General features: G+C 71.7%; 136 protein-coding genes and 9 pseudogenes (2 of these 145 only partly in view). 62 read left to right on the top strand and 83 right to left on the bottom strand.

The features are described 5' to 3' along the window. The 7 genes from AC5677_RS37060 to AC5677_RS37030 form a co-directional block, all read left to right on the top strand. A protein-coding gene (locus tag AC5677_RS37060) for an amino acid ABC transporter permease (protein ID WP_497192272.1) crosses the window boundary here: on the top strand, window positions 1-780 show its 3' portion. The gene continues 288 nt to the left of window position 1, outside the view; the window shows 780 of its 1,068 coding nt (coding positions 289-1,068); its start codon lies beyond the left edge, outside the window; its stop codon occupies window positions 778-780. Continuing rightward, entirely contained in the window at window positions 777-1,592 is an 816-nt protein-coding gene (locus AC5677_RS37055) for an amino acid ABC transporter ATP-binding protein (RefSeq protein ID WP_497192271.1), read from the top strand. Before AC5677_RS37060 ends, AC5677_RS37055 begins: the two co-directional genes overlap by 4 nt. Before the next feature lie 161 nt (window positions 1,593-1,753). Then, complete coding sequence (locus AC5677_RS37050) at window positions 1,754-2,779, top strand: ABC transporter substrate-binding protein (RefSeq protein ID WP_497192270.1); 1,026 nt, start codon at window positions 1,754-1,756, stop codon at window positions 2,777-2,779. 116 nt (window positions 2,780-2,895) lie between these two features. Next, on the top strand, window positions 2,896-3,615 hold the full coding sequence (locus AC5677_RS37045) for a GNAT family N-acetyltransferase (RefSeq protein ID WP_497196898.1): 720 nt from the start codon (window positions 2,896-2,898) through the stop codon (window positions 3,613-3,615). Window positions 3,616-3,736: 121 nt separating this feature from the next. Continuing rightward, window positions 3,737-4,999, top strand: a complete 1,263-nt coding sequence (locus tag AC5677_RS37040; protein WP_497196897.1) for an LLM class flavin-dependent oxidoreductase — start codon at window positions 3,737-3,739, stop codon at window positions 4,997-4,999. Between the two features lie 20 nt (window positions 5,000-5,019). Then, the gene (locus AC5677_RS37035) at window positions 5,020-6,396 is read left to right on the top strand and encodes an NtaA/DmoA family FMN-dependent monooxygenase (RefSeq protein ID WP_497192269.1); all 1,377 of its coding nucleotides are present in this window, start codon (window positions 5,020-5,022) and stop codon (window positions 6,394-6,396) included. After that, complete coding sequence (locus AC5677_RS37030; protein ID WP_497192268.1) at window positions 6,393-7,517, top strand: MsnO8 family LLM class oxidoreductase; 1,125 nt, start codon at window positions 6,393-6,395, stop codon at window positions 7,515-7,517. Before AC5677_RS37035 ends, AC5677_RS37030 begins: the two co-directional genes overlap by 4 nt. A 144-nt stretch (window positions 7,518-7,661) precedes the next feature. Here AC5677_RS37030 and AC5677_RS37025 read toward each other — a convergent pair. Then, window positions 7,662-7,835: pseudogene (locus AC5677_RS37025) on the bottom strand (haloacid dehalogenase-like hydrolase); the annotation flags it as partial. A gap of 47 nt (window positions 7,836-7,882) precedes the next feature. Between AC5677_RS37025 and AC5677_RS37020 the strand changes: the two are divergent. Next, window positions 7,883-8,239, top strand: a pseudogene (locus AC5677_RS37020) (transposase); the annotation flags it as partial. Here AC5677_RS37020 and AC5677_RS37015 read toward each other — a convergent pair. The 3 genes from AC5677_RS37015 to AC5677_RS37005 all read right to left on the bottom strand — a co-directional run bounded on the left by AC5677_RS37015 (window position 8,228) and on the right by AC5677_RS37005 (window position 10,756). Then, entirely contained in the window at window positions 8,228-8,683 is a 456-nt protein-coding gene (locus AC5677_RS37015; protein WP_497192267.1) for a hypothetical protein, read from the bottom strand. The pseudogene AC5677_RS37020 and the gene AC5677_RS37015 sit on opposite strands and share 12 nt — an antisense overlap. 441 nt (window positions 8,684-9,124) lie before the next feature. Beyond that, window positions 9,125-9,970 carry a calcium-binding protein gene (locus AC5677_RS37010; RefSeq protein WP_497192266.1) on the bottom strand — a complete coding sequence of 282 codons (846 nt, stop codon included), beginning with the start codon at window positions 9,968-9,970 and terminating at the stop codon, window positions 9,125-9,127. Between the two features lie 405 nt (window positions 9,971-10,375). Next, window positions 10,376-10,756, bottom strand: a complete 381-nt coding sequence (locus AC5677_RS37005) for a winged helix-turn-helix transcriptional regulator (RefSeq protein WP_497192265.1) — start codon at window positions 10,754-10,756, stop codon at window positions 10,376-10,378. Between the two features lie 109 nt (window positions 10,757-10,865). Between AC5677_RS37005 and AC5677_RS37000 the strand changes: the two genes are divergently transcribed. After that, window positions 10,866-11,273 carry a RidA family protein gene (locus AC5677_RS37000; RefSeq protein ID WP_497192264.1) on the top strand — a complete coding sequence of 136 codons (408 nt, stop codon included), beginning with the start codon at window positions 10,866-10,868 and terminating at the stop codon, window positions 11,271-11,273. Between the two features lie 53 nt (window positions 11,274-11,326). Here the strand turns inward: AC5677_RS37000 and AC5677_RS36995 are convergent. Next, a pseudogene (locus AC5677_RS36995) lies at window positions 11,327-11,485 on the bottom strand (ATP-binding protein); the annotation flags it as partial. A gap of 263 nt (window positions 11,486-11,748) precedes the next feature. Here AC5677_RS36995 and AC5677_RS36990 point away from each other — a divergent pair. Together AC5677_RS36990 and AC5677_RS36985 are read left to right on the top strand one after the other, a co-directional pair. Beyond that, a pseudogene (locus AC5677_RS36990) lies at window positions 11,749-11,880 on the top strand (alpha-ketoglutarate transporter); the annotation flags it as partial. Beyond that, window positions 11,868-12,149 (top strand): annotated as a pseudogene (locus AC5677_RS36985) (TetR/AcrR family transcriptional regulator); the annotation flags it as partial. The pseudogenes AC5677_RS36990 and AC5677_RS36985, both read left to right, overlap by 13 nt. 210 nt (window positions 12,150-12,359) lie before the next feature. On the opposite strand, the gene AC5677_RS36980 reads toward AC5677_RS36985, so the two are convergent. Beyond that, entirely contained in the window at window positions 12,360-12,830 is a 471-nt protein-coding gene (locus AC5677_RS36980; protein WP_497192263.1) for a MarR family winged helix-turn-helix transcriptional regulator, read from the bottom strand. A 138-nt stretch (window positions 12,831-12,968) separates the two neighbouring features. On the opposite strand from AC5677_RS36980, the gene AC5677_RS36975 reads away from it, so the two are divergent. Further along, the gene (locus AC5677_RS36975) at window positions 12,969-13,343 is read left to right on the top strand and encodes a DoxX family protein (protein ID WP_497192262.1); all 375 of its coding nucleotides are present in this window, start codon (window positions 12,969-12,971) and stop codon (window positions 13,341-13,343) included. A gap of 44 nt (window positions 13,344-13,387) precedes the next feature. Continuing rightward, entirely contained in the window at window positions 13,388-13,996 is a 609-nt protein-coding gene (locus AC5677_RS36970) for an ester cyclase (protein ID WP_497192261.1), read from the top strand. Between the two features lie 386 nt (window positions 13,997-14,382). On the opposite strand, the gene AC5677_RS36965 is transcribed toward AC5677_RS36970, so the two are convergent. From AC5677_RS36965 to AC5677_RS36945, 5 genes are all read right to left on the bottom strand, one after another. Continuing rightward, a complete protein-coding gene (locus AC5677_RS36965) occupies window positions 14,383-14,853 on the bottom strand; it encodes a DIP1984 family protein (protein ID WP_497192260.1) in 471 nt (156 codons plus the stop codon). Next, complete coding sequence (locus AC5677_RS36960) at window positions 14,850-15,110, bottom strand: hypothetical protein (RefSeq protein WP_497192259.1); 261 nt, start codon at window positions 15,108-15,110, stop codon at window positions 14,850-14,852. Before AC5677_RS36960 ends, AC5677_RS36965 begins: the two co-directional genes overlap by 4 nt. Next, on the bottom strand, window positions 15,107-16,318 hold the full coding sequence (locus AC5677_RS36955; protein WP_497192258.1) for a hypothetical protein: 1,212 nt from the start codon (window positions 16,316-16,318) through the stop codon (window positions 15,107-15,109). The genes AC5677_RS36960 and AC5677_RS36955 overlap by 4 nt, the downstream gene beginning before the upstream one ends. Window positions 16,319-16,406: 88 nt before the next feature. Beyond that, on the bottom strand, window positions 16,407-16,814 hold the full coding sequence (locus tag AC5677_RS36950; protein WP_497192257.1) for a hypothetical protein: 408 nt from the start codon (window positions 16,812-16,814) through the stop codon (window positions 16,407-16,409). 128 nt (window positions 16,815-16,942) lie between these two features. Further along, window positions 16,943-17,410, bottom strand: coding sequence for a hypothetical protein (locus AC5677_RS36945; RefSeq protein ID WP_497192256.1), 468 nt, complete (start codon window positions 17,408-17,410; stop codon window positions 16,943-16,945). A gap of 119 nt (window positions 17,411-17,529) precedes the next feature. On the opposite strand from AC5677_RS36945, the gene AC5677_RS36940 reads away from it, so the two are divergent. After that, on the top strand, window positions 17,530-18,252 hold the full coding sequence (locus AC5677_RS36940) for a response regulator transcription factor (protein ID WP_497192255.1): 723 nt from the start codon (window positions 17,530-17,532) through the stop codon (window positions 18,250-18,252). A 3-nt stretch (window positions 18,253-18,255) separates the two neighbouring features. Further along, window positions 18,256-19,560, top strand: a complete 1,305-nt coding sequence (locus AC5677_RS36935; protein WP_497192254.1) for a sensor histidine kinase — start codon at window positions 18,256-18,258, stop codon at window positions 19,558-19,560. 16 nt (window positions 19,561-19,576) lie between these two features. Here the strand turns inward: AC5677_RS36935 and AC5677_RS36930 are convergent, their stop codons facing one another. After that, window positions 19,577-20,371 (bottom strand): polyphosphate polymerase domain-containing protein, encoded by a 795-nt coding sequence (locus tag AC5677_RS36930; RefSeq protein ID WP_497192253.1) that lies wholly within the window; start codon window positions 20,369-20,371, stop codon window positions 19,577-19,579. Further along, window positions 20,368-21,054: a DUF4956 domain-containing protein gene (locus tag AC5677_RS36925; RefSeq protein WP_497192252.1), complete on the bottom strand. Its 687-nt coding sequence runs from the start codon at window positions 21,052-21,054 to the stop codon at window positions 20,368-20,370. Before AC5677_RS36925 ends, AC5677_RS36930 begins: the two co-directional genes overlap by 4 nt. Window positions 21,055-21,449: 395 nt before the next feature. On the opposite strand from AC5677_RS36925, the gene AC5677_RS36920 reads away from it, so the two are divergent. Genes AC5677_RS36920 through AC5677_RS36910 form a run of 3 tightly spaced genes read left to right on the top strand, consistent with a single transcriptional unit; the run spans window position 21,450 to window position 23,661 of the window. Next, the gene (locus AC5677_RS36920) at window positions 21,450-22,034 is read left to right on the top strand and encodes an ATP-binding cassette domain-containing protein (RefSeq protein WP_497196896.1); all 585 of its coding nucleotides are present in this window, start codon (window positions 21,450-21,452) and stop codon (window positions 22,032-22,034) included. Next, window positions 22,031-22,903, top strand: a complete 873-nt coding sequence (locus AC5677_RS36915; protein WP_497192251.1) for a metal ABC transporter permease — start codon at window positions 22,031-22,033, stop codon at window positions 22,901-22,903. The genes AC5677_RS36920 and AC5677_RS36915 overlap by 4 nt, the downstream gene beginning before the upstream one ends. Continuing rightward, on the top strand, window positions 22,852-23,661 hold the full coding sequence (locus AC5677_RS36910) for a metal ABC transporter substrate-binding protein (protein ID WP_497192250.1): 810 nt from the start codon (window positions 22,852-22,854) through the stop codon (window positions 23,659-23,661). Before AC5677_RS36915 ends, AC5677_RS36910 begins: the two co-directional genes overlap by 52 nt. A 73-nt stretch (window positions 23,662-23,734) precedes the next feature. Here the strand turns inward: AC5677_RS36910 and AC5677_RS36905 are convergent, their stop codons facing one another. Beyond that, entirely contained in the window at window positions 23,735-25,447 is a 1,713-nt protein-coding gene (locus AC5677_RS36905) for a class I adenylate-forming enzyme family protein (RefSeq protein WP_497192249.1), read from the bottom strand. Beyond that, a complete protein-coding gene (locus AC5677_RS36900; RefSeq protein WP_497192248.1) occupies window positions 25,444-27,192 on the bottom strand; it encodes a CoA transferase in 1,749 nt (582 codons plus the stop codon). Before AC5677_RS36900 ends, AC5677_RS36905 begins: the two co-directional genes overlap by 4 nt. A gap of 212 nt (window positions 27,193-27,404) precedes the next feature. Here AC5677_RS36900 and AC5677_RS36895 point away from each other — a divergent pair, with 212 nt between their 5' ends. After that, window positions 27,405-28,613 (top strand): acyl-CoA dehydrogenase family protein, encoded by a 1,209-nt coding sequence (locus tag AC5677_RS36895; RefSeq protein ID WP_497196895.1) that lies wholly within the window; start codon window positions 27,405-27,407, stop codon window positions 28,611-28,613. Here the strand turns inward: AC5677_RS36895 and AC5677_RS36890 are convergent. Then, window positions 28,603-29,682, bottom strand: a complete 1,080-nt coding sequence (locus AC5677_RS36890) for a sugar ABC transporter permease (protein ID WP_497192247.1) — start codon at window positions 29,680-29,682, stop codon at window positions 28,603-28,605. The genes AC5677_RS36895 and AC5677_RS36890 overlap by 11 nt on opposite strands. Beyond that, window positions 29,679-30,929: an MFS transporter gene (locus tag AC5677_RS36885; protein ID WP_497192246.1), complete on the bottom strand. Its 1,251-nt coding sequence runs from the start codon at window positions 30,927-30,929 to the stop codon at window positions 29,679-29,681. Before AC5677_RS36885 ends, AC5677_RS36890 begins: the two co-directional genes overlap by 4 nt. Window positions 30,930-31,139: 210 nt before the next feature. On the opposite strand from AC5677_RS36885, the gene AC5677_RS36880 reads away from it, so the two are divergent. From AC5677_RS36880 to ggt, 13 genes are all read left to right on the top strand, one after another. Then, window positions 31,140-31,901: a hypothetical protein gene (locus AC5677_RS36880; RefSeq protein WP_497192245.1), complete on the top strand. Its 762-nt coding sequence runs from the start codon at window positions 31,140-31,142 to the stop codon at window positions 31,899-31,901. Window positions 31,902-32,102: 201 nt separating this feature from the next. After that, a complete protein-coding gene (locus AC5677_RS36875; protein WP_497192244.1) occupies window positions 32,103-33,596 on the top strand; it encodes a PepSY-associated TM helix domain-containing protein in 1,494 nt (497 codons plus the stop codon). 213 nt (window positions 33,597-33,809) lie between these two features. Next, window positions 33,810-34,520, top strand: coding sequence for a hypothetical protein (locus AC5677_RS36870; protein ID WP_497192243.1), 711 nt, complete (start codon window positions 33,810-33,812; stop codon window positions 34,518-34,520). 374 nt (window positions 34,521-34,894) lie between these two features. Beyond that, entirely contained in the window at window positions 34,895-35,515 is a 621-nt protein-coding gene (locus AC5677_RS36865; protein ID WP_497192242.1) for a sigma-70 family RNA polymerase sigma factor, read from the top strand. Window positions 35,516-35,534: 19 nt separating this feature from the next. Beyond that, window positions 35,535-35,903, top strand: coding sequence for a putative leader peptide (locus AC5677_RS36860; RefSeq protein ID WP_497196894.1), 369 nt, complete (start codon window positions 35,535-35,537; stop codon window positions 35,901-35,903). A 291-nt stretch (window positions 35,904-36,194) separates the two neighbouring features. Beyond that, on the top strand, window positions 36,195-37,268 hold the full coding sequence (locus AC5677_RS36855) for an ABC transporter substrate-binding protein (protein ID WP_497192241.1): 1,074 nt from the start codon (window positions 36,195-36,197) through the stop codon (window positions 37,266-37,268). A 3-nt stretch (window positions 37,269-37,271) separates the two neighbouring features. Continuing rightward, window positions 37,272-38,123: an ABC transporter ATP-binding protein gene (locus tag AC5677_RS36850; RefSeq protein WP_497192240.1), complete on the top strand. Its 852-nt coding sequence runs from the start codon at window positions 37,272-37,274 to the stop codon at window positions 38,121-38,123. Then, a complete protein-coding gene (locus AC5677_RS36845; protein WP_497192239.1) occupies window positions 38,120-39,136 on the top strand; it encodes an ABC transporter permease in 1,017 nt (338 codons plus the stop codon). Before AC5677_RS36850 ends, AC5677_RS36845 begins: the two co-directional genes overlap by 4 nt. Before the next feature lie 52 nt (window positions 39,137-39,188). Next, on the top strand, window positions 39,189-40,544 hold the full coding sequence (locus tag AC5677_RS36840; protein WP_497192238.1) for an LLM class flavin-dependent oxidoreductase: 1,356 nt from the start codon (window positions 39,189-39,191) through the stop codon (window positions 40,542-40,544). Next, the gene (locus AC5677_RS36835) at window positions 40,541-42,133 is read left to right on the top strand and encodes an FAD-binding protein (RefSeq protein ID WP_497192237.1); all 1,593 of its coding nucleotides are present in this window, start codon (window positions 40,541-40,543) and stop codon (window positions 42,131-42,133) included. Before AC5677_RS36840 ends, AC5677_RS36835 begins: the two co-directional genes overlap by 4 nt. Continuing rightward, complete coding sequence (locus tag AC5677_RS36830; RefSeq protein WP_497192236.1) at window positions 42,130-42,501, top strand: 4Fe-4S dicluster domain-containing protein; 372 nt, start codon at window positions 42,130-42,132, stop codon at window positions 42,499-42,501. The genes AC5677_RS36835 and AC5677_RS36830 overlap by 4 nt, the downstream gene beginning before the upstream one ends. Before the next feature lie 55 nt (window positions 42,502-42,556). Continuing rightward, window positions 42,557-43,456 carry a TauD/TfdA dioxygenase family protein gene (locus AC5677_RS36825; RefSeq protein ID WP_497192235.1) on the top strand — a complete coding sequence of 300 codons (900 nt, stop codon included), beginning with the start codon at window positions 42,557-42,559 and terminating at the stop codon, window positions 43,454-43,456. A gap of 278 nt (window positions 43,457-43,734) precedes the next feature. Beyond that, window positions 43,735-45,579 (top strand): gamma-glutamyltransferase, encoded by a 1,845-nt coding sequence (gene ggt / locus AC5677_RS36820; RefSeq protein ID WP_497192234.1) that lies wholly within the window; start codon window positions 43,735-43,737, stop codon window positions 45,577-45,579. Between the two features lie 159 nt (window positions 45,580-45,738). Here the strand turns inward: ggt and AC5677_RS36815 are convergent, their stop codons facing one another. Beyond that, on the bottom strand, window positions 45,739-45,894 hold the full coding sequence (locus AC5677_RS36815; RefSeq protein WP_497192233.1) for a hypothetical protein: 156 nt from the start codon (window positions 45,892-45,894) through the stop codon (window positions 45,739-45,741). Between the two features lie 303 nt (window positions 45,895-46,197). Then, window positions 46,198-46,582: pseudogene (locus tag AC5677_RS36810) on the bottom strand (GNAT family N-acetyltransferase); the annotation flags it as partial. 244 nt (window positions 46,583-46,826) lie between these two features. Here AC5677_RS36810 and AC5677_RS36805 point away from each other — a divergent pair. From AC5677_RS36805 to AC5677_RS36790, 4 genes are all read left to right on the top strand, one after another. Next, window positions 46,827-48,020, top strand: a complete 1,194-nt coding sequence (locus AC5677_RS36805) for a macrolide family glycosyltransferase (RefSeq protein WP_497192232.1) — start codon at window positions 46,827-46,829, stop codon at window positions 48,018-48,020. A gap of 417 nt (window positions 48,021-48,437) precedes the next feature. Then, complete coding sequence (locus AC5677_RS36800) at window positions 48,438-49,151, top strand: cyclodityrosine synthase (protein ID WP_497192231.1); 714 nt, start codon at window positions 48,438-48,440, stop codon at window positions 49,149-49,151. After that, window positions 49,148-50,335: a cytochrome P450 gene (locus AC5677_RS36795; RefSeq protein WP_497192230.1), complete on the top strand. Its 1,188-nt coding sequence runs from the start codon at window positions 49,148-49,150 to the stop codon at window positions 50,333-50,335. Before AC5677_RS36800 ends, AC5677_RS36795 begins: the two co-directional genes overlap by 4 nt. 546 nt (window positions 50,336-50,881) lie before the next feature. Then, the gene (locus AC5677_RS36790; protein ID WP_497192229.1) at window positions 50,882-51,553 is read left to right on the top strand and encodes a hypothetical protein; all 672 of its coding nucleotides are present in this window, start codon (window positions 50,882-50,884) and stop codon (window positions 51,551-51,553) included. Window positions 51,554-51,728: 175 nt separating this feature from the next. Here AC5677_RS36790 and AC5677_RS36785 read toward each other — a convergent pair whose 3' ends face one another. Then, on the bottom strand, window positions 51,729-52,070 hold the full coding sequence (locus tag AC5677_RS36785; RefSeq protein ID WP_497192228.1) for an SUKH-4 family immunity protein: 342 nt from the start codon (window positions 52,068-52,070) through the stop codon (window positions 51,729-51,731). Between the two features lie 345 nt (window positions 52,071-52,415). Here AC5677_RS36785 and AC5677_RS36780 point away from each other — a divergent pair, with 345 nt between their 5' ends. Then, window positions 52,416-53,144: a hypothetical protein gene (locus AC5677_RS36780; RefSeq protein WP_497192227.1), complete on the top strand. Its 729-nt coding sequence runs from the start codon at window positions 52,416-52,418 to the stop codon at window positions 53,142-53,144. 70 nt (window positions 53,145-53,214) lie between these two features. On the opposite strand, the gene AC5677_RS36775 is transcribed toward AC5677_RS36780, so the two are convergent. The 4 genes from AC5677_RS36775 to AC5677_RS36760 all read right to left on the bottom strand — a co-directional run bounded on the left by AC5677_RS36775 (window position 53,215) and on the right by AC5677_RS36760 (window position 62,766). Then, a complete protein-coding gene (locus AC5677_RS36775) occupies window positions 53,215-59,991 on the bottom strand; it encodes a toxin glutamine deamidase domain-containing protein (RefSeq protein WP_497196893.1) in 6,777 nt (2,258 codons plus the stop codon). Window positions 59,992-60,190: 199 nt separating this feature from the next. Next, window positions 60,191-60,571 (bottom strand): hypothetical protein, encoded by a 381-nt coding sequence (locus AC5677_RS36770; protein ID WP_497192226.1) that lies wholly within the window; start codon window positions 60,569-60,571, stop codon window positions 60,191-60,193. Between the two features lie 747 nt (window positions 60,572-61,318). Then, a complete protein-coding gene (locus tag AC5677_RS36765) occupies window positions 61,319-61,525 on the bottom strand; it encodes a ferredoxin (RefSeq protein ID WP_497192225.1) in 207 nt (68 codons plus the stop codon). Between the two features lie 20 nt (window positions 61,526-61,545). Beyond that, window positions 61,546-62,766 (bottom strand): cytochrome P450, encoded by a 1,221-nt coding sequence (locus tag AC5677_RS36760; RefSeq protein WP_497192224.1) that lies wholly within the window; start codon window positions 62,764-62,766, stop codon window positions 61,546-61,548. 112 nt (window positions 62,767-62,878) lie between these two features. On the opposite strand from AC5677_RS36760, the gene AC5677_RS36755 reads away from it, so the two are divergent. Further along, a complete protein-coding gene (locus AC5677_RS36755) occupies window positions 62,879-63,544 on the top strand; it encodes a TetR/AcrR family transcriptional regulator (RefSeq protein WP_497196892.1) in 666 nt (221 codons plus the stop codon). 95 nt (window positions 63,545-63,639) lie between these two features. On the opposite strand, the gene AC5677_RS36750 is transcribed toward AC5677_RS36755, so the two are convergent. The 4 genes from AC5677_RS36750 to AC5677_RS36735 all read right to left on the bottom strand — a co-directional run bounded on the left by AC5677_RS36750 (window position 63,640) and on the right by AC5677_RS36735 (window position 68,597). Then, window positions 63,640-64,200 (bottom strand): nitrobindin family protein, encoded by a 561-nt coding sequence (locus tag AC5677_RS36750; RefSeq protein ID WP_497192223.1) that lies wholly within the window; start codon window positions 64,198-64,200, stop codon window positions 63,640-63,642. A 190-nt stretch (window positions 64,201-64,390) separates the two neighbouring features. Next, the gene (locus AC5677_RS36745; RefSeq protein WP_497192222.1) at window positions 64,391-66,196 is read right to left on the bottom strand and encodes a WD40 repeat domain-containing serine/threonine protein kinase; all 1,806 of its coding nucleotides are present in this window, start codon (window positions 66,194-66,196) and stop codon (window positions 64,391-64,393) included. Window positions 66,197-66,320: 124 nt separating this feature from the next. Beyond that, the gene (locus tag AC5677_RS36740) at window positions 66,321-67,736 is read right to left on the bottom strand and encodes a DEAD/DEAH box helicase (protein ID WP_497192221.1); all 1,416 of its coding nucleotides are present in this window, start codon (window positions 67,734-67,736) and stop codon (window positions 66,321-66,323) included. Between the two features lie 303 nt (window positions 67,737-68,039). Next, window positions 68,040-68,597 (bottom strand): LuxR C-terminal-related transcriptional regulator, encoded by a 558-nt coding sequence (locus AC5677_RS36735; protein WP_497192220.1) that lies wholly within the window; start codon window positions 68,595-68,597, stop codon window positions 68,040-68,042. 446 nt (window positions 68,598-69,043) lie between these two features. Between AC5677_RS36735 and AC5677_RS36730 the strand changes: the two genes are divergently transcribed. Together AC5677_RS36730 and AC5677_RS36725 are read left to right on the top strand one after the other, a co-directional pair. Further along, on the top strand, window positions 69,044-72,625 hold the full coding sequence (locus AC5677_RS36730; protein ID WP_497192219.1) for an ATP-binding protein: 3,582 nt from the start codon (window positions 69,044-69,046) through the stop codon (window positions 72,623-72,625). A gap of 125 nt (window positions 72,626-72,750) precedes the next feature. Beyond that, complete coding sequence (locus AC5677_RS36725; RefSeq protein WP_497192218.1) at window positions 72,751-74,127, top strand: glycosyltransferase; 1,377 nt, start codon at window positions 72,751-72,753, stop codon at window positions 74,125-74,127. An 87-nt stretch (window positions 74,128-74,214) separates the two neighbouring features. On the opposite strand, the gene AC5677_RS36720 is transcribed toward AC5677_RS36725, so the two are convergent. The 6 genes and pseudogenes from AC5677_RS36720 to AC5677_RS36695 form a co-directional block, all read right to left on the bottom strand. Beyond that, on the bottom strand, window positions 74,215-80,271 hold the full coding sequence (locus tag AC5677_RS36720) for an SDR family NAD(P)-dependent oxidoreductase (RefSeq protein WP_497192217.1): 6,057 nt from the start codon (window positions 80,269-80,271) through the stop codon (window positions 74,215-74,217). A gap of 36 nt (window positions 80,272-80,307) precedes the next feature. Further along, a pseudogene (locus AC5677_RS36715) lies at window positions 80,308-80,772 on the bottom strand (acyl carrier protein); the annotation flags it as partial. 237 nt (window positions 80,773-81,009) lie between these two features. Beyond that, window positions 81,010-85,695 (bottom strand): annotated as a pseudogene (locus tag AC5677_RS36710) (type I polyketide synthase); the annotation flags it as partial. Window positions 85,696-85,751: 56 nt separating this feature from the next. Further along, complete coding sequence (locus tag AC5677_RS36705; RefSeq protein ID WP_497192216.1) at window positions 85,752-114,242, bottom strand: type I polyketide synthase; 28,491 nt, start codon at window positions 114,240-114,242, stop codon at window positions 85,752-85,754. A 301-nt stretch (window positions 114,243-114,543) separates the two neighbouring features. Beyond that, entirely contained in the window at window positions 114,544-115,311 is a 768-nt protein-coding gene (locus AC5677_RS36700) for a thioesterase II family protein (protein WP_497192215.1), read from the bottom strand. Window positions 115,312-115,528: 217 nt separating this feature from the next. Beyond that, window positions 115,529-116,560, bottom strand: coding sequence for a GDP-mannose 4,6-dehydratase (locus AC5677_RS36695; protein ID WP_497192214.1), 1,032 nt, complete (start codon window positions 116,558-116,560; stop codon window positions 115,529-115,531). A 417-nt stretch (window positions 116,561-116,977) separates the two neighbouring features. On the opposite strand from AC5677_RS36695, the gene AC5677_RS36690 reads away from it, so the two are divergent. From AC5677_RS36690 to AC5677_RS36655, 8 genes are all read left to right on the top strand, one after another. Further along, a complete protein-coding gene (locus tag AC5677_RS36690; protein WP_497192213.1) occupies window positions 116,978-118,786 on the top strand; it encodes an ABC transporter ATP-binding protein in 1,809 nt (602 codons plus the stop codon). Further along, window positions 118,764-120,587 (top strand): ABC transporter ATP-binding protein, encoded by a 1,824-nt coding sequence (locus tag AC5677_RS36685; RefSeq protein WP_497192212.1) that lies wholly within the window; start codon window positions 118,764-118,766, stop codon window positions 120,585-120,587. The genes AC5677_RS36690 and AC5677_RS36685 overlap by 23 nt, the downstream gene beginning before the upstream one ends. Window positions 120,588-120,722: 135 nt before the next feature. Continuing rightward, on the top strand, window positions 120,723-122,381 hold the full coding sequence (locus AC5677_RS36680; RefSeq protein ID WP_497192211.1) for a GMC oxidoreductase: 1,659 nt from the start codon (window positions 120,723-120,725) through the stop codon (window positions 122,379-122,381). 88 nt (window positions 122,382-122,469) lie between these two features. Continuing rightward, window positions 122,470-123,528: a DegT/DnrJ/EryC1/StrS family aminotransferase gene (locus AC5677_RS36675; RefSeq protein ID WP_497192210.1), complete on the top strand. Its 1,059-nt coding sequence runs from the start codon at window positions 122,470-122,472 to the stop codon at window positions 123,526-123,528. 30 nt (window positions 123,529-123,558) lie between these two features. Next, a complete protein-coding gene (locus AC5677_RS36670) occupies window positions 123,559-124,743 on the top strand; it encodes a cytochrome P450 (RefSeq protein ID WP_497192209.1) in 1,185 nt (394 codons plus the stop codon). 54 nt (window positions 124,744-124,797) lie between these two features. After that, entirely contained in the window at window positions 124,798-124,989 is a 192-nt protein-coding gene (locus AC5677_RS36665; protein WP_497192208.1) for a ferredoxin, read from the top strand. 80 nt (window positions 124,990-125,069) lie between these two features. Beyond that, window positions 125,070-130,346, top strand: coding sequence for a type I polyketide synthase (locus AC5677_RS36660; RefSeq protein ID WP_497192207.1), 5,277 nt, complete (start codon window positions 125,070-125,072; stop codon window positions 130,344-130,346). 86 nt (window positions 130,347-130,432) lie between these two features. Next, window positions 130,433-131,134, top strand: a complete 702-nt coding sequence (locus AC5677_RS36655; RefSeq protein WP_497192206.1) for a tyrosine-protein phosphatase — start codon at window positions 130,433-130,435, stop codon at window positions 131,132-131,134. A 76-nt stretch (window positions 131,135-131,210) separates the two neighbouring features. Here the strand turns inward: AC5677_RS36655 and AC5677_RS36650 are convergent, their stop codons facing one another. Beyond that, entirely contained in the window at window positions 131,211-151,748 is a 20,538-nt protein-coding gene (locus AC5677_RS36650) for a type I polyketide synthase (protein WP_497192205.1), read from the bottom strand. A 202-nt stretch (window positions 151,749-151,950) separates the two neighbouring features. Here AC5677_RS36650 and AC5677_RS36645 point away from each other — a divergent pair, with 202 nt between their 5' ends. The 5 genes from AC5677_RS36645 (at window position 151,951) to AC5677_RS36625 (ending at window position 160,686) form a co-directional block, all read left to right on the top strand. Then, window positions 151,951-153,144 (top strand): cytochrome P450, encoded by a 1,194-nt coding sequence (locus AC5677_RS36645; protein WP_497192204.1) that lies wholly within the window; start codon window positions 151,951-151,953, stop codon window positions 153,142-153,144. Between the two features lie 576 nt (window positions 153,145-153,720). Then, a complete protein-coding gene (locus tag AC5677_RS36640) occupies window positions 153,721-154,542 on the top strand; it encodes an HpcH/HpaI aldolase/citrate lyase family protein (protein ID WP_497192203.1) in 822 nt (273 codons plus the stop codon). Window positions 154,543-155,040: 498 nt separating this feature from the next. After that, window positions 155,041-156,477, top strand: coding sequence for an aminopeptidase P family protein (locus AC5677_RS36635; RefSeq protein ID WP_497192202.1), 1,437 nt, complete (start codon window positions 155,041-155,043; stop codon window positions 156,475-156,477). Between the two features lie 85 nt (window positions 156,478-156,562). Next, a complete protein-coding gene (locus tag AC5677_RS36630; RefSeq protein WP_497192201.1) occupies window positions 156,563-158,005 on the top strand; it encodes an aminopeptidase P family protein in 1,443 nt (480 codons plus the stop codon). Then, entirely contained in the window at window positions 158,002-160,686 is a 2,685-nt protein-coding gene (locus tag AC5677_RS36625) for a helix-turn-helix transcriptional regulator (protein ID WP_497192200.1), read from the top strand. Before AC5677_RS36630 ends, AC5677_RS36625 begins: the two co-directional genes overlap by 4 nt. 88 nt (window positions 160,687-160,774) lie before the next feature. Here AC5677_RS36625 and AC5677_RS36620 read toward each other — a convergent pair whose 3' ends face one another. The 12 genes from AC5677_RS36620 to AC5677_RS36565 form a co-directional block, all read right to left on the bottom strand. Next, a complete protein-coding gene (locus tag AC5677_RS36620; protein ID WP_497192199.1) occupies window positions 160,775-162,154 on the bottom strand; it encodes a hypothetical protein in 1,380 nt (459 codons plus the stop codon). A 15-nt stretch (window positions 162,155-162,169) separates the two neighbouring features. Then, window positions 162,170-163,387, bottom strand: a complete 1,218-nt coding sequence (locus AC5677_RS36615) for an MDR family MFS transporter (RefSeq protein WP_497192198.1) — start codon at window positions 163,385-163,387, stop codon at window positions 162,170-162,172. A gap of 63 nt (window positions 163,388-163,450) precedes the next feature. After that, on the bottom strand, window positions 163,451-164,881 hold the full coding sequence (locus AC5677_RS36610; RefSeq protein WP_497192197.1) for an amidase: 1,431 nt from the start codon (window positions 164,879-164,881) through the stop codon (window positions 163,451-163,453). After that, a complete protein-coding gene (locus tag AC5677_RS36605; RefSeq protein ID WP_497192196.1) occupies window positions 164,874-165,080 on the bottom strand; it encodes a hypothetical protein in 207 nt (68 codons plus the stop codon). The genes AC5677_RS36610 and AC5677_RS36605 overlap by 8 nt, the downstream gene beginning before the upstream one ends. 22 nt (window positions 165,081-165,102) lie before the next feature. Next, on the bottom strand, window positions 165,103-165,996 hold the full coding sequence (locus tag AC5677_RS36600) for an ornithine cyclodeaminase family protein (RefSeq protein ID WP_497192195.1): 894 nt from the start codon (window positions 165,994-165,996) through the stop codon (window positions 165,103-165,105). Further along, on the bottom strand, window positions 165,993-167,219 hold the full coding sequence (locus AC5677_RS36595) for an aminotransferase class I/II-fold pyridoxal phosphate-dependent enzyme (RefSeq protein ID WP_497192194.1): 1,227 nt from the start codon (window positions 167,217-167,219) through the stop codon (window positions 165,993-165,995). Before AC5677_RS36595 ends, AC5677_RS36600 begins: the two co-directional genes overlap by 4 nt. Continuing rightward, the gene (locus tag AC5677_RS36590) at window positions 167,216-168,100 is read right to left on the bottom strand and encodes an alpha/beta hydrolase (RefSeq protein WP_497196891.1); all 885 of its coding nucleotides are present in this window, start codon (window positions 168,098-168,100) and stop codon (window positions 167,216-167,218) included. The genes AC5677_RS36595 and AC5677_RS36590 overlap by 4 nt, the downstream gene beginning before the upstream one ends. Before the next feature lie 29 nt (window positions 168,101-168,129). Then, window positions 168,130-169,020 (bottom strand): hypothetical protein, encoded by an 891-nt coding sequence (locus tag AC5677_RS36585; RefSeq protein ID WP_497192193.1) that lies wholly within the window; start codon window positions 169,018-169,020, stop codon window positions 168,130-168,132. A gap of 13 nt (window positions 169,021-169,033) precedes the next feature. Continuing rightward, window positions 169,034-169,897: an HpcH/HpaI aldolase/citrate lyase family protein gene (locus AC5677_RS36580; RefSeq protein ID WP_497192192.1), complete on the bottom strand. Its 864-nt coding sequence runs from the start codon at window positions 169,895-169,897 to the stop codon at window positions 169,034-169,036. Then, window positions 169,894-170,841: an isopenicillin N synthase family dioxygenase gene (locus AC5677_RS36575; RefSeq protein WP_497192191.1), complete on the bottom strand. Its 948-nt coding sequence runs from the start codon at window positions 170,839-170,841 to the stop codon at window positions 169,894-169,896. Before AC5677_RS36575 ends, AC5677_RS36580 begins: the two co-directional genes overlap by 4 nt. Continuing rightward, window positions 170,838-171,341 (bottom strand): MaoC family dehydratase, encoded by a 504-nt coding sequence (locus tag AC5677_RS36570; protein WP_497192190.1) that lies wholly within the window; start codon window positions 171,339-171,341, stop codon window positions 170,838-170,840. The genes AC5677_RS36575 and AC5677_RS36570 overlap by 4 nt, the downstream gene beginning before the upstream one ends. Further along, window positions 171,338-172,933, bottom strand: coding sequence for a 2-isopropylmalate synthase (locus AC5677_RS36565; RefSeq protein ID WP_497196890.1), 1,596 nt, complete (start codon window positions 172,931-172,933; stop codon window positions 171,338-171,340). The genes AC5677_RS36570 and AC5677_RS36565 overlap by 4 nt, the downstream gene beginning before the upstream one ends. 288 nt (window positions 172,934-173,221) lie before the next feature. On the opposite strand from AC5677_RS36565, the gene AC5677_RS36560 reads away from it, so the two are divergent. The 3 genes from AC5677_RS36560 to AC5677_RS36550 all read left to right on the top strand — a co-directional run bounded on the left by AC5677_RS36560 (window position 173,222) and on the right by AC5677_RS36550 (window position 179,869). Next, entirely contained in the window at window positions 173,222-174,613 is a 1,392-nt protein-coding gene (locus AC5677_RS36560; RefSeq protein WP_497192189.1) for an MFS transporter, read from the top strand. Window positions 174,614-174,685: 72 nt separating this feature from the next. Beyond that, window positions 174,686-178,204 (top strand): carboxylic acid reductase, encoded by a 3,519-nt coding sequence (gene car, locus AC5677_RS36555; protein WP_497192188.1) that lies wholly within the window; start codon window positions 174,686-174,688, stop codon window positions 178,202-178,204. Between the two features lie 219 nt (window positions 178,205-178,423). Next, window positions 178,424-179,869 (top strand): oxygenase MpaB family protein, encoded by a 1,446-nt coding sequence (locus AC5677_RS36550; RefSeq protein WP_497192187.1) that lies wholly within the window; start codon window positions 178,424-178,426, stop codon window positions 179,867-179,869. Between the two features lie 274 nt (window positions 179,870-180,143). On the opposite strand, the gene AC5677_RS36545 is transcribed toward AC5677_RS36550, so the two are convergent. The 6 genes from AC5677_RS36545 to AC5677_RS36520 form a co-directional block, all read right to left on the bottom strand. Further along, window positions 180,144-181,046 (bottom strand): GNAT family N-acetyltransferase, encoded by a 903-nt coding sequence (locus AC5677_RS36545; RefSeq protein WP_497192186.1) that lies wholly within the window; start codon window positions 181,044-181,046, stop codon window positions 180,144-180,146. A 169-nt stretch (window positions 181,047-181,215) separates the two neighbouring features. Continuing rightward, on the bottom strand, window positions 181,216-181,425 hold the full coding sequence (locus AC5677_RS36540) for a hypothetical protein (protein ID WP_497192185.1): 210 nt from the start codon (window positions 181,423-181,425) through the stop codon (window positions 181,216-181,218). 107 nt (window positions 181,426-181,532) lie between these two features. Then, window positions 181,533-182,258 carry a dienelactone hydrolase family protein gene (locus tag AC5677_RS36535; protein ID WP_497192184.1) on the bottom strand — a complete coding sequence of 242 codons (726 nt, stop codon included), beginning with the start codon at window positions 182,256-182,258 and terminating at the stop codon, window positions 181,533-181,535. 298 nt (window positions 182,259-182,556) lie between these two features. Beyond that, window positions 182,557-184,080 carry an APC family permease gene (locus AC5677_RS36530; RefSeq protein ID WP_497192183.1) on the bottom strand — a complete coding sequence of 508 codons (1,524 nt, stop codon included), beginning with the start codon at window positions 184,078-184,080 and terminating at the stop codon, window positions 182,557-182,559. Between the two features lie 128 nt (window positions 184,081-184,208). After that, window positions 184,209-185,576 carry an aminotransferase family protein gene (locus tag AC5677_RS36525; RefSeq protein ID WP_497192182.1) on the bottom strand — a complete coding sequence of 456 codons (1,368 nt, stop codon included), beginning with the start codon at window positions 185,574-185,576 and terminating at the stop codon, window positions 184,209-184,211. 69 nt (window positions 185,577-185,645) lie between these two features. Continuing rightward, window positions 185,646-187,118, bottom strand: a complete 1,473-nt coding sequence (locus AC5677_RS36520; RefSeq protein ID WP_497192181.1) for an aldehyde dehydrogenase family protein — start codon at window positions 187,116-187,118, stop codon at window positions 185,646-185,648. A 242-nt stretch (window positions 187,119-187,360) separates the two neighbouring features. Between AC5677_RS36520 and AC5677_RS36515 the strand changes: the two genes are divergently transcribed. Next, the gene (locus AC5677_RS36515) at window positions 187,361-187,978 is read left to right on the top strand and encodes a TetR/AcrR family transcriptional regulator (protein ID WP_497192180.1); all 618 of its coding nucleotides are present in this window, start codon (window positions 187,361-187,363) and stop codon (window positions 187,976-187,978) included. A 73-nt stretch (window positions 187,979-188,051) separates the two neighbouring features. Here AC5677_RS36515 and AC5677_RS36510 read toward each other — a convergent pair whose 3' ends face one another. From AC5677_RS36510 to AC5677_RS36445, 14 genes and pseudogenes are all read right to left on the bottom strand, one after another. Next, complete coding sequence (locus AC5677_RS36510; RefSeq protein ID WP_497192179.1) at window positions 188,052-188,969, bottom strand: LysR family transcriptional regulator; 918 nt, start codon at window positions 188,967-188,969, stop codon at window positions 188,052-188,054. A 40-nt stretch (window positions 188,970-189,009) separates the two neighbouring features. Then, window positions 189,010-190,380: an MFS transporter gene (locus AC5677_RS36505; protein ID WP_497192178.1), complete on the bottom strand. Its 1,371-nt coding sequence runs from the start codon at window positions 190,378-190,380 to the stop codon at window positions 189,010-189,012. Window positions 190,381-190,503: 123 nt separating this feature from the next. Continuing rightward, complete coding sequence (locus AC5677_RS36500) at window positions 190,504-191,649, bottom strand: M20 family metallopeptidase (RefSeq protein ID WP_497192177.1); 1,146 nt, start codon at window positions 191,647-191,649, stop codon at window positions 190,504-190,506. After that, complete coding sequence (locus tag AC5677_RS36495) at window positions 191,649-192,323, bottom strand: DUF1028 domain-containing protein (protein WP_497192176.1); 675 nt, start codon at window positions 192,321-192,323, stop codon at window positions 191,649-191,651. The genes AC5677_RS36500 and AC5677_RS36495 overlap by 1 nt, the downstream gene beginning before the upstream one ends. Beyond that, window positions 192,320-192,790 (bottom strand): RidA family protein, encoded by a 471-nt coding sequence (locus AC5677_RS36490; protein WP_497192175.1) that lies wholly within the window; start codon window positions 192,788-192,790, stop codon window positions 192,320-192,322. The genes AC5677_RS36495 and AC5677_RS36490 overlap by 4 nt, the downstream gene beginning before the upstream one ends. 10 nt (window positions 192,791-192,800) lie before the next feature. Beyond that, window positions 192,801-194,087 carry a flavin-containing monooxygenase gene (locus AC5677_RS36485; protein ID WP_497192174.1) on the bottom strand — a complete coding sequence of 429 codons (1,287 nt, stop codon included), beginning with the start codon at window positions 194,085-194,087 and terminating at the stop codon, window positions 192,801-192,803. A gap of 363 nt (window positions 194,088-194,450) precedes the next feature. Further along, window positions 194,451-196,064: a N,N-dimethylformamidase beta subunit family domain-containing protein gene (locus AC5677_RS36480; RefSeq protein ID WP_497192173.1), complete on the bottom strand. Its 1,614-nt coding sequence runs from the start codon at window positions 196,062-196,064 to the stop codon at window positions 194,451-194,453. A 210-nt stretch (window positions 196,065-196,274) separates the two neighbouring features. Next, entirely contained in the window at window positions 196,275-197,246 is a 972-nt protein-coding gene (locus AC5677_RS36475; protein ID WP_497196889.1) for a cytosine permease, read from the bottom strand. 314 nt (window positions 197,247-197,560) lie between these two features. Then, window positions 197,561-197,707: pseudogene (locus AC5677_RS36470) on the bottom strand (Lrp/AsnC family transcriptional regulator); the annotation flags it as partial. A 215-nt stretch (window positions 197,708-197,922) separates the two neighbouring features. Next, window positions 197,923-200,013, bottom strand: a complete 2,091-nt coding sequence (locus tag AC5677_RS36465) for a serine/threonine-protein kinase (protein WP_497192172.1) — start codon at window positions 200,011-200,013, stop codon at window positions 197,923-197,925. 37 nt (window positions 200,014-200,050) lie between these two features. Next, window positions 200,051-202,243, bottom strand: coding sequence for a protein kinase domain-containing protein (locus AC5677_RS36460; protein WP_497192171.1), 2,193 nt, complete (start codon window positions 202,241-202,243; stop codon window positions 200,051-200,053). Window positions 202,244-202,247: 4 nt separating this feature from the next. After that, on the bottom strand, window positions 202,248-203,075 hold the full coding sequence (locus tag AC5677_RS36455; protein ID WP_497192170.1) for a protein kinase family protein: 828 nt from the start codon (window positions 203,073-203,075) through the stop codon (window positions 202,248-202,250). A gap of 363 nt (window positions 203,076-203,438) precedes the next feature. Continuing rightward, complete coding sequence (locus AC5677_RS36450; RefSeq protein ID WP_497192169.1) at window positions 203,439-203,900, bottom strand: cupin domain-containing protein; 462 nt, start codon at window positions 203,898-203,900, stop codon at window positions 203,439-203,441. 192 nt (window positions 203,901-204,092) lie between these two features. Beyond that, a complete protein-coding gene (locus AC5677_RS36445) occupies window positions 204,093-204,416 on the bottom strand; it encodes a hypothetical protein (RefSeq protein ID WP_497192168.1) in 324 nt (107 codons plus the stop codon). 142 nt (window positions 204,417-204,558) lie between these two features. On the opposite strand from AC5677_RS36445, the gene AC5677_RS36440 reads away from it, so the two are divergent. After that, on the top strand, window positions 204,559-205,527 hold the full coding sequence (locus AC5677_RS36440; protein ID WP_497192167.1) for an alpha/beta fold hydrolase: 969 nt from the start codon (window positions 204,559-204,561) through the stop codon (window positions 205,525-205,527). A gap of 62 nt (window positions 205,528-205,589) precedes the next feature. Here AC5677_RS36440 and AC5677_RS36435 read toward each other — a convergent pair whose 3' ends face one another. From AC5677_RS36435 to AC5677_RS36415, 5 genes are all read right to left on the bottom strand, one after another. Next, complete coding sequence (locus tag AC5677_RS36435; RefSeq protein WP_497192166.1) at window positions 205,590-207,251, bottom strand: M48 family metalloprotease; 1,662 nt, start codon at window positions 207,249-207,251, stop codon at window positions 205,590-205,592. Beyond that, window positions 207,248-207,778, bottom strand: a complete 531-nt coding sequence (locus AC5677_RS36430; protein WP_497192165.1) for a hypothetical protein — start codon at window positions 207,776-207,778, stop codon at window positions 207,248-207,250. Before AC5677_RS36430 ends, AC5677_RS36435 begins: the two co-directional genes overlap by 4 nt. Before the next feature lie 377 nt (window positions 207,779-208,155). Next, window positions 208,156-208,902: a hypothetical protein gene (locus AC5677_RS36425; RefSeq protein ID WP_497192164.1), complete on the bottom strand. Its 747-nt coding sequence runs from the start codon at window positions 208,900-208,902 to the stop codon at window positions 208,156-208,158. 151 nt (window positions 208,903-209,053) lie between these two features. Then, window positions 209,054-209,944, bottom strand: coding sequence for an aldo/keto reductase (locus tag AC5677_RS36420; RefSeq protein WP_497192163.1), 891 nt, complete (start codon window positions 209,942-209,944; stop codon window positions 209,054-209,056). 15 nt (window positions 209,945-209,959) lie between these two features. Continuing rightward, window positions 209,960-210,901 (bottom strand): NAD-dependent epimerase/dehydratase family protein, encoded by a 942-nt coding sequence (locus AC5677_RS36415; RefSeq protein WP_497192162.1) that lies wholly within the window; start codon window positions 210,899-210,901, stop codon window positions 209,960-209,962. Window positions 210,902-210,971: 70 nt separating this feature from the next. On the opposite strand from AC5677_RS36415, the gene AC5677_RS36410 reads away from it, so the two are divergent. Then, complete coding sequence (locus AC5677_RS36410; RefSeq protein WP_497192161.1) at window positions 210,972-211,895, top strand: LysR family transcriptional regulator; 924 nt, start codon at window positions 210,972-210,974, stop codon at window positions 211,893-211,895. A gap of 142 nt (window positions 211,896-212,037) precedes the next feature. On the opposite strand, the gene AC5677_RS36405 is transcribed toward AC5677_RS36410, so the two are convergent. The 4 genes from AC5677_RS36405 to AC5677_RS36390 all read right to left on the bottom strand — a co-directional run bounded on the left by AC5677_RS36405 (window position 212,038) and on the right by AC5677_RS36390 (window position 219,785). Continuing rightward, window positions 212,038-213,591, bottom strand: a complete 1,554-nt coding sequence (locus AC5677_RS36405) for an FAD-dependent monooxygenase (RefSeq protein WP_497192160.1) — start codon at window positions 213,589-213,591, stop codon at window positions 212,038-212,040. A gap of 8 nt (window positions 213,592-213,599) precedes the next feature. Then, entirely contained in the window at window positions 213,600-214,313 is a 714-nt protein-coding gene (locus AC5677_RS36400; RefSeq protein ID WP_497192159.1) for a VC0807 family protein, read from the bottom strand. Next, the gene (locus AC5677_RS36395; protein ID WP_497192158.1) at window positions 214,310-214,954 is read right to left on the bottom strand and encodes a TetR/AcrR family transcriptional regulator; all 645 of its coding nucleotides are present in this window, start codon (window positions 214,952-214,954) and stop codon (window positions 214,310-214,312) included. The genes AC5677_RS36400 and AC5677_RS36395 overlap by 4 nt, the downstream gene beginning before the upstream one ends. A 400-nt stretch (window positions 214,955-215,354) precedes the next feature. Beyond that, window positions 215,355-219,785 (bottom strand): hypothetical protein, encoded by a 4,431-nt coding sequence (locus AC5677_RS36390; protein WP_497192157.1) that lies wholly within the window; start codon window positions 219,783-219,785, stop codon window positions 215,355-215,357. Between the two features lie 225 nt (window positions 219,786-220,010). Here AC5677_RS36390 and AC5677_RS36385 point away from each other — a divergent pair, with 225 nt between their 5' ends. After that, complete coding sequence (locus AC5677_RS36385; protein WP_497192156.1) at window positions 220,011-220,517, top strand: hypothetical protein; 507 nt, start codon at window positions 220,011-220,013, stop codon at window positions 220,515-220,517. 268 nt (window positions 220,518-220,785) lie between these two features. Then, window positions 220,786-221,226 carry a helix-turn-helix domain-containing protein gene (locus tag AC5677_RS36380; RefSeq protein ID WP_497192155.1) on the top strand — a complete coding sequence of 147 codons (441 nt, stop codon included), beginning with the start codon at window positions 220,786-220,788 and terminating at the stop codon, window positions 221,224-221,226. Window positions 221,227-221,322: 96 nt separating this feature from the next. Here AC5677_RS36380 and AC5677_RS36375 read toward each other — a convergent pair whose 3' ends face one another. From AC5677_RS36375 to AC5677_RS36350, 6 genes are all read right to left on the bottom strand, one after another. Continuing rightward, complete coding sequence (locus tag AC5677_RS36375) at window positions 221,323-221,925, bottom strand: ClpP family protease (RefSeq protein WP_497192154.1); 603 nt, start codon at window positions 221,923-221,925, stop codon at window positions 221,323-221,325. A gap of 1 nt (window position 221,926) precedes the next feature. Continuing rightward, entirely contained in the window at window positions 221,927-222,565 is a 639-nt protein-coding gene (locus AC5677_RS36370; RefSeq protein WP_497192153.1) for an ATP-dependent Clp protease proteolytic subunit, read from the bottom strand. A 217-nt stretch (window positions 222,566-222,782) separates the two neighbouring features. Beyond that, window positions 222,783-224,711 carry an eCIS core domain-containing protein gene (locus AC5677_RS36365; RefSeq protein ID WP_497192152.1) on the bottom strand — a complete coding sequence of 643 codons (1,929 nt, stop codon included), beginning with the start codon at window positions 224,709-224,711 and terminating at the stop codon, window positions 222,783-222,785. 260 nt (window positions 224,712-224,971) lie between these two features. Beyond that, a complete protein-coding gene (locus AC5677_RS36360; protein WP_497192151.1) occupies window positions 224,972-226,069 on the bottom strand; it encodes a barstar family protein in 1,098 nt (365 codons plus the stop codon). Window positions 226,070-226,191: 122 nt separating this feature from the next. Further along, entirely contained in the window at window positions 226,192-228,237 is a 2,046-nt protein-coding gene (gene ligA, locus AC5677_RS36355; RefSeq protein ID WP_497192150.1) for an NAD-dependent DNA ligase LigA, read from the bottom strand. 179 nt (window positions 228,238-228,416) lie between these two features. Then, window positions 228,417-228,968: a hypothetical protein gene (locus AC5677_RS36350; protein ID WP_497192149.1), complete on the bottom strand. Its 552-nt coding sequence runs from the start codon at window positions 228,966-228,968 to the stop codon at window positions 228,417-228,419. A 427-nt stretch (window positions 228,969-229,395) separates the two neighbouring features. On the opposite strand from AC5677_RS36350, the gene AC5677_RS36345 reads away from it, so the two are divergent. After that, a complete protein-coding gene (locus AC5677_RS36345; protein WP_497192148.1) occupies window positions 229,396-230,238 on the top strand; it encodes a hypothetical protein in 843 nt (280 codons plus the stop codon). 208 nt (window positions 230,239-230,446) lie between these two features. Here AC5677_RS36345 and AC5677_RS36340 read toward each other — a convergent pair whose 3' ends face one another. Further along, on the bottom strand, window positions 230,447-230,686 hold the end of the coding sequence (locus tag AC5677_RS36340) for a response regulator (protein WP_497196888.1). Its footprint extends 432 nt past the window's final position; 240 of the gene's 672 nt are visible here — the last part of the coding sequence; its start codon lies off the right edge, out of view; the stop codon is at window positions 230,447-230,449.

Here is a 230,686-nt window from a genome sequence, read left to right as displayed (position 1 = left end):
TACTGGTTCCTGCGCCCGGCGATCCTCGATGGCCTGCTCATCACCCTCAAGGTGACGGCGTACAGTGCCGTGCTCGGTCTGCTCGGCGGCATCCTGGTCGCCCTGGGCAGGCTCTCCCCGAGCCCGGTGCTGCGGGCGGTTGCCTGGACCTACACATGGCTGTTCCGCTCGGTTCCGCTGATCGTGGTGCTGCTGTTCCTCTACAACTTCAGTGCGCTGTACAAGACGCTGAGCCTCGGGGTTCCGTTCGGGCCCGCCTTCTTCACCTTCGACGAGTCCCGGCTCGCCACCGACATCGTCGTGGCGGTCGCCGGACTCACCCTGAACGAGGCGGCCTACGCGTCCGAGGTGGTGCGGAGCGGCATCCTCGCGGTCGACCAGGGGCAGCACGAGGCTGCGTTGGCGCTCGGCCTGCCGAAGAGCTACCAGTTCACGAGGATCGTCTTTCCGCAGGCCCTGCGCTCCATCACTCCGAACTACGTGAATCTGCTGATCAATCTGATCAAGAGCACCTCGCTCGTCTTCTACGTGTCGCTGCTCGATCTGTTCGGCTCGGCGCAGAGCATGGGCAGCACCTACCCGGGTGACATCGTCCCGCTGCTGCTCGTCGCCACCGTCTGGTACCTGATCCTCACGAGCGCGGTCTCCATCGTCCAGTTCTACGTCGAGCGGTACTTCGCCAGGGGCGCGACGCGCACGCTTCCCCCGACGCCGTTGCAGAAGTTGCGGGCAGGTCTGCGTGATCTGCGCGCCCGAGCCCGGAGGGAGGCCGCGATATGACCACCGAGACCACTGAGACCACTGAGACCGGGACCGGGACCGTCGAGATTCGACCGGCCGCGGTCGAGGTCCACGACGTGCACAAGTGGTACGGCGCCCACCGGGTACTGGACGGCGTCGAGTTGACCGTACGACCCGGCGAGGTCACCGTGATCCTCGGGCCCTCCGGGTCCGGCAAGTCCACCCTGCTGCGGGTGATCAACCACCTGGAGAAACCGGAGGTCGGTTACGTCAGCGTGAACGGTGAGCCGATCGGCGTACGCCGGCACGGCGAGCGGCTCAAGGAGCTGAGCGAACGGGTCATCCTGGGGCAGCGCAGCCGGATCGGCTTCGTCTTCCAGAACTTCAACCTCTTCCCGCACCTGACCGCGCTGGACAACGTGGCTGCCGCTCCCGTGGCCACCGGGAAGCTGACCAAGCCCAGGGCCCAGGAGCTGGCCCGCGAACTGCTCGGCCGGGTGGGCCTGGCCGACAAGGTCGGCGCCTATCCGCGGCAGCTGTCCGGCGGGCAGCAGCAGCGGGTGGCCATCGCCCGCGCCCTCGCCCTGCGGCCGGGGGTCATCCTCTTCGACGAACCCACCTCCGCGCTCGATCCCGAACTCGTCGGCGATGTATTGGCCGTCATCAAGGACCTGGCCACCAGCGGCACCACCCTCATCATCGTCACCCACGAGATCGGCTTCGCCCGTGAGGTGGCCGACCGGGTCGTCTTCATGGATGAGGGCCGGATCGTCGAACAGGGGCTGCCCACCGCGGTGTTGGACCACCCGAAACACGAGCGGACCAGGGACTTCCTGAGCAAGGTGCTCTGATCTCGCCGTCCGACCCGCTGCCCGCGGCCCGTCCGGGCTCGCCCTCCCACACACCACCGAAGACCCTCCACACCACCCCCCGCACCGCCCAAGCCCCCCACACCGCCGAAGAACAAGCGACGCGCCCTCACCACCACTCACCGAACCAAGGACAGCCAGCTATGCGCACCCTCAACCTCAGCAGCAGACTCCTCCGCAGCCTCTCCGCGGGCACCGCCGTCGTTACCCTCGCCACTGGCCTCGCCGCCTGCGGGGGCAACAGCGACGCGGCCGGCAAGTCCGACAGCAAGGAGTCCGGGACGGTGACCGTGGGGGCCCATTCCAACGGGGCCGCCAAGGAGACCGTGCTCAAGGTGTCCGAGGTCAAGTCCATCAGCGCCGAACTGCCGAAGCCCATCGCCAAGAAGGGCAAGCTGGTCATCGGCGTCGGCGCCCTGCCCGCCGGTTCCGTACCGCTGAACTTCATTGGCGACGACCAGAAGACGCTCACCGGATCCGAGCCGGACTTCGGCCGACTGGTGGCCGCCGTCCTCGGCCTCGAGCCCGAGGTGAAGAACCTCACCTGGGAGAACCTGTTCGTCGGCGTCGACAGCGGCAAGGTCGACGCGGCCTTCTCCAACGTCACCGACACCGAGGAGCGCAAGAAGAAGTACGAGTTCGCCACCTACCGACAGGACAACCTGGGGTTCGAGGTGCTCAAGAAGAGCACCTGGACCTTCGACGGCGACTACCGGAGCCTGGCCGGCAAGACGGTCTCGGTGGGCCGGGGCACCAACCAGGAGAAGGTCCTGCTGGAGTGGAAGGCGAAGCTGAAGAAGGAGGGCAAGGACCTCACCGTCAAGTACTACCCGGACAACAACAGCGTCTATCTGGCGCTGAACAGCGGGAAGATCGACGCCTACTTCGGCCCCAACCCCGCCATCGCCTACCACACCACCCACACGGCGAATACCCCCAACGCGACCCGTAGCGCCGGCAAGTTCTCCGGCGCGGGCGTCAAGCTCCAGGGGCTGATCGCCGCGACCTCGAAGAAGGACAGCGGGCTGGCCGAGCCGGTCTCCGAGGCGATCAACTACCTGATCAAGCACGGTCAGTACGCCAAGTGGCTGGCGGCCTGGAACCTCTCCAACGAGGCCGTCAGCACCTCCAAGGTCAACCCGCCCGGCCTGCCGCTCGACAACTCCTGATCAACGCTCATAGGGCTGCTGCCGCCCGGGACTCCGGCGCCCCGCCGGAGTCCCGGGCGCCCCGACCCGCCATGTGTGAAGGAAATCCACGGATGCCACGGAACGTTCCCACCACCATGTCCACCAGTATTTCCCCTCCTCCCGCGCAGAGCCCGGCCGAACCGCACCTCCTGGACAACGCCGTCTGGGCCGCGCTGACCGGCCCGCACGCCCGGTTCGCCGAGCGCGTCGGCCGCGCCGCCCGGTATCCCTTGGACGTCTGTCCCTTCACCGCCCTCGCCGACCCGGCCGACCCCGGGGCGTGGGACGACCTGGTCGAGCTGGTCGGCCCGGACACCGTCACCCCCGTCACGGGAGTGCAGGCCGTCCCCGACGGATGGGAGATCGTGGAGCGAGGGCAGGGCGTCCAACTGGTCGACACCGGGCTACGCGCCGAACCCGCCCCCGAAGCGGTGCGGCTCGGGCTCGACGACATCCCCGAGATCCTGGACCTGGTCGCCCTGACCAAGCCGGGCCCCTTCCTGCCCCGCACCGTCGAACTCGGCGCCTACCTCGGCATCCGCCATCACGGACGGCTCATCGCCATGGCCGGGGAACGCGCGCATCCGCCGGGCTGGACGGAGATCAGCGCCGTCTGCACCCACCCGGCACACCGTGGTCAGGGCCTCGCCACGCGACTGGTACGGGCGGTGGCGGCCGGGATCAGGGAACGCGGGGAGACGCCCTTCCTCCACGCACTGGCCAGCAACACCACCGCCATCCGCCTCTACGAGTCCATCGGCTTCACCCTGCGCCGCCGTACGAACTTCGTGCTGGTGCGCACCCCGGGCCGGTGACGTTGCGCCGGCCCATCGACGACCACAACGACCACAACGACCACGACAACCACGACAACCACGACAACCACGACGAGATGAGCCAACTCCCGTTACCACGCCCCCTCAGGAAGGCGCCCCCATCGTGTCCTCATCACCTTCTTCGCTGCCCTCTCCGCTGCCCTCTTCGCCCCGTTCATCCGCTCCGCTGCACCTGGCCGTCGCGCTCGACGGCGCGGGCTGGCACCCTGCCGCATGGCGCGAGGCGGTGGCCCGGCCCCGGGACCTGTTCACTGCCGGCTACTGGGCCGACCTCGTCGCCGAGGCCGAACGCGGCCTGCTCGACTTCGTGACGATCGAGGACTCGCTCGGATTCCAGTCCTCGCACCTCCTGGAGCCGGACGGGCGCACCGACCAGGTCCGCGGACGGCTGGACGCCGTCCTCATCGCCGCCCGCGTCGCCCCGCTGACCAGGCACATCGGACTCGTGCCGACCGTGGTGGCCACCCATACCGAGCCGTTCCACATCTCCAAGGCGATCGCCACGCTCGACTATGTGAGCGCCGGCCGCGCGGGCCTCCGCGTGCAGGTGACGCGGCGTCCGAACGAGGCCGTGCACTTCGGACGCCGTGCGTTCCCCCGCTTCGACCTCGGGGACCTGCACAGCCCGCCTGTACGGGAACTGACGGCCGGCCTCCTCGACGAGGCCGCCGACTACGTCGAAGTGGTGCGCCGGCTGTGGGACAGCTGGGAGGACGACGCGGAGATCCGGGATGTCGCCACCGGCCGCTTCATCGACCGGGACAAGCTGCACTACATCGACTTCGAGGGCAAGCACTTCAGCGTCAAGGGCCCCTCCATCACGCCCCGGCCGCCGCAGGGCCAGCCCCTGGTGACCGCGCTCGCACACGAGGACGCGACCGGCGCCCCGTTCCGGCTGGTCGCCCGCGCCACCGATGTCGGGTACGTCACGCCGCACGACATCGGGCAGGCACGCGCCGTCGTCGCCGCGGTGCGGGCCGAGCAGGACGCGGCGGGGCGTGCGGAGCAGCCGCTGCACCTGTTCGGAGACCTGGTGGTGTTCCTGGACGACACTCCGGCCGCGGCGGAGGACCGCCGGGACCGCCTCGACGCCCTCGCGGGATACGCGTACACCAGCGACGCCCGTATCTTCACCGGAACACCCGCCCAACTCGCCGATTTGCTACTGGAGTTGGGGGCGGCCGGACTGTCCGGCTTCCGGCTGCGCCCCGCCGTCCTGGGACACGACCTTCCCGCGATCACCCGGGGGCTGGTCCCCGAACTCCAGCGCCGAGGCGCTTTCCGGAGCTCCTACGAGGCCGAAACCCTCCGCGGGCTGCTCGGCCTCGCCCGCCCCGCCAACCGCTACGCCGCCACTGCCTGAGCCGGAAGGACCGCACCGACATGAGCAAGCCACTGAAGCAGATCCATCTGGCCGCGCACTTCCCGGGCGTCAACAACACCACCGTGTGGAGTGCCCCCGAGGCCGGCAGCCACATCGAGTTCAGCTCCTTCGCGCACTTCGCGCGGACCGCCGAACGAGCCAAGTTCGACTTCCTGTTCCTCGCCGAGGGGCTGAGGTTGCGTGAGCAGGGCGGAAAGCTCTACGACCTCGACGTCGTGGGACGCCCCGATACCTTCACCGTCCTCACCGCGCTCGCAGCCGTCACCGAACGCCTCGGCCTGACCGGCACCATCAACTCCACCTTCAACGAGCCCTACGAGGTCGCCCGCCAGTTCGCCAGCCTCGATCACCTGTCGGGCGGGCGCGCCGCCTGGAACGTGGTCACTTCCTGGGACGCCTTCACCGGCGAGAACTTCCGCCGCGGTGGCTTCCTGCCACAGGAGGAGCGCTACACCCGGGCCAAGGAGTTCCTGACCGCGGCACACGTTCTGTTCGACTCCTGGCGCGGCGACGAGGTCATCGCCGACCAGGAGACCGGCGCCTTCCTGCGCGACGCCGAGGCCGGAGCCTTCGTCCACCAGGGCGACCAGTTCGACATCAGCGGACAGTTCAACGTCCCGCGCGGCCCCCAGGGACGCCCCGTGATCTTTCAGGCCGGAGAGTCCGACGAGGGGCGCGAGTTCGCGGCCTCCAGCGCGGACGCGATCTTCAGCCGGTACAGCAAGCTCGAGGAGGGGCAGGCGTTCTACCAGGACGTCAAGAGCCGCCTCGCCCGCTACGGCCGCAGGCACGACCAGCTGCTGATCCTGCCCGCCGCGACGTTCGTCCTCGGCGACACGGACGCCGAGGCGCGGGAACTCGCCCATGAGGTACGGAGCCAGCAGGTCAGCGGTGCGACCGCGCTCAAGTACCTGGAGCACATCTGGAACCGGGACCTTTCCGCGTACGACCCGGACGGCCCACTGCCCGACGTCGACCCGGTCCCCGGCGAGAACACCATCGCTCTCGGCCGGGCCAGCGTACGGCAGTTCCGTGACCCACTGGCCGTCGCCAAGGAGTGGCGCGAGCGCGCGGAGGCGAAGAACCTCTCCATCCGCGAGCTGGTCATCGAGACCACCACCCGTCAGTCGTTCATCGGCTCCCCCGCCACCGTCGCCGAGACCATCAACGAGTTCGTCCAGGCGGACGCCGCCGACGGCTTCATCCTCGTCCCGCACATCACCCCCGGCGGCCTCGACGTCTTCGCGGACGCCGTGGTTCCGCTGCTCCAGGAGCGCGGAGTGTTCCGGACGGAGTACGAGGGCACCACCCTGCGCGACCACCTCGGCCTGGACCACCCCGACGCCAAGGCGCAGGCCCGGCGGGCGGCCTCATGAGCGTCCCCCTCGGCGTCCTCGACCTGGTCCCGATATCGTCCGGCTCCACGGCCACCGAGGCGCTCCGCAACTCCATCGACTTGGCCCGGCAGGCCGAGCGCTTCGGCTACACCCGCTACTGGTTCGCCGAACACCACCTCAATCCGGGTGTGGCGGGCACCTCACCCGCCGTCGTCCTCGCTCTGACGGCCTCCGCGACGTCGACGATCCGGCTCGGCTCCGGCGCCGTACAGCTCGGTCACCGCACCGCGCTGTCCACGGTCGAGGAGTTCGGCCTGATCGACGCGCTGCACCCTGGGCGTCTCGATCTGGGCCTCGGACGCTCCGGCGGGCGCCCGGCCGGACCGCCCGCCACCCTGCTGACGGCCGCGATCCCCATCGTCGACGGCCGTGCCCCCAACGGGCTGCGGATCCCGCCGCGCTTCTCCTTCGCGCACCTGCTCGGCTCGCCGAGGATCGCACTCCAGCGCACCCTGCTCCAGCAGCCGGGCGCCGAGTCGCAGGACTACGGCGAGCAGATCGGCGACATCCTCGCGCTGCTGGCCGGCACCTACCGGTCCGCGGACGGCATCGAGGCACATGTCGTCCCGGGGGAGGGCGCCGACGTACAGGTGTGGATCCTGGGCAGCAGCGGCGGGCAGAGCGCCCAGGTCGCCGGCCACAACGGTCTGCGGTTCGCGGCGAACTATCACGTCAGCCCGGCCACCGTGCTGGAGGCAGCGGAAAGCTACCGGGCCGCGTTCCGGCCCTCTGACGTGCTCGACAAGCCGTACGTGAGCGTCTCGGCCGATGTCGTCGTCGCCGAGGACGACGAAACCGCCCGCGAACTCGCCACCGGCTACGGCCTGTGGGTCCGCAGCATCCGCACCGCCGAGGGCGCGATCGAGTTCCCCACGCCCGAACAGGCCCGGTCCCATGTGTGGACCGACCCGGACCGGGCACTGGTCGCCGACCGCGTGGAAACCCAGTTCGTCGGCTCCCCTGCCCGCGTGGCCGACCAACTGGAACAGCTCCAGGAGGCCACTGGAGCCGACGAACTGCTGATCACCACCATCACGCACGGCCATGCCGACCGGGTACGTTCCTACGAGCTGCTGGCCGAGGAGTGGCGGCGCAGATGAGCGGGCGGTCGGTGCTGGTACGCGGCGTTGACCGGAGCAGGTCCGGCCCGGCAGCGAACGGCTGCTCGTCGCCCTTCGCTGCCGGGAGGTTCACATCGGGCGCGCCACGGCCGGGGGCAGTTGGCGCCATTGGGGGGCTTGGGCTTACGGGGCCGGTTCGGGGTCGGTGCCTACGCGGACGGGGGTGCCCACAAGGTTGAGGAGGGGGAGGTCGGAGATGTGGTCGCCGTAGGCGGTGGAGCGGGTGAGGGAGAGGGTGTGTTCAGCGGCGAGGGCGTTGGCGGCGGTTGCCTTGGCGTCGCCGATCATGGGGGTTTCGAGGGCGCTGCCGAGTGAACGACCGCCGCATCGACGAGGCGACGGGCGAGTGGCAGGACGACCACGCCGCCTTGCAACAGCGCGACCCGTCGGAACGCAACTTCGTCTACGTGTGGGCCGACGGGGTGCCCCCAAGGTCCGCCTCGGGCAGGCACACCCGTGCGTGCCGGCCCTGCTCGGCGTCCGTCTGGATGGCGCCGAAGAGCTCATCACGTCGGCGAGGCCTGTGCGAGTCCACCGGGCCGACCTGCTGCGCGGCTGTCGACGGCGCGGTATGCAGCGAGCCCGAGCATGTCACCGGCGACAGCGCGATGGGCCTGTGGAAGGCCCTGGCCGAGGTGTTCCCAGCCGCGCGCCACCAAAGGTGCTGGGGTCGGATTCCGCCAGGCCCGTTACGAACTCACCGAAGCGCCGTAGATGGAGAGGGCTGCAATCCCGACCACGCAAGCAACTATCACCCAGTAGCCGAAGCCCCTCCCACGCGCACGTCGACCCTTTCGCGCGGCGGAGTTGGCCGCTTGATGAGGTGCCGCCGGTCTGGATGCGGCCGGCGTGGGACCGGAGGCCGCCTCGGCGAGCAGGCGGCGGCAGGTCGCCGCCAGCTGGGCGGTTTCCGTGGAGAGCGACACCACAGCTTCTGATCGCGCGGGCGCGGTGGTGCCACCGTCGAGGATGCGCCCTGCACGGACGAGGATCTCGTCCCTGCCTCCAGCCGGCGCGAGACTGATCCAGCGCTGCACATGCTCACCCCGGATGACCACTCCCCCGGACCGCTCGCGGTAGACGGTGTGTTCCCGCCAGAGCGTCTGCGCCAAAGTCTGTGCAGTTTCCCGCAGTTGGACGCTCACGATCTCCCCCTACGCCACTTACCGACTCGAACAAACATCGCACTGTAGCGGCAGGCCACGGCCCCGTGCCATTCCGTCGGAATCCGTCCGAGCTGCGGGACGACCGCGAGGGGCGGTCATGCCTACTCGGTCCGGCTGGACCCCCGACGTGAGATCGTCTCGCGGCGTACTGCGAGACGATCCAGGGGCCGTGGCGATCACCGACATCGCGGCCGTCACCGTGCGGTACAACGCGGCGGTGCGGGAAGGCGTGGCCGGGCGGCGGGGGGCGTAAGAGGCCGGCGCGGGCCCGCGGCGGGTGGCCCAGCACCTCGCTGCCCCGTCACCGCCCCGCCGACGCGACGCGCGGGCCTCCACCAGGAGCTCCTCGAACTCGCCTCCATCACGTCTGTGCGATCCGCCTCCGCACCTCCTTCTCAAATGATCCAGCCAGGAACGAACTCAGTCCTGGTGCAGCTCGTTGCGGCCAGGGCCCCCGGAGAGCTTGTCGGTGCCCGGGCCGCCCCACAGGACGTCGTCACCGCTGTTGCCCCACAGGGTGTCGCTACCCGCCTCGCCGTACAGCTTGTCGTTGCCCTTGCCGCCGTAGAGGACGTCTGCGCCGCCACTCCCGTGCAGGACATCGTTGCCATCGTCGCCGTGCAGGTTGTTCTCCTCCCCGGTACCGGTCAGGGAGTCGTTCCCGGCTCCGCCGAAGCAGTCCTGCCCGCAGTGGGTGAGGGTGTCGTTGCCCGGGCCGCCGAAGGAGCCGAAGCCGAACGGGCCGCCGCCTCCGTCGAGGCGGTCATCCCCGTCGTCGCCGTGGAGCATGGCGGACGCGGACCCCTTGAGCACATCGTTGCCCTTGCCGCCGTAGACCCCGGCCCATGCCTCGCTGTCCGGTTCGAGGGTCGCGGTGTCGTCCTTGTCGCCGAGGTCGATGTCGTAGCTGTCCGAGTCATCCGAGTTCTGCGGGATCTCGACCGCGCAGCGCACGACGGTGCGGTCGCTCAGCGTGGGGTACGTGCACTCGTCCGCGCTCGCCGCACTCGCGTCGATGGCGACGTCGTACCGGTCGCGGAAGGTAAGGACGTAGTACGACTCGAACTCACCGCGGTGCTCGATCTTTTCGTCGACCGTCAGCCTGTTCTGCTGGCCTGGAGCGGCCTTGTACCAGAGCTCGCCGTCCTCGTGGACGACGGTGGACGTGGCCCTCGGGGCTGCTTGGGCGGCCGGCGCCACGAGGGCGGTTGCGCCGAGGGCGAGGGCAACGGTGGCAGTAGCAGCGATGGCGGTGTAGGTGCGCATGCGGAAGTGGCCCTTCGGGATGTCAGTGCGCCGTGGTGCTTGCGGTCACTGGGTTAGACCGGATGCCCGAGAACGGAGTTGTGCCATCGATCATGAACAGCGGCGGACCAGGCAGTGGCCGGGACGTGGACAGCTCCGCGGGAACCACAATCGCCCCATGACACCACCCCGTGCACCTGGCTGATCGTGCAGTGGCTCCCCGACCGGGACTACCACGAGCTGAAGACCGTTCTCGGCCACGACCACTTCGAAGGCCGGTCCTTCGCGGGGTGGCACGGTCACGTCACCTGGTCACCGCCTGCCTGGTCACCGCCGCCTGGTCACCGCCCGCCCAGCTGTTCCTGGCCGAGCAGCGGACCCGCCCATGGGCGCCTGCGGCTGCATGGCAGGCGAGTCATCAGCCCGTCAGGTGTCGAAGCGGTCGCGGGATGCCTCGATGTGACCGAGGTGCTGGTGGGTCCAGTCGCACAGTCCGTCGATCGTCACCCGCAGGGCCTGGCCCGGTCCGGTGAGGGTGTACTCGACCCGCGGCGGCACGACGGGGTGCACCGTCCGCTCGATCAGACCGTTGCGCTCCAGCATGCGCAGGTTCTGGGTGAGCATCTTGTGGCTGACGCCCTCGATCTCGTTCCGCAACTCGCTGAAGCGCAGGGTGCGTTCACCGAGGGACTCGATGATCAGGAGCGCCCACTTGTTGGCAAGGTCGGAGAAGATCTCCCGCGCCAGAGAGTCCGCGCGCCTGAGGTCCGCATCCTCGGGTGTGCCGCTGAGCTGCTTGGTCACCATCAGGTTCCCCAGTCACCGAAAAGTGCGTTCTTCCACGTCAGCGGACACTCTCCTACGGTTTCCGAGTAACCACAAGAGAGCGGCTCCCATCCCAATGGAGGCAGACAGCATGGCCATCACCCTGATGAACCCCAGCGGATTGCCGGAAATCGAGGCCTACCGGCAGGTGTCGATCGCCACCGGCTCGAAGCTGGTCCACATCGCCGGGCAGGTCGCCTGGGATGCCGATGGGGTCAACGTCGGCATAGGCGACCTTGCCGCTCAGGTCGAGCAGTGCTACCTCAACATCGGCACCGCCCTGGCCGAGGTAGGCGGCTCCTTCGACGACGTGGCGAAACTGACTGTCTACGTCGTCGACTGGACCCCCGACAAGATGCCCCTGCTCTTTGAGGGCATCACCCGGGCGGCCGCCAAGCTGGGCGTCACCCCGGTACCGCCGGCCACGCTGCTGGGCGTCGCGGCACTGGACGTACCCGACCACCTGGTTGAGGTCGAAGCCACCGCAGTCATCGACTGAGTAGCGGTCGGGACAGGGGGATGCGGATCGCTGTCCCGTACTTCGACACGGAGCCGGTCCGGGTCCTCCCGCAGCCGTAGATCCACGTCGCTGTGCGCATGGATGAGGGCGTTGGTGACGGCCTCGGAGGCCAGCAACTCCAGATCGTCCAGCAAGGGCATCCGGCCCCGTTGGCCCAGCAACTCCCGTAGGAAATGGCGTACATGCGCCACACCGCGCAGATCACACCGTCACCCGGCTGCGGAGGCAGACAGGGCCGTCGCCGACGCCCGCTGCCCATGGCGACCCCGTTCGCTTTCTTAGCGGGATGTTAGATCTGGCGGTCCGGCCTTGTTCCGGCATGGCGGCGCGCGCATGCCCTGGGCACGTCATCACCCCTCTCACCAGGGGTCTTCTCGTCAGGAGCCGGCATGTCACCGTCTGCCATGCGCGCACAACTCCACCTGGCGGCGAGCGAGCGAAGCGCCGTCTCGCCCTGGTCGGCGGATCACTCGGCAATCTCGTCGAGTGGTACGACTGGTTCATCCACGCCACCTTCGCGATCTGCTTCGCCGACTCGTTCTTCCCCGGTGAGAACCCGACCGCCCAGCTGATGCCCTGGAGCGGCGCCCCACCGAGCCCCGAGGCCGGACCGTGTTCCTCCAGGTCAGGGGAGTCGCGCGCCGGAAGATCGCCGAGATGCTGCGGACCCTGTTCCCCGAGCTGGACGAGGCCGAGATCCACACGCTCACGACGTGCGCCATCGCGGGCGCCGACGGCCTGTTCGTGCAGCGGGAGATCACGGGGGACGCCATCAACTTGATGGCGATGTTCGAACTGCACGCTCAGTTGGTGCATGAGGCGGAACGCCGCATGGCGGCCGGAGGGGGACGGTGACCGGGGCCGGAAGGTGACCGGGGCCGCCGGGGACGTTCTCGATCCGGCCGACGTGCGCCACGGCAAGCGCGGCACCGCCGGTGCGAGCGGCGGCGAGACGCCGGTGAGGACGAGGTGTCGGGCCGGCGCAGGTGTACGGCCCCGGTTCCCGCGGTGAGGGTCCTCGGGTCGGGGTGCGCCCTGACCCGATGGTGAGCCCGTCGGCCCGGCTCAGGGGCCGGCGGGCTCGATGGCGTTGTTGATGCGGCGGCCGATCTCGCGGAGCTGCCTCTGCTGGGCCTTGGTGAGGGGATCGAACACCAGGCGGCGCACCTCCGCGACATGGCCGGGGGCGGCGTCCACGACCTTGCCCCAGCCCGTGTCCGTGAGGGCCGCGAGGGTGAAGCGGCCGCTGTCGGGGTCAGCGGTGCGGTAGATCCAGCCCTCCTTCTCCAGGCGTTTGACCGCATGGGAAAGCCGGGAGAGTGAGCAGTCGGCGAAGTCAGCCAGGGCACTCATCCGCAGTTTGCGCTCCGGGCTCATGGAGAGCCCTGCCAGGACCCGGTACTCGAAGTGACTGATCCCTGCGTCGCGCTGAAGCTGGACGTCCAAAGCAGCCGGAAGCCGCACTGCGGTGCTGACCAGGGCCAGCCATGTCGCCTGCTCGTCGTCGTCCAGCCAGCGGGGCTCGTCTGCGCTCATGCCCCACTTTAACTTGAATCCTCAACCCGGACAGCCACCCCAATGGCTTGAACGTTCAAGTGCCATTACTTGACGATTCAAGTTTGACCGACCTAGCATCGAGTTGAAAGTTCAACCAATTGGACGGAAGCGACCCTCATGAACATCACCTTGTGGATCATCACGAGCATTCTGGCCCTGGCTTTCCTCGCGGCCGGCCTGATGAAGATCAGCCAGCCGAAGGAGAAGCTCGCCGCCTCGGGTATGGCCTGGGCCGAGGACTTCTCCCCGGGGTCGGTCAGGGCGATCGGCGCCGTCGAGGCGCTCGGTGCCTTGGGGCTGATCCTCCCGGCCGCGCTCGGCATCGCTCCGGCCCTGGCGGCATGGGCCGCCCTCGGACTTGCGGCGACCATGCTGGGCGCCGCCGCGGTGCACCTGCGCCGGAAGGAGGCGAAGGCGATCCCGGTCAATCTGGCGCTTCTCGTCCTGGCCGCCGTTGTGGCCTGGGGCCGCTTCGGCCCCTACGCCTTCTGAGCCTCCCCCTCGCCCCAGCGTGATCTTGTAGACAAGGAATCGACATGATCGACCGCCGCAACATCCTCAGAGCCGGGGGCGCCGCCGCCCTGGGCGCCCTCGCCATCACCGCGGTAGCCTGCGGAACCGACCTGGCAGCCGCGGCCACGGGCGACCGGGAACTGCTCGGCGACCCCGCCTCCACCCCGCAGGCCGAATCGCTTTGGCCGAGCCACCTGACCGATACGGAGCGCAAGCACCTTGAGGTCTTCGATGAGCTGGACTTCGTCGTCTACTCCGGTCAGAAATGGGACCGGCTCGGCGAGAGCCACGCACAGAACATCCGCGTCCACTGGCCCGACGGTCACTACACGGACGGCCTCGACCGGCACATCGCCGATATGAAGAGCCAGTTCGTCTGGGCGCCGGACACGCGCATCACCGAGCACCCGATCCGCATCGCCAAGGACAACCTGACTTCGGTGACCGGCGTCATGCAGGGCTCCTTCACACGCCCCATGCCGGACGGCAAGGGCGGCTTCATCCAGCCGACGGGTAAGAAGTTCGCCATCAACATGGCCACGGTCGGCATCTGGAACAAGCACGGGGTGATGGAGGAGGAGTTCCTCTTCTGGGACAACCTGACCTTCTACCAGCAGATCGGCCTGGCCTGACCCGGTCGACGACCTCCCAGGCCACGTAGCGTTCGAGACATCGGACGATCTCGCGCCGGGTCTTGCCCGTTCGCGGTCTCGATGGCGCGGGGCCGAAGTTGCCGGAATTGCCGAAGACGCACGTCAACGGCCGTCTCCGGATGCCTGGCCCACTGCGATGTGAAAACCCCGAACCCGCCCTCGCCGTTTTGGATCTGCACGTGGTGATGTGCTGTGCGTTGTGCACCGTCACCTGTACGCAATGCTGAGCTGCACTGTTTATGGGGAGTCGAACCCCAGCGTTGCTCTTCACGCGCCAGGAGTGGGCCGGAAAACCGCCGGTCCTCGGTGTGTGCACGCCTCCGAAACGGCTACCTGCTCCACATCTCAGGCTCTGCCGGTACTGCTCAATCCAGCAGATCGACCTCCCAGTTCGTGCGCTGGATGCGCACATCGATCTCCCGGATCTCCCGCGCCAGCACATCCGCCTGCTCCCGGAGCTCGGCGACCGGAAGTGCGGGGAGCATCATCAGTTCGGATCGAAGCTGCCGACCGTACCCCCGCTCACCGGTACCTGCTGCCGCATCCGCGGCGGCAGTGACCACCGAGTGGCGCAGCCGCAGGGTGTCCCGGCGCGCGAGCGCATCGGTGAGGGTGCCGTCGTGGCCCATGTCCGTCACCGCATTGGTCCGGTTGATCCGCCGGATCAGCGCCTCGAGGCTGCCCAGGACCTCGTCGGCCTCGGCCAGCAGCTGGGCGGCGTTCTCGGCGGGCGTCTCGCCCTCCTGATACCGCGCGCTGCTGACGATGCGCGCACGGAGTTGCTCCACCCGGCGCGACGCTTCGGCTCGTTCCGCGAGCGCCTCGGCAAGCTTCACTGTTTCGATGTCCCGTCCGTTGTAGACCTCGCACGAGTATACGAGTGGGAACTCGCCGGGTACGGCGGCCGGCGCTCGGTGGTGAGGCCGTGCGCCACCAGCTCGGCGGCGCAGGAGGGCTCCTGCTCCATCAGCGACATCTTCTCGGGGTCGCGCACGACGTAGCGACCGGTGATGAGGTCGTCGCCGATACGCGCCGCCATGACGGCGTCGACTCGTCGTCGAGCCCCGACCGCTGTTTCGGGGCTCTCACTCACTGCGGCTCCTCGCCCGGCCGCCATTCCAAGTAGGCCACGGCACGGACCGCTGGGCGGCGTCGCGGGCGGTCCTTGGGCGGCATCGGGGCGTGTGCGGTCTGCGGGAACGCGCTGCGGACCTCGGCGAAGAGGTCATACCAGCCGGTCCCGTGGGCCGCGGCGGCGGCGAAGAGCGCGTCGAGTGCGGCCTGGAGCGGGTCGGGGGCCGCCGCGTCGGTGAGGGCGGGAAGGGCCATCGCCTGCTGGGAGGCGTTGGGGGTGCCGTCCGGCAGCGTGACGCTGGTGTCCGGGACCTGCGGGTCGGAGAAGAGGAGATCCCATATCCGCTCCTCGTCGTCCAGCGGCGGGGAGAAAGGCACGCCGCCGTCGAGCTCCGCAAGGCCGCGGGCGATCCACTCCACGCCGCTCAGCCCGGCCACATCGCAGGAGCGGTGTGCGGCCCAACGGGCAATCGCACGCTGGACATCCGGACCGGCCTCGTCGATCGTGTGCACGAGGGCTACGTCGAGTTCCACCATCCCGGCCACATTGCCCCCGACGTTCCGCAGCCGCTCGCTGGGCAGGCGTCCGCCCCAGTGCTGTTTCTCGAGGCGTTCCTGCAGCTCCCGCGCCTCCTGCGCCTCCTGCTCCTCCTTCTCGCGGGCGAGGCGCCTGGCCTCGGCCAGCTCCTCGGGGGTGGGCGGCGGAGGCAGCTCGCTCACCCACCGGTGCCAGTACGCGGCGGAATCGCTGGTCTGCTTCACGATGCGGTCGCACTCCGGCGGGGCGGGCCAGAACTGGAGCAGATACTCGTCCAGCACGGGCTCGCCCTCGCTCCGTACCTCGTCGGCCTCGTCCATGCCGCGGCAGAGGTAGCGGACCCGATACGTGTCCGAGGGCAGGCCGAGGTCCCGCCCGCCGCCGTGCCAATCGATCAGCGTCGTGTCGTCGGAGGCCGTACGGAACGACGTCTCCACGATGTCCTCCCATCCGTCGAAGTCCGAAGACGGCTCCGTCTCGTGCAGTTCGACGGTGAGAGGGACCGAGCCGGTGTGCATACCGGTCACCAGGTGCAGGTGCCCGGGGACGGCCGCTCCGCAGAGTCCCGCCCGCTGGCCCAGGAAGCACTCGTGGAGGCCGGTCTCAGGTCCCTCGTCGGGGTCGGTGCGGCTGTCGATGTACATCTGGCCGTAGGCCACGCTGAATTCGCCGTCGAAGAGTGTCCGCATGGTTCCAGCCTGCCGTGAGGGTCTGACAATGCCTGCCGACGCCGGTGCGGGGAACGCTCCGCGGCCCCGGGCAAGGCCTCGCCGACGCCTATGCGTACGGCACGACCACGACCTGTACTTCGTCCTCGTAGATCACACGCCCCGGATCAGCGGAGCGCATCATCCGGCAGTCGACGCCGTGGGCGGCCAGAATCTCCAGGTAGCCCGGAACCCGCGCGAGGAGATGGGTGGCCGACGACTTGAACCACGCCGCGGCGCCAGGGTTGACCGCGTGGTCGTAAACGGCGGGGTCGATGGTTGACGGGTCGGCGTATGCAGCGTCGTACCAACCGTTGTTGACGCGACGGAAGGATTCCTGTTCGGCGGAGAGCCGCCCGTCCCGGGCCAGCGTGTTGATCAGCCCGAACACGCCGGTGTGATGACCTCGCCGGTTCCGGTGTGGCGACTGGAACCGCACGTACTCGACGGTCCCACTGTCATTGTCGATCAGCCCCATCAGGGAATCTTCTCACCGCGGTCCGGGTAGCCGGTCGGCGCGTCCCGGTCGAGGAGCCGCCGGCAGGCCTGTCGACCTTGGTGCCAGCGCTTGTGCGAGAGCGCTTTCCCGGCCGGCGAGCGCAGGTGCTAGTCGTCGCGGGCCGGTGCCGGGTCGGCCGACGGGCGCCCGTCGGCGCAGCGGATTTCGTACGGGCGGTCCTCGCCGGCGTCGTCGTCCAGCGGCTCGAAGGTGAGGAAGGCGGTGGCTGCCGGGCCGCGGGCCGCATCGTCGTCCACGTGGAATCCGGTGTCGGGGCTCCAGGCGGTGAGGTAGACCCGGCCGTCGGGGCGGCAGACGGCGGTGAGGCTGCCGCCGCCGACCCGCACGGTGCGGGCGGGGGCCGACCCGGGTGGGGTGGTCGGCGGTGCGGGACGGGCGCGGGTGGCGTCGGCGGCGCGGGCCGCCGCGAGCGCTTTGCGTACCGCGTCGTCGTCGAGAGTGACGGCGCGGGCGTTACGGTCCGCGGCGCCGGCCAGGGGCCAGGCGCCCAGCCCGGCCGCCGCGGCCAGTACGACCCCCCAGGCCGCCGCCGTCATCCCGCCCCGCCACGCCATGGCCGTCACCTCCCGCCGTCCGCAGTCTGCCGCACACTTCCCTAACGCCCGGTTAAGGCCCGCACAAGGCCCGTTGTCCGCCCTCCCGTTGACGCAGCGGCGCTGGTTACGGTAGCTGCATGCCCCATCTACTTGTCGTCGAGGACGATCCGCAACTGCGTGGCGCCCTGGTGCGGGCGCTGCGCGACCGCGGCCACGCCGTTGCCACCGCCGCGACCGGGATGTCCGGTCTGGACGCCGCCGTCACCGACCGCCCCGACCTGGTCGTGCTCGACCTCGGGCTGCCCGATGTGGACGGCGCGCAAGTGCTGCGGATGCTGCGCGCGGTCAGCGAGGTCCCGGTGATCGTGGCCACCGCGCGGGACGACGAGCCGGACATGGTCGCGGCCCTCGGCGACGGCGCCGACGACTACATCGTCAAGCCGTTCGGGGCGGCGCAGCTGGATGCGCGGATCAAGGCGGTGTTGCGGCGGCTGGGCGTGGAGGAGCCGGAACCCGCGTTCCACATCGGGGAGTTGCGGCTCGATGTGGCGGGGCGTGAGGTGACGCTGGCGGGCAGGGCGCTGGATCTGACGCCGCGGGAGTTCGATCTGCTGGCGTATCTGACCCGGCGGGCGGGGCAGGTCGTCTCGCGGCGGGAGCTGCTGGCTGAGGTGTGGCAGCAGCCGCTGGGCGGCGCCGACAAGACGGTGGACGTCCATCTTTCGTGGCTGCGGCGGAAGCTGGGCGAGACGGCGCAGCGGCCGCGGTACCTCCACACGGTGCGGACGGTGGGCGTGAAGCTCGCCGCGCCGGCGGCCGTGGGGGATGCACTCCCTGGCGATGCCGGCCGGGAGTCGTAAGACGTGCGCCGCAGCATCCTCCTCCTCACCGCCGCCACCACCGCGCTGGTGCTGGCCGCCCTGCTCGTCCCGCTGTCCCTGCTGGCCCGCAGCCATGCCGCCGACCGGGCCACCGCCGACGCCACCGCACGCGCCCACTCGCTGGCCACCGGCCTCGGCCAGACCCTCGCCGAGGCCTCCGGGCGCCGTGCCGCGGCCACCTTCGTCGCCTCCGCCAACGGCCCCGATCTGCCCCGGACCTCGGTGATCCTCGCCGACTCCACGGTTCTCGGCCCGGCGGCACCGGTCACCGACGCGGTGCGGCTGGCGCGCTACGGGCGGGCCTTCTCCTACGAGCCGGCGGAGGGCGGCCGGGCCGTTCTCGTGCCCGTACAGGGTGTGGCGGGGGGTACGGCCGTCGTCCAGGTCCGGCTCACCGACCGGCAGCTGTATGCCGGGACGCTGGCCTCCTCGCTCGCCTTCGCCGGGATCGGCGCCGGGCTGATGCTGCTCGGCCTGTTGTTCGCCGACCGCCTCGGCTCGCGCCTCGTCGGCTCCACGCGTCGGCTGGCCGAGGTCGCTGACCGGCTGGCCGGGGGCGATCTGACCGCCCGCGCCGAGCCGTCCGGCCCGCCCGAACTCCGGCTGGTGGCCCGCCAGCTCAACCATCTCGCCGAGCGCATCCACGGCTTCCTGACCTCCGAACGGGAGAACGCCGCCGACCTCGCCCACCGCCTTCGCACGCCGGTCGCCGCGCTGCGCCTGGACGCGGAGGGGCTGCGCGACCCGGCGGAGGCGGAGCGGATCGCGGCGGATGTGGCGGCGCTGGAGCGCAGCGTGGACGAGGTGATCCGGACGGCCCGCAAGCCGCTGCGGGACGACGAGGGCGGGCCGGCGTGCGCCGATCTGGCGGCCGTGACCCGCGAGCGGTCGGACTTCTGGCGCCCGTTGGCGGAGGACCAGGGCCGTACCCTCGTTCTCGCCGCTCCCCCGGCCGGCGCCCCGGTGCTCGTCCGGTGCGAGGAGGCAGACCTGGCCGCCGCGGTCGATGCGCTGATCGGCAATGTCTTCGACCACACACCGGAGGGGGCCGGGATGCGGCTGGCGGTCGAGCCGGACGGCCGTCTGCTCGTCGAGGACGACGGGCCCGGCTTCCCCGACGCGCGGGTGGCCGAGCGCGGCAACAGCGGCGGCGGCTCCACCGGACTCGGTCTGGACATCGTCCGCCGCGCCGCCCAGGAGTCGGGCGGCACGGTGGTGTTCGGGGCGGGGGCGGGCGGCGGGGCCCTGGTCACGGCGACGTTCGGGGCCGCGGACGGTTTCACGTGAAACTCTCCCCCGCCCTTCAGACCGCCACCGGGAATGCCGTACGCACCGCGCGCCGCCAGTGGTTGGCCGTGAGCTCGGGGCGAAGTGCCGCCAACCCGCCGCAGTATTTGGTGAATTCGGCGGCGCGCACGCCGTAGCGGTGCAGCAGCCGGTCCGCCTCGGTCAGCTGGCCGGTGGTCTTGGTCTCGACCAGCACCAGTTCGCCGTCGGCCCGTACCGTGCGGCCGGTCTCCAGGTCCCGGCAGAGCAGGGCCGCATCGCAGGTGATGCGCTGACCGTTGGCGACGAGGGTGGCGCGGGTGTAGTCGGTCTCGATGAAATGGCCCAGTTCGGTGGGGGCGGCGATGCCGTACGAGCGGTCCAGCACGGAGGCGAGGAAGCCGCGCGGGGCCTCGCCGAGGGCCGTGTCGCCGGGCAGCAGCGGCTGCCGGTGCTTGACCGTCTCGCCCCGGTGCCCCTTGAGCTTGATCTCGAACTGCCGCTCGCCGGTGTCCTCGTAGAGCCGCTCGCGGATCTTGTAGCGCAGCCGCCGGCCCTGCCGGTGGTCGTGGAAGGACCGCAGGTCGGGGGTGTCGTAGTAGACCGAGTGGTAGCGGAACCAGCGGCGGCCGTTGATGCACAGCGCGGCGAACGGCCCACCGGGCCGCCGCCGGTCGGTGAGCTCGGCCGCGAAGGCGGCGAAGACATCGACGGGGACGAGGTAGCTGTGGTCGTAGCGGGCGAGGAGTTCGGCCCGTGCCTGGACGTCGGCGAGCGGGACCGGGCGCGCGGCCATGGCGGCGCGGGCGATGGCTCGTACGGCGGGAATCACACGGTCTCCTTGGTGGCGCGGTGGGGACGGGGGATCGGGCGGGGCCGGGTGGTCCGTTGCGCGACGGCGTCCGCCGAGGACGCGGTACGTGTTCCGCGCTCCGCGCCGCCGGAAGGCTCCGGGACTCGGAATCTGACGTCCAGCACCATCAGGTCCCGCACGAAGTCGATCTGTTGCACCTTCCACGTCAGCGGCTCACCGAGGCGTCGGGCCAGGTCGGCGCGGAGGGCGTCCCGCCCGGTGTGCACCACGTCCAGGGTGATCACGGCGCGGCGGGTGCCGGACAGCAGCCGAGGATGGTCGGCGATATGGAGGACGAGCAGGAGCAGGGCGGCGAACCCGCCGGCGACGGCGAGCGGCAGATGCGGCAATGCGCACAGCAGGCCCAGCACCAGGGTCGTGAAGTAGTACGCGACCTCCTCGTGCTGAACGGAGTCCGAGCGCAGCCGGATGATCGACAGCACCCCGAAGAGGCCGAAGCCGAGTGCGGTGCCGCCGCCCGCACCGACCCGCGCCAGGGCCGCGACCACCGAGAACAGCGCGACATTGAGCGCGAGATAGGCCGGCACCAGGTCGCGCCGGCGGTGCCGCGGGTAGTACACGGCGAAGGTCAGCACGCTCACCGCCGCCAGATCGACCGCCAGCCGCGCCGCCAGTTGGCCGTAACTCGCCACGCTCTCCATGCGTTCCCACTCCTCCGCTCGGGCCGTCACCGGTCGTCGGGAACGCTAGGGACGACCGGGTTAAGCCCGCCCCCGCCACGGGTTAAGGAGCCACGCACCCGCCGTGTCGTCCCGGGCCGCCGCCCGCTGGCTTCGTTCCTCTTCAGCAGCAGCGTTCGACGACGGCCCCGGCGGCTTACCGGCGCACTTTCCCGGCCGGCACCCCTGAGAGGCTGTCGGGCAGCCGATCATCACGTGGTTTGTTTCCCGCCGACGGGAACTCAGCGCATGGCCGGGCCGACTAGTGGGCCGTGGAACGGAGCGAGGTTCGGTCGGTGCCCCCGGTGGAGCGGCAGGCGGGCGGGGCAGGTGGGCTCGATGTGTGGCTGCGGGAGGTGGTGTGCCGGCATGGGCGTCTGGAGGCCGTGAGTGGGGTCGATCTGGAGGTGCGGGCCGGTGAGCGGGTCGCGCTGACCGGTACGAACGGGTCGGGGAAGACAACGCTGTTGCGGGCGGTGCTCGGGCTGCACCGGCAGGTCCAGGGGGAAATTCTGGTCGGCGGTCGGGGTAGTCGTAGCGCTGCCGAGTGGGCTTGGCGGCGGCGGGCGTGCGGGTGGATTCCGCAGCGACCGGCGGCCGGTCGCTTCCCGTTGCTCGCGAAGGAGTTGCTGGCGAGCAGCGGTGCTCCGGAGGCGGCGGCCGAGGCAGCGCAGCGGCTGCGGGTGGGGGATCTCGGGGACCGGCCGGTGGGTGGGCTGTCGGGTGGTCAGTTGCAGCGGATGCATCTGGCGCGGGCGGTGGGGTGTGTGGCGGCCGGGGCGGGTGTGCTGCTCGCGGACGAGCCGACCGCGGCGTTGGACTTCGCGGGTCAGGAGGAGGCCGCCGAGGTGCTCACCACGCTGCCGGTGACGCTGATCGTCGTGACGCATGACCGGGCGATGGCCGCGCGGTGTGACCGGACGCTGGAGATGGCCGCCGGGCGTTTGCGGGAGGTGGCGTGAGCGCGTGGGGGCAGGTCGGGGACCTGTTGCAGCTGGTGCCGGTGCAGCGGGCGGGGGTCGGGCTGCTGCTTGCCGCCTTCGGGCTGCCGGTCGTCGGTGTGGTGATCGTCGGTCTGGACATCATGCCGGTGCGGTTCGCGATGATGCATGTGGCGCTGCTGGGTATCGCGGTGGGGCAGCTGGTGGGCCTGGATCCGGTGGTGTGTGCGCTGGTGGCGTGTGCGCTGGCGGGGGCGGGGGTGGCTCCGTTGGCACGTACCGCGGAGGGTCTGTCGGGGGCCATGGGGCTGCTGATGAGCCTGGCCATCGCGGCGGCGTTGCTGCTGCTGGCGTTGTCCGGGGTGAATGCCAATGGGGCGTTCGCGCTGCTGTGGGGGTCGATTCTGGCGGTGCGGCCGGCCGATCTCGTGGTGCTGGGTGTGCTGGCGGTGACCGTGCCGGGGCTGTTCGTCTGGCGGCGTCGTGAGCTGGCGCTGCTGCTGCACGACCGGGAGCTGGCGTGGTGCTCCGGCGTGGCGGTGCAGCGGCTGACGGTGGTGCTGCTGGTTCTGGTGGCGGTCGCGGTGGCCGGTGCCATTCGTCTGACGGGCGCGCTGCTGGTGGACGCGCTCACCTTGCTTCCGGCCCTGGCCGCCCGTCGCCTGGGCCGGTCGTTGGTGTCGATCACGCTCTGGGCGATCGGCATCGGCGTCGTCGTGAACGTCGCCGGCTTTCTGAGCTCCCTGGCCTGGGACCTGCCACCCGGGCCGGTACTCGTCCTTGCCGCGGGGGCGGTCGCCCTTGCCGCGCATCTCATCCCCGAACGGAGAACCTCCTCATGGCGCACGTCCGCTCCCTCTTCCGTCCCGTCGCCGCCGTCACTGCACTGAGCGCGGGCCTGGTCCTGCTGACCGGCTGCGGTGACGACGGCTCCGGCAAGGCGGGTGGCGAAAAGGCCGGCAAGCAAGGGCCCGTTGTGGTCGCCACCTCAAGCTGGGAGGCGGCGCTGGCGAAGGCCGCCGGGGCCAAGAACGTCACGTCCATCGTCCCCGCGTCGATCAAGCATGCCCCCGACTACGACCTGAAGCCCTCTGACCTGGCGGCGGTCGGCGACGCCGACTATGTCCTGTACGCCTCGTTCGAGCCGTTCGCGGGACGGATCAAGGAAGCGGCCGGCTCCAAGGCGAAGCTGGTCGAGGTCAATCTCGACAACACGCCCGCCAAGACCAAGGCCGCGGTGACGAAGCTCGGCAAGAAGTTCGGGACGGAGCGGGCCGCGGCCAAGTGGAACGGCAAGTTCGCGAAGGAGTGGGACTCGCTGGTCCAGCAGGTGAAGGCCACCTGGCCCGGAGGAAAGGCTCCGACGGTGGCGTCGCAGATGTTCACCACCTGGGCGGCCGAGCTGGCGGGGGCGAAGGTGGTCGGTACGTACGGCCCGGAGGCGGTCACGCCCGCCCAGTTGTCCGCACTGTCGGCGAAGAAGCCGAAGTTCGTGCTGGACAACGAGAACATGTCGACCGGGACCGTACTGCCCGGCTCGGGCGCCGAGCAGCTGAACATCGTCAACTACCCGGGCACGGACCTCGATCTGCTGACCGTCTATCGCAAAGCGGCCGGCCAGATGGAGAAGGCGTTCTCCGCATCCTGACCGGTCTGCTTGCCAGAGAGGTGGGACCAGAGAGGTGGGAGGGGCCGCGGTGTGCGGCCCCTCCCCCGTTGCATCAGCCCGCCTGTGCGTGGTCGGCGGGCAGTTCGGCGGCGGCCCGCTCCCGTAGTGCGGCGCGGTCGGGCTTGCCTGCCGGGGTGAGCGGCAGTTCGTCGGTCACCAGCAGCAGACGCTCCGGGTGCTTCCGGCGGTCCAGTCCACGGGCGTCCAAGTGGGAACGCAGGCTCTCCAGTCCGGGCTTCCGGCCGGGCCGTGGCACCACGCACGCGGCGAGGCGCTCGCCCATCAGCGGATCGGGGACCCCGACACACATCACCTCCCGTATGTCCGGGTGGGCGGAGAGCTCGCGTTCGACCTCGGCGGGGCTGATGTTCGCGCCGCCGCGGATGACGATGTCCTTCAGGCGGCCGACGACGCGCAACGCGCCCTCGGCGTCCAGCATGCCGAGGTCGCCGGTCCGTACCCAGCCGTCGGCTGTGCGGTAGCGCATGTTCAGCTCGGGTGCGCCGACGTAGCAGAGCGGGGACATCGGTCCGCGCGCGATGATCTCTCCCGCGTCGTCGGAGGATCCTCCTGGCAGCGGGGCGATCCGGATCTCGCAGACGCCGGCATTCGGCCTGCCCACCTTGATCCCCGGGCCCTCGTCCGGGCCGTTGCCGGGGAGGTCATCGGCGGCGTTCCGCTCGGTCAGGCCGCCGTGGCAGTTGACGCCGTCGGCCGAGCCGTAGAAATTGACCACCGCGCAGCCGAAGGCCCGGCGGGCCTCGTCGCGGGTGGCCGCGTCGAGCGCGGAGCCGCCGAGTACGAGGGCCGTCAGGCCGGTCGGCACGGCGCGTCCGTCCGGCAGCCGGTCGAGCATCATGCGCACCATGGTGGGCACTCCCAGGACGTGGGTGGGCCGGTGGGTGCGGATCGCTTCCAGCGCGGCGTCGGGCGTGAAGCGGTCGAGGAGGACGAGGGATCCGCCGTGCCGGGCGAGGGTGACGGCGGTTCCGCTGCTGCCGAAGGCCGAGGCGAGCGGTACAAGGAAGAGGCAGCGGGGCGCCGTGCCGTCGGGGAGCAGGGCGGCGAGGGCATTGCCACGGCCGCCGGCGAGCGCATTGTGGGAGTACGCCACCATCTTGGGCTCGGCCTCCGAACCGGAGGAGACCAGGATCCGGGCCGCGGTGTCGGGGGCGGGGCGCGCGGGTGTGAAAGCGGTCGCGTCGGTGCGGAGGAGTTCGGCCAGCGACAGGCAGCCGTCGGGAACCGGTCCGGGGGCGGCCGCGATCACCGCGCGCAGGGCGGGCAGTTCGCCCGGCAGTGTGGACAGTTCGGCCAGTTCCTGTGCGTGCTCGACGCCGCGGTGTTCGGACGCGGCGATGACCGCACGGGCTCCGGAGCGGCCAAGCAGCGACACGGCTTCCCGTCTGCCGCGTCCGACCGGGAAGGGCAGGGCGATGGCGCCGAGCGCGGCCACGGCCAGGTCGGCCACCACCGCCTCTCTGTTATTGGGGAGTTGGACGCCTACGACGTCACCGGGACAGACGCCCGCTTCGGCGAGCCCGGTGGCCAGACAGCGTGCCTGGTGGTCCAGTTCGGCGTAACTGACCTCGCCGCGTGCGTCGATCACGGCCACGGCGTGCGGGTCGGCGATGCGCCGGGCGCGGAACAGCGCGTACAGGTCGAGGTCGGGGCAGTGGCCTTCGGCGGCCCAGGCGCGCCGCAGTGTCGGGGGGACCAGATCGTGGAACCGGGCGGACAGCTGGGCCGGGGACCGGACGGTCATGCGAACCTCCAGGGCGAGGGGACGACGAGGGAACCGTGCGCATCGCGGGTGAAGGCGCCGCGCAGACGCGGGTCTTCCGGCAGCGCGGTGAGGTCGGTGGTGACGGCGGTGGCGGACCGGCCTTGGGCGCGCAGGGCGGCGACTGCCTGGTCCGATGTCATATCGCGCAGCCGTGCCGAGTCGGCGTCCGCCGCGTGGGAGGAGTCGTCGGCCGGTGCCACCCATCCGTCGGCTGTCGGCAGCGGGCGGCGGAATCCGGCCGGGCGGCGCGGGTCGCGGCCCGCCGCGGCCCGTCGCAGCGCGGGGGCGGTGAGTGTCTCTGCGGCGCCGAGCAGCGAGGACTCCAGGTGTACGCCGCGACCGGTGCGCTCGCGCAGCAGCAGGCCGGCCAGGACGGCCTCGGTGCCGACCAGTCCACCGAGTACGTCGATCAAGGTCATGAGGGACGGGGCGGGCGGCTCGTCGGCGGGCCGGGCCGCTTCGCCGACGCCGGTGCGGGCCTGGACCATGAAGTCGGTGCCCATGGGGGCGTCGGGCAGTCGGTTCGCCCAGCCGCTGGTGTAGGCGTACACCAGGCCGGGGTTGACGGAGGCGAGACGGCCGGCGTCCAGCCCGTACCGTTCCGCGTTGCCTGGGGCCCAGTTGTGCAGGAAGACGTCCGCATCGGCCGTCAGCTCGCGCAACTCGGCTTGCCCGGCGGGTGACTTGATGTCGATCTCCACGGCGCGCTTGCCGCGGTTGAGGGCGAGCCAGCGGGCGGAAACACCCGATGTGCACGGGGGCATCCCGCGCAGGGGATCGCCGCCCGGCGGTTCGATCCGTACGACGTCGGCGCCGAGCAGGCCGAGCAGATGGGCGGCGAGCGGGGCCTGGATGCGGCGGCCCGCTTCCAGCACGGTCAGGCCGGTGAGGGGGCGGGCGCCGTCAGGGAGGGGGCCGGCGGTGGACGTGGGCGCCGTCCCGGTGTGTGGCGTCAGGGTCCAGGGCGCGGCGGAGGCCGCTTCGGCCGCCCGCTGGGCCAGGGTGTGCAGGGCGCACACCTCGGCCCCCGATGCGGCGGCGGCCTCCCGTATGCGCGTCCAGGTGGCGGCGTTCGCCGTCCGGTGCAGGTTCTGGGGCAGGGGTGCGCAGGCGGTGGCGTAACGGAACTGGAAGGCGGGCCAGCCGATGCGGATCGCCTCTTCGGGCGCGCCGAGTTCGCGCCAGAACCGGGCCCAGGGGGCGGGATCCAGCGCCTCCAACTCGAAACGGGTGCCGCAGGCGGCGGTGAACGGCGGACCACCGGGAGCCGAGGGGACGGCCTCCGCTTCCGGTGCGTTCGCCGCGGCGATGTACTGGGAGATCGTCAGCAGCGCGGCCCGGTCGGCTCCCGTGGCGACATCCGCGGTGCCGCCGCCGCGCGCCCGGCCCAGGAGCGCGGCGAGCAGACCCTGCACGCTGAGGACGGAGGCACAGGTGGCGGCGTAGTCGACGGCGAGGCCACGCGGTGCGCCGTCGCGCCTGCCGTGTACGTGCATCGTCCCGCTGACTGCCTGGACGGTTGCTTCGTCGGCGGCGTCCGCTTCCGGCAGGACATCCGCCCAGGCGGTGTGCACGGTGGCCTCGCCCGGTCCCAGGCCGGTCGCGGTGAAGCGGGCGGGGCCCGTCTGCACGGGCGGCGATGCCTGCGCCTTGGCTCCGAGCGCCCGCAGATGGTCGAGCGCCGGGACGGTGAGCGCTGCGGGGCCGAAGACCCGTAGCTCCACATCCTGCAAGGTCCGGCACGTATCGATACCGGTGGGTCGACCCACGGTTTTCACGGCGTTCCTCTCCGGCGGCGGCGATGCGCCCCGTGTCTCGCACGGCGGTAGACGTACGGGAACCAGACGACGACCGGGGCCGACCAACTCCACAGCCAGCAAGTCGGACTGTCCGTTCACCGAGTTCCCGGTGGATGCGGAGGAAAGCGGTGAACTTCATGGAGCGCGCGCACGGCACCCCGGGCGCTGCCCCTGCCCTCGGCCGCACCGGGTCCGGACTGCCGGACGGTGCGCTCGCCGAGCTGCGCGGGCGCGTGGCGGCGTTCGTACGGGAGCGGGTGATGCCCGCCGAGAGCGTGCTCGACGCGGGTGGGCCGGCCGCACGCGCCGAGCTACGCGGGCTCCAGGCGGAGGCGAAGGACGCCGGGCTGTGGGCGCTGCCGCTGCCCGAAGAGTTCGGGGGACAGGGCCTGTCGTTGTCCCGCTATGCGCACCTCGCCGAGGCGGAGGGGGCCAGCGACCACGGCCCCGCCGCTCTCGGCTCGGCGCCCCTGCTGGACGTGTTGATGCTCGGCCGCCATGCCACCGCGACCGTCCGGGAGCGCCACCTGAAGCGGATCGCGTCCGGCGAACAGCGCACCTGCTACGCGATGACCGAGCCGGAAACACCCGGCACCGACCCGGCACTGACCGCCACCCGCGCCCGTCCCGGCCACGACGGGACGTGGACCCTGCACGGCCGTAAGTGGTTCATCACGGGTGCGGGCGAGGCCGATCTGGTGACCGTGATGGCCCGGACCGGCGAGGGCGATGGCCTGTCGCTGTTCCTGGTGCCCACGTCGGCGCCCGGATTCCGGGTAGTGCGCGAACTGCCCGTCCTGGGAGCGGGCGGCCAGTGGGAGATCGCACTCGACGGTGTCACCGTGCCCGCGGACCACCTGGTCGGCGAGCGTGGCAAGGCGTTGCGCATCGCCGGCGAACGGCTGCGGTTCGGCCGCGTACTGCGATGTCTGCGCTGGCTGGGTCAGGCCGAGCGGGCCTTCGACCTGATGTGTGGACGGGCCCGGTCGCGAAGCCTGTCGTCCGGCCCGCTGGCCGACCACCAGCTCGTACAACAGCTCGTCTTCGATGCGTTGCTGGCGATCCGCACGACCAGGCCGCTGGTGTACGAGGCGGTGGCTCGCCTGGACGCGGATGAGGACGCCCGGCTGGAGACCGGGCTCGCCAAGGTCGCCGCGGCCCGGATGCTCCAGCAGGTCGCCGATGCGGCGATCCAGGTGCACGGCGCGGCCGGGCTCGGTCCGGATACCGCGCTGCCGGGGCTGTTCCGCATGGGGCGCATGGCCCGGCTGCTGGACGGCCCGGACGAATTGCACATCGCCGCGGTGGCGCGCCGGGTCCTGCGCACTTACGACGTCACATCGTGAAGGGCTCCGCCAGTCCGACGAGTACCGCCAGCCCCCACGCCAGGAAGAAGTCCCCCCAGATCAGCTCATGGCGGGTGGCAAGGGCGCGCCCGGCGTCGTAGCAGCCGTCCAGCAACGCACCCGACGGGGACTGGTGTGCCTCGACGAGCCGACGCAGAATCAGGCGTCCGCGCTCCGCCAGCCGGTCGCCTTCCTGCCCGTCCCCCGCGGTCCGGGCAAGCGCGGACAGCTTCAGCGCGGCCACCGCCTCGATCGCGGCGGCGGAGGTGTCCACCAGGCCGCTCCGATGCCCCTCCTGAGCAGGCGGGACGAGCGGCGCATGCGGGCCGAGGCGCAGCGCGGCAAGCCGCCCCGCCGCCTCCCGCAGACCGTCGTCCCCCAGCCAGTGGATCCCGTCGGCGACCCCCAGCAGCAGCCACGCCACGGTACGGCTCCAGCCGGGCGCGGGCTCGGCGCAGGCCGTCCATCCGCCGTGCCGTCGGGCCTGCCACGCGGGACGCGGAGGCTCCTGGGCCAGGCACAGGACGAGATGCCGGCCGAGATGACCGTACGCGGCGGCCCGACCGCCGCCCGGCGCCTGCGCCAGCAGCGGGACGAGCCCCGGGACCCCGTCCGCTCGCGCCAGCAACCGCGGCCCGCCGAAGGCATCGCCCCACGGCACCAGCCCCAGCCGCGTGTCGTACGCGGCAAGGCAGGCCCGCGCCGCTTCCTCCCTCAGCGCGCCCGCCGCCTCGTCGCCACCGGGCCCGGCGGCCAGGGCGGTGCCGTACCAGAGCACCAGGCCGCGGGTGGCGGTGTCCTGCTCGACCCAGCACCGCAGCCGCCGTACGCAGTCGGCCGCCGCCTTCCGGTGCTCCGGGACGCCCGAGGACAGCGCACGCAACCACAACAGGCCGGCCCAGAAGCCGCCGGTCCACGAACCCCGGGACGTGGTCGTCCAGGCCCCGCCGTCCGCGTCCGCGTACAGCGGGAAGCGCTCACCGACCTCGTCCGCCGTCACCGACACCCGCTTCAGTACGGACGCGAGCGCCCGGCCGGCCCATCCCGCCGCTCCCGGAGCCGTCCTCATCCCGCATCCTCTCGGCGACGCGTCATCAGCGGAACGACGATCAGTGCGGCCGCCGCGAACTCGGCCGCCACCAGCAGCCAGCCCGGCCCGTAGCCGCAGGCCGAGACCAGGACGCCGAACACCGGCGGACCCACCGCGAAGCCGGCGAAGAAGCCCGCCGACACCAGCGCCGAATCCTGACCCGCACGCCCCGGCGCCGCGCGTTGCATCACCAGGACCATGGACACCGCGTTCGCCGCCACCGCGAACGACCCGACAGCGATCGCCGCCACCCACACCAGCGGATGCGCCAGGACCGCGGCGGCGAGGAGCAGTGCCGCGCCCACCGCCCCGGCTGCCAGCAACGCGGGCAGCGACGTGGCACGTCCCGGCCGCCCCGCCGCACGCGACCAGCCCATGCGTCCGCCGATCCCGGCGACCCCCAGGACGGCCACCAACGCCGCGGCCGTGGTGGGCGAGAGGCCCAGCCGCTGCGTGCCGAACAGCGCCAGGTAGGTGTTGACCGAGGCGATACCGCAGCCGAGCAGCAAGGAGAAGACCGCCAGCCGCCTCGTCACGCCGGGTGCGGAGGGCGCGCGGCGTCGGCTCGTGGCCGTCGCGGGCGCGTCGGGTGGGAGCGCGAGGGCGGCCCACACCGCGGCCAACGCCGCCGTACCCGCGGCCGCCCACACCGCACCACGCCAGCCCACACCCGCCGCCAGCAGCGACAACGGCAGCCCCGCCACGAAGGCGCCGAACTGCACCCCGGACTGTTTGAGCCCGGTCACCCCACCTCGCCGCTCGCTCGGAAAGGCCGCCAGGATCACCTTGTTGGTCGCCGGGTTGGCCAGGGCCTGCGGCAGACCGCCGAGCGTCACCGCAGCCAGCAGCACCGCCGCCCCGGGAGCCGCCCCGATCAAGGCCAACGAGACGCCGGCGAGCAGCAACAGCGCCACCAGGCAGCGCCGCGGCCCCACCCGGTCCACCAACCGCCCCGCCACCGGCGACAGCAGCGCCGCCGCGCCGAAGCCCGCCGTCGTGGTCAGGCCCAGCACCGTACGGGAGATCCCCAGCCCACCGACCAGGCGCGGCCCGAGCGCACCGATCAGGAAGAGCTGCATCATCGAGAAGGCCATCGCGGACGTCAGCAGTACGGTCACCACGGGGCTCGCACCGGGCGACCGGGCCATGGCCCTGTCGGCCCCGTCGGCCCCACCGGTCTCCGCTCCCGACGGCGATTCCGCCTCCGTACCACGCTTCGCTCGCACCCGCGGCCCTCCCGAAGACCTCGACCCCTGGATCGGCGTCCGGCTGATTGGTGTCCGGCACAGTCAGTCGTACGGGCCGGGCCTCTGGTTCCCGGGTGGGCTTCCCGGCCGAGCCTCTGGCGGCAGGGATCCCCTGCACACACCGCGAGGTCGACATTCAGCCACCCCCTGTCCGAATCCGATGGGGTGCCTTGGCATGATGTCGGCGCCATGCCTGCCACCGCCGCGCTGCGATATGTCCGGGCCGCGGTGTTCGCCGCGGTCTGCGTTGTGCTGTCCGCGGCGGGCCATGCTGTGATGTCCGGTTCCGCGCTGCCGACGTGGACGTTGGCGGCGGCTGGGGCGGCGGTGTTCGTGTGCGCCGGTCTGGCCGCCGGACGTGAGCGGTCCCTGCCGGTCATCACCGGCGGAATTCTCGCCTGTCAGGGCGGGCTGCACCTCTTCTTCTCCTGGGCACAGGGGTTGTGCGTGGCACCCGCCGAGTCCACCGGCAAGGCCGCGGCCTGGGCGGATCTGCTGTTGTGCGGTCACTTCGGCTCGGCGGATCCGACGCCGGCGCTCCGCTCGGCGATGCACCGGATGGTGCGGCGCGCGGGCATGGACTGGAACAGTCCACCGTCCCACCAGCACGGTGCGCACATGGGGCTCGGCGGGCACACCGCGCACGCCATGCCGGCCATGCAGCACGCGGGGCTCGGCATGCCGGCCGCGCACCTTCTGGCGGGCCTGGTGTGTGCCTGGTGGCTGCACCGCGGTGAGCGTGCGGTATTTGCGCTGTTGGCAGCGCTGGCTGCCGGTGCCGACCGGTCGCTGTACCGGCTGATCCGCCTCTTTGTCGCGGGTGTCGCGATGCCCGTGCGGGCCGGCCGCCCCCGGCGTTTCCGGCGGCTCGTGGCGTCCGGGCAACCGCACCTGGCAGTGGTCCGGCATGCGGTCGTCCGCCGTGGACCACCGCTGTCCTTCTCGTACTGATCACCGCGTGTCGCGCAGGTTCCGCAGCCCGGAGCCTGAGCTCCGCCGTGCCCTGCGCGGCCCACGCGGCATCCGGAGGGCGCTTCGCGTGCCCGCCCGCCGGGCGGGCGCCCTACCCCCACGGCCCTCCGGATCCCTCCTGCCATCACGTGCGGTCGACGCTGCTGCGCGGCCGCACGGTACGACGAAAGACACCCCGTAATGACGCACGCCCCGAGCCTGTCCGAAGACAGACCGGACACACCGCCCGAGACCCGGCCGGAGGGCGGCACCGACCGCGCACGGCCCTCCCGCAACCAGCTGTACAAGGCCCTGTGGCGCTGGCACTTCTACGCCGGTCTGCTGGTCACTCCGCTGCTGGTGCTGCTCGCCGTCACCGGCGGCATCTACCTGTTCAAGCCCGCGTACGAGAACTGGGTCTACCAGGACCTGCGCACCGTCCACGCCGCACAGCGCGCCGAGCCGGTCCCGCTGGCCGAACAGGTCGACGCCGTACGCAAGGCGAAGCCCGAGGCGACCATCCAGTCCGTGACGCCGCCGAGCGACCGCGAGCACAGCACGATGGTCACCCTCGCCGCGGACGGCGGCGGCCCCTGGGCACCGACCGTGTCGGTCTACGTCAACCCGTACGACGGCAAGGTGCTGGGGTCGGTCGACAACGGCAAGACCTTCATGCAGAACGTCCGCGAACTGCACGGCAACCTGCTCAGCGGAGACATCGGCGACCGCCTCATGGAGCTGACCGCATCCTGGGCCGCGATCCTGACCTGCACCGGCCTGTACCTGTGGTGGCGGGCCCGCCCCCGCCGTGGCCGGAGCGGACGGCGCGGACTGCGGCGCTGGCATGCCACCGTCGGCGCCGCCGTCTCCGCCTTCCTGCTCCTGCTCATCGCCACCGGCCTGCCGTGGACCGGGATCTGGGGCCAGCAGCTGCAGAAGGTCATCACCGCCACGAAACAGGGCACGCCCAGCGCGGAGGACTACAAGGTCTCCTCAAAGCTCGCCACCACCGCCGACCACCTCACCTCCAACCCCGACACGTCCGTGCCCTGGGCGGCGGAGAAGGTCCAGGTCCCGACCTCGAAGACCGGGGGCGGGCAGGAAGGGCACGAGGGCCACGCCGGCCACATGGGTAGCCATGGCGGAGACGGTGCCGCGCCCGGCAGTCTTTCCATCGAGCGGGCCGTCGCCATCGCCCACCACGAGCGCGTGCCCGGCACCTTCACCGTGACCCTGCCGCAGGGCCCGAAGGGCGTCTACACGATCTCCGGCAAGTCGGAGGCGGACCCCGCACAGCAGCGCACCCTCTTCCTCGACCAGTACTCCGGCAAGGTGCTCGCCTCCTACGGCTGGCCCCAGTACGGCCTGCTGTCCAAGCTCGTCGAGGAAGGCATCGCCCTCCACCAGGGCGAACGCTTCGGATGGCCCAACCTCCTGGTCGCCCTCGGCACCTGCCTCGCCGTCATCGGCATGGCCGTCAGCGGCGTGGTCATGTGGTGGCGCCGCCGTCCGACCGGCAAGGGCCTGGGCGCACCCCGCCGCGCGCAGGACGCCCGGGTCACCCGTGGCGTCGCGCTGATCATGTTGATCCTCGGGGTGGCCATGCCCCTCGCCGGGATCTCCATGCTGCTCATCCTGACGCTGGACTGGCTGCTGATCCGCCGGATCGCCCCGCTGCGCCGCTTCTTCGGCTGAGCAACGAACCGGGAGGGGAGCACGCTGCGCCCGCGTGGCGCGTGCTCCCCTTCCTGGGCGGAGGCGAACGGAGGCGTCGTGCCCATCCTCCATCTCAGGCGGCCTACCGCTCAGTTGACCGCGCGCACGGTGCATTAGCCGATCTTGACAACAACCGGCCCGACGCACCACGCCCTCTCCCGAGCGGGCGAACCTGCTGGCACGATGTCAAACATGTCTGCCGGGTCGGTTTCACGCGCCGTGCGCGCCGCGATCTTCGCGGCCGTGTGCGTGACGACCGCGGCCCTGGGGCATGCGTTGATGTCCGCGCAGCCCTTGCCCTGGTGGGCGCTGGTTGCCGCATTCGGCGTCACGGGCTGGGCGGCATGGCGGCTGGCAGGGCGGGAGCGTGGCGCGTTAGCCGTGACCGGCTCCACCGTCTTGGCCCAGCTGGGTCTGCACCGCCTGTTCGACCTGGCACAGTCATGGGGAGCCGGCCTCACCCCAGGGACCGCCCGGGTACCTCCGCCGACGTCTATGGGTGACGCGCAGGGGATGACCGGCTTGGCGGGCACAGGGGACCTGCCCGCGATCACCGCCGCACACATGGGCGGTATGGGTGCAATGCACCACGACATGAGCCGGATGCAGACGATGCACTCCGGCCACGGCACCCTCGGCATGCTCCTTGCCCACACGCTGGCCGCGCTCCTGTGCGGCTTGTGGATGTGGCGCGGCGAGGCGGCTGCGTTCCGGCTCGCCCGCAGTGCGACAGCGACGTTGTTCACACCCCTGCTGCTGATCCTGACGACGCTGGGCCGGCCCGGCCCGAAGCCGCCCGCTCGCCCGGTGGCCGGTGCCGGTCATGTCCCGCGCCTGCGCGGGGTGCTCCTGCACCACGTCGTCTCCCCCAGAGGCCCACCGAGGCTCTCCGTCCACTGCTGACCGCCCGTCCTGGGACCTTCCCGGCACCGTCCGGATCCTGCAACGCCGTCATGGACGCCAATGCCGTCGATGACGCGCTGTTGTCGATGCCGTCCGGGATCCCCCACTCCCCCTTGCTGCACGGCGCATGGAATCGGTGGCGGGCGGAGTACCGGCGTGTCCGCGCGGCTGCCTCCCTCCTACCTCGTCGAGCGGCACCGCCCCACACGCCGGCCCTTGGCCCTGCGGCCCTCCGGCCTGCCCACAGACGTACGGCCGTCGACCATGTCGCTTGACGTCGTCACCGGCCTTCGCACGGGTACCGGGAGTGCCGCTCACCGATGAGGCCGTGCCATGCCTTGGTACGGCCCGCACCCTCCAAAGGACATGTGGCGATGATCCCTGCCCTTGTTGGTCCGGCCTGTAGCGCCCGGACCGTCGTGGACGACGAGCAGCTCACCACCCTGGCGCTGGCCGCACGGGACGGCGACCCCGACGCCGTCGAGCGCTTCATATGCAGCTCCCACCGCCATGTATGGCGATTCGTGGCGCACTTGAGCGGCGACACGAACAGCGCCGACGACCTCGCCCAGGAGACCTTTCTGCGCGCCCTCACCAGCCTGCCGCGATTCGCCGGGCGCTCCTGCGCACGCACCTGGCTGCTGTCCATCGCCCGCCGTGTGGTGATCGACCGCTACCGGTCCGCCGCCGCCCGCCCGCGCATCGCCGACGTCGAGGACTGGCAGGCGGTCGCGGAACACCGCCAGCCCAGCGGACTGCCGGGCTTCGACGACGGCCTGGCGCTGCGCGAACTGCTCGACGCGCTGGACGGCGAGCGGCGCCAGGCATTCGTTCTCACCCAGTTGGTCGGGATGCCGTACGCGGATGCCGCGGCGGTCGTGGGCTGCCCCATCGGCACGGTGCGCTCCCGGGTGGCCCGCGCCCGCGCCGACCTCACCAACTGGCTCAGGTCCGCCGAGACCTGCGCGCGGGTCAGCCAGGCGGTTGCGGCGTGACCGACCCTGGTTCCGGGTGATGCACGGTATCGCCGGTGCGCCGCCCCTCCGCACGGAGCGCGTCCGTGCGGAGGGCGGCGCACCGGCGATGTGCGGATCCACTGCGTCTGCCCGGGACCGTACGTACGTGCATCGGACGGGTCCGCGCCGAGCGACGGGACCGAGCTGCCGGCGGCGGCCGGGTACCACCCGCGCACCGCGAATTGTGAACGCGACGCTGCGCGCGCATGGCGGGAGAATCAGAATGTGCGCGCACGGCTCTCGCCTCATTGACGTGGCTGGTTTTCGCTGCCAGCCTCCGAGTGTGAGTCCCTCGGAGAACTTCACTGCACGCCTGCACGTCGATCTGCGACGCCAGGCCAGTGCCATCTGTGCCGCTGGCTGCTAGAGCCCGGACCAGCGTCACCTCCTGAACGACCCGCGATTCCGGTCCGGTCACCCGGCCCGGGATTCCCCCGTCGGCCGGTGATTCCCGCCGCATACCACCTGAAATCCGCCGGGATCGGTATGCGCGCCGGCTTGTTTCCTCTCACCGCACCCGTTGCCTTTCCGTTCTCGCACCTCGGGCTGTCCTGACGCCCCAGGCCGATTCGTCACGTCACGGAGCCGGCGGTCATCGCCACCGCCCCCACACGCGTACCTCCGCCGCTCCGCCCACCGACTCGAACAGGACCCTTCCATGAGTTCCATAAGCACGCTGACCAGCCCATCGAGCCGACGACAGTTCCTCACGCTGCTGGGTGTCTCGGCGGTCGCCGTCAGCTGCGGCACCGGGGGCGGTGGCGCGGCCAAGGATCAGACCAAGACGCTGCGGTACCAGGGGTGGGCGGGGTCCGTCATCCTGCCCGAACTGGCCCAGGACCTGGGCTTCCTGGAGGACGTGAAGCTGAAGTGGGTCGGCAACACGATCAGCGGGCCGCAGGACATCCAGTCGGCGGCCACGGGGCAGGTCGACTTCGGCGGCGCGTTCAACGGAGCCGTCGTCAAACTCGCCGCGCGAAAGGCTCCCATCACGTCGGTCATCAGCTACTACGGCGTTGACAAGGCGGCCTACAACGGCTTCTACGTCCTCGAGGACAGCCCGATCCACTCGGCCCGTGACCTGATCGGCAAGAAGGTCGGGATGAACACCCTCGGCGCGCACTCCGAGGCGATGCTCGACATCTACCTGCAACGCCACGGCCTGTCGCAGGCGGACATCAAGAAGGTCGAGCCGTTGGTGGTGCCCCCGGTCAACACCGAGCAGTCGCTGCGACAGAAGCAGATCCAGGTGGGCGTCCTCGGCGACATCCTGCGCGACAAGGCCCGGCAGACCGGCGGCATCCGGCCGCTGTTCACCGACCATCAGCTGCTCGGCGACTTCTCCGCCGGCACGTATGTGGTGAACGACCGCTTCCTCAAGGAGAACCCCGACACCGCGCGCACCTTCGTCACGGGCGTCGCGCGCGCCATCGAGTGGGCCCGCGCCAGACCGCGCGACGAGGTCATCGCCCGCCAGATCGAGATCGTCAAGAAGCGTGGCCGCAACGAGGACACCGGTCCGCTGAAGTACTGGAAGTCCTTCGGCGTCGCCGAGACCGCCGGGCGCATCACCGACAAGGAACTCCAGCTGTGGATCGACTGGCTCAGCAAGCGCGGTGACATCGAAAAGGGCCAGGTCAAGGCGTCGGATCTCTACACCAACGAGTTCAACGCGTACCGCCCGAAGGCCAAGTCCTCCGCGGCCAAGGCGACCTCCAAGAGCGGGAGCTGACCCATGCCGGATTCCACCACTCCCAAGATCGAGTTCGAGCAGGTGCGCAAGACCTTTCCCGCCAAGAGGGGGTGGGCCCAGGGCCGCGGCCCGGCGCACGGGGACGGCGAGTTCACCGCCCTCGACGGTGTCGACCTGCGGATCGGCGCCGGGGAGTTCGTCGTCGTGGTCGGCCCCAGCGGATGCGGCAAGTCCACGCTGCTGGACCTGCTGGGCGGGCTCGCCCGGCCGACCGGCGGACGGATCCTGCTGGACGGGGAACCCGTGACCGGGCCCGGCCTGGACCGCGGCATCGTCTTCCAGCAGTACGCCCTGCTGCCCTGGCGCACCGCCCTGGGCAACGTCGAATTCGGCCTGGAGGCGACCGGCGTGCCACGGCGTGAGCGCACCGGGCGGGCCCGCGAGTACCTGGACCTGGTCGGGCTCTCCGGATTCGAGAACCGTCATCCGCACGAGCTGTCGGGCGGCATGCGCCAGCGCGTGGCCATCGCCCGCTCCCTCGCCTACGACCCCGACGTCCTGCTGATGGACGAGCCGTTCGCCGCGCTGGACGCCCAGACCAGGGAGTCGCTCCAGGACGAGCTGCTGCGCATCTGGCAGCGCACCGGGAAGACCGTCGTCTTCATCACCCACGGCATCGAGGAGGCCGTCTACCTGGGTCAGCGGGTGGCCGTCATGACCTCCAGGCCCGGTCGTATCAAGCAGGTCGTGCCGATCGGCTTCGACTCCCGCACGGAGACGGACGACCTGCGGTCCAGTCCCGAGTTCGCGCGGTACCGACACGAGATCTGGACGCTTCTGCACGACGAGGTGACCAGGACCCAACTGCTGGAGAAGGAGGAGGTCTCCGTATGAGCCTCGCAAGCGGTTCGAGCACTCGGCACCAGGCCCCTGAGGAACTCAGGACTCCTGAAGAACTCAGGACTCCGGAGGAACTCACGACTCCGGAGGAACTCACGACTCCGGAGGAACTCAAGCTCCTGGAGGAACGCTCCGCGCCGACCACCGGCACACCGTCGGCGTCCGCCGAGGAGCCCGCGGCCGTTGCGCCGATCAAGCCGGACAGGCCGCGGTCCCCGGGCGCTTCCGTGCTGTCCCGCGTCCTGCGCGCGGTGTTGACCGGCGTCACCAAGTCGGTGGCGATCGTCGCCCTGCTGCTCGCGTGGGAGCTGGCGCCCCGCTTCGGCCTGGTGGACCGGACCTTCCTGCCGCCGTTCAGCGAGGTCGCCGATGCCTGGTGGGGACTCGTGGCCAACGGCCAGCTCGCCGACAACGCACAGGCGAGCCTGGTGCGTTCGTTCAGCGGATTCGGCATAGCCGTCGCAGTGTCCGTACCGCTGGGCCTGCTCATCGGCTGGTACCGGCCCGTCGCCGATCTCCTCAATCCGTTGCTGCAGGTCTTCCTCAACACCGCCGCGCTGGCCCTGCTGCCGGTGTTCGTACTGCTCCTCGGCATCGGCGAGACGTCGAAGATCTCGATCGTGGTGTACGCCTGCGCCTGGCCGATCCTGTTCAACACCATCAGCGCGGTACGCACCGTCGACCCCACCCTGCTGAGGCTGGCGAAATCCATGGACCTGTCCGCCCCGCGGCTGTTCCAGAAGGTGATCCTGCCGGCCTCGGTGCCGACGATCTTCACCGGAATCCGGCTGGCCGGGGCGGTGTCCATCGTCGTCCTGGTCGCCGCCGAGATGATCGGCGCCAAGGCCGGTCTCGGCTATCTGATCAACGCGTCCCAGTACAACTTCGCCATTCCGCAGATGTACGCGGGCATCGTCACGATCTCCGTCATCGGCGTGGCCTTCAACCAGCTGCTGGTGGCCGTGGAGAAACGGCTCAGCTCATGGCGCGTCCCCGCGACGAGCTGACGCCCGCATTCGCCCCCAACGCCCCCGCGCAAGGAACCCGGAGGAGTTTTCCGTGCCCGCAGCCAGACCCCGCCGCCTTCACCTCAACGCCTTCCTGATGAACGCCGGCCACCACGACGCCGCCTGGCGGCATCCGCGTACCCAGCCCGAACGCCTCACGGACCTGCGCTACTTCCAGCACCTCGCGCAGACCGCCGAGCGCGGCAAGCTCGACTCGATCTTCTTCGCCGACGGCCTGGCCCTGTGGGGCAAGGTCAAACACAACGCGCTCGGCGGTTTCGAACCGCTCACGCTGCTGTCCGCCCTGGCGACGGTGACCGAGCGCATCGGCCTGATCGCCACCGTCTCCACCACCTTCAACGAGCCCTTCCACACCGCCCGGAAGTTCGCCTCCCTCGACCACCTCAGCGGCGGGCGGGCCGGCTGGAACATCGTCACCTCCGGCACGGTCGACGAGGCCCGCAACTTCGGGCAGGAGGAACACCTCGAACACGGCCTGCGCTACGACCGGGCGCGGGAATTCGTCGAGGTCGCCACCGAGCTGTGGGACAGCTGGGAGGACGACGCGGTCCTGCTCGACCGGGTGCGCGGGATCTACGCGGACACCGGCAAGGTGCGGCCCATCGAGCACCGGGGTGAGCACTTCGCCGTGCAGGGCCCGCTGAACGTGCCGCGCAGCCCCCAGGGTTACCCGCTCCTGGTGCAGGCCGGTTCGTCCGAGGACGGCAAGGAGTTCGCCGCGCAGTACGCCGAGGCCGTGTTCACCGCACAGCAGACCCTCGCCGACGGGCAGGGCTTCTACAAGGACGTGAAGAACCGCCTCGCCCGCTACGGCCGTTCCGAGGACGACCTGAAGATCCTGCCCGGGATCTGCCCGGTGATCGGCTCGACGGAGGCGGAGGCCCGTGCCCTCGAACAGGAGCTGACCGACCTCCAGGTGCCGGAGTACGGCCTCGCCCAGTTGTCGGGGATGCTCGGCACCGACCTGACCGGGCTGCCGCTGGACGGTCCGCTGCCCGCGCTGCCCGAGGAGCGGGACATCAACGGCAACAAGAGCCGTTTCACCCTGGTCGCCGAACTGGCCCGGCGGGACGGCCTGACCCTGCGCGAGCTCATCGCGCGCCTCGGCGGCGGACGCGGCCACCGGGTCTTCGCCGGGACGCCGGAGCAGATCGCCGACCAGCTCGAAGAGTGGTTCACGCAGGGCGCCGCCGACGGCTTCAACGTCATGCCGCCGCATCTGCCGGGCGGCCTGGAGGACTTCGTCGATCACGTCGTGCCGGTCCTTCAGGACCGGGGCCTGTTCCGTACCGAGTACACCGGGCGGACCCTGCGCGAGCACTACGGGCTCCCCCGCCCCGCGGGCCGGCTCACCCCGCACGCCGCCACCGTGGGACAGCCGTCATGACCCGCCTCGACCTCACCACGGACGTCCTGGTGGTGGGCGGCGGCCCCGCCGCCACCTGGGCTGCGCTCAAGTCGGCCCAGGCCGGAGCGGAGGTCGTCCTCGCCGACAAGGGCTACTGCGGCACCAGCGGCGCGACCGCGTCGGGCGGCACCGGCGTCTGGTACGTCCCGCCGGACCCCGTCGCGCGGGAGGCGGCCATGGCGAGCCGGGAGAAGCTCGGCGGACACCTCGACGACCGCCGCTGGAAGGAACGCGTCCTGGACCAGACGTACGCGGGCATGAACGAGCTGGCCGCGGCGGGCCGGTACCCCTTCCCCACCGGGCCGGACGGAACGCAGCTCAGAAACGGCCTGCAAGGGCCCGAGTACATGCGCCGGATGCGGATCCGCGTCCAGCGGGCCGGGGTACGCGTCCTCGACCACAGCCCGGTCACCGAGCTGTTGACGGACCCGTCCGGGGCGGTCGCCGGGGCCCGCGGCTACCGGCGGCAGGCCGGCGGGGCGTACCGGGTGCGCGCGGGGGCGGTGGTCCTGGCGACCGGCGGCTGTGCGTTCCTGAGCGGAGCGCTCGGCTGCAACGTCAACACCGGAGACGGCGCCCTGTTCGCCGCCGAGGCGGGTGCCGAGCTGTCCGGCATGGAGTTCTCCAACGCCTACGGCATCGCACCCGAGGGCACCTCGGTCACCAAGACCGCGTTCTACACCTTCGCGACCTTCTACCACCCGGACGGGACCGTCCTCGAAGGCGCGGCGAGCCAGGGCGGCCGGTCGGTGATCGCCCGCGCTCTGCTGCACGAGAAGGTGTACTGCCGTCTCGACCGTGCCGACGCCTCGGCCCGGCGGGCGATGCGACTGGCCCAGCCGAACTTCTTCCTCACCTTCGACCGGCTCGGCATCGACCCGTTCACCGAACGGTTCGCGATCACACTGCTCGCCGAGGGCACGGTGCGCGGCACCGGCGGCATCCGCATCACCGGAGACGACTGCGCCACCACCGTCGCCGGGCTGTACGCGGCCGGGGACGCCGCCACCCGCGAGCTGATCTGCGGCGGCTTCACCGGGGGCGGCAGCCACAACGCCGCCTGGGCCATCTCCTCGGGCACCTGGGCGGGCCGGGGGGCGGCCCGGTACGCCCTGTCCGTCGGTCACCGGGGCGCCACCCGCCGGCTGGCACCGAGCGGCGGGGCGGGCCTTCGGCCGACCGGGGCAGCGGGCCCGGCAGGCGCCCACCGCGAGGTGATCGCGGCGGTTCAGGGCGAGGTCCTGCCGTACGAGAAGAACTACCTGCGCCACGGCACGACCCTCACCACCTCGCTGGCAGCGCTCGACGCCACCTGGGACGAGGCCCGCTCCGCACTGCGCGGCACGGGAGCGGATGTCGTACGAGCCCGCGAGGCCGCGGCGATGACCGCACACGCCCGCTGGATGTACGCCTCCGCGCTCGCCCGCACCGAGAGCCGCGGCATGGCACGGCGCCTCGACTTCCCCGGGCAGGACCCCGCACAGCGCCACCGCATCGTCACCGGCGGGCTCGACGCGGTGTGGACCCGGCCCGAGCCGGTGGCCGCACCGTTGGAGGCGGCCTCGTGATCGAACTCGTCTCGGCAGAGCGCTGCATCGCCTGCGACAAGTGCATCAAGATCTGCCCGACCAATGTCTTCGACCGGGGCGAGGACGGCATCCCGGTCCTTGCCCGCCACACGGACTGCCAGACCTGCTTCCAGTGCGAGGCGAACTGCCCCGCCGACGCCCTTTACGTCGCCCCGCAGACCTATCCCCTGCCGGCCGACGAACCCACCGTCCGCGACGAGCACGGTCTCGACCGGGCCGGCCTGCTCGGCAGCTACCGCCGTCGCATCGGCTGGGGACAAGGCCGCACCCCTGGCGCCCGGCTGGCCGTGGGACCGCCCCTCAACACGTCCGGCTCCAACGGAGACTCCCTGCCCATCACCTCCTGAGACCCCCGGAACTCCCGCTCCGGAAACTGCCGAAACCCCCGAAAGGAAACCGCACATGAGCACCAGCACAGGCTTCGACATCCGCCGGATCGGCGGACGCATCGGCGCCGAGATCGTCGGCGCCGACCTCTCCGCCGACCTCGACCCGGCGATCGTCGCCGAGATCAACGCGGCGCTGCTGGAACACAAGGCACTGGTCTTCCGCGGCCAGCAGCTGGACGACGCCGGGCAGCTGCGCTTCGCCTCCCTCTTCGGCGAGCTCACCACCGCCCACCCCACCGTCCCGTCCGTGGACGGGCAGCCCCACATCCTGCCCGTCGACGGGGACGAGGGCATCCGCGCCAATCACTGGCACACCGATGTCACCTTCGTCCGCACTCCCCCGAAGGCGTCGACCCTGCGCAGCATCGTCGTCCCGCCCTACGGCGGCAACACCCTGATCGCCAACTCGGCCGGGGCCTACCAGGACCTGCCCGAGCCGCTGCGCGAGCTGGCGGACAAGCTGTGGGCCGTCCACACCAACGACTACGACTACGCCGCCCCGAAGAACGACAAGGCGGCCGAGCACCGCAAGCAGTTCGTCTCGCGCAAGTACCGCACCGCCCACCCGGTGGTGCGCGTGCACCCCGAGACGGGGGAACGCGGCCTGTTCATCGGCGGCTTCGCGCAGACCATCGAGGGCCTCGGCCCCTCCGAGTCCCGGGACCTGCTGCGCATCTTCCAGTCGTACGTGACGCGGCCGGAGAACGTCCTCCGGGTGGCCTGGACACCCGGTGACCTCGTCCTGTTCGACAACCGCATCACCCAGCACTACGCCCCCGACGACTACGGCGACCTGCCCCGCCTGCTGCACCGGGTGACCGTCGCCGGGGACGCTCCGGTGGGCATCGACGGCACCGCCAGCCGCGCCATCGAAGGCGATGACGCCGGCCACTACACGCCCGCCGTGGCCTGACGCCCACGGTCCGTCGGCCGCCGAGGCCCCTTTCAGCGCCTCCTGGGGACACCCCCAGGAGGCGCTGTGCTACGTCGGCAGCCTGCCCGGGCAGCTGCTGCTGCTCGCCCTTCGCCGCCTGACGTCACGTCGGTTCCCCTCCCCCGGCCTCGGTGGGTTACTGCGGGGAAACCTCAGATCTCCCGCAAACCTTGCAGCTCAGCGTTGATCCGTTACTCGAACGGTGCCAGGGTTTCGGCAATTCTCCGCACGCATCACAGCGAAATTCTGGAGGCCGTATGGTTGTCCGCCGTGCCGCTGTCGCCGCCGCGTCCGCGGCAGCGCTCAGTCTTTCCCTGCTGGCCACGTCCTGCAGTACCCATGGGACCGCATCCGTCGCCGAATCCGCGCCGTCGGCGCCCGCGAAGAAGGCGGTAGCCACCGGCAGCGGCGGTGCGGTGTCCAGCGTCAACCCGTATGCCTCCCGAGCGGGGCTGGAGGTACTGCGCAAGGGGGGCAACGCCGTGGACGCGGCGGTGGCGACCGCTGCCGCGCTCGGTGTGGTCGAGCCCTACTCGGCGGGGGTGGGCGGCGGCGGCTTCATGGTCTACTACGACGCCAAGGCCAAGAAGGTGCGCACCATCGACGGCCGGGAGACCGCACCTGCCACCATGCGCGCGGACTCGTTCCTCGACCGTTCGACCGGTAGGCCCCTGCCCACCGAGGACGCGATCAACTCGGGGCTGTCGGTCGGCGTCCCGGGCACGCCGGCAACCTGGGACAGGGCGCTCAAGGACTGGGGCACGCTCTCCTTGGCGAAGGCCCTGCGCCCGGCTACCCGGATCGCCGACGACGGCTTCGTCGTCAACAAGGAGTTCCGGGCCCAGACGGCCATGAACGAAAAGCGCTTCCGCGACATCAAGTCCACCACGGACCTGTTCCTGCCCAAGGGCAAGCTCCCGGTGGTCGGCTCACGCTTCCGCAACCCGGATCTCGCCCGGACCTACCGGCAGCTCGCCGGTGAAGGCGTGGACGCGCTCTACCACGGCGGTATCGGCCGCGATGTGGTGCGGACGGTCCAGAAGCCGCCGGTGGCCTCCGGCGCCCACCACCGGGCCCGGCCCGGCCTGATGAAGCCGGACGACCTCGCCCGCTACACGGTCGAACGCCGGGAACCGACCCGGACCACCTACCACGGGCTGGACGTCTACTCCATGGGCCCGTCCTCGGCGGGCGGCACCACGGTCGGTGAGGCGTTGAACATCCTGGAGAACTTCCACGTCTCCAAGGCCGACAAGGTGCAGGCCCTCCATCACTATCTGGAGGCCAGCCGGATCGCCTTCGCCGACCGCAACCGCTGGGTGGGCGACCCGGCGTTCTCGGACGTGCCCACCAAGCCCCTGCTCTCCAAGGAGTTCGCCAAGAGCCGGGCCTGCCTGATCCGTTCCGACAAGGCGCTGACCAGCCCGCTTGCCCCCGCGGACCCCCGCCACCCGGACTCGGCCTGCGAGCGGAAGACCGGGAACAAGCAACCGCACGAGGGACCTTCCACCACCCATCTGGTCACCGCGGACCGCTGGGGCAACGTCGTCTCCTACACCCTGACGATCGAACAGACCGGTGGCTCGGCCATCACCGTGCCCGGCCGTGGCTTCCTGCTCAACAACGAGCTGACCGACTTCGACTTCGCCCCCCTCACCAAGGGGACGCCGGACCCGAACCTGCCGGGCCCGGGCAAGCGTCCGCGCAGCAGCATGTCGCCGACGATCGTCCTGCGGGACGGCAAGCCGATGATCGCCGTTGGTTCCCCGGGCGGCGCCACGATCATCACCACCGTGCTGCAGACCCTGGTCAACCGTCTGGACCTCGGCATGCCGCTGCCCGCGGCCGTCGCCGCGCCGCGTCTCTCACAACGGAACGCGGCGCAGACGGAAGCCGAACCGGCCTTCCTCGACACTCCCGAACGCAAGAAGCTGGAGGCGATGGGGCACCGGTTCGTCCTGGCCCCGAAGACCTTCACTCCGTCCCCGGAGATCGGGGCGGTGGCCGCGCTGGAGTTCCTGCCACGCGGCAAGATCACGGCGGTGGCAGAACCCAAGCGCCGCGGCGGCGGATCGGCCATGGTGCTCCACGCATCCCACTGACGTCCCGTCGTCCCCTGTCGCTGCGTCATGACGCAGCGACAGGGGACGACGCATACAGACGCCGGTACGGGGCGCCGGCATCTTTGCCTGCGGTCGCTTGACCACCGAGGGGCTGAGCCACTCGCCACGCGCCGGCATCTGCTCACCGGAGGCAGCACGTCAGGAGAGAGGCTCGCCCGCCAACGTAATGCGGTCCATCTCGCGGCGATGCGGCCAGTAGTCGGAAACGGCGTAGCGCTGGGTGGAAAGACTGCCGGAGATAGCGGCATCTCCCTCTTCCCAGTGGAACCGGCACTGGAATTCACCGGCAGCCATGCCTGCCGGTGAATTCCGTCGAGCAGGCTCCGACTCTCCGTTTCGGGAAGCCCATTGACACGTACCGCCGACACCCGGTTGGAGAACAGCGCCTTCTCGCCGGTGAGCGGGCGGCGGCGGGGCTCGCTCTCCACTTCGGCGAGCCGGACGGCTGTGCCGATCGCATGACGGCCTTCACCGAGGCGTGGCACGCGCCTGCCCGTCCCCCAAAGACGCGGTGAGTCCCAGGCCACGGCACACAGCAGGGGCGATCACGCCGTGTACCCGCTCTCGGGCCCGGTATCGGAGCCGACGAGCACCGGGTCAGGTGTCGCCCTGGACGCGGGCGTGGAGGTGCATGTCGTGCCAGCCGTCCAGTTGCAGATGCGCGCCGCGTCGGGTGCCCTCCAGTGCGAAGCCGGTTTTGGTGGCCACTCGGCAGGTGGCTGCATTGTCGACTGAGTGCGCGAGTTCAAGACGGTGGAAGCCGGTCTCGTCCAGCGCCCAGGTGGCCAAGGTGGCGAGGGCCCGCGTGGCGAGACCGATGCCGCGGGCATTCGGCAGGACCCAGTACGCACACTCGGCAAGGCCGCGGAGAAGGTCCATCCGGGCGCAGGGCTATCCGGCCGAGTACCGCACCGCCGTCGGGCCGGGTGATGGCCCACTGAGCGGCCCGCTCTTGCTGCCAGGACCGGTGGGAGGCCGTGATCGTTAGTCCCGACCCGGGCGTCCGGCGGCCGGGCGGCGCACCCGGATCTCGTGGGTGGCGCCGTGGCGAAGGCGGACGGAGGTGGCGGCCATATCCGACCGCGATGCACGGTCACTGCCGAGTACGCACCTTCCCAGTGTCCCGGGCACCGCACGCCGCGTTGATCTGTTGCGCACTGTCGCGTTGCCCAGTTGCGCCCCTCGGCGTTTGCCTACCGTAGGCCTCTATTCAAGGAAGTCCCGATATGCCTCTTCCCGCCCACATCGCCATGATCGGCACGCCTGTGGTCAGCCATGTGCTGCCCAGCCTGGAGATCATCCGTGAGCTGGTGGCCCGCGGCCATCGCGTGACGTACGCCAACGCCGACCACGTCGCCGAGCTGGTTGCGCACACCGGTGCCGAGCTGGTCCGTGTGACCTCCACTCTGCCGGTGGCCGACAGCGACTGGCCGCAGGATCCCATCGCCGCCGCCTCCCTCTTCCTCGACGAGGCGATGGCCGTACTGCCACAGCTGCACGCCGCGTACGACGAGACCCCCGCCGACCTCTACCTCTACGACATCGGCGCGTACGCGGGCCGCGCGCTGGCCGAGGCGCAGGGCCGCGGTCTCGTCCAGCTGTCACCGAAGTACGTGGCCTGGGACGGCGCCCAGGAGGAGATCGGTGCGGCCTTTGCCGGGCTGCCCGGAGGTCTCGCCCACCGAGAGCGGTTCGCCGCCTGGCTGGCCCGGTGCGGTGCGGTGACCACGAACGTGGAAGAGTTCGCAGGTCGGCCGCGGCGGGTGCTGGCCTTGATCCCGCGCGCCATGCAGCCGTACGCGGACCGGGTCGACACGCAGGCGGTGACGTTCGTCGGCCCGTGCTTCGGCGCCGGTGAGGAGCCGGGCGGCTGGATGCGGCCGGCCGGTGCGGAGAAGGTGCTGCTGGTGTCGCTGGCCGGTTCGACGTACTCCAGGCAGCGGGAGATCTTCCGGCAGTGTGCTGCGGCCTTCGCGGATCTTCCGGGCTGGCATGTGGTGCTGCAGATCGACAGCGGCAGCGATCCGGTCCGGCTGGGGGAACGGGTTCCCCCCAACTTCGAAGTGCTGCCGTGGGTGCCGCCGTTGACGCTCCTCGAGCAGGTGGACGTATGGGTGACGCACACCGGTATGGGCAGCAGCGGTGAGGGCCTGTACGCCGGTGTGCCGATGGTCGCGGTACCGCACGGCGCCGAGCAGTGCCTCTACGCCGACCGGCTCGTCGAACTGGGTGTCGCCCGTCGGATCGACACCCCGGACGTCACGGCGGCGGCGTTGCGTACGGCCCTGATGGAACTCCTCGGTGATCCACAGGTCGCCGCGCGCTCGGCATGGCTGTGGGCCGAGGTGCGTACCGAGGGCGGCACCCGCCGGGCCGTGGACCTGATCGAGGAGCAGCTGGCGGCCGAACGAGTGGGCTGATCACGCCGGGCAGCAGGCACCGCGCGGGGCCGGTGAACCAGCCAGGCGCTCCGGTCGCAGCGAGGATGCCCCACCCCACTGCGCTCACGCCCTACGGCGGCGAGCGCCGAACGCGTACCGCCGGAGGTCGACTGCCGGGTTCGACGGTCGGGGGCGGAGTATCCGGCGCGGACAGGCGGGGAATGGCACGCCTTCCCCGACCCGGAGGTTCGGCCTGAGCGGCTTGGCGACGCGCTCGTTCGCGATCATCAGCCCGCGCTTGTGAACGCCATATGAACACAACTAGGCGATTTGCCGTGGGAGTTACCGCCCGGTTCGATACCATTCGGAACCGACAGTCAGGTAGGTTTCCGGTGTCGCCGCCACACCGGGAACACGGGGTTCCCAGGGACTAGCGGCACGTAGGGGCATCGTCTCTTGACGACAGCGACCGAGATTTTTCACGTCCGTCCGTACACCCCGCACTGCCAGGTCATCACCGACGAAGGCGATCACGCCGTCATCGGCATCTCTCCTGGGAACTCCTACTTCACCCATCAGCGAGTCCTCGGCCTCGCCGCCTGGGGATTGGAGAACTTCCGTCAGGTCGACCTCATCTATACGGATCTGCATGTCGCCGACATGTATGAGGCGCTCGGATATCCGGCGATCGACGCCCAGCGCAAGGCCGTGAAGAACCTGCGCGGTGTACGGGCCAAGGTGACCGCCGCCGTTGCCGCGCTCGACCCGGACGGCACCAGGCTCCGCGGCCGCCCCATGTCCGCGCTGCTGGACATCCCCGCCTATCAGGTCATCCGCGAGAGCCTCGACGACCGGCTGTCCACCGACCCGGCGTTCCGCGAGGTCTGTGATCAGCTCGTGGTTCAGTTCCTCACCAGCAAGGTGCTCGATGGGCAGCAGCCCACGGACCGTCAGCGTCAGGTCTGCCTCGACTACATCTGCGCCGAGGCGCCGCTGTTCATCGACACCCCCGCAATCTTGGGCGTCCCTTCATCGCTCAACTGCTACCACCAGGCATTGCCGATGGCCGATCTTCTGTACTCACGCGGGCACGGCCTGCGCGCCACGCGCAACCAGGGCCACGCCGTGATCTCTCCCGCCGGCACTCTCACCGGAGGACACGACCAGTGACGACCGCCCCGACCCTGATCGACTTCCCGTTCTCCCCGCGCGGCGACCGCCTGCCCCCGGAGATCGAGCAGCTGCGCGCCACCCCGGTCACACGGGTACGCACCATCGCCGGGGATCCGGCGTGGCTCGTCTCCTCCTACGAGTTGTGCAAGCAGGTGCTCGAAGACCCCCGCTTCAGCCTCAAGGACACCTCCGCCCCCGGCGTTCCCCGGCAGTACGCGCTGACCATCCCGCCCGAGGTGGTCAACAACATGGGCAACATCACCGGCGCCGGTCTGCGGAAGGCCGTCCTCAAGGCCATCAACCCCAAGGCCGGTGGTCTGACGGAGTGGATGACCGGCCACGCCGGCCACCTGGTCGACGGCATCCTCGGCTACGGCCCGCCGGTCGACCTGCGCGGACAGTTCGCCAGCCCTTACGCCGAGCACCTCCACTGCCACATCCTCGGCATCCCCCGCGACGACGCACCGCTGTTGGCGTCCAGTCTCGACATCGCGTTCATGAACTCGGCATGCCCCATCACCGGTGCGCGCCTGAACTGGGACCGTGACATCGCCCATATGACCGAGCGGCTCAACGACCCCGCCACTGACGGGCTCATGGCCGAACTCGCCGCCCTCCGTGATGACCCCGACTACGCGCACCTCACCGACGAGATGCTCGCCACCGTCGGCGTCACCATGTTCGGTGCCGGAGTCATCTCCACCATGGGCGCCTTGACCATGGCCGTGTTCACCCTCCTGCAGAACCCCGATGTGTGGGAACGGCTGTGCGCGGAGCCCGGCAAAATACCGGCCGCCGTGGATGAGCTGCTGCGGGTGAACCTGTCCATCGCCGACGGACTGCCCCGCCTGGCCATGGAAGACATGCGGCTCGGCGACACAGAGATCAAGAAAGGCGAACTCGTCCTCGTCCTGGTCGAGGCCGCCAACACCGACGAGAGCGTGTTCCCCGACCCGCACACCATCGACATCGACCGGCCCAACGCGGCCGCTCACCTCTCGTTCGGCTACGGCGGGCACTACTGCCCCGCCGTACCGCTCGGCAAGAAGCACATCGAGATAGCGATCGCGGCCCTCGCCACCCGCATGCCCGGCCTGCACTTGGCCGTCCCCGTCGACCAGCTCGTGTGGCGCACCCGCTTCATGAAGCGCATCCCTGAGCGCCTGCCGGTCGCCTGGTAGGAGCAGTGGTGTCGGCGTGAGCCGATGCCCAACACAACACGATGGTCCCGACCTGAGAGAGGTCGGGACCATCACTCTTGTGGGAAACGCGGGACGGCTCAGCGGCTGCGGATCGCATCTATCAGGCCGGGTCCCGGTCGTAGGTGCTGCCCTTCGCGGTAGAGCCTGCACTGGAGCGCAGAAGATCGGTGTCAGACATCCCACTCCCGGCAGACATCAGAGCGACGGGGGGAGGCAGGGGTCCCCTCACGTCACAACAGGTCGGACGAACCAGTCGCACCGTCCCTGCCCGTCCGATGCTCAGCCACCACTTCGCGCCTCGGACGGGGGCGCCTGCCCCCTCCCCGCGTCCTCCGCGGAGCGGACCACCCCACCTCAGCCATGACGGGGACGTCGGCCGCGCGCGGAGACCGGACAACCGGCCCGTCTGCCTTCCCACGCTCTGCCTCCCCGGCCCCTTCGTCACCGTCTGCCCTCTCCGTAACCCCTCCACCACCCCGTCTAGCCTTGCCGGAGAGCAGACCTGACGATCAGCCGGAGGACGCCATGACGATTCACCGACCGGGACTGCCGGGGGACCTGCCGCCGGCGGAGGTGCTGTGGGCGCGCTGGGCGCTGGTCGCCGTCGTGCAGGCGACCACCGCGGCGGAGGAACGCAAGGGGTACCGCACGGGCTGCTGGATCGACGACGGCGGGCTCCACCTCGACGACTGCGGCTGTACGTGGTGGACGCTGGCGAAGATCGGCGAGGGCCGGTTCGTGCTCTTCGGCGAGGACGAGTCGAGCGAGGTCAAATGGCACGAAACGCCGATCGACATGCTCGCGGGCGCCCCGGACTGGCTCCCGTTCGAGGAGCTGCACGATCGGCTCGACGGCAATGAACTGGGCTGTGTCTATTGGTACGCGAACGGGTCCTGGGCGCGCGCCCCGTACCCCGACGACCTGGACGACGACGGCCTCGACTGTGGCATGAGTCGCTTCGTCGACAGGGGCGAGGCGCTGGGACTGCTGGACGGCAACGACTACGGCGGGTCCGCCGACCACACCGCCGACAGGCTCCTGGACCAGGCCGAGCGGTACCGCCTGACACCGGCGCTGCTCGAGTCCGTGGTCGCCGCGTCCCGGGACGCGCACTGGGACCTCCCGGCGATGACCAGGGCCCTTCACCGAGCGGGGCTGGCGGGCAGCGGCGACACCGTCCCGGCGCCGACGCCATAGGACCGCGGCTGGGGCGCTGGTCGTGCCGCGTCGGCGGGTGTACGGGCCGGAGGGTGTACGGGCCGGGGCGGCGGGCGACCGCACCGACCGGCGCCCGACCGCACAGACCGGCGCCGAGCCCACCGTCGGCAACTCTCCCTGAACGCCGACGGCGGCCGGCTCGGCAGCGGTTTCGTCATTCTTCCGAGGCGTTCGCCTTTGCGCGCTGCTTACGGTAAAGCGCGATGGCCTGGTCCGGCGGATAGTTGGGGACGGTCGAGATCTTGCCGGTGTCCTTGGCCACCACGAAATTGCTGCCGCCGGGAGGCGCGGGGACCGGCCGGCCGTTCTGGTCGACGGGCTTCGCGAAAGTGGCGTACACCAGATATCCGAGGTCGAATTCCTGGGCGTGCAGCGGAGCCGGCGTGCCGTCGAAGGAGCGGGGCTGGCCGAATTGCCTGCGCACCGACTCCAGTGCCTCTTCGGCGTTCGTGGGCGCGGCCTGCGGATCCGTCGGAGAGTTGTTGTCCGAAGTCATGCGAACTCCTTCGTCCTGTGTCAATGCGTAGGCAGGCGGACGGAATGAGGGCCCGGCGAGCCCATGGCCCGCTCGGCTAGGGTCGGTCTTATGACTGAGGATATCGCCGCGTTGGTACGTCGACTGGCAGCCCCGGACCGGGACGATCGCGAGGCCGCGAGGGACCGGCTGGTGGCTCTCGGGGCGCCGGCCGTGGAGCACCTTCTGCCGCTGCTCCGGGACGCGGACGCGCCGGGCCGTTCGATGGCGGAGTCCTGTCTGACACGCATGGGACCTGCGGCGATCGCCCCCCTGAGAAGGGTGCGGAGCGACGGTCCCGGCGGTCTTCGAGCGGCCGCCCTGCGCATGCTCGCGAACCTCGGCGGCGGCGATGCCCTGAGCCCCGCGGACCTGACGGCCATCGAGCGGCTGGTGAGCATCAAACTCCCCGACGAGCGGCCCGGCGACCTTCCCGCCGAACTCTGGATCGCGGTTCCCCACGCGGAAGTGGCCGACATCATCGAGGCGTTGGAACTGCACGACGCGCGTCCCGTGACGACGGCCATGGGGGTGGCCGCCGCCGTCCACCAAGAGAATTCGGTGAACCTTCGCACCGACGACGGCACCGAAACCACATCCTATCGCGTGTTCATCACCCCCGAATTCGACGGGTGGCGGCTCGTATACGGCGACGATTACCTCAACGACAACTGGGCGCACGCCGTCACACAACTCAGCAAGCGCTGCCGGGAAGCTCACTTCTACGCCGTCGACGAATACAACGGCGCGCGGGTGTGGTGGGTCGCGGAGAACGGGCAGGACAAGCGCGGCTACCGCACGTACGGCGATCCCGAATGGGTCGGCGAGCCGATGGAGTTCGAACGCAGTCTGATGCAGGACGCGGACGACGACGAATGCGACCCTGAGGAAGCCGAGGAATACGCCGAAGGCGTCCGGGACCCGGAGGAAGTCGCATCCTCGATTTCCATCCAGCCGACCGTGGTCGAGGTCCTCGACAAGGTGGGTCACGGCTGGCTCGCCGTGACCAGCCCGGACGTCGGCCACGGCCGCTTCAGGGGCGCCCTCGAAATCTGAGGCCCGGACCGGATCCCCTGGCGTCCGGCGCCCGAAATGGGCGGCCCCGCCAGGAGATCCGGTCGACCGGTCACATCAGGCTCGGCTGGATCTTGCTCCAGGTCGAGTCCAGGTGATCGATATGCCGGTCCATTTCCCGGACCATGGCATGCTTCGCGTCCGTCGTCGCGTCTTCCTTCCGCTTCTTGAACTCGCGATCGACGTCCTTCCTGAGATCCTCACGCACGTCCGCGTCGCTTTTCGCCTTGGCGGCCGCGATCTCCTTGGCCTTCCAATCGGCCGACCTGTCCGTGCGGCTGTTGATCCGGTCCTCGAGGTTCTTGCGCACCTCGGCCGGGACCATCTTGTCGACCTTCTTCTTCTCCACCTTCTTCTCGGTGTCGAGCTTCTTCTTAGCCGCGACGTCTTCCGGGTCGGTGCGATACGTCGTGCTGTAGTACACCTTCGTGCCGTCGAGGTCCTTGCCCCGCAGCACCTTGGAGCATTTCGCGTGTCCCTGTCCGTTTCCGCAGGGCTCACGTTCCGTATAGACGGCCTTCGGCGTGTATTGCTTGTCGCCCTGGTTGACGCGCTTCAGCCAATCGGCGAGGTGCTTTTCCGAGTGCCGGCCCGAGACGTACTTCTCACCGACCGGCACGGACGAGTCGGTGACGTAGTGCGTTTCGCGCTCGGGCGGCGGACCCTCGACCTCGAGCACCGCGTAATTGCGGTCCGTGAGGTCCGGGCTGTTGTGTTGCAGGCTGGGCGGCATATTGCCGGTGACCTTGAGGTTGTCGAGGAACTTCTCGCTGCTCTTGCGGTGTCCCCGCACACCGAGTGATTCGTCCGAGTTCTTGGCGACGCTGTCCTTCGTCTTCTCCTTGGGGTCGCCTTCGCCCTTGTTGCGGTACGGCTTGTCGATGTGCTCCGGGTTCTTGCCCACACCGTGCTGCTCGTGGAATCCGACGCTGAGCCGGGCCAGCGACGACACCACCGCGAGTCGTTCACCGCGATCCAGGTCCTTGAATCCGGGCAGCCGATGTTCGAGATCGCTCTGGGTGAATGCGCGCGGCCCCTTACCCGCGTCCGGCGACGGAGATTTGGCATCACCGGTCGAGGCACGCAGAACATTCGCCAGACTCCCGTCGTTCGCCCAACGGTCCAGACTGTCGTGGACGCGGTCGAGCGGAATCCGGTGTACGTCGCGGTCCCGGCGGAGCTCGTTCTGCAGCTGGTCCGGCGGAATCCCGTACTCCTTGGAGCCTTCCTTCTCCGCGTCGAGGGTGTGCTTGCCCTCCTGCTCCTGCTTGGAGGTGTCGCTGTCGCCCCGGTCCTGCGGGTCGGAGTAAGGCTTTTTGTCGACGTCCATCGCGTCGTCGTCGTGCTTCGGCGGCGAGGCCGACGTGGACGCCGAGGACGAATCGTTCGAATCGTTCAGGTGCAGTGCGGCGAGGCCCTCGTGGTCCGGCTCGTTCTTCTTTTTCTTGTTCTGGACGGGGTTGGGGTCGGAGTTGTCCGGGGGCGGTGGCCCGCTCGCCTTCCGCTTCCCGGCGGGCGCCTCGGGAGTCGGCGGCTTGGGACGCGCGGCGGGAGGCGTCTGGTTCGGCCGTGCGTCATTCGGTCGGGCGCCGTTCGGTCGGGCGTCAGGGGACGTCTGGCCAGTCGGTGTCTGGCCCGGCCGCCCATCAGGCGTGCCGGGTACGGGGGCGTCGGGTCGACCCGACGCCGGCTGGTTCTGGCCGTCGCGGGTCGAGTCACCGTCGCGCGTGGGGGCGTCGCCGGGCCGCGGCGGTCCTTCGGCAGGGCGGCCGGTAGGAGCGTCCGAGTCGAGTGACGTGGACTGCTTGTGGTCGTTCGCGGGGCTTTGGGCGTGCGGAGCGCTCGCGGTGCTGGGGTTGGGGTTCGGGTTGGGCGGGGTGGTGTGATCGCCGTCCGGGGTGTGCGGCGTGCCGTCCGGTACGGAGGCCGTGGGCCGCGTGTCGGGCGATGTGGACGGCGTGGCGGGGGTGGCGTCCCGGTCCGGGCGACCGGATGCATCGCTGTCGGTCGGGCGGGTGGCGTCCGGCGAACCGTTCGAGTCGGTAGTGCTGTTGGCCGGACCGTCGCTGCGGCCGTTGCCGTGGCCGGAGCCCTCGCCGGGGTCCGCCTCGGGCTGCGGCTGCTTGGCGGGATCGTTCGCGTCCGGGGTCGCACCGTGATCGTCGTGCGCGGAGTCGGACTGCTGCGACGAGGGGGAGGCCGACGATGACGGGGGGTCGGACGGTGAGTTGTCGGAGGGTGAAGTGTCGGAGGGTGAAGGGTCCGGAGAGGAGTGTTCGGACGAGGAGTGGTCGGACGAGGAGGTGTTGTCCGGGTCCGACGCGTCGTGCGGCTGCTGGGCGTCCTGGTCGTGGTCGGGGGTGGACGCGGAGTCGGGCTGCTGGGTGGAGTCCGAGTGGGAAGAGGAGTCGACGTCGGAGTCGGAGTCGGAGTCGGAGTCAGTGTTGGCGTCGGCGTCCGAGTCGGGGTGGGAGTCGTTCGACTGTTGGGAGTCGTCGGACTGGTGGGAATCGTTCGACTGGTCGGAGCCGTCGGACTGCTGGGAGTCGTTCGACTGGTCGGAGCCGTCGGACTGCTGGGAGTCGGTGTCCGAATCCGGAGCGGGGTACAGCGGGTTCCGATCGGCGTCCAGCGGGATGTAGAAGACATCCGTGGCGCCGTCGGTGTTGATCGGCTGATGGCTGACCTCACCGCTCTGGGTGTCGACCCAGACGATCTTGCCGTCGTGGTTGACGGCGTTGAACGCGTGGCCACCGCCGCCCGCCCAGTTGACCTGGACGATCGCGGAGGAGCCCGGGCCGGCGTTCAGCAGATCCTGGGCGACCGCGGCATGGCCGTCGGGGCTGGTGCCGGCGTAGGAGTGCGGAGCTCCCGTCCAGTCGATGATGTTTTCGTTGGCGTTCGTCTCCGGGGACCAGCGGTCGAGGCTTCCGTCCGGATTGAGGTCAGGCGTACGAGGCGCCGAGACCTGCGGATTCCCGTACCAGGTCTCGAGGAACGAACGGCTGCAGTCGGCACAGTTGTTGGAACGGCCGGGCACGTCCGGGCCGCCGTCGTTCTGCAACTGGGACCAGTTCCCGAAGGGGTCGGGGAAGCGCTGCGGGGTGCCGTCGTCGTTCCGCGGGACCGCGGCCTCCAGAGCCTGCTGGTCCGCGGTGTCGGGGGGCATCAGCCCGCCGGGCGCCTCTTGGATGCTGTCCCGGATGTCATCGAGGCTGGGCCGGTCGTCCTGAGCGTCGGGCTGCGTCTCGGCGTCAGAGTCGGAGTCCGCGTCGGGGTCCGCGTCGGAGTCGGACTCGGACTCGGAGTCCGCGTTTGTGTCCTTGTCCGCGTCGGAGTCCGCGTCCGAGTCCGAGGGGTCTTTGTCGGCCGAGGGGGAATCGTCGGCCGACGAGTCGTCGTCCTTAGCGTCGTCGCTCTTGGCGTCGTCGCTCTTGGCGTCGTCGTCCTTGGGGTCGTTCTCGCTCTTGGCGTCGTCGGGGTGCTCGTCCTCGGACTTGTCGCTTTCGGGCTTGTCGCTGTCGGGCTTGTTGCCGTCGGGCGCGCTGTCTTCGGCCTTGTCCTCGTCGCCCTTTTTATCGTCGCCCTTGTTCTCGTCGGGCTGGGGCGTGCCGTCCTGCTGTTCGGGGTCGGGAGTGTGGGTGTCGGGTTCCGCGTCGGGGTTTTCCGACTCCGGCTCCTTGCCCTCCGGCTTTGGGTCCGAGGGCGTGTCCTTCGGCGCCTGGTCCGGGTCCTGGTGCTGGTCCTTGCCCTCGCTCTGGTCCTTGTCGTGATCCTTGTCCGGGGCAGGGTCCTGCGCGGAGTCCGGCTGGTCGTCGGGCTTCTGCTCAGCGTCCGGCTTCTGTTCGGAGTCCGGTGTGTGGCCGTCGTCCGGCGTGTGGCCATCGTTCGGAGCGGAGTCCGGCTTGTCCGATGTGGTGCTGGACTCGGGCGTCTCCGTGCCGTGGTCGGGCGAGGGCTGCGTGTTGTCGCTCGGCGGCACCTGCTGGTTCGGAGTGTTCTGCTCCGGAGCGTGCTGGTCGGGTGTGGTGTGCTGCGGCGCATCGTTGGACGGAGGCGTCGTCGGCTGCTGCTGGGACGTCTCGTCGCCGCGCGGCTGCTCCGCACGCGGCCTCTCGTGACGAGGAGGCTCGGCGCGCGGCGGTTCGGCACGCGGCGTTGTGGGCCGCGGACGCGAGGCCTGGTCAGGCGTACCCGGACGCTGGCGCGGGGGAGAGTTGCGCGGCCCGCCGTGGGGAGCGGTGCGCGGGTCCTGAGCGGTCGGGTTGCTGCGGGCCGGTCCACCGTGGCCGGTCGGTGTGGAGCGTGGCGGCGCGGCGGAGGGTGCGCCGGCCGGGGCGCTCGGGCCGGGCATGGCGCCGCCACCCATCACGACCCCGGGCTGCGGGGCGGAGGCTGAGGGAGCGGCGGACGGGCTGGGCGCGTCACCGCCGGCCTGCGACGTCTGGGACGCGCTGGGAGCGGGGGGCGCCAGGGTCGCGCCCTCCATCTCCATGGTGGGCGGGCCGTCGTCGTGCCGGTTGGGCGAGTGCTGCTGAGGCGAGCTGTACGAGGAGGGACCGGAGTGGCCCGCGGGAGCCGCATGGGGTACGGCGCCCGAGGGCATGCCGCCCCGGCCGACCCCCGCGGCACCGTTGCCGTTGTTGTTGCCGTTGTCCGCCGTCGAATGGTCCGAGCCGGACGCCGGGGCGGGTGCGCTGTTCGGTGCGGGCGATGGCGAGGGGTCGCTGGTGGTCGTCTGGGACGGGCCTCCCGACTCCTGCGGTGTCGCGTGCGAGGGGGAGGAATCGGCTGGCGGAGCGGGCGACGGGGCGTGCTGCGGCGACGGGTTCGCGTCGGTGCCCGAGTCGCTGGGGGTGGCGTGGTGTTCCGGGGCCGCCGCAGGCGGGCCGTCCGTGTGGGCGGGAGTGGGAGACGACCCGCTGTCCGGATGCGGGCCCGCGTCCGGTGACGGCGAGCTGTCCGTATGGGTCGACTCGGGCGTCGGAGTGTTGCCGGGAGCGTACGAATCCGGCGTGGCCGAACGGTCGGGCGTCGGCGCGGAGTCCGGCGTCGGGTTCGTGTGGGAGTCCGGCGTCGAGTCCGGCGTCGGGTTCGGCCCGGCGTCGGGTGTCGAGTGCGGTGCAGAGTCCGGCGTCGGGTTCGGCCCGGCGTCGGGTGTCGAGTGCGGTGCCGAGTCCGGCGTCGGGTTCGAGTGGGAGTCCGGCGTCGAGTCCGGCGTCGGGTTCGGCCCGGCGTCGGGTGTCGAGTGCGGTGCCGAGTCCGGCGTCGAGTTCGACCCGGAGTCCGGCGTCGGGTTCGAGTGGGAGTCCGGCGTCGAGTCCGGCGTCGGGTTCGGCGCGGAGTCCGGGGTGGTGTCCGGGCGTGGGGTGGCGGAGGAGTCGGCGTGCGGCGGCCCGTCCGGACCGGGACCGCTGTTCTGCGGGGAGCTGGAGTCCGGGCTGCTGCTCGTGTCCGGCCGCGCTCCCGAGTCCGGGGCCGGCCCGGACCCGGAGTCGTGGGAGGGACCCGAGTCCGGGGATGCCGCGGGCGAGGACGGCGAGTCACCGCCGCCCTGCGTTTCGCGGTAACCCGCATCGAACGGGGTCAGATGGTTCGGGGGCGGCGAATCGGAACGCGAGGGTCCGGACGAGCTGCCACCGTCCGACGACGAGCCGCCGCCATCGGCGGTCTGACCGCCACCGGTGCCCGAACTCGCATTGCCGGACGCGGAGTTCGTCGAAGGCGAGGTGCCATTGCCCGTATTGCCGCCACCTGAACTATCGCTGTGCGAAGGGCCACCGGACGAGCCGCCCGTCCCCGCGGACCCCTCGCCCGAACCCGTGCCTCCGGACGATGGGGAGCCGTCAGAGGAGGTGCCGCCCGAGGAGGTGCCGCCCGAGGACTCGCCGGAGGGCGAACCGTCCGATGACGACGACCCGCCCGACGGCGACCCGCCCGACGCCGAAGAGCCACCCGAGGACGAAGAGCCACCGGACGACGAGCCCGCCCCGGACCCCCCACTGCCGCTGCCGCCGCTGGTCTCGCTCCCCGAAGAGGATTCGTTGCCGGAGCCGCTCGCGGAATCGTGCCCCGAATCCCCGCCGGAGTTGTGTCCCGCCGCCGATTCCAGACCGTTCCGGGCATGGTGTCCGGCCTTGGCGCCCGCACCGTCGCGCAGCGCCTCGGTGAACGTCTGCCCCGAGTTCTTGAGCGCGTTGACGCCTTCCTCGGCGCCCTTCTTCACCGTACGGCCGGCATCGAAGCCGTCCTGCGCGTCGAAGCTCATGTTCACGGACTGGGCGATGACGTCCGAGATCATGGCCTGCAGCGCCGAGACGGCCGGTTCCTTCACCGTCTCGAGGATCGCGTCGAGGATCTGCTTCGCGGCTTCCTTGATGAGCTTGCGTACGACGGCCCGGGTGGCAACCGTCGCCGCGGCGGCTCCCACCTCCGACAACCCGAACGTGAAGGGTGCCGCCGCTTGAGCCGCGATGATTTCCGCTGCGAGGATCACCAGCTGGGCGATCACCGCGACTTTCATGCCGATGACGAGTCCGGCCGCGGCGTCCAGCGCGATGGCGATGGCTTCGGCAGCGGTACGCGCGTCCGAGAAGTAGCCCGAACCACCGGCGAACTTCTCCCATGTGGTGTTGAAACCATCGATGGAGTCACCGGTGTTCTGCGACACCACGTTGCCGGCCGCCGTGACGCCCTGCTGCTGGAGCTCCTCCACCCCGGCCGCGAAGTCCCGCCATTTCTGGGCGGACTCCATCAACTTGTCTTCGTCTGCCGTGGGCCAGTTGAACCCCAGCATCTCAAGGACCCACTCAAGTGCGTCCGGCAGCATCAACGACACGGCTGCGTTCCCCCGGCTGGCAGTGGTTCAGGTACGTACAGGGCAAAGTAAGCAAAGAAGCGAAGCGGCAAGTGGTGCGGAAGGGAGCCTGGCTGCCACTGCGAGTTGGGGCCAGACGGTACGTCTGCGCTCTAACAGTATGTCTGCGGCCCAACGGTGCGCGTGCAGCCCAGGGCTGCGCGTGCGGTCGTCAGACGTTGGGGCTCTTGAAGCGGGCGAGGACCTGGCTGTCTGCCTCAGCGTTCGCCGTGTGCTGCTTCATCATGGACTCGTTGAAGTTCTCGTCGGCCTCGTGGTTCTTGGCCATGTTGTTCAAACCGCCCCCGATGTCCTGGAGTTTTGCGGCGAGGTGGCCCATGGACTCGTACATGCCGTCCCGCAACCCCTCGTAGACGACGCCGAACTTCTCCCCCAGGTCGTCGTCCCCCCACGGAGGCGTGTCCTGGCCCTCCAAAGAGGTCAGGGCACTCTCCAGCTTGTCGACAAGGCCCTGGTAGTCCTTGCCGATCTTGTCGAAATCTCCGCCACCTTTGCGCAATGACCCGATGTCGGCCTTGAGCCCGTCTCCCACCGTTTTCCCCTCGGCCTGGACGTTGCCACGGTCAAGTCGCTACACGGCCACGTCATTACTGGAAATTTTAACCATCCAAGTTGACATGTCCTCAAGGCGCAGGTTGCTACAACTTCGTCACAGCGCGCGACCCTGCCGGCATCCGGCAACGTGAGTCGCCCCATGATCGCCGCCTGACCTGCCAACCTTCGCTCCTACGCTACGACGTTTTGCTGCTTGTGTGTAGCCGGCACCGACCCGGCGCACGCGCACCGCGGTCATCAAGTCTTGAACTCGGCGCCCGGGTGCGGTGGTGCCGTGGCGTCAATTCCCACGCACGCGCACGCTCCGGCTCGCGCTCGGCGGGCCGGGCTCGAAGCGAGCGCGGGCGCGCGCGACGGCTCTCCCGAATCGTCTCCAAGGCTCGGCGCCCGACAAAGAATGCACGACGCCGTCCCTGCGCTCCGGCTCCCCCGGCGGTGTCAATCCGGGCGGTTCGGCCTACGGCTGCGCCCTCCTCAATCCCGCGGAGGGCGACTCCGTCTCGCCCTTGGACCGCGTCCCGGCACTCCTGGGCACGGAGACCGACCGCAAGCCCGGGTACCTTCCGGTCTTCTCCGTCGCCGGGAGCGGGGCCGCGCCTTGCCCGGCGCGGCCTCGCCCCTCCGGACACCGCTCGATGAGGCGGTTGGCCTGCCCGGAGCAGGCGATTGACCTGCCCCGTACGCCCGAGCGCCGCCACCCGGAGAGCGCGCCGGGCGGAATGCGTCAGCCTGTCGCGGCCGGGTCGGAGATCCGGATGGCCCCGGAAGGGCAGAGGTGGCCGGCCTCGCGCGCGGCGGATTCGTTGTCGCCTTCGGGGGCGGACTGGAGCACCGTGACGAGGCCGTCGTCGTCCTGGTCGAACACGTCGGGAGCGTTCAGTGCGCACATCCCCGCACCCACGCAGACGGTTCGGTCGGCGGAAACCCGCATGGTCCCTCCTTTCGCAGTGGTCACCAGGTGACCGGGAGTTCGTTGACGCCCTGGATCGTCGTGCCGGGGCGTAGCGTCAGCTGGTCGACCGGGACGGCCAGGCGCAACGTCGGAATGCGATCGAACAGCGCGGTGAGGATCACCTCGAGCTCCAGGCGGGCCAGGTTCTGGCCGAGGCACTGGTGCACGCCGTAGCCGAAGGCGACGTGGTGGCGGGCGGAGCGGTGCACATCGAAGGTGTCGGGGTCTTTGAACACGGTGCCGTCGCGGTTGGCGATGGAGTTGGTGACGATCACGCCCTCGCCCGCGCGGATGAGCTGGCCGTCGATCTCGATGTCGGCCTTCGCGACGCGGCCACCCGCGACGTCGGCGATGGCGAGGTAGCGCAGAAGTTCCTCGACCGCGCCGGGAACCAGGCCGGGGTCGCTGCGTAGCGCGGCGTGCTGGTCGGGGTGCTCCAGCAGAGTGATCACGCTGAGTGAGGTCATCGAGGCCGTCGTCTCATGGCCGGCGACGAGGAGCAGCAGCGCGGTCGAGATCAGTTCGTCACGGTCGATCTCGCCGCCGGCCAGTTGCTCGGCGACCAGGTTGCCGAGCAGGCCCGTACCCGGCTCGGTCTGCAGCTTGGTGATCAATCCGTCCATGTAGTCCGCGAGGTCGTCGCGCGCGGTGGCCGCACCCGCCGCGTCCGTCGACTGCACCAACCGCCGGCTCGCGTCCTGGAAGAAGTCGTGGTCGGCGTAGGGCACACCGAGCAGTTGGCAGATCACCATGGACGGCACCGGCAGCGCGAACTGGCTGACCAGGTCGGCGGGCGGGCCGGCGGCAAGCATCTCGTCGAGGAAGCCGTGCACGATCCGCTCGATGTCCGTGCGCATGCCCTTGATGCGCTTCACGGTGAACTCGCCGATCGCCATGCGCCGCTTGGGGCCGTGTTCCGGCGGATCCAGGCTGATGAACGCCGGTCGGCTGTCCCGTAAGTTCGCGAAGCGCGGCGAGGTGGCGGGGAAGTCGACATGGGTGCGGTCGGAGGACAGCCGGGGGTCGGCCAGCAGCTTGCGCGCCGCCTCGTGCGTGGTCACCACCCAGGCCTGGCGGCCGTCGTAGAGGGTCACTTTTTGCAGGGTGCCCTTTTCATCCCGCAGCCGGGTGTACTCCTCCGGCAGCTGGTAGGGGCAGGTGCGGTCGTTCGGGAAAGCGGGGGCGTCCTGTGGGCGGGACGTCGCAGTGGTCTCTGTCATCGTTCCCCTCAGAGTTCTCTCGCGCTTAAAGAACGGCAAGTTCTCTAAATTGGAGGATAGGCTGACCCCATAGGGAACGCAACGGACTCTCGACGAACCCGAAGGAGTCACACTGTCACTGAACGTAGGCAAGGCCGCCGAATCGGCCGTTGACCACCGCAAAGGGCCCCGCCGCCGCGGCGAGGAACTCGAGAACGCCATCCTGACGGCGACCCTGGAGGAACTCACCGAGGGTGGCTACGCCGCGCTGACCATGGAACGGGTCGCCATCCGGGCCCGCACCAGCAAGGCCGCCCTCTACCGCCGCTGGTCCAGCCGCGCCGAACTGGTCATTGACGCCTGCAAGTTGCGCGGCGTCACCGACGTCGAGCTGCCCGACACCGGTGCGCTCCGTACGGATGTGATCGCCCTGCTGCGGCAGATCTCCGCGAAGATGGACAGCCCGCTCGGCGGCATCCTGCGGGGTCTGCTCACCGAGATGACACGCGATCCCGAATTCGCCCGCGTGATCCGGGAACGGGTTCACACCGTCGGCCCCCCGACGCTCCGCGTCATCCTGGAGCGGGCCATCGAGCGCGGCGAGGTCGAGCCCTGGATCCCGGACTCCCGGCGGGCCACGGTCGCGACCGACCTGATGCGTAATCATTTCCTGCTGTTCGGCGCACCCGTGGACGACGCGACCATCACGGACATCGTCGATGACGTGTACCTGCCGCTGGTCCTGAGCCCGGCCCCGAAACGGGCGGGCGAGGCCGATCCGGCCGACGGCACCAGGTAGGCCGCCGGGCGTTGCGGGCGGATATCAGGGCCGCCCGCTACGGCTCCCGTCCCTGGTGCCCTCGAACGCCCCCGCACGCAACCCGTCGGCGCGGCTCAGCTTGCGTCTCCGCTCGTACCACTGCGTCGAAGACGTGCGGAAAGGTGATGCTGGAGTGGCTGGCCGACCGCCGCGAGGTCGTGGACGAAGGTGAGCGTGTCCGCACCGGTCAGGGTGTAGCGGCGGCTGGTGGCATTGACCTCCTTGGCGGTGGGGGCGAGGGCCACCTCGTGGGTGGTGAGGTCGGCCGTGCCGTCGCCGGCCCGGCCGACCGAGATCTCCGCGATGCCGGTGGGCTGGGTGATCAATGCCTCCACGCGTCCGTCGGCCTGCAGCCGCCACCAGCCGCTCTCCCGGGCCGACGGCCGCAGCGGGGCGCCCTCCGCGTCGAGCAACCAGGCGCGCGCCTCGTAGTGGAGAAAAGGACGCCCGTCGTGAGTGAAGGTGACCTCCTGCGCATACGTGAACTCCTCGGAGAGCGTCGGATACTCGCCACGCCCCCGGCCGACCCACGTGCCCAGGAACCCGATCACCGGCGCGAGCAGCGCATGCGGCGCAGGTGCGTCCTCCGGTCCGAAGGCGTCGGGAAACGGGTGCTGCTGGGCGGGGTCGGACATGATGTGTGCTCCTCGGTCGATGCCGGTGCCGGTGCCTGTGCCGGGTGGCAGCCTAGGCCCTTTCGGTACGGCCCTCGGAACCGGCGATCACCCGGCGGCGATCACCCCGGCGAAGTGACGCCACGCCATGCGGCGATGGCGTCGCACAGCCCGCGGGCGGAGGCATCGGCGTCCTCACCACACGCCCCGCCTACCGCATCCGCACGTCCCAGAGCCGGATCACCCGGTCGTGGCCGCCGCTGGCCAGGGTGTGTCCGTCGGGGGCGAACGCCACGCAGGTCACCGGCCCCGCGTGTCCGGACAGGGTGCGTCGCCGGTCTCCGGTGGCCGTGTCCCACAGGCTGATCACACCGTCGTCACCGCCGCACGCCAAGGTGCGGCCGTCCGGGGCGAAGGCCAGGGCCGTGACTCCTTGCGGCTGTCCGTCCAGTACGCGCAGGTCCTCACCGGTGCGTGCGTCCTTGAGATGCACGGTGGTCGCGCCGTGTGCCGTGGCCAGGATTTCTCCGTCCGGGCTGAACGCGAGGTTCGTATAGGGAGTCCGGCCGGAAAGCTTCCAGCGGAGCTGTCCCGTGGGGACGTGCCAGAGCCGCGTCGTCTTGTTGTCTCCCCCGCCGACGACATTGCGGCCGTCCGGGCTGAACGCCACCGATGTCACCCACCCGCCGGACCAGTTCATGACATGGCCCGGGGCCCCGGTCCGCGCGTCCCAGAGGCGGATCGCCCCATCGCTCCCACCGGTGGCGATGGTGCCGTCATCGGGGCTGACGGCGAGACACGCCACGGATGCGCCCCGCCTCGGGTACTTCAGGGCAAGCCGCCGCTCGCCGCTGCGCACGTCCCAGAGGGCGGTGTACTTCCCGCAGCCCGTGGCGAGGTTGTTGCCGTCCCGGGTGAAGACGACGGCCGCCCGAAGCCCGCTCCCCATGGGCAAGGGGCTGCGTGGCTCGCCGCTGTCCAGGTCCCAGAGGCGCACGAACTTGTCCCAGCTCCCCGTGGCGAGGGTGCGGCCGTCGGGGCTGAACTGCAGGGAGTGCACCGTGCTGCGGTGGCCCGGCAGGGTGAGGTACGGCTCTCCGTACGGAGTCTCCGTCCGAGGACGGCGCGGCGCCACGAGCGTTGCCGACTGGGCCTTGGCGAGCGGTACGGTGCGCTGCCGGTCGGCCGGATCCCGGTCGGCCGGCAGCGCCAGTTCGTCCGCAACGGCAAGGGCGTCCGGACGTCCGGCGGGATCCTTGGCCAGCAGCCCGTGCACCAGCTCCGCGAGATGCTCCGGCACCTCCGGCCGCAGTTCACGCAGTGGCGTCGGAAGCTCTTCCAAGTGCTGGTGCATCAGGGCGAATACGGACGCCTCAGTGGTGAAAGGCGGGCGTCCTGCGAGCAGTTCGTACACCACGCAGCCGAAGGAGTACAGATCGGTGCGAGCGTCGATGTCCGCCGCGCGCCATTGCTCGGGCGACATGTACAGCGGTGTGCCCACCATACGTCCGGCGGTGGTCAGCGCGATCGAGGCGTCGGTCGTACGGGCGATACCGAAGTCACAGATCTTCACCTGGTCGCCGGGCTGCACGAACAGGTTCCCCGGCTTCAGGTCCCGGTGGATGACCCCGGAGCCGTGCGCGGCCGCCAGGGCGACGGCGGCCTGCCGGGCCACGTTCAGAGCCCGCCCCATCGGGAGGGGTCCGTCATGTTCGGCCAGCAGCCGCGCAAGGTCGAGACCGCGCAGCAACTCCATGACGATGAACCAGCACCCGTCATGCTCCCCGGCATCGTGCACCACGGTGATACCAGGGTGCTGCAGCCCTGCGAGGGTGGTCGCCTCCCGCTGGAAGCGCCGCACGACGCTTGAACCCACCAGGGGCGGCAGCACCTTGACGGCCACCTCGCGCCGCAGCAGAGAGCAGTCGCGGCCCAGCCACACCTCCCCCATACCGCCGCGGCCGAGCAGTTCCTTCAGCTCATAGCGCCCGGCCAGCATCACACCGGAAAGCTCCATCCCTACCCCCGTCCCTACCGGTCGCGCGGGGCGCCGCGGCATGCGCATGAGGCCCCGAACAACGTACGCCACAGGGACTCCGCACGAAGGAGCCATGGGGCTTCGTGCGGATCGAGGGAGGCAGTCAGTCGCCGCGGCGTACCCGGGCCGCCTTGCGGGCCTCGGCGAGCATTCGGGCCTCGCCGGCCTTGCGGGACTTGCTGCCGGTGTTGCGGGAGGCGTTCTTGCTGGTGCCCAGGCCACGGAAGGGGGTGTTGGTGTTCTTGGGCCGGGGCGCGGCGGGCCCGCCGTCGAGCGGGGTGCCGGAGGGGGCCTTGGCTCCGGTGATCCGGCTCAGCTCCGCCTCACCCGAGCGCACCTTGGTGATCGTCGGCTTGATGCCGGCCCCGGCTACCAGCCCGCTCATCTCGCGGCGCTGGCTCGACAGCACCAGTGTGACGACGCTGCCGGACTCACCGGCCCGGGCGGTGCGGCCCGCGCGGTGCAGATAGTCCTTGGGGTCGGTGGGCGGGTCGACGTTGACCACGAGATCGAGATCGTCGACGTGCAGACCGCGGGCCGCGACATTGGTGGCCACCAGGACGGTGATCTGGCCGTTCTTGAACTGCGCGAGGGTCCTTGTGCGCTGCGGTTGGGACTTGCCGCTGTGCAGGGCCGCGGCATGCACCCCGCTGGCCCGCAGATGCCGGGTGAGCTGGTCGACCGCGTGCTTGGTGTTCAGGAACAGCAGGACGCGGCCGTCGCGGGCGGCGATCTCCGTCGTGACGGCGTACCGGTCGGGGCCGTGGACGACCAGCACGTGGTGGTCCATCGTCGTGACCGCGCCCGGGGACGGGTCGACGGAGTGGACGACGGGGTCGTGGAGGTAGCGGCGGACCAGCTGATCCACGTCGTGGTCCAGGGTGGCCGAGAACAGCATCCGCTGGCCGTCGCGGTGCACCTGGTCGAGCACCTCGGTGACTTGCGGCAGGAAGCCCATGTCGCACATCTGGTCGGCCTCGTCGAGGACGGTGATCCGTACCCGTCCCAGCCGGCAGGCCTTGCGCTCGATGAGGTCGTGCAGGCGGCCGGGGGTGGCGACGACGACCTCGGCCCCGTCGCGCAGCGCAGCGGCCTGCCGGCCGATCGACATGCCGCCGACGACCGTGGCCATCCGCAGCCGCAGCGCGTCGGCATACGGCGCGAACGCGTCGGATACCTGCTGGGCCAGCTCCCGGGTAGGCGTCAGGATCAGGGCGAGGGGCTGCTTCGGCTCCGCACGACGTCCGGCGATCCGTACGAGCAGCGGCAGGCCGAAGGCAAGCGTCTTGCCCGATCCGGTACGCCCGCGCCCCAGGACATCGCGTCCGGCGAGGGCGTTGGGCAGCGTGGCCGCCTGGATGGGGAAGGGCTCGCGCACGCCGAGCTCGGCGAGCGTGCGCAGCACCTCGGCCGGCAGCTCCAGGTCGGCGAAGGAGGCGACCGGGGGCACCATCGGGTTGGGGGGCACTGGCTGGGTGAGGTCGGCGTGCGAGGTGGCAGGACGGTCCGGGTGGTTCATGAGGAGCCTTCCGCATGGGGGACGTACCGAGGAAGGCCCGGCAGGAATGAGCAGCCGACGAACAGTGGGAACCGGACGGACGGAGCCGCCAGCCGTCACAGTCGTCCAAAAGTTGGAGAATAACACAAAGCGACGGATTGACCTGGCGCTGTGGTGCTGATCGCTCGGGGAGCGCGTCAGGGCAGCTGGGTGGACGACTTCCTCTTCTGCCTGGGACCGGCCCGCGGCCCGGGGGCACGCTGCCGCCGTCACCGTCGCGAGCGGGCACCCGCTTGCGACGGACGGCGCGCGCCCCGTGGCCGCTCACTTCACGAAGTCGTCCACGACCTCCGGCGGCCAGGTGCCGACCTTGAGCACGCCCATGGAGTAGGCGCGGGAGACCAGCGCGGCGCGGTTGGGCACCTTCAGCTTCCGCAGCAGACAGGTCACGTGGTACTCGACGCCCTGCCGACTGAGGTAGAGCCTCGCTGCCAAGGGGACGGTGGAGACGCCGGCGGCGATGCCTTCGAGGATGCGCGCATCCATCGCGGAGAGGACCTTCTTGCGTTTGGTCACCACGCGTGTCCCCTCGGCGTCCCCGGCCGAGGGCATCATGACCAGGATCGCGGTCGTGTCGGGCAGGCCACCGCGCACCGCGACCGCGGTGAGGGGAACGGTGAAGGCGGACTCCTCGCCGGGCCCCACGGCGATGACGGGCGTGACGAATCGCTGATGCTTCCCTTCCAGCAAATTGGAGAACTGGCGCACCAGCGGCTGCTGCACGCTCGGATGCACCACGTCACGGAAATTGCGGCCGCATATGTCCTCGGACGATCCGTTGAACTGCCGGAAGAACTCATTGTTCGCCTGCTGGATGGTCAACGTTTTATCAAGGCTCGCCATGCACAGGCCCGGAGCTGCAGCTGCTGGACTCAGCAAGAGAGGGCTCCCTGTCAGAGAACTTGAGGGCGAAATCAATTCGGAGGCTGGCGAGCGGCGGTGAAGGCCGTCGGCAGGGGCGCCATCGACCCTGGGACCAGCGGAATCTCCAGATGTTGACCATCGTGCATCACCGCCCTTGCGGGGTTCTGGTCGAGCCACTGGCGGCTCCTTGCCATCGCCCACCGTCGTTTTCCGGACCCTTGTCGAAGTTCTTGCCGAACACCTGCCGCTTTCTTGCCAATCGACGCCCTCCAGCCTGGAAGGTGGTTTGTCTATGTAAAGATCCACAGGAGACGGTATGCGACCAGCCAGCTCGAAACCGTCCGTCAGTCAGCCACGCCTCGAGAACCATGGGGACCGTCATGCCCGCATCTCCGCCTGCAAACGTGTCACCCACGACGACCGGCCGGGCCGAGCTCTCCCTCAGCGTGCTGGGGCCCATGTCGGCACGGCACAACGGGCATGACTTACCGCTCGGTCCACCACGCCGGCGAGCACTGCTCGCCCTGCTGCTCATTCGCCTCGGCCGCGTGGTGCCCACCGAGCTGCTCATCGAGGAACTCTGGGGTGACGGAGCGCCCCGTCACGCCGTCGCCACGCTCCAAAGTCATGTCTCGCATCTGCGCCGGGCCCTGCATACGGTGCCGGGAACGGGCCAACATTCGGTGCTGCGTCATCGGTCGCCCGGATATGTCCTCGATCTCGATCCCGAACAGGTCGACGCCTGCCGCTTCGAGCGTCTGGTCACCGACGGGCGGCGGCTGCTGGAGCAGCACGATCCGCGCACCGCGCAGGCCCGGCTCACCGAGGCCTTGGGGCTGTGGCGCGGCTCGCCCTACGCGGAGTTCGACAGCCTTCCGCCGCTCGGCGACGAGTGCACCCGACTCGAACAGATCCGGCTCACCGCCCTGGAGTCCTGCGCGGAGGCGCGGCTGGCTCTCGGCGCCGCCGAAGAGGTCGCCGCCGATCTGGACGGGGAGGCACGCCGCCATCCCACGCGGGAGCGGCTGGTCGGCCACCTCATGACGGCGCTGTCGCAGCTCGGGCGGCAGGCCGAGGCGCTTGAGGTGTACGAGCGGACGCGAAGTCATCTGTTCGAGGAATTCGGTGTGGACACGGCAGCGGAACTACGCCGGGTCAGAAACGCGATACTGCGCCAGGAGCCGGGAGCGGGCATCCCCTCCAAGCAGCCGTCTCCCGCACCGCCTGGGTCCACCGGAGCGTCATATGTCCCGCTCGTGAGCAACGAGATCGGTGACGACGGTGTTCAGAACTCCGAGGGCTCCGAGGGCTTTGAGGGTTCCGAGGGCTCCGGAGTCGAGAGGACGACCGTTACGCCCCCGGAGCACGGCCGGGCGGTGGCGACCAACGGCGCCAACGGGACGGATGACTGCGGGGCGGCCGTCGAACGCGACGGGATCGCGGGGACCGACGCGCGCCCGGAGACGCGAACCGAAGTGCCGCCCGGTGCGCGGGCGGACGGCGCCGACACACAAGCCGGGACGGCCCAGTGGCGGCCGGTCCCCGGGCCGCGCCACGAGCCGGCGGCCGCCCCGGGGGCCGGCGGATCCGCGGAGTTCGAGTCGGGGTGGACGGCTGCCCCTTCGCCGTTCATCGGCCGCAGCCAGGACCTCGACCGCCTGACGACCGCCGCCGCGAGCGCGGTCGTGGGCCACGGCCATGTGGCCGGCGTCCTCGGCCCCCCAGGAGTCGGAAAGACCCGCCTGCTGCTCGAACTTGCGGCACGTCTGGAGAGCATGGACGCGCAGGAGAAGGACTCCAGGTTGGAGGTGATCTGGAGCCACTGCTTCCCCGGCGACGGCGTCCCCGCCTACTGGCTCTGGACCCAGATCCTGCGGCGGCTGTCCGCCACCCGGCCGGATGCGTTCCGCGAGGCGACGGAACCGTACGACGCCCTGCTCGCCCCGCTGATGCCCGAGCGGTCGGCGGCCCGGACGCAAGACCCGAAATCGGCCTCCGACTGGGCCCAGGCCCGCTTCCTCGCCCACGACGCGGTCTGCGAGGTCTTGCTCACGCTCGCCGGGCAACACCCGCTCGTGCTGCTCCTTGAAGATCTGCAATGGGCGGACGCCGCCTCCCTCGACCTGCTCAGGCTGCTGAGCACCCGCTCCCAGGGCCATCCGCTCGGCATCGTGCTCACGGCCCGGAAATTCGAGGCCGAGTCGGACGCGACCCTGCGCCGCATGGTCTCCGACGTACTCCGTGGCCCCAGGACCCAGACGCTGCGGCTCTGCGGGCTCTCCTTGCAGGCCGTCGCTGCCCTCGTCGAGGCACATGCGGGGTCCGGTGTGAACCCGAAGGTTGTCGAGGTGCTGCACCGGCGCAGCGAAGGCAACCCCTACTTCGTGATGCAGCTCCTCTCCCTCGTGGGTGATGCGCGTAGACTCCATCGCCCGGATGCGGTTGACGCGCTCCTGGCCCACATTCCCACCGGCGTGCGGGAGGCGCTGCACCAGCGGTTCGCCGCGCTGCCCGAGCCGGTCCTGCGAGTGCTTCGCCTGTGCGCCGTCATCGGCGCCGAGGTGGACACCGACCTGCTGCACCGGACCGCCACGCCCGACGAGCCGGTCATCGCGGGTCTTGAGTCGGCCATCCGTGCAGGCCTGCTCGGGGAGGACCCGCACCATCAGGGGCGGCTGCACTTCGCTCACGCCCTCGTCCAGGAGACGCTCGTCGACGAGCTCCCCCGTGAGGACCGCCACCGCCTGCACGCCCGGGTCGCCGAGGCACTGTGCGCACGCAGACGCGGGCACGTGGGGGACGAGGAGATCGAGCGGGTGGCGCATCACAGCTGGCACGCCAAGAGTGCACTGCGCGCCGTCGAGGTGCTGCCCCGGCTGCTGCTCGCCGCGGAACACGCCGAACAGTCCATGGCCTACGAGCAGGTGGAGACCTGGCTGCGCCGCGCGGTGCACCTGGTCGGCTTCCTGCCCCCGGACGATTCCGACACCGTGAGGCTGGAACAGAAGCTGCACATCCAGCTCGGCCAGGTGCTCGCCACCACTCGCGGCTACGGCCACCCCGAGGCCGAGACGGCATTGACGCGCGGTCGCGCCCTCAGCACGGTCACCCGTGCCCCCGAGGACCCGTCGGTGCTCTGGGCGCTGTGCGCGGCATCCCTGGTCGCCGGCCGCTACGACGCCTCGCGGGAGTTATCCGGCCTGCTGCGGGACCTTTCGCGGCAGACCCGGGAGCCCGTGGCGGCGCTCGGTGCGGCGTACGGCGAAGGCATCGTGCTGCATGTGCGCGGAATGCTGCCGCAGGCGCTCGCCGAATTGGAGCGCGGCGTCGGCATGGCCGATCGTTTCGCCAACGAGGGTCACGCGCTGGCGCGTACCTTCCAGCACGACCCACGCGTCTCCTGCCGCTCCTACGACACCTTCACCCACTGGCTCCTCGGACACCGGCAGACCGCCGACGCGCGCCGATGTGAGCTGTTGAACCTCACCGCGTACGAGAGCCGGCCGTCCGACCGCTCCTTCGCGCTGTACGTGGACGGGGTCGTGGCGGCTTGGGAGGGTGACACCCGCACCGCGCTCGCCTCGAGCAGCGAGGGCGTCCGCGTTGCGGGCGACCATGGACTTCTCTACTGGAAGGCGATGCTGGGGGTCGTCAAAGGGTGGAGCCTGGTGCACGCGGGAGATCACGACGACGGCCTCGCCCTCATGCATACCTCACTGGCCGAATTGGGCCGTTCCAGGACGTACTTACGCCACCCGCTCCATCTGGGCCTGTTGGGCCAGGCGCAGCATCACGGCGGGCGGATCGAGGAGGCTCGGACCACCTTCCGGATGCTGCTGGCCGCCGTCGGACAACGCCGTGAGCGCGTGTACCTCCATCCGGCACTGCCCACGACTCCGCTGCTCCACGAACTGCTGGGCCACGGTGCCGACGAGGCGCCCACGGGCCGGGGCCCTGGACGGGACGGGCCCGACTCCGGCCGATGACCGCGGTGGGACCCAAGTCTAAGGATTTCCCGACGTCCGGCGTGACATCAAAGGTGGGTGCGACCAATCACCCCGCACACAGGCGTGCTCGCCGAGCCCAGCCTGCCACCGGTGAAAGGGAATCCATGGAATCCGCCCGACGGCCGATCCTCTTCGTCAGCCTTCCGGAGAGCGGCCTGCTCAATCCGCTGCTCGTGCTGGCGGGTGAACTCTCCCGCCAGGGCGTGGAGGACCTCTGGTTCGCCACCGACGAGCCGCGACGCGACGATGTGAAACGGATCGCGGAGGGCTCCCCTGTGGAGTTCGCCTCTCTGGGCGAGGTCGACTCCGAAATGTCGGCCGTGACGTGGAGCGACGAGATCTACCGCGAGGTCACGCAGTCTTCGCGCTTCAAGGCTCATCGCGCGGTCGTGCGGCACACCTACCGGCCCGGCCTCCAGGCGGAGAAGTTCCGCCGTCTCCAGGCCGTCATCGACGAGGTCCGGCCGGCGCTGATGGTCATCGACTGCATCAGCAGCTTCGCGGTCGACGCGGCCATCGCGCGGAAGATCCCGTACGTCCTGAGCGTGCCGTTCCTGGCCAGCAATGTGCTGACGGCACATACGCACTTCGCGAAGAGCTACACCCCGCCGGGCTTCCCCGTCCCGCACACGGGCCTGTCGCGGCGGATGACGCCGGCGCAGCGCGTCGGCAACGAATTGTTCAAGCTGCGGACCTTCGCGATGTTCCTCAACCCCCGGCTGGGCAAGGTCCTCGCGGAGGACAACCGGCGGCGCAAGGAACTCGGACTGCCGAAGGCCAGTTTCATGGCCCGGATCGAGCACGCCGATCTGGTGCTGTGCAACTCCCTCGCCGAGCTGGACTACCCCTTCGACATCCCGGAGAAGATGCGGCTGGTGGGTGCGATGGTGCCGCCGCTGCCCGAGGCGCCGGACGACCAGGATCTCTCGCGGTGGCTGGACGCCCAGTCCTCCGTGGTCTACGTGGGGCTCGGGACGATCACCCGGCTGACGCGGGAGCAGGTCGGCTCCATGGTGGAGGTGGCCCGCCAGCTGGAGGGCCGGCACCAAGTGCTGTGGAAGCTGCCCTCGGAACAGCAGCACCTGCTGCCGCCCGCAGCGTCGCTGCCGGGCAACCTCCGTATCGAGAGCTGGCTTCCTTCGCAGATGGACGTGCTGGGCCATCCGAACGTCAAGGTGTTCTTCACCCACGGCGGCGGCAACGGCTTCAACGAGGGCATGTACTTCGGCAAGCCGCTCGTGGTGCGACCGCTCTGGGTGGACTGCTACGACCAGGCCGTCCGCGGCCAGGACTTCGGCATCAGCCTGACCCTCGACCGGCCGGGGACCATCGACGTCAACGACGTCATCGACAAGCTCACGAGGGTCCTTGGCACCCCGTCCTTCCGCGAGAAGGCGGAGCGGCGGGCCGCCCTGATGCGCTCGGCGGGCGGGCGGGAGACCGCCGCCGGCCTGGTTCTCGCGCTCCCGGCCCTGACGTAGGAACCCCCGGGCCTGGCATAAGAGCCGGCCGCAGGGCAACACCGCCGACCTCGTCGGCGGTGTTGCCCTGCCCGTCCCCGTCCCCGGTTACGCGTTGCTGAGGGAGTCGAGCCATTCCTTGACGATCCGCGCGGTCTCCAGTGCGTCGTCGCGGACCATGGAGAAGTGGTCCGCGTCCACGCTGCGGACGTCGACCCGGCTGCCGTGGTCCCCTCCGTAGATTCCGGTGTCGGTCCCGATGCCGAAGGTCTCCTTGGTGGCACGGACGATCAGTACGGGAACGGTCGTGTGCCGCACTTCGAGCTGGTTCAGCATCCCCATCCAGCGCGCCATCGCCGACAGCCTGGAGTTCGTCATCCGTACCGGCGAGACCTCGTCGACCATGAAGTGGCGTCGCATCAGGCCCGCGTAGTCGATGGTCTCGTTCTGCTCGTGCCGGAGACTGAGGGTGTCCAGCAGCACCACGGCCTCGGGCCTGATGCCCCAGGTGTTCTCCAGCAGGGCGGCCGCCAGGTAGGCGAAGGCGCCGGCGGACGAGTGCCCGACCAGGACGAAGGGGTTACCGTCGCTCGCGCGCAGCGCGCTCTCCGCGATGACGCGCACCGCGGTCTCGGGGGTGGCCGGCAGACGCTCCCCCGTATCAAAGCCGACCAGCGGCAGCGCGCTGACGTGCCGTTCGCCCCGGAAGGAGGCGGCGAGCCTGACGTATTCGTGTACGCCGCCGTTGGCGGTGGGTGTGCTGACACAGATCAGCCGCGGCGTGCCGGGGCCCTCGGCGAGGGTGGCCGGCAGCGGCAGATCCTCCAGTTCGGCGGTGTTCTCGAAGCTCGGACGGAGGGCGCCGAGGGCGGAGAGCATGCGCTGGGCCTCCGGAATCTTGCCGCTGTCCAGGGCGTCGAGGAACATCCGCTCGAGCGAGTCGGTCTCGGGTGCGACGGCCGGGAGGAAGCCCGCTTGCGACGCGGAGCCGTCCAGGGCCGACTGTGCGGCCAGGTCGGCGTGGAGCCGGGCCGCGAGGTCGGTGGGGTTCTTGCTGTCGAAGACCACGGTTGCCGACAGCCGTAGTCCGGTGAGGGTGGAGAGCCGGTTGCGCAGTTCGACGGAGGTCAGGGAGTCGAAGCCCAGCTCGTAGAACTCCCTGCGGGCATCGACGTTCCTGGATGAGGCGTGTCCGAGTACGGCGGCGGCCTCGGTCCGTACGACATCGATCATCAGCTGCGTGCGCTCCTCGGGGCGCGCAGCGCGCAGCCGGTCGGCGAGGGACACGGCCGTCTCGCCCGTCGTGTTCGCGGCGGTACGGCGGGCGCCCTTGACCAGGCCGCGCAGCATCGACGGGACGGGGCCCTGGGCCCGCACCGTCCCGGAGACGCGGCCGACCGCGACGAGGTGGATCGCGCTGCCAGCGACAGCGGCGTCGAAGAGGGCCAGGCCGCGCTCGGGGCTCAGCGGAGCGGTCCCGTACGAGGCCATCCGCTGCATGTCCGCATCGGAGAGGGCGGCGGTCATGCCGCCGCCCTGGGTCCAGGCGCCCCAGGCCAGGGACAGCGCGGGCAGCCCCAGGCCCGCCCGGTGCCCGGCCAGCGCGTCGAGGAACACGTTGCCCGCCGCGTAGTTGCCCTGCCCCAGAGAGCCGACCACGCCGGAGATGGACGAGTACAGCACGAAGGCGGCCAGGTCGAGGTTCTTGGTGGCCTCGTGCAGATGCCAGGCGGCATCCACCTTCGGGCGCAGTACGGCCGACAGCCGCTCCGGCGTCAGCGAGGTGACCAGCCCGTCATCGAGAACGCCGGCCGTGTGGATCACCGCGGTCAGCGGGTGTTCGGCCGGTACGGCAGCGACGAGAGCGTCCACCGCCGCCCGGTCGGCCACGTCACAGGCACGCACGGTGACCTCCGCGCCGTGGGCGGCCAGTTCGTCGCTCAGTGCGGAGACGCCGGGCGCCTCGGGTCCGCTCCGGCTGACCAGCAGCAGATGCCGCACACCACGCTCGGCCACCAGGTGCCGGGCCAGCTCGCGCCCCAGACCCCCGGTACCACCGGTGATCAGCACCGTCCCGTCCGCATCCCACACCCGCGGCGACGCACCCGCGCCCTCGCCCGACTCGGCCAGCCGCCCCACTCGCAGAGCGCCGTCGCGCACCGCGAACTGGGCGTCCCCGGAGTCCAGCAAACCCGGCAGGTCCGTGAGCATCGCGGCGAGGTCCCCGTCCTCCAGGTCCACCAGCGCGATCCGTCCGGGGTGCTCCGACTGCGCCGAGCGCACCAGACCCCACACCGCCGCACCGGCCACATCCCGCACCGACTCCCCCGCACCGGCGGAGACCGCGTTACGAGTGACGAACACCAGACGCGAAGCACCGGAACCCTCCCGGCCGACCCACTCCTGAAGCAGGCCCAGCGTCCGGGTCGTCAACTCATGAGCGACAGCCGGCACATCGTCGCCCACACCCGACACCGGAACCACCACGAAATCCTCGTCGCCGGTCAGATCCGCCAGAGAGGCAACCGACGCGCCCACACCCAGCTCATCCGCGCCCAGGGACACACACCGCACCTCGGCAGGCTGCACCTCAGGACCCGACACCCACTCCAACGACAGCAGTGCGTCGCGCGCCGCGCCGCGCCTGGTCGTCAACGGTGTTCCGGCATCGGCAAGTTGGGCGCGCAGGACGAGTTTCTCGACGGACAGGACGGGGGCGCCTTCGACGTCGACGGCCACGATGGACACCGTGTCCTCGCCGGTCTTGATCACCCGGGCCCGCAGGACCGAGGCGCCGCCCGCATGCAGCGACACACCTCGCCAGGCGAAGGGCAGGAGCGTGTCCCCCACAGCTCCGATCCCGGCCATCCGGCGCGACTGCAGCACCGCGTCCAGCAACGCCGGGTGGAGCCCGAAGGCCCCGGCCTCGTCGGCGACCTGGTCCGGCAGGGCCACCTCCACGTAGGCACCGTCCGCGCAGCTCCACACCGAGCGCAGGCCCTGGAAGGCCGGGCCGTAACCAGTCGTGTCGTAGAAGCCCGCCAGGTCGACGGCCACCGCGTCCTGCGGCGGCCAGACCGTGGAGCCGAAGTCCACGATCCGTTCACCGCTGGTCAGCGTGCCGCCCGCGTGCTGCAGCCACGGCTGGCCAGGGTCGTCGTCGGGACGCGAGTACACCGAGACGGGGCGGCTTCCCTTCTCGTCAGCTGCCCCGACCAGCACCTGGACCTGTGTGCCGCCCTCCTCCGCGAGCACCAGCGGCGTCATCAGGACGAACTCGTCGACCCGGTCGCAGCCGACCTGGTCGGCGGCGCGCATCGCCAGCTCCAGAAAGCCGGTGGCCGGGAAGAGGACGCTGCCACCCATGGTGTGGTCGGTCAGCCACGGGTATGCCTGGAGCGACAGCCTGCCTGTCAGTACCACCTCGCCGGAGTCCGCGAGGGTGAGCGTCGCCCCCAGCAGCGGGTGTTCCGCGGGCAGCAGGCCCGCACCGGCCACATCACCACTGAGCGCGGCCGGCCGAGGCCAGTAGCGCTCGTGCTGGAAGGGATAAGTGGGCAGGTCGACGCAGCGGGCACCGGTACCGGCGAAGATCCCGGACCAGTCCACCCCGATACCCGCAACGTGCAGGTGCGCGAGGGCAGTGAGCAGCGCCGTCTCCTCGGACCGGCCCTTGCGCAGGGCCGAAACAGCAGTCGCGGCACCGTCCAGAGTGTGCTGGGCCATCGCCGTCAGCACACCATCCGGACCCAACTCCAGGAAGACGGCAGCTCCTTCGGCCTCCAGAGCCCGCACACCGTCGGCGAACCGCACCGTCTCCCGCACATGCCGCACCCAGTAGCCCGGCGAGCACACCAGCTCCCCCGCGGCCAGCTCCCCTGTCACGTTCGAGACGAGCGGGATCTGCGGCGCCTCATACGACACCCCCTCGGCCACCCGCCGGAAGTCCTCCAACATCGGCTCCATCAAGGGCGAGTGGAAGGCATGGCTGACCGGAAGACGCTGCGTCTTGCGCCCCTGCGCCGTGAACTCCGCGGCAATGCCGAGGACTTCGGTCTCCTCCCCCGCGATCACCACCGACTCCGGGCCGTTGACCGCCGCGATCGACACCCCCTCGACCAGCCGCGCAACCACCTCACTCTCCGCCGCCTGGACGGCCACCATCGCGCCACCCACCGGCAGGGCCTGCATCAGCCGCGCACGAGCCGCCACCAGCACACACGCATCCGCCAGCGACAACACCCCCGCCACATGCGCCGCCGCGATCTCACCGATCGAATGCCCGGCCACAAAGTCCGGCCGCACACCCAACGACTCGGCCAGCCGGAACAGCGCCACCTCAACAGCGAACAGCGCAGGCTGCGTGAACCCGGTCTCGTCCAGACCCTCCACAGCCCCGAACATCACCTCCCGCAGCCCGGCATCGAAGTGCGCCAGCACCTCATCCAACGCCTCGGCAAACACCGGGAACCGGCCATACAACTCACAGCCCATACCCACCCGTTGAGCACCCTGACCCGAGAACAGCACCGCGAGCTTCCCGGCCGTGTGCTCGGCCTGCCCGCGCGCTACCTCCACGGTTTCGTCGCCCTCGGACAGCAGCACCGCACGGTGCTCCAGATGCGCCCGGGTGGTCGCCAGCGAGAGGCCCAGGTCGAGAGGCGACCGGTCGGTCAGCGCGGAGATCCGCTCGAGCTGTGCGGCCAGTGCCTCCTCGGACTTTGCGGAGACCAGCCAGGGCACGGCCGACGGCGAGATATGCGGCCCTTCCTCGTCCTCGGGCTCCTCCTCGGCCGGTGGCTGCTCAAGGATGATGTGGGCGTTGGTGCCGCTGATGGCGAAGGACGACACACCGGCCCGCCACGGCCGGTCAGCCTTGGGCCACTCCCGAGGCTCCGTCAGCAGCTCCAGCGCACCGGACGACCAGTCCACATGTGACGACGGCGCCTCCACATGCAGCGTCTTGGGCAGGACGCCGTGCCGCATCGCCAGGATCATCTTGATCAACCCCGCGGCACCGGCCGCCGCCTGCGTGTGGCCAAGGTTGGACTTCACCGACCCCAGCAGCAGCGGACGCTCGGGATCGCGGTCCTGACCGTACGTGGCCAGCAGCGCCTGGGCCTCGATCGGGTCGCCGAGCGGGGTGCCGGTGCCATGGGCCTCGACCACGTCCACGTCCGAGGCCGACAGACCCGCACCGGCCAGCGCCTGCCGGATCACCCGCTGCTGGGACGGCCCGCTGGGGGCCGTCAGGCCGTTGGAGGCGCCGTCCTGGTTGACGGCGGAGCCCCGCACGACGGCGAGGACGGGATGTCCGTTGCGGCGGGCATCGGACAGGCGCTCCACGACGAGGACGCCCACGCCCTCGGACCATGCGGTGCCGTCGGCCGTGTCGGAGAACGCCTTGCACCGGCCGTCCGGCGCCAGCCCGCCCTGCCTGCTGAATCCGACGAAGCTCATCGGCGTCGAAATCGCCGTCACCCCTCCGGCCAGCGCCAGCGAGCACTCCCCGGAACACAGCGCCTGGGCCGCCAGGTGCAGTGAGACCAGCGAGGAGGAGCAGGCGGTGTCGACGGTGACGGCCGGGCCCTCCAGGCCGAAGGTGTACGAGACCCGGCCGGACAGGATGCTGGCGATGAGGCCGGTGCTGCCGTGGCCTTCGATGTCCTCGCGGGAGTTCATCACGGTGTTGACGTAGTCGATACCGCTGGTGCCCACGAAGACACCGGTCTCGGTGCCCCGCAGGGAAACGGGGTCGATTCCGGCGCGCTCCAGGGCCTCCCAGGACGACTCCAGCAGGATGCGCTGCTGGGGGTCCATCGTCACGGCCTCGCGGGGCGAGATGCCGAAGAAGCCCGCGTCGAACGAGGCGGCGTCGATGAAGCCGCCTTCGGCGGTGGCGCTGCTGCCGCTGCCGTCGCCGGCGAGAGTGTCGAGGTCCCAGCCGCGATCCGTCGGGAATGGCGAAATACCGTCCCGGCCGTCCTTCAACAACTGCCAGAACTCTTCCGGTGATCGCACACCACCCGGCAGCCGGCAGGACATCCCGACGATGGCTATCGGTTCCTGCTTGGCGGACTCGACTTCCCGAAGCCGTTGGCGGGTCTGGTGCAAGTCGTTCGTGACCCACTTGAGGTAGTCAACGAGCTTTTTGTCGTTCGGCATGCCGTGGAACCTTCCGTGTGAATAAGGGGGCCGGTCTCAGCGATCGCCGAGACGGCCGAGCTCGTTGTCGATGAAGGCGAAGATCTCGTCGGTGCCGGCGGCCTCGATCCGCTCGGCAACCGCTGCGCCGTTCTCCTCCGCCTGGGCGCCCCGCCAGTTGTCCAGGATCTGCGCAAGGCGGGCGGCGACGGCGGCCCTGGTTCGGGCGTCGGGCTCGCCGACGGCGAGTACGGAGTCGAGTGCGGAGTCGAGCCGTTCGAGTTCCGCCAGGAGGGCCGGGCCGGTGGCGGCCTCGTCCACCAGCTCCGAAACGAAGTGGTCGGCGAGTGCGGTGGGGTTGGGGTGGTCGAAGACGAGGGTGGCGCTCAGCCGCAGTCCGGTGAGGTCGGAGAGCCGGTTGCGCAGTTCGACGGAGGTCAGGGAGTCGAAGCCGAGTTCGTTGAACTCCCGCCGGGCGTCGATGTTCTTGGCCGAGGCGTGTCCTAGTACGGCGGCGGCCTCGGTGCGGACCAGGTCCGTCATCAGGCGCGTGCGCTCCTCGGGGCGCGCTGCCCGCAGTCGGTCGGCGAGCGGGACGGGCGTCTCTCCTGTCGTGTTCGCGGCGGTACGGCGGGCGCCCTTGACCAGGCCGCGCAGCATCGACGGGACGGGGCCCTGGGCCCGCACCGTCCCGGAGACGCGGCCGACCGCGACGAGGTGGGTCGCGCCGGTCTCGACAGCGGCGTCGAACAGCGCCAGTCCCCGCTCCGGGCTGAGCGGTACGGTTCCGTACGAGGCCATCCGCTGCATATCCGTGTCGGAGAGCGAGGCGGTCATCCCGCCGCCCTGGGTCCAAGCACCCCAGGCCAGGGATTGCGCAGGCAGTCCCTGCCCCATCCGGTGCCGGGCAAGCGCGTCAAGGAACACATTGCCCGCGGCGTAGTTGCCCTGGCCCGGCGCACCGAGCACACCCGAGACCGACGAATACAGCACGAACGCGGCCAGGTCGAGGTTTTTGGTGGCCTCGTGCAGATGCCAGGCGGCATCCACCTTCGGACGCAGCACCGTCGACAGTCGCTCGGGGGTCAGCGAGACGACCACACCGTCATCGAGCACACCGGCCGTGTGGATCACAGCGGTCAGCGGATGCGCCGCAGACACCGAGCCCACGGCCGCCTCCACCGCCTCCCGGTCCGCCACATCACACGCACGGACCGCCACCTCGGCACCGTGGGCGGCCAGTTCCTCCCGCAGTTCACCCACACCGGGTGCCTCGGGCCCACTGCGGCTGACCAGCAGCAGATGCCGCACACCACGCTCGGCCACCAGGTGCCGGGCCAGCTCGCGCCCCAGACCCCCGGTACCACCGGTGATCAGCACCGTTCCGTCCGCATCCCACACCCGCGGCGACGCACCCGCGCCCTCGCCCGACTCGGCCAGCCGCCCCACTCGCAGAGCGCCGTCGCGCACCACGAACTGGGCGTCCCCGGTGACCAGCAGACCCGGCAGGTCCGCGAGCACCGCGGCGAGATCCCCGTTCTCCAGGTCCACCAGCGCGATCCGCCCCGGGTGCTCCGACTGCGCCGAGCGCACCAGACCCCACACCGCCGCACCGGCCAGGTCCGCCACGGACTCCCCCTCGCCGACGGAGACCGCGTTACGAGTGACGAACACCAGACGCGAAGCACCGGAACCCTCCCGGCCGATCCACTCCTGAAGCAGGCCCAGCGTCCGGGTCGTCAACTCATGAGCGACAGCCGGCACATCGTCGCCCACACCCGACACCGGAACCACCACGAAATCCTCGTCGCCGGTCAGATCCGCCAGAGAGGCAACCGACGCGCCCACACCCAGCTCATCGGCCCCCAGGGACACACAGCGCACCTCGGTCGGCTGCACCTCGGGCGCCGCCACCCAGTCCAACGACAACAGCTCATCGCGCTCCGCGCCGCGTCGTGCCGCCGACCGGCCGGTATCGGGGTTGCGGTAGGCCCGCATCACCATCGCCTCGGCGGAGAGTACGGGTGCGCCTTCGGCGTCGACGGCCGCGATGGACATCGAGTCGTCGCCGGTCTTCACGACCCGGACCCGCAGGACCGCGGCGCCGCCCGCATGCAGCGAGACGCCTCGCCAGGCGAAGGGCAGGAACTGGTCGTTCGCACCACCGACCCCGGCGATGCGGTGCGATTGCAGCACCGCGTCCAGCAGCGCCGGGTGGAGCCCGAAGGCCCCAGCATCCTCGGCCACGTATTCCGGCAGGGCCACCTCCACGTAGGCACCGTCCGCGCAGCTCCACACCGAACGCAGGCCCTGGAACGCGGGGCCGTAACCAGTCCCCTCGTAGAAGCCCTCCAGGTCGACGGCCACCGCGTCCTGCGGCGGCCACACGGTGGAGCCGAAGTCCACGATGCGCTCACCGCTGGTCAGCGTGCCGCCCGCGTGCTGCAGCCACGGCTGACCGGGGTCGCCGTCCGGGCGCGCATGCACGGAGATCGTGCGGGTGCCTGCCTCGTCGGCGGGCCCGACCAGCACCTGAACCTGCGTGGCGCCCTCCTCCTGGAGCACCAGCGGCGTCATCAGGACGAGGTCCTCGACGCGGTCGCATCCGGCCTGGTCGGCGGCGTGCATCGCCAGTTCCAAAAAGCCGGTTCCCGGGAAGAAGACGTTGCTGCCAATAGCGTGGTCGGTCAGCCACGGATGCGTCTGCAGCGACAGCCTGCCTGTCAGTACCACCTCGCCGGAGTCCGCGAGGGTGAGCGTCGCCCCCAGCAGCGGGTGTTCCGCGGGCAGCAGGCCCGCACCGGCCACATCACCACTGAGCGCGGCCGGCCGAGGCCAGTAGCGCTCGTGCTGGAAGGGATAAGTGGGCAGGACGACGCAGCGGGCACCGGTACCGGCGAAGATCCCGGACCAGTCCACCCCGATGCCCGCGACATGCAGGTGGGCGAGGGCCGTCAGCAGCGCGGACTCCTCGGACCGGTCCTTGCGCAGGGCCGAAACAGCAGTCGCGGCACCGTCCAGAGTGTGCTGGGCCATCGCCGTCAGCACACCATCCGGACCCAACTCCAGGAAGACGGCGGCCCCTTCGGCCTCCAGAGCCCGCACACCGTCGACGAAACGCACCGTCTCCCGCACATGCCGCACCCAATACTCGGCCGAGCAGACGAGGCCGTCGGTAGCGAGTTCACCAGTGAGGTTCGACACGAGCGGGATCTGCGGCGCCCCGTACGACAGCCCCTCGGCCACCCGCCGGAAGTCCTCCAACATCGGCTCCATCAGCGACGAGTGGAAGGCGTGGCTGACCGGCAGGCGCTGGGTCTTACGCCCCTCGGCCGCAAACTCCCCAGCAACACGGACCACTTCGCCCTCGTCCCCGGCGATCACTACCGACTCCGGGCCGTTGACCGCCGCGATCGACACCCCCTCGACCAGCCGCGCAGCCACCTCACTCTCCGCCGCCTGGACGGCCACCATCGCGCCACCCGCCGGCAGGGCCTGCATCAGCCGCGCACGAGCCGCCACCAGCACACACGCATCCGCCAGCGACAACACCCCCGCCACATGCGCCGCCGCGATCTCACCGATCGAATGCCCAGCCACGAAATCCGGCCGCACACCCAACGACTCGGCCAGCCGGAACAGCGCCACCTCAACAGCGAACAGCGCAGGCTGCGTGAATCCGGTCTCGTCCAGACCCTCCACAGCCCCGAACATCACCTCCCGCAGCCCGGCATCGAAGTGCGCCAGCACCTCGTCCAACGCCTCGGCGAACACCGGGAACCGGCCATACAACTCACGGCCCATGCCCGCCCGTTGAGCACCCTGGCCCGAGAACAGCACCGCCAGCGGGCGGCCCGTCTCCGCGCGGCCTCGGGTCACCTCGGAGAGCTCGCCGTCGGAGCACTGCGCCAGCAGCACCGCGCGGTGCTCGAACACCGAACGGCCCGAGGCGAGCGAGAACCCCACGTCCACCGGTGACGCCGTACCCCTGCGCGAGGAGATCCGCTCGATCCCTGCCGCCAGCGCCTCCTCGGTCTTGGCCGACACCGGCCACGGCACCACGGTGGGCGTCAACCCCGGTTCGGTCACCGGCTCTTCGTCCGGTTCCGCCTGCTCCACGATCACATGGGCGTTGGTGCCGCTGATGCCGAAGGACGACACACCGGCCCGCCACGGCCGGTCGGCCTTGGGCCACTCCTGGGACTCCGTCAGCAGTTCCACCGCACCGGACGACCAGTCCACGTGCGAGGACGGCACATCGGCGTACAGCGTCTTCGGCAGGACGCCGTGCCGCATCGCCAGGATCATCTTGATCAGCCCTGCCGCGCCGGCCGCCGCCTGCGTGTGGCCGAGGTTGGACTTCACCGACCCCAGCAGCAGCGGACGCTCGGGATCGCGGTCCTGACCGTACGTAGCCAGCAGCGCCTGGGCCTCGATCGGGTCGCCCAGCGGGGTGCCGGTGCCATGGGCCTCGACCACGTCCACGTCCGAGGCCGACAGACCCGCACCGGCCAGCGCCTGCCGGATCACCCGCTGCTGGGACGGCCCGCTGGGAGCGGTGAAGCCGTTGGAGGCGCCGTCCTGATTGACGGCGGAGCCCCGTACAACGGCGAGGACGGGGTGTCCGTTGCGGCGGGCATCGGACAGGCGCTCCAGGACCAGGACGCCCACGCCCTCGGACCAGCCGGTGCCGTCGGCCGCGTCCGAGAACGCCTTGCACCGGCCGTCCGCCGCCAGCCCGCCCTGCCTGCTGAACTCCATCAGGGAACCGGGGGACGACATGACGTTCACCCCGCCGACCAGGGCCAGCGAGCATTCACCGGCCCGCAGGGCATGGCTCGCGGTGTGCAGGGCCACGAGCGAGGACGAGCACGCCGTGTCGACGGTCACCGCCGGGCCCTCCAGGCCCAGCGTGTAGGACAGCCTCCCGGAGGTGGCGCTGGCGGCGATTCCGGTGCCGATGTCGCCGGTGGCGTCGGCCAGGGAGCGTACGAGCAGGTAGGCGTAGTCCTGGCCGTTGGTGCCGATGAACACGCCGGTGCGGCTGCCGCGCAGGGTGGTCGGGTCGATGCCGGCGCGCTCGATGGCCTCCCAGGAGGTCTCCAGCAGCAGCCGCTGCTGCGGGTCCATGGTGACGGATTCGCGAGGTGAGATCCCGAAGAAGTGCGCGTCGAAGTCTCCTACGCCGTCGAGGAAGCCGCCTTCCTGGCTGACGGCGTTGCCGCGCCGGTCGACCCCGGCGTCCCGCAGGGCGTCCAGGTCCCAGCCGCGGTCCGTGGGGAACGCGCCGATCGCGTCCTCGCCCGCGGTCAGCAGGTCCCACAGGTCCTCGGGCGATTGCACACCGCCGGGGTAGCGGCAGGCCATCGCCACGATCGCGATCGGCTCCGTGGCCGCGGCGACGAGTTTGCGGTTCTGGCGGCGCAGGTTCTCGGCTTCCTTCAGCGAGGCGCGGAGGGCTGCGACGACGGTTTCACTGGGTGTGGTCATGGTCCGCTCTTTCAGCGCTCTTGGGGGGAATTGCCGTCGAATGCCGCCTGCACCAGGTCGGCGATGTCCATCGCGTCAATCGACTCGTCGTATGCGTCCGCTGCCGTATCGGCGGCGGCCTCGGCGCCGGACGCCGCGGTCTGCTGGGCTGCGAGCTTCAGCAGGGGTTCGAGGACGCCGATCTCGCGCAGCTGGGCCACGGACACGGAGGCGAGCAGGGCCCTGATGCCGGAGGAGTCCAGGTCGCCGCCGTCGGCTGCCCCCTCCCCCGGGCCCTCGTCGGGGATGAGCAGGCTCAGGAGGTGGTCTGCCAGGTCGGCGGGGTTGGGGTGGTCGAAGACGAGCGTGGCGGTCAGGCTCAGTCCGGTCGCGGCGCCGAGCTGGTTGCGCAGTTCGACGGCGCTGAGGGAGTCGAAGCCGAGGTCACGGAATGCCCGGTCGGCGCTCACGGCGTCGGCCGTGGGGTGTCCCAGTACGGCCGCGGCCCGGCTGCGCACCAGGTCCCGTACGGCTTCGGAGCGCTTGGCGGGCGGCAGTCCCGTCAGCTTCTCGCGCAGCACGTCGCCCGTGGTGTCCTCACCGGTGTCCCCCGCCGCCCGGTGCCCGGCGTCGACGGTCGGCGCGCCGAGCAGCGGGCTGGGCCGTACGGCGGTGAAGGAGCGGACGAACCGGTCGCGTTCGATGTCGGCGACGACCTCGGCGGGCCGCCCGTCCATGACGGCCCGGCGCAGCGCCACGACGGCGAGGTCCGGGTCCAGCGGGCGGATCCCGGTGCGCCGGGCGACGTCGGCCGCGCGCTGGTCGGCGGCCATTCCGCCGCCGTCCCACACGCCCCAGGCGAGGGATGTCGCGGCCAGGCCCTGGGCCCGGCGCTGTTCGGCGAGAGCGTCCAGGCAGGCGTTGGCGGCGGCGTAGTTGGCCTGGCCCGCGTTGCCGACCGCTCCGGAGGACGAGGAGAACAGCGCGAACACCGCCAGGTCCAGGTCCTTGGTGAGGTCGTGCAGGGCCAGGGCCGAGGCGGCCTTGGCGCGGAAGACATCCTCGAAGCGGTCCGGGGTGAGGCTGTCCAGGACACCGTCGTCGATGACACCGGCGGTGTGGACGATGCCGGTCAGGGGCGCCTCCTCGGGGAGGTCCGCCAGGACCTTCGCGAGCGCGTCGCGGTCGGCGGCGTCGCACGCGGTGAGGGTGACGTCCGAGCCGAGCGCGGTGAGTTCGGCGCGCAGTGCGTCGGCGCCGGGTGCGTCCGGGCCGCGGCGGCTCAGCAGCAGCAGGTGCGGTGCGCCCGCCCGTGCCAGTTCGCGTGCCACATGGCTGCCCAGCGCTCCGGTGCCGCCGGTGATCAGGACGGTGCCGGTGGGGTTCCACTCCCGGGTGGTCCGCCCGGCCGGTACGGGGACCAGCCGGCGGCCGAGGACCGCGGAGGGCCGGATCGCGATCTGGTCCTCGCCGCCGGGGGCGGCGAGCACGTCGGCGAGACGGGCGGCGGAGCGGTCGTCGAGAGTGCCGGGCAGGTCGATCAGGCCTCCCCAGCGCTGCGGGTACTCCAGGGCGGCCACCCGTCCCAGTCCCCATACGGCGGCCTGGGCGGGGTGGGACACCGGTTCGCCGGGCGCGGCGGCGACCGCGCCGCGGGTGAGGCACCACAGGGGTGCGGCGAGGTCCGCGTCGCCGAGCGCCTGGATCAAGGTGGTGGTAAGGGCCAGTGCCTGGGGTGCCTGCGCCGGGTGCGCGGCCTCCGTGGCGAGGGCGAGCAGCGAGATCACTCCGGTGAACTCGGTTCCGTCGGCGGCCTGTTGGCGCAGCAGGTCGGCCAGGGCCGCCCGGTCGGTGCCGGGCGCGGTGAGGCGCACGGTGTCCGGGCCCAGGGCGGCGACGACGTCGGCGACCCACGGGTCCTGTTCGTGCCCTGCCGGGATCACGGCGAGATGGGTGCCCGCCGGGGTGTGGGAGGGCGTGCGGGTCAGCGGCTCGAAGGTGATCTGCTGTCGCCAGCCGTCGACCGTGCCCGACTCCTCGTGCCTGCGGCGCCAGTCCGCGAGCGCGGGGAGCACCTTGGCCAGTGCGTCGCGCTCGACGTGGAGCGTGGTTTCGAGTTCGGCGAGGTCCGCCCCCCGTAGCGCCGACCAGAAGCCGTCGTCCGCGGCGGTCGCCGGGTCGGTGGCGGACTGGCCTGGCTGGGCAGTCGGCCAGAACCGCTGGTGCTGGAAGGGGTAGGTGGGCAGGTCGGTGCGGCGGGGCGCGGTCCGGTTCCCGGTGAGTACGGCGGGCCACTGCGGGCTCAGTCCGTCCACGTGCAGCCGGGCGAGCGCGGTGACCACGCTCTCCTGCTCACCGCGGTCCCTGCGCAGCGCGGGTACGGTGACCGCCTGCGAGGGCAGGGTGTCCAGGGTCTCCTGGGCCATGGCGCACAGCGCGCCGTCGGGGCCCAGCTCCAGGAACGCCGTCACACCGCGGTCGGCGAGGGTGCGGACGCCGTCGCCGAAGCGCACGGCCTCGCGGACGTGGCGCACCCAGTAGTCCGGGGAGCACATCTGCTGTGCGGTCGCCACCTCGCCGGTCACGTTGGACACGAGTGGGATCGTCGGGGTGTCGTAGCCGATGCTTTGGGCGACTCGGCGGAAGTCCTCGAGAACGGCGTCCATGTGCAGTGAGTGAAATGCATGGCTCACCCGCAAACGCCTAGTCTTGCGCCCGTCGGCGGTGAACTTCTCCGCCAGGTCGAGCACGGCGGCCTCGTCGCCGGAGAGGACCACCGAGCGCGGTCCGTTGACCGCGGCGATGGACACCCCGTCGGTCAGGTAGGCCCGGGTCTCCTCCTCGGTGGCCTGGACGGCGACCATGGCGCCACCCGAGGGCAGGGCGTTCATCAGGCGCGCCCGTGCGGCCACCAGCCGGGACGCGTCGTCCAGGGAGAAGACGCCGGCCACCTGCGCGGCCGCGATCTCGCCGACGGAGTGCCCGGCGACGAAGTCCGGGCGGATGCCCCAGGACGCGACCAGGCGGAACAGCGCGACCTCGATGGCGAACAGCGCGGGCTGGGTGTAGCCCGTCTCGTTCAGCCGCTCCGCGTCCGCGAACATGACCTCCCTCAGCGGGAGTTCCAGTTCCGCGTCCAGTCGTGCCGTCACCTCGTCCAGGGCCTCGGCGAACACCGGGAAGCGGGCGTGGAGTTCCCGGCCCATGCCCACGCGCTGGGATCCCTGGCCGGAGAACAGCACGGCGAGCTTGCCGCGGCGCTCCGCGACCTGGCCGCGCAGGACCTGGGGGGTGTCGAGTCCGTCGGCGAGCGCGGCGAGGCCCGCGAGCAGGTCCTCGCGGTCTTCGGCGAGGACGGCGGCCCGGTGGGTGAAGGCCGACCGGGTGATGGCCGTGGACAGCGCGAACTCGGCGACGGTGAGGTCGGGCCGGGCGGCCACGTAGGCGTGCAGCTGCCGGGCCTGGGCCCGTAGCGCGTCCGGCACGGCGCCGGACACGGGCACCGGCAGCGGTCCGCTCGCCTCCTGCGGGCGCTCGGGCTCCTCCGCCGCGGTGGGTGCGGGCTGCTCGATGATCACGTGGGAGTTGGTGCCGCTGGCGCCGAAGGCCGAGATTCCGGCGCGGCGCGGGCGGCCGGTACGCGGCCAGTCGGCCGCCTCCGCCAGCAGTTCGACGGCTCCGGCGCGCCAGTCGACGTGTGCCGAGGGCTCGTCGATGTGCAGGGACCTGGGCAGTACGCCGTGGCGCATCGCCAGGACCATCTTGATCACACCGGCGACGCCGGCGGCCGCCTGGGTGTGACCGAGGTTGGACTTCACCGAACCGAGCAGCAAGGGCAGTTGGGGGTCACGGCCCTGCCCGTACGTGGCCAGCAGCGCCTGCGCCTCGATGGGGTCACCCAGGGTGGTGCCGGTGCCGTGCGCCTCCACGGCGTCCACGTCGGCCGGTGCCAGCCCCGCGTTGGCCAGCGCCCGCTGGATGACGCGGCGCTGCGAGGGGCCGTTGGGCGCGGTGATGCCGTTGCTGGCGCCGTCCTGGTTGATGGCCGAGCCGCGCAGCACCGCGAGCACCTCGTGCCCGTTGCGGCGGGCGTCCGAGAGCCGTTCCAGGACGAGGACGCCCACGCCCTCGGACCAGCCGGTGCCGCCGGCGGCGGACGCGAACGGCCGGCAGCGGCCGTCGGGTGCGAGGGCTCCCATCTCCCCGAACTCGACGAAGTTCACCGGGCTGGACATCACCGTCACACCGCCGGTCAGGGCGAGGGAGCACTCGCCGTTGCGCAGGGCCTGGGCGGCCAGGTGGAGCGCCACCAGGGACGACGAGCACGCCGTGTCGACGCTGACGGTGGGGCCTTCGAAGCCGAGGTGGTAGGCCACCCGGCCGGAGAGCAGGCTCGCCGACTGCGCGGTCTGCGCATGCCCCAGCTGGCCCGCTTCGGGCCGGTAGTCGCCCGAGCCGCCGCCGATGAACACGCCGGTGTCGCCGCCGCGCAGCTGGGCGGGGTCGATGCCGGTGCGCTCCAGGGCCTCCCAGGTGGCTTCCAGAAGGATGCGCTGCTGCGGGTCCATCACCATCGCCTCGCGCGGTGCGATCCCGAAGAATCCGGGGTCGAAGTCGGCCACGTCGTAGAGGAATCCGCCCTGGCCGGTGACGGTCCGGCCGCGGCCGTCCCGGTCGCCGTGCAGCAACCGGTCCAGGTCCCAGCCGCGGTCGGTGGGGAAGCCTCCGATGGCGTCCGTCTCGTCCATGACCAGTTGCCACAGGTCCTCGGGCGAGCGGATCCCGCCCGGGTAGCGGCAGCTCATGCCGACGATGACGACCGGGTCCTCGGCGGTGTCCGTATTCCTCGCCCGCGCCACCGCGGGGAGCGCGTTCGTGTCCTCCTTGCCCTCGCCGAGGAGTTCGCCCCGCAGGTGGTCGGCGAGGGCGTCGGCCGTGGGGTGGTCGAAGACGAGGGTGGCGGGCAGGGCCAGACCGGTGGCGGTGGCGAGCTGGTTGCGCAGGTCGACCGCGGTCAGCGAGTCCAGGCCGAGGTCCTTGAACGCCTGGCCGGAGGATACGGCGCCGGCGTCCGCGAACCCGAGCACCGCCGCCACCCGGTCGCGGACCAGGTCCAGCAGGACCTCGGTGCGCTCCGCGTCCGGGCGGGCGGCGAGTTCGGCCCGCAGGCCGGTCGCGGTGTGCGCCGTTCCCGGCTCGGTGCCGCCCGGCTCCGCCAGTGCCTCGCGGGCCTCGGGGAGTTCCGCGAACAGGGCGCTGCGCCGGTTGCGGGTGAAGGCGGGCGCGAACCCGTCCCACCGTACGTCGGCGACCGTCACCGAGGGGCTGTCGGCGCCCAGGGAGCGGGCGAGCGCGGTCAGGGCCCGCGTGGGGTCCATCGGGGGCAGTCCGTTGGCCCGCAGGTGCGCGGCCAGACTGTCGGAGGTGGCGTCGGCCCAGCCGCCCCACGAGACCGCCGTGGCAGGCAGTCCGCGGGCGCGCAACCTACGTGCCAGGGCGTCGAGTTGGGCTCCGGCCGCGGCTTCGGTGCCCCGGCCTCCGGCACCCCAGGTCCCGGCGATCGAGGAGAAGAGGACGAACGCGTCCAGGGCGCGGTCGCCGGCCGCCGCCTCGGCCACCGCCGCCAGGCTCTCCACGTCCGCGCGCAGCGCGGCCAGAGCGGCCCGGGGGTCCGTGGCGGTGGCGGGGACGCCGGCGGCAACGGGGGCGTCGGCGTCGGACGGCCAGGCCGTGTGGACCACGGCGGTCAGCGGCTCCGGGAGCTCGGCGAGCGCGCTCAGCAGCGCCTCACCGTCGGCCGGTGCGCAGTCGAGCACCGTCAACGGCACGCCCAGGGTGCCGAGTTCGGCGATCGGCTGTGCCGTGTCCGATGCGGTGGGGTCGGCCAGCACCAGGTGCCGGGCGCCCTGTTCGGCGAGCCAGCGGACGCAGTGTCCGCCGGTGCCGGACGCCGGGCCGACGACCAGGACCGTGCCAGTCGGCTGCCACGGGGCCGCGGAGGTGTCGTCCGTGGCGCGCACCAGCCGTCGTCCGAAGACGCCGGAGTGCCGCAGCGCCACCTGGTCCTCGTCGCCGACGCCGGACAGTACGGCGCGCAGCCGTTCCGCCGTACGCCGGTCGAACGCCTGCGGTACGTCGACCAGGCCGCCCCAGCGGTCCGGGTGATCCAGGGCCGCGACCCTGCCGAGCGCCCACACCGCCGCCTGGGCGAGGCTGACTTCGGTCTCCGAGTGGCTCACCGACACCGCGTCGCGGGTCACGCACCACAGCGGGGCGTCGATTCCGGCGTCCGCCAGTGCCGCTACCGCCTCGTTCGGCCATGCCGGTCCGGCGGGGAGGGTGTCGGCGTACGGCGCCGCGAGCAGGGACACCGCTCCGGTCCACTCGGTTCCCTGTGCGGCGAGTTCGGCGAGCTGTTCGGTGAGTGCGCCGCGGTCGGCCGGGTCGGCTTCGACGGTGACGGCGGACTCGCCGAGGGCCGCGAGTACGGCGGCGGTCCACTCGTCGTCGGCGGCGCCCGTCGGGACGAGGGCCAGCCACAGTCCGGCGAGGGTGCCGGGCGCGGTGCCGGTCAGCGGCTTGAAGGTCACGTGGTAGCGCCAGCCGTCGACGGTCGAGCGCTCGACGCGCTTGCGGCGCCAGGCGGACAGGGCGGGTACCAGGGCCGACAGTGCCGCGTCGTCCAGTTCGAGGCTCTCCGAGAGCGACGAGAGGTCCGCGCGCTCCACCGCGTCCCAGAACTCGGCGTCCACGGGGTCCTGCGCACCGGTCGTCGCCTCTGCGGCGGGCGCGCCGTCCGGCCAGTACCACTGGTGCTGGAAGGGATAGGTGGGCAGGTCGACGCGGCGGGCGCCGGTGCCGGCGAAGATCCCGGACCAGTCCACCCCGACGCCTACGACGTGCAGGTGGGCGAGGGCGGTGAGCAGCGCGGTCTCCTCGGGCCGGTCCTTGCGCAGGGCCGGTACGGCGGTCGCGGTGCCGTCCAGGGTGTGCTGGGCCATCGCGGTCAGCACCCCGTCCGGGCCCAGCTCCAGGAAGACGGAGGCCCCTTCGGCGGCCAGGGCGCGGACGCCGTCGGCGAAGCGCACGGTCTCGCGCACATGCCGGACCCAGTAGTCGGCGGAGCAGACGAGACCGTCGGTGGCGAGTTCACCGGTGAGGTTCGACACCAGCGCGATCCGCGGAGCCTCGTACGACAGTCCCTCGGCGACCCGCCGGAAGTCCGCCAGCATCGGCTCCATCAGCGGCGAGTGGAAGGCGTGGCTGACCGGCAAGCGCCGTGTCCGACGCCCCTGGTCGGCGAACTCCCCCGCGATGGACAGGACTTCGGCCTCGTCCCCCGCGATCACCACCGACTCCGGGCCGTTGACCGCCGCGATCGACACCCCCTCGACCAGCCGCGCAGCCACCTCACTCTCCGCCGCCTGGACGGCCACCATCGCGCCACCCACCGGCAGCGCCTGCATCAGCCGCGCACGAGCCGCCACCAGCACACACGCATCCGCAAGCGACAACACCCCCGCCACATGCGCCGCCGCGATCTCACCGATCGAATGCCCCGCCACGAAGTCCGGCCGTACGCCCAGGGATTCGGCCAGGCGGAACAGCGCCACCTCGATGGCGAACAGCGCGGGCTGGGTGAACCCGGTCTCGTCCAAGCCCTCCGCATCGCCGAACATCACCTCCCGCAGCCCGGCGTCGAAGTGCGCCAGCACCTCGTCCAGCGCCTCGGCGAACACCGGGAACCGGGCGTACAGCTCCCTGCCCATCCCGACGCGTTGAGCGCCCTGGCCCGAGAACAGCACGGCCAGCTTTCCGTCGGTCTCCTGGGCGACGCCGCGTGCGAGTTCCCGTACGCCCTCTCCGTCGGCCGCGAGGACCGAGCGATGGGCGAACGCCGCCCTGCCCGTGGTGAGGGAGTGGCCCACGTCGACCGGTGCGAGGCCGGTCAGCGCCGAGACCCGCGCGATCCCTGCCTCCAGCGCGGCCTCGGACGTGCCCGACACCGGCCAGGGCACGAGGCCCGGCACCGTGGTGGGCTCCTGCGCCACGGGCTCCTCGGCGTCCGGGGCCTGCTCGATGATGAGGTGGGCGTTGGTGCCGCTGACGCCGAAGGCGGAGACGCCGGCCCGCCGGGCGTGCCCGGTCTCGGGCCACTCCTGCCGCTCGGTGATGAGCGAGACCGTGCCGGCCGTCCAGTCGACGTGCGAGGACGGCGAGTCGGTGTGCAGGGTCTTGGGCAGCACGCCGTGGCGCATCGCCAGCAGCACCTTGATGGTGCCGGCGACACCGGCGGCGGCCTGGGTGTGGCCCAGGTTCGACTTCACGGCGCCGAGCAGCAGCGGCCGGTCCTCCGGCCGGTCCTGTCCGTAGGCGGCGATGAGGGCGTTCGCCTCGATGGGGTCGCCGAGGGTGGTGCCGGTGCCGTGGGCCTCGACGACATCGACGTCGGCGGGGGTGAGGTCGGCGTCGGCGAGTGCCTGGCGGATGACGCGCTGCTGGGCCCGTCCGCTGGGCGCGGTCAGTCCGTTGGAGGCGCCGTCCTGGTTGACGGCGGTGCCGCGCACGATGCCCCAGACGTCGTGGCCGTTGCGGCGGGCGTCGGAGAGGCGTTCCAGGAGGAGGACGCCCACGCCCTCGGACCAGCTCGTGCCGTCGGCCGCGTCGGCGAACGGCTTGCACCGTCCGTCGGGGGCCAGCCCGCCCTGGACCGTGAACTCGGTGAAGGAGTCGGGGCCGGACATGACCGAGACGCCGCCGGCCAGGGCAAGGGTGCACTCGCCGCTGCGCAGGGCGCCCGCGGCCATGTGCAGGGCCACCAGCGCGGAGGAGCAGGCGGTGTCGACGGTGACGGCCGGGCCCTCCAGGCCGAAGGCGTAGGAGAGGCGGCCGGACATGACGCTGGCGGTGTTGCCGGTGGCGACATGGCCGCGTACGTCGGTGGTGCCGGTGCCCTGGCGCAGGAGCGTGGCGTAGTCCTGGCCGTTGGTGCCGACGAAGACTCCGGTACGGCTGCCGCGCAGGGTGGTCGCGTCGATTCCGGCGCGCTCGAACGCCTCCCAGGAGGTCTCCAGCAGCAGCCGCTGCTGGGGGTCCATGGCCAGGGCCTCGCGGGGCGAGATGCCGAAGAAGGGGGCGTCGAAGAGGCCGACGCCGTCCAGGAATCCGCCTTCGAGGGTGGCGGAGGCGCCGCGGGCGAGCGCGTCGAGGTCCCAGCCGCGGTCCGCGGGGAATCCGCTGATCGCGTCCGCACCGCTGCTCAGCAGCTGCCAGAGGTCCTCGGGGGACCGGACGCCGCCGGGGAAGCGGCAGTTCATGCCGACGATGGCGATGGGGTCGTCGTCCGCGGCGCGGCCGATGAAGGCCGGGGCGCCGGACTCGGGCAGGACGTCGAGGAGTTCGGCGAGCAGGAAGTCGGCGAGGGCGGTCGGGGTCGGGTAGTCGTAGACGAGGGTCGCGGGCAGTTTCAGGCCGGTGGTGGCCGTGAGGGTGTTGCGCAGTTCGACGGTGGTCAGCGAGTCGAAGCCGAGGTCGCTGAAGGCGCGGTCGGCGCCGATGGCCGAGGTGCCGCTGTGCCCGAGGACCGCGGCCACCTGGGTGCGTACCAGGTCCAGGACGAAGCGCGGGCGCGCGGCCGGGGTGAGCCCGGCGAGCCGCCGGCGCAGGGCCACCTCCCGCAGGGCGGCTTCCGGTGTCCCGGCGGGCGGCGTGCTCTGCTGCAGTTCGGGCAGGTCGCCGATGAAGCGGCCGGGACGCGTTGCGGTGAAGACCTCTGCGTAACGCTGCCAGTCGATGTCCGCGAGGGTCAGCGTCGTGGCGTCGTGCTCGATCGCCTGGCGCAGTGCGGTGAGGGCGAGCCGGGGCGCCATGGGGGTGAAGCCGCCGCGGCGGACCCGGTCCTGGATGCCGGTGCCGTCGGCCGCCATGCCGGTTTCGGCCCAGGGGCCCCAGGCCAGCGAGGTGGCGGGCAGGCCGTGGGCGCGGCGGTGTTCGGCGAAGGCGTCGAGGAAGGCGTTGCCGGCGGCGTAGTTGCCCTGGCCGGGTGCGCCGAGGGTGCCGGCGACGGAGGAGAAGAGCACGAAGGCGCTCAGGTCCTGCTCGCGGGTCGTCTCGTGCAGGTTGAGGGTGGCGGTGACCTTGGTACGCAGGACGGCGGTGAACTGCTCGGGGGTGAGCGAGTCCAGGGTGCCGTCGTCGACGGTGCCGGCGGTGTGGAACACCGCGGTGAGCGGGTGCGAGTCGGGGATCGCGGCCAGTACGGCGGCGAGCGCGTCCCGGTCGGCGGTGTCGCACGCCGCGATGGTCACCTCGGCGCCCAACTCAGCAATCTGAGCGGCCAGTTCACCGGCACCGGGGGCGTCGGTGCCGCGCCGGCTGACCAGCAGCAGGTGCTCGGCGCCCGCCTCGGCCAGCCATCGGGCGACATGGCCGCCGAGCGCACCCGTGCCGCCGGTGACGAGCACGGTTCCGGTGGGGCGGAACGTGCCTGCCTCGGGGGCCGGTGCGGCCCGGTGGTGTGCCAGGCGGCGGACGAAGGTCGCGGTGGTGCGTACGGCGAGCTGGTCCTCGTCGCCGCTGTCGGCGAGGACGGTGACCAGGCGGCGCAGGGTGGTGCCGTCGAGCTCGTCGGGGAGGTCGACGAGGCCGCCCCAGCGCTGCGGGTGTTCCAGTGCGGCGACCCGGCCCAGGCCCCAGACGGCGGCCTGCGCGGGGCGGGCCGGGTGTTCGGCGCGGTCCACGGCCACGGCGGTGCGGGTCACGCACCACAGGGGGGCCTCGATGCCGGCGTCGCCCAGGGCCTGGACGGCGGTGGCGGTCAGCAGGAGGCCCGCGGTCGTGGCGTCATCGGCGCCTTCCCCGGCCGTCGCCAGCAAGGACAGGACGCCCGCGAACCCGCCGTGCTCTGCGCTCAGTTCGCGCAGCCGCTCGGCCAGCTCCTGGCGCTGCACGGCGCTCACCTCGACCCGTACGGCGTCGGCGCCCAGGGCCCCGGCGGCCGCATCGGTCCAGGCCCGCTCGCCGTCGGCCGATACCAGCACCAGCCAGGTGCCGGCCGGGCGTCCGGCGGTGGCCGTGCCGGTGAGCGGCTTCCAGGTGGTCCGGTAGCGCCAGCCGTCGACGGTGGAGCGCTCCCGGCTCTTGCGCCGCCAGGAGGAGAGGGCGGGCACGACGGCGCTGAGGGTGCCGTCGTCCAGGTCCAGCGAGGAGCCCAGGGACCGGAGGTCCGCGCGCTCGACGGCCGACCAGAACTCCGCGTCCGCCGCGTCGGCGGGGTGTGCGGGTGCGGCGGCTTCGGCGGCCGCCTCGGGCCAGTAGCGCTCGCGCTGGAAGGGGTAGGTGGGCAGGTCGGTTCGCCGGGCGCCGCTGCCCGCGAACGCGGCGTCCCAGTCGACCCGCACCCCGTGGAGGTGGAGCCGGGCCAGTGCCGTGGTCAGTGCGGGGGCCTCGGGCCGGTCGCGGCGCAGTGCCGGAACGGCGGTGACGGATGTCTGCTCACCGGTGCTCTCGCGTACCGCGCCGCTGAGTACGGCGTCCGGGCCGAGCTCGAAGAAGGTCGTCACACCGTGCTCGGTGAGGTGCCGGACGGCGTCGGCGAAGCGGACGGTGCCGCGGACCTGCCGGGCCCAGTACTGCGCCGAGCACAGGTCGTCGGCCGGGATCGGCTCGCCGGTGAGGGTGGAGACCAGCGGCAGCTCCGGCGCATGGAAGGTGACGCCTTCGGCGGCGCGGGTGAAGTCGTCCAGCATCGCGTCCATGTGCGCCGAGTGGAAGGCGTGGCTGACGCGCAGCTGCTTGGTGCGGCGGCCGAGCTCTTGGAAGCGGTCCGCCACGGCGCGTACCGCGTCCTCGTCGCCCGAGACGACCAGGGATGCCGGGGTGTTGACGGCGGCGACGGACAGGCGTCCTTCGTACTCCGGAAGGAGGGGCAGCACCTCGTCCTCGGTGGCCTCGACGGAGGCCATGGCGCCGCCCGAGGGCAGGGCGGCCATCAACCGGCCGCGGGCCGCGACGAGGGTGCAGGCGTCCTCCAGGGAGAGGACTCCGGCGGCGTGCGCGGCGGCAAGCTCGCCGATGGAGTGTCCCGCGACGTGGTCGGGGCGCAGGCCCCAGGACTCGGCGAGCCGGAACAGCGCCACTTCGAGGGCGAAGAGGGCCGGCTGGGTGTAGCCGGTGTCGTCCAGCAGCGCGGCCTCGGGGGTGCCGGGGTCGGCGAAGAGGATCTCCCGCAGCGGGCGGTCGAGTTCGAGGTCGAAGCGGGCCAGTACGGCGTCCAGGGCCTCGGCGTAGACCGGGTGGCGGTCGTAGAGTTCGCGTCCCATTCCGGGGCGCTGGCTGCCCTGGCCGGTGAAGAGGAAGGCGAGTCGGCCGCGGTCCGGGCGGCCGGTGAGCAGTCCGCCGTCGGGGGCCGCGTCGCGCAGCGCGGTCAGGGCGCGGGTGAGGGTGTCGGGGTCGTCGGTGACGACGGCGGCACGGTGCTCCAGGGCGGCCCGGGAGGTGGCGAGGGAGAACGCGAGGTCGGTGAGCGGGAGTTGCGGGTGGTCGGCGAGGTGGGTCAGGAGCCGTCCGGCCTGGGCGCGCAGGCCCGCTTCGGTGCGTGCGGAGAGCGTCAGGGGGACGAGCGCGGGCTCGGCCGGGCGAGCCGGTGTGGCGTCCGTCTCGGCGTCGGGGCGCTCTTCGGGGGCCTGTTCGAGGATGGTGTGGACGTTGGTGCCGCTGAGTCCGAAGGAGGAGACGCCCGCGCGGCGCGGGTGTCCGGTGGCCGGCCAGGGCAGCGGCTCGGTGAGCAGCCGGATGGCGCCGGAGCTCCAGTCGACGTGCGAGGAGGGCCGGTCGATGTGCAGGGACCTGGGCACCTCGGCGTGGCGCATGGCCATGACCATCTTGATGACGCTGGCGACCCCGGACGCCATCTGGGTGTGGCCGATGTTGGATTTGACGGAGCCCAGGAGCAGCGGGTGCTTGGGGTCGCGGCCCTGGCCATAGGTGGCCAGCAGGGCCTGCGCCTCGATGGGGTCGCCGAGGGCGGTGCCGGTGCCGTGGCCGTCGATGACGTCGATGCCGTCAGGGTCCGTCTTGGCGTTGGCCAGGGCCTGGCGGATGACGCGCTGCTGGGACGGGCCGTTGGGCGCGGTCAGCCCGTTGGAGGCGCCGTCCTGGTTCACGGCGGAGCCCCGGATGACGGCCAGGACCTGGTGCCCGTTGCGGCGGGCGTCGGAGAGCCGCTCGACGAGGACCAGGCCGACGCCTTCGGCCAGGCTCATGCCGTCGGCCTGGTCGGAGTACGCCTTGCAGCGGCCGTCGGCCGCCATCGCGCGCTGCCGGCTGAAGCCGACGAACGCTCCGGGCGTGGACATGATGCTGACGCCGCCCGCGAGGGCCAGGGAGCTCTCGCCGTTGCGCAGGGACTGGCAGGCCAGGTGCAGGGCGACGAGGGAGGAGGAGCAGGCGGTGTCGAGGGAGACGGCCGGGCCCTCGAAGCCGTAGGTGTAGGAGAGCCGGCCGGACAGGACGCTGGAGATGGTGCCGGTGATCAGGTGTCCCTCGGCGCCTTCCGCGCTCCCGCCGAAGGCGCCGTAGTCCTGGTAACTGGCGCCGATGAACGTGCCGGTGCTGCTGCCGCGCAGGGTGGCGGGGTCGATTCCGGCGCGTTCCATCGCCTCCCAGGAGGTCTCCAGCAGCAGGCGCTGCTGGGGGTCCATGGCCAGGGCCTCGCGGGGCGAGATGCCGAAGAAGGAGGCGTCGAAGTCGGCGGCGTCGTGGAGGAAGCCGCCCCGGGTCGAGTAGGTGTGGCCGGTCCGGTCGGGGTCGGGGTCGTAGAGGCCCTCGGCGTCCCAGCCGCGGTCGGTGGGGAACTCGCCGGTGGCGTCGCCGCCCTCGGCGACCAGGCGCCACAGGTCCTCCGGTGAGCCGACGCCGCCGGGGTAGCGGCAGCTCATGCCGATGATGGCGATGGGCTCGTCGTGGGCTGCGGTGGTGGAGGTGTCCGGGGCCGCGGTGGCGGTGCCGGTGATCGCCTCGCGCAGGTAGGCGACGAGTGCGAGCGGGTTGGGGTAGTCGAAGACCATGGTGCTCGGCAGGGCGAGCCCGGTCACGGTGGCGATCCGGTTGCGCAGGTCGACGGCGGTCAGCGAGTCGAAGCCGACGTCGCGGAAGGCGCGTTGTTCGGAGAGGACGTCGGGTGAGGCGTGGCCGAGCGCGGTGGCCGCCTCGGTGCGGACGAGATCCAGCAGGAGGCGGTCCTGTTCGGCTGCGGCCAGGCCGAGGAGCCGGGTGGCGAACTCGCTGCCGGAGTCGACGACGTGGCTGGTGTGCTCCTCCAGCCGCTGGACTTCGGGCAGGTCCTCGAAGAGCCGGGTGGGCCGCGCGGCGGTGAAGACGGGGTGGTAGCGCTCCCAGTCCACGTCGGCGACGGCCAGATGCGTCTCGTCGTCGTCGAGGGCCTGGCGCAGGCCGGTGAGGGCCAGTTGGGGGTCCATGAAGACCAGCCCGCTGCGGCGGATCTGGCCGGGGTCGACGCGGCCGAGCTTGAGGTCGTCGGCCCAGATGCCCCAGGAGATCGCGGTGGCCCGGGCGCCGCGGGCGCGGCGGTGTTCGGCCAGGGCGTTGAGATAGGCGTTGCCGGCGACGTAGGCGGCGTGCGCGCCGCTGCCCCACATACCGGCGGTGGAGGAGTACAGGACGAAGGCGTCGAGGTCGTCGCCGAGGAGTTCGTCCAGGTGCCGGGCGCCGGTGACCTTGGCGTCCATGACCTTGGCGAAGTCGTCGAGGGTCGTCTCGTCCAGCGTCGCCAGCTCGATGGTGACGGCGGTGTGCACGACGGTGCGTACGGTGCGGCCCTCGGCCCGGAGCGCGGCGAGCATCTGCGCGACCGCCTCGCGGTCGGTCAGATCACAGGCCACGGCCTCGGCCTCGCAGCCCAACCCGGCCAGTTCCTCTACGAGTTCTCCGGCGCCGGGCGCCGCCGGGCCGCGGCGGCTGGTGAGCACGATGTGCTCGGCGCCCTGCTGGGCGAGCCAGCGGGCCAGGTGCGGGGCGAGTGTGCCGGTGCCGCCGGTGACGAGGGTGGTGCCCCTCGGCGTCCAGGGGCGGGCCGGGGCGGGGTCCGCGGGGGCGGCGCGTACGACGCGGCGGGCGAGGACGCCGGAGGAGCGAACGGCGAGCTGGTCCTCGCCGCTGCGGCCGGTCAGGACGGCGGCCAGGCGCTCCCCGGCCCGCCGGTCCACCTCCTCGGGCAGGTCGACCAGGCCGCCCCAGCGCTGCGGGTGTTCGAGGGCGGCGGTCCAGCCGAGGCCGAGGATCTGGGCCTGGTCGGGGCGGGTGAGCCGGTCGGCGCGGCCGGTGGAGACGGCGCCTTGGGTCAGGCACCACAGGGGTGCGTCGATTCCGGCGTCGCCGAGCGCCTGGACGAGCGCGACGGTCAGGGCCACGGCGCGGCTGAGCGCCGGGTGGGTGGGGCTCGCCGCTTCGGCGTGCGCCAACAGGGACACCACGCCCGTGAGGTCCCCGGCGCCGTCGAGCCCGGTCAGGCGCGCGGCCAGGGTGGCGCGGTCGGCGCAGGCGTCGTCCAGGACGAGGGTGCGCGTCTCGGCGCCGTGGGCGGCGAGGACACCGGTGAGGGTGTCGGTGTCGGCTCCTTCGGGGGCGACGACGAGCCAGGTGCCTGTCAGGGCCGCCGTGGGCAGGCTGGTCAGCGGCTTCCAGGTGGCGCGGTAGCGCCAGGAGTCCACGGTGGACATCTCGCGGCGGCGCTTGCGCCAGTGCGAGAGGGCCGGGAGGACCGGGGCCAGGGAGGTACGGTCCAGGCGCAGGCTGGAGGCGAGCGCGTCGACGTCCTCCTCCTCGACCGCCGTCCAGAACTGGGCGTCCGCGGGGTCTGCCTCGGCCCGGTCCTGGGGCCGCTCGGGGATCGCCCACAGGTGCTCGCGCTGGAAGGCGTACGTGGGCAGCGGCACCCGGCGGGCGCCGGTGCCGGCGAAGACGGCGGACCAGTCGGCTCCCGCGCCCCGGACGAAGGCTTCGGCCAGGGAGGTCAGGAAGCGGTCGGTGCCGCCGGTGTCGCGCCGGAGCGTGCCGAGCACCGCGGCGGCGGCCCCGGCTTCCTCGGCGGTCGCCTGGATGCCCATGGACAGGACGGGGTGCGAGCTGACCTCGATGAAGAAGTGGTGTCCCTGGGTGAGGAGTTCGCCGATGGCGGGCTGGAAGTGGACGGTCCGGCGCAGGTTGGTGAACCAGTACTCCGCGTCCATGACGGTGGTGTCCAGCCAGTCACCGGTGACGGTGGAGAAGAAGGGCACCTGGGCCGGGCGCGGGCGCACCGGCGCGAGGACCGTGCGCAGTTCGTCGCGTACCCGCTCGACCTGCGCGGAGTGCGAGGCGTAGTCCACGGCGATGCGCTTGGCGCGGATGTCCTCGCCGACCAGCTGGGCCTGGAGGGCGTCCAGCGGCGCGGTGGCGCCGGAGACGACGGTGGACCCCGGGCCGTTCACGGCGGCGATCGACAGGTCCTCATAGGCGGCGAGTCGCTGTTCGACGTCGGCGGCGGGCAGCGGGACCGACAGCATGCCGCCGGATCCGGCCAGCCCGCGGGCGATGGCCTGGCTGCGCAGCGCGACGACCCGGGCCGCGTCCTCCAGGGAGAGCGCCCCGGCGACAGCGGCCGCGGCGATCTCGCCCTGCGAGTGGCCGACCACGGCGTCGGGGGTGATGCCGTGGGAGGCCCACAGCGCGGCCAGGGAGACCATGACGGCGAAGGAGGCGGGCTGGACGACGTCGACGCGGTCCAGGGTCGGCGCGCCGTCGGCCTGGCGCAGCACGTCGAGCAGGGACCAGTCGACGAACTCCGAGAGGGCGGTGGCGCATTCGGTCAGCCGCTCGGCGAAGACCGGGGACTCCTCGAGGAGCCGCGCTCCCATGCCGGCCCACTGGGAGCCCTGGCCGGGGAAGACGAAGACGGTCTTGCCGTCGGTGTCGGCCGTGCCCTGGACGACGCCGGGTGCGGAGCCGCCGGTGGCGAGGGCGTCCAGGGCCGCGCGCCGGGACGCGTCGTCGGTGCCGACGACGACGGCGCGGTGGTCGAAGAGGGTGCGCGTGGCCACCAGGGTGTGGCCGACGTCGAGGGCACCGGGTGCCTCGCCGTCGAGGTGGTCGGCGAGGTGGGCCGCCTGGGCGCGCAGCGCGCCCGGGGTCCGGGCGGACAGCACCCAGGGAACGGCGCCGCCGGCCGGGGGCGCCGGGAGCGCGGGGGTCGTCTCGCGCGGGCGGGGGGCCTCTTCGAGGATGGTGTGGGCGTTGGTGCCGCTGATGCCGAAGGAGGAGACCGCGCAGCGGCGCGGGCGCTCGCCCTCGGGCCAGTCGGTGGGCTCGGTCAGCAGGGAGACGGTGCCGGGGGTCCAGTCGATGTGGCTGGAGGGGGTGTCGGCGTGCAGGGTGCGCGGCAGCCGGCCGTGGCGCAGGGCCAGGACCATCTTGATGACGCCGGCCACGCCGGCCGCCGACTGGGTGTGGCCGATGTTGGACTTCACCGAGCCCAGCCGCAGCGGACTCCCCTGGTCGCGGCCCGGTCCGTAGGTGGCGAGCAGGGCCTGGGCCTCGATGGGGTCGCCGAGGGCGGTGCCGGTGCCGTGGGCCTCGACGGCGTCGACGTCCGCCGGGGTGAGCCCCGAGTTGGCCAGGGCCTGGCGGATGACGCGCTGCTGGGAGGGGCCGTTGGGGGCGGACAGACCGTTGGAGGCGCCGTCCTGGTTGATGGCCGAGCCGCGGACGACGGCGAGGATCTCGTGCCCGTTGCGCCGGGCGTCCGAGAGGCGCTCCAGGACGAGGACGCCGACGCCCTCGGCCAGGGTCATGCCGTCGGCGCTGTCGGAGAACGCCTTGCAGCGGCCGTCGCCGGCCAGGGCCCGCTGCCGGCTGAAGGCGACGAACGGGTTGGGGTTGGTCATCACGGTCGCGCCGCCGGCCAGGGCCAGGGAGCTCTCGCCGTTGCGCAGCGACTGGCAGGCCAGGTGCAGGGCGACCAGGGACGAGGAGCAGGCGGTGTCGACGGTGACGGCCGGGCCTTCGAGGCCGAAGAGGTAGGCCAGGCGCCCGGAGAGCACGCTGGGGCTGGTGCCGGTCACCAGGTGGCCGGCGGAGCCGTCCTCGACGCCGAGTCCGTACTCCTGGTAGGTGGAGCCGATGAAGGTGCCGGTCGTGGTGCCGTGGACGGTGGTGGGGTCGATGCCGGCGTGCTCGAACGCCTCCCAGGTGGTCTCCAGCAGCAGCCGCTGCTGGGGGTCCATGGACAGCGCCTCGCGCGGCGAGATGCCGAAGAAGGAGGCGTCGAACTCGCCCGCGTCGTGCAGGAATCCGCCCTGGGTGGAGTACGTCGTGCCGGGGTTGTCCGGGTCGGGGTGGAAGAGGCCGGTGTGCCAGCCGCGGTTGACGGGGAAGTCGCTGATGGCGTCGACGCCTTCGCTGACCAGGTCCCACAGCTGCCGCGGGGAGCGGACGCCGCCGGGGAAGCGGCAGCTCATGCCGACGATGGCGATGGGCTCGTCGAAGCCCGCCGACGGGACGGCCACGGGAGCGGCCGGAGCCTGGGCGGTGCCCAGGAGTTCGTCGCGCAGGTGGCGGGCGAGGGCCACGGGGGTCGGGTAGTCGAAGACGAGGGTGGCGGGCAGGGCCAGGCCGGTGAGGGCGGCCAGCCGCTTGCGCAGTTCCACGGCGGTCAGCGAGTCGAAGCCGGCGTCGCGGAAGGCCCGCCGCTCCGCGACGGCGTCCGCGGAGTCGTGGCCGAGGGCGATGGCCGCCTCGGCGCGCACCAGGTCGCCCAGCAGCCGCTCCTGCTCGTCCTGGCCCAGGCCCCGCAGGCGCGCGGCGAATTCGGGCGCGGCGCTCTCGCCCTCGGCGCGTTCCAGGGCCTGGACCTCGGCCAGTTCGTCGAAGAGGGCGCTGGGGCGGGTGGAGGTGAAGACGGGGTGGTAGCGCTCCCAGTCGATGTCGGCGACCGTGACGGTGACGTCCTGGTGGACGACGGCGCGCCGCAGTTCGGTGAGGGCGGTCGCGGGCGCGAGGAAGCGCAGCCCGCGCCGGTGCAGTTCGTCGGTGACGGCCTCGTGGGTGGCCATGCCGGCCTCGGCCCAGGGGCCCCAGGCGACGGAGGTGGCGGGCAGGCCGCGGGCCGCGCGGTGTTCGGCGAGGGCGTCGAGGTAGGCGTTGGCGGCGCTGTAGGCACTCTGTCCGGCGCTGCCCCACACTCCGGCGATCGAGGAGACCAGGACGAAGAAGTCCAGGTCGTGGCCGTCCAGGAGGCTGTCGAGGTGGGCCGCGCCGAGCAGCTTGGCGGCCATCGCCGCTGCGGCGTCGGCCAGTGGGGTGTCGGTGAGGGCGGTCGCCTGGCCGACACCGGCGGCGTGCACGACGCCGGTCAGCGGGTGCTCGTCGGGTACGGAGTCCAGCAGCGCGGCGAGTGCGGCGCGGTCGGCGGTGTCGCAGGCCGCGATGGTGACGCGGGCGCCCAACTCCTCGATTTCGGCGGCCAGTTCAGCGGCGCCGGGGGCGTCGGGGCCGCGGCGGCTGGTGAGCAGGAGGTGCTCGGCGCCGCTGCGGGCGAGCCAGCGGGCGGCCTCGGCGCCGAGCGCTCCGGTGCCGCCGGTGACGAGCACGGTGCCGCGCGCGGTGAAGGCGTCGGCCGGGGGCAGTTCGGCCTGCGGGTGGCGCACCAGGCGGCGGCCGAGCGCTCCGGTGGCGCGGACGGCGATCTGGTCCTCGCCGCCCTCGGCGGCCAGCGCGCTGACGAGGTGCTGGGTGGCGGGGGCGTCGAGGGCGGCCGGCAGGTCGATCAGGCCGCTCCACAGCTGCGGGTGTTCCAGGGCGGCGACCCGGCCCAGTCCCCAGACCGCGGCCTGGAGGGGGTGGGTGAGCGGGTCGTCGGCGCCGGTGGTGACGGCGCCCCGGGTCAGGGTCCACAGGGGCGCGGCGAGGCCGGTGTCGGCGAGCGCCTGGATCAGCACGAGGCTCAGCGCGAGCCCGGTGGACGGCTGGGCGCCGGTCTCGGCCCCGGGGCCGTCGGCGAGCGGCAGCAGGGACAGCACACCGGTCAGGGGCCGGTCCTGGTCGCGTACGGCGGCGAGCCGGTCGGCGAGGTGGGCGCGGTCGCGGCAGGCGTCGTCCAGGGCGAGGGTCTCGAACTGGGCTCCGTGGCCGCGCAGCGCATCGAGGATCTCGTCGCTGTCGATGCCGTCGGCGGTGACGAGCAGCCAGGTGCCGTCCAGTACGGGCGCGGCGGTTGCCCGCACGGGGCGCCAGGCCACGCGGTAGCGGGTGGAGTCCAGCAGCGCCTTCTCCTGCCGGTGCTGGCGCCAGGAGGACAGCGCGGGCAGCAGGGCGTACAGGGAGGCGTGCTGTTCGTCGCGCAGCCCGAGGAGGGCGGCCAGTTCCGTGGCGTCGCCGCGTTCGACGGCGCCCCACAGCTCGGCGTCCGCGGGGTCGGCGGCACCCTGCGCGAGGCGGGCCGGGGGCTGTTCGGGCCAGTAGCGCTCGTGCTGGAAGGCGTAGGTGGGCAGGTCGACGGTGCGGGCTCCGGTGCCGGCGAGGTACCCGGGCCAGTCGACGGCCGTGCCGCGGACGTGCAGGCGGGCCAGCGCGGTGGCCGCGCAGCGCTCCTCGCCGCGCCCGTGGCGCAGCAGCGGGACGATATGCGCCGCCGCGTCGTCGCCGAGGGCTTCCTGGGCGGGGGCCGACAGCACGCTGTCGGGGCCGACTTCGAGGAAGGTGCCGGCGCCGCAGTCGTGCGCGGCGCGCAGGGTGTCGGCGAAGCGGACGGCGCCGCGGGCGTGCGCGACCCAGTAGTCGGCCGAGCGCAGTTCCTCGTCGGTGGCGGGCCGTCCGGTCAGGCCGGAGATGACGGTCACGTCCGGCGCGTGGTAGGTGAGCTCGGCGGCGACCTCGCGCAGCCCGTCGAGGGCGGGCTCCATGAGCGGCGAATGGAAGGCGTGGCTGACCGTCAGGCGCTTGGTCTTGCGGCCCTGGGCCGCGAAGTGGGCGGCGATCTCCTCGGCGGCGGCCAGTTCTCCGGCGACCACGACGCTGCGGGGGCCGTTGACGGCGGCGAGGGAGACCTCGTGCTCGCGCCCGGCGACCAGCGGCGCGGTCTCGTCCTCGGTGGCCTGGACGGAGATCATCGCGCCGCCGGCGGGCAGCGCCTGCATCAGCCGTCCTCGCGCGGCCACCAGGCGGGCCGCGTCGGGCAGCGAGAGGACGCCCGCGACATGCGCGGCGGTGATCTCGCCGATGGAGTGGCCCAGCAGCACGTCGGGGCGGATGCCCCAGGTGCCGAGCAGCCGGTGGAGCGCGACGCCGACGGCGAACAGCGCGGGCTGGGTCCACTCGGTGCGGTCCAGCAGCGCCGCCTCGGGGCTGCCCTCCGGGGCGAACAGGACGTCCTTGAGGGGGCGGTCCAGGTACGGGTCGAGGGCGGCGGTGACCTCGTCGAGGGCCTGGGCGAACGCGGGGAAGCGGGCGGCGAGTTCACGGCCGGCGCCGGGGCGCTGGCTGCCCTGCCCGGAGAACACCACGGCCAGTTTGCCCGCGCCGCCGACCTCGCCCTCGGTGAGCGCGGGGCCCGGCCGGTCGGCGGCCAGGTCGGCGAGGGCGCGCAGCAGTTCGTCGCGGTCGCCGGTGACGACGGCGCGCTGGTCGAAGGCCGAGCGGGTGGTGGCCAGGGAGAGCGCGACATCGGCCGCGTCCAGGGCAGGACGCTCCTCCAGGAAGGACCGCAGGCGGGCGGCCTGGTCGCGCAGCGCCGCCCGGCTCTTGCCCGACAGCGTCCAGGGCACGACGGCCGGGGTGAGCGCCGGCTCTTCGCGCTGCTCGGCGACGGCCGTCGGCTCCTCGACGATGAGGTGCGCGTTCGTCCCGCTGAACCCGAAGGAGGAGACGGCGGCGCGACGCGGGCGGCCGGCCTGCGGCCAGGGCGTCGCCTCAGTCAGCAGGCGCACCGCCCCTTCGCTCCACTCCACGTGCGCGGACGGCTCGTCGGCGTGCAGGGTGCGGGGCAGCACGCCGTGGCGCAGGGCCATGACCATCTTGATGACGCCGGCGACGCCGGCCGCGGCCTGGGCGTGGCCGATGTTGGACTTCACCGAGCCCAGCAGCAGCGGGCTGTCCGGGTCGCGGTCCTGGCCGTACGTGGCGAGCAGCGCCTGGGCCTCGATGGGGTCGCCGAGGGTGGTGCCGGTGCCGTGGCCCTCCACGGCGTCGATGTCGGTGGCGGTCAGGCCGGCGGCGGACAGCGCCTGCCGGATCACCCGCTGCTGGGCGGGGCCGTTGGGGGCGGTCAGGCCGTTGGAGGCGCCGTCCTGGTTGACGGCGGAGCCGCGGACGACGGCCAGGACCCGGTGCCCGTTGCGGCGGGCGTCGGAGAGGCGTTCCAGGACGAGGACGCCCACGCCCTCGGACCAGCCGACGCCGTCGGCACCGTCGCCGAACGCCTTGCAGCGCCCGTCCGGGGACAGGCCGCGCTGCCGCGAGAATTCGATGAGGGCGCCCGGCGTCGACATGACCGTGACGCCGCCGGCCAGCGCGAGCGAGCACTCCCCCGCGCGCAGTGCCTGCATCGCCCAGTGCATGGCGACCAGCGAGGACGAGCACGCGGTGTCGACGGTGACGGCGGGGCCTTCGAGGCCGAGGGTGTAGGAGATGCGGCCGGAGGCGACGCTCGGGGCGGTGCCGCTGCCCTGGTGGCCCTCGAACTGCCCGCCGGAGAGCACCGTGGCGTAGTCGTTGTACATCACGCCCGCGAACACGCCGGTCCGGCTGCCGCGCAGGGACACCGGGTCGATGCCCGCGCGCTCGACGGCCTCCCAGGACGCTTCGAGGAGGAGCCGCTGCTGGGAGTCGGTGGCCAGGGCCTCGCGGGGGCTCATGCCGAAGAAGGCCGGGTCGAAGTCGGCGGCGGTGTGCAGGAATCCGCCGGAACGGGAGTAGGAGGTGCCGGTGCGGTCCGGGTCCGGGTCGTAGAGCGCGTCCAGGTCCCAGCCCCGGTCGGTGGGCAGGCCCGAGATGGCGTCGGTGCCCTCGCTGACCAGCCGCCACAGGTCCTCGGGCGAGGCGACGCCGCCCGGGTAGCGGCAGCTCATGCCGACGATGACGATGGGGTCGTCGTCCGCGGCGGCACGGGGCGCATCGGCCGCGGCGGCGGCTTGGGAGCCCATGAGTCCGTCGAGGAGGTGCGTGGCGAGGGCGTCGACGGTCGGGTAGTCGAAGATGACCGTGGCGGCGGTGCGCAGGCCGGTGGCCGCGCTGAGCCGGTTGCGCAGTTCCACGGCGGTCAGCGAGTCGAAGCCCAGATCCCGCAGCGGGCGCCGCGGGTCGATGTCGGCGGTGCCGGCGTGGCCGAGCACGGCGGCCACTTGGCCGGCGACGAGGTCGAGCACGACCTCGCGGCGGTCGGCCTCCGCCAGCCGGGACAGCTTCTGTACGAGGGGGACGGCGGCCTCCGGGCCGGAGACCACCGCGCGGCGGGCCGGGGTACGGATCAGGCCGCGCCACAGCGGCGGAACGTCGCTCTGGAGGCGCAGGACGGACAGGTCGAGCCTGGTCGGCAGAAGGACGGCGGCATCCGTGGCGGTGGCGGCGTCGAAGAGGGCGATGCCCTGTTCCTCGGTGAGCGCCGGCGTGCCCATCCGGGCCAGGCGGTCGAGGTCCTCGTCCGTCAGTCCGCCGGTCATGCCGGCGGTGGGCTCCCACGGGCCCCAGGCCAGGGAGAGCCCCGGCAGGCCCTGCGCGCGGCGCAGTTGGGCGAGCGCGTCGAGGAAGGCGTTCGCGGCGGCGTAGTTGCCCTGGCCCGCCGCGCCCACGGTGCCGGAGAGGGAGGAGAAGACGACGAAGGCGGCCAGGTCCAGGTCCCGGGTGGCCTCGTGGAGGTGCCAGACGGCGTCGGCCTTGGGCCGCAGGACCGCACTGATCCGTTCGGGGGTGAGCGATTCGATCACGCCGTCGTCGAGGCTGCCGGCGCTGTGCACGACGGCGGTGACGGGGTGCTCGGCGGGCACGCCGGCCAGCAGCCGCTGCACGGCGGCGCGGTCGGCCAGGTCGCATGCCGCGATGGTCACGTGCGCGCCGTGCTCGGCCAGTTCGGCCACGAGTTCCCCGGCGCCGTCGGCGTCGGCGCCGCGGCGGCTGACGAGCAGCAGATGGCGTACGCCGCGCTCGGCGACCAGGTGCCGGGCCAGTATGCGGCCCAGGCCGCCGGTGGCCCCGGTGAGCACCACGGTGCCCTCGGGGTCCCACTCCGTAGCGGCCTGCGGCGCCTGGGCGCGGGCGAGGCGCGCGGTGAGCACGGCGGTGCCGCGGACGGCGGTCCCTGGCTCGTCCGAGGACAGGGCCAGGGCCCGCAGCACCGGCTCCGCGGCGGGCTCGGCGGTGCCGGGGTCGAGGTCCAACAGCCCGAAGCGGCCCGGGTGTTCGCTTTGCGCGGCGCGGACCAGGCCCCAGACGGCGGCGGCCACCGGGTCGGGTGCCTGCCGGGCGTCGGTGGCGATGGCGCCACGGGTGACGAAGACCAGCCGGGAGGCGGCGTGGCGCTCGTCCTCCAGCCAGGTCCGCAGGCGCTCCAGTACGTGGGCGGTGCGGGCGTGCACGGAGGTGACGACGTCGTCCTCGGCCGCCCCCTGGACGGGGGCGAGGACCAGGTCCGGGGCGTGGGTGACGGCTTCCGGGCCGGACAGCGCCGTGACCGTGAGGGCCGCCGGCGCAAGGGCCCGCTCCAGGCCGAAGAGGTCCGGGCCGAGGACGGCGGCCGAGGCAGGCGCCGCCTGGGCGGCCTGCCGCGATGCGCTCCAGCGCAGTTCGAACAGGGCGTCGCGGATCAGGGAGTTGGCCGCGTCGATCTGCGCGTCGGGCAGGGTGCGCAGGACGAGCGAGCCGATGGAGGCGACGGGGGCGCCGGTGGTGTCGGCGACGGCGATGGCCACCGCGTCGTCCTCGGCCGGGGTCAGTTTCACGCGGACCGTGCTCGCCCCGCTCGCGTGCAGGGTGACGTCCTGCCATGAGAAGGGCAGGCCGCCACGGGCGTCCTCGCCCAGGTCCACGAAGGCCGCGGCGTGCAGCGCGGCGTCCAGCAGGGCCGGGTGGATCCCGAACGCCGCAGACGACTCGGTGGACGCGGCGTCGGCGCCGTTGGTGTCGGGCAGCGTCACCTCGGCGTAGACGTCGTCGCCACTGCGCCAGGCGGCGCGCAGTCCCTGGAAGAGGGGGCCGTATCCGAAGCCGGTGTCGGCCATCCGGTCGTAGAAGCCGTCGAGGTCCAGCTCCTGCGCGTCGGCGGGCGGCCAGACGGTGGCGTCGAATCCGGCGTGGTGCTCACCGGCGACGAGGGTGCCCGCGGCGTGCTGGGTCCAGGGCAGCTCCTCCGGCCCGTCGGGGCGGGAGTGGACGCTCACGGCGCGGCGGCCCGACTCGTCGGGGCTGCCCACCCACACCTGCACCTGGACACCGCCCTCCTCGGGCAGCACCAGCGGGGCGGCGAGGGTGAGTTCCTCCACGCGGCCGCAGCCGGCCTCATCCCCGGCGCGCACGGCCAGCTCCAGGAAGGCGGTGCCCGGCAGCAGCACCGTGCCGCGCACGGCGTGGTCGGCGAGCCAGGGGTGGGTACGTCGTGACAGCCGTCCGGTCAGCAGGAGCCCGTCGGAGTTGGCGACCGACACGGCCGCCGTCAGCAGCGGGTGATGTGCCGCGCCCAGGCCGGCCGCGCGCACGTCACCACCCGTGGCGGGCAGGCTCTTGGGCCAGTAGCGGCGGCGCTGGAAGGCGTAGGTGGGCAGGTCGGCACGCCGGGCGCCGGTGCCCTCGAAGTAGGGCTCCCACCGGACGGCCACACCGCGGGTGTGCAGACCCGCCAGCGCGGCGGTGAGCGTCTCGGCCTCGGGGCGGCCGGGGCGCAGCACGGCGAGCGTCGCCAGGACGCCATCGGCGGCGGTGTCCGTGTCCGCCGCGGCCAGGCAGGACTGGGCCATGGCGGACAGGACGCCGTCGGGGCCCAGTTCCAGGAAGGTGGCGGCGCCGTGGCCGTCGAGCCAGCCGAGGGCGTCGGCGAACCGTACGGTGTGGCGGGCGTGGTCCACCCAGTAATCGGGGGAGGCCAGCTGCTCCACCGTGGCGAGGGTGCCGGTCAGGCCGGAGACGACCGGGATCACGGGCGCCTGCGGCGTGAGCCGGGAGACGGCCGTGCGGAACTCCTCCAGCATGGGCTCCATGAGCGGGGAGTGGAACGCATGCGAGACCCGCAGCCGCTTGGTCCTGCGGCCCAGCGCGCCGAAGTGCTCGGCGACGGCGGTGACGTCGTCGGCCTGGCCGGCGACCACGACGGCGGCGGGCCCGTTGACCGCGGCGATCGAGACGCGGTCCTGCCGGTCCTCCAGGAGGGGCAGGACCTCTTCCTCGGCGGCTTCGAGGGAGACCATGGCGCCGCCCTCGGGCAGCGCCTGCATGAGGCGGCCGCGGGCGAGCACCAGGGCCGCGGCGTCGGCCAGGGGGAAGACGCCGGCGATGTGCGCCGCGGCGATCTCGCCGATGGAGTGCCCGGCGAGGAAGTCCGGCTTGATGCCGAAGGACTCGGCGAGCCGGTACAGCGCGACCTCGATCGCGAACAGCGCGGGCTGGGCGTAGCGGGTCTCGTCGAGCAGGGCGGCCTCGGGCGTGCCCTCGGCGGCGAACAGCACGTCCTTCAGGGGCAGCGGAAGCCCCTGGTCGAGGTGGGTGAGAACCTCGTCCAGGGCGGTGGCGAAGGCCGGGAAGCGGGCGGCCAGTTCACGCCCCATGCCCGGCCGCTGGGAGCCCTGGCCCGCGAAGAGGAAGGCCAGCTTGGACCGTGTCCGCGCGGTGTCCTGCATCAGACCCGGGGCCGGTGTGCCGTCGGCGAGCGCGGTGAGGGCGGCGCGGGCCCGGTCCGGGCCGTCCGCGGTGAACGCGGCGCGGTGCTCCAGGCCCGAGCGGGCCGTGGCCAGGGAGTAGGCCACGTCCAGGGGTACGAGGCCGGGGCGGGACGTGAGGTGTTCGAGCAGTCGTGCCGCCTGGGCGCGCAGCGCCTCGCGGGTGCGGCCGGAGACGAGCCACGGGACGGCGCCCGCCGCCACGGGCTCGGCGGCGGCCGGCTCCATGTTCTTCTCAGGGACAGCCGCAGCCTCCTCAGGGGCGGCCGGGGCCTCTTCCAGGATCGTGTGCGCGTTGGTGCCGCTGAGCCCGAACGAGGAGACGCCGGCCCGGCGCGGCTGTTCGCCCTGCGGCCACGGGACGTGCTCGGTGAGCAGACGCACGGCCCCCTGTGTCCAGTCGACGTGCGAGGACGGCTGGTCCACATGGAGCGTGCGCGGGAGCAGGCCGTGCCGCATGGCCAGCACCATCTTGATGACGCCGGCCATGCCGGCCGCCGCCTGGGTGTGGCCGAGGTTCGATTTGACGGACCCCAGCAGGAGCGGGCGGTCGTCGTCGCGGCCCTGGCCGTAGGTCGCCAGCAGCGCCTGGGCCTCGACCGGGTCGCCCAGGGTGGTGCCGGTGCCGTGCGCCTCGACGACGTCGACCTCGTCGGCCGAGAGCCGCGCACTGACCAGCGCCTGCTCGATCACCCGTTGCTGCGAGGGGCCGTTGGGCGCGGTCAGCCCGTTGGAGGCGCCGTCCTGGTTGACGGCGGAGCCCCGGATGACGGCCAGGATCTCGTGCCCGTTCCGGCGGGCCTCCGAGAGGCGTTCCAGGACCAGGACGCCCACGCCCTCGGACCAGCCGGTGCCGTCGGCGGAGTCGGCGAAGGAGCGGCAGCGCCCGTCGGCGGAGAGCCCGCCCTGGCGGCTGAACTCCACGAAGGTGGTGGGGCTGGACATCACGGTGACGCCGGCGGCCAGCGCCAGGGAGCATTCGCCCTGGCGCAGGGAGTGGGCGGCCAGGTGCAGGGCAACGAGGGAGGACGAGCAGGCGGTGTCGACGGTGACCGCCGGGCCCACGGTTCCGAAGAAGTAGGCGAGCCGGCCCGAGATGACGCTGGTGGTGGTGCCCGTCAGGGCGAAGCCCTGGACGTCGTCGTCCGGGCCCACCCGGTATTCCTGGGGCATCGCCCCGACGAACATGCCTGCCTTGGTCCCCCGGACCGCCGCCGGGTCGATGCCGGCCCGCTCGAAGGCTTCCCAGGAGGACTCCAGCAGCAGTCGCTGCTGCGGGTCCATGGCGAGTGCCTCACGGGGCGATATGCCGAAGAAGGAGGCGTCGAACTCGGCCGCGTCGTGCAGGAATCCGCCGGAGAACTCTGCCGCGTCCTCGGCGAGCAGCTCCCAGCCGCGGTCGGCCGGGGACCCGGTGATGCCGTCCCCGTCGGCGGCGAGCAGGGACCAGAGCTCCTCGGGACTGTGCACGCCTCCGGGGAAGCGGCAGCTCATGCCCACGATCGCGATCGGCTCGCGGGCCGCCGCCTCCAGCTCGCCCACCCGCTGCCGGGAGCGCCGCAGATCGGCACTGGCCCGCTTCAGGTAGTCGCGGAGCTTCTGTTCCTGGTCCATGTTCGCCACGTTCAACCAACCCATCTCAAGACCGTCGGACAGCAGAGGATTTCGATGTGGGCATCCGGCACTGAGGACGGCCGTTCCACAGCGACTGAGTGATCTGCGTGCCCTGCACGAGGCAGCTCGACGTTCCGCACGCCACTCGCCCAGTCTCGACCGGGTTTGCCATGAAATTCCCTAGAGTCGGCCGGACCCTGGGCCGGCCGTGCGCCCACGAGAAAACGGCGCCCGCGGACGTCGGGCGCCGACGCCGCGGGCGCAGCGTTGTGGTGCGGCGGCGCACCGGCAGGGACTCACCTCACGCCGGGGACTCCGCCTCGGCCGTGAGGCGTTCACGCAGGAGTGCCAGTACGGCCGGAGCCTGGGAGCTGAGGAAGAAGTGACCGCCGGGATACACCTGGAGGTCGAACGCCCCCGTGGTGTGCGCGCGCCAGTCCGCGGCCTCCTCCAGCGTGGTCTTGGGGTCGCTGTCACCGGTCAGCGCGGTGATCGGCGCCTTGATCGCCGCGCCGGGAGCGCAGCGGTAGGTCTCCACCGCGGTGTAGTCGCTGCGGATCGCCGGGAGGATCATGCGCAGCAGCTCCTCGTCGCCCAGCAGCGCGGCGTCCGTACCGGAGAGCAGCTTCAGTTCGGCGACGATCCCGTCGTCGTCGCGCCGGTGCACGCTCTCCGCTCGGTAGCGCGAGGGCGCGCGCCGTCCGGAAGCGAAGAGGTGCGTCAGTTCGCCTCCGTCGGCCTCCAGCCGCCGGGCCACCTCGAAGGCGACCATCGCGCCCATGCTGTGCCCGAAGAACGCCGTCGGCCGCGACCGGAGCCGGTCCCGCAGGGCCGCGTACACCTGATCGGCCATGTCCGTGATGCCGCTGGGGCTGGTCTCGGTGCGCCGGTCCTGGCGGCCGGGGTACTGCACCGACAGCACCTCCGCCACGGATGCCAGCTGTGCCGATACGGGGAAGAAGAAGGAGGCCGAACCGCCCGCGTGCGGAAAGCAGACGAGCTGGCTTCGCTGGTGCGGCGCCGGGTGGTAGCACCGGGCCCAGAGCCCTTCCGCCGTGGTCGTCGTCATGGTGCTGACTCCTCCTCGCGATGGCGCCGGACCGGTCCGGCGGGATGCGGCCGCCGATCGCCGGCCCTGGTGTTCACACGTCCATTCCACAAAGAGGAGCACGGGAAATCACCTAGTATCCGCGCTGCGTGTGACGGCGGGCCCGCCGTGCCGAAGCCGTACGGGATACGCCCGGGGCGCACACGGCGCGCCGGGGTATCCCGTGGGTCCGGCCCGGCTACCAGCTGGCGGCCAGCAGCAGGTCCCCGTACTCCTGCTCGCGGGACGCCTGGCGCAGGTCGGCGTCGACCATCATCCGCATCAGTTCGGGGAAGTTGACGGCGGGCTCCCAGCCCAGCTGCGTGCGGGCGCGCTCGGCGTCCGCGCACAGGATCTCCACCTCGGCCGGGCGCACCAGCGAGGGGTCGATGTTGACGTAGTCCTCCCAGTTCAGGCCCACATGCTCGAAGGCGATGCGGACGGCGTCGCGGACCGAGTGCATCTCGCCGGTCCCGATCACGTAGTCGCCCGGCTCGTCCTGTTGCAGCATCAGGTGCATGGCACGGACGTAGTCTCCGGCGAAGCCCCAGTCACGTACGGCATCGAGGTTTCCCAGGGACAGCTTGTCCTGGTAGCCGAGCTTGATGCGGGCCACCGCGAGCGAGATCTTCCGGGTCACGAACTCCGCACCACGGCGAGGGGATTCATGGTTGAAGAGCATGCCGGAGACCGCGTACATACCGAAGGACTCCCGGTAGTTGCGGGTGATGAAGTGCCCGTAGGTCTTCGCCACGCCGTAGGGGCTGCGCGGGCGGAAGATGGTGGTCTCGCGCTGCGGGGTCTCGGCGACCTTGCCGAACATCTCCGACGAGGACGCCTGGTAGAAGCGTATCTGCCCGCCGCCGTCACTCCGGGAGCCGTTCAGGCCGCTGACCATGCGGATCGCCTCCAGCATGCGCAGGACGCCCATGCCGTTGATCTCGGTGACGAGTTCGGGCTGCTGCCAGGACATCGGTACGAAGGAGATCGCACCGAGGTTGTAGATCTCGTCGGGCTGCACCTTGTCGACGGCGGAACACAGGCTGGACTGGTCCATCAAGTCGCCGTCGACGAAGTTCAGTTCGGACACCAGCCGACTGACCCGCGACTTCCTGGGATTCGCCTGACCTCGTATCAGACCCCACACCTGGTACCCCTGTGCGAGCAGGTGCTCGGCCAGATAGGAGCCGTCCTGCCCGGTGATTCCGGTGATCAGCGCACGCTTGGACATCTCATTCCTCTCCTCCGCATAGAACAGACCGCCCAAACGCAGAGCCGAGTCGGCTGCTTGGCCTTTTGACTGCTTGGTCTCTTGGCTGCTTGGCTGCTTGGCTCCGAATGGCATCGGCCGGCATCGAAAACGCCGCGGTCCGGACGCTGGGGCATCGCACGCTTCCAAGCAGCCGGTCACGATGTCAAGAAATTCCGGGCACACTAGGGAATTCCCGAGTTCCCGCCACCGGGTGTTTGTGGCCCGTTGTCGTGGGCGCGGCCGGATCCTGCGCGGCCCAGCAGCGCCGGCCGCCGGGACACTAGGGATTTTCCGGTGTGCGGTGCGCTGCACTGTCCAGGTGTGCCCCCTCCAGGCCCGGCCGACGCCCTCATCCGAACCGCCGGCCGGGCCTGCCGTCTCCTGGAGCGTCGCCCGGTGCTGCTCAGCCTTCTGCGAATCCATCTGCGGCCCCATCGGCGTTCCGTCGCCCTGCTGGGGCTGTTGCAACTGGCGCAGATCCTGGCCACTCTGGCGCTGCCGACGCTGGGCGCCGCGGTCATCGACAACGGCGTGGTCGGGGCCGACAGCGGCTACATCATCCGGACCGGCCTGGTCATGCTGGCCGCGGCGCTCGTGCAGGTCGCGGCGTCCGTGGGCGCGGTGGCGCTGGGCGCCCGTACGGCCATGGCGATGGGCCGCGACCTGCGCTCGGCCGTCTTCCGCCGGGTCCTGGACTTCTCGGCCCGCGAGGTCGGGCAGTTCGGCACCCCGTCGCTGATGACCCGGACCGTCAACGACGTACAGCAGGTACAGACGCTGGTGCTGCCGGCATTCGGCGTCGCCGTATCGGCACCCCTGATGTGCCTGGGCAGCATCGTGCTCGCCCTCCAGCAGGACATTCAGCTCTCCCTGCTCCTGGTGACGCTGACGGTGGCCGTCGGAATGTCCTTCGGAATCGTTCTCGGCCGCACCGATCCGTTCTACGCCCGTATGCAGAGAAACCTGGACCGCATCAATGGGCTGCTGCGCGAACGCATTACCGGAGTCCGCGTCGTACGGGCCTTTGTACGCGATGCCCATGAAGGCGCGAGATTTGACCGCACCAATTCGGAATTACGCGAAATCTCGCTGCGCGTCGGCCGGCTGCTGGCGACCGTCATCCCCCTCGTACTGCTGGTCCTGAATGCCTTCATGGTGGCGGTGCTGTGGTTCGGCGCGCACCGGGTCGACTCCGGCGCGATACGGTTCGGCGCGCTCAGTGCGTTTCTGAGCTATCTGACGCTGATCCTGATGTCGGTGGTGATGCTGACCTTCGTGTGCCTGGCGATGCCGCGGGCGAGGGTCTCCGCCGAGCGTATCCAGCAGGTGCTGGCGGCCGAGCCGAGCGTGGCGCCGCCGAGCGAACCCGTGCGCGCGGTGCCCGCGGCCGGCCGGCTGTCCTTGCACGGAGCCGGGTTCCGCTATCCGGGAGCGAAGGAGCCGGTGCTGCGCGGCATCGATCTGAGCGTCGGGCCCGGCGAGACCGTGGCGGTCCTCGGCAGCACGGGCAGCGGCAAGACCACCCTGCTCAACCTCGTGCTGCGGCACTTCGACGCCACCGACGGCTCCGTCCGCGTAGGCGGCGTCGATGTCCGCACGCTGGACGCGGAGGTGCTGCGCCGCACCGTCGGCTTCGTACCGCAGCGGCCGTACCTCTTCTCCGGCACCGTCGCGAGCAATCTGCGCTTCGGCGACCCGGGCGCCACCGACGAGGAACTCTGGCGCGTGCTGGAGATCGCCCAGGCACGCGATTTCGTGGAGCTCCTGCCCGGGGGGCTCAACGCACCGATCACCCAGGGCGGCACCAATGTGTCCGGCGGGCAGCGGCAGCGCCTGGCGATCGCCCGCACCCTGCTGCGCAGGCCGGACATCTACCTCTTCGACGACTGTTTCTCCGCGCTGGACCACGCCACGGACGCCGCGCTGCGGGCCGCCCTGGAGCCGGAGATCTCCCGGGCGACGGTGGTCACCGTCGCCCAGCGCGTCAGCACCGTCCGCCGCGCGGGGCGCATCCTCGTCCTGGACGCGGGGCGGGTGGCCGCCACCGGAACGCACGAGGAGCTGCTGCGCACCAGTACGACGTACCGGGAGATCGCCCGGTCCCAGCTCACCGCGATCACCGGTGACCACGGCGGCTCCGGCGCGGACGCCGAAGCCGCCACGACCCTTCAGGAGGCTGTCCATGGTCGCGACGGACGGCTCTAGCCACGCGTGGCGCGGCCCCGCCCGCCGCACGCTGGGACTGCTGCGCCCGCACCGTGCCCCGGTGACCGTGGCGGTCGCCCTCGGCATCGGCGGTGTCGTGCTCAACGCGTCGGGCCCGCTGCTCCTCGGCAGGGCCACGGACCTCATCTTCGACGGCATCCGGCGCACCCATGGAGCGCGGGGAGTCGACTTCGACGGCATCGCCCGTGTGCTGCTGATGGCGCTCGCGTTCTTCGCCGTGGCCTCCTTCCTCACCCTCCTCCAGGGGCGGCTGGTCACGGCCGTCGTCCAGCGGGTGGTCTTCGCGCTGCGCCGGTCCGTGGCGGACAAGCTCGCCCGCCTGCCGCTGCGGTACTTCGATCGCCACCCTGCGGGCGAGATGCTCAGCCGGGTGACCAATGACGTCGACAACCTCCAGCAGACCCTCCAGCAGACCCTCAGCCAGCTGATCACGGCGGCGTTCTCCGTGCTGACCATGGTGGTGCTGATGTTCGCCATCTCGCCGCCGCTGGCACTGATCATGCTGACCTGCGTTCCGGTGTCGGCCGTGGTCGCGGCCCGGATCGGCAAGCACGCACAGCCGCGGTTCGCCGAGCAGTGGTCCGCCACCGGAGCGCTGAACGCCCATGTCGAGGAGGTCTACACCGGGCACGCGCTGGTCAAGGGCTTCGGGCGGCGTGAGCAGGCCGAGCGTGTCTTCGACGAGCACAACGAAGCCCTGTACCGCGCCGGCGCGCGGGCCCAGTTCGTCTCCGGCGCCATCGAGCCGTCGATGATGTTCGTCTCCCACCTCGGCTATGTCGTCGTGGCGGTCGTCGGCGCGCTGCGCGTGGTCTCCGGGGCCCTGTCCATCGGCGACGTCCAGGCGTTCATCCTTTACTCCCGGCAGTTCAGTCAGCCGATCGTCGAGGTCGCCGGCATCGCCGCCCGCCTCCAGTCCGCCCTCGCCTCCGCGCAGCGGATCCACGAGCTGCTGGACGCCGACGAACAAGGCCCCGACCCCGAGCGACCCGCGCGCCTCCAACAGGCCCGAGGACACGTCCGGTTCGACAATGTCGGTTTCCGCTACTCCCCCGACATCCCCCTCATCGAGGACCTCTGCCTCACCGTCGAACCCGGCCGGACCGTCGCGGTCGTCGGCCCGACCGGCGCGGGCAAGACCACCCTGGGCAACCTCCTCATGCGGTTCTACGAAACCGACGCGGGGCGCATTTTCCTGGACGGCACCGATATCACCACCCTGACGCGCGAGGACCTGCGCTCCCACATCGGCCTGGTGCTCCAGGACGCCTGGCTGTTCTCCGGCACCATCGCCGAGAACATCGCCTACGGGCGCCCCGACGCGACGCGCGAGGAGATCGTGGCCGCCGCCCGCGCCACGTGCGCCGACCGCTTCATCCGCACCCTGCCGGACGGCTACGACACCGTCCTGGACGAGGAGTCGGCCAACGTCAGCGCGGGCGAGAAGCAGCTCATCACCATTGCCCGCGCCTTCCTGGCCCGGCCCTCGATCCTGCTCCTGGACGAGGCGACCAGCTCCGTCGACACCCGCACGGAAGTCCTCATCCAACGCGCCATGCACTCGCTGCGCGCGGGCCGCACCAGCTTCGTCATCGCCCACCGGCTCTCCACCATCCGTGACGCGGACCTCATCCTCGTCATGGAAGGCGGCCGCATCGTCGAGCGCGGCACCCACGATCAGCTCCTGGCCGCCGAGGGGGCCTACGCCCGGCTGCATTCGGCCGTGGGGCAGCCGGTCAACGGCTCCCGAACCTCTGGCATTTCCCCCAGTCTTTCGTGACCAGGATGGTGGCGCGCGGCGGCTCGGGCCGATGGGCATCGGTCCGCGATCCCCACCGGGACGGCCCCGCGGAACAGCCCCGCGGAAGAGCCCTGCGGGGACGCATCCTGTCGGCGAAGGTCGGGTACCACCAGCATGTTTGAGAACCAGCAGAACCAGCATCTGTCACGGCGCCGTCTGCTCGGACTGGCCGCCCTCAGCGGCGCCGCCGTCGCCGGAATGACCACGATTTCCGCCGCCCCGCGTGCCGCGGCCGCCGACAGGCGGAGTCCCAAGGCCCGCAGCGGCTCGTTCGTACCGGCCGTGGTGATCGGTACGGGTTACGGCGCCGCGGTCTCCGCGCTGCGGCTCGGCGAGGCCGGAATTCCCACGCTCATGCTCGAAATGGGCCAGCTGTGGAACAAGCCCGCCGACGACGGCAATGTCTTCTGCGGCATGCTCACGCCCGACCGCCGCTCCAGCTGGTTCAAGTCCCGCACCGAGGCCCCGCTCGGCTCGTTCCTGTGGCTGGATGTCGTCAACCGCAACATCGACCCGTACGCGGGAGTGCTGGACAAGGTGCACTTCGACCAGATGTCGGTGTACGTGGGGCGCGGTGTCGGCGGTGGCTCGCTGGTCAACGGCGGCATGGCCGTCGTACCGAAGCGGTCGTACTTCGAGGAGGTCCTCCCGCGGGTGGACGCCGCCGAGATGTACGACCGGTACTTCCCGCGCGCCAACTCGATGCTCAAGGTGAACCACATCGACACGGGCTGGTTCGAGGAGACCGAGTGGTACAAGTTCGCGCGGGTCTCACGCGAACAGGCGGGCAAGGCGGGCCTGAGCACCACCTTCGTCCCCAACGTCTACGACTTCGACCGGATGCGCCGCGAGGCGGCCGGCGAGGTGCCCAAGTCCGCGCTGGCGGGCGAGGTCATCTACGGCAACAACCACGGCAAACAGAGCCTGGACAAGACCTACTTGGCCGCCGCGCTCGGCACCGGCAAGGTCACCATCGAGACCCTGCACCAGGTCAAGGCGATCCGTCAGCAGCCGGACGGCAGCTACGTCCTGTCCGTGGACCAGATCGACGCCAACGGCACGGTCGTCACCCACAAGGAGATCGCCTGCCGCCACCTGTTCCTCGGCGCCGGCAGCCTCGGCTCCACCGAGCTGCTGGTACGCGCCCGGGACACCGGCACGCTGCCCGACCTCAACGCCAAGGTCGGCGCGGGCTGGGGCCCCAACGGCAACATCATGACCGGCCGGGCCAACCACGTCTGGAACACCACCGGGGCCCACCAGTCCTCGATCCCCGCTCTGGGCATCGACGACTGGGACAACCCCGCCGCCCCGGTCTTCGCGGAGATCGCGCCGATGCCGGCCGGTGTGGAGACCTGGGTCAGCCTCTATCTGGCGATCACCAAGAACCCCGAGCGCGGCACCTTCGTCTACGACAAGGCCACCGACCGGGCCGCGCTGCGCTGGACACGGGACCAGAACACGCCCGCGGTCAACGCCGCGAAGTCGCTCTTCGACCGGATCAACAAGGCCAACACCACGATGTACCGCTACGACTTGTTCGGTCCGCAGCTGAAGAACTTCTCCGACGACTTCTGCTACCACCCCCTCGGCGGCTGCGTCCTGGGCGAGGCCACCGACGGGTACGGCCGGGTCGCGGGCTACCGCAACCTCTACGTCACGGACGGCGCACTCATCCCGGGGTCCATCGGGGTCAACCCCTTCGTGACCATCACGGCGCTGGCCGAGCGGAACATCGAGCGGATCATCGCGGAGGACGTCAAGGCCGCGTAGTCGTGCCGCCCCCCGTCTGTCGCCATAAGGCCGCACAAGCACACACGTCCGTACGAGGACCACGAGAAGGACAAGGAAGAGGCAGCGGATGTCGTTCAAGTACCCCGTGTCCACGCCCGCTCTGGACGGCCGGGAACTGGAGTATCTGACCGGTGCCGTCGAGGACGGCTGGATTTCGTCGCAGGGCCCGATGGTCGGGCGGTTCGAGCGTGCCTTCGCGGACTACAACGGCGTCGCGCACGGCGTGTCCTGTTCGTCGGGGACGGCGGCGCTCACGCTGGCGCTGCGGGCGCTGGGTATCGGCCCGGGGGACGAGGTGATCGTTCCGGAGTTCACGATGGTCGCCTCGGCGTGGGCGGTCACCTACACCGGCGCGACGCCCGTGTTCGTGGACTGCGGGGACGACCTCAATATCGATGTCACGCGTATCGAGGAGAAGATCACGGCGCGGACGAAGGCCGTGATGCCCGTCCACATCTATGGCCGGCGCTGCGACATGGACGCGGTGATGGACATCGCGTTCCAGTACAACCTGCGGGTCGTGGAGGACAGCGCCGAGGCCCACGGCGTCCGGCCGGTCGGGGACATCGCGTGCTATTCGCTGTTCGCCAACAAGATCATCACGGCGGGCGAGGGCGGCATCTGTCTCACCGACGACCCCAACCTGGCCGGGCAGCTGGCGCATCTGCGCGCCATGGCGTTCACCAAGGACCACAGCTTCCTGCACAAGAAGGTCGCCTACAACTTCCGGATGACGGCGATGCAGGCCGCCGTCGCGCTCGCCCAGGTCGAGCGGCTGGATGACATCCTCGCCATGCGGCGGGAGATCGAGCGGCGCTATGACGAGGGGCTCGCCGGCGTTCCCGGTATCACGCTGTTGCCGCCGCGGGACGTGCTGTGGATGTACGACCTGCGGGCCGAACGCCGCGAGGAACTGCGGGAGTTCCTGGCCGGTGAGTCGATCGAGACCCGGCTGTTCTTCAAGCCGATGAGTCGGCAGCCCATGTACTTCCACCCCGACTGGCCCTCGCTCAAGGCGAACACCTTCGCCGAGGACGGGCTGTATCTGCCCACCCACACCGGACTGTCCGCCTCCGACCAGGACTTCGTGATCGACCGGGTCCGCGCGTTCTACGGCGTCGACTGACGGTCCGTCAGAGAGAGGTCATATCCACCCATGACGCACACAGACCCGGCCACGCCGCCGGCCGTCGACTTTCCGCAGCGTATGCCCGGCGTGCCGTTCCCGCCGCCCGACTACGCCGACTACCGCGGCCGCAAGGGGCTGGTCCGCTCGCACCTGTCCGACGGCAAGCGGGTGTGGCTGGTCACCCGGCACGAGGACGTACGCGCCGTACTGACCAACCCGAGCATCAGCTCCAACCCCCAGCACAAGGGATTCCCCAACGTCGGGAACCTGGGCGTGCCCAAGCAGGACCAGATCCCGGGCTGGTTCGTGGGCATGGACTCCCCCGAGCACGACCGGTTCCGCAAGGCCCTCATCCCGGAGTTCACCGTCCGGCGGGTACGCGCGATGAAGCCCGCGATCGAGCGCACGGTGGACGCACAACTGGACCTCATGCTGGCCGCCGGCAACACCGCCGACCTCGTCGCCGACTTCGCCCTGCCCATCCCCTCCCTGGTGATCTCCGCGCTGCTCGGCGTGCCGCCCGCCGACCGCGAGTTCTTCGAGTCCAGGACCCGCGTCCTGGTCTCCCTCCGCTCCTCCACCGACGAGGACCGCATGGCCGCCGCCAAGGACCTCCTGCGGTACATCAACCGGCTGGTGGAGATCAAACAGAAGTGGGGCGGCGACGACCTCATCACACGGCTGCTGGCCACCGGCGCCATCGCCCCCCACGAAATGTCCGGCGTGCTGATGCTCCTGCTCATCGCCGGCCACGAGACCACGGCCAACAACATCGCCCTCGGCGTGGTCACCCTGCTGGCGAACCCGCAATGGATCGGCGACGACCGGGCCGTGGAGGAGACGCTGCGCTTCCACTCCGTCGCCGATCTGGTGTCCCTGCGTGTCGCGGTCCAGGACGTGGAAATCGCCGGGCAGCTCATCAAGGCGGGCGAGGGGATCGTGCCGCTGGTCGCCGCCGCCAACCATGACGAGAACGCCTTCGAGTGCCCCCACGCCTTCGACCCCTCCCGGTCCGCCCGCCACCATGTGGCCTTCGGCTACGGCGTACACCAATGCCTGGGACAGAACCTGGTGCGGATCGAGATGGAAGTCGCCTACCGGAAACTCTTCGAGCGCATCCCGAACCTCGAACTCGCCGTATCCACCGACGGGTTGGACATCAAGTACGACGGCGTGCTCTACGGCCTGAACGAGTTGCCCGTCCGCTGGTAGCCGCGCCCGGCCGCGCCGGGCGGCGCCCCCATCCACCGCAGGAGACACCTCGACATGCGTATCACCGTTGACCCCGACCGCTGCGTGGGAGCGGGCCAGTGCGCGCTCAACGCGCCCGCGCTCTTCGACCAGGACGACGACGGACTCGTCACCCTCCTGGCCGAGCCCGGCGCCGACCAGCACGACAAGGCCCGGCTGGCCGGCGCCCTGTGCCCGTCCGGGGCGATCACCGTGCAGGAGGGCTGAGGCCCCCGTCCCGGGCAGGAGCTCGTGTCCGAACCCCGCCCGTCCCCACAACTGACGAGAGTGCTTGAGATCCGGGAGTGATGGTGCCCGTCCACACGAATGACTACGCGATCCAGCCGCCCGCCGACACCACGCGGGTACCGGGCGGCTTCACCCTGCCTGAGGTGTTCGGGGCCGCCGTGGATTCCGCCCCCACCGCAGTGGCCCTCGTCGACGGGCACCGCTCCTGGACCTGGGCGCAGTGGCGGGCGGACGTCGACGCGCTGGCACGCGGGCTCCAGGAGTCGGGCGTCGCACCCGGCGACGTGGTGGCGATGCGGCTGCCGAACTGCTGGGAGCTGCCGACCCTGCATCTGGCCGTCGCGGCCGTCGGCGCGGTACTGCTGCCCATCCACCACGGCACCCCGCTCCCGGAGGTCCATGCGCTGCTGACCCGGGCGGAACCCGTCCTTCTCGTCCTGTCGGCCTCCGGGAGCGAGAGCCCGGCGACGGCGCGTTCGCTTCTGGAGAGCGTGCCGTCGCTGCGCGGCGTGCTGATGGCCGGGGCGCCGGAGGCGGAGGGTCGGGATCCGGAGGTCGGGTCGCTGGACGGGCTGCTGGCGGCCTGGGCCGGCAGCGGGCCCCGGCCGGTGGACGTCACCCCCGACATGCCGCTCGTTCTCGTCCCCTCGTCGGGGACGACCGCGGCGCGGCCCAAGCTGTGTGTGCACAGCCACGACGGTCTGCTGTCGAACACCGCGGCCGTCACCGCCGAGGCCGCCGACGCCTTCGACGGTCCGGTCCTCACGGCCTGCCCGATGACCCATCTGTTCGGCCTCCAGTCCCTGCACGCGGCGCTGTTCGCCGTCTGCGCGCAGGTCCTGCTCACCGGCTGGGACGTGGACCGCTTCCTGGAACTGGCTCAGGAACACCACCCTCGCGTCGTGTTCGCCGTGCCCGCCCAGCTGCGGGACGTCGTGGCATGCCTGGCCAGGACGGGCGAGCCCGCGGGCTTCACGCCGTACCAGGTACGTACCGCGGGGGCCGCCGTCGCGCCCGCGCTCGCCGTGCAGGTACGCGCCGTCCTGGACTGCGAACTGGTCGTGGTGTGGGGGATGTCCGAGATCGGCACCGGCACCCGCACCCGGGCCCAGGACCCCGACGGCTGTGTGGGAGTGCCGGTCCGTGGGGTGGACGTGCGGGTCGTCGACGAGCACGGCCGCGTGTGCGCGGCGGGCGAGAGGGGTGAACTCCATTACCGGGGGCCAGGGTTGTTCCGCGGCTATTTCCGCGAACCGGAGCTGACGCGCTCGGCCCTCACCGATGACGGCTGGCTGCGGACCGGCGATCTCGCGACCATCGGCGCCGACGGCACGGTGGTGCTGCACGGCCGGGCGGCCGAGCTGATCAATACGGGGGGCCGGAAGTTCAGCGCCACCGAGGTCGAGGGGCTGCTCGCGGACCTCGCGGGCCTGGGTCCGCTGGCCGTGGCGGGCGCACCGGACGACCGGCTCGGGGAGTATCCGTGCCTGGTCGTGACCGACCGCGCGGACGGCACGATCGGCCTGAGCGAAGTGACCGCGTTCCTGCGCCGGCGGGGGCTCGCCGACCACAAGATCCCCCTCGAACTGGTCACCGTGCGCGAGCTTCCCCTTTCCCCTGCCGGGAAGCTCGACCGCCGGGCGCTCCAGCGGCTGCTCGCGAGCCTTGAGGAGGTGTCCGTTCCGGCCCGTCTCGGCGCGGCCGTGCCCTACACGGCCGAGGAGGCGCTGGAACTCGTCCGCGACTGCGTCGGCCGGGTGCTCCGTTACAGCGGCGCGGCCGTCCCCACCTCTTCGGACAAGGACTTCTTCTCCCCGGACAAGGACTTCCGCCAGCTCGGCCTGGACTCCCTGCACGCGGTGCGGCTGCGGAACCTTCTGCGGGAGGAGACCGGTCTGCCGCTCCCGGCCACCCTGGCCTTCGACTCCCCCACTCCGCGGGCCGTCGCGCGCGTACTGGCCGAGCAGGACGAGCCGTCCCGGCAGGAGCCGTGGGAGATCCCGGCGGACGGCGGCGAACCGGTGGCGATCGTGGGCATGGCCTGCCGGCTGCCGGGTGGCGCCGACTCCCCCGACGCCCTGTGGGAGCTGCTCGCCGAGGGGACCGACGCGATGTCCCCCTTCCCCACGGACCGCGGCTGGGACCTGGACCGGCTGTTCGACGAGGATCCCGACCGCCCGGGTACCTCGTACGCGCGCGAAGGCGGCTTCCTGCATGACGCGGGCGACTTCGACGCGGGCTTCTTCGGCCTGTCGGACCAGGAGGCGACGGCGACCGATCCGCAGCAGCGACTGCTTCTGGAGGCGGCCTGGGAGACCTTCGAGCGGGCGGGCTTCGACCCGCAGTCCCTGAAGGGAACCCGCACGGGCGTGTTCACGGGCGCGATGGACCGCGGCTACGGAACCCTCGCGTCCGCCGCGCCCGGCGCAGGGGAGAGCATGCTGATCACCGGGGCCGCGGGCAGCGCGGTCTCGGGGCGCATCGCCTACACCTACGGGCTCGAAGGCCCCGCGCTGACGGTCGACACCGCCTCCTCGTCCTCCCTCGTCGCCCTGCATCTGGCCTGCCGGTCCCTGCGGTCGGGCGAGACCGACCTGGCGCTGGCCGGCGGCGTCACCGTCATGGCGACCCCGGCGCCCTTCGCACACTTCTCGCGGCTGCGCGCGCTGTCCCCGGACTCCCGCGCCATGGCCTACGCGGACGCCGCGAACGGCTCCGCGTGGTCGGAGGGCGCGGGGCTGCTGCTACTGGAGCGGCTGAGCGACGCCCGGCGCAACGGACACCGTGTCCTGGCGCTCGTACGGGGCTCCGCCGTGAATCAGGACGGCGCCTCCAACGGACTCACCGCGCCGAGCGGGCCCGCGCAGCAGCGCGTCATCCGCCAGGCCCTGGCCGACGCCGGGCTGACGCCGCAGGACGTGGACGCAGTGGAGGGGCACGGCACCGGCACTCCGCTCGGCGACCCCATCGAGGCCCAGGCCCTGCTGGCCACGTACGGCCAACAGCGCCCGGAGGGACGGCCGTTGTGGCTGGGGTCGGTGAAGTCGAACATCGGGCACACACAGGCCGCCGCCGGAGTCGTCGGGGTCATCAAGACGGTGCTCGCGCTGCGCCACGGCGTCCTGCCTCAGACCCTGCACGTGGACGCTCCCTCCACCGAAGTGGACTGGACCGCCGGTTCGGTGCGGCTGCTGACCGAGGCCCGGCCCTGGCCACGGGAGAGCGGACGCACGCGCCGGGCGGGGGTGTCCTCGTTCGGACTCACCGGCACCAACGCGCACGTGATCCTGGAGGAGACGCCGGGAGAGGAGCCGGAAGGGGCGCGGGACGAGGTTCCCAAGGAGGCGCGGGACGCCTCCTCGCCGTCCCGGATCCCGGAGCCGGCCGGTGACACGGCCGCGCCCTGGGTGCTCTCCGCCCGGAGCCGGCCGGCGCTGCGTGCGCAGGCGCGCCGCCTGGCCGAGAAGGTGGCCGCCGACCCCGGCCTCCGGGCCCAGGATGTCGCCCATGCCCTGGCCACCTCCCGTACCCTGCACCGGCACCGGGCCGTCGTCAGCGGCTCCGACCGGGCACAACTGCTCGCCGCGACGGCGCGGTTCGGGCGCGGTGAACGGACCGCGGGCGTCACCCCGGACGATTCCGCCCCGGGCGGGCCGGCCTTCGTCTTCTCCGGGCAGGGCAGCCAGCGCAACGGCATGGGGCGCGAGGCGGCCGAGGCGTTCCCCGTCTTCGGACAGGCGCTGGGCGAGGTGTGCGCCGCGCTGGATCCGCTGCTGGCGCGGCCGCTGACGTCGGTGATGTGGGCGACTCCCGGCTCCGAGGAGGCGGCCCGCCTCGACGACACCACCTACACGCAGCCCGCCCTGTTCGCCGTCCAGGTCGCCCTGTACCGGCTGTTCGAGTCCTGGGGAGTGGTCCCGGACCACCTGGTCGGGCATTCGGTCGGCGAGATCTCCGCCGCTCATGTGGCGGGCGTGCTCGGCCTCCAGGACGCGTGCACCCTGGTGGCGGCCCGCAGCAGGCTGATGGGCGCGCTGCCGCCCGGCGGTGCGATGGTGGCGGTACGCATCACGGAAGCCGAAGTGACCCCTTGGCTCGCGGAGTTGACGGACAAGGTGTCGATCGCCGCCGTCAACGGTCCGCACTCCCTCGTCCTCTCGGGTGCCGAGGCCCCGCTCGTCGCCCTCACGGACCGGCTTGCCGCCGCCGGCCACAAAATTCGACGACTCACGGTGAGCACCGCGCCCCACTCGCCGCTGATGGACCCCATGCTGGACGAGTTCCGCGCGGTCGTCCGTACGCTGTCCTACGCCGCGCCCGCCGTTCCCCTCATCTCCACCGTCACCGGCCGTCCGTTGACCGGCGAGGAGGCGCGCGACCCGGAGCGCTGGGTGCGGCACGTGCGGCAGTCCGTACGCTTCAAGGACGCGATCGACCGGCTCCGGGAGGAGCGCGTCACCGGGTTCTTGGAGCTGGGTGCCGAACCGGCACTCACGCCGATGATCGACGAGTGCCTGGAGTCTGCCGACGCACCGCCCGGGACCGCCCTGGTGCCGAGTCTGCGCGCCGGAGTGCCGGAGCGGGATGCCCTGCTCACCGCGGTAGCCCGCATGCACGCCCGTGGCGTTCGCGTCGACTGGGACGCGGTGCTTCCCGGGGCCCGGCCCGTTGCCCTGCCGACGTACGCGTTCCAGCGGCGGCGGTTCTGGCCGGCGCCGGCGCCGGCTCCGGTGAGCCCGGCGGGCTCGGCAGCTCCGACTGCCGACGGGGGCCTCGCGCACGCCGCGGATACCGCGGGCGGGGCGGCGGCCGGGGAAGAGCCGCTGGGGCTGGAGGCCCGGCTGTCCGGTCTCGACGAGGCCGAACAGCACGCGCTCGTACTGGCCCTGGTCCTCGCCGAGACCTCGGCCGTGCTCGGCGACCAGGAGGCGCAGGAGCCGCAGGGCGAGGAGGGCAACCGCACGTTCAAGGAGATGGGCATCAACTCGTTGAACGCCGTCGAGCTGCGCAACCGCCTCATCGCCGCCACGGACCTGCGCCTTCCCGCCACACTCGTCTACGACCACCCCACGCCGAAGGCCGTCGTCCGGCTCGTCCGCGAACGGCTCGCGCGGCCGGCCTCCCCCACCCGCGATGTGGCTACCGTCGTGGCCGAGTTGGAGTCCCTGATGACGGCCGGTGCCGAGGTTTCGGAGGAGACGGTGGCGCGGTTGAAGGCGGTGACGGCGATGACCACGGGGTCGGGCAGCGGTACGGGCGTCGGCCCCGGTGGGGCGCTGGACCTGGTGTCGGCCAGCGACGAGGAACTGTTCCGGCTGATGGACGCGGAGAGTTGACGGGTGCGACCGGCCTCCCGGTCCGGCGTGCCCCTCTTCGCCAACTCTAGGTAATTCCATACCATTTCGGGCCGTACGGTCCCGATATGAACTGCCATTCCACGGCGGCGGTGCTGACCGCCCGCCACATCGCCGAATCGTTCGTGGCCGCCGTATCGGCAGTGGGGGCCACCGTGCCCCTCGCCTCGGCCGCCTCACCTGCCGTGCGCAGGATTCCGTTCACCCACGCCACGGTCACCCAGCAGCGGGACGGCTCGTTCACCGTGTTCTGGAAGGCGCCCGGCGTCGATTCGGTGACCGTCTGCGCCGCCGGCCGGGCCGTGGCGCACGAAGGGGCCGAGGCCACCGTCACCGTACGCGGACTGCCCGCCGTCGACCGCCAGTGGTTCCGCCTCGTCCCCGACCGGGGCGCCCCGCTCACCCTCGCCGACCGCTCGCTGCACCTGGAGGGCACCGCCCACGTCCGCGACGTGGGCGGCTGCCGCACCGCCGACGGCCGGTGGGTGAAGATGGGCGTCCTGTACCGCACCAAAGACCTGCACGCGCTCACCGACGCCGACCGGGCCAAACTCCAGCGCCTCGGCATCCGTACGGACTTCGACCCGCGCATGCAGAGCGAGCGCATCAAGGCCACGGACCGCGTACCCGCGGGCGCGCGCTGCATCGTCGCCGATGCCGTCGATGAGGCCAAGGCCCCCTTCGCCACCTTCGACGCCTATCTGCGGAACGGGCTGGGCCTGAGCGGGAAGGACCTGAAGCGGCTGCGCGAGGCGCTGCTCGCCGGCTGACCGGCCCATCGGCACGAACGACGCCCCCCTCCCGGCACACAGCCGGAAGGGGGGCGCTGAGTTTCTGCCGCGCAGGTCAGGACAGGCCGAGTTCGTTGTCGAGGAGGTCGAAGACCTCCTCGTCGGAGGCGGACGCAAAGTCGAAGTCCTCGTCGGACGGGGCACCCTCGTGCCCGGCTGCCGCGGCCGTGTCCCGCAGGGCGTTCCACTTGGCCCTGAGGACTTCCAGGCGGCCGGCTATCTGCTCGTGCATCTCCTCCGTGATGTCGAGTCCGCCGAAGGCCTTCTCCATCCTTTCGAGTTCGCCCAGGAGCGCCTCTGGGCCGAAGGCCGGCTCGGGCGCGATCCGGGCATGGAGGTGGTCGACGAGTTCCGCAGGCGTCGGGTAGTCGAAGAGCAGGGTCGCCGGCAGGCGAATTCCGGTGAGGGCGCTCAGGCGGTTGCGGAGCTCCACCGCGGTGAGGGAGTCGAAGCCGAGGTCCAGGAAGGCGCGGTCCTGGTCGACTTCCGTGGCACCGGCGTGTCCGAGGACCCCCGCGATCTGGCCGCGTACGGCGTCCAGCACGACTTCGCGTCCTTCTGCCGCCGGCAGACCGGTCAGGCGCTGAGCGAAGGCGGCAGCGGTGTCGTCATCCGCCGCGGCCGCCGCCGTGCGTCGGCCCGGGGTACGGATCAGGCCGCGCAGCAGCGGCTGGGGCTCACCCTGTGCCCGTAGCGCCGCGAGGTCCAGGCGGACGGGGAGCGGCGCGGGCTCGTTGGTGCCGAGCGCGGCGTCGAACAGGGCCACGCCCTCCTCGACGGTCAGCGGTGGCATGCCTTGGCGTGCGATGCGCTGGAGGTCGGCGTCGGTGAGGGTGCCGGTCATGCCACCGTCCTGGGACCAGGGACCCCACGCCAGCGACACCGCCGCAAGACCCGCCGCCCGGCGATGGTGGGCCAGGGCATCCAAGAAGGCGTTGCCCGCTGCGTAGTTGGCCTGACCCGCACTACCGAAGGTACCTGCCACGGACGAGAACACCACGAACGCGTCCAGATCCAGATCCCTGGTCGCCTCGTGCAGGTTCCACGCCGCATCCACCTTCGGACGCAACACCGCCGACAGCCGCTCCGGCGTCAGCGACTCCACCACACCGTCATCCAGGACACCGGCCGTATGCACCACGGCCGTGGGCGCATGGCGAGCGATGAGGTCGGCCACCGCCACCGCATCGGTCACGTCGCATGCCTCGACGGCCACATCTGCACCACTACCCCGCAGCTCCGTCACCAGCTCCTCGGCCCCCTCGGCAGCGGGACCACGGCGGCTCACCAGCAGCACACTCCGCACCCCGTGCTCGGCCACCAAGTGCCGGGCGACCGTACGACCCAAGCCACCCGTGCCACCGGTGACCAGGACCGTGCCGGACGGATCCCAGTTCATCGTGTGCGGGGACTGCACCCGAACCAGCCGGGCCGCCAGCACCTCACCCCCACGCACCAGCAGTTCGGGCTCGTCGGTCGCGAGCGCACCTGGCACGAGCGCTACTTCAGCATCACCGTCCAAGTCCACCAGACCGAAGCGACCCGGGTGCTCCGACACCGCCGAACGCACCAGACCCCACACCGCCGCACCCGCCAGATCCCCACCGGACACCGCACCACGCGTCACGAACACCAGACGCGAAGCCGCAAACCGCTCATCGGCCAGCCACGACTGGACCAGGTCCAGCGCCCCTGCCGTGGCGGCATGGACGGACTCCACCGTTCCGGCGCCCTCGGCGGGCAGCGGGGCGAGCACGGTGTCGTGGGCGCCCGTCGCCGCGAGGTCGTCGAGGTCCGCGTGGGGCCGGAGGGAGAGTGCGTTGAGGGTACCCTCGGTGTCCTTGCCGAGCAGGGCGAGGGAGTTCGCGGGCCCGTCCGTGAGGTGGAGGGTGGTCCAGTCGACCTTGAAGAGGGCATCTCGGTCGCCGGTCTGCAACTGCCCGGCGGTGATCGGACGTGCGGTCAGGGACTGCACCGAGGCGACCGGCGCACCGGCGGTGTCCGCGATGGCGATCGACGCACCGCTTTCGGTGGGACGGATGCGTACCCTCACCTGGGAAGCGCCGGTGGCGTGGAGTGTCACTCCGTTCCAGGAGAAGGGGACGGCTCCTTCGTCCGTCCCCTCGCCGCCGAGGAGCGCTGCGTGCAACGCGGCGTCGAACAGTGCGGGGTGCAGGCCGTAGGCGTTGCCGTCCGTTCCTTCGGGGAGTTTGACCTCGGCGTAGATGTCCTCGCCGAGCTTCCAGGCCGCCCGCAGGCCCTGGAACACCGGGCCGTACGCGAATCCGGCGTCCGCGAACCGCTCGTAGCAGCCGGCCGCGTCCAATTGCTCGGCACCCTTCGGGGGCCATACCGCGGCATCGAACGGCACCGTCCCGGCGGCCGGCGTCAGGGTGCCGTTGGCGTGCGGCGTCCATGTGCCTTCGCCCTCACGTGCATGGACCGAGACCGGCCGGCGGCCGGCCTCATCGGGCTCGCCCACCCATACCTGTACCTGGATCGCGGCGCCCGACGCGGGCAGGACCAGTGGCGCGGCGAGCGTCAGTTCGTCCACCGCAGCGCAGCCCACCTCGTCGGCCGCGCGCAGCACCAGTTCCAGGAGAGCCGTGCCGGGCACCAGTACGGAGCCCAGCACCACGTGATCCCCCAGCCACGGGTGCGAGGTCAGGGACAGCCGCCCGGTGAACAGCATGCCACCCGATCCGGCAAGTTCCACGGCCGCGCCCAGCAACGGGTGCCCGGCCGAGCCGAGGCCCGCGGACCGCACATCGCCCGCACGCGCCGCCCCGCCCGACGGCCAGAACCGTTCGCGCTGGAACGCGTACGTCGGCAGGTCCACCCACCGCGCACCCGTGCCGGCGAAGGCGGCGGACCAGTCGACCGGGGTGCCGTGGGCGTGCAGTCGTGCCAGGGCCGTGAGCAGTACTGGTGCCTCGGGGCGGCTCTTGCGCAGTACGGGGGCCAGTACGGACTCGTCGGCGGCGGATTCGGCGGCGAGCGCGGAGAGGGCGCCGTCGGGGCCGAGCTCCAGGAACGCCGAGACGCCCTGCTCGCGGAGCGCGCCGACCCCGTCGGCGAACCGTACGGCCTCGCGTACGTGGCTGACCCAGTACTCGGCGGAGCACAGCTGTTCCGCGGTGGCGGGCCGGCCGGTGACGTTCGAGACCACGGGGATGCGCGGCACGGCGTAGGTCATGCCGTCGGCGACGGCCCGGAAGTCGGCCAGCATCGGTTCCATGAGCGGCGAGTGGAAGGCGTGCGAGACCCGCAGCCTGCTGGTCTTGCGCCCCTCACCCTCGAAGTGCGCCGCGAGGGCGAGTACCTCGTCCTCGGCGCCGGAGACCACGACCGACGAGGGGCCGTTGATCGCCGCGAGGGACACCTTCTGCGTGAGGTGCGGACGTACCTCGTCCTCTGTGGCCCGGATCGCCATCATCGCTCCGCCCGGCGGCAGTTGCTGCATCAGACGGCCTCGGGCCGCCACCAGGGCACAGGCGTCCGGGAGGGAGAAGACGCCCGCCACATGCGCCGCGGCGATTTCTCCGATGGAGTGCCCCAGCAGGTGGTCCGGACGTACGCCCCAGGACTCCAGCAGACGGAACAGGGCCACCTCGATGGCGAACAGACCCGTCTGGGTGTACGCGGTCTGGTTCAGCAGTTCCGCGTCCTCGCCCCAGATGACGTCTTGCAAGGGGCGGTCCAAGTGCTCGTTCAGGTGCGCGTCCAGGGCGGAGCACACCGCGTCGAAGGCCGCTGCGAAGGCCGGGTAGCGGTCGTACAACTCCCGGCCCATGCCGAGGCGTTGCGATCCCTGGCCCGAGAACAGGAAGGCCAGCTTGCCCGAGCGGGCTCGGTCCTGCGCTACGACGGCCGGCACCTCGGTGCGACCCTCGGCCAGGGCGGACAGCGAGTGCAGCAGGTCCGCTCGGTCCGCGGCGAGGATCACCGCGCGGTGCTGGAAGGCCGAGCGGCCCGTCGCGAGTGAGTGGGCGACATCCGTGATCCGCGGCCCCGGATCGCCGTCGAGACGGGACAGCAGTCGTGCTGCCTGCGCCCGCAGCGCCGATGCGCTCCGGCCGGACAGCAGTACCGGCACCGGCGTCCCGGAACCGGCCGGATCGTCCTCGGCGGCATCCGGCGCGGTGTCGGGCGTGATCGATTCCGTTTCGGCCGCGACCGGTTCGGGCTGCTCCAGGATGACGTGCGCGTTCGTCCCACTGATGCCGAAGGAGGAAACGCCCGCACGGCGCGGCCCCTCACCCTGCGGCCACTCGGCCTCAGCGGTCAGCAGCTCGACGGCACCGGCACTCCAGTCGACGTGCGACGACGGCTCGTCGACATGCAGCGTCCGCGGAAGGACACCGTGGTGCATCGCCAGCACCATTTTGATGACACCCGCAACACCCGAAGCCGCCTGCGCATGACCGATGTTGGACTTCACCGAACCCAGCAGCAACGGCCGGTCCGCCGACCGCTCCCGGCCATACGTGGCCAGCAGCGCCTGCGCCTCGATCGGGTCACCCAACGTCGTGCCCGTACCGTGCGCCTCCACCGCGTCCACATCAGCCGCCGACAGGCCCGCACTCGCCAGCGCCTGCCGAATCACCCGCTGCTGCGAAGGACCGTTCGGCGCCGTCAGACCATTGGACGCACCGTCCTGATTCACCGCACTGCCCCGCACGGTCGCCAGGATGCGGTGTCCGTTGCGGCGTGCGTCGGACAAGCGCTCCAGCACCAGGATTCCGGCGCCTTCGGCCCAGCCGACGCCGTCGGCGGCATCGGCGAACGCCTTGCAGCGGCCGTCCCCGGACAGTCCGCCCTGGCGGGAGAACTCCACGAAGGTCAGCGGTGTGGACATCACCGTCACACCGCCCGCGAGCGCCAGCGAGCACTCCCCCGAGCGCAGCGACTGTGCTGCCAGGTGCAGGGCGACCAGGGACGACGAGCACGCCGTGTCCACCGTGACCGCCGGACCCTCGAAACCGAAGGTGTACGAGACCCGGCCCGAGGCGACACTGCCTGCGCTGCCGCTGCCCTGGTAGCCCTCGAACTCGCGCCCGGAGAGCAGCGTCGAGTAGTCGTGGTACATCACGCCGGCGAAGACGCCCGTACGGCTGCCGCGCAGCGTGGCCGGGTCCATACCGGCGCGCTCCAGCGCCTCCCAGGTCGTCTCCAGCAGCAGCCGCTGCTGGGCGTCGGTCGTCAGTGCCTCCCGCGGACTCATCCCGAAGAACTCGGGGTCGAACTCCGCCGCGTCATGGAGGAATCCACCGGAGCGGGTGGCGATGGCGCCCTCCCGCTCGGGGTCATAGGTCTCGTCGATCTCCCAGCCTCGGTCGGTCGGGAAATCGGAGACGGCGTCCACGCCGTCCGCCACCAGCTGCCACAGGTCCTCCGGCGAGGCGACGCCGCCGGGGAAGCGGCAGCTCATGCCGACGATCACGACCGGATCGTCCGCCAGAGACGGCAGGGCGGACACCGGGAGGGGCGTCTTCGTCTCCGGCTCCGCGCCGAACAGCTCGTCCAGGAGGTGGCCCGCCAGGGCATCGGCGGTCGGGTAGTCGAATACGGTCGTTGCCGGGAGCCGCAGCCCGGTGGCCTTGCCCAGCAGGTTGCGGAGTTCGATCGCGGTCAGGGAGTCGAAGCCGAGGTCCTGGAAGGCCCGGTCGGGGGCGATCGTTTCCGGGCTCGCATGGCCCAGGACCGTCGCGATCTGGGCCCGTACGACATCGCGCAGCGCCTCGCGCCGCTCCGCCACGGACACCCCGGCAAGGCGCTGCACAATGCCGGATGCCGCGGCGGCGCCGGACCGGCGGGTCCTCGTCCGGATCAGGCCGCGCAGCAGCGGCTGGGGCTCGCCCTGTGCCCGCAGCGCCGCGAGGTCCAGACGGACGGGGAGCGGCGCGGGCTCATTGGTGCCGAGCGCGGCGTCGAACAGGGCCACGCCCTCCTCGACGGTCAGCGGTGGCATGCCCTGACGGGCGATGCGCTGAAGGTCGGCGTCGGTGAGGGTGCCGGTCATGCCACCGTCCTGGGACCAGGGGCCCCACGCCAGCGACACCGCCGCAAGACCTGCCGCCCGGCGATGGTGGGCCAGGGCATCAAGGAAGGCGTTGCCCGCCGCATAGTTGGCCTGACCGGGGCTGCCGATGGTGCCTGCCACGGACGAGAACACCACGAACGCGTCCAGATCCAGATCCCTGGTCGCCTCGTGCAGGTTCCACGCCGCATCCACCTTCGGACGCAACACCGCCGACAGCCGCTCCGGCGTCAGCGACTCCACCACACCGTCATCCAGGACACCGGCCGTATGCACCACCGCGCTGATCCGGTGCCGTGCCACCAGGTCGGCCACGGCGGCCGCGTCGGACACGTCGCATGCCTCGACGGCCACATCTGCACCACTACCCCGCAGCTCCGTCACCAGCTCCTCGGCCCCCTCGGCAGCGGGACCACGGCGGCTGACCAGCAGCACACTCCGCACCCCGTGTTCGACCACCAAGTGCCGGGCGACCGTACGACCCAGGCCACCCGTGCCACCGGTGACCAGCACCGTGCCGGACGGGTCCCAGTTCATCGTGTGCGGGGACTGCACCCGAACCAGCCGGGCCGCCAGCACCTCACCGCCACGCACCCGCAGTTCGGGCTCGTCGGTCGCGAGCGCACCTGGCACGAGCGCTACTTCAGCATCACCGTCCAAATCCACCAGGCCGAAGCGACCCGGGTGCTCCGACACCGCCGAGCGCACCAGGCCCCGGACGGCAGCCGCCGCGAGATCCGCGCCGGAGGCCGCCCCGCGGGTGACGAACACCAGGCGCGAGCCGGCGAACCGGTCGTCGGCCAGCCACGACTGCACCATCTCCAGCGCCCAGGCGGTCGCGGCGTGTACGGACTCCACCGTCCCACCGGTGCCGAACGGCGGCGCGACCAGGACCGTCCCGGGCACGGCCGCCGCGCCCTTCAGGGAATCCAGCTCCGCGGACGTGCGCAGCGGCGCGCCCTCCGGGCCGGTGCCCAGCTCGACGCGCTCGTCCGGGAGCGGTACGGGGACCCAGTCGGCCTTGAAGAGGGCGTCCCGGTCGGCGGCCGACAACTGCCCGGCCGCGAGCGGACGTACCACCAGCGACTCCACCGATGCGACCGGCGCACCGGACGTGTCCGCGATCGCGACCGACAGCGCGCCGCCGCCCGCTTCGCGGATGCGGACGCGGAGGTGCGAGGCGCCGGACGCGTGCAGGGACACTCCGGTCCAGGAGAACGGGACTCCGCCCGCTTCCGCGCCGCCCAGCGCCGACGCGTGCAGCGCGGCGTCGAAGAGCGCGGGATGCAGACCGTATGCGTCGCCGTCGGTGCTCTCGGGGAGCCGCACCTCGGCGTAGACGTCCCCACCGAGCTTCCAGGCCGCCCGCAGGCCGTGGAAGGCCGGGCCGTACGTGAGCCCGGCATCGGCGAGTGCGTCGTAGCAGTCCGCCACTTCCGCGGGCTCCGCACCCTTTGGCGGCCATACGGTGGCGTCGAAGGAGCTCGCTTCGGCGCCCGAGGTCACCGCACCACTGGCGTGCAGCGTCCATGGGCCCTCGCCCTCACGTGCATGGACCGAGACCGGCCGACGGCCCGCCTCATCGGGCTCGCCCGCCCATACCTGCACCTGGATCGCGGCGCCCGACGCGGGCAGCACCAGCGGTGCGGCGAGCGTCAGCTCCTCCAGGAGATCACAGCCGACCTCGTCGGCCGCCCGCAGTACCAGTTCCACCAGCGCCGTGCCGGGCACGAGGACGGAGCCCCGCACCACATGGTCCGCCAGCCACGGGTGCGCGGACACCGACAACCGGCCCGTGAACAACAGGCCTCCCGAGCCCGCCAGTTCCACGGCCGCGCCCAGCAGCGGATGCCCGGCCGAGCCGAGGCCCGCGGACCGCACATCGCCCGCGCGCGCCGCGCCGCCCGACGGCCAGAACCGCTCGTGCTGGAACGCGTAGGTCGGCAGATCCGCCCACCGTGCACCCGTTCCGGCGAACAGCAGCGTCCAGTCCACGTTCACACCCCGGACGTACAGCTGCGCCAGGGCATCCAGCAGCGCCGTCGCCTCGGGCCGGTCCTTGCGCAGTACGGGAGCGAGCACGGCGTCGTCCGGTGCCGACTCCCGGGCCATGGCCGACAGCACACCGTCCGGGCCGAGCTCCAGGAACCGCGTCACCCCTTCCGCCCGCAGCGCCTCGATCCCGTCCGCGAAACGCACTGCCTCGCGGACGTGCCGGACCCAGTAGTCGGCGTGGGCGAGCTGTTCGGGCTCGGCGAGGCGGCCCGTCAGGTTGGACACGACGGGGATCGTCGGCGTGCCGAAGGACAGCCGGGTCACCACCGCGCGGAATTCCTCCAGCATCGGCTCCATGAGCGGCGAGTGGAAGGCATGCGAGACCCGCAGCCTGCCGGTCTTGCGGCCCTCCCCCTCGAAGTGCGCCGCGAGGGCGAGTACCTCGTCCTCGGCGCCCGAGATCACGACCGACGACGGGCCGTTGATCGCCGCGAGCGAGACGCCGTCCACCAGATGCGGAAGGACCTCGTCCTCCGTCGCCCGGATCGCCATCATCGCTCCACCCGAAGGCAGTTGCTGCATCAGCCGGCCTCGGGCCGCCACCAGCGCACAGGCATCCGGGAGGGAGAAGACACCCGACACGTGGGCGGCGGCGACCTCACCGAGCGAATGCCCGGCCACGAAGTCCGGGCGTACGCCCCACGACTCCGCCAGTCGGTACAGCGCCACCTCGATCGCGAACAGCCCGGCCTGGGCGTACGCGGTCCGGTTCAGCAGCTCCGCGTCCTCACCCCAGACCACGTCCCGCAGGGGGCGGTCCAGGTGCTCGTCCAAGGCCGCGCACACGGCGTCGAAAGCCTCCGCGAACACCGGGTAGCGGCCGTACAACTCCCGTCCCATGCCCAGGCGTTGCGATCCCTGGCCCGAGAACAGGAACGCGGTCCTCCCCGGGCCGGACGAGCCCTCCGCCAGACCGGCGTCGGCCTCGCCCACCGCGAGTGCGGACAGGGCACGCACCAGTGCGTCGCGGTCCTGGCCCCACACCACCGCACGGTGGGCGAAGCTCGACCGCCCGGTCACCAGCGAGTGGCCGATGTCCCGCGCGGACAGCGCGGCACTGCCGGCGACCAGGGACAGCAGGCGTGCCGCCTGGCCGCGCAGGGCGGCTTCGCTCCGTCCGGAGAGCACCCATGCCGACGCGCCGGGCTCGGTCACCGGGGCGTCCGGTACGGCGTCGGCCGCGTCCGGTACGGGCTGCTCCAGGATCACATGCGCGTTCGTCCCACTGACGCCGAAGGAGGAAACGCCCGCACGGCGCGGCCCCTCGCCCTGCGGCCACTCGGCCTCAGCGGTCAGCAGCTCGACGGCGCCGGCGCTCCAGTCGACGTGCGACGACGGCTCGTCGACATGCAGCGTCCGCGGAAGGACACCGTGGTGCATCGCCAGCACCATCTTGATGACACCCGCCACACCCGAAGCCGCCTGCGCATGACCGATGTTGGACTTCACCGAACCCAGCAGCAACGGCCGGTCCGCCGACCGCTCCCGGCCATACGTGGCCAGCAGCGCCTGCGCCTCGATCGGGTCACCCAACGTCGTACCCGTACCGTGCGCCTCCACCGCGTCCACATCCGCCGCCGACAGTCCCGCACTCGCCAGCGCCTGCCGAATCACCCGCTGCTGCGACGGACCGTTCGGCGCCGTCAGACCATTGGACGCACCGTCCTGATTCACCGCACTCCCCCGCACGGTCGCAAGGATGCGGTGCCCGTTGCGCCGTGCGTCCGACAGACGCTCCAGTACGAGCATGCCGACGCCCTCGCCCCAGCCGACGCCGTCGGCCGCATCGGCGAACGCCTTGCAGCGGCCGTCCGCCGACAGCCCGCGTTGCCGCGAGAACTCGACGAAGGTCGTCGGTGTGGACATCACCGTCACACCGCCCGCAACCGCGAGCGAGCACTCCCCCGAGCGCAGCGACTGCGCCGCCCAGTGCAGGGCGACCAGGGACGACGAGCACGCCGTGTCCACCGTGACCGCCGGACCCTCGAAACCGAAGGTGTACGAGACCCGGCCCGAGGCGATGCTGGCCGCGCTGCCGTTGCTGCGGTAGCCCTCGAACTGGTCGCCGACGAGGAGGTCGCCGTAGTCGGTGTACATCACGCCCGCGAAGACACCCGTACGGCTGCCCCGCAGCGACACCGGGTCGATGCCCGTCCGCTCAATGGCCTCCCAGGTCGTCTCCAGCAGCAGCCGCTGCTGCGCGTCGGTCGCCAGCGCCTCGCGCGGACTCATCCCGAAGAACTCGGGGTCGAACTCCGCCGCCTCGTGGAGGAATCCGCCGGACCGGGTGTACGAGGTGCCGAGCGCCTCGGGATCGGGGTTGTAGAGGCTCTCCACGTCCCAGCCGCGGTCGGTGGGGAAGTCGGACACCGCATCCACGCCCTCCGACACCAGGCGCCACAGGTCCTCGGGCGAGCCGACGCCGCCCGGATAGCGGCAGCTCATGCCGACGATCACGACCGGATCGTCGGCCGCCCCCGCCGGTGACGCCACCGGCGCCGGCAGCTCGGCCTCCTCCTGCGCGCCGAACAGCTCGTCCAGCAGGAAGTCGACGAGCGCGTCCGCGGTGGGGTAGTCGAAGACGGCGGTGGCCGAAAGGCGCAGGCCGGTCGCGTTGTTGAGGCGGTTGCGGAGTTCGACCGCGGTCAGGGAGTCGAAGCCGAGGTCCTGGAAGACGCGGGTCGACTCGATCGTCTCCGGGCTCGCGTGGCCCAGGACGACCGCGATCTGGGCCCGGACCAGGTCCAGGAGCACCTCGCGCCGCTCCACCGTTCCGCGTCCGCTCAGTCGTCCCACCAGACCGGCCACCGCGGCCGAGCCGCCGACCGCGGAGCGCCGGGCGCGGGTCCTGATCAGGCCGCGCAGCAGCGGGGGCACTTCGCCCTGGTCGCGTAGGTACGCCAAGTCGAAGCGTACGGGGAGCAGTTGGGCGTCACCGGCTGCCAGCGCGGCGTCGAAGAGGGCCACGCCCTGCGCGGGGGTGAGTTCGGGCATGCCTTGGCGGGCGATGCGCCGGAGGTCGGCGTCGGTGAGGGTGCCCGTCATGCCACCGTCCTGGGACCAGGGGCCCCACGCCAGCGAGGTCGCGGGCAGACCCGCCGCCCGGCGGTGATGCGCCAGGGCGTCGAGGAAAGAGTTACCTGCCGCGTAGTTGGCCTGCCCGGGGCTGCCGATCGTGCCTGCGACGGACGAGAAGACCACGAACGCCTCCAGGTCCAGATGCTTGGTCGCCTCGTGCAGGTTCCAGGCCGCATCCACCTTCGGGCGCAGCACCGCCGACAGCCGCTCCGGCGTCAGCGACTCCACCACACCGTCGTCCAGAACACCGGCGGTATGCACCACCGCGCTGATCCGGTGCCGTGCCACCAGGTCGGCCACGGCGGCCGAGTCGGTGACATCACACGCCTCGACGGCCACTTCGGCCCCGCTGTGCCGCAGCTCCGTCACCAGCTCCTCGGCACCCTCGGCAGCGGGACCACGGCGGCTGACCAGCAGCAGGCTCCGCACCCCGTGTTCCGCCACCAAGTGCCGCGCCATCACACGGCCCAGACCACCCGTGCCACCGGTGATCAGGACCGTGCCGGACGGGTCCCAGCTCACCGCGCGCGAGGACTGCGCCCGAGCCAGCCGGGCCGCCAGCACCTCACCCCCACGCACCAGCAACTGCGGCTCATCCGACGCCAACGCCCTTGGTAGCAGCGCCAGTTCGGCATTGCCGTCCAGGTCCACCAGACCGAAGCGGCCCGGGTGCTCCGACACTGCCGAGCGCACCAGACCCCACACCGCCGCACCCGCCAGATCCGCACCGGACACCGCGCCACGCGTCACGAACACCAGACGCGAAGCCGCGAACCGCTCATCGGCCAGCCACGACTGGACCAGGTCCAGTGCCCGGACGGCCGTGGCGTGCGTAGCCGCCACCACATCGTCCGAAACCACATCGCCCGAAACCACATCGCCCGAAGCCGCATCGCCCGAAGCCGCATCGCCGGAACCGGCTTCCACCGGTACCAACACCGCACCCGGCACGCGACCGGACCGGGCCAGGGACGCCAGGTCCGGGTAGCTCTCGAACGGTGCGCCGGCCAGTGAGCCGAGCGTCGCCACGGTCTCCGCGGCCCCGGCCGGGGGCAGGCGTACGGGGTTCCAGTGCACGCGGAACAGCGCGTCGCGGCCCACCGGGTCCGCGTCGCCCGCCAACTGGTCGGCGGAGAGCGCCCGCAGGACGAGCGTGCCGATGGAGGCGACGGGTTCGCCGGTGGTGTCGGCGATGTCCACGGAGACCGTGTCGCCGCTGTGCCGGACGACCCGGACCCGTACGGCCGAGGCGCCGGTGGCCTGGAGCGCGACGTTCTCCCAGGAGAACGGCACGACGCCGCGGTCCACTCCGTTGAAGGCGACGACGTGCAGGGCGGCGTCGAGCAGCGCCGGATGGAGTCCGTACGCGGCTGCGTCGCCTTCGGCATCGGCAGGCAGGGCGACCTCGGCGAACACCTCGTCGCCTCGGCGCCAGGCGGCCCGCAGCCCCTGGAAGTGCGGACCGTAGTCGAATCCGCGGGCGGCGAAGTCCGGGTAGAGGTCGGCCAGTTCGACGGGCGCGGCTTCGGCGGGTGGCCAGGACTCGGCGTGGAAGTCGTAGCCGGGTGCGGCCGTTGACTCCCCTTCCGCGAGGACGCCGGTGGCGTGCTGGGTCCACGGGCGATCGCCGTCGCCCTCCGCCCTGGAGCGGGCGGTCAGGGTGCGGCGGCCGGACTCGTCGGCGGGGCCCACCCGCAGCTGGAGCTGTACGCCGCCGTGCTCGGGCAGGACGAGCGGGGCGGCCAGGGTCAGTTCGTCGACGCGGTCGCAGCCCACCTCGTCGGCGGCGCGGACGGCGAGTTCGGCGAAGGCCGCGCCCGGCAGCAGGACCGAGCCCATGACGACGTGCCCGGCCAGCCAGGGATGACTCTGGAGCGAGAGGCGGGTGGTGAACAACAGACCCTCGCCGTCCGGCAGTTCCACGGCGGCGCTCAGCAGCGGGTGCCCGGTCGCTTCGAGGCCGACGGCGCCCAGGTCACCGGTGCGGGTGTGGTCGGGGGTCGGCCAGAACCGCTGGTGCTGGAAGGCGTAGGTGGGCAGGTCGATGGCGTGCGCGTCGCGGCCGGCGAGGAACGTGGTCCAGTCGATCCCGGCGCCGTGCACGTGCAGTTGTGTCAGGGCCGCGAGGAGGGTCTCCGTCTCGGGGCGGTCCTTGCGCAGTACGGGAGTGCACACGGCTTCGTCCGGTGCCGACTCCCGGGCCATGGCCGACAGCACGCCGTCCGGGCCGAGTTCGAGGAACCGCGTGACTCCTTCCGCCGCGAGAGCCCGTATCCCGTCCGCGAAGCGCACCGCCGCGCGGACGTGGGTGACCCAGTACTCAGGGGTGCGCAGCTGCTCCGGGTGGGCGAGTTCGCCGGTGACGTTCGATACGACGGCCAGCTCCGGCTCGCCGTAGGACAGGCCCTCGGCGACGGCGCGGAAGTCGGCCAGCATCGGGTCCATGAGCGGCGAGTGGAAGGCGTGCGAGACCCGCAGCCTGCTGGTCTTGCGGCCCTCCCCCTCGAAGTGCGCCGCGAGGGTGCGCACGGCGTCCTCGGCGCCGGAGACGACGACCGACGACGGGCCGTTGACGGCCGCGATCGAGACGCCGTCCGCCAGGTGCGGGAGGACTTCGTCCTCCGTCGCCCGGATCGCCGCCATCGCGCCGCCGGCGGGCAGGGCCTGCATGAGCCGTCCGCGCGCCGCCACCAGCGCGCAGGCGTCGGCCAGCGAGAACACCCCGGCGACGTGTGCGGCGGCGATCTCGCCGACGGAGTGCCCGGCCACGTACTGCGGCCGTACTCCCCAGGACGCCACGAGCCGGAACAGGGCCACCTCGATGGCGAACAGCCCGGCCTGGGCGTAGGCGGTCCGGTTCAGCAGCTCCGCGTCCTCGCCCCAGACCACGTCCCGCAGGGGGCGGCCCTGGTGCTCGTTCAGGTGCGCGTCCAGGGCGGCGCAGACCGCGTCGAAGGCCTCCGCGAACGCCGGGTAGCGGCCGTACAACTCCCGGCCCATGCCGAGGCGTTGCGATCCCTGGCCGGAGAAGAGGACGGCGTCCCGGCCGGTGTGGGCGGTGCCGGTGTCCACGGCGGGGTCGGCCGCGCCCGCGGCCAGGGCGGTCAGGGCGCGCAGCGCGGCTTCGTGGTCGTCGGCGCGGACGGCCGCGCGGTGGGCGAAGGCCGTGCGGCGCGTCATCAGCGTGTACGCGGCGTCCGTGAGCCGGAGCGCGGGGTCGCGCTCCAGTTGGGTGTGCAGCCGGGCCGCCTGGGCGCGCAGGGCGCTCTCGCTCTTGGCGGAGAGCAGCAGCGGCGCCGTCCCGTCGGTGGCGGCGGGCGTGCCGTCGGGAGCGGTGGCGGGCGCTTCGGGCTCCGGGGCCGAGGGCAGTTCGGCGGGGGGCTGTTCCAGCACGACATGCGCGTTGGTGCCGCTGATGCCGAACGCGGAGACCGCGGCGCGGCGGGGGTGGCCGGTCTCGGGCCAGTCCGTGTGCTCGGTGACCAGCTCGACCGCGCCCGCGGTCCAGTCGACATGCCCGGTGGGCTCGTCGATGTGCAGGGTGCGCGGCAGCACGCCGTGCCGCATCGCCAGCACCATCTTCATCACGCCCGCCACACCGGCGGCGGCCTGGGTGTGCCCGAGGTTGGACTTCACCGCGCCGAGCAGCAGCGGCCGCTCCGGCGGCCGCTCCTGGCCGTAGGTGGCCAGCAGCGCCTGGGCCTCGATCGGGTCGCCGAGCGTGGTGCCCGTGCCGTGGGCCTCCACGGCGTCGACTTCGGAGGCGGCCACCTGGGCGTTGGCCAGTGCCTGCCGGATCACTCGCTGCTGGGAGGGGCCGCTGGGTGCGCTCAGTCCGTTGGACGCGCCGTCCTGGTTGACGGCCGAGCCGCGTACGACGGCGAGCACCTGGTGGCCGTTGCGGCGGGCGTTGCTGAGCCGTTCCACCAGCAGCAGACCGACGCCCTCGCTCCAGCCGGTGCCGTCGGCGGCCGTCGCGAACGGCTTGCAGCGGCCGTCGGGGGCCAGCCCGCGCTGCCGGGCGAACTCCACGAAGGAGGACGGGGTGGCCATCACCGTCACACCGCCCGCGACCGCCAGGGAGCACTCGCCTTGGCGCAGCGCCTGCGCGGCCATGTGCAGGGCCACCAGCGAGGAGGAGCACGCCGTGTCCACCGTGAGGGCCGGTCCCTCGAAGCCGAAGGTGTAGGAGACCCGGCCGGAGACGACGCTCATCGCATTGCCGGTGAGCCGGTGTCCGCCGGCTTCGTCCTGTGCCGTGTCCAGGACCGTGCCGTAGTCCTGGGTGTTGGTGCCCGCGAAGACGCCGGTGCTGCTGCCCCGCAGGGACTCCGGGTCGATCCCCGCCTGTTCGAGCACCTCCCAGGTGGTCTCCAGGAGCAGCCGTTGCTGCGGGTCCATGGCGAGGGCCTCGCGCGGCGAGATGCCGAAGAAGTCCGCGTCGAAGTCGGCCGCGCCGTCCAGGAAGCCGCCGCCGCGGGCGTAGCTGGTGCCCTGGTGGTCGGGGTCGGGGTGGTAGAGCCGGTCCAGGTCCCAGCCCCGGTCGGCGGGCATGGAGGTGATGGCGTCGCCGCCCTCGGCCAGCAGCCGCCACAGTGCCTCGGGTGAGTTCACGCCGCCGGGGAAGCGGCAGGCCATGCCGATGATCGCCACCGGTTCGTCGAGGGCGGCGGCCGACGCCCGCACGACCGTGGCGGGCCCTGCGGCGCCCAGGACTTCGGCGCGCACGTAGGCGGCGACCGCGACGGCGGTGGGGTGGTCGAACAGCAGGGTGGCGGGCAGCCGCAGGCCCGTCGCGGCGGCGAGCCGGTTGCGCAGTTCGACGGCCATCAGCGAGTCGAATCCCTGCTCGCGGAAGGCGCGTCGGGCATCGACGGTTTCCGGTGAGGGGTGTCCCAGTACCCTCGCGGTCTCTTCCCTCACCATGGTCAGGAGTGCCTGTTCCTGTTCGGCGGGCGGCAGTGCCCCGATCCGGTCGCGCAGGGGGGAGCGTTCCCGGCGCGGGCCGCTTGCGGGGCCGAGCGCGCGGCGTGCCTCGGGCAGGTCGCCGATGAGGGGGCTGGGGCGGACGGCGGTCAGGGCGGGGGCGTACGCGCTCCAGTCGATGTCGGCCACGGTCACGTGCGTCATGCCCTGGGCGAGGGCCTGGCGCAGGGCGGCGAGCGCGGGGGCCGCGGCCATGGCCGGCAGTCCGTCGCGGCTCATCCGGTCGGCGGCGTCGCTGTCGGTGGCCATGCCGCGGCCCGCCCAGGGTCCCCAGGACACGGACGTGGCCGGGAGCCCTTGCCCGAGGCGGTGTTCGGCGAGGGCGTCCAAGTAGGCGTTGGCGGCGGCGTAGTTGGCCTGTCCGGCGTTGCCCAGGACGCCGACGATCGAGGAGAACAGCACGAAGTGGTCCAGGTCGAGGTCCTGGGTGAGTTCGTGCAGGTTCTGTGCGGCCCGCGCCTTGGGGCGCAGTGCGGTCTCGAAGCGTTCGGGGGTGAGCGCGTCCAGTACGCCGTCGTCCAGTACGCCCGCGGCGTGGACGACGCCGGTCAGCGGCAGGTGCGGCGGGATGTCCGCGAGGACGGCCGCGAGAGCGTCGCGGTCGGCGGCGTCGCAGGCGGCGAGGGTGACCTTGATGCCCCGGTCGGTGAGGGCGGCCGCGAGTTCCGGCGCGCCGGGAGCTTGCGGGCCGCGGCGGCCGGTGAGCACGAGGTGTTCGGCTCCGGCGTCGGCCAGCCAGTGGGCGAGGTGTGCGCCGAGGGCACCGGTGCCGCCGGTGACCAGGACGGTGCCGTGGGTGCTCCACCGGGCACCGGTGTCGCCGCCGGGTGTGATCCGTTCCAGGCGGCGGGCGAAGACCCCGGCCGGGCGGATCGCCACCTGGTCTTCGTCCGATACGAGGGTGCTCAGCAGCGCGGAGACGGCCCGCCCGTCCAGGTTGTCGGGGAGGTCGATGAGCCCGCCCCAGCTCTGCGGGGACTCCAGGGCGGCCACGCGGCCCAGGCCCCATATCTGTGCCTGTAACGGGCTCTTGAGCGTCTCGTGCCGGTCGACGGCGACGGCGCCACGGGTCACGCACCACAGCGGTGCCTGGATGCCCGCACTCTCCAGGGCACGCAGCAGTGTGGTGGTGGCGGCCAAGCCGCGGGGTACGGAGGGCAGGTGCGGGTGGGGCCGCTCGTCGAGGGCGAGCAGACACAGCACGCCGTCGACGGGGGTGTCGGGCCGGGCGAGGGGTTCGGGGGTGTCGGGCAGTTCGCGTACGTCGGTGTGCAGGCCCTGGTCGCGCAGGGCGTCCAGGAGGCGGGCGGTCCAGGGCTCTTCGGTGGTGCCGTCGGGCAGGACGACGAGCCAGTGGCCGGTGGCGGCGGTGCCGTAGGAGGCGGTGCGCGGGGTCCAGTGGGTGCGGTAGCTCAAGCGGTCCGCGGCGGCCTGGGTGGTGCGCTGCCTGCGCCAGGAGGAGAGGGTGGGCAGGAGGCTGCCGAGGGAGTCCGCTTCACTGCCGTCGATGGCCAGGACGGCCGACAGCTCTTGGAGGTCCTCGCGTTCGACGGCCGCCCAGAATCCGGCCTCGCCCGCTTCGGCGGCGGCCGTCTCCCCCGCGTCGTGGTCGGCCGGGTCCAGCCAGTACCACTGGCGCTGGAAGGCGTAGGTGGGCAGTTCGGCGGTGGAGGTACCGGGCGCGCCCGGGAAGGCGGACCGGTCGACGGGGGCGCCGTGCACGAAGGCGGTGGCGACGCCCTCGGTGAGAGCGACGGCTTCGGGGCGGCCGGTGCGCAGCAGGGGGACGAGAACGGGCTCGTCGAGGGTGGTCAGACAGTCCTGGACCATGGGGGTGAGGACGCCGCCGGGGCCGATCTCCACGAAGGTGGTGACGCCCTCGGCTTCGAGGGTGCGCACGGCGGCGCAGAAGCGGACGGCTTCACGGACCTGCCGCACCCAGTAGTCGGGCGAGCGCAGTTCGTCTTCGGCGGCGAGCGCGCCGGTCACCGTGGACACGATGGGGATGCGGGGTGCGTGGAAGGTCAGACCGCGGGCGACGCGCCGGAAGTCCTCCAGCATGCCGTCCATGTGCGGGGAGTGGAAGGCGTGGCTGACCCGCAGCCGCTTGGTGCGGCGGCCCTGTGCCTCCCAGTGGGCCGCGATCTCGGTGACGGCCTGTTCGTCGCCCGAAATGACGGTGGAATCCGGTCCGTTGGCGGCGGCGAGGGCGACGTGGTCCTCATGGCCGGCGAGCTGGACGCGGATCTCCTCCTCGGTGGCCTGGATCGCCACCATGGCGCCGCCTGCGGGCAGCGCCTGCATGAGGGTGCCGCGCGCGGCGACCAGCCGTGCGGCGTCGTGGAGGGTCAGCACGCCGCTGACGTGAGCGGCGGTGACCTCGCCGATGGAGTGTCCGGCGACGAACCGGGGTGTCACGCCCCAGGATTCGACGAGCCGGAACAGGGCGGTTTCCAGGGCGAAGAGCGCGGCCTGGGTGTAGGCGGTCTGGTCGAGCAGGGCGGCCTCGGCGCTGCCTTCCTCGGCGAAGACGACGTCGCGCAGCGGCCGGTCCAGGTGCGGGTCGAGTGCGGCGCACACCGCGTCGAAGGCGGTGGCGAACTCGGGCTGCGTGGCGTGCAGTTCGCGACCCATGCCGAGTCGCTGGGAGCCCTGCCCGGCGAAGAGGAACGCGGTGGCGGCCTTGACGGCGACGCCGCTGACCAGGCCGGTGGCGGTGCGGCCCGCGGCGAGGGCGTCCAGGCCGCGCAGGAACTCCTCCCGGTCGCCCGCGACGAGTACCGCGCGGTGCTCCATGAGGGTCCGGGTGTCCGCGAGCGCGTGGGCGACGGCGGCCGGTTCGAGGCCGGCGCGGTCCCGTATGTGGCGGCCGAGGCGTTGGGCCTGGTCGCGCAGGGCCTCTTCGGTGCGGGCGGACAGGATCCAGGGCAGCGCGCCCGGCCGGGTGGCCGGTTCGGGGGCCGGTTCGGCCTCGGGGGCGGACTCGGCCTCGGGGGCGGGCGCCTGTTCCAGGATGATGTGGGCGTTGGTGCCGCTGATGCCGAAGGAGGAGACGGCGGCGCGGCGGGGCCGGCCGGCGCTCGGCCAGGGCTCGGGCTCCGCGAGGAGCCTGGCGTTGCCCTCGTTCCAGTCGACGTGCCCGGTGGGCGCGTCCAGGTGCAGGGTCCTGGGCAGGTGCCCGTGCCGCATCGCCAGGACCATTTTCATCACGCCGGCGATGCCGGCGGCGGCCTGGGTGTGCCCGATGTTGGACTTCATGGAGCCGATCAGCACGGGCCGGTCGGCGGGGCGCTGCTGCCCGTAGGTGGCCAGCAGGGCGTGTGCCTCGACGGGGTCGCCGAGGGTGGTGCCGGTGCCGTGCGCCTCCACGGCGTCGATGTCCGAGGCGGTGAGGCCGGCGCCGGTCAGCGCCTGGCGGATGACGCGTTGCTGCGAGGGGCCGTTGGGGGCGGTCAGGCCGTTGGACGCGCCGTCCTGGTTGACGGCCGAGCCCTTCAGCACGGCGAGGACGGGATGGCCGTTGCGTACCGCGTCACTGAGCCGCTCGACGAGCAGCAGTCCGACACCCTCACTCCAGCCGGTGCCGTCGGCGGCGGCCGCGAACGGCTTGCAGCGGCCGTCGGGAGCGAGGCCGCGCTGGCGGGAGAACTCCACGAACATCTGCGGCGTGGACATCACGGTCGCGCCGCCCACCAGGGCCATGGCGCACTCGTCGCGCCGCAGCGCGTGCATCGCCAGGTGCAGGGCGACCAGCGACGAGGAGCAGGCCGTGTCCACGGTCAGTGCGGGGCCTTCCAGACCCAGGACGTAGGAGATCCGGCCGGAGGCGATGCTGATGTGATTGCCGGTCAGCAAGTGCCCGCCGACCTCGTCGGCGCGCCGCCCGCCCTCGGCGTCATACCCTCCGTGCCCGGTGCCGACAAAGACACCGGTGCGGCTGCCCGCGAGGGATTCCGGGTCGATACCGGCCCGTTCGACGGCTTCCCACGCGGTCTCCAGCAGCAGCCGCTGCTGGGGGTCCATGGCGAGCGCCTCGCGCGGGGAGATCCCGAAGAAACCGGGGTCGAACTCGCCCGCGTCATGCAGGAATCCGCCCTCGCGCGCGTAGCTGGTGCCCTGGTGGGCCGGGTCGGAGTGGTAGAGCGCGTCCAGGTCCCAGCCGCGGTTGCGGGGGAAGGAGGAGATCGCGTCGACGCCGTCCCGCAGCAGCTCCCACAGCTCCTCGGGCGAACGGACGCCCCCGGGGAAGCGGCAGGCCATCGAGACGATCGCGAGGGGCTCCCGCTGCTTCGCCTCCGTCTCGTCCAATTGCTGACGGGTCTCGTGCAGGTCCGCGATCGCGCGCTTGAGGTACTCGCGCAGCTTCTCCTCGTTCGACATCAGGACGCCAATCGCTCGGGGGAATGCCGGACCTGGGGCACAGAGCGCCGACACGCACGTCCGACCGTTTCCCCGCCATCTTCCCCAAGGTCGACTGCGGGTTTCCCTAGTTGACGCTGCCCTCCCCGGTCGGCACGACCGCCACCGCGCGGCGAGCCATGTGTAGGGATTTCCCGGTCCCGAGGTAGCTAGCGTCACCCCTCACCCGTCACGTCACATCACGTCACATCACGAAGCACACGTAAGGGGCCTCCCGGTGACCGCTGCCTCCCACGACCTGCCCTGCCTCACCCTCGAACCGCCCAAGATGCTGGAGCTGAGCCCGCTGCTGCGCGCCTTGCAGGACCGGGGGCCGATCCACCGGGTGCGCACACCCGCCGGGGACGAGGCGTGGCTGGTGACCCGCCACGCCGAGCTCAAGCAGCTGCTGCACGACGAGCGCATCGGCCGCACCCACCCCGACCCGGCCTCCGCCGCGCGGTACGTACGCAGCCCGTTCCTGGACCTGCTGATCAGCGACACCGACGCCGAGGCCGGGCGTCGGCAGCACGCCGAGACCCGCCGCCTGCTCACACCGTTGTTCTCGGCCCGGCGCGTGCAGGAGATGAAGCCGAAGGTGGAGGAGGCCGCGAACACCCTGCTGGACTCATTCATCGCCCAGGGACCTCCCGGCGACCTGCACGGCGAGCTGACCGTGCCGTTCGCCCTGACGGTCCTCTGCGAGGTCATCGGAGTGCCGCCGCAGCGCCGTACGGAGCTGACCACACTGCTGGCGGGCATCGCCAAGCTGGACGACCGCGAGGGCGCCGCACGGGCACAGCGCGACCTGCTCGCGTACGTGGCCGGGCTGGTCGAGCACAAGCGTGCCGAGCCCGGCCCCGACATCATCTCCCGGCTGAACGACGGCGAGCTGCCCGAGGACCGCGTGGCACACCTGGCCATGGGGCTGCTGTTCGCCGGGCTGGACAGCGTCGCGAGCATCATGGACAACGGTGTGGTGCTGCTGGCCGCCCACCCCGGTCAGCGCGCGGCAGCACTGGCCGACCCCGACGTGATGACGCGTGCCGTGGAGGAAGTGCTGCGGACCGCCCGGGCCGGCGGGTCGGTCCTGCCGCCGCGCTACGCCAGCGAGGACATGGAATTCGGCGGGGTGACGATACGGACCGGTGACCTGGTCCTGTTCGACCTCGGCCTGCCCAACTTCGACGAGCGGGCGTTCACGGCGCCGGAGGAATTCGACGCCACAAGGGCCCCCAATCCGCATCTGTCCTTCGGCCACGGCATCTGGCACTGCATCGGCGCCCCCCTCGCGCGCCTGGAGCTCGGGACGATGTTCACCAAGCTGTTCACCCGTCTGCCGGAGCTGCGCCCGGAACTCCCGGTGGAGCAGCTGCGCCTGAAGGAGGGCCAGTTGTCGGGCGGCTTCGCCGAGCTGCGGATCACCTGGTAGGCCTGGCCTATCGGCCCCCACCGCCCCCGGAGCGGTGCAGTGTTCCTTGTTCCTCTCTACGGAAGCTGCCGAGAGCGAGTGGAGTGGGAGGGCAGTGGGAGGGGAGTGGGTCAGGACCCGGTGTGTGACAGGTGTGCGGGTGCTGCGGCCGTCCTGCGATGTCTGAGGTTGACGGCCGACGCCTTGGCCACTGCCACGGGGTTCAGGAAACGCAGCGGACCGATCAGGCGGGAGGCAAACCGATGCATGTGCCGCGCCGGCGACGCATCGCGCGCCGCCGCCGAAAACATCAGCCGCTCCAGGGGATTGAACGGACGGGCTTTGGCGAAGTCGGCGGGTCACCGGTCCTCGCGCTATGTTCCCGATGGCGCCGATGCTCGGCCCGGCGCGCCCGGGGCGCTGCCGACCGTACGGAATTGTGCAGCGCCGCCCTTCACCGAACATGATGGAGTCCTTGAGTCCTTGAGTCCTTGAGTCCTTGAGTCCTTGAGTCAGTCGTCGAGGAGAGGTCATGCAGATCACACCCACCGGAGCGATCCCGTACGAGCGCCTCGCGACGGCGGGGGTGACGTTCGGATGAGCATGTCCGTGAGCCGGCTCGAAACGGCCCGCAGCCTGTTGTTCGTGCCCGGGGACCGGCCGGACCGGTTCGACAAGGCCGTCGCCACCGGCGCGGACGTGGTCATCGTCGATCTGGAGGACGCGGTCGCGGCGCCGGACAAGCGTCGCGCGCGCGACCATGTCGCCGCCTGGCTCGGCGCGGGCAACAGCGCCCTGGTCCGGATCAACGCGCCCGGCACGCCCTGGTGTGACGACGATCTCGCGATGGCGTCCGGGTGCGGCATGCCCGTGATGGTGCCCAAGGCCGAGGACCCCTCCGTGCTCGCGGACCTGGCCTCCCGTACCGCCGGGGCGTCATCCCTGGTCCCGCTGATCCCGCTGGTCGAGACGGCGGCCGGGATCGAGCGGGCCGTGGAGGTGTGCGCCACCCCGGGTGCGGTACGCGTAGCCCTCGGCAACGTCGACCTCGCCGGGCAGCTCGGGGTCGCCCACGACGACCACGCGGCACTCGCGTATGCCCGTTCCCGGCTGGTCTCGGCATCGGCGGCGACGGGGCTGTGCGCTCCGGTCGACGGTGTCACCACCAGCGTGAAGGATCTCGACGCGCTCGCCGCGGACATCGCCCACGGGCGCCGGCTCGGCTTCACCGGGAAGCTGTGCATCCACCCCGCGCAGGTCGCCGTCGTGGCGGAGCGGTTCGCGCCGACCGCGAGCGAACGGGAGTGGGCCCGTGCCGTGGTCGCCGCGGGCGACTCCGTCACCGTGGTGGACGGGCACATGGTCGACAAGCCCCTGCTGGAGCGCGCCCGCCGGATCCTCGCCGCCACGGAGGGCTGACCGGCGCCGGCTCGGCGGCCGCGAGACCGGTGTCTGCTGTCGGTGCATCAGGTTGCTTGCCGGGTAAGGGACTTCGTCGACCCGCGGACGGCTGCCGGACAGCGGGGAGAACCTACTCGGGACGGCGCGGTCGGCCCATCGACAGATGACGTAAAAGCATCCCCGATTTTTCAGACATGTGTATGAAGTAGGGGTGCAGGGGGGTCTGCGAGAGTTCCATTTGCGGCAAGTGGCCGTGTCATCAAGGGGTTTGAGGGGGTCCCGTCAGGCACTGTCCAGCCCGTGCGGGCCTGCGCGGAAGCCGCGCATCGACCAGGCTCACCGCACGTCGCTGCCGTCGACTCGGCTCAAGGCATGTGCCCGGAATAGTGGTTGCCGGGGGCGAGTGCTTTTCCCTCAAGGGTCTCGAGGGTTTTTTCCGGTCGGTCGCCCACAGGGACGCCGGCTGTCTGCGATGGAGGAGGAACGTGCGTGACGGATTCGCTTCAGGAGGCCGTTGTGGCTGAGGAGTCGGATGAGAACAGGACGCGGAAGAACGGCCTGTACGCGGGCGTGAGCACCGAGCTCGCCGAGAACATGAAGCAGGGCTGGGCGGACACCGAACGCCGCGACCTCGAGCCCATCGCGCAAGCGGCGCACACCGCGCGCCGCCGGGCGGCGCTTTCCGCCCTGTTCCCCGGTGAGCGCCTGGTGATCCCCGCCGGCAACCCGAAGGCCCGCTCCAACGACACGGACTACCGATTCCGGCCGTCCTCCGACTACGTCTATCTGACGGGTGACCAGTCACAGGACGCCGTGCTGGTCCTGGAGCCCAGTCAGGACGGCGAGCACCAGGCGATCGCCTATCTGCTCCCCCGCTCCGACCGCGAGACCGGCGAGTTCTTCCTCGACTACCACGGTGAGCTCTGGGACGGCCGTCGCAACAGCCTCGCCGAGAACGAGCGGCTCCTCGGCCTGCCCTGCCGCGACGTCCGCACGCTGATCGAGCAACTCACCGCGGCCACCGGCCCGACCCGTCTGCTGCGCGGCTACGACGCGGCCGTCGAGGCCGCCCTGAACGACAAGGTGACCGCCGAGCGCGATACCGAGTTCCGTGTCGCACTCTCCGAAATGCGCCTGGTCAAGGACGAGTTCGAGATCGCCGACCTGCGCCACGCCTGCCAGGCCACCGCTCGTGGCTTCGAGGACGTGGTGCGTCTCCTCGGCACGGACACGCCGACCCTGGAGCGGGCCATCGAGGGCACGTTCTGGATGCGTGCGCGGATCGAGGGCAACGACGTCGGCTACACGTCGGTCTGCGCCGCGGGACCGCACGCCACGACGCTGCACTGGGTCCGCAACGACGGCGAGACCCGCCCGGGCGACCTGCTGCTGCTCGACGCCGGGGTGGAGAGCCGCAACCTCTACACCGCCGACGTCACCCGCACCCTGCCGGTCGACGGCCGCTTCACGCCGGTCCAGCGCAAGGTGTACGACGCGGTGTACGAGGCCCAGTCGGCCGGTATCGCCGCGGTCAGGCCCGGTGCCAAGTACCGGGACTTCCACCACGCCGCCCAGCGGGTGCTGACCGAGCACCTGGCCGCCTGGGGCCTGTTCGGCGACCGGTCGGTGGACGAGGCCTACGAGCTCGGGCTGTTCCGCCGCTGGACGCTGGCCGGCACGGGCCACATGATCGGCCTGGACGTGCACGACTGCGCGAAGGCCCGCACCGAGCTGTACGTGGACGGCACGCTGGAAGCGGGAATGGTGCTGACCGTCGAGCCGGGTCTGTACTTCCAGTCGGACGACCTGACCGTGCCCGAGGAGTTCCGCGGCATCGGTATCCGGATCGAGGACGACATCCTGGTCACCGACGAGGGCAATGAGAACCTCTCGGCCGACCTCCCCCGGGCCGCCGACGAGGTGGAAGCCTGGATGGGCCGGCTGCGGGGCTGACGACGGCTGCCGCGGCCCGTCAGGGCCGCGGCTCAATCAGTTGAGTTCTCAGTGAGAGCGGACCACCACAACGGGGGGATGTGCGATGGAACGGCAGGACGGCTTGCGCGGGGCGCGGAGTCACGATCGTCGAGTACCGGCCGCAGTGGCCGAGGTCTTTCGGCATGGGTGGGCGGACACGGAACTGGCCCTTCCGCCCGCGTTCGGCGCTGCGTGTGCGGCCAAGCGGCGTGCGGCGGTGTCCGAGCGGTTCCCCGGGGAGCGGATCGTCGTCCCGTCGGGCGGGCTCAAGGCCCGCAGCAACGACTTCGACTACACCTTCCGGCCGCATTCCGCGTTCATCCATCTCACCGCCGAGCAGGGGACGCAGGCGGTGCCGGACAGCGTGCTCGTCTTCGAGCCCACCGGCAGCGGGCACGAGGTCACCCTGTTCACCCGGCCGCGGTCACCGCGCGACGCCGGTCCGAACGGAGCGGAGTTCTACAGCAACCACCAGCACGGCGAGTTCTGGGTCGGCCGGCGCCGGACGCTCCCGGAGACCGCCGACGCCCTCGGCATCGAGGCGGCCGCCCGTGACGGCCTGGAGCGGGCACTCGGCGGCGGCGTCCCGACCCGGGTGGTGCGCGGCGAGGACGCCCTCGTCGACGCGCTGGTACCGCCGTCCGCACCGGCCGACGGCGAACTGCTCGCCTTCCTGGCGGAGTTGCGGCTGGTCAAGGACGAGTGGGAGATCGAGCAGCTGCGCGCCGCCGTGGGACACACGGTCGCCGGTTTCCACGACGTCGTCGGTGAGCTGCCCCATGCCACCCGCCTCGCACGGGGCGAGCGCTGGGTCGAGGGCACCTTCAACCGCCGTGCCCGCCTGGAGGGTTACGGCCTGGGGTTCGAGACCATCGCGGCGGCCGGCGCGCACGCCTGCGTGCTGCACTGGATGCGCAACGACGGCCCGGTGCGGGAAGGGGATCTGCTCCTGCTGGACGCGGGCGTCGAGGCCGACTCGTTCTACACCGGGGACGTCACCCGGACGCTGCCGGTCGGCGGACGCTTCACGGATGCCCAGCGCCGCGTCTATGACCTGGTGTTCGCCGCCCAGTCGGCGGGCATCGCCGCGCTGCGGCCCGGCGCACGGTACGGCGCCTTCCACGACGCCGCGATGCGCGTCATCGCCGAGGGGCTCGACGCCTGGGGTCTGCGGCCCGGCGGCGAGGCGGTCCCGCACGAGACCGCCCTGTACCGCAGGTACACCCTCTGCGGTTCGGGCCACATGCTCGGCCTGGACTGCCACGACTGCGCTGCCGCCCGCAGCGAGAGGTATGTGAACGGCGTGCTCGAGGAGGGCCATGTGCTCACCGTCGAGCCGGGGCTGTACTTCCAGCCCGACGACCTGACGATTCCTGAGGAGCTGCGCGGCATCGGCGTGCGGATCGAGGACGATTTCGTCATCACGGCCGACGGCGCACTGTGTCTGTCATCGGGTCTGCCGCGCGGTGCGGACGAGGTCGAGGCGTGGATGGACGCGTTGCGGTGAGAGCGCGCCGCCCCTTGGTCGACCGGGTCTCCGGAGAGCTGCGACAGGCCGGTGCGGTGGCGGTGGTCGGGCCCACCGGCTTCGGCAAGTCCGCGGTGCTGGACGCGGTGTGCACGGTGTGGCAGTCCTCCGGGGACCCCGTGGTCAGGCTCAGCTCGGCGCCCGCCGACGCACACCTGCCCTACGTCCCCCTGGTGGATCTGTTCACCGTGTGCCCGGCGGAGGTGAGCAGCGAACTGGCGGACGTCCAGCGATCGACGATCGACTGGGTGCTGCGCCGTGTCACCGGGCCCGAGCCCGATCCCGCGATCCTGCGCGTCACGGTCCTGTCGTGCCTGCAGGCGTGGGGGCGCAGGGCCCGGCTGCTGCTGGCCGCCGACGACGTGCACTGGTGGGGGCCGGACAGCCTGGACGTCTTCGGCTTCGCGGCGCGCCGCAGCCGCGGCAGTGTGTCGCTGCTGGCGGCGCTGCGGCCCGACGGCCCGCTGCCGCACGATGTCCTCGGCGGCGACGCGGTGGAGATCGCGGTCCCCACGCTCAGCCCGCAGGAGTCGGCGGCCGTCGTGCGGTCCTTCGGGATCCCGCTGCGGACCGCCGCGCGCATCCACACGGCGACGGGCGGCAACCCCCGCCTGGTCTCGGACATCGCCGCCGGACTGGCTCGTGCCGGGGCACCGGCGGTCCTGGATGCCCAGCCGCTGGCCCCGCACGCGCGCAAGGCGCTCCGGGCCTGGCTGGCGGGGGTGGCGGCCCCGGTGCACTGGGTGCTGCTCCTCGCGGCGCTGGCGGCCGATCCGTCGCTCGACGCCGTCCGCCGTGCTGCGGGACCGTCCGCCGACGCGGCCCTGGCCGACGCCGAGGCCGCCGGTCTGATCCGGGTGGCCGGCACCGTGCGCTTCCCGGCCCCGGTCGTCCGGGAGGGGATCCTCGCCGAGGCCAGCGGCGAGGCGGTGCGCCAGGCGCATCTCGCCCTGGCCGCCGCCGCGTCCGAGGACGAGGACCGCATCTGGCACGAGGCATCCGCCCTGACCTCGGCCGAACTTCCCGCACGTCTGGTCCCCGCGCTGGCCGACGCCGCCACCGCCGCGCGGGAGAGCGGAGACCACACCCGGGCCGCCGAGTTCGGCCTGCTGGCGGGCGGCCGAGCCGGCAGCGCCCGGCACGACCTGCTGGTCGCGGCCGCCCGGGACGCCGAGGCGGCCGGCCGGTTCGATCTGGCCTGCACGGCTCTGGACCAGCTGGACCGCACCCGGGCCGTGCCCGCGGCCCGAGCCCAGGCGCGGCTCGCCGTCGTCGATGCCGCCGGCCGGGGCGCCGCACTGGTGGAGCACGTCGCGGCGCAGGCCCTGGCCGAGGCCACGGTCGCCGACGAGCCGGCGCTGATCTCGGCGGCGCATCTGCGTCTCGCCAGGGCCTTACAGGTCAACCGGGGCTGCCATGCCGAGGCGCTGGCGCACGCCCGGTCGGCCGCCGAGCGGGCCGGCGACGCCGCGACCCACGCCTCGGCCCTGGCCCTGACCGCCCGGATCGAGCAGGGCCGCGGTGCGCCGGGCCATGCCGCGACGCTCCGACGAGCGCTGGCAGCGGGCACGGCCGCCGGCGTCGGCCGAACCCCCAGGGAGCCACACCGCATCGCCGTCGGATTCGCCCTGCTCGAGGACAGGCTGGCGGAGGCCGGGCGGCTGCTGGACGAGATGCGCCCGCCGGACTGCCCCACCGACCGGCTCTGGCTGCTCAGCTGTGCCGTCCGGATCCACGCTCACCGCGGCGAGGGTCCGATCGCCCGCGAGGAGGCCCACCGGCTGCTGGCGCTCACCTGTGACCTGGGCGCCTCGCCCGGCCCGCCGTGGTACGCGGCGGCGGTCGCCGAACTCGCCGGCGGCACGCTGGAGCAGGCGCTCGCCTACGCGGACCTCGGCCTGACGGCTTCGCAGGAGGACGGGGACACCGTCTTCGCCGCGCACTGCCTGCACGTGTCCGGTATGACGCGGCTGCTGCTGCGGGATGCAGGCGGAGCGCTGGCGGATCTGCTCAGGGTCCGGGATCTGGTGCAGGACCTGAGCATCGTGGACCCCGCGGAGGTCCGCTACGACGCCGACCTCGCCGAGGCGCTGGTCGCCGCCGGGGACCTGCCGGCGGCCCTGCGGACGGTCGCCGACGCCCGGCGCCGGGCCGAGCAGCTGGACCGGCGCGGTGTGCTGGCCTCGCTCGACCGGGCCGAGGCGCTGTGCCACACGGCAGCGGGCGAGTTCGGGCCGGCCGAGGAGCTGCTCGACCGCGCCCTGCGCACCTTCGACCGGCTCGGATACCCATTGCAGTGCGGCCGGGTGCTGCTGGCGCACTCGTCGGTCGAGCAGCGGCGCAGGCGCCCGGCCCGCGCCAGGGAACTTCAGGCGGCGGCCGATGCGGTGTTCCGCAGGGCGGGCGCGCCGTTGTGGGAGCCGGCCCGGCCGGAGAGGACCCAGGTGCGGGCCTGGCTGGCCGGTCTGACGGAGGCGGAGCGGCGGATCGCCGAACTGGTCACCGAAGGGCGCGGCAACCGCGACATCGCGGCCGCCCTGTACGTCAGCGTCAAGACCGTGGAGGCGGCCCTCACCCGGATCTACCGCAAGCTGGAGGTGCGGTCACGGGTGCAGCTGATGGCTCTCGTCCAGAGGGACGCTCACCCCGCGCGCCGGTGAGCAGGGCCGGTGAGCGGGGCGTCCGGGCCGGGACCGCCCGCGGATTCCCGCCGACGGTCCGGGCCCGGCCACGGGGCGGGCGTCCGGGTCAGTCGGCGTACCAGCCCACGGAGCCCAGGATGCTGGAGCCCGCCGTCCGCGGTGCGGCGCCGCCCGGGGCGGGTACGTCGTGGCGCACCACGCATCCGGTCATGCGTCCGCCCATGAACAGCGGGCCGAACACCGCACGCGTCGAGATGCCGAGGTATTCGCCCCGGTCGCGGTCGAGGACGTCCGCGTGGATCTCGGTGCTGTGGACGGCCTCCTGCGCTATCCAGGTTCCGGCCTTGTGGGCCTTGGCGATGACGTCCTCCCAGGCGGACGCGTCGGTCCTGGAGCCGATGTGGACGTCGAAGTTCTGGTCGCCGTCGGAGCGCTTCACGATGAAGTCCGCTCGCCGTTTCCGCAGCAGTTCGTCGAGTTTCCAGGATGCGCCCCGGTATTCGACGTTCTCCGCCCGGATCGAGCGCGACCAGGGGATGTACCGCTGCACGAACTCCCGGTCCCGGTCGGTCATCCAGTCCTGCCCCTCGGACAGCAGGGCGAAGAGCTGTTTGTTCGCCGCCTGGTAGGAACTCTGCGGCGTCAGCACCGCGGAGCCGCACTTCCTGATCGTCAGCAGCGGGCCGATCTCCCTGCCGGCGTCGATCCACTCCTGCGGCACGGTCCGCTCCAGGACCAGCGGGAATTCGCCCCTGCGGGAGCCGAGGGCTTCGATGAACTCGTCCGTTTCGAAGTACTCCGCCCTGATGCCCGACTTCCGCAGGGCGTCGACCTCGATCTCGTAGTACCTCCGGCTTCCCCCGGAGCCGGAGAGGAAGACGTCCGGGAGATAGCCGACGAGCGCCACGTACGGGTCCAGGTCGAGGTCGTCGAGGACGGTGCGCAGCAGGTCGCTGCGTGTCTTGAGGGGATCGGCGAGCGTGAGGGTGCTCAGGGCGTCGTCGGGCAGCAGCTGCCGCCACAGCTCGTTGAGGAGGTGGGCGTAGACCTGACCGCCGGTGGACGAGCAGAAGTTGAACTCGATGAACTTCCATCCGGAGTCGGTGAGGATCACGTCCGGCCGGCCGATGACCGTCGCGTAGGCGTTCTCGAACTCCTCGTCCCCGTAGAACTCCGTCAGCCGCTCGTCGAGGCCGAGGGCCCGGTGCCGGGACACGCAGTCGTCGCCGAGGTGGTGCACGGCGCGCCGCAGCAGATCGGCCAAGTACGCGATGGCGCCCTCCAGTTCGGCACCCTGCGCCGCGGGCCGGACGACGGGGCCGGCCGGGGCGATCCGGTCGAACCAGAAGGTCCTGAAGCCCCGGAACTGCTGATCGAACGCGTTGAGGAGCCGGCGCGGGTCCGTCACATGCGGCCCCCGCACCGCCGTCACCCGCGTGGCCGTCGAGGTGTCTCCGGTGTCTTCGGTGTCTTCAGTGTCTTCCATGGATATCCACTCCTGCTAGAGGGCTTGTGCGGACGGCAGGGCGCCGTCCTTCTGCCGGCGCGGCCGCAGCAACGCGGCGTATCCGAGGGCCGCGAGCGCGCCGATCACCGCGCAGCCCGTCCAGAGGGCGTCCGTGCCGTGGGCGTCGATGATCAGGCCGCTCGTCAGTGGTGCCGCGAAGCCGCCGATGGCCCAGGTCAGGACCATCACGCCCGCGTAGCGGCCGCGTGCGTGCTCCGGGGCCATGGCGGGGACCTGTGCCTCGCTGGTGGGTACGTAGACGATCTCGCCGAGGGTGTAGACGACCGCGGCGCAGCAGTACAGCAGCACGGTGTCGGCGTGGGTGTTGAGCGCCGAGCTGAGTGCGACCAGCAGCGCCCCGGTGGCGAGCACCCAGCCGCCGGGCCGGTGCTGGGTGAAGCGGGTGACGGCGAGCTGCAGAGTGACGATCATGACGCCGTTGACTCCGGCCACGATGCCGTACTGGGCGGTGGACAGGCCGGATTCGGCGATGGACAGCGGCAGCGCCATATGCCGCTGGGTGAACACGGTGACCACCAGCAGGTTCAGTCCCGCCAGGCACATGAACCTGCGGTCGCGGAGCACGGTGGCCAGGGACGCGCGCGGGGTGGCCGTCGCGGACGGTTTTGTGCGGGGCCTCGCCGGCCGGGTCTCGGGGATCTTCCGGAAGACCAGCACCGCGCACAGCAGCGTGGTGGCGGCGTCCACGACGAACAGCGTCAGGTAGCCGAAGGCGGCGAGGGTGCCCGCCGACAGGGCGGAGACGGAGAATCCGAGGTTGAGGGCCCAGTAGTTGAGCGCGTAGGCCCGGGGTCGGGACTCCTCGGGGACCAGGTCGGCGACCATCGCCCCGGTCGCGGGCTGCGACATCTTCAGTGCGGCGCCGAGCACGGTGGCACCCGCCGCGATCGGCAGGGGCGCTTCGGCAAGCCCCAGGGCGAGGGTGAAGGCGGCGGCGCCCAGTTGCCCGGTGAGCAGCGTGGGCCGCCGCCCCCACCGGTCGCTGAGCGATCCGCCGATCAGCGACCCGGCCATCCCGCCGAGCCCGTACAGCGAGATCACCAGACCCGCGTACGTGGCGGAGTAGCCGCGCTCCACGACCAGGTAGAGGGACAGGAACGGCATCACGAAGAGGCCGAACCGGTTCACCAGCGTGGCGGCCCACAGCCACCAGAAGCCGGTGGGGAGCGGGGGGCGAGTGCGGTCGTTCATCTACGTCCTTCTGCCGACGGGGTCGCCGGCACAGGGGGTGGCCGTCGTCTCATGCCGGTCGTCTCATGCCGGCACCGGCCGGATGTCCCGCCGGCCGAACTCGGCTTCCAGGGCGAGACCGGCCCGGAACAGGCTCGCCTCGCCGAAGGTGCGCCCCACGAGCTGCACACCGATGGGCAGACCGTTGCCGGCGAACCCGAGAGGCAGGGACATGGCCGGGTGCCCGGTGACGGCGAACGGGATGGTCTGCATGTCATTGGCCAGCTTCGGCGGGGGCCAGTCGGTGCCGAAGGCATCGAACCGGGCCGCGGTGGTCTGGCCGCACGCCGTGATCAGCAGGTCGTGAGAGGCGAAGACCCGCCGGTCGAGCGCCGCGCTGAGGCCGTCGCGCACCTGGCGTGCCCGCTGGAGTTCGGCTGCGCCGACGCCCGCGCCGGGCATGAGTTTCTGGTAGGTGAAGCGGCCGAACGACCGCGGCGCGCGGCGCAGGTTCTCCTCGTGCACGGCGAACCCCTCCGCCATCAGGATGACCCGGCCGCAGGCGTCGAACAGCTCGTACGGCGGCAGTTCGCACTCCTCGACGATCGCGCCGAGCCGGTCGAGATGGGCCAGGGCCCGGTCGATGCTCTCGGTGATCTCCGGAAGGGTCCCCGGATCCGAGGCGTACCAGGCCTTCGAGTACGCCACGCGCAGCCCGCGGACCTCCCCGGTCAGCGAGCCGAGGAAGTCGGGCGCCGGTGCACCGTGGGTGCGGGGGTCCCGGGGGTCGGGGCCCGCGACCACCTGGAGGGCGGCGGCGGCGTCGGCCACCGTCCAGGTGAGGGGCCCGAAGTGGTCCATGGTGGGCGCCAGCGGGGTGGCCCCGTGGCCGGAGACGCTGCCGTAGGTCGGCTTGAGGCCGACGGTCCCGCAGTGGAACGCCGGACCGCGCAGCGAACCGGCGGTGTCGGATCCGAAGGCGATGCGGAGGAAGCCGGCCGCGACCGCGGCGCCCGCTCCCGATGAGGAGCCGCTGGGTATGTGCTCGCGGTGCCAGGGGTTGCCCGCCGGTGGGAAGGGCAGGTCCGTGCTCGGCCCGCCGAACGCGAACTCATAGGTGGCCAGTTTGCCCAGCAGCACCGCGCCGCCGGCCCGCAGCCGGGCCTCCACGGTGCTGTCCTCGGCGGCGATGTCGGTGAGGGTCAGCCGTGAATGGTTGGTGGTGGGCAGGCCCTCCGCGTCGAGGATGTCCTTCAGCGCGTACGGGATGCCGTGCAGCGGTCCGCGGTCGATGCCGTCGCGCAGCTCCCGGTCCGCCTGCGCCGCGCGCCGGAGCGCGAGGTCCCGGGTGACCAGGACGAAGGAGTGCAGCTCGGCGTCGTGCGCGTCGATCAGGCCCAGCGCGTGCTCCACCAGCTCCACCGAGGTGAGGGTGCCGGCGCGCAGCTGCGCTCCGGCCTCCGCGACGGACAGCTCGGACAGGGTGCCCGGTCGGGTGAGGTCGAGGTCAGACATCGGTGATCTCCACCTCCCGCAGCAGCCGGTTCATCGCGCGCAGCGAGCGGTGGCCGGCCAGGACTCCGGGCGCCAGGTCCGGCGGCATCTCGATGCCGAGGCGTGCGAGGGCGGCGGCGAACTCCCGGTCGGCGGTGGCGGTCTCCGGGTCCCCGCCGTCGTACGGCTCGGTGGTCTCCTCTGTACCGGCGTGTGCCACTACGGTCTTCCCTTCGGTCCGGTCAGTGGTGCGGCTGCGCCACCAGATGGGCACAGGTGATGAGGTCCAGTGAGGCGTGCCCGGTGGAGCTGAAGACGGTCGGGCGGCCGTCGAGTCCGGTGTGCGCACCGGTCTCCAGGGATTCCAGGTCGATCGCCGTGCGGTGGATCTCCCCCGCCTCGGCGACGGCGATCGCTATGTCCTCGACGACGAGCGTGGCGGCGGCCAGGAGCGCGCGGGACAGCTCCCGCGACTCGGTGGTGTGCGCGCCCATGCAGTTGATGTGGACGTGCTCCGGCAGTTCGGCGGCGATCCGCAGCGGCCGTACGGAGGCCGTCGCCGTCGAGATGATGTCCGCTCCCACGGTGGCCTCCGCCGCCGACGCGCGGACCAGGGCACGCACGCCCGGGTCCGCGCGCCGGATGCGCTCGCACAGCACCTCGGCGTGCGCGGGGTTACGGGAGTGGACCCGTACCTCGGTGATCCCGCGCACCGCCGTCACACCGAGGTACTGCTGCCAGGCCTGCACCCCCGATCCGACGATCCCGAGGACGGTGCCGTCCCGGGCCGCGCAGCGGTCGGTGACCAGCGCCGTCACGGCCGCGCACTTGAGGTTGGTGACGGCCGCGCCGTCCAGCACCCCGAGGAGTTCCCCGGTCGTGGTGGAGAACACCGGGACCACGGACGTCACGGTCGGCCCCGGGCCGTCGCTGATGGTGGCGGTCTTGTTGACGCACAGTCCGTGATCGGCGCTGACGGCGGGCATGGACAGGAACCTGGCGCTGCGGCCGTCGTCGATGACCTGCCGCAGCGGTACGGTCATCCGCCGCACCGCGCCGCTGCGCAGGCTCTGGCGCATCAGCGCGGCCACGGCCGCCACGTCGGACACGTCGTGCTCCGGGCCGGCGAGGGTCACCCGAGTTCCGCCAGTACGTCGAGGAGGTCCGTCGCGAAACGTTCGGTCAGCTCCGTCGGCATGTCGCCGCGCAACATCATCCGTACACCGGCCTGGCCCTGGGCCACGATCGGGAAGAACATGGCCGAGCAGTAGTAGCCGCGCCGGTAGAGCTCGGTCGACAGCCGCACCGCCCGGCCGTTGTCGCCGACGGTGACGAACTTGATGTGCGATCCGGCGCCCCGCAGGTCGTGGTCGCGCAGCCGCTCGTCGAAGACGGCGATGTTCCGGGCGAGTTGCCGCTGCCGCAGGCCGAGTTCCGGACTCCGGTGGACCTCCAGTGCCCCCAGGGCGGTGCCGACCGCGGCGGTCCGCAGCCCCTGGGACCAGGCCAGCGGACCGGACCGGTAGAGGAAGTCGAACACGTCACGGTCGCCGACCATGGCGATGCCACCGGTACTGCCGAACGCCTTGGCGATCGAGGCGACGACGATCGTGCGGGAGTCGAGGGTGTCGAACACCCCGCGCGCGTATCCCTCGCCGCGCCGGCCCACGGCCGACAGCGCATGCGAGTCGTCGAGGTAGACGAACATGCCGTAACGGTCCTGGAGGTCCTTGATCCCCTTCAGGTCCGCCTGCCCGCCGGTCGAGTAGACGCCTTCGGCGACGTAGGCGACCCGCGGGTACCGCTTGCAGACGTCCTCGAGGTACTGCATGTCGTTGTGGGGGCAGGTCATCACCAGCGTCTCGTCGGCGAGAACGGGCTTGAGGAAGTTCATGGAGAAGTGCGCGAACCGGTCGAAGACCACGACGAGGGGCTCGCCGTCGGTCAGGTGCCCGGAGGCGAGCAGCGGCAGGATCGCCGAGCTGAGCACTCCGCAGGACACCGCCGGGAGCACATGGGCGCCGAAGTGCGCGGAGAGCTCCTCCTCCAGCCGTTCCATGATGCCGAGCCGGATCCGGAACTCTCCCATGGACAGTCCGGTGATCCGCTCCTCGTCGAGGGCGGCGCGCCCGGCCTCGACCACCGTGGGGTGGCTGTTGAGACCCAGGTACGAGCAGGACGACAGGTTGGCGAACTCGTGTCCGGTGCGGATGTCGCGCAGCCGGTTCTGGCCGTCGACGGCCTCGACCACGAGGCCGAGCATCCCGTGCTTGAGGGACAGGCCCCACGCGGCCTCGCTGGCGGGCACCATCTTGCCGTTGTTGCGGTACCGGTGGGGCCCGGTGATGTCCTCGGTCATCGCGCACCCGCCGCCTGGGCCCGGAGCCAGCCGCCGAGCCGGCTCACGGCCTCGCGGGCCTTGGCGAGGCGCGAGTGGTGCAGGTGCCAGACGTGCACCATGCCGGGCCAGACCTCCAGCACACCGGTGCCCCCCGCGCGTCGCAGACCGGCCGCGAACCGCTCCGCGTCGCTGAGCAGGATCTCGCGGCTGCCCACCTGGAGGAGCACCGGGGGCAGACCCGCGAGTTCCCCGAACAGCGGGGAGACGTACGGATTCGTGCGCGCCGTGCCCGCCAGGTACGACGCGGACACCAGGTCCACGACCGGCTTGCTGAGCATGGGGTCCTCGTGTTCCAGGGTGTGGTAGCTCTCCCCGCTGCCCGTGAGGTCGGTCCACGGCGAGATGCAGGCCGCGGCGGCCGGCAGCGGCAGGCCCGAGTCCCGCAGCTTCAGCAGCGTCGCGAGCACCAGCCCGCCGCCCGCCGAGTCGCCCGCGAGGACCACGTCGGAAGCGGCGAGCCCGTCGGCGATCAGGCTCCGGTACGCGGCCACGGCGTCGTCGAGCGCCGCCGGGTAGGGGTGCTCGGGGGCTCGCCGGTAGTCCACGAAGAACATCCGGCAGCGGGCCGCGCGGGCGATCTCCGAGACCATGTGGCCGTGGCTGCGCAGCGAGCCGTAGACGTATCCGCCGCCGTGCAGGTAGAGCCCGGTCAAGGAGCCCTCACTGTCCGGCGGGATCAGCAGGTGGCCGCCGTCGCGCTGTTCGACCTTGATGTCGTCGGCGATCGGCATGCCCCACGAGTCGTAGAACAGCCGGGCGTCGTCGATGTCGAGCGGCCACTCGTCCGCGGCGAGGGTCGCAAGGAGCCTGTCGAGCTCCTCGCGGTCGCTCCCGGACATGGCTGGCACGCGGTATTCCGAGGACGCCGTCACCGGTTCGTCCCGACCGGGTCGACGCCGCGGTGGTAGCGCTCGCGCGCGGCCTCGTCCGGCACCTGGAGGCTGGGCTGCGGGATCTCCAGGCGGTAGTGCCGGTACCACTTCGCCAGCTCGACCCCCTCCGCGAACTGGTACTCCAGGTGCCGGATCGGGCGGCGCGCGGGCCGGGTCGGGTCGGCGGGACGGGGCTCGGAGCCGGCGTGTGCGCACCCGCCGTCCACCTCGTTGAGCAGGACGACCATGACCAGGTCGGCGGAGAGGTCGGCGTCCACGGCCGAGGTGTACCCGGCCAGGACCGGTTCGGCGTGCTCCTCCTTCACCGCGACGTTGTAGCTGTGCGGCATCAGCTCCAGCAGATCGGCGGGGGCCACCCCCGTGTCCTGGCAGTAGGCGCGGGTGTCGCAGACCATCGGGATGCCGCCGGCGATGTTGGTGTTGGGTCCGTAGATGTTGCCGATGAAGGGTGTGGCGGCGTCGAAGTGCACGCATTTGGTGGTCAGGAACTCGCGCTCGGTGGTGTGGTCGCCGTTGGGCGTGAAGTGCGTGTTCTTGTTGTAGCCGTCGACGTCCATGCCGGCGATGCGGTCGTAGTCCATCGCGACGGGGGTGAACCGGGAGACGTCGACGCGCTCGCCGAAGCCGCGGAACAGCGACTCGAGGTAGTCGCGGGCGACCACGGCGTCCTGCTCCTTGCGGACGTCCAGTCCGTGGTGCGCGAGCGTCTTGGCGACGCCATGGCAGACGGCGACGCCGTCGCCTTCGGCGACCAGCCGCACCAGTTCCCGGACGAGCTCGTCCCCGACGGCCTGGAGCCGGCCGTCGGTCAGCTCGGTCCGGTAGGCGGAGACGTCGATGGTCGCGTGCTGCGGAAGCTTCTTCACAGGGATCCCCCGGTTACTTGGTGCGGGTGTTGTGGGCGGTTTCGGTCTCGGGCGCGTGGAGTTGGAGCATGCGCTTGGCCCGCAGCACGAACGGCGGGGCGAGCACCCGGCCCTCCTCGACCGCGAAGCCGTAGGGCGTGGAGTCGTAGTCCTCGACCACGCTGCGGTATTCGGCGATCTTGTCCGGGCCGACGGTGAACGTCTCGGCGACGACGTCGACCTGCCGGGGGTGGATGACCGCCTTGCCGGTGAATCCGGCGTCCCGGGCCGCCCGGCACTCCGCCGCGACGACGTCGAGGTCATGCAGCTCGAACGAGTTGGTGTCGATGGCGGGCACCCGGTATTTGGCCGCCGCGGCGCAGAGCCGGGCCCGCGCATGGTCGAGGTAGAACGCGTTCTCGGCATACAAATCGGCCGTCAGGTCCGCCTGGCCGAAGCACAGGCCGTCGCTGACCGCGGCGATGTCGACGGCGTTCTCGACGGCGTCGACGGTCTCGATGAAGCTGCAGATCCCCGGCGGCTTCGAGGTGTGTGACAGCAGCGACCGGTAGATGGCCACATCGCCGGGGCCGGAGATCTTGGGGATGAAGACCACGTCGAGCGGTACCCCGCCGATGGTGGCGTCCATCTCGATCAGCGCCCGCATGTCCTCCAGGCCGTCGGGCGTCGCGATGGTGTTCACCCGCAGGCCGAGTGCGGGCAGGCCGGCCCCGGTGAGGTCCGCCTGCGCCAGCATGGTGCGGGCCTCGGCCTTCCTGGCCGGATGGGTGGAGTCCTCCAGGTCCAGGACCAGCATGTCTGCGCGGACCCGGCCGGGCCGGGCGACCGACGGCAGCAGCAACGCCGGGGTGTAGAGCAGGCTCGCGTACGACTTCATTGCGCGTCTTCCCTTCCGAACAGCAGGTTCATCTTCTTGAGGGAGAAGTCCTCGTAGCGGATCGGCTCGTACTTCGCGGGGCGGTCCGCCGCGAACTTGGGGAAGCACTCGATGACGGTGTCGTCGTTGGCCAGCTTGAAGAACACGAGGGACTGCCGCTGCCGGTCGGCGAGCCGGACCCGGTGCGGCGTCGAGACGTATGCGTCGTTCGACCAACGGGCCATCAGGTCACCGATGTTGACGATGAAGCTGTCGCGCTCCTGAACGTCGATGTCCAGCCAGCGGCCGGAGCGGTCCTGGATCTGGAGGCCCGGCCCGTCCTGGGTGAGCAGCGTGATCAGCGTGCCGTCCGTGTGCTGCCCCATGCCCTGGTCGTTCAGGAACTCGGGGGCGACTCCGGGATAGAGGTGCGAGCGGAGCGAGTCGTTGGAGGTGTTCGTGCGGGTGGCGAAGAAGTCCCGGGGCAGGTCCAGGGCGAGGGCCAGCAGCTCGGCGATCCGGCCCGCCACGGTCTCGCAGGCGGCGAAGTACCGCTTCAGGGCCGCGCGCAGCCGGTCTCCCAACTCGCCCTCGGGGAAGGGGAGTTCCTCCTCTTCACGGAGGACCAGCCGCCCCACGCTGAACTTCTCGACGTAGTCCGAGGGCATCCCCGGCTTTCCGGTGTAGGCGTAGGCGTTCTCGGACAACAGGGCGCTGTACCCGTACGGGCTGTAGTCGTTGTCGCCGCGCGCGGTGGAGGTGCGCATCGGGAACTCGCGCTTGGTCTCCAGCGGAAGGCGGAAGAAACGCAGTGAGGCGTCGTAGGCGTCGTCGAACACCTCGGGGGCGATGCCGTGTCCGCGCACGACGAAGAACCCGGTCTGCCGGCAGGCGTCGGAGATCTCCTCGGCGGTCTTGCGTTCGAGGTCGGGACGCTCCGGGTCCAGGTCGATGACCGGAATCATTGGTCTGCTTCCTGCTTGGGGACGAGAATCGTCCGCTCGAATTCGATCACCGTCACGTCGTCCTGGTTCCGGCCGATGGTGTGGACGGTCACGAGTGCCTGGTCGGGCCGTGTGCGGGACTCGCGCCGGGAGACGATGCGGGTCTGTGCGTAGAGCGTGTCGCCCACGAACACCGGGGCGGTCAGCCGCACGTTGTCCCAGCCGAGGTTGGCGACGCACTTGGCGCTGATGGTGGAGACGGTCATCCCGTTGACGATCCCGAAGGTGACCAGACTCGAGACGACGATCTTGCCGAACCGGGTCTGCTCGGCGTAGACGGCGTCGATGTGCAGCGGATGCTGGTTGAGGCAGAGCAGGGAGCTCCACACGTTGTCGGTCATGGTGATCGTCCGGCCCGGCCGGTGTTCGACCACCTCGCCGGGGACGTAGTCCTCGTAGACCATCCCGCTGTCCTCCCGGTAGACACCGGGACCGACCGCGCGGAAAGAGTTGTTCTTCACTGCTCTCCTTCGTGCATGCCCGCCCGGCGCAGTGCGGAACGGGCCGATCTGTGTGCCGCGTCGGCGGCGGTGGATGCCTGGCCGAGTCCCCAGACGGTGCGGCCTCCCGCGTCCAGTGCCACGAAGCAGGTGGCCTGTGCGCCGGCCGCCGCCGTGCCGGTGAACCGGGGCTGTGTGAACTCGACACCGTGCTCGGCGGCGAGCCGTGCGACGATCTCGTCGCCGTCGGCGCCGACGGGCAGCGCGGGCGAGTCGTCGAGGCAGTAGGTCTCCCGGAGCAGCTGCCAGAGCTCGGACGGCTCCAGTTCGCGCCCCATGGCGTCGGCGGCGGACTGGACCACGGCCGCGAAGTCCCGCCGCAGTTCCGCCGGCAGGTCGACGCCCCAGCCGGCCTTGAGCACATAGGCGATGCCGCCCTTGCCCGACTGGCCGTTCACCCGGATGATCGCCTGGTAGTCGCGGCCGACGTCCTTCGGGTCGATGGGCAGGTAGGGGACCTGCCAGGGCATGTCCCCGACGTCCTTGCCCGCCCGTTCGGCCCGGTCGGCCAGAGAGGCCAGCCCCTTGGCGATGGCGTCCTGGTGGGTGCCGGAGAAGGCGGTGTACACCAGGTCGCCGGCATAGGGGTGGCGGGGGTGTACGGGCAGCCGGTTGCAGTCCACGACGATCTCGCGGATGGCGTCGATGTCGGAGAGCTCCAGCTGGGGATCGACTCCGCTGCTGAACAGGTTGAGCGCGAGTGTCACCAGGCAGACGTTCCCGGTGCGTTCGCCGTTGCCGAACAGGGTGCCCTCGACCCGGTCGGCGCCGGCGAGCACGGCCAGTTCCGCCGACGCGACGGCGGTGCCCCGGTCGTTGTGCGGGTGGACGGACAGGATGATCGCCTCGCGCCGGTCGAGGTTGCGGTGCATCCACTCCACCTGGTCGGCGAAGACATGGGGCGAGTGGGTCTCCACGGTGGTCGGGAGGTTCAGCACGAGCGGCCGGTCGGGCGTGGCCTCGACGACCTCCGCGACCCGGTTCGCGATCTCCAGGGCGAGTTCCGGCTCGGTCAGATTGAAGGTCTCCGGCGAGTACTCGAACCGGATGTCGGTCCCGGGCTCGCGTTCCGCCAGGCGCACCATGTGCTGTGCGCCGTCGACGGCCATGCGCAGGATCTCGCGGGGCGTCATGCGGAACACGACCTCGCGCCACAGGCAGGCCGTCGCCTGGCACAAATGCACCACGGCGCGTTCGGCTCCGCGAATCGCGTCGAAGGTCCGCTCGATGAGTTCCGGACGGGTCGGTGTGAAAACCGAGACCGTCACGTCCTCCGGAATTCCCTCTTTGACGACCAGTTCGCGGACGAAATCGAAGTCATGAGCGCTGGCCGCCGGATATCCGATTTCTATGTCCTTGAAACCTGTCGCCACGAGCAGGTCGAACATCCGCTGCTTCCGGCGCGTGTCCATGGGATCGGCCAGCGCCTGGTTTCCGTCCCGGAGATCAACCGAGGACCAGATCGGAGCGCGCTCGAGCGTACCGTCCGGCCACCGCCGCGCCCAGCCTGAAGTGGGAGCGGCGACGTCCCTCGTATAGCGGTGGAACGGCATGGACGACGGACGTTGCGGAATTCCCCGGAACTCTCGGGAATTGGACAATTGCGCTCTCCCCCTTGCACTTCCAGGCTGCGCCCTCTCGCGCTTCTCGGCGCCCTGAAACTACGGAGCGTCAGACCCTGCAGGGAAGTGGACCGTCCTCTATACCTGACCCTGGAATCGGGCCATTCGGACACCGGGTCCGGCCTGGCGGAACATCGCGGTTGACGCTGCGGGTTTCGTCACTAGGGTTTCGCAGTATTGCCCGGCACCAATTCACCGCCCCACACGAAATGGCAGGCCATGGCGGAATCCACGAGTTTCGACAAACGCACGTCGGACGGCGGCGGCACGACCGTGCAGCCCCGCCGTGTCCTGGCGTTGGCCTGCCTGGCGCACGGGATGATCGTCGTCGACACCAGCATCGTCCACGTCGCGATCCCGGCGATCCGCGACAGTCTCCACGCGAGCCTTCCGACGATGCAGTCCGTCGTCACCTCGTATGTGGTCGTCATCGCCGGCCTGATGCTGGCCGGAGCCGCGGCGGTGGGACGCTACGGCGCGGTGCGGATGTTCCGGCTCGGGGTCGTGCTGTTCGGGGTGACGTCCGCGCTGTGCGGCCTCGCTCCCAACAGCGCCGTGCTCATCGCGATGCGGGCGACCCAGGGGCTGGGAGCGGTGCTGGTCATGCCCGCCACCCTGGTGATGCTCACCGACACCTACCGGGAGCCCGGCAAGCGCGCCAGAGCCGTCTCCATCTGGGCGATGGTCGCCGGGAGTCCGGTCGCCTTCGGTCCCACGCTCGGGGGTGCGCTGGTCGACACGGTGGGCTGGCGAAGCATCTTCTGGATCAACGTGCCCATCGTCCTGGTCGTCCTGTGGCTTTCGGCACGACGCATGCCACGGGTCGAACGATCCGCGCCCAATGAACCGCAGGACGTGCCGGGCCAGTTGCTGTCCGTCGTCTTCCTCGGCGGCCTCGCGCTGGCGCTCGCCGAGGGCCAGGACCTGGGATGGCTCCGGCCCCTGCCCGTGGTGGCGGCGGTGACGGCCCTGGCCGCGTTCGCAGCCTTCGTGATCCGGCAGCGCAGCTACCCGTACCCCATGATCCCGGCGGACCTGTTCCGGGCCCCCGGATTCCGCGGCTACGTCGCGGTCGGCCTGCTGCTCTTCGTCGGCTACAACGGGCTGATGTTCACGCTCAGCGTGTTCCTCCAGCAGGTGCGCGGCTACGACCCGATCACCGTCGGGCTGTGCTTCCTGTCCTCCGCGCTGCCCATCACCTTCATGCCGCTGGTCGCCGGACGCTTCGACGCCAAGTACGGCGCCCGGACGGTGCTGGGCGCCGGCATCCTGCTGTCCCTGCTCGGCGGGGTGGTGCTGGCCGCCGTCGGCGGCGAGGCCCCGGTCGGCACCTGCGCCGGGCTGGTGTTCATCGGACTCGGCTTCGGCCTGGTGACCGTGCCGCAGATCACCCTGACCATGGCCGCGGCCCCGGGGCACCGCTCGGCCATCGCCTCCGGGCTGATGTCCGCGGGCCGCTCGACCGGATCCCTGATCGGGGTCGCCCTGCTCGCCGGCCTCCAGTCCGGAGGCGGCATCGCCGCACCGGCGTTCGCCCTCGTCGCCGTCTACACCCTGATGGGCCTGGCCGCCTGTCTCGGCGGCCGGGCGCCGTCCGCCGACGTCGCCTAGCGGGCGCACCGGCCGGCGGAAACCGGCCGCGGGACATCGGATTCCTCGCACTCCCCACACACCGGAGCATTCATGTCGGAGCATCAGGCAGGTCACGACGTCGCGTCCAGGATCGCGGCACTGCGCGCGGGCGATCCCGAGTTCGCCAAGGCCACCCCGTCACCTGACGTCGCCGACGCCATCAGTCGCCAGGACGGCCTCATGGGTGTCATCGCGGCCGCCATGCACGGGTACGCGGACCGGCCGGCCCTCGCCCGCCGGGCCGGCCGCGTCGTCCGCGACCCCGCCACCGGCCGCCGCACCCGCGAACTCCTCCCCGCCTACGTGACGTTGACCTACGCCGAGCTGTGGCAACGGGTCGGCCGGCTCGCGGCCGCCTGGGCCGACGGCACGGACGGCCTGCGCGCCAAGGACTTCGTCGCGACCCTGGGGTTCACCGGTGTCGACTACGCCGTCATCGACCTGGCCTGCATGTACCTGGGAGCGGTGTCGGTGCCGCTGCCCATCGGTTCGTCCGCCGCACGGCTGGCTCCGGTCGTCGCCGAGACCGGGCCACGGATCCTCGCGGCCGATATCGGTTCGCTCGACGCCGCGGTCGACGCCGTCCTGACGTCCGAGTCCATAGAACGCCTGGTGGTCTTCGACTACGACCCCCGGGTGGACGACGACCGGGAAGCGTTCGAGGCGGCCGGCGGCAAACTGAGCGGGCGGGCCGAGGTGGTGCCGCTGCGGGACGAGGTGGACCGGGGCGCCGGGCTGCCGGCCGTGGAACCGTACGAGGACGGAGATCCGGACCGGCTGGTCGGCCTGATCTACACCTCCGGGAGCACGGGCACGCCCAAGGGCGCGATCTATACCGCCGCCATGATGACGAGGATGTGGCAGAACGCCCGCGGCGGGCTGAACGCCGGGGGCGGCAGCGGCACTCCGGTGTTCGTGCTGCACTACATGCCCATGAGCCACGTCAACGGCCGCGCCTGGCTGGTCAACGGCCTCTCCGCCGGCGGCACCGGCTACTTCGCGGCCCGCAGCGACATGTCGACGCTGTTCGACGACATCCGTCTGTCGCGTCCCACGGTGCTCAGCCTGGTGCCGAGGATCTGCGACATGGTGTACCAGCGGTACCTGCTCGAAGCCGACCGCCTCGGCCGTACCGGCACACCCCGCCCGGAGGCCGAGGCGGCCGCGTCCGCCCTGGTCCGCGACGGCATGCTGGGCGGCCGGATCGTCATCGCCCTGTGCGGCAGCGCGCCCCTGTCGGAGGCGATGCACACCTTCACGGCCTCGCTCCTCGGCACGCCGATCATCGACTGCTACGGGTCGACGGAGACGACCCGGGCCATCGTCGTCGACCAGGAGGTGCGCTGCCCGCCGGTGACCGACTACCGGTTGGCCGACGTCCCCGAACTCGGATACTTCACCACCGACAAGCCGCACCCCCGCGGCGAACTGCGGGTGAAGTCGGTCGGGCTGTTCCCCGGGTACTACCAGCAGCCCGAGGTCACCGCCCGCGCCTTCGACGAGGAGGGCTACTACCGCACTGGCGACGTCTTCGCCGAGACCGCACCCGGCCGCCTGGTCTACGTCGACCGGATCAACAACGTCGTGAAGCTGTCCCAGGGCGAGTTCGTCGCCGTGTCCGGGCTGGAGGCGCTGTACGCGACCAGCCCGGACATCGCGCAGGTCTACGTGTACGGCAGCAGCGAGCAGGCGTTCCTGCTGGCGGTGGTGGTCCCCGACACCGAGCGCCTGGGACGGGCCGACGATGCCGCCGTACGGGCCGCGGTCCTGGACTCCATGCGGGAACTCGCCCATGGCGCGGGCCTGCACGCGTACGAGATCCCGCACGACGTCCTCGTCGAGCGGCAGCCGTTCACGGTCACGAACGGGCTGCTGTCGGGGGCCGGCAAGCTGCTGCGGCCCGCCGCGAAGGAACGCTACGGACCGCGACTGGAGCGGCTGTACGCGGACATCGCAACCGGCCGGGCGGGCCAGATCGCGGCGCTGCGGGCCGCGGGCCGGGAGGTCACACCTCTGGAGGCGGTCCTCGCAGCCGCGCAGATCACCCTCGGCTGCCCTTCGTCGCTGGTGCGGGCGGAGGCCGCCTTCACGGATCTGGGGGGCGACTCCCTGTCGGCGCACACCTTCTCGACCGTCCTCGAGCAGATCGTCGACGACGAGGTGCCCATCCAGGCCGTCCTCCAGCCCTCCTCGACCCTGGCCCGCATAGCGGACCGGCTCGGCGCGGCGCGCAGCGCCCGCGAGTCGCGCCCCACCTTCGCCTCCGTGCACGGAGGCGACACACACGAGGTGAGGGCCGCCGATCTGGCTCTCGACCGCTTCGCCGGCGGGCGGCTCCCGGCCGGTACGCGGAGAGCGCCGGACGGCCCGGCCCCCGTCCGGAAGGTACTGGTCACCGGGGCGACCGGATACCTCGGACGGTTTCTGGCGGTTGACTGGCTGCGGCACGTCACCGAGACGGGCGGGCAGCTGACCTGCCTCGCCCGGGCCGCCGACGACGCGGCCGCACGGCAGCGCGTACTCGAGTGCCTGCGCGCCGCGGCGGCCGACCGCACCGACTGGTTCGACGCCGCCGCGGCGCGACATCTGACGGTCCTGGCCGCGGACGTGTCGACGCCGCGGCTGGGCCTGGAGGCAGCGGCCTGGGAGACCCTGGCCGAGGAGACCGACCAGATCGTGCACGCGGCGGCGCTGGTCCATCACGTCCTGCCGTACCACCGGCTGTTCGCGCCGAACGTCGCGGCGACGGCGGAGTTGATCGAGCTGGCGCTCAACGGCCGGGCGAAGCGATTCGCCTATGTGTCGACCGTGGCGGCCGCGATGCTGCCCGACGGCTCGTTCCTCGACGAAACCGCCGACGTCCGCACGGCGTCCCCGGTGCGGCGGCTGGACGACTCGGACGCGAACGGATACGCCACCAGCAAATGGGCCGGCGAGGTCCTGCTGCGCGAGGCGCACGAGAGGACAGGCCTGCCGGTCACCGTGTTCCGGCCGGACATGATCCTGGCCCACAGCCGCCTGCCCGGCCAGCTGAACCTGACCGACCGGTTCACCCGGCTGCTCCTGAGCGTCCTCACGACCGGCATGGCGCCGCGCTCCTTCTACGGGCTCGACCGGGACGGCGGTCGTCGACGGGCGCACTACAGCGGCCTGCCGGTCGACTTCACCTCTGCGGCGATCACTTCGCTCAGCGCCGCGAGCGAGGAGGGCGGATACGTCACCTACAACACGGTCAACGCCCACGACGACGGGATCTCGCTGGACGAGTTCGTGGACTGGCTGATCGACGCGGGCCACCCGATCACCCGGTTCGACGACCACCGGCAGTGGCACATGCGCACCGAGGCGGCCCTGCGCGGTCTGCCCGACCACCAGCGGCGGCTGTCGCTGCTGCCGCTGATGCAGGCGTACGCCCGGCCGGGCGAACCGAGAGCGGGCTCCGCCGTACCGGCTTCACGGTTCACCGCGGCGGTCGGCGGCCTCGGGGTGGGCGAAGGCGTCGTGCCGTCGCTCTCTCCCGCGTTCATCGGCAAGTGCGTGGCCGACCTGAGGCTGCACAAGCTGCTCTGAGCGGCATCCGCGAGGCCCGGGGGCCGCGGCCCCGGCCCCGGCCCGGGCCCGGAATGCTGCGCAAGGGGTCGGGAAGGGCCTGTCTCGGATGGGTGAATTGGGGAACCTGGCCGCTACCGGATTCCGGCAGGCCCGTTGGACCAGGCGGATAGCCGGATAATAGTCACCCTTCGGTCATCCCTTGCTCATTCCTGTGCACGTGCTTGAGGAGACCTCCCCTTGGCTACCGCTGATCTTCCTGGACCCGACTCGCTGCTACGCCGAACGCTGGGAGAGTGGCGGATCGGGTTGGTGGCATGGCGCCTGCTGGTTCTGCAGACCGCGGATCCGGCGGTCGCCGCTGGCATGGCCAACTTCTCCACCTACCGCGCGCACCCGTGGCGGCGTATCGAGCACACCATGGACAGCGGAAAGCGGTTGTTCTTCTCCGATCGTGAAGGGCTGCGCCGTGAGGTTGCCCGTCTGGAGCGCACGCATCGCCGTCTGGCCGGGACCGACGAACAGGGCAGGCCGTACACAGCGTTGGACCCGGCGGTGCGGGTGTGGGTGCTGGTCACCCTGTACGAGTGCATGACGGCGATGCGGGAACTCTCCGGACGCCCGCTGGCGCCGCCCGAGCTGGCTCAGATGTACGGAGAATTCCGCGCGGTGTGTGCCGAGTTCGACCTCCCCGAAGGTCTGCTTCCGGCCACGGCCGCGGACGTTCCCGCGTATATGGACCGCACGATCCGCGAGCGCCTCGAATACAGCGAACCCGTGCGCTACCTGCTCTTCGACATGCTCCGTGAAGCACCCGCGCCCCGCCGCCTCGGCCGCCTGAAGCCTGCCTGGCCACTTGTGCGCACGGTGACCGCCCACATGATCGGTGCACTGACCCTTGCGGACCTGCCGGAAGCCTTCCGCGAGCGCTTCAACCTGCCCCGCACCCGTCGCGCGGCGCTGTTGTCCTTCATCCTCCACCGTGGCATGCGCTTGCTGATGAATGCGCTGCCCGAGCACCGCCGCTACCGCACCCCGCCGGCCGGCAAGTCCTCGGCTGCGCAGCCTCCCACCGCCTCCGCCGACCGTCCTTCCCCGCCGGAGGCAAGCCCTGTCCGGCTTCCCTCACCACGCCGCCGCAAGGGTGCCGATTCCCGCCCGGCGCGTCTGCGGAGCTTCTTCCACCAGGTCCTCGACCAGACCGGGGACGGCCGCATCAGCTCGGCCGATCTGCAGGCCATGGCGCACAACGTGTGCTGGCCACTCGAACTCGCCCCTGAGCGCGAAGCCTGCGTCTATGCCGCCTTCGAGACCTGGTGGCAGCACCTGCGGTCCGGCATGGATGCCGACGACGACGGACAGGTGACCTGCGAGGAGTTCGTCACCGCCATGCTCACCGGGATCGACGCCGAGCCGGCCTATCTCGAGAAGGGGCTGCATGTCGCGGTACGAGCGATCTTCCACGCTGCGGACACCGACGGCAGCGGTCACCTGTGCGCCGATGAGTACCGCACGATCTTCGGTGGCTCCCGGGTACACCCCGCCGAACTCAACCACGGCTTCCGCCAGCTCGACCATGATGGAGATGGCCGCATCACCGAAGACGAATTCGTCCAGGCCTTCACCGACTACTTCACCGCCTGCACCGACAACACGGCCGGCAGCCAACTCCTCGGACGCCCTTAGCCGCCGATGCGGGCGGCCCGGACGATGAGCTCAAGAACAAGACGGCGAGCTCAACAAGCGTCGGCCTCGTCCTGTCCATCGTGCAGTCCGTGGTGCGCGCCCACGACGGCGCGGCGGTCTTCACCCTGGTTGAGGGCCTGGGGCGTTGGGCGGCCATACCTGCTGGGGCGGGCCTTCTGCGGCGTTCACGTGCGTCGAGCTGTCGCACGTGAACGCCGCACGCGAGGGGCGGCGGTGTCCGCTCCTGGAGCGGATCAGGGCCTGCCTCGGGCGGTCAGACGAAGTCGATGCGCTCCTCGGTGACGGGGTAGCCCGCCCTCGCGAAATGTGCGGCCATCGGGAAGTTCCCCTGGTCGGTGGCGGCCGCGATACTCGTCGCGCCCCGCGTCACCAGGTCCTGTGTGCACTCGACCAGCAGGTCGTAAGCGTATCCGTGACCGCGCTGCTCGGGGAGCACGCCGATGAAGCCGATGCAGGGGCCGGACGGGTTGCGGGCGGGGACATGGAAGCCCGCCACCTCGCCGGCCGGGGTGTAGGCCACGCGCCACCAGTCCCGCGGGGAAGGCATCCAGGTGAGGAGGCCGAGGAGTTCCTCAGCGGCGCCGTCCCTGCCGTGCTCCGCGATGTCGTTCAGATCATGGGCGTCCAAGGAGCCTTCCTGGATCCGACGCACCACGCCCCGGATGACGTTGTCGTCCGGCTCCGGCCGGTACTCCAGGCGCCCGGTGCGCTCGGGGAGTGGGCAATCGGAGGTCCAGGTGTAGCGGTAGCGTTCGACGAGTTTGCGGAGGCCGGCCGCCTCGGCTGCGGCCATCCGGGCCTCGGCCGCGGCTCGCGCGTCCGGCTTCTCGCGCCAGCCGGGCGGCAGCAGCAGGCTGTACTCGGCGTGAAAGGGCGCGGCGCGCAGCAGTTGGACAGCGGCTTCGGCGTCGGTGAAGTCGAACCAATCGAGGGCGAGGGGTTTTTCATCCCCGGGCTTGGCCCACCAGGCCGCGCGGGCGACGACGACGCCGTCGCGCAGAGCGACCCAGGTCCATTCGGGCCGGTACTCGCCGCCGTCGGCAATCATGCCGTAGGTGGCGCCGATGACGGCGCGGCCGACGAGGCCCGGGTCGGGCAGGGAAGTGAAGAGGGGAGTCTCGCCCGCGGTGAGCGGACGGATGACCAGTTCAGTCATGGGTGAAGCGATCCTTCGGGAGAGTGACGCGCTCCCGGATCAGACCTGGGACGCCCGGTGGACGGGACAGGAGCGCAGAGCTGTTGTGCTGGGCATCTCGCTCGCCTCCTTGTCTATGATCACGGGCGTGCGCTCAGCTTAGGCACGGCCGTTCGCAGACGTCCAGGCATTATTCGCGGAGGCTGACCCGCAACCCGGCCCGTGCACGACCGATCCGGTCCATGCTGGTCGCAGACTCCTGGATGAGACGGCAGACGGTGGCCGGGGAGACACCGAGCGCCTTGGCGGCGACATCGGCGTCGCCGAGGTGGATGGCGGCGGAGTGGCGGAGCCGGCTCCCGCCGCCGAGTGGGAAGGCCCCAGCGGAGCACCTCGTCACAGCTTCTCCGAGCTGCGGTGAGGTCCCACAAACCGGAGCCGGTGGCGGTCAACCGGCCCCGTTCACGGCCCGGAATTGCGGTTGCCGACCAGATCACTCCGTCCAGATCAGTCCGTAACGGGCAGGCACTCGGCGAGCAGGTCGACGACGTCAAGCCAAGCTCGCTGCGCGTGCTGCGGGTGGTAGCCGACGCCGGGGCGCACGGTGTGGTCGACCGTCGGGTGGTGGAAGGCGTGCAAGGCGCCGCCGTAGACCGTGAGCCGCCAGTCGACGCCCGCGGCCTGCATCTCGGCGGTGAACGCGTCCCGTTGAGCGGGCGGCATGATCGGGTCTTCCGACCCGACCCCGGCCCACACCGGGCAGCGAATGCGCGCCGCCTCGCCCGGTCGGCCCGTGGTCAGTGCGTTGACTGTCCCGATCGCGCGCAGATCGACGCCGTCGCGCCCGAGTTCCAGCCCGATGGCGCCCCCGGTGCCGTAGCCGACGGCGGCGATCCGGTCCGGGTCGGTCCGCGGCTCGGCGCGGAGCACGTCGAGCGCCGCGTGGCCGATGCCCCGCATCCGGTCGGGGTCGGCGAGCAGCGGCATGCAACGGGCCAGCATCTCCTCGGGATCGGCCAAATAGCGCCCGCCGTGGAGGTCGAAGGCCAGCGCCACGTATCCCAGTTCGGCGAGCGCATCGGCCCGGCGGCGCTCGACGTCGCTGAGCCCTGGGCCCTCTGGTCCGAGCAGCACCGCGGGCCGGCGGTCGGCGCCGGCTGGGAGCGCGAGGTGCCCGATCATCGTGAGGCCGTCGGCCGGGTACTCGACGGTGCGCGTGGTAATCGTCGCCATGAGACGGGACTGTAGTGATCGTCGAGCCCGGTCGGCCGGTGTTCTGCCGCCGGCAGAACAGCGCGGGCGTGCCTCTGAAATGCGGCGATGGCTCACAGATCCGTCACAGGCCCCGTTCCCGCGGCACCCCTATCGGATCACTTGCCCTGGCCACGGTGCTGGAGGTGGCCCCGCCGGGTCTTCCGCCGTGCCGCGGTACGCCGACACGGCTTCCTGCACGGTGGCCAGGTCATCCGTCCCGCCACACCCCACACCCCACACCCGCTTGAACTGCGGATACGTGGTGCGGTAGCGCTCTTCAAGAGCCGCCGTCGCCGCCCTCGCCGGCCGCGGCGGCCGCGGCGGGTGCGGCGTTCGCGCGGCGGGCCACCACCACGCCGAGCACACCGACGGTCAACAGTACGGCGACGGTCCCGAGCGTGAAGGCTTCGAACGCGCCACGGGAGACGCCCCAGACGTCGCGGAAGACGTAGTCGATGCCGACGAGCTGTTCCAGGACACCGGGGAAGAGCGCCGACCACGACCCGATCAGGATCCATGCGTAGACGAGCGCCGCGCAGAGCAGGAAGCCGCGGGTGCCGAAGGGGACGCGAAAGGGCCGGGGGGCGTCCGGCCGGCGGATCCGCAGCAGGACCAGCGCGGGAACGACGACCAGGTAGGACAGCAGCAAGGTGGTGACCGCGACGGTGAGGACCACGGCGAACACGTCGGCCGCGTCGCCGTTCGCGAACTGCATGGCGGCGAGCATGAATACGGTGGCCACGGCTCCGGAGAGGAGATTGGTGCGCACCGGCGTCCCGAGCCGCGGGTGGAAGGCGCCGAGGGCGCGGCTGAAGAATCCGCCGTCGGCCGCGGCCATGGCCTGCATACGGTCGCTGACGATCATCCAGGCGCTGCCCTGGGTGAGCAGAGCGAAGACGAACATGACGGCGGTGATCTTCAGCAGGGGGCCGGCCGCGCCGGCGTAGACGCCGAAGACGAGGCGGGCGCCTTCCATGAAGCCGCCGATGCCGGTGACCTGGTGAGCGGGTACGACGGCCAGGAGGGCGAGGACCGGCAGCAGATAGCAGCAGGCCGCGACGGCCGCGGAGCGTCCGAGTGCGGCGGGCACGTCGCGCTGCGGGTCGTGCATCTCCTCACCGGCGGCGTTGGGTGCTTCGAAGCCGACGTAGGCGAACAGCAGGATCGGCACGAGGGCGAGGAAGCCGGCGGTCGTCGGGGTGAAGCTGGTGCCGGCCAGGCCCTGGAAGCCGTGCCGCAGCCCGTAGAGCACGGCGGTGAAGGTGAACACGGCGAGGGACAGGACCTTCATCGCCGCGCCCGCGGTGGTGATCCATTTGCCGCGGCGCAGGGAGACGACGGCCGTGAGAATGGCGATCCAGACGAACAGCAGCTTGAAGACGTAGTCGGCCACGGTGCCGGAGCCGAGGTGGGAGACGAAGCCGTCCCAGGTCTGCGCGGCGAGAAAGACCAGTGAGCCGCCCAGCCAGATGGGGTTGGTGACCCAGTACATGAGGGTCGTGAGCGCGGCCGCCGGACGGCCGAGGGCGAGCTTGACCCACACGTACGGGCCGCCTTCCTGGGGGAACGCGGCGCCGGTCTCGGCGAACAGCAGGGCGTAGGGGACGAGGAAGAAGAGGGCGATGACCGCCGTCCAGGTGGCGGCCTCGCCGCCGCCGGTGGCGATCTGCCCGACGGTGTCGAAGGAAATGACCGCGGCGACGGCCATGGCGGTGATGTCGAAGCGCTTGAGGCTGCGGTGCAGGACGCCGGCCGCGGGCTGGGCTGCGCGTGGTTCGGTCGTCGAGAGGTGGGAGGACACGGGCAGTTCCTAAGGGGAGAGGAGAGACTGCGACGGGGCGCGGGCGGCGCGCCGTTACGGTGTGGGGACCGTGTCGGGTGGTGCTGGGCGGGGAGGCCCGGTCGCGTACCGGGCCTCCCCGGGGGGCGTCAGGCGGCGCGGATCTCACCGGTGGGCTCGGTGCGCGCCAGGACGCTGTGCAGCGCGGAGGCCGCTTCCTTGGCCTCGGCCTCGGTCATGATGAGCGGCGGGGACAGCACCAGGCTGTGCGCGGAATCGCGCACGATCACACCGGTCTCGCGGCGGATGACGTCATGCGGCATCCGGTCGGGGTTCAGGGGCAGGGGCGCGCGGGTGGCGCGGTCCTGGACGAGTTCGACGGCGAGCATCATGCCGACCGAGCGGATCTCGCCGACGATCGGCAACTCGCCCAGCTGGTCCTGTAGTTCGCGATGCAGGAAGGCGCCCATACCGGTCGCGCGGACGAGAAGGCCCTCCTTCTCGATGATGTCCAGGTTGGCGGTGGCCACCGCGGTGGCGACGGGGTGGCCGTTGTAGGTGTAGCCCATGGGGAAGCCGTGGTCGCGCAGCAGGGCCTCGGCGACGTGGTCGCCGACCAGGAGGGCGCCGAGCGGGACGTAGCCGGAGGTGATGCCCTTGGCGGTGACGATGATGTCCGGGGTGACGCCGAAGTGCTGGGCGGCGAACCACTCGCCGACCCGGCCGTAGGCGGTGACGACCTCGTCGAAGATCAGCAGGATGCCGTGCCGGTCGAGGACCTCCCGCACCCGGGGCCAGTAGTCGGCCGGCGGGACGAGCATGCCGCCGACGCCCATGATGGGTTCGCCGATCATCGCGGCGATGTTCTGCGGGCCGATCTCCGCGATGCGCTCCTCCAGTTCGCGGATGAGGAAGTCGGTGACCTGCTCGGGGCTCAGCGGCTGGTCGCCGTAGAGCTCGGATCGGTAGGGCCACGGGGGCGTGAGGTGGGAGACGTGCGGCATCATCGGGGCGAAGCCCTCGTGGTAGAGGGGGAAGCCGGTGGCCGAGCCGCCGCCGTAGCCGATGCCGTGGTACGCCTTGCTGCGCGCCAGGATCCAGGTGCGGCTGCTCTCCCCGCACCGGTGGTGGTAGTAGCGGGCCATCTTGATGGCCGCCTCGTTGCCCTCGGAGCCGCCGGAGGTGAAGTAGACGTGGTTGAGGGGCTCGGGGGCGAGGGAGGCCAGGCGCGCGGCGAGTTCGATGGCGCGCTCGTTGGAGAACTCCCAGAAGCTGGTGAAGTACTCCAGCTTCGTCATCTGTTCGTGGGCGACGTCGGCCAGTTCCGTGCGGCCGTGGCCGACCTGGGCGAGCCAGAGGCCGCCGGTGGCGTCGAGGTAGCTGCGGCCCTCGGTGTCGGTGAGGCGGCAGCCGGAGCCGGCGGTCATCACGACGCGCTCGGTGGCGCTGCCCGGCAGGTAGGGGTGGATGAGGTGTGCCCGGTCCAGCCGGGTGAGGTCTGCGGTGTTGAGGGTCATGGGCGGTGCGTCCTTCGTCCGGTACGGGTGGGGCGTGGTGGTTCAGGGGGTCCGTTGTCGTCGGCGCGGTCAGCCGTGGGCGATCCAGGTCGTCTTCAGGCCGGTGTACTTGTCGAAGGAGTGCAGGGAGAGGTCGCGGCCGTGGCCGGACTGCTTGAAGCCGCCGAAGGGGGTGAACGGGCCGATCGCGTCGACGGTGTTGACGGACACGGTGCCCGCCTGCAGGGCGTCGGCGACGCGGTGGGCCCGGCCGAGGTCCCGGGTCCACACGGACGCGGCCAGTCCGTAGGCGGAGTCGTTGGCGAGGCGGACCGCCTCGGCCTCGTCGTGGAAGGGCAGCACGGTCAGCACGGGCCCGAACAGTTCCTCCCGGACGAGCGGGGCGTCGGGGCCGAGGCCGGTGACGACGGTGGGGTCGAGGTAGGCGCCGTCGCGGTCGGGTCGCGTGCCGCCGCACACGAGCGTGCCGCCCGATGACCGCAGGGCTGCGAGGACGCGTTCCACCTGGGCCTCGTCGACGAGCGGTCCGAGTCGGGTCGTGGGGTCGAGCGGATCGCCCGGCAGCCAGGTGCGGGCGTGTGCGGCGACCGAGGCCGTGAACTCCTCCGCGACGGTGGCCTCGACCAGCAGCCGGGTGTTGGCGGAGCACACCTGCCCGGCGTTGTAGGCGAAGCCCCAGGCGGCGCGTTCCGCGGCGGCCTCCAGATCGGCGTCGGCGAACACCACGTTGGGGCTCTTGCCGCCGGCCTCGGGCCACACCTGCTTCATGTTGGACTCGGCCGCGTAGGCGAGGAACCGCCGGGCCACCGCGGTGGAGCCGGTGAAGACCAGGGAGTCCACGTCCGGGTGGCGGCCGAGAGCCTGGCCGGTCGTCTCCCCCGGGCCGGGGACGACGTTCAGCACACCGTCGGGGAGGCCGGCCCGCGAGGCGAGTTCGGCCAGCAGCAGCGCCGACAGCGGGGACTGCTCGGCCGGCTTCAGGACGACGCTGTTGCCCGCGGCCAGGGCGGGCGCCAGCTTCCAACTCGCGATGTCGAGGGGGAAGTTCCAGGGCACCACCGCGCCCACGACGCCCAGCGGGGCGCGGCGTACGAGGGCGAGGTTGCCGGGCGGGGCCGGGGCGACCTCGTCGTAGAGCTTGTCGACGGCCTCCGCGTACCAGGCGAAGACGCCGGCCGCACCGGGCACGTCGGTGCCGTGGGACTCCGCGATGGGCTTGCCCATGTCGAGGGTGTCGCAGAGGGCGAGTTCCTCGCTGTGCTCCTCGATGAGGCGGGCGAGGGCGAGCAGGACCTTCTTGCGCTCCGCGGGTGCGGTACGCGACCAGCGGCCGTCCTCGAAGGAGGTGCGGGCCGCGGCCACGGCCCGGTCGACGTCGGCGGCCGAGCCGGCCGCCACGTGGGCGGTGGTCTTGCCGGTCGCGGGGTTGACGGTGGGGATCCACCGGTCGTCGGCGGGGTCGGTCCACGCTCCGTCGATGAACAGGCGCGTGCGGGGCGTGAGGTCGGCGGCGCGCTGCCGCCAGTGGGCGTACGTCTGCATGCTGTGGCCTTCGATTGCGTCGTGGGACGTGGGCGAACCGGTGCCCGTGGGGATCGGGTGGGGCCTTGGCCGTCTCAGGGGGCCGCTCGAGAAACGGCGGGCGCGACAGGGGCGGGGCTCGGCAGCGTGTGCCTGCGCCGCTTTCTTTGAGTCGAGATTCAAACAATAGGTGAACCGACCGTCAATGCTTCCGGCGGAAGCTTCTTGCGAAAACTGAGACGGGTAGCAGAGAATTGACCACCATGGGAAAAGCGGGCAGACCACGCAACCAGACGGCACGCAGGGAGGCCCTCGTCTCCGCCGCGGGACGGGCCATCGCGGAACGCGGGCTGGAGGGCCTCCGCATCAAGGACATCGCGGACGCGGCGGGCGTCTCCCAGGGCTCGGTCCTCTACTACTACCCCGAGCTCGGCGACCTCGTACTGGAGGTACACCGGGGCGCGGTCGAGAGCTATCTGTCCTCCCGGCAGCGGGCCTACGACGAGGCACCTGCCGGGGACGCCGCGGCCCGGCTGCGGGCCCTGCTGCACAGCGGTCTGCCGAGCATGACCGACGATCCGGTCCACGGTCTGCTGTACGAACTGCACCGGCGCGCGGGCCGCAGCGCGGGCCACGCCGAGCTGATGACCTCCCTCTTCGCCCGGGAGGTCGCGCTCTATACGACCGCCCTCGAAGTGGGCGCCGCGACCGGGGTGTTCTCCCTCGCCGCGTCCGCGCACGATCTGGCGCACGGGCTGGTGGCCCTGGAGGACGGCTACGGCCTGCACATCGTCAGCCACAACGCGGCCGTGCGCCCCGACAGGGCCCGTGAGCTGATTCTGGCGCATGCGCGGGCGGTGACGAGCTGCGCCGGTCTGTAGGGCCCGACGGCCACCGCCCGGGTCCGTCCGCGGTGCGCGGCGGCCGGCTCGGGCCTCGGGCCGGTCCGATGGGTCAGCGCCGGGCGGCGATCTCCCGCAGCAGGTCCCTCACCATCCGGGCGCGGGCGGTCTGGGTCATGCCGCCCACAGACGCGATCTTGACTTCGAGCGGAGGGCCGCTGTCCCGGAGCTGAAGTTCGGCGATCTCGCCGCCACCGTAGGTCTGGCTGGTCGCCGGCCGCTGGTTGAGCACGGAGTAGCCGAGTCCCTGGGCCACCAGGGAGCGCACGGTCTCGTAGCTCTGGGTGCGGTAGCGGACGTCGGGCTCGGCGCCGGTGGCAGCCACCAGCGAGCGGAAGTAGTCGCGGCTGTGCGGAAGGTCCAGCAGGACGAGCGGTTCCGCGGACAGTTCGGCCAGCTCCACACTGCCCTGACCGGCCAGCGGATGGTCGGCCGCGACGATGACGTAGGCCGGCGCGCGGGCGATCGTCTCGCTGTACAGATCCGGTTCGGCGGAGAGGCCGAGGTCGTAGGTGAGGGCGAAGTCGATGCGTCCCGCCGCCAGGGCCTCGACGAGCTGGTCCGTCTCCCCCTCCACCACGTCGATCTCGATGCCCGGACAGCGTCGGGTGCACTCGCGGAACAGGGGCGGCAGGTAGTGCGGGGCCAGGGTCACGAAACAGCCGACGGCCACCGGCCCGGAGAGCATCTCACCGTCTCCCCGGGCCTCCCGTTCGACCTCCCGGGCGCGGGCCAGCAGATCGCGCGCCTGCTGTTGCAGCCGCTCCCCGGCGGGTGTGAGGGTCAGCCCCCGGCCCCGTCGGCGGATGAACAGCTGCACCTGAAGGTCCCGCTCCAGGTTGTGGACGGCCGCGGACACGGCGGACTGCGCGATGTGCAGATCCGCCGATGCCTCGGTCATCGAACCGCGTTCGGCGGCGACGAGGAAATAGCGGAGCTGAACGAGCGTGAAACCCACTGGTGACGTCATACGTGACCCTTGCGCCTGGCGATCCGTGTCGGTGCCGACCTTATGCGGCACCGTTCGGCGGGGCTTCGGAGGCCGCCGCTTCGGACACGTCCTCGGGACGCAGCAGGGCGGTTCCGGCGGTCTCCCGCAGGGACAGGGCGGCGACGAGACCGCCGGCGGCGAACACCATCAGATACGGGCCGGGCACCAGGGTGCTGCCGGTGGCGGAGATGAGCACCGTCATCAGGTACGGCACGGTGCCGGCGAACAGGGCGGCGGTGAGGTTGTAGGCGATGGACAGACCGCTCTGCCGCGTGCGGGTGGGGAAGGCCTCCGCCGACCACACCGCGTACGTGCCGAGGATCGCCGCCAGGATGATGCCGAGCAGCAGACCGGCGATCCAGGTCCCGGCAAGGCCGGTCCGCATCAGGAGGAAGGCCGGGGTGGACACGACGAACAGCGCCGCCGTCGCCCCGACGAACACCGGCTTGCGTCCCACCCGGTCGGACAGCAGGCCGAACAGCGGCACGAGCAGCAGCCCCAGCAGGGAGATCACCGTGGACAGCAGGGCGGCGCTGTCGGCCGAGTGCCCCAGGTGGTCGGTCTCATAGGTGACGAGATAGGTCAGCACCGCGTAGAAGGGCACGTGCATGGCCGCCATCAGGCCCGCCGCCTGGAGCAGTTGCCGCTTGTGGGTGCGCAGCAGCTCCCGCGCGGGGCTGCGCGGGAGGGAGCCGCCGGCTTCGAGCGTCCGGTACTCCGGGGTGTCCTCGATCTTGCTGCGGATGATGAAGCCGATGACGCCCAGGGGCGCGGCGACGAGGAAGGGGACGCGCCAGCCCCAGGAGGTCAGCTGGTCGTCGTCGAGCCCCGCGGACAGCAGCAGGAAGACGAACGAGCCGGCCAGGAAGCCCAGCAGGGAGCCGACCTCCAGCCAGCTCACACCGAATCCGCGACGGCGCCGGGGCGCGCTCTCGGCGAGGAAGCTCGCCGCACTGCCGAACTCGCCGCCCGCGGCGAAGCCCTGGAGCAGGCGCAGCACCACCAGGAGCACCGGGGCGGCGATCCCGATCGATGCGTAGCCGGGCAGCAGGCCGATCGTCAGGGTCGCGCCGGACATCAGGAAGATGACCAGCGACAGGGTGCGCTTGCGGCCGATCCGGTCGCCGAGCGGTCCCAGCACCAGGGCACCGAGCGGCCGGATGCCGAACGACACGGCGAACACACCGAACGTGGCGAGCAGTCCGGTCGTGCTGTTCCCGGCCGGGAAGAACACGGTCGCGACGGTGCCGGCGAGATAGGCGTAGGCGGCCCAGTCGAACCAGTGCACGAACACGCCGACGGCTCCCGCGACGACGCTCCTGCGCAGCGCGACCACGTCGGTGGCCCTCGCGTCTTCGGTCGTCGTGGCGCCGCTGTGACAGGTGCGCATACGCACCTCCTTGGGGGATGGGTGGAGAAGGCGGAGCTGTGCGGGTGCCGGGCGGGTGCCCTCAGAGGGCGGGCAGAACGGTCGGGGAGGCAGGGGTGGTGAGTTCGCGGAGTTCCGCCCCGGTCACGTCGCCGCTCCCCCGGCCGACGCGCTTCGGTCCACGCCGGTCCAGGCCAGCGCGAGCGCCCCGTCGAGCAGGGCCCGCTGCGCCGTCCCGCCCACGCAGTACGCGGCGAACTCGTGCTGGTGGTTGGTGGCCGGCAGGGACCCGACGCCGATGTAGGGGTGGATGGCCGGCACCACCTGGGAGACGTTGCCCATGTCGGTGGAGGCGCGATTCATCCGCGCGGCCTGGCCGGGCGGCGCGAACTCCCGCCCCAGGGCGCGGGCGTTCGCACGGTAGTGCCCGAGGGCGGTGCCGTCCGTACGGAACTCCGCGTACGGCTTGCTCTCCGGCTCGATCTCCAGCTCGCAGCCGGTCGCGAGGGCACCGGCCTCGAAGGCCCGCATGATCCGCGGCTCCAGCTCGGCCAGTTCGGCGAGCGTCTCCGCCCGCACGTACCAGCGGCCTGACGACCGCTCCGGGATGGCGTTCGGGGCGTCCCCGGCGTGGGTCACCACACCGTGCACCCTGGCGGAGGCGGGCAGCTGCTGGCGGAGCAGGCCGATCGCGACCTGGGCGACGGTGAAGGCGTCGGCCGCGTTGACCCCGGCCTCCGGATAGGCCGCGGCGTGCGCGGACTTCCCGGTGTAGGAGATCCTGGAGTGACTGACCGCGAACGGGCGGGCCTCGGCGACGTCGACCGGCGCCGGGTGCACCATCATCGCGAGGTCCACGCCGGCGAAGGCGCCCCGGTCGAGCATCTCGATCTTGCCGCCGCCGCCTTCCTCGGCGGGGGTGCCGTAGACCTCGACGGTGAGGCCGGCGTCGTCGGCGACGGCGGCCAGGCCGAGCGCTGCCCCCACCGAACTCGCCGCGATGAGGTTGTGCCCGCAGGCGTGGCCGAGTCCCGGCAGCGCGTCGTACTCGGCGCACAGCGCGATGCGGACGGGCCCGCTGCCGAACCGGGCCAGGAAGGCCGTGTCCAGGCCCACGTAGGACGAGGTGACGTCGAATCCGGCGCGGTCCAGCAGCTCCGGCACGGTGGCGGCGGCCCGGTGCTCCTCCCAGGCGGTCTCCGGGTCGGCGTGCAGCCGCTCGGAGAGTTCGATCAGTTCCTCGGCGTGACGGTCGACCGCCTGCCGTGCGGCCTCTTTCAGCGCACCCATCACAGGTCTCCCGGGACGCCGTAGGACGGGGAGGCGGCGGGGTCGAGTCCGCGCCGTACGTAGTCGTCGCGCTGCGGCAGCCAGACGTCGAGGAGTTCGCCGAGCCGGTCCACGGGATCCTCGGCCCAGTCCACCCGCAGGTCGGTCACCCGCCAGCCGACGTCCGCGACGACGGCCATCCCCGCGGAGTGCACCGGCCCCTCCTCGCCGCCCGCCGCGATCGCGGCCTTCATCGCGGTGAGCAGCCGCTCCTCCAGCTCCCCCGTGGCAGCGGCGTACGCGTCGAGGAGGACGCCGGGGATGTGCTCGCCGGACAGCATGTTGCCGGCCGCCACCGCACCGTCCGCGGTGGCCGAGGCGTGCCTGCCCAGGGTCCGCGAACCGCTGTGGGCGAACCCGGGTCCGGAGCGGCCCAGCACGGTCAACTGCCGGTAGGCGATGGTCTTCTCGTTCCGCACCGCGCCGGTGACGTCGGCCAGGGCGCGCTGCGCGTCGCCGTGGTCCGCCAGCCCGTCCAACAGGCCGGTGCCGAGTGTGGGATCGGTGATGTTCTGCGAGGTCGCCGCGCCGACACCGGGCCGCAGATGGACGACGCGGGCGGCCACCGCGGGACTCGACGAACTGGCAGCGATGCCGAACCGTTCGCCGTCGCGGACCACCAGGGAGAACGTCATGCCCGCTCCTCCCCCGGGATCACGGCGACGGCGTCGATCTCGCACAGCCACTCCGGGCGCGCCAGCGCCGACACCACCAGGCCGGTGGAGATGGGGTGGACGCCCTTGGTCCAGCGGCCCACGGTGCGGTACACCGCCTCGCGGTAGCGCGGGTCGACCAGATAGATGGTCAGCTTGACCAGGTGCTCCATCCGGCTGCCCGCCTCTTCGAGCAGCATCTTGATGTTCGCCATGGCCCGCTCGGCCTGCGCCTCGGCGTCGCCGATGCCCACGGACTCGCTGGTGTCGAGGTCCTGGCCGATCTGGCCCCGGACGTACACCGTGTCGCCGGCGACGACGGCTTGGCAGAGGTCGTTGTCGAGGTTCTGCTCGGGATAGGTGTCGCGGGTGTTGAACGGCCGGATCCGGGTGTGTCCGCCGGCGACGATCGGGGGCTTCGCCCGGCGGTCCTGACGCATGGAGGTCATGGCCTGCTCCTCAGTTCTTCCGGGTCGCCGGCGCGGCGACGGGCCGGTCGGTGGTGCCGTACGCGAGGTATCCGCGCCGGGTCGTGATGTGGTCGGCGACGTACCTGGCGTCGTGCCAGACGCCCCAGATGAAGCTCGACCCGCGACGGGACAGCCAGGGCAGGCCCAGGAAGTAGACGCCGGGCTCGGAGGACACTCCCCGGCGCTGGTCCGGCCGGCCGGTCTCGTCGAACGCGTCGACCTCGAGCCAGCTGTAGTCGGCGGCGAAGCCCGTCGCCCAGACGATCGAGGTGACACCGGCCTCGGCCAGGTCGAGTTCGAGCCGGGGGTCGGTCACGCATTCCGGGTCCGGCCCGAGGACGTGCGCCTGCGGCTCCTCGGGCAGGTCGAGCCCGTTGCGCTCGACATACTCGTCGGCCGCCCGGAGAAGCCCGAGGTACTTGTCGTCGCCGAGCGCGATGTTCGTGGCGAGATCCGGTGCGAAGCGCAGTACGCCGTCGCCGTAGGACGCGGTCATACCGACGAGCTCGATGCCGGTGCCGGCCAGGGCACGGAAGTCCACGGTGTGACCGCCGCGGGCGCCGCTGACCGCGATGGTGACATGTTCGGCTCCTTGGGGAGGCGTCTCCGCGTCCCAGAGCCCGAGCACGCCGAGCCACCAGCAGAAGTCACGTCCGCGGTACTCACGGGGAGGGCGGTCGTGCGGACCGACGGAGAGCAGGACCCGGCGCCCGGACCGGCGCAGTTCGTCGGCGATCTGGACCCCCGAGGAGCCCGCCCCGACCACGAGGACCGCGCCCTCGGGCAGTTGTTCCGGGTTGCGGTACCCGCTGGAGTGGATCTGCACGGGGACCGCGCCCTCCGGGACGATGGGCGGGATCACCGGCCGCTGGAACGGGCCGGTCGCGGCGACGACGAAGCGTGCGTCGATGGAGCCCTCCGACGTCTCGACCCGGAAGCCGGGCCGGCCGGTGTGCTTGCGTACCGAGGTCACCTCGACATCGCACCGGATCGGGGCACCGATCTTCTCGGCATACGCGACGAAGTAGTCCGCGACCTGTTCCTTCGAGGCGAAGGCATCGGACCCGACGTCGGAGAACTCCAGCCCCGGGAACCGGTCGTGCCACGCGGGCCCGTTCGCGACCAGGGAATCCCACCGCTCCGAACGCCACCGCTCGGCTATCCGATGCCGCTCCAGGACGATGTGCGGTACGCCGTGAGCTCCCAGGTGCTCGCTCATCGCCACACCTGCCTGGCCCGCCCCGACGACGACTACTTCGGTCTCTTCACTCGGCATGTCAGCCTCCACTCAGGCGGTAGTCCATCCCGGTGTCGCGTTGACTGTGCTACCGCACGGATCATCCTCAGGCGGGCCTGAAAACCTGTCCAACAGATGTTTCCGTTGAAGGGAATCTGATTCACAGATTCAGAAACGCCCGTGGCCAGGGCGCAGCGGTCGGCGAGCCGGACGGGCGACCACGGCCATGCCGCGCCCGTGCACAGCCGGCTGTGGCGGAGAGGGCGCGGTCGTGTCCGCCGATACGGAACCGGCATCGCCCCTGGGGGCGGAGATCAACTCGACGGACGGGTCATGTCCACCACGGAGCCGTCCTGTTGACCGTGCAGCGTGGGTGACATCGGCCGGGCCGGGGTGCGGCGGTCACGTGCCGTACACGGAGGCCACGTTGCTGTGCGGCAGGGCTCGGGACCTCGCGGCCGGCCCCTCGGCGAAGGCGCGCAGCAGGTTTTCGGTGGTGCGGGTGACGAACGCGCGGGTGCGGGCGTTCATGCCGTGGTCGTGGCCGCCGTCGTCGGTGCCCGCCATCAAGGCCTCGGCCCAGCGCATCGTGCCCGACGAAAAGACCCCGGCGCCGCTCGGGACGGTGTAGTACGCGGAGTCGGCGTGGCTGCTGCGCCCGGCGCAGCGCAGCGGGGAGTGGGCGATGATCTCCAGCGGGTCGGGGGTGGGTGCCTCGGGGGTGACCCGGTCGTATTCGACGCCGACGAGGTGGTCGAAGGAGGTGCCGCGGCGGACTCCGGTGCCGGCGAAGAGCCAGTGGCCGGGTTGGTGGACGACGTAGGGGGCGTCGGTCGGGAAGCCCTCGTAGAAGACGCCGGTGAGGGACGACTCGGGGTCGGCGGCGGGTGGTTGGCGGAAGTCGTGCGTGGGCAGGTGGGGGTGGTCCGCGAAGTAGGGGTCGTTCTGGTAGGCGGTCTTGTAGCAGGCCACGGTGCGTACCGGGCCGGTGGAGCCGGGTTCGAGGCGGACGCGGCGGAAACAGGCGTTGGCGCCGAGGAAGGCCAGGTTGGTGCCCGTGTCGCGGGCCCGGGTGACGTGGTCGCGCTGCTGCGGCGTCCAGTATTCGTCGTGGCCCAGGGAGATCACCGCGGTGGCGCCGTGCAGTGCCTGCGCGGTGCGGTGGACGTCCGCACCCGTGGTGTAGGCCAGCGGGAGACCGAGGCGTTCGGCGAGGACCACCACCGGGCGTTCGTGGACGAGGAACTTCTCGGCGCCGTTTCCGTCGTAGGGACGGTCGAAGCTGACGGTCAGCGACCTGGTCCCGTAGGCGCCGTCCTCGCCCTGGTAGAGGTTGCGGCCGCCCCATCTGTTGTACGCCTGCCAGGTCGCCACGGCGTGCATCAGCACGGTCCGGCCCTCGGCCTCCGGGGAGCGGACGATCAGCGGGACGTATCGCTGGTGCCCGCCGTCGGCGTCCAGGCGGAGCAGGTAGGCGCCCGGCGGCCAGCCGGCCGTGCGCACCCGCAGGGCGGGCGGCCAGCCGGCCCGTACGGTCCGGGTGGCGGGGAGCATCTGCGGGCCGGACCGACGGCTTCCGGCGACCCGGTGTGAGCGCCAGACGAGCCGGGCCTGGGCCCCGCCGTACCACCCGACGCGGTAGGCCGATACGTGGAATCCGGGTGCGGTGGTGGAGACGTGCAGCCCGAACTCCTCCCCTGGCAGGACGCTCACTCGGTCGGTGTAGCCCTCCACGGCGTCGGGCGGGCCGGTCGCGCGGATGCGCCAGTCGGGGCTGCCCGGCCGGGCCCGTTCCGCGTCGAGGTCCCGGGGGCCGGTACCGGACGCGGTGGCGGGGCGCTTGCCGGACGGGGCGTCGCAAGCGGTGACCGCGCCGAGGGCGATCCCGGCGGCGCCGGCAGCGGCGGCCTCGAGGAAGTGCCGGCGGGCGAGGCCGCCCGAGCGGACCGAGCGGACCGAGCGGCTGCCGTCGCACTCGCCGGGGCGTTGCTCGCCGCGTTGTGTGCCATCGCCCATAGCGCCTCTCCCGCTCGCCGCCGCCCCGTCCCGTCCCGTCCCGTCCGTCGGGGTGATCATCCGTCGCATGGGCGGGCCGGGCGACCGCAGGGGGCCGAATGCAGGGAGGGCGGCCGCGCCGGGTCGGCCAGGGCGGCGAAGCCGCGCGGGGGGCCGCACGGCCGGCGGTGGCGGTGCGGCCCCGCGGTGGGCCGAAGGCGTGGGTGCGGGTCAGCCGGCCGCGGCCTCCGTGCGTACCCGGCGCCCGGCCAGCGCCGCATAGACGGCACCCGATACGAGGATGGGCAGGAACCAGGACAGGTCCGCGCCGCCGAGCCGGGTGCTGAGCCAGCTGTGCAGCAGGGGCGAGTTGATGGTGAGCAGGCCGGTCACCATGCCGCAGGCCAGGGCCGCGAGCCCGCGCGGGTTGGCGCCGCCCGTGCTCCAGTAGCGGCTGGTGCGGTCGCTGGTGTGGATGTCGTGCGCGTCGTACCGCCAGCGGCGCAGGATGCCGTCGGTGATCCAGACGGCGGCGAAGGGGCCCGCCCACACATTGACCAGCGACAGGAAGTCGTTGAGCGCGGTCTCGAAGTCGTACACGAACAGGATCAGCAGCACGGCGATGAGGGCGAGGACGGCGTCGAGGGCGGTGGCCAGCCAGCGCTTGAGGGGGATTCCGATGGCCTGGATGGCGAGGCCGGAGGAGTAGAAGACCGACGCGTTGTTGGAGATCGAGCCGAGGAAGCAGGCGGCGATGTAGAGGACGTACAGCCAGGTGGGGACGAGGGGTTCGACTCCGGCCACGGGGTCCGACAGATCGGTGCGGGTGGCGACGAGGACGCCGGTGACACCGAGGAAGAGGGCCATGCCGGCGCCGCCGCCGAGCACCCGCCAGAACACCTTGCGCACGGGGGTGGCGGAGGGCAGGTAGCGGGCGTAGTCGGGAGCGACGACCAGATAGGACAGGGATCCGGACGCGACGAGCGCTGCGGCGGAGAAGATCAGCGCGATCATGCCGCCGTCACTGCCCGCGGCGTGCCGCGGATGCCAGTTCCAGTCGATGCCGCCGACCGTGTAGCAGAGCAGCAGCGCGAAGATGACGGCGACGGCCACCGCGAAGAACGGCTGCACCTTGACCAGGAGCCGGTGCCCGGTGACCGCGATGACGATGGCCGCGCCGAGCACGACGAGCGTGGCGAGGATCTTTCCCTGGGCGCCGGGATCGTGCCAGCCGAGCCGTTCACCACCCGCGTGTAAGGGGTCGTGTCCACCGCCCGTACCCCGGGAAGCCCGCCGATATCGGCCAGCAGCGCACTCAGCGCATCAAAGCTTTCCGTACGCAGCTCCGCGGCGACCGGCCTTCGCCCCGCCGACAACGTCACGAAAACGGCCTCCGGGAACGCCGCGAGCAACCGGGCCGTCGGCGCGGCCGGGCCACTGACCGCCACGGCCACATGCGCACACACCGTCCGCCCCAGCACCGCGGGATGCACAATGCCGACGATCCGCACCACCCCCTCCTCCTGAAGCCGCAGCACGCGGCTCCGCGTGGCAGCACGGGAGAGCCCGATCCGCGCAGCGAGAGCCTCATACGAAGCACGCCCGTCATGCTGAAGCAGACGGACAAGCGCGAGATCCGTGGGGTCAAGAAGGGCAGGGTTCATCGGTCGCCCAGTCTGTCACGCCGCCGTGAACCGCACGGGCCCAGGCCACACACCCGTCACCACCACGACGGCGGCCGCCCACGCGCCTGCGGCGCGGCCCCCTCCTCCTCCGGGTGACTCACGAACCGCCGCCCCATGACGGGCCCTCAGCCATCAAGGCTCGGAAACGGCACCCCGACCGCCAGGAAGGAGAACCGAGAACCGCTGCTGGAGTTCTAGTACACCGGCAGCGCCAGCAGCGTCGCGCCATTGAGGACGAAGAGTCGGTTGCCGCCGGCGGCGATGGAGCGGGACCGGCCGTCGGCGAGGGCGAACGTCTGGGGCTGGCCCTCTCCGGAGCGCGGCAGTCCGCTCACCCCGGTCTCGCTGCTCTCCACGATCCAGACGCTGTTCCCCTGGACGACCGGTGGCCGCCACGGCGGGACGACGCCGACCATCATCGGGTCGGCGGCCTGGCTGCCGTCGGAGTGCAGCGACCGCAGCGCGTCGCAGTCCAGCGCGTACACCACGCCGCCGGCCACGGTGGGCGGGCCCCACCCGCCGACGCCCCGGCTGGGCGGTCGCGTCGGGTTCTGCGCCCACAGCTCGCGGCCGTCGGCGGCCTGAACCGCAGCCAGACTGGTGCCGCCGAGATAGACGGTGGTGCCGTCGATGGCGGGCCGCAGCGCTCCTTCGGCCTGCCCCTTGCGGACCCATGCACGGGAACCGTCCTCGGCACGGACCGCGGCCACGTCACCCGTCTCCGTGCAGAGCACCAGATGGCCGGCGCCGAGGGCCGCGGCGGGGTGGCCGCCCGACAGCGTCAGCGGTGGCCGCTGGGTCCACCGCACCTTCCCGTCGGTCCCCACGCAGCGCAGCCGGCCATCGGTGGTCAGCAGGTAGACGGCCTGGGCGTCGGCGGCCAGCAGGGCACCCACCTGCGCATTCACCGTCCACCGGGGGGACCCGGTGGCGGCCACCCAGGTGCGCAGCGTCCCCTCGCCGTCGGCGGTGGCCACCAGCCGGTCCCCGATCGACAGGTAGCCGGCGTCCGCCTTCGCCTCGCCGATCCGCCACCGCTCCCGTCCGTCGGTGACCCGGCGCGCCGCGACGCCGCCCCCGGAGGCCGCGTACACCACCACATCGCGCACCGGCAGCGGAGCCGGCGACCCGGAGTCGGCCACGTTCTGGATGGGGCCCCACAGCTCTTTCGGGGAGCCTTCGGCGGAGCCGAGCGGCGCGGCCCGCACCTTTGCGGCCGGCGGGATGTCGAACGGGTCGGACGGGGCGTCACCGCCGTCACCACGGCTGAGCCACCAGGCGGTGCCGCCGCCCGCCGCGGCCAGCAGGGCCCCACCGCCGGCGGCCGCCAGGAGCCGCCGCCGGGTGAGGCGGGGGGCGCCGGCCGCGCCATCCGCGACGGTGGTCGTGGGACCGGCCGGACGTTCCGTCAGGCGGCGTGCCGCCGCTTCCCGTTGCCGGATCTCCTGCCCCAGCCCACCGGCCTTCCACAGGCGTTCGGGCTTCCCCGGCGCCCCTGCGGCGTCGGCGACCTGGGTGGGCAGCGGGCGTGCCGCCGGGTCCTTGGCGAAGCAGGGCGTGATGAGGTACCGCAAGCCCTCGGGAACGGCCTCCAGGTCGGGGCTGCCGTGCACGACCTCGTACAGGACGGCCGTGATCTCGGCGCCGGTGTACACCGGCCGGCCGCCCGCGGCGAAGGCGAGGACCGCACCCAGGGAGAAGACGTCGGCCGCCGGTCCGACGCGCCGGCCCAGGACCTGTTCCGGCGCGCCGTAGCCGGGGGTGACCGGGATCTGTCCGGTACGGGTGAGGGTCAGGCCGTGCTCGGGGCGGGCGATGCCGAAGTCGATCAGGCGGGGTCCGCGTGAAGTGAGGACGACATTGGGGGGCTTCACATCCCGGTGGACCAGCCCCGTGGCGTGCACGTCCTGGAGCGTGCGGGCCAGCGACCGCGCCAGCTCCCGCACGGCGGCGTCGTCCAGCGGCCCGAAGTCCTTGACGGCGTCGTCCAGCGTCGGGCCGGCCAGGAACTCCGTGGCGATCCACGGCCTGCCGCCCTCCAGTTCGGCGGCCAGTACGCGCGCCACGCCCTCGCTGGTCACCGCCTGCGCGGTCCGTGCCTCGCGGAGGAAGCGCTCGGCCAGGTGCCCGTCGTGGGCGAGTTCCGGCAGCAGGACCTTCACCGCGGCGGGGCGTCCGGCGGCGTCCGCTCCGAAATACACCTTGCCCATACCGCCCTCGCCGAGGACGCCGTGGAGGCGGTAGGGGCCCAGGCGCAGCGGGTCTCCCTGGCCGAGGGGTTTCACGGTCGGTCATCTCCTGGATCGGGAACGGAGCGGAACATCAGGCGAGCGGGAGGGCGATGGTCCGCTTCTCCTGGCGGACGTACAGTCGGCCGCCCTTGGGGTCGGCGGTCAGGACGAGGGGCTTGGCCTCGTACGTCCACACGGCCTTTCGGGCGTGCAGGTCGACGGCGCGCAGGCCCTTGTCGTCGGCGCAGTAGGCGTACCGCTTGCCGATCGCCGGGGCCACGTTCCGCTGGTTCTTCCTGCCGGACAGCCCCTTCTCCTGCCAGTTCAGCGTGCCGGAGAGGGCGTCGACGGCGATCAGTCCCCGGTCGGCCTCGGTGCAGTAGACGACTCCGTCCTGGAGGACGGGCGCGCCGTAGTGCCGCTCCTCGCCCGCGCTGTCGCCGATGTCGCGCCCGTTCCCGAAGAGCCACTCCAGCCCGCCGTCGGACAGCCGGCGGGCGGTGAGGGATTCGGCGCCCAGGTAGACATTGTGGTCGTCGGCCACCAGCCGGGTCGGCGGGGTGCCGTCGAACGTCTCGGACATCTCCCAGAGTTGGCGGCCGTGGCCCTTGTCGTGCGCGGAGAGGCGGAAGAAGTGCGAGTCCTGTGCCGGGCTCCCGCACAGCACCACCCGGGACCCCACCACGCCGCCGCACAGCATGGGCGGGACGCCGTCGGCCTGCGGCTCGTCCACCGGGCTGCGCCAGCGCTCCTTGCCCGAGTCCAGGTCGGCCGCGACCAGGTACCAGCGCTTGCCGGAGGCGGACCGGGCCACCAGGTACGCGATGCCGTCGACGACGCACAGCAGCTGGTTGAACTGCTCCTTGCCGGTGAACGCGGAGAGTTCCACCAGGGGCTTCCCCAGGTAGCCGGTGGTCTGCGCGACCTCGCACACCGCCAGCGACGCCGCCTTCTCCTTGTACCCCCGCAGGGCGTACAAGCGGGTGCCGTCGGTGGCCGACCGCCAGGGGTCCTCGATGTTCGCCTGCCAGGTCGACTTGCCCGACTCGGCGTTGATGCCGCACAGCACGATCCCGGCGCGCAGGGCCAGGTTCCGGCCCACGTTCATCACCTCGCCCCCGGAGTCCGGGCACCACAGGGCGGTGCTCCACAGCGCTGCCGGGGGCTTCGGCCGGTCGACGGCGTCCTTCTTCTTGGCGCCGCCCCCGCCGCCCCCGGAGTCCCCGGAGTCCCCGAACAGGGCCCAGCCCCCGCCGCCGAGGAGCCCGCCGCCCAGGAGGGCGCCCCCGGCCACGGCCAGCAGCCGTCGTCGCGAGACGCCCCGTACGGGGGTGGCCTCGGGCCGCGGCGCCTCGGCGGGCACCGGCGGCGGCAATCGGTGCGGCGGCTCGCGCCACACCTCGTCGCTGCGCCGGGCGATCTCCCGCAGCACCGCGTCGGGCAGCAGGTCCGCGAAACCGCGGCGGTCGCCCGACGCGTCCCCGGTGCCGCCCAGCGCGGTGTACAGCTCGGCGGTGGACGGGCGGTGCGCGGGGTCCTTGGCCAGGCAGCGGGCGAGCAGGGGCCGCAGTCCTTCGGGGACCCCGCCCAGTTCCGGCTCACCGAACCGGACGCGGTACAGCAGGTCGGTGGGAGCCCCACCGCCGAACGGGCCGAGGCCGGTGGCGGCGAAGACCAGCACCCCGGCCAGGGCGAACACATCGCCCGCCGCCGCGTGTTCCAGGCCCGACGCCTGCTCGGGCGACATGAACGCCGGCGTGCCCACGGCGCTGCCGACGCTCGTCAGGTGCTCCTCGCCGAAGGCCCGTGCGATGCCGAAGTCGATGATCCGCGGGCCCTGCGCCGTCACCAGAACATTGGACGGTTTCAGGTCGCGGTGCACCACCTCCGACCGGTGCAGCTGCTCCAGCCCTGCGGCGAGCAACGCACCCAGGGCGCGCACGGCCGGCTCCGGCAGCGGCCCGCCCGCTTCGACGGCCGTGTCCAGCGGCGGGCCCAGGACGTACTCCGTCGCCAGCCACGGGGTCGGTGCCTGGGGGTCCGCGTCGACGACCGCCGCACCGTGACCGGAACCGATGACGCGTGCCGCGTCCGCCTCCAGCCGGAAGCGGGTGCGCAGCGTGGTGTCCGCGACCAGACGGGTGTGCAGCGTCTTCACCGCGACCGTGCGCCCGCCCGCCGAACGGGCCAGGTAGACGGTGCCCATGCCGCCGCCACCGAGGCGGGCGAGGATCCGGAACGGCCCGACGGTGTACGGGTCGTCGTGCAGAAGTGGGGAGATCATGGCCTCAGCGCTCTTGGGTGGGGAGTGCGGCGGCGAGGACCTCCGCCGACTGACGGGACAACGCCTCGACGACGCGGCCGGGCAGCGACACCGGCTCGGTGGATCCGGCCAGTGCGCCGTACGCCGCACCCGGCATCAACTCCGCCAGCACCCTTGCCGGTTCGGGCCGGCCCTCCGGGTCGCGCGAGCGGCAGGCCGTGATGATGTCCCTCAGGCCGGCCGGGATCTCCTGCCGCTCGGGCACGGTGTGCCCGGTCGCCGCGTACGCCAGCACGGCGCCCAGGGCGTAGACGTCCCCGGCCCGGTCCACCGGGCCGCCCGCCGCGATTTCGGGCGCGAGACAGCCGGTCTCCAGCCCGGTCGCCGACGTGCCGGAGGCGCCCGCCACCGGGTTCGCGCGCATCGCGCCGAAGCAGCCCAGGAGCGGCCCGCAGGCGGTCAGCAGCACGCCCGCCGGGCAGACGCCGCCGTGCACGACACCCAGGACGTGGGCCGACGCCAGGGCTTCGGCCAGCGTGCCGCCGAGCGTACGGACCAACGGTTCCGGCAGCGGGCCGCCGTGCGCGGCCAGGACGGCGGGCAGCGGCAGTACGGGCCGGTAGGGGGAGACGTACCAGGGAAAGGCCGGCGTCCCCCCGAGCTGGGCCACCGGCCAGAACCCGGGCTGGGTCAGCCGGGTCGCCTGCTGCGCCTCGGCTCCCCACCGCGCCGGGTCACCGCCGGGCGGCGGCAGACACGCCAGCACGGTGTGCCCGCCGTCAGCGCTACGGGCCAGATAGCGGCGCTCCGGAACGCCCCGGCTGCCGTCGGCGTCAACACGGGCCAACGTCACAAAGTTCCCGATCCGCGCAGGATCGTCCTGCCGGAGCCTCTCCACTCGTTTTCTCCCCCATCAGGCTCGTTACGGGCGTGAGCCTATATACGGCGGGGACGCGGGTGGAAAGGGGGGACGGAATTCGGGGCGACGGGGCGCCTACCGGCGTCCGTACTGCGCGTTTTGCCCGGGAAGGTGAGCCGGTCTCCGCTCCGCCGCCCGGTTCAGGACCTCCACGGTGCGCAGCCGGCCTTCAGCCGCGGCAGCCGCACGGCGCACGGCGCACGGCGCACGGCGCACGGCGCACGGTCAGGAACGACCGTGCGCCGCGGCCGTCACTCCAGCCCTCGGGGCGATGACCGGCCGGCTCGCGTCGTGTTTCTACTGCGTCTCCGTCTCCGTCTCCGTCTCCGTCTCCTTGCGCTGGTACAGCTCGGGCACGGAGACCTTGATCGGCTCTTGCGTGGTCCGAGCGATCACGACGACCGCGGGCTCGTTCGGGTCGGGATTCTCCTCGCGGTGCGGGACGAACGGGGGGACGAGGAAGAAGTCGCCCGGACCGGCGGCGAGCCGCACCTCCTGCATGCCGTCGTGGTAGACGAACACGGGGTGACCGCTGACCACATAGATCCCCGCCTCCGAATCGCCGTGATGGTGGTTGTCCGTAGCGCTCAACGGCGGGTTCTCCACCAGGCCCATCCAGAGGTTCTTCGAACCGGCCGTGCCGCCGCTGATAGCGGCGTAGCCGTCCAACTCACCGGATCGAACGTGGTGGACGCGGTTGTTCAGCGGCGCGTTGTCACCAGCGCCCAGTGCAGTTCCCACACCTTCATGCGTAGTCATCGTCGTGCAGCTCCCGGTTCTCCATGGCCTTGACCCGGACCAGGCTGCGACTCCCCCGCCAGTACGGCAACTGTTGTTGCCGTTACGGCAAAGCGGACGTGTGCAAGGCCGCGGCGTTGCTGGCTCTCATCGACACGGGCTCCGCGCTCAACGAGCGCCGCAGGCCGCGGTGAGCAGGAACTCCGGGGCCGGTCAGCCGCCTAGTGCCCACGACAGCCACACCAGCAATGCGATCGGGACCGCAAGGGCAACCGTGCCCAGAGCTACTCCGGCGCGGGCCCGACGACGATCGGCTCCCTCGTCGTGCCGCATGCCCCACAGCGCTCCAACTCCGTGGACGATCGCGCAGATTCCCAGAGGCACACCGAGGTAGACGGGGACGGAGCGGATCCACGGCGGCAGGAAGACGAGAACGGGGCTCCCGTACACGGCGACAGCGGCCACGCCCAGTGCCAGCGAACCCCTGCCGGTTTCGCGACTGACCTGGGATTCCTCGGGGTGCTCGGCGGGTTCCATGGCCGAAGGCTAGGTGGCGTGCGGCCGACGTCGTATGGGCGCGATGACTCAGATCGACGTGAGCACCCCCACCACCTGTCCCTGGTGAGCCGATGGGAGAGGGCGCGGTCATGTGCGCTCCGCGCAGGAGTATGTTCCCCGCATGGTTGAGCACCGCATGATCGACGTGAACGGGATCCGGCTGCACATCGCGGAGGAGGGCGAGGGGCCGCTGGTCGTGCTGCTGCACGGCTTCCCCGAGTCCTGGCACTCCTGGCGCCACCAGTTCGGCCCGCTGTCCGCCGCCGGCTTCCGGGTCGTCGCCCCCGACCAGCGCGGATACGGCCGCAGCGACCACCCGCAGGACGTGGACGCGTACGACATCCTCCACCTCGTCGGGGACGTGATCGGACTGATCCACGCCCTGGGCGAACGGGAGGCGTTCGTCGTCGGGCACGACTGGGGCGCGCCGGTGGCCTGGCACACCGCGTTGCTGCGCCCCGATGTGGTGCGCGGGGTGGCGGGGCTGAGCGTGCCGCCGCCGTTCCGCGGGCAGCGCCCGCCGCTCGCGGCCATGCAGGAGCGGTTCGACGGACGGTTCTACTGGAACTACTTCAACCGTCCCGGGGTCGCCGACGCCGAGTTCGCCCGGGATCCCCGAACCGCCCTGCGTACGCTGCTCTACTCCGCCTCCGGTGACGCCCCCGACGCCGGGCGCCCCGACCAGGCGCTGGTGTCCGACCCGGCCCGGGGCTGGCTCGCGGACATGACCGACCCCGACAAGTTGCCGGACTGGCTCACCGAGGAGGACCTGGACGAGCTCACCGCCAACTACGCCCAGGGCTTCACCGGCGCACTGAACTGGTACCGCAACCTGGACCGCAACTGGGAACTGACCGCCCCCTGGCAGGGCGCCGTCGTCACCACCCCCGCGCTGTACGTCTACGGCGACCGGGATCTGGTCGCGACGTTCCCGGGCACGCCGGAACTCATCGCGCAGCTGCCCACGTTGCTGCCCGGTCTCCGCCGCGCGCCGGTCATGCTGCCGGGCTGCGGCCACTGGACCCAGCAGGAGCGGCCGCGGGAGGTGAATGCCGCGCTGGTCGAGTTCCTGACGGAGTTGCGGGACTGAGGCCGGTTCACCGGCACCGATCCCATGGCGCGACCCGCGGCGCACGTTCCGGAATCCGCTGATCAGGGCGTGCGCCGCGGCGGCCGGGCAGCACGCGAAAGCCTCCCGCTGACCGGTGCGGTGAAGCGGGCGGCCAGCGGGACGGCCAGGGCGATGAGGGCCACCAGCACCGGAACCGGTCCCGTGCCGAAGGACCTGGCCACCGCGCCCGCGACGAGTTGCTCCGGCGTGCCTGTCGGACACACAAGCCCCTCGGTTGAGCAGGCGGTCAGGACGCCCTGAAGGCCCACACCCCACGTCCAGACACCTGCCGTCAACCATCCGCCGATCAGGCACGCGGGGACAACGGCCAGCTTCAGGAACCGCGGAATGCGTTGCGCCTGCGGATCGCCCCGGAACCACTGGGCCCCGACCACCGTGAGCCAGCCGCACAGCAGCACCGCGGCGGTGGCCAGCGCGGCCAGGAACGACGGGGCCAGCGGCGTGCCGGAGAAGCCGTAGCCGGCAACCCTCGTGTAGAGCGCCAGCCGGCTCCCTGCCACGATCCCGGCGGCCACGATCAGGCCGGTGAGCGCCGACCGGCCGAGCCGGGCCGGCGCCGGACCTCCCGCGTACCACTGGTGGCGCCACAAGGTGAACGCCACGAACAGGGTCAGCGCCACCCCGACGAGCAGCCCGCAAAGAACCAGCAGGAAGGTTCCGTCCCCCGGCTCGTAGAACCGCAGCAGCATGTCCTGGAGCATCGGCAGCAGCACACCGGCGACGGTCGCGCCGAGGAACACCCGTCCCGGCGACGAGGCCAGTACGCGCCCCGGTGTCCTGGCCACGTCCAGCCTGTCGATGCCCATGGGGTGGTGGCGTAGCCAGGAACGCAGCCGTGCCGCACCCGTCCCGTCCTTCCTGCCGGTCTCCGCGCCGAGGGCGGCGAGCAGCCCCTCCCGGTCGGCCATTCCGGCGTGCAGGTCCGCATGGTGCTCGCGGATCCGCAGGTAGGCGCGGGCGATCAGCTCGCCGAGCAGGGTGAGCAGGAGGACCCGGGCCAGGGCGGCCACCAGGTCTCCCGGCGTGGATTTGTGGTTGAGCATGTCCAGGGTCATGGCGAAGGCGATGAAGGCCCCGGCGAACAGGTTGCAGGGACGGAACACCGTCAGCACGTTGTACGTCTGCAGATCCCGGCCGCGCAGATGCGCCAGCTCGTGCCGGACCACGGCCTCGAAGATCCGCCGGCCGTGGTCGCTCTTCTCGCGCAGCACCAGCAGTTCCGGGCCGAGCATCAGCAGAGGCCGACGTCGTTGGCCGGTGACGTACGCTCCCGACGTCAGCCGCCGGTCCATCATGACGACCAGCTCCCGGCTCAGCCGGGCCTCCCGGATCAGGCCCTGCACCGCCTCGGCGGCGCCGTGGAACGGGGTCTCGGCCAGCGGCGTGGATCGCCGGTGCCGGCGCCGGCCGGTGTACAGCCCGATCACGATGCCGGGCGTGAGCAGCATCAGAACGCGGTTGAACACGCCGCTGACCATCGCGCCCGGGTCCCTCGCACAGTCCAGGGCCGAACCCGTGCACAGCTCCGTCACAGGTGCCTGCAACGTGGCCATCACCAGAGCGAAGAACAGATCCTGGCCCAGGACCGTGACCACCAGCAGGATCACCATCAATGACATATCGGAGGGGAACGCCTCGACGTCGAGCGAGGCGGAATGCCGCGAAGAGGAGGAGGCATTCACGATGCCGGCTCCTGATCCCCGCCGGGCCGCAGCAGCGCCAGTTCGCCGACGACGGCATCGGCGAGCACTCCCGCCCGGTCTTCCGGCATCCCCAGCGCCACCGCCTTGGCCTGCACCGACGCGCGTACCCTGCCGAGTTGCTCCGCGCTCAGCGCCTCGACGGCCACCTCGACCTCCTCGGTCTCCGCCCGGCGCCGCGTACGCTGCGGCAGCCGGTCGAGCAGGGACCGGGTCAGTCGCATGCTGCGGTTCTTGATCTCCTCGGCGGCGCCGCCCGCAACCGCGGTCAGTGCCCAACCGCTGACCAGCACCCCCACCGGGGTGACGGCCCCCACCATTTCGTCCAGACCGCTGCCCAACGGCGTGTCGCGCACCTTGGGCGCGCGGCCGCGCGGCCGTGAGAGCAGCGCGAAGGCGGGCAGTTCGTCGGGCGCGACCCGCGCCACCACACGCCGCGCGAACTCATCGCGCGAGACGGTGATGGTGCCGGTCGGTAAGTTCGGTCCCTGCTCGGAGTGATGCGGCACCTCGTCGCCCCCTCACCGCTCAACCCTGTGTGGAGGGCAAACTCCTCCAGGAGTCCAACAGTTGTGCACACAGCTCACGCGCAGGGCTCCGCCGGTACGGCACGGTGGCTCCAGAGAGCCGCGCCGCCGGGCCCTGCGCCGCCGGGCGGCCCGGACCGGCTGTGCCCGCACCTTAACGCCGGGGGGCGTCTCCATGGCCCGGGCGCAGAGCCAGTCCCGGCGCAAGTCCACCCGCGGCTCCGGCAATGACCGTAGAACTGTTGCGTACCACCGCCGGACTCGCGGGCGCACGCGTTGGCGCGCGCGCCCGCTCACGCTGGTCGTTCATCAGCGTGCCGAATGAACCTCGGCGGTGGTCCCCGACTCGGCTCGGGACACTAGGTCAGGTCGAATGCTCGCACGCCCGACAGCAGCGGAACGAGCGCATAACGGCCGTCTCCCGCACCGCAGTTCGGCCGGGTGTCCGCGGTGGCAGAGATGTTCGTCCCCGCCAGGAAACGCCCGTCGCCACACGGCACCACCGTCGAGAAGTGGTTGGCGGCCCCGCCCCAGTAGTACATGCACTGGTGCAGGTTCAGATAACGCCCCGTGGTCAGGTCGAGCGTCTTGACCCCCGACAGAAGGGGGACGAGCTGGTAGTTGCCGTCTCCTGCGCCGCAGGTCGGCCGGGTGTCCGCGGTGGCGGAGACGTTCGAACCGGCCAGGAAACGCCCGTCGCTGCTCGCCACCACCGTCGAGAAATGGTTGGTGGCGGAAGCCGAGTAGTACATGCACTGGTGCACGTTCAGGTAGCGCCCGGCCCGCAGGTCGAGCGCCTTGGCCCCGGACAGCACCGGAACGAGCCCGTAGTTGCCGTCCCCTGCGCCGCAGGTCGGCCGGGTGTCCGCGGTGGCGGAGACGTTCGACCCCGCCAGGAAACGCCCGTCACTGCTCGCCACCACCGTCGAGAAATGGTTGACGGCCGAAGCCGAGTAGTACATGCACTGGTGCAGGTTGAGGTACCTGGCGGCGACACGCCCGGGTCCTTGGGCGTGGGCCGTGCCCGGCGTGAGCAGCAGGGCCGTGGTGCTCACGGTGGCTGCGAGGGCAGCGAGCCACGCCTTGAAGCGGCCTTTCTGGCGCACGATCTTTCCCCCTCTCTCATGCTCCTTCCGGTAAGGAGCGGGGACAGCACAGCACGCAGCGGGGCGCATTGACGGACATTCGTCAGCCAATCCACCCGAAGGTGGGTCGTGTACATGATCACTACGCATTCCGTGTCGCATCGCGCGTATGTCAACCGGAAGATGGCAGCACGTCCTCGAGCTGCATCAACTCCCCCGGACTCAGGTGGAGTTCCGCGGCCTGGGCCGAGTCGGCGATGGAGGCCGGGCGACTGGCCCCCAGCACCGGAACCACGGCCGGGGAGCGGGTGAGCAGCCACGCCAAGGCGATCTGCTGCGGGCTGACGCCACGCTCCGCCGCGGCGCGGTGGAAAGCGGTGCCCGTGGAGGTCGGGCCGGAGGGTCCGTCGAGGGAACTGCGGGCGATGCCGCCGAGGGGGCTCCAGGGCAGGAACGCCAGGCCGAGTTCGGCGCTCAGCCGCAGCTGGGGCTCGCTGTCGCGGACGGCGGGCGAGTACTGGTTCTGTACGGAGACGAGTCCGTCGCCGAGGATGGTGTGCGCCTGGCGGATCTGGGCGGTGGTGACGTTGGAGATGCCGGCGGCGCGGATCGTGCCGGCGTCGAGGAGTTCGCGCAGGGCTCCGACGGACTCCGCCCAGGGCACGGCCGGATCCGGCTTGTGCAGCTGGTACAGGCCGATCGCGTCGACGCCCAGCCGCTTGGCGGAGGCTTCGGCGGCGTGCTTGAGATGTTCCGGGGCGCCGGTGACGGTCCAGCTGCCGTCGCCGGGCCGGGCGCGGCCGCCCTTGGTGGCGATCAGGACGCCGGAGGTGTCGCCGCCGTAGCGCGCCAGGGCGCGGGCGATCAGCAGCTCGTTGTGGCCCACCTCGCCGGCGTGCCAGTGGTAGCTGTCGGCGGTGTCGATGAGCGTGACGCCGGCGTCGAGGGCGGCGTGGACGGTGGCGATGGCCTGCCGCTCGTCCGGGCGGTGCTCGATGGAGAGTGGCATGGCACCCAGGCCGATGGCGCTGACGGGGGTGTCTCCGATGGTGCGGTACTGCATGGCGGTTCGTGTTCCTTACGCGGCGGGGGTGACGGATGCGGTGAGGGCTTCGGCGACGGCGCCGGGCAGCCAGTCGACGGCGCGGGAGAAGGCAAAACCCCGTTCCTTCGCACGGGTGTTGCTCATGGCGTAGTGGCGGTCGAAGGAGAACGGCGAAGCCGTCTCGCCCGCGGCGGCCACCCGGTAGACGGGCTCCCGGCCGGCCTGTGCGGCGACAACCGCGGCAAGGTCGCGTACGTCGAGCGGGCCGTCGGAGCAGGCGTTGACCGGACCCGTGAAGTCGGTGGCGATAGCCGCCCACAGCAGCAGGTCCGCGAGCTCCTCGTAGTGGATGAACACCGTCGGCAGCGCGTCCTCGTGCACAGTGATCTCTTCGCCCCGGCAGATGCGCTCGGCGTAGTGCGCCAGCCGGCCGGTGAACTCCTGCGCGCCGCCACCGAGCACGTGCGCGCCGCGCACAGAGGCGAACGCGAAGCCGCCGGTGCGGGTGAAGACGGCCTCCGCCTGGCGCTTGCCCTCGGCGTAGTGGTCCTCCAGGTACGCCTCGTCGTGCCACGGCAGGTCCATGGCCACCAGCCAGGTGGCCGGGTCCACGCTCTCCTCAGGCACCAGGGTGCCCGCCGGCACGGTCGGCAGCGCGGCGGTCGCCGGGTCGTAGACCTCGATCGTGGAGGTCATGACGTAGCGCCGGGTGCGGTCGGCGAAGGCGCGGGCGGCGATCGCGGCCTGCACGGGGGTGTAGCAGACCTGATCGACAACCACGTCGAAGCTGCGCGGCCCGAGCGCGGCGACGAGAGACGCCTCGTCGTTGCGGTCGACAACGAGGTGCTCGACACCGGCGGGCGGCCGGGTGGAGCCGCGGTTGATCACAGTGACCTGGTGACCGTCGGCCTGCAGGCGCTCGACCAGGAGTTTTCCGAAGTACCGGCTTCCGCCGATGACGCAGATCCTTTGCATGTCCCCACCCTGGACGCCTACCGTCAACAGCAGAAGTGGCGACTTACTGACAACACGTTAAGGAATACTGTTGATCGACGTGCAGCGGCTCCGCATCCTGCGGGCGGTGGCGGACCACGGCAGCTTCAGCAAGGCGGCCGCCGCTCTCCGCCTCACCCCCTCCGCCGTCTCCCAGCACGTAGCGGTGTTGGAACGCAGCCTCGGTGCCCAGGTCGTGGCACGCAGCACCCGCGGGGTGACCCTCACTCAGGCCGGCCGGATCATGGTCGGGGCCGCCGAGTCCGTCGCAGCCGAGCTCGAACAGGCGAAGCAGCAGATCGAGCGGCTCACAACGGACCGCGTGCAGCTCACCGTTGCCACCTTCACCAGCGGCGGCAGGCACCTGCTGCCCGGCGCTCTCCCCCGGCTCATGGCAACCCATCCCCGCACCCTGCTCCACGTCAGGGAGGGCGAGCCCGAGGACACCTTGCCCCTTGTCCGCCAAGGCGCCGTCGACCTGGCACTCGCCTACCACTTCGACGGCCCGCTGCCTGTCGGGCCGGGACCGAGGTCCAGCCTGCAGTGGACCGCACTCCTGGAAGATCCCTTGCACGTCGTCCTGCCGGAGGGGCATCCACTCGCCGACCGCGAGCTGCTCGACATCGCCGAGCTGGCATCCGAGCCCTGGGTGCTCGGCTGTCTCAAGACCGGGGCATACCTGCGCCGCTACGCCGAGCGCGCGGGGTTTGAACCGGAAGTGCGCGGCACCACCACCGACTACTTCTTCGCCCGCTCGCTCGTCGCCGCGGGAATGGGGATCTCCCTGATCCCTTCCATCGCGCTCCTCCCGACGGTGCCAGGTCTGCGCACCGTCCCGATCGCGCCGCCGACTCCGACCCGGCACATCGGCGTTGCCACGCTCGACCGCAGCCGCGACCGGCCACACGTCACGACGTTCATCCAGGCCCTCCGCGAGCAGACGGTGCCTCAACCAGAGATCCCGGACAACGACTGACATCGCTCATCACCAGGACGCCGGCCGATCGCGAAAGGGCTTCCCGTTGCCGACCGTGCGCGGCACGTGACTCCAACTCCCGGCCGCGCAAGCCGACTTCGGCTCAACGAGCGCGCTTCCGTGGCCGCTGAGCGCCCGCCTCCTACGTCAACGTTCCCGCACGAGTCGTCGCCGTCCTCGCATGGTCCCCGTCCGCCGCCTCGTACGGCCGGGGCTCGGGTGCACCGAACCAATGGGCGAGGGCGGCGCGCAGGCTGTCCGTATCGGCGTCCCGGCCGGTCCAGCAGACGTGCCCGTCGGGGCGGACCAGCAATGCCTCGGCGCCGTCGGCCGCCGACTCCTGGTCGAGGCGGTCGAGGTGGTCGATCCGGTCGAGGCGGTCGATCCGGTCCGCCCAGCCGTCCGCCGCAGCGGCGAGCGCTGACGCTCCGGCGGCCAGCAGGGCTCCGCGCCCGGACGGCAGCCGGACGCCGGGTGCCCGCGCCCCCAGCAGAGGGTGATCCGACGCGGCGGGCATCGGGTAGCGGATGTCGGTGCCGGCGATCATGGCGGCGACGCGGTGGTTGGCCTCCGGCGTGGCGAGCAGGTCGGCGAGCAGGTCGCGTACCACTACGGCGTCCGGGTCGGGGAGCGTCAGCACCATCTGGGCGCGGGTGTTGGCCAGCACCCGGGCGCCGACCGGGTGCCGCTCGGCGTGATAGGTGGCCAGCAGCCCGTCCGGGGCCCGGCCGCGGACCGTGGCTGCCAGCTTCCAGCCCAGGTTGAACGCGTCCTGCATGCCGAGGTTGAGGCCCTGCCCGCCGGCGGGGGCGTGGATGTGGGCGGCGTCGCCGGCCAGCAGCACCCGGCCGTCGGCGTACCGCTCGGCCTGGCGGGAGGCGTCGGTGAAGCGAGACGCCCAACGGACGGTGCGCAGTTCGCGCGGCGGACCGGGGCAGCGGGCCAGGGCCGCGCGCACCTCGTCCGCGGTGACCGGGGCGTCGCGGTCGATGCCCTGCTGCTCGGGGCCGCCGAGGATCAGCCGGTGCACGCCGTCGCCGAGCGGGAGCAGGAAGGCGACTCCCGCGGGGTCCGGGCTGAGGTCGGGGAGGCGCCACGACCGGCCGGGGTCATCGAACTCGGCCTCGGCGGGGGCGAGTTCGACGTCGGCGACGGCCATGCCGACCCGGCCGTCCCGTCCCGGGAAGGGCATCCCCAGGGCGCGGCGCACCGTGCTGCGCCCGCCGTCCGCGCCCACCAGGTACCCGGCCCGGACGGTGCGCTCGGTGCCGTCGGGCCCGAGGAGGGTGGCGGTGACGCCGTCCGGGTCCTGCCGGAACGACGTCAGCTCACGGCCCCGCAGCACCGGGACGCCGTACTCGGCGAGGTGGTCCTCCAGGAACTCCTCGACCCGGGCCTGCGGGATGCCGACCTGGTGCGGGAATGCGGTGTCCAGCGCGCCGTAGTCGAGCGGCAGCCCGGCGAAATGGCCGGCGGGCAGGAGCGTCAGCGACCGGTCCAGGACCGGCTCCAGCCAGCCCCGGCAGTCCAGCACCTCGGCGGTGCGCGGCTGGAGGTTGAGCGCCTTGGACTGGCCGGTCCGGAAGGGCAGCCGCTCCACGACGGTCGTCCGCACCCCGGCCAGGCCCAGTTCGTTGGCGAGCAGCAGACCGGTCGGTCCCGCCCCCGCGATCAGTACCTCGGCGTCGGTGTCCACGGCTCCCCCTACAGCTTCATTCCGTGCCGGGTCAGGTACCAGTTGTGCCACGTCAGCAGCCCGCCGAGCATCACCAGCCAGAGCACGGTGCTGGTGAGCGGGAAGGAGTCCACCGGGATCGTGTACGCCAGCACCACCCGCAGCACCGCGTCGAGCAGGAAGACCGCGCCCCATACCGCCGTGACCAGCCGCAGGTGACGACGGAACGGCGGCTCCGCGTCCCACCGCGCCTCCCATTCGACCAGTCCGGCCTCGCCGACCTTGGCGATCACGATGCCGCGCGACGCGGTCATGATGAACGGACGCCGGGTGAGCAGCGTGCCGAGCACCCAGATGCCGATCGCGGCGGTCAGCCAGCTGTCCCGGATCATCAGCACCCGCGGGCTGCCGCTGATCAGGGACAGCAGCGTGCCGACCACCACCAGGCTCAGCGTGAACACCGCCATCGCCTCCACGCGCCGCTGCCGCACGATGCCGTAGATGATCCACGGCAGCAGCAGTACGCCGCCGACGACCATCGAGATCCACTGACCGGCGCCGGCCGCGCGCAGCCCGTAGTAGGAGCCGAGCGGCAGGACGAGCTCGAAGAGCAGCTGGGCGACGAGCCGCCGCCGCAGCGCCACCGTGCGACGTCGGGCGGTCGCCGCGGCGGTCCCCTCGGTGTCGGTCTGTGGTGTCCGGCGCGTTGCCATGGTGTCCGCCCCCGTGTCCGCTGCGGTCATGACGCCCTCCTGGTGGCGCGGTCGAACAGGTCCGCCAACTCCCGTCCGGCGGCCCGCACATCGAGATCGGGATCGTGGGTGGCGCGGCGCACCACGTCGTCGATGGCGGCGCGGATGGCCCGCATCATCACCCACGGGTCGAAGTCGCAGAACTCGCCGGCGCGCTGCGCCTTGCGGATCTGCTCCACCTGGACGGCGAGGTTCGCCTCCGTCACGTCGAGGAAGGCGACCATGCCGGGATCGCCGCCGCGGAGGTTGGCGAGGATCTCGACGATCGCCGCGAGGTGGTTCGGGTACTCGGCGAACAGGTCGAGGTTGCCCTCGATGGAGGCGCGCAGGCGGGCCGCGTAGCTCTCGTGGGCCTCGATGCGGGGGCGGATGTACCCCTCCGCGAGCTGCATCACCTCGGCGACGACCTCGCGCATCAGGTCGTCCCGCCCGTTGAAGTGGTAGGAGATCATCCCCGTGCTGCTCAGCCCGGCGTGCTCCGCGATCTTCGCGAACGAGGCCCGGTGGTACCCGACCTCGGCGATGACGTCGATCGCCGCGGCGACGATCTGTGCGCGGCGGCCCGTCTCCGTGAAGGAAGACCCGGTCCTGCGCCCGGCGGTTTGCTTGGACGAGCTATTTTTTGCTTGCACAAGCAAGACGGTAGCGCGGTTTGCTCAACCGAGCAAGAAGGTGGGGCGCGACCGCCCGCGGGACGGTGACGGGGCGGAGGTCGGCTGATGCGGCGCCGCGTCCCGCATCAGCAGGGTCGGCTGCCCGGGCGCGGGAATCCTGGGGTCTGCGGCGCGGCGCAGTGGTCGGGGTGTGGTGAGTGTGGGCGGGGTCGGGGCCGGCGCGGCCTGGTCGTTGCCCTCGATGGAGGCGTGCTGAAGCGACTGGATGAGTGCGACGTTCCTCAAAGGGCGTGCACATATCGGCGCCGCCAGCCCTCCCGCAGGTACTCGGAAGACGGTGGCCGCATCGGCCAGGTCGGTGCGTCAGGTGAGACGACCTGGCCGAGTGCGGTTCGTGCTTCTTGTGCGCGTGTGGACGTCAGCGGCCGGAATGGGCCAGAGGCGTGCGGGACGCATGGTGGAGGAGGGCGGCGGGGGTGGTGTGGGAGTCGGGCATGGGCCAGTGGGGGTCCTTGCCGGTCAGGGCGGCGAAGAGGCATTGCCAGGCTGCGGCGTCCGTGCCCAGGAGCGTGCCGGCCAGGGCGGCCAGTTCATCCGTGGCGTCCTGGACGGCGGCCTGGAGGGCGATGGGGAGTTCTTGGCGGACGGAGGCCTCGGCGAGGTAGTGGAGCATGCGGTTGGCCTGGGCGCCACCGTGGATGATCTCCTTGCCGGAGAGCAGGCCCTGTTCGAGAAGGGCGTCGAGGACAGCGGCCCACTCCTGGCGCGAGAGCGAGAGATTCGGGATGTTCCCGATGGCCGCACGGGCCCAGCTGGGGCCGCGGTCGGTCAGGGTGCGGTCGAGGAAGCAGGACCAGTACTCGAACGCTGCCGGCGCGAGCGCGTCCGGCGCATCCGGCAGGCGGGCGAGGGCGCCCCATACCCGCGGGCGGAACGGCTCCCGTTCGTGGGCCCGGATCAGGACGTCCCAGTCGCGGATGTAGGGGAGGTCCAGGACTTCCTCGTGCTCGTACTCCCCACAGCTGCGGAGCTTGGTGACGAGGCGTTCGGTGCTCAGTTCCTTGTCGAGGCGGGCGGTGAGGATCGCGTCCGGGTCGGGGGCGGCGAGCGCCTTCATGGCGACCTTGGCGGCGCCCGCGCTGAGCAGGCCTTCGTCGATCAGCGAGCGGAGCCGGTCGGGGCCGCCGTGGCGAAGGACGTTGCGCGCGGCCAGGAGGTGGTCCGGCAGCGGGACGCGCGTGCCCCACGAGGCGAGCGCGTGCTGTACGAGTTCCGGGTCGGCCGCTTCGACCAGGACGCGGTAGCGGTTCGCTGAGCGCTTGTCGAAGTAGGGCCGTGCGAGCAGCCGTTCGCCGAGCTGCGGGGCGAGCGGGAGGAGGTCGTCCGGCCCTTCGGCGGTGCGGCCCTGGGGCCGGCGGGAGAGGATGATCCGGCGGATCTCGACGGTCGAGCTGCTGTTGTGGAGGTCCCCGTACAGCGTGGCGTTGATCGTGGGGTCGTCGACTGCCAGGAGCCGCAGATTCAGGTCCCGATTGCCGGAGCTTCGCGCCAGGACGAGCAGCGCGGCGCGGTCGTCGACGGCGAACAGATGGTCCAGGAGGGCGTCGGGCACGTGGTGGGTCTCGCGAGCGCGCTCGGTGAGGGTGAGCGTGGCGTGCGCGTCCAGCCGCGGCAGTACGGCCGCCAGGGCATCGGTGCCCGCGTGGAGCAGGAGTCCGGCAGCTATCGGGGTGAGCACCGTGGGGAGGGTGTCCGCGCTGTCGTGCTCGAGCATCTCGGCGAAAGGCCGCTCGGCCCGGTCGCTGTCCATCGCGGCGAGGGCGCGCAGCCACCGCTCGGGATCGCTGCCGAGCCGGTCGGCGACCAGCCGCCGCGCGGCACGCACGGCGGCAGCGGCCGGCACCTGACGAGTGAACCAGCCTCTCGGCAGCGGGGACATCTCGCGTGCGGGCGTCCGGGCGACCAACTCGCTGGGTGCCACGAACCCCTGCCGACAGGCCACCAGCTCTTCTTTCCCGGCCCGGTCGGTCGCCTTCACGGCCCGGTCGGTCGCCTTCGCGGCAAAGTCGGTCGTCTTCTCGGCGAGGCGCCGGCGGGTCTCCGGCGAGGCGTGCCGGTCACACGCCGCCATGAGCCAGTCGGGAAGCACGGGCCCGGGGAAGTCGGCCGGGTGCGTGGCGGTGAGCACGTCGAGCACCCCGGGGTCGTCGGGCAGCGGCGCGCCCGCGGCGAGCGTACGCAGCAGATGTGCCGAGGCGAGGGCCGCGCCCGGATCCAGGATCCTTGCCCGCTCCCGCTGTTCGGCGTGGGTGAGGGCGGGTGCGGCGGGTGCGGGTGCCTCGGCCGGGTCCGTGGGGTCGGTGGTGGTCCCAGGGGCGGTGGCGGTCCCGGGGTTCGCGTCGAGGCGGCCCAGCTCTTCGGCGTCGGGCCGGGGGCCGGCCACCTGCGCGGCCGTGGTGATCAGTTCGGCGAGTGAGCCGGCGAAGCCGTTGGCCAGGTTGAGCGCGATGACCCACGCTTCCGGGTGGCCGGCCAGGTGCTCGTGGACGAGGTCGACGGCGTGCCGGTGTGCCCGGGTGCCGACGCCGTCGTGGTGGAGGTACCTGAGGGCCGCCGCGGCCGGCTGGGCGGTGTCGACGAGCCGCTCGGGTCCGAGCAGGTCCTGTGCGACGGCGTCGACGAACCAGGCGTGCAGGTCGGCGTCGTACGGCGTGGCACGCAGATGATCGGCCGGCTCGGCGTCGAGGCAGCTCGCGCGGGTGGTGAGCGCCCGGCGGATCGCCTCGTCGACGTCCTCGTGGCGCAGGAGCTCCTCGATGGGCTCGGGCTCGAAGGTGTGTGCCCGGTGGGCGGCGATCAGGCGCGGGAAGTCGTAGGCATAGGGCTCGTGCACGATCTCCCGCATCAGCCGACGGGTGGCATTGCGTCCACGCGGGGCGGCGAAGACGCGGGGCAGCGCATCGGGGTCCTCGTAGGGCTCGAGTCCGTCCCGGAACCGGTCCAGGCCGTCGGGGTGCTCCAGCGCGGCGGCCGCCTTGGCGAGGACGGAGCGCGGGTCGACGTCGGGGACCAGGTCGAGGAGCCGGCGTACGGCGTCCGGACCGCCGCGTTCCCACACCCGGACCACGGAGAAGTGGCGCGCCCCGTCGCTCGCCCACCATCCCTCGGAGCGCCAGGAGTGCAGGACCAGTTCCGGGTCGCCGCTCGTGATCAGCGGGCTGCGGCGGAAACGGTCCTTGCCGGCGAGGAGTTCGGTGCGCAGCCCGGCGTCGAAGGGGACGAGCTCGGTGCGGCCCGGGGTGCGCGGGACGCCGGAGGCGATCGTGCGGCGCAGGGACAGGGTCGCCTTCTGGTTGCGGTACACGGCGGCGTTGACGGTGGGCTCGTCGCGCTCGGTCAGCCGGCGCAGATCGCGTATGCCGAGGCTGACGTTGCCGCCGATGGCGGCCCGCACACGGGGGTCGGACGCCGCGAGTGCGGTGTCGAGGGCGTGCGCCGGGAGCGATCCCTTGCCGAGCAGGGCGTGCAGCAGCTCGTCGGGCAGGTGCGGGAGCAGGTCACGGAGGTCGTCGGGTTCGGCGGTGTACAGCAGGAACCGGTACGGCTTGGTCAGGGCGGGCGGTGTGACCGAGGAGGCGGGCCCGGGAACCGCGCCGTCGGCGATGCCGGTCAACAGGTCGGTGAGGGTGCCCTTGTACCGGGACAGGGAGGTGCGCAGGGTGGCCCAGCGCCGGGGGTCGGCGCCGAGCTGTCGGTGGAGGAGGGCGCGCAGGGGGGCGGTGGCGCCGAGTTCGAGCAGGGCTTGGGCCGCGGTGCGTGCGGGTGCGACGGTGCCGAGGAGGAGTGCGCTGAGGTCTGCGTGGTCTCCGGAGGGGCCCAGGCCGGCGGCGATTCGGCGGAGTTCGGGGTGGCCGGGTGTGCGGGTCGCGGCGCGCAGCAGGGCCGGGCAGGGGGGTGCGACCTCGGCGACGACCGCGGGGTGGGTGCGGAACAGGTCGGCGAGCAGCTGCTCGGGGCAGTCGGGGTGGGCGGCGAGGGTGCGTACGGCCGGCTCCGGCAGCGGCACGGACCGATGGGCCGTCGCGATGGCGTGCCAGTCGACCGTACGGCGCCAGGCCGGTTCGGCTTCGCCCGCCCGGAGTCCGGCGACCAGGCCCTCCGGTCCCTCGGCGGCGGCCACCGCGGCGCGCAGCAAGTCACCGCCGGGGGCGCCGTCGGTGTCGAGCGCGCTGCGTGCGAGGTCGGCAACGGCGGGGTGCAGGAGGGCCGGGCCGGTTGCGGGGTCGAGCAGGGCGCTCAGCCGGTCGGGCCGTGCGAACAGCCCGAGTACGGCACGCAGTTGCTCGGCGGTGGTCAGCGCGCGGCCGCGGGTGCGCAGGGCGTGCTCGGCCAGCTCGGGTGCGTCGCTCACCACGGCCGCACCCACGAAGTGGGAGAGCGCCGGCGTTTCCTGGGTGGTCGCGCGAATCCGGGCCGGCAGGGAGGCGAGGGCGGTGGGCTCGGGGTGCCGCCCGGGGGAAAGAACGAGACGGCGCATCCAGGGGCGGGCCTCGGCGTGCTCGTACACGCGCTGGTCGACCACCGGATCGGGGCGTTCGAGCAGCGCGGCCAGATCGTCGACGGTGAGCCCCTCGGCCCGGACCAGGGCCCGCCGTACGCGCGCGTCGGGGTCGCCGGCCGCCTTCGCACGGGCCTCTGCGGTGAGGGGCACCCAGGTGAGGTAGCGGGGCTCCTCCTCGCCCAACCGGCGACGCATCCGCCCGGCATCGCCAGGGGCCGCCCCGGCCAGCAGCAGGGCGAGCAGTTGCGCACCACTCCGGTCGTAGCGCGTCGCTGAACCTGATGTCACCGATCGTGTCCCTTGCGTCCGTAGCCCGTGGTCTTCGCACGGTGGTCCGAGGGGAACACCCCATCACACAGGCCGGAATTGCTCTCCGTGAGGGTTCGCAGGAGAGGCGGACGCCTCGTTTCCAGGAGTGCGGAACGCGGCAGTCGATGGCGAGAGCAGTGGGCGCGGGGCCGCGGGCGCCGCGGGCACCGCGGGCTGTCGGTGCTGAGGGATACGCTTCTTGGTATGTCCCAGCAGATGCCCGTGACGCGTTCGTCCCTTCGCAAAGCGCACGCCATGTCGGTGCCGCGTCCCATGCCCGACCTCCCCGACCGGGTGTGGACCGAGAGCGAGTGGCAGCGCATCCAGCTCGGATACCGAGCCGCGAGCATGGACGAGAAGTGGAACGTCTACACGGAGGACGACCGCCTCTTCCTGCACCGCAGTTGGACCGGATTTCTGGCGTACGAGGCCGCGCTGACGAAAGTGGACGGCGGCGGACGGCGCATCACCTCCGCGCTCGTGGAATCGGACCCGGAGCGCTACCGCAGCGCCTCGGCGGACTACGACCGCATCACGCTCGAGCTGGTGATATCGACCATCCTTCTCGGCGAGCGCGCGGAGGATCTCCGCACGCGGCTGGTCGCCGCCCTGCGCGCCGACACGGGCTCAACGGCCGCGGCAGTGGCGCAGCACAGCGTCCTGGGCATACGAACCCCGCAGACCACGACGCGGCCCCCGGGCGACGAGTAGGGCTTGTCGGGTGGCGCGTAGGGCTTGTCGGGTGGCGTCGTAGGGCTGCCGTGGGATGGTCCGTCGGCTCGACACCACGGGGTCCGGGCCCCGTAGAAGGCGATGGGTGAGCCCTAGTGGGTGGCGCCCACGGCGTCGGCGAGCGCGCCGGCAGGTCGGCCGGCGGCGGAACGGAGTCAGGCGCTCGTCCGCCCCGGGGGCACACGACTTCACCCAGGGCAGAACGCCGCTCCCTTCCCCCGGTGCCCCGGATCCCTAGGCTGAAGGGGTGAGCACTCATGCGCCGAACGAAGCCCGCGTCATCCCCCTGCGCCCGCAGTCCTCGCCGCCCGGTTCCGGTGGGGCGAGCCGCGCCCCGCAGCGGCCGGACGGGGCCCCACAGACACCCGCGCCGAGGGAGCCGCTGTGGCGCGACCTCGTCGGCGATGCGCTGCGGCGCGAGCGCCTCGCCCAGGAACGCACGCTGAAGGACGTCGCGGAGGCGGCCCGGATCTCGATCCCCTATCTGTCGGAGCTGGAGCGCGGACGCAAGGAGGCTTCCTCCGAGGTGCTCGCGGCCGCCGCCCAGGCCCTGGGGCTCGGCCTCGCCGACCTGCTCTCGCTCGCCCAGGACGAGCTGGCCCGGTACACCCGGAGCCGGGTGGGCCGGGTGGGCCGGGGCCGCACCTCGCCCACGGCGCGGTACGACGGCCTCTGCCTTGCCGCCTGACCGCCTTGCCGCCTGACCGCACCGCCGACCGGTACGACGGGGCGCACCACCGCCGTACCGGCCGGCTCGCCGGCCTCCGGCCACGGCCGCGCGGGGTCAGACGAGCGCGAACCGTCGGCTCAGCACCTCGTCGGCGAGCCCGTAGGCGACGGCCTCCTCGGCGGTGAGCACCTTGTCCCGGTCCATGTCCGCGCGCAGCGTCGCCACATCGTGATGCGTATGGCGGGACAGGACCTCCTCCACCTGCGAGCGGATGCGGACCATCTCCTTGGCCGCGAGGCTGAGGTCGGAGACCGTGCCCTGCCGGCCGCCGCTGGCCGGCTGGCCGAGCAGCACCCGCGCGTGCTGGAGCACGAACCGTCGCCCGGGATCTCCGCCGGCCAGCAGCACCGCCGCCGTCGACGCCGCCTGACCGACGCAGAACGTGGAGATCGGTGCCTGCACGAACGTCATCGTGTCGTAGATGGCCATCAGCGAAGTGAACGATCCACCGGGCGAGTTGAGGTAGAGCGAGATCTCCTGCTCCGGGCTCGCCGACTCCAGGTGCAGGAGCTGCGCGATGACCACATTGGCGACCCCGTCGTCGATCTCGGTGCCGAGGAAGATGATCCGCTCGTTCAGCAGCCGGCTGAAGACGTCGTAGGACCGCTCACCCTGCGCGGTCCGCTCGATGACGTAGGGAACGGTGTACGAGCCCATGTCACAACCCCATCCGTCGGCGCGACGCGGCCGGGCGGATGTCGGCGAGCGACTCCACCACCCGGTCCACGATCCCGTACTCCCTGGCCTGCTCGGCCGTGAACCAGCGGTCCCGGTCGCCGTCCCGCGCGATCGTCTGCTCGCTCTGCCCGGTGTGCTCGGCGGTGATCCGCTCGACGGCCTTCTTGGTGAACTGGAGGTTCTCCGCCTGGATCTCGATGTCCGCGGCGGAGCCACCGATGCCCGCCGAGGGCTGGTGCATCATGATCCGCGCGTTCGGCAGCGCCAGCCGTTTGCCGGGCGCCCCCACGGTGAGCAGGAACTGGCCCATGCTGGCGGCGAACCCCATCGCCAGCGTCGAGACGTCGTTCGGGATGAGCCGCATGGTGTCGTAGATGGCGAGACCCGCGGTGACCGACCCGCCGGGGCTGTTGATGTACAGGCTGATGTCGGTGCGCGGGTCCTCCGCCGACAGCAGCAGCAACTGCGCGCACACCCGGTTGGCCGACACATCGTCGACCTGTGTGCCGAGGAGGACGATCCGCTGAGCGAGCAGTTGTGCCGCGAGATGGTCGTCGAAGCGGCTGGGCGGTGTGTCGCCCTCCTCGGCGCGGGGCGGGGGCGTGGTGAGTGGAGTCATCTGGTCTCCTGGTCGAGGTGGGGATGCCGTCGACTCCACTCTTGACCTCGGGAGATGCCCGGATGCGGTTTCTCTGCCCGCCGCAGATTCGCCACGGGCAGAGAGGACGGTCCGGCCCTTCTCGCGCAGCCGCCGGAAGCGGCGCGCGGTGACGCTGCTTCATTCCGCGGGCGTCGGGTGGGCGTGGCAGGCTTCGCGCGGTGACCGTCGAGGTGACTCACAGACTCCGTGCCAGCGCCGCGAAACTCGAGTTCTCCCGGAATGGCTTTCCTTGGGCCCACTCCTCCACCACTTTCTTGAGCTGTGCCTTCTGCTTTCCGCGCAGCTCGGACGGCAAGGCGGCCGGAACATCCTCCTCCTTCGGAATCAGTCCGGCACCTCTCAGTAGCTCGACGAGCTCGCTGAAGTGTCGCCCGCCCTTGGCTCGTACCGCATACAGCGACTCGTTGAGCTCCCGCTCTTCCTTCTGAACGACCGTCTCGGGCGCGTGAATGGCTACGTCGAAGAGGTCGTTGGGGTCATCCGCGATACCGTCGATACGGCTGACGAGTTCCTTCTGCACCCGGTCCGCGAAGGCGATCAACGGCTTGATGCTCGTATGGCGCCCGAAGATGCGTTCCCGGTCCGGGGTCAGCTTGTCCACGCGCTGCGCGTATTCGGCGAGGGCCGGGGCGTAGAGATTGGCGTCCACGTCGAAATCCTCGGGGATGTAGCGGACATGCTGTTTCGGGGGGCCTTTGTATCCCTTGGCAAGGCTTCCGATGTACTCCAGCTTCCCCACCGGCTGTTTGTTCCGGATCCGGGAGTTCTTCTCTATCCATGCGTCGAGCGCTTTCTCGTACTCGGGCCAGATGCTCCCGATCACGATGTTCACCTGCGTGATGCGCTCGTGCCAGATCTTCCGCCAGGTGTCCTCGGTGACCGAGTCGTGGATCTCACGGGTCCCCGCGCCGGGTCGAGCGTGCGCTTGGCTCAACTGCTTCAGCTGATCGCGGAGTTCGTCGGCCCGCTCCTCGACGAACCCTTCGAATTGGACCTTCTCGGCCTCCATGGCGTACAGGTCGTTGTTCAGGTCGCGGAACGCAGCCTTGTACTGCTTGGTCCGCGCCTTGATCTCCTTGGTGAAGCGGTGCCGCATTTCCAGGTCGTACTTCTTCGACGCGGCCTCGTACGTATCGGGGCTTTCCTGGCGCAGATGCGTGCACCAGCTCTCCAGCTGGTTGAAGGCGTGCCGGAACCGGTCCACGATGGGCGCGTCCTCCACGCGCGCGCCTGCCATGTGGACCCCGGCCTCTTCTCCCGAAGCATCGGGGTTCACCGTGGGATTGCGGTGAGCGTTCCCGAATTCCTCGAATTCCGTGCTGCCGACCGCCGCACCATCGGCCTCCACACCACGCAGCTCCGCGCCGAGCTCGCGCTCCTGCCGCTGCCTCTTCCGCTCCTGCCTCTTCTTCCCGTTGCCGGCCCGCTGTACGGACGGGGAGTCCAGGGCAGTGCCCGCCGGCGCGGTGTGCGGATGTCCGCCGGTGTCGGTGGCGGAGCGCTGGACCGGCGCGGGCGCACCACTCATGACCCGTTTCGCCGTCGCCTCCGCCTCCCGCTCGAACCGGTCGGACGGGTCGGACACTTTGAGGCCGGCGCCGTTGTCGGTGCCGGCGACGGGGCCTTGCCGCTGCTGGATGACGTGGGTCAGTTCATGCGCGAGCGTATGGCGGTCGCTCCCGCCCTCGCCGATGACGACGTGGTTGCCCGCGGTGTAGGCGCGGGCGCCGACTTCGGCGGTGGAAGCCTTCGCGGCGCTGTCGTCGTGGATGCGGACGTCGGAGAAGTCCGCGCCGAGCCGGTTCTCCATGTCGGTGCGGGTGGCGTCGTCGAGGAGCCGTCCGGGCGTGCGGAGGACGTCGTGGACGGCGGAGCGCTGCACCGCGGGCGTGTCGTGTTCGGTCTGCTGGTGGCCGGGGTCGCGCTCGAGCCGGTCCTGGGCCCAGGGGTGGCCGCCCTGGCGGAGCATCTGGACGGCGGCGGCATTGCCGGCCGTGGCCTGCAAGCCCGGCAGACCGCCCGGCTGTGCGGGCGGGACCGGCTTGCGGGCCGGGGTACGGCCGCTGTCGGCCCTGGAGTCTTTGACGTGCTCGTGATCGTGCAAGGGATTCTCCCTTTGCTGCGGATTCGCCGACTCCTTCTGGATACGCTGCGGGACCCGCCGATACCAGGTACGGCCGGGCAGCATCGGCTGACCGGACGGGCACGAAACGGTGTGGCCCGTCGCCTGCCCGGTAGCCCCGTCGATGGGGCAGGCACGACCCCTGCTCCGCAGAGCGAGCAGACTGGACGGGGAACCCCCACAGTTCGGCCCTGCAACGCGCTGCCATCCGTCTCGCAAGGTCGCAGCGGGGCCGGGCCGGATCACTCCAGGGTGAGGCGCATGCCGCCCTCGGCCAGGACATCGAGGACCTCGGCGAACAGGTCGTACGGCCGGCCGCTCGGTATCAGGAGCTGGGACAGGTGCTCACGTGCGATCGCGGAGTTCCGCCAGAACAGGGTGGCGGGTGCGGTGTAGCCGAAGGAGCCGCGCAGGCAGTCGTCGAGGGCGTCCAGGCAGCCGCCGAAGTAGCCGCCCGGCCCGTTCACCGCCTCGCCGAGCGCCAGGTAGAGGCCTGGTCCATCGGTGATGTGCCGGCCGTCGAGTTCGTAGGCGTGACCGGCCGGCCGCTCACGGCGGTTACGTGGGCAGGTCCGCTCTCGGACGAGATCGAGCCAGGCATCGCGGCGCCGGGTGTCGAGTCCGGCCCAGGCACTCGGAGCGTCCGGTGGCCCGGCGAGCCATCGCTCCCAGAGAGGCCGGGCGTGTTCGGGAACGGGCGTGAAAAGCTCTCCGTCGAGCTCCAGGTCGATGAGATCTGCCCCGTAGGAGGATGGGCGCCAGGCGCTGGCCTTGGTCCACAGCAGCCGTTCGGTGAGCGGCTCGCCCTGGTCGTCCCGTATTTCCAGGGCAACCTCCTCAAGATCCAGCGCCCGCCGGGTCCCCTTCGCGATCGCCGCCCGCAGCCGATCGCCCTGGGCTAGTCCTCGCAGGATGAGCGGGGGTTGCGGCCTCTCGGGCGGCAGGATGCGAGTGAATTCCTGACAGGAGCCCAGCCAGCGGTATCCGTCGTGCAGTCGGACGGGACCTCGGTGTCCCTCGGGCGGGCCCTCGTAGTCGTCCAGGCCGGTGAGCACGAGACCGTCCGTTCCGGGGTGCAGCCCGAGGCTCTCCACGTCTTCCAGGAGCCAGGGTCCGAGCGTTCCGTCCTCCGGCACCAGCCACACCCGGCTGCCGACCCAACCGAGTGCCTGTGCTCCTTGCGGAACCCAGCTGGAGAGTTCGTACGTCTCGCGTCGGGGTTCCCCGAACAGCCCCTCCACCTCGGCACAGACGCCCAGGAGACGACCGTGCTCGGTCTCGGTCAGCGTGTACCGCGCCCGCCTGTGGCCTTCCTCGTTCTCCCGCACGGCGAGAATCATGCCTGGCCCCGGGGCGGCGGGTGAAGCGACGGGTGCGTGGGCTGGAGAGGGGTCGGGCGCAGCCGCGGCCGGGGCGCGGCGGGGCGGATCGTGGGCCACCCCGCCCGCGGCAAGAGGATGGATCAGGCGAGGTGGCCGGCAAGCAGCGCGCCGAACTCGTCCTCCGTGAGCACCCTCGTGCCGAGCTGCTCGGCCTTGGCCAGTTTGGACCCGGCTCCCTCGCCCGCGACGAGGAGGGTCGTCTTCTTCGACACGCTGCTGGAGACCGTCCCGCCCGCGCGCTCGATGAGCTCGTTCATCTCGTTGCGGTTGCGGCCGGCCAGCGGCCCGTGCATGCCACCCGTGACGACGACCGCCTCGCCCGCCAGCGGCTTGCTTCCGGTGTCCGCATCGTCGGCGGTGGGCTCGACCATGTTCACCCCGGCCTTGGCCAGCTTGTCGATGACCGGGCCCAGTGTGGCGATATGCGCCGCGATCTTCGGGGCGTTGGCCCCCGGAAGCTTCTTGACCTCCGTCAGCTCATCCGGCGTGGCCGCCCGGATGGCGTCCATCGTGCCGAAGTGACGGGCGATCTCCCGTGAGAGCGTCCGGCCGGTCCGCACCACACCCAGCGCGCAGAACACCCTGTTCAACGGCTGCTCCTTCGCCTTGGCGAGCCGGACCAGCAGCGAGTCGGCGCGCTTGTCGCTTCCGGTCGTCTCGGCGAGCTGCTCCCGGGTGAGGAAGAACAGATCGGCGACATCATCGACCAGACCGGCCTCGACGAGAGCCTCCAGATAGGTCACGCCCAGACCGTCGATGTCGAGCTGGTCGCGGCCCACGGCGTACTTCAGGGACGGCAACTTCCCGCACCCGCCGCTCGCCCCGCCCGCGCACTCCCATCGTTCACCGGACTTGTCGATGTCCCCGCCGCATCCCGGGCACTCCTCGGGCAGGACGATGTCGCTCTCCTCGCCCGTACGCAGCGCCACCACGGGCGCTTCGACGCGCGGGATGATGTCGCCTGCCTTGTAGAGCAGGACGGTGTCGCCCACCTTCAGGCCGCTGTTGCGGATGAAGGCGGGGTTGTGCAGCGTCGCGTAGGTGACGGTGCTGCCGTCGACCTCCACCGGCTCCAGGACGGCGCGCGGGGCGATGTGACCGGTGCGGCCGATGTTCCACTCGACCGCGAGGAGCTTGGTCTGCGCCTCCACGGGCGGCAGCTTGTAGGCGATGGCCCAGTGCGGGTGACGCGTGCCGGAGCCGGCGGCCCGCTGCTCGGCGTGGGCGTTGGCCTTGATGACCACCCCGTCGATCCCGAACGGCAACTCGGCGCGCAGCTGCTGTATCTCCTCGACGCGGGTCTGCGCCTCGGCCGGGGTGGCGTACACGCGCAGCCCGATGTCGGTGGCGGAGGTGGTCTGCACGCCCAGGGCGGCGACCTGGCCCATGACGGCCTCGTGGCTGGTGCCGGTGAGGAAGCCTGCGCCGTCCAGCTCCACCGCCCCGTAGGCGAAGAAGGTGGTCTCGATGGTGTACGGCCGGTCCTTGGCCCGCAGGGTTCCGGCCGTGCCGTTGCGCGGGTTGGAGAAGACCTTCGCGCTGTGCGCGGCGCGTATCTCGTTCGCCTTCTCGAACTGCTCCCGGGTCAGCAGCACCTCACCACGGATCTCCACGGTGGCGCCGCCGGGCACCTCGGTGGGAAGGCCGACGATCGAGCCGATCGCATGGCTGAGGTCCTCACCATGCGTGCCGTTTCCGCGTCCGACGAGCTGCACGAGGCGTCCGTCGCGGTAGCGCGCCGCCATCGCGGCCCCGTCCAGCTTCGGCTCCACCGCGTAGCCGCCCGCCACCGGGTGGTCGATCCGGCGGGCCAGGGACGCGTCCCACTTCACCAGGCCCTCGGCGTCGAAGACGTTGTCGAGGGAGAGCATGGCCACGGTGTGCACCACATCGCCCACCGGAGCCATGCCGCCGCCGACCTTCCCGGTGGGCGAATCGGCCCGGACGTGGTCGGGGTGCGCCTGCTCGTAGGCGGCGATGCCGCGGGCGAGGAGATCGTAGGAAGCGTCGTCGAGAGGGGTGTTCCCGTCTCCGTAGTACGCCGCGCTCGCGGCGAGGGCCTCCTCGACCGCGTGGTCGTAGGCGGCGCGGTCGGTCAGCGAAAGAGCAGATGCGGCTGTCGTCATGCGCTGATCCTTGCGCAGGGGTCTGACATCGGGTTCCGCACGCCCGGTCTCCGGTGCCACGCCGGTCCCCGATTCCGCCGCGTGGCGCTGTGGATGGCGAGGAGCAGCGTTTCTGTCCGTTGCCGATGAACCCGGCCCTTTTGTCACCGATTTCGGCCGCCCGCCTGGTGCCGGGTCCGTCAAGCGGTCGGTTCCCGGCGCTGTGCGGCGCGATGGCGGCGGTAGTAGGAGACCGTGACGGCTGCGGTCAGCGGGCCCCAGAGGACCATCGGCTGGTAGAGGATGCCGACGATCAGGTTCCCGGTGGGCGTCATGTTCGCGTGCGGATACGTCCACCACCAGGGGACGTTGGCCCAGAGCGCGGTCAGGGCGACTGAGCCCAGGGCAGCGGGCACGACAGCGGCCATGGGACGCACCCTGCGCCCTCCGACCAGCGGCATCCAGCGCGGGATGACCTCGCCCCAGGGGCGTACCAGGCCGATCGTCAGGAAGGCGACCAGCTCGCAGAGCACGCTCAGGGTCAGCATCCATGCCTTGGACCCGAGTGTCTCGAAGGGACCGAACCCCGCCTCGGTGTAACCGGCGGGATATCCGAGCACCATGGCGATGCGCCACAGCCCGCTGGGCAGGACCACCAGCGCGGTCAGGTGCGCGGCCCGGACCGCCCAACGGGGCGCTGCTGCCCCGGATATGGCGGGAGAGGAGGGCGAGTAGAGGTTCACATGACTCATCTTCAGACACCGCCCGACGCTCTCCATCAGCCTGCGTGGCATACGTGTATGAGCCTCCGGTACGAGACCCGCGCGGCGTGATCGGCCGGGCGGCGGAAGCGCAGTCATCCTCCGCGACGATGTGGCCGACGGGCCCGCCGCCCCCGGCCCGGATGGTGGCCTACGGCCCTGTGACATGGGGTTGTCGTCAGTGAAACCGGACGACGAGTCGGACGTTGTCCGGGCCGTGGAGCCCGGACAACGTACGCGTCACGCTCCGGACCCGGCCCCAGAGACGGGCGCCCGGCCGGCACTCGATCATCCCGCGCGCTTCGGCGGACATGCCGGGATCTTGCCGGGAGACAGCGTGAGCCGTCGCCCTCTTTCGCCGCCGCGCGTGCGGACGGCGGCCCGTCGGCGCACCACCGGCCCCGCTAGGATCCGCCGAATGACGCCACACACGGGGGACCCGTCCGACGACTCAACGGCGATACTGTGCCTGGCAGTTCAGTCGGCCACGAAGCTGCACGCACACATACGCACCAACCGGTACGGGAGTTGGTGGGAGCAGGAAGAGCTGCCCCTCGCCCTGCCCGAAGAGGAGTCCCGAGGCCGCGCACTGGCCGAGGACGCCGCCCGCGCCGCCCGACGCGCGCTGGACCTCAGCCCGTCCGACAACCTGGCCGCCGTCGCCCTCGGCCTGGCGCGAGCGGTCCTCGGCGACGATGCTGCGGCCCTCGCCGCCCTCCGTACGGCACTCCGCCTGGACCCCACCGATACCGTCGTCGCCACCTGGCTGACCGACCTCGGCGCCCGGCTCCCGGCACCCCTCACGTCGCCGCCCGCCTCCCAGCACCCCCACGCGTTCTTCCTCCTCCGCCACGACAGCATGGTCAACAACAGCGGCGACCGGCAGGAGTGTGCCTGGCTGTTCAATGACCCGGCGGATGTCCGCCGGATCGTTGACGCGTGGGTCCGGGAGTACCCCTGGGAGGTCGAGTTCGACGAGCTGAGCCCTGAGGAGCTCCGGGATTACTGGGATCCGGAGTCCCCGGATTTCGACCCGGCACCCGACGAGGACATCTCGGTGGAGGTCCATGTCCCCGGCGAGCCGGTCGTCGTACGGAAGGTGAAACCCGGCCTGCGCAAGACCACCGAGTGGACAGCCGCGGTGGACTGGTCGCACGTGCCCCTCCCGGACACCTTGCCCGCCCCTCTGCCGACCGGACGCCCTGTCCGCACCGGCGGCCGCACCTATCTCTTCGGCGACAATGCACCGGACGACCTCTGAAGCGCACGGCGGGGGGCAGCTCCGGCAGACCCACCAGCCGGGGCCGGTCCGCCCACACCGCTCAGCGTTCTCGCCCCAGCCCGGCAAGCCCGTCGGCAAGGACGTCCACGAGCAACCGGGCGTAGCGCCCGTCGAGATCGAGATCGCCAGGGCAGACGGGTGGTACCGGGGCGGTGGTGGTCGGCGACCGTCGGGCGGCGGCCCGGTTTCAGAGCTGATCGGCCGGAGCCAGGCCGGACTGCCATGCCCAGGCGGCGACGCCCACTCTGTTGCGGACTGCCAGCTTCCGCTGGAGGTTGGCGACATGGGACTTGACGGTGGCGAGGGAGATGAACAGTTCCTCGCCGATCTCCGTGTTCGACAGTCCCCCGGCGACGAGTACCGCGACCTCTTCCTCACGCGGCGTCAACGCCTCGGCGGGTGGGCGCCCCGCCGGGGTCGCGGGCGG

The organism is Streptomyces sp. JLSY215, assembly GCF_059682825.1.
The sequence above is the reverse complement of the archived record's forward strand: the minus strand, read 5'-3'. Positions and strand labels throughout refer to the sequence as shown.

Coding starts and splice junctions, on each gene's coding strand:
- AC5677_RS37055 (WP_497192271.1), top strand. CDS start 777: ATGACCACCGAGACCACTGAGACCACTGAGACCGGGACCGGGACCGTC.
- AC5677_RS37050 (WP_497192270.1), top strand. CDS start 1,754: ATGCGCACCCTCAACCTCAGCAGCAGACTCCTCCGCAGCCTCTCCGCG.
- AC5677_RS37045 (WP_497196898.1), top strand. CDS start 2,896: ATGTCCACCAGTATTTCCCCTCCTCCCGCGCAGAGCCCGGCCGAACCG.
- AC5677_RS37035 (WP_497192269.1), top strand. CDS start 5,020: ATGAGCAAGCCACTGAAGCAGATCCATCTGGCCGCGCACTTCCCGGGC.
- AC5677_RS37030 (WP_497192268.1), top strand. CDS start 6,393: ATGAGCGTCCCCCTCGGCGTCCTCGACCTGGTCCCGATATCGTCCGGC.
- AC5677_RS37010 (WP_497192266.1), bottom strand. CDS start 9,970: ATGCGCACCTACACCGCCATCGCTGCTACTGCCACCGTTGCCCTCGCC.
- AC5677_RS37005 (WP_497192265.1), bottom strand. CDS start 10,756: ATGGTGACCAAGCAGCTCAGCGGCACACCCGAGGATGCGGACCTCAGG.
- AC5677_RS37000 (WP_497192264.1), top strand. CDS start 10,866: ATGGCCATCACCCTGATGAACCCCAGCGGATTGCCGGAAATCGAGGCC.
- AC5677_RS36980 (WP_497192263.1), bottom strand. CDS start 12,830: ATGAGCGCAGACGAGCCCCGCTGGCTGGACGACGACGAGCAGGCGACA.
- AC5677_RS36975 (WP_497192262.1), top strand. CDS start 12,969: ATGAACATCACCTTGTGGATCATCACGAGCATTCTGGCCCTGGCTTTC.
- AC5677_RS36970 (WP_497192261.1), top strand. CDS start 13,388: ATGATCGACCGCCGCAACATCCTCAGAGCCGGGGGCGCCGCCGCCCTG.
- AC5677_RS36955 (WP_497192258.1), bottom strand. CDS start 16,318: ATGCGGACACTCTTCGACGGCGAATTCAGCGTGGCCTACGGCCAGATG.
- AC5677_RS36950 (WP_497192257.1), bottom strand. CDS start 16,814: ATGGGGCTGATCGACAATGACAGTGGGACCGTCGAGTACGTGCGGTTC.
- AC5677_RS36945 (WP_497192256.1), bottom strand. CDS start 17,410: ATGGCGTGGCGGGGCGGGATGACGGCGGCGGCCTGGGGGGTCGTACTG.
- AC5677_RS36940 (WP_497192255.1), top strand. CDS start 17,530: ATGCCCCATCTACTTGTCGTCGAGGACGATCCGCAACTGCGTGGCGCC.
- AC5677_RS36925 (WP_497192252.1), bottom strand. CDS start 21,054: ATGGAGAGCGTGGCGAGTTACGGCCAACTGGCGGCGCGGCTGGCGGTC.
- AC5677_RS36910 (WP_497192250.1), top strand. CDS start 22,852: ATGGCGCACGTCCGCTCCCTCTTCCGTCCCGTCGCCGCCGTCACTGCA.
- AC5677_RS36905 (WP_497192249.1), bottom strand. CDS start 25,447: ATGACCGTCCGGTCCCCGGCCCAGCTGTCCGCCCGGTTCCACGATCTG.
- AC5677_RS36895 (WP_497196895.1), top strand. CDS start 27,405: ATGGAGCGCGCGCACGGCACCCCGGGCGCTGCCCCTGCCCTCGGCCGC.
- AC5677_RS36890 (WP_497192247.1), bottom strand. CDS start 29,682: ATGAGGACGGCTCCGGGAGCGGCGGGATGGGCCGGCCGGGCGCTCGCG.
- AC5677_RS36880 (WP_497192245.1), top strand. CDS start 31,140: ATGCCTGCCACCGCCGCGCTGCGATATGTCCGGGCCGCGGTGTTCGCC.
- AC5677_RS36875 (WP_497192244.1), top strand. CDS start 32,103: ATGACGCACGCCCCGAGCCTGTCCGAAGACAGACCGGACACACCGCCC.
- AC5677_RS36870 (WP_497192243.1), top strand. CDS start 33,810: ATGTCTGCCGGGTCGGTTTCACGCGCCGTGCGCGCCGCGATCTTCGCG.
- AC5677_RS36865 (WP_497192242.1), top strand. CDS start 34,895: ATGATCCCTGCCCTTGTTGGTCCGGCCTGTAGCGCCCGGACCGTCGTG.
- AC5677_RS36860 (WP_497196894.1), top strand. CDS start 35,535: ATGCACGGTATCGCCGGTGCGCCGCCCCTCCGCACGGAGCGCGTCCGT.
- AC5677_RS36855 (WP_497192241.1), top strand. CDS start 36,195: ATGAGTTCCATAAGCACGCTGACCAGCCCATCGAGCCGACGACAGTTC.
- AC5677_RS36850 (WP_497192240.1), top strand. CDS start 37,272: ATGCCGGATTCCACCACTCCCAAGATCGAGTTCGAGCAGGTGCGCAAG.
- AC5677_RS36845 (WP_497192239.1), top strand. CDS start 38,120: ATGAGCCTCGCAAGCGGTTCGAGCACTCGGCACCAGGCCCCTGAGGAA.
- AC5677_RS36835 (WP_497192237.1), top strand. CDS start 40,541: ATGACCCGCCTCGACCTCACCACGGACGTCCTGGTGGTGGGCGGCGGC.
- AC5677_RS36825 (WP_497192235.1), top strand. CDS start 42,557: ATGAGCACCAGCACAGGCTTCGACATCCGCCGGATCGGCGGACGCATC.
- ggt (WP_497192234.1), top strand. CDS start 43,735: ATGGTTGTCCGCCGTGCCGCTGTCGCCGCCGCGTCCGCGGCAGCGCTC.
- AC5677_RS36815 (WP_497192233.1), bottom strand. CDS start 45,894: ATGGCTGCCGGTGAATTCCAGTGCCGGTTCCACTGGGAAGAGGGAGAT.
- AC5677_RS36805 (WP_497192232.1), top strand. CDS start 46,827: ATGCCTCTTCCCGCCCACATCGCCATGATCGGCACGCCTGTGGTCAGC.
- AC5677_RS36790 (WP_497192229.1), top strand. CDS start 50,882: ATGACGATTCACCGACCGGGACTGCCGGGGGACCTGCCGCCGGCGGAG.
- AC5677_RS36785 (WP_497192228.1), bottom strand. CDS start 52,070: ATGACTTCGGACAACAACTCTCCGACGGATCCGCAGGCCGCGCCCACG.
- AC5677_RS36780 (WP_497192227.1), top strand. CDS start 52,416: ATGCTCGCGAACCTCGGCGGCGGCGATGCCCTGAGCCCCGCGGACCTG.
- AC5677_RS36775 (WP_497196893.1), bottom strand. CDS start 59,991: ATGCTGCCGGACGCACTTGAGTGGGTCCTTGAGATGCTGGGGTTCAAC.
- AC5677_RS36765 (WP_497192225.1), bottom strand. CDS start 61,525: ATGCGGGTTTCCGCCGACCGAACCGTCTGCGTGGGTGCGGGGATGTGC.
- AC5677_RS36760 (WP_497192224.1), bottom strand. CDS start 62,766: ATGACAGAGACCACTGCGACGTCCCGCCCACAGGACGCCCCCGCTTTC.
- AC5677_RS36750 (WP_497192223.1), bottom strand. CDS start 64,200: ATGTCCGACCCCGCCCAGCAGCACCCGTTTCCCGACGCCTTCGGACCG.
- AC5677_RS36745 (WP_497192222.1), bottom strand. CDS start 66,196: ATGGAGCTTTCCGGTGTGATGCTGGCCGGGCGCTATGAGCTGAAGGAA.
- AC5677_RS36740 (WP_497192221.1), bottom strand. CDS start 67,736: ATGAACCACCCGGACCGTCCTGCCACCTCGCACGCCGACCTCACCCAG.
- AC5677_RS36725 (WP_497192218.1), top strand. CDS start 72,751: ATGGAATCCGCCCGACGGCCGATCCTCTTCGTCAGCCTTCCGGAGAGC.
- AC5677_RS36720 (WP_497192217.1), bottom strand. CDS start 80,271: ATGCCGAACGACAAAAAGCTCGTTGACTACCTCAAGTGGGTCACGAAC.
- AC5677_RS36705 (WP_497192216.1), bottom strand. CDS start 114,242: ATGGACCAGGAACAGAAGCTCCGCGACTACCTGAAGCGGGCCAGTGCC.
- AC5677_RS36700 (WP_497192215.1), bottom strand. CDS start 115,311: ATGACGACGACCACGGCGGAAGGGCTCTGGGCCCGGTGCTACCACCCG.
- AC5677_RS36695 (WP_497192214.1), bottom strand. CDS start 116,560: ATGTCCAAGCGTGCGCTGATCACCGGAATCACCGGGCAGGACGGCTCC.
- AC5677_RS36685 (WP_497192212.1), top strand. CDS start 118,764: ATGGTCGCGACGGACGGCTCTAGCCACGCGTGGCGCGGCCCCGCCCGC.
- AC5677_RS36680 (WP_497192211.1), top strand. CDS start 120,723: ATGTTTGAGAACCAGCAGAACCAGCATCTGTCACGGCGCCGTCTGCTC.
- AC5677_RS36675 (WP_497192210.1), top strand. CDS start 122,470: ATGTCGTTCAAGTACCCCGTGTCCACGCCCGCTCTGGACGGCCGGGAA.
- AC5677_RS36670 (WP_497192209.1), top strand. CDS start 123,559: ATGACGCACACAGACCCGGCCACGCCGCCGGCCGTCGACTTTCCGCAG.
- AC5677_RS36665 (WP_497192208.1), top strand. CDS start 124,798: ATGCGTATCACCGTTGACCCCGACCGCTGCGTGGGAGCGGGCCAGTGC.
- AC5677_RS36660 (WP_497192207.1), top strand. CDS start 125,070: ATGGTGCCCGTCCACACGAATGACTACGCGATCCAGCCGCCCGCCGAC.
- AC5677_RS36655 (WP_497192206.1), top strand. CDS start 130,433: ATGAACTGCCATTCCACGGCGGCGGTGCTGACCGCCCGCCACATCGCC.
- AC5677_RS36640 (WP_497192203.1), top strand. CDS start 153,721: ATGAGCATGTCCGTGAGCCGGCTCGAAACGGCCCGCAGCCTGTTGTTC.
- AC5677_RS36630 (WP_497192201.1), top strand. CDS start 156,563: ATGGAACGGCAGGACGGCTTGCGCGGGGCGCGGAGTCACGATCGTCGA.
- AC5677_RS36620 (WP_497192199.1), bottom strand. CDS start 162,154: ATGGAAGACACTGAAGACACCGAAGACACCGGAGACACCTCGACGGCC.
- AC5677_RS36615 (WP_497192198.1), bottom strand. CDS start 163,387: ATGAACGACCGCACTCGCCCCCCGCTCCCCACCGGCTTCTGGTGGCTG.
- AC5677_RS36610 (WP_497192197.1), bottom strand. CDS start 164,881: ATGTCTGACCTCGACCTCACCCGACCGGGCACCCTGTCCGAGCTGTCC.
- AC5677_RS36595 (WP_497192194.1), bottom strand. CDS start 167,219: ATGACCGAGGACATCACCGGGCCCCACCGGTACCGCAACAACGGCAAG.
- AC5677_RS36590 (WP_497196891.1), bottom strand. CDS start 168,100: ATGTCCGGGAGCGACCGCGAGGAGCTCGACAGGCTCCTTGCGACCCTC.
- AC5677_RS36580 (WP_497192192.1), bottom strand. CDS start 169,897: ATGAAGTCGTACGCGAGCCTGCTCTACACCCCGGCGTTGCTGCTGCCG.
- AC5677_RS36575 (WP_497192191.1), bottom strand. CDS start 170,841: ATGATTCCGGTCATCGACCTGGACCCGGAGCGTCCCGACCTCGAACGC.
- AC5677_RS36565 (WP_497196890.1), bottom strand. CDS start 172,933: ATGCCGTTCCACCGCTATACGAGGGACGTCGCCGCTCCCACTTCAGGC.
- AC5677_RS36560 (WP_497192189.1), top strand. CDS start 173,222: ATGGCGGAATCCACGAGTTTCGACAAACGCACGTCGGACGGCGGCGGC.
- car (WP_497192188.1), top strand. CDS start 174,686: ATGTCGGAGCATCAGGCAGGTCACGACGTCGCGTCCAGGATCGCGGCA.
- AC5677_RS36545 (WP_497192186.1), bottom strand. CDS start 181,046: ATGACTGAACTGGTCATCCGTCCGCTCACCGCGGGCGAGACTCCCCTC.
- AC5677_RS36535 (WP_497192184.1), bottom strand. CDS start 182,258: ATGGCGACGATTACCACGCGCACCGTCGAGTACCCGGCCGACGGCCTC.
- AC5677_RS36525 (WP_497192182.1), bottom strand. CDS start 185,576: ATGACCCTCAACACCGCAGACCTCACCCGGCTGGACCGGGCACACCTC.
- AC5677_RS36520 (WP_497192181.1), bottom strand. CDS start 187,118: ATGCAGACGTACGCCCACTGGCGGCAGCGCGCCGCCGACCTCACGCCC.
- AC5677_RS36515 (WP_497192180.1), top strand. CDS start 187,361: ATGGGAAAAGCGGGCAGACCACGCAACCAGACGGCACGCAGGGAGGCC.
- AC5677_RS36510 (WP_497192179.1), bottom strand. CDS start 188,969: ATGACGTCACCAGTGGGTTTCACGCTCGTTCAGCTCCGCTATTTCCTC.
- AC5677_RS36505 (WP_497192178.1), bottom strand. CDS start 190,380: ATGCGCACCTGTCACAGCGGCGCCACGACGACCGAAGACGCGAGGGCC.
- AC5677_RS36500 (WP_497192177.1), bottom strand. CDS start 191,649: ATGGGTGCGCTGAAAGAGGCCGCACGGCAGGCGGTCGACCGTCACGCC.
- AC5677_RS36495 (WP_497192176.1), bottom strand. CDS start 192,323: ATGACGTTCTCCCTGGTGGTCCGCGACGGCGAACGGTTCGGCATCGCT.
- AC5677_RS36490 (WP_497192175.1), bottom strand. CDS start 192,790: ATGACCTCCATGCGTCAGGACCGCCGGGCGAAGCCCCCGATCGTCGCC.
- AC5677_RS36485 (WP_497192174.1), bottom strand. CDS start 194,087: ATGCCGAGTGAAGAGACCGAAGTAGTCGTCGTCGGGGCGGGCCAGGCA.
- AC5677_RS36480 (WP_497192173.1), bottom strand. CDS start 196,064: ATGGGCGATGGCACACAACGCGGCGAGCAACGCCCCGGCGAGTGCGAC.
- AC5677_RS36460 (WP_497192171.1), bottom strand. CDS start 202,243: ATGATCTCCCCACTTCTGCACGACGACCCGTACACCGTCGGGCCGTTC.
- AC5677_RS36450 (WP_497192169.1), bottom strand. CDS start 203,900: ATGACTACGCATGAAGGTGTGGGAACTGCACTGGGCGCTGGTGACAAC.
- AC5677_RS36445 (WP_497192168.1), bottom strand. CDS start 204,416: ATGGAACCCGCCGAGCACCCCGAGGAATCCCAGGTCAGTCGCGAAACC.
- AC5677_RS36440 (WP_497192167.1), top strand. CDS start 204,559: ATGGTTGAGCACCGCATGATCGACGTGAACGGGATCCGGCTGCACATC.
- AC5677_RS36420 (WP_497192163.1), bottom strand. CDS start 209,944: ATGCAGTACCGCACCATCGGAGACACCCCCGTCAGCGCCATCGGCCTG.
- AC5677_RS36415 (WP_497192162.1), bottom strand. CDS start 210,901: ATGCAAAGGATCTGCGTCATCGGCGGAAGCCGGTACTTCGGAAAACTC.
- AC5677_RS36400 (WP_497192159.1), bottom strand. CDS start 214,313: ATGACCGCAGCGGACACGGGGGCGGACACCATGGCAACGCGCCGGACA.
- AC5677_RS36385 (WP_497192156.1), top strand. CDS start 220,011: ATGTCCCAGCAGATGCCCGTGACGCGTTCGTCCCTTCGCAAAGCGCAC.
- AC5677_RS36375 (WP_497192154.1), bottom strand. CDS start 221,925: ATGGGCTCGTACACCGTTCCCTACGTCATCGAGCGGACCGCGCAGGGT.
- AC5677_RS36370 (WP_497192153.1), bottom strand. CDS start 222,565: ATGACTCCACTCACCACGCCCCCGCCCCGCGCCGAGGAGGGCGACACA.
- AC5677_RS36360 (WP_497192151.1), bottom strand. CDS start 226,069: ATGATTCTCGCCGTGCGGGAGAACGAGGAAGGCCACAGGCGGGCGCGG.
- ligA (WP_497192150.1), bottom strand. CDS start 228,237: ATGACGACAGCCGCATCTGCTCTTTCGCTGACCGACCGCGCCGCCTAC.
- AC5677_RS36350 (WP_497192149.1), bottom strand. CDS start 228,968: ATGAGTCATGTGAACCTCTACTCGCCCTCCTCTCCCGCCATATCCGGG.
- AC5677_RS36345 (WP_497192148.1), top strand. CDS start 229,396: ATGACGCCACACACGGGGGACCCGTCCGACGACTCAACGGCGATACTG.